The sequence below is a fragment of the Pseudoalteromonas sp. A3 genome (assembly GCF_025942345.1).
Classification (GTDB): Bacteria; Pseudomonadota; Gammaproteobacteria; order Enterobacterales; family Alteromonadaceae; genus Pseudoalteromonas; species Pseudoalteromonas atlantica.
Genome location: NZ_JAPCKL010000002.1, coordinates 461373 through 666298, shown reverse-complemented (window position 1 = coordinate 666298; position 204926 = coordinate 461373). Strand labels below are relative to the sequence as shown.

188 protein-coding genes and 3 pseudogenes (1 of these 191 only partly in view) are annotated in these 204926 nt (G+C 40.4%); 82 read left to right on the top strand and 109 right to left on the bottom strand.

What is annotated here, in order from left to right:
* Window positions 1–547 precede the first annotated feature (547 nt).
* Together deoD and OIZ54_RS06060 are read right to left on the bottom strand one after the other, a co-directional pair.
* A complete protein-coding gene (gene deoD / locus OIZ54_RS06065; protein WP_004587192.1) occupies window positions 548–1249 on the bottom strand; it encodes a purine-nucleoside phosphorylase in 702 nt (233 codons plus the stop codon).
* 15 nt (window positions 1250–1264) lie between these two features.
* A complete protein-coding gene (locus OIZ54_RS06060; RefSeq protein WP_096042662.1) occupies window positions 1265–2482 on the bottom strand; it encodes a phosphopentomutase in 1218 nt (405 codons plus the stop codon).
* A gap of 194 nt (window positions 2483–2676) precedes the next feature.
* Here OIZ54_RS06060 and udk point away from each other — a divergent pair, with 194 nt between their 5' ends.
* From udk to OIZ54_RS06045, 3 genes are all read left to right on the top strand, one after another.
* Window positions 2677–3306, top strand: coding sequence for a uridine kinase (gene udk / locus OIZ54_RS06055; RefSeq protein ID WP_004587190.1), 630 nt, complete (start codon window positions 2677–2679; stop codon window positions 3304–3306).
* Window positions 3307–3323: 17 nt separating this feature from the next.
* Window positions 3324–4547, top strand: coding sequence for a NupC/NupG family nucleoside CNT transporter (locus tag OIZ54_RS06050; RefSeq protein WP_004587189.1), 1224 nt, complete (start codon window positions 3324–3326; stop codon window positions 4545–4547).
* 354 nt (window positions 4548–4901) lie between these two features.
* Window positions 4902–5603: a substrate-binding periplasmic protein gene (locus OIZ54_RS06045; protein ID WP_055254351.1), complete on the top strand. Its 702-nt coding sequence runs from the start codon at window positions 4902–4904 to the stop codon at window positions 5601–5603.
* Between the two features lie 93 nt (window positions 5604–5696).
* Here the strand turns inward: OIZ54_RS06045 and OIZ54_RS06040 are convergent, their stop codons facing one another.
* Both OIZ54_RS06040 and OIZ54_RS06035 read right to left on the bottom strand, forming a co-directional pair.
* Window positions 5697–6377, bottom strand: a complete 681-nt coding sequence (locus OIZ54_RS06040; RefSeq protein ID WP_084554486.1) for a substrate-binding periplasmic protein — start codon at window positions 6375–6377, stop codon at window positions 5697–5699.
* A 195-nt stretch (window positions 6378–6572) separates the two neighbouring features.
* Entirely contained in the window at window positions 6573–6782 is a 210-nt protein-coding gene (locus tag OIZ54_RS06035) for a cold-shock protein (RefSeq protein WP_004587186.1), read from the bottom strand.
* Between the two features lie 558 nt (window positions 6783–7340).
* On the opposite strand from OIZ54_RS06035, the gene OIZ54_RS06030 reads away from it, so the two are divergent.
* The 3 genes from OIZ54_RS06030 (at window position 7341) to OIZ54_RS06020 (ending at window position 12282) form a co-directional block, all read left to right on the top strand.
* Window positions 7341–9134, top strand: coding sequence for a glycoside hydrolase family 3 protein (locus OIZ54_RS06030; protein ID WP_264389977.1), 1794 nt, complete (start codon window positions 7341–7343; stop codon window positions 9132–9134).
* Between the two features lie 19 nt (window positions 9135–9153).
* Entirely contained in the window at window positions 9154–9888 is a 735-nt protein-coding gene (locus OIZ54_RS06025) for a 5-oxoprolinase subunit PxpA (RefSeq protein WP_264389976.1), read from the top strand.
* A gap of 357 nt (window positions 9889–10245) precedes the next feature.
* The gene (locus tag OIZ54_RS06020) at window positions 10246–12282 is read left to right on the top strand and encodes a S9 family peptidase (protein ID WP_264389975.1); all 2037 of its coding nucleotides are present in this window, start codon (window positions 10246–10248) and stop codon (window positions 12280–12282) included.
* A gap of 489 nt (window positions 12283–12771) precedes the next feature.
* Here OIZ54_RS06020 and OIZ54_RS06015 read toward each other — a convergent pair whose 3' ends face one another.
* A complete protein-coding gene (locus tag OIZ54_RS06015) occupies window positions 12772–14373 on the bottom strand; it encodes an isocitrate lyase (RefSeq protein ID WP_264389974.1) in 1602 nt (533 codons plus the stop codon).
* Between the two features lie 236 nt (window positions 14374–14609).
* Here OIZ54_RS06015 and OIZ54_RS06010 point away from each other — a divergent pair, with 236 nt between their 5' ends.
* Window positions 14610–16802 (top strand): malate synthase G, encoded by a 2193-nt coding sequence (locus OIZ54_RS06010; RefSeq protein WP_264389973.1) that lies wholly within the window; start codon window positions 14610–14612, stop codon window positions 16800–16802.
* Window positions 16803–17223: 421 nt separating this feature from the next.
* Here OIZ54_RS06010 and OIZ54_RS06005 read toward each other — a convergent pair whose 3' ends face one another.
* The 4 genes from OIZ54_RS06005 to OIZ54_RS05990 form a co-directional block, all read right to left on the bottom strand.
* Complete coding sequence (locus OIZ54_RS06005) at window positions 17224–17949, bottom strand: YebC/PmpR family DNA-binding transcriptional regulator (RefSeq protein ID WP_024032996.1); 726 nt, start codon at window positions 17947–17949, stop codon at window positions 17224–17226.
* A gap of 178 nt (window positions 17950–18127) precedes the next feature.
* Window positions 18128–18745 (bottom strand): HAD family hydrolase, encoded by a 618-nt coding sequence (locus OIZ54_RS06000; protein WP_004588262.1) that lies wholly within the window; start codon window positions 18743–18745, stop codon window positions 18128–18130.
* A 257-nt stretch (window positions 18746–19002) separates the two neighbouring features.
* A complete protein-coding gene (locus tag OIZ54_RS05995; RefSeq protein WP_004588263.1) occupies window positions 19003–19494 on the bottom strand; it encodes a DUF6702 family protein in 492 nt (163 codons plus the stop codon).
* Entirely contained in the window at window positions 19494–21929 is a 2436-nt protein-coding gene (locus OIZ54_RS05990) for a M1 family metallopeptidase (RefSeq protein ID WP_024032997.1), read from the bottom strand. The genes OIZ54_RS05995 and OIZ54_RS05990 overlap by 1 nt, the downstream gene beginning before the upstream one ends.
* A 382-nt stretch (window positions 21930–22311) precedes the next feature.
* Here OIZ54_RS05990 and OIZ54_RS05985 point away from each other — a divergent pair, with 382 nt between their 5' ends.
* From OIZ54_RS05985 to OIZ54_RS05965, 5 genes are all read left to right on the top strand, one after another.
* On the top strand, window positions 22312–22548 hold the full coding sequence (locus OIZ54_RS05985; protein ID WP_004588265.1) for a hypothetical protein: 237 nt from the start codon (window positions 22312–22314) through the stop codon (window positions 22546–22548).
* Window positions 22549–22683: 135 nt separating this feature from the next.
* Window positions 22684–22920, top strand: coding sequence for a hypothetical protein (locus OIZ54_RS05980; protein ID WP_004588266.1), 237 nt, complete (start codon window positions 22684–22686; stop codon window positions 22918–22920).
* A 77-nt stretch (window positions 22921–22997) separates the two neighbouring features.
* A complete protein-coding gene (locus OIZ54_RS05975; protein WP_264389972.1) occupies window positions 22998–24245 on the top strand; it encodes an exonuclease SbcCD subunit D in 1248 nt (415 codons plus the stop codon).
* Entirely contained in the window at window positions 24242–27892 is a 3651-nt protein-coding gene (locus OIZ54_RS05970; RefSeq protein WP_264389971.1) for an SbcC/MukB-like Walker B domain-containing protein, read from the top strand. Before OIZ54_RS05975 ends, OIZ54_RS05970 begins: the two co-directional genes overlap by 4 nt.
* A gap of 12 nt (window positions 27893–27904) precedes the next feature.
* Entirely contained in the window at window positions 27905–28561 is a 657-nt protein-coding gene (locus OIZ54_RS05965; protein WP_248444229.1) for a class I SAM-dependent methyltransferase, read from the top strand.
* A 1-nt stretch (window position 28562) separates the two neighbouring features.
* Here the strand turns inward: OIZ54_RS05965 and OIZ54_RS05960 are convergent, their stop codons facing one another.
* Window positions 28563–28733 (bottom strand): hypothetical protein, encoded by a 171-nt coding sequence (locus OIZ54_RS05960; protein ID WP_157683944.1) that lies wholly within the window; start codon window positions 28731–28733, stop codon window positions 28563–28565.
* A 103-nt stretch (window positions 28734–28836) separates the two neighbouring features.
* Entirely contained in the window at window positions 28837–29442 is a 606-nt protein-coding gene (locus OIZ54_RS05955; RefSeq protein ID WP_121638618.1) for a short chain dehydrogenase, read from the bottom strand.
* A gap of 144 nt (window positions 29443–29586) precedes the next feature.
* Between OIZ54_RS05955 and OIZ54_RS05950 the strand changes: the two genes are divergently transcribed.
* Window positions 29587–30468, top strand: coding sequence for a LysR family transcriptional regulator (locus OIZ54_RS05950; protein WP_264389970.1), 882 nt, complete (start codon window positions 29587–29589; stop codon window positions 30466–30468).
* 125 nt (window positions 30469–30593) lie between these two features.
* On the opposite strand, the gene OIZ54_RS05945 is transcribed toward OIZ54_RS05950, so the two are convergent.
* Genes OIZ54_RS05945 through OIZ54_RS05935 form a run of 3 tightly spaced genes read right to left on the bottom strand, consistent with a single transcriptional unit; the run spans window position 30594 to window position 32003 of the window.
* Entirely contained in the window at window positions 30594–30986 is a 393-nt protein-coding gene (locus OIZ54_RS05945) for an ACT domain-containing protein (protein WP_264389969.1), read from the bottom strand.
* A 17-nt stretch (window positions 30987–31003) separates the two neighbouring features.
* Window positions 31004–31546, bottom strand: coding sequence for a DUF6942 family protein (locus tag OIZ54_RS05940; protein WP_248462105.1), 543 nt, complete (start codon window positions 31544–31546; stop codon window positions 31004–31006).
* Between the two features lies 1 nt (window position 31547).
* On the bottom strand, window positions 31548–32003 hold the full coding sequence (locus OIZ54_RS05935) for a YaiI/YqxD family protein (protein ID WP_004588273.1): 456 nt from the start codon (window positions 32001–32003) through the stop codon (window positions 31548–31550).
* A gap of 120 nt (window positions 32004–32123) precedes the next feature.
* Between OIZ54_RS05935 and OIZ54_RS05930 the strand changes: the two genes are divergently transcribed.
* Entirely contained in the window at window positions 32124–32645 is a 522-nt protein-coding gene (locus OIZ54_RS05930; protein WP_154945627.1) for a lipocalin family protein, read from the top strand.
* A 237-nt stretch (window positions 32646–32882) separates the two neighbouring features.
* On the opposite strand, the gene OIZ54_RS05925 is transcribed toward OIZ54_RS05930, so the two are convergent.
* The 3 genes from OIZ54_RS05925 to OIZ54_RS05915 are packed head-to-tail and all read right to left on the bottom strand — an operon-like array spanning window position 32883 to window position 35151.
* On the bottom strand, window positions 32883–33224 hold the full coding sequence (locus OIZ54_RS05925; RefSeq protein WP_055254328.1) for a DUF3325 domain-containing protein: 342 nt from the start codon (window positions 33222–33224) through the stop codon (window positions 32883–32885).
* Complete coding sequence (locus tag OIZ54_RS05920) at window positions 33221–34816, bottom strand: PepSY-associated TM helix domain-containing protein (RefSeq protein WP_154945628.1); 1596 nt, start codon at window positions 34814–34816, stop codon at window positions 33221–33223. Before OIZ54_RS05920 ends, OIZ54_RS05925 begins: the two co-directional genes overlap by 4 nt.
* Entirely contained in the window at window positions 34813–35151 is a 339-nt protein-coding gene (locus OIZ54_RS05915; RefSeq protein ID WP_154945629.1) for a hypothetical protein, read from the bottom strand. Before OIZ54_RS05915 ends, OIZ54_RS05920 begins: the two co-directional genes overlap by 4 nt.
* Before the next feature lie 222 nt (window positions 35152–35373).
* Here OIZ54_RS05915 and OIZ54_RS05910 point away from each other — a divergent pair, with 222 nt between their 5' ends.
* The 4 genes from OIZ54_RS05910 (at window position 35374) to OIZ54_RS05895 (ending at window position 39752) form a co-directional block, all read left to right on the top strand.
* The gene (locus OIZ54_RS05910) at window positions 35374–35742 is read left to right on the top strand and encodes a VOC family protein (protein ID WP_154945630.1); all 369 of its coding nucleotides are present in this window, start codon (window positions 35374–35376) and stop codon (window positions 35740–35742) included.
* 137 nt (window positions 35743–35879) lie between these two features.
* A complete protein-coding gene (locus OIZ54_RS05905; protein WP_054982047.1) occupies window positions 35880–36470 on the top strand; it encodes a uracil-DNA glycosylase family protein in 591 nt (196 codons plus the stop codon).
* Window positions 36467–37204, top strand: a complete 738-nt coding sequence (locus OIZ54_RS05900) for a phytanoyl-CoA dioxygenase family protein (RefSeq protein WP_154945631.1) — start codon at window positions 36467–36469, stop codon at window positions 37202–37204. The genes OIZ54_RS05905 and OIZ54_RS05900 overlap by 4 nt, the downstream gene beginning before the upstream one ends.
* Before the next feature lie 163 nt (window positions 37205–37367).
* Window positions 37368–39752 (top strand): TonB-dependent receptor, encoded by a 2385-nt coding sequence (locus tag OIZ54_RS05895; protein WP_154945632.1) that lies wholly within the window; start codon window positions 37368–37370, stop codon window positions 39750–39752.
* Here OIZ54_RS05895 and OIZ54_RS05890 read toward each other — a convergent pair.
* A complete protein-coding gene (locus OIZ54_RS05890) occupies window positions 39736–40665 on the bottom strand; it encodes a LysR family transcriptional regulator (protein WP_024033009.1) in 930 nt (309 codons plus the stop codon). The two genes, OIZ54_RS05895 and OIZ54_RS05890, sit on opposite strands and share 17 nt — an antisense overlap.
* Window positions 40666–40755: 90 nt before the next feature.
* On the opposite strand from OIZ54_RS05890, the gene OIZ54_RS05885 reads away from it, so the two are divergent.
* The 3 genes from OIZ54_RS05885 to OIZ54_RS05875 all read left to right on the top strand — a co-directional run bounded on the left by OIZ54_RS05885 (window position 40756) and on the right by OIZ54_RS05875 (window position 44551).
* On the top strand, window positions 40756–41562 hold the full coding sequence (locus OIZ54_RS05885) for a class II aldolase/adducin family protein (protein WP_154945633.1): 807 nt from the start codon (window positions 40756–40758) through the stop codon (window positions 41560–41562).
* Window positions 41563–41691: 129 nt separating this feature from the next.
* On the top strand, window positions 41692–43677 hold the full coding sequence (locus OIZ54_RS05880; protein ID WP_154945634.1) for an AMP-binding protein: 1986 nt from the start codon (window positions 41692–41694) through the stop codon (window positions 43675–43677).
* A 1-nt stretch (window position 43678) separates the two neighbouring features.
* Window positions 43679–44551, top strand: a complete 873-nt coding sequence (locus tag OIZ54_RS05875) for a bile acid:sodium symporter family protein (protein ID WP_054982042.1) — start codon at window positions 43679–43681, stop codon at window positions 44549–44551.
* Between the two features lie 58 nt (window positions 44552–44609).
* Here the strand turns inward: OIZ54_RS05875 and OIZ54_RS05870 are convergent, their stop codons facing one another.
* Window positions 44610–45518: a LysR family transcriptional regulator gene (locus OIZ54_RS05870; protein WP_138579633.1), complete on the bottom strand. Its 909-nt coding sequence runs from the start codon at window positions 45516–45518 to the stop codon at window positions 44610–44612.
* 115 nt (window positions 45519–45633) lie between these two features.
* On the opposite strand from OIZ54_RS05870, the gene OIZ54_RS05865 reads away from it, so the two are divergent.
* From OIZ54_RS05865 to OIZ54_RS05845, 5 genes are read left to right on the top strand one after another with little or no spacing between them, the layout of a single operon-like run.
* Complete coding sequence (locus OIZ54_RS05865) at window positions 45634–46854, top strand: acyl-CoA dehydrogenase family protein (RefSeq protein WP_264389968.1); 1221 nt, start codon at window positions 45634–45636, stop codon at window positions 46852–46854.
* Between the two features lie 9 nt (window positions 46855–46863).
* The gene (locus OIZ54_RS05860) at window positions 46864–47685 is read left to right on the top strand and encodes an SDR family oxidoreductase (RefSeq protein ID WP_264389967.1); all 822 of its coding nucleotides are present in this window, start codon (window positions 46864–46866) and stop codon (window positions 47683–47685) included.
* Window positions 47686–47697: 12 nt separating this feature from the next.
* Window positions 47698–48771: a phosphotransferase family protein gene (locus OIZ54_RS05855; RefSeq protein ID WP_264389966.1), complete on the top strand. Its 1074-nt coding sequence runs from the start codon at window positions 47698–47700 to the stop codon at window positions 48769–48771.
* Entirely contained in the window at window positions 48771–49475 is a 705-nt protein-coding gene (locus OIZ54_RS05850) for a histidine phosphatase family protein (RefSeq protein WP_264389965.1), read from the top strand. The genes OIZ54_RS05855 and OIZ54_RS05850 overlap by 1 nt, the downstream gene beginning before the upstream one ends.
* A gap of 10 nt (window positions 49476–49485) precedes the next feature.
* Window positions 49486–50232 (top strand): SDR family oxidoreductase, encoded by a 747-nt coding sequence (locus OIZ54_RS05845; RefSeq protein ID WP_170865589.1) that lies wholly within the window; start codon window positions 49486–49488, stop codon window positions 50230–50232.
* An 89-nt stretch (window positions 50233–50321) separates the two neighbouring features.
* Here OIZ54_RS05845 and OIZ54_RS05840 read toward each other — a convergent pair whose 3' ends face one another.
* Window positions 50322–50894: a short-chain dehydrogenase gene (locus OIZ54_RS05840; protein ID WP_264389964.1), complete on the bottom strand. Its 573-nt coding sequence runs from the start codon at window positions 50892–50894 to the stop codon at window positions 50322–50324.
* Between the two features lie 193 nt (window positions 50895–51087).
* On the opposite strand from OIZ54_RS05840, the gene arfB reads away from it, so the two are divergent.
* Entirely contained in the window at window positions 51088–51501 is a 414-nt protein-coding gene (gene arfB, locus OIZ54_RS05835) for an alternative ribosome rescue aminoacyl-tRNA hydrolase ArfB (RefSeq protein ID WP_024033019.1), read from the top strand.
* An 81-nt stretch (window positions 51502–51582) separates the two neighbouring features.
* Here the strand turns inward: arfB and OIZ54_RS05830 are convergent, their stop codons facing one another.
* From OIZ54_RS05830 to OIZ54_RS05810, 5 genes are all read right to left on the bottom strand, one after another.
* On the bottom strand, window positions 51583–52632 hold the full coding sequence (locus OIZ54_RS05830) for a DUF2955 domain-containing protein (protein WP_004586263.1): 1050 nt from the start codon (window positions 52630–52632) through the stop codon (window positions 51583–51585).
* Between the two features lie 10 nt (window positions 52633–52642).
* Window positions 52643–53707, bottom strand: a complete 1065-nt coding sequence (locus OIZ54_RS05825; RefSeq protein ID WP_138579641.1) for an HlyD family secretion protein — start codon at window positions 53705–53707, stop codon at window positions 52643–52645.
* A gap of 8 nt (window positions 53708–53715) precedes the next feature.
* A complete protein-coding gene (locus OIZ54_RS05820) occupies window positions 53716–54189 on the bottom strand; it encodes a MarR family transcriptional regulator (protein WP_024033022.1) in 474 nt (157 codons plus the stop codon).
* Between the two features lie 120 nt (window positions 54190–54309).
* Window positions 54310–55194, bottom strand: a complete 885-nt coding sequence (locus tag OIZ54_RS05815; RefSeq protein WP_264389963.1) for a spermidine synthase — start codon at window positions 55192–55194, stop codon at window positions 54310–54312.
* Window positions 55187–55810, bottom strand: coding sequence for a fused MFS/spermidine synthase (locus OIZ54_RS05810; RefSeq protein WP_264389962.1), 624 nt, complete (start codon window positions 55808–55810; stop codon window positions 55187–55189). The genes OIZ54_RS05815 and OIZ54_RS05810 overlap by 8 nt, the downstream gene beginning before the upstream one ends.
* Window positions 55811–55978: 168 nt before the next feature.
* On the opposite strand from OIZ54_RS05810, the gene OIZ54_RS05805 reads away from it, so the two are divergent.
* A complete protein-coding gene (locus OIZ54_RS05805; protein WP_264389961.1) occupies window positions 55979–58060 on the top strand; it encodes a TonB-dependent siderophore receptor in 2082 nt (693 codons plus the stop codon).
* Between the two features lie 75 nt (window positions 58061–58135).
* Here OIZ54_RS05805 and OIZ54_RS05800 read toward each other — a convergent pair whose 3' ends face one another.
* Window positions 58136–59011: a LysR family transcriptional regulator gene (locus OIZ54_RS05800; RefSeq protein ID WP_264389960.1), complete on the bottom strand. Its 876-nt coding sequence runs from the start codon at window positions 59009–59011 to the stop codon at window positions 58136–58138.
* Window positions 59012–59118: 107 nt separating this feature from the next.
* On the opposite strand from OIZ54_RS05800, the gene OIZ54_RS05795 reads away from it, so the two are divergent.
* Window positions 59119–59799: a hypothetical protein gene (locus tag OIZ54_RS05795; RefSeq protein WP_264389959.1), complete on the top strand. Its 681-nt coding sequence runs from the start codon at window positions 59119–59121 to the stop codon at window positions 59797–59799.
* Window positions 59800–59843: 44 nt separating this feature from the next.
* On the opposite strand, the gene OIZ54_RS05790 is transcribed toward OIZ54_RS05795, so the two are convergent.
* On the bottom strand, window positions 59844–60176 hold the full coding sequence (locus OIZ54_RS05790; protein WP_248532907.1) for a gamma-glutamylcyclotransferase: 333 nt from the start codon (window positions 60174–60176) through the stop codon (window positions 59844–59846).
* A gap of 171 nt (window positions 60177–60347) precedes the next feature.
* Here OIZ54_RS05790 and OIZ54_RS05785 point away from each other — a divergent pair, with 171 nt between their 5' ends.
* Window positions 60348–61322 carry a transposase gene (locus tag OIZ54_RS05785; protein WP_264389958.1) on the top strand — a complete coding sequence of 325 codons (975 nt, stop codon included), beginning with the start codon at window positions 60348–60350 and terminating at the stop codon, window positions 61320–61322.
* Window positions 61323–61935: 613 nt separating this feature from the next.
* A complete protein-coding gene (locus OIZ54_RS05780; RefSeq protein WP_264389957.1) occupies window positions 61936–62085 on the top strand; it encodes a hypothetical protein in 150 nt (49 codons plus the stop codon).
* Here OIZ54_RS05780 and OIZ54_RS05775 read toward each other — a convergent pair.
* Both OIZ54_RS05775 and gcvA read right to left on the bottom strand, forming a co-directional pair.
* Window positions 62063–62917 (bottom strand): MFS transporter, encoded by an 855-nt coding sequence (locus OIZ54_RS05775; protein WP_264389956.1) that lies wholly within the window; start codon window positions 62915–62917, stop codon window positions 62063–62065. The two genes, OIZ54_RS05780 and OIZ54_RS05775, sit on opposite strands and share 23 nt — an antisense overlap.
* A 150-nt stretch (window positions 62918–63067) precedes the next feature.
* Complete coding sequence (gcvA, locus tag OIZ54_RS05770) at window positions 63068–63997, bottom strand: transcriptional regulator GcvA (RefSeq protein ID WP_248462087.1); 930 nt, start codon at window positions 63995–63997, stop codon at window positions 63068–63070.
* A 169-nt stretch (window positions 63998–64166) separates the two neighbouring features.
* On the opposite strand from gcvA, the gene OIZ54_RS05765 reads away from it, so the two are divergent.
* The 3 genes from OIZ54_RS05765 (at window position 64167) to OIZ54_RS05755 (ending at window position 66806) form a co-directional block, all read left to right on the top strand.
* Window positions 64167–64940 carry an SDR family NAD(P)-dependent oxidoreductase gene (locus OIZ54_RS05765; protein WP_248532912.1) on the top strand — a complete coding sequence of 258 codons (774 nt, stop codon included), beginning with the start codon at window positions 64167–64169 and terminating at the stop codon, window positions 64938–64940.
* Between the two features lie 84 nt (window positions 64941–65024).
* Window positions 65025–65699 carry a cupin domain-containing protein gene (locus OIZ54_RS05760; RefSeq protein ID WP_264389955.1) on the top strand — a complete coding sequence of 225 codons (675 nt, stop codon included), beginning with the start codon at window positions 65025–65027 and terminating at the stop codon, window positions 65697–65699.
* A 3-nt stretch (window positions 65700–65702) separates the two neighbouring features.
* Window positions 65703–66806: a flavin monoamine oxidase family protein gene (locus OIZ54_RS05755; protein WP_055254279.1), complete on the top strand. Its 1104-nt coding sequence runs from the start codon at window positions 65703–65705 to the stop codon at window positions 66804–66806.
* A gap of 117 nt (window positions 66807–66923) precedes the next feature.
* On the opposite strand, the gene OIZ54_RS05750 is transcribed toward OIZ54_RS05755, so the two are convergent.
* Both OIZ54_RS05750 and OIZ54_RS05745 read right to left on the bottom strand, forming a co-directional pair.
* A complete protein-coding gene (locus tag OIZ54_RS05750; RefSeq protein ID WP_054982021.1) occupies window positions 66924–67442 on the bottom strand; it encodes a hypothetical protein in 519 nt (172 codons plus the stop codon).
* A 27-nt stretch (window positions 67443–67469) separates the two neighbouring features.
* Window positions 67470–67712: a hypothetical protein gene (locus OIZ54_RS05745; RefSeq protein ID WP_054982020.1), complete on the bottom strand. Its 243-nt coding sequence runs from the start codon at window positions 67710–67712 to the stop codon at window positions 67470–67472.
* Window positions 67713–67820: 108 nt separating this feature from the next.
* Between OIZ54_RS05745 and OIZ54_RS05740 the strand changes: the two genes are divergently transcribed.
* Window positions 67821–68729 carry a LysR family transcriptional regulator gene (locus OIZ54_RS05740; protein WP_054982019.1) on the top strand — a complete coding sequence of 303 codons (909 nt, stop codon included), beginning with the start codon at window positions 67821–67823 and terminating at the stop codon, window positions 68727–68729.
* Between the two features lie 119 nt (window positions 68730–68848).
* Here the strand turns inward: OIZ54_RS05740 and OIZ54_RS05735 are convergent, their stop codons facing one another.
* From OIZ54_RS05735 to OIZ54_RS05725, 3 genes are all read right to left on the bottom strand, one after another.
* Window positions 68849–69091 (bottom strand): hypothetical protein, encoded by a 243-nt coding sequence (locus OIZ54_RS05735; protein WP_054982018.1) that lies wholly within the window; start codon window positions 69089–69091, stop codon window positions 68849–68851.
* A gap of 191 nt (window positions 69092–69282) precedes the next feature.
* Window positions 69283–70014, bottom strand: a complete 732-nt coding sequence (locus OIZ54_RS05730; protein WP_054982017.1) for an SDR family oxidoreductase — start codon at window positions 70012–70014, stop codon at window positions 69283–69285.
* A gap of 109 nt (window positions 70015–70123) precedes the next feature.
* Window positions 70124–70675, bottom strand: a complete 552-nt coding sequence (locus tag OIZ54_RS05725; protein WP_054982016.1) for a carboxymuconolactone decarboxylase family protein — start codon at window positions 70673–70675, stop codon at window positions 70124–70126.
* A 300-nt stretch (window positions 70676–70975) separates the two neighbouring features.
* Between OIZ54_RS05725 and OIZ54_RS05720 the strand changes: the two genes are divergently transcribed.
* Window positions 70976–71560 (top strand): TetR/AcrR family transcriptional regulator, encoded by a 585-nt coding sequence (locus OIZ54_RS05720; RefSeq protein WP_054982015.1) that lies wholly within the window; start codon window positions 70976–70978, stop codon window positions 71558–71560.
* 251 nt (window positions 71561–71811) lie between these two features.
* Here OIZ54_RS05720 and OIZ54_RS05715 read toward each other — a convergent pair whose 3' ends face one another.
* Window positions 71812–72696 carry a LysR family transcriptional regulator gene (locus tag OIZ54_RS05715; protein WP_264389954.1) on the bottom strand — a complete coding sequence of 295 codons (885 nt, stop codon included), beginning with the start codon at window positions 72694–72696 and terminating at the stop codon, window positions 71812–71814.
* 166 nt (window positions 72697–72862) lie between these two features.
* Here OIZ54_RS05715 and OIZ54_RS05710 point away from each other — a divergent pair, with 166 nt between their 5' ends.
* Window positions 72863–73345: a DUF2938 domain-containing protein gene (locus OIZ54_RS05710; protein WP_054982013.1), complete on the top strand. Its 483-nt coding sequence runs from the start codon at window positions 72863–72865 to the stop codon at window positions 73343–73345.
* A 21-nt stretch (window positions 73346–73366) separates the two neighbouring features.
* Window positions 73367–73777, top strand: coding sequence for a disulfide bond formation protein B (locus OIZ54_RS05705; RefSeq protein ID WP_248443637.1), 411 nt, complete (start codon window positions 73367–73369; stop codon window positions 73775–73777).
* Between the two features lie 128 nt (window positions 73778–73905).
* Here OIZ54_RS05705 and OIZ54_RS05700 read toward each other — a convergent pair whose 3' ends face one another.
* From OIZ54_RS05700 to OIZ54_RS05670, 7 genes and pseudogenes are all read right to left on the bottom strand, one after another.
* Complete coding sequence (locus tag OIZ54_RS05700) at window positions 73906–74496, bottom strand: TetR/AcrR family transcriptional regulator (RefSeq protein ID WP_054982011.1); 591 nt, start codon at window positions 74494–74496, stop codon at window positions 73906–73908.
* A gap of 126 nt (window positions 74497–74622) precedes the next feature.
* Window positions 74623–75573: a thioredoxin-disulfide reductase gene (gene trxB / locus OIZ54_RS05695; protein WP_264389953.1), complete on the bottom strand. Its 951-nt coding sequence runs from the start codon at window positions 75571–75573 to the stop codon at window positions 74623–74625.
* Between the two features lie 19 nt (window positions 75574–75592).
* Window positions 75593–75916: a thioredoxin family protein gene (locus OIZ54_RS05690; protein WP_064385909.1), complete on the bottom strand. Its 324-nt coding sequence runs from the start codon at window positions 75914–75916 to the stop codon at window positions 75593–75595.
* A 544-nt stretch (window positions 75917–76460) separates the two neighbouring features.
* Window positions 76461–76949: a GNAT family N-acetyltransferase gene (locus OIZ54_RS05685; RefSeq protein ID WP_264389952.1), complete on the bottom strand. Its 489-nt coding sequence runs from the start codon at window positions 76947–76949 to the stop codon at window positions 76461–76463.
* A 57-nt stretch (window positions 76950–77006) separates the two neighbouring features.
* Window positions 77007–77210 (bottom strand): annotated as a pseudogene (locus OIZ54_RS05680) (GNAT family N-acetyltransferase); the annotation flags it as partial.
* A 154-nt stretch (window positions 77211–77364) separates the two neighbouring features.
* A pseudogene (locus tag OIZ54_RS05675) lies at window positions 77365–77613 on the bottom strand (GNAT family N-acetyltransferase); the annotation flags it as partial.
* Between the two features lie 199 nt (window positions 77614–77812).
* Window positions 77813–78313, bottom strand: coding sequence for a lactoylglutathione lyase family protein (locus tag OIZ54_RS05670; protein ID WP_054982007.1), 501 nt, complete (start codon window positions 78311–78313; stop codon window positions 77813–77815).
* A gap of 101 nt (window positions 78314–78414) precedes the next feature.
* Here OIZ54_RS05670 and OIZ54_RS05665 point away from each other — a divergent pair, with 101 nt between their 5' ends.
* On the top strand, window positions 78415–79284 hold the full coding sequence (locus tag OIZ54_RS05665) for a LysR family transcriptional regulator (RefSeq protein ID WP_054982006.1): 870 nt from the start codon (window positions 78415–78417) through the stop codon (window positions 79282–79284).
* A gap of 63 nt (window positions 79285–79347) precedes the next feature.
* Here OIZ54_RS05665 and OIZ54_RS05660 read toward each other — a convergent pair whose 3' ends face one another.
* The 8 genes and pseudogenes from OIZ54_RS05660 to OIZ54_RS05625 all read right to left on the bottom strand — a co-directional run bounded on the left by OIZ54_RS05660 (window position 79348) and on the right by OIZ54_RS05625 (window position 90191).
* Window positions 79348–80547, bottom strand: a complete 1200-nt coding sequence (locus OIZ54_RS05660; RefSeq protein ID WP_264389951.1) for a multidrug effflux MFS transporter — start codon at window positions 80545–80547, stop codon at window positions 79348–79350.
* Between the two features lie 497 nt (window positions 80548–81044).
* Window positions 81045–82070 (bottom strand): annotated as a pseudogene (locus tag OIZ54_RS05655) (heparan-alpha-glucosaminide N-acetyltransferase domain-containing protein).
* Window positions 82071–82107: 37 nt separating this feature from the next.
* A complete protein-coding gene (locus OIZ54_RS05650; protein ID WP_264389950.1) occupies window positions 82108–82746 on the bottom strand; it encodes a hypothetical protein in 639 nt (212 codons plus the stop codon).
* Window positions 82739–85087, bottom strand: coding sequence for a GNAT family N-acetyltransferase (locus OIZ54_RS05645; RefSeq protein ID WP_264389949.1), 2349 nt, complete (start codon window positions 85085–85087; stop codon window positions 82739–82741). Before OIZ54_RS05645 ends, OIZ54_RS05650 begins: the two co-directional genes overlap by 8 nt.
* A gap of 25 nt (window positions 85088–85112) precedes the next feature.
* Window positions 85113–86291, bottom strand: coding sequence for an MFS transporter (locus OIZ54_RS05640; protein WP_264389948.1), 1179 nt, complete (start codon window positions 86289–86291; stop codon window positions 85113–85115).
* Window positions 86288–87607 (bottom strand): lysine N(6)-hydroxylase/L-ornithine N(5)-oxygenase family protein, encoded by a 1320-nt coding sequence (locus OIZ54_RS05635; RefSeq protein WP_264389947.1) that lies wholly within the window; start codon window positions 87605–87607, stop codon window positions 86288–86290. The genes OIZ54_RS05640 and OIZ54_RS05635 overlap by 4 nt, the downstream gene beginning before the upstream one ends.
* Entirely contained in the window at window positions 87607–89145 is a 1539-nt protein-coding gene (locus OIZ54_RS05630) for a pyridoxal phosphate-dependent decarboxylase family protein (protein ID WP_264389946.1), read from the bottom strand. The genes OIZ54_RS05635 and OIZ54_RS05630 overlap by 1 nt, the downstream gene beginning before the upstream one ends.
* A gap of 368 nt (window positions 89146–89513) precedes the next feature.
* Window positions 89514–90191, bottom strand: a complete 678-nt coding sequence (locus OIZ54_RS05625) for a haloacid dehalogenase type II (protein WP_121638582.1) — start codon at window positions 90189–90191, stop codon at window positions 89514–89516.
* A 479-nt stretch (window positions 90192–90670) separates the two neighbouring features.
* On the opposite strand from OIZ54_RS05625, the gene OIZ54_RS05620 reads away from it, so the two are divergent.
* The 3 genes from OIZ54_RS05620 to OIZ54_RS05610 all read left to right on the top strand — a co-directional run bounded on the left by OIZ54_RS05620 (window position 90671) and on the right by OIZ54_RS05610 (window position 92535).
* Window positions 90671–91096, top strand: a complete 426-nt coding sequence (locus OIZ54_RS05620; RefSeq protein ID WP_248532930.1) for a hypothetical protein — start codon at window positions 90671–90673, stop codon at window positions 91094–91096.
* A gap of 195 nt (window positions 91097–91291) precedes the next feature.
* On the top strand, window positions 91292–91768 hold the full coding sequence (locus OIZ54_RS05615) for a hypothetical protein (RefSeq protein WP_138685417.1): 477 nt from the start codon (window positions 91292–91294) through the stop codon (window positions 91766–91768).
* A 140-nt stretch (window positions 91769–91908) separates the two neighbouring features.
* Window positions 91909–92535: a DJ-1/PfpI family protein gene (locus OIZ54_RS05610; RefSeq protein WP_248532931.1), complete on the top strand. Its 627-nt coding sequence runs from the start codon at window positions 91909–91911 to the stop codon at window positions 92533–92535.
* Between the two features lie 115 nt (window positions 92536–92650).
* Here OIZ54_RS05610 and OIZ54_RS05605 read toward each other — a convergent pair whose 3' ends face one another.
* Both OIZ54_RS05605 and OIZ54_RS05600 read right to left on the bottom strand, forming a co-directional pair.
* Window positions 92651–93442 (bottom strand): DODA-type extradiol aromatic ring-opening family dioxygenase, encoded by a 792-nt coding sequence (locus OIZ54_RS05605; protein WP_264389944.1) that lies wholly within the window; start codon window positions 93440–93442, stop codon window positions 92651–92653.
* 187 nt (window positions 93443–93629) lie between these two features.
* On the bottom strand, window positions 93630–94385 hold the full coding sequence (locus tag OIZ54_RS05600; protein WP_004586289.1) for an SDR family NAD(P)-dependent oxidoreductase: 756 nt from the start codon (window positions 94383–94385) through the stop codon (window positions 93630–93632).
* A gap of 299 nt (window positions 94386–94684) precedes the next feature.
* On the opposite strand from OIZ54_RS05600, the gene OIZ54_RS05595 reads away from it, so the two are divergent.
* Together OIZ54_RS05595 and OIZ54_RS05590 are read left to right on the top strand one after the other, a co-directional pair.
* Window positions 94685–95590 (top strand): LysR family transcriptional regulator, encoded by a 906-nt coding sequence (locus OIZ54_RS05595; RefSeq protein WP_055254245.1) that lies wholly within the window; start codon window positions 94685–94687, stop codon window positions 95588–95590.
* Between the two features lies 1 nt (window position 95591).
* A complete protein-coding gene (locus OIZ54_RS05590) occupies window positions 95592–96539 on the top strand; it encodes a LysR family transcriptional regulator (protein ID WP_054981994.1) in 948 nt (315 codons plus the stop codon).
* A gap of 64 nt (window positions 96540–96603) precedes the next feature.
* On the opposite strand, the gene OIZ54_RS05585 is transcribed toward OIZ54_RS05590, so the two are convergent.
* A complete protein-coding gene (locus OIZ54_RS05585; RefSeq protein WP_264389942.1) occupies window positions 96604–97611 on the bottom strand; it encodes a zinc-binding alcohol dehydrogenase family protein in 1008 nt (335 codons plus the stop codon).
* 205 nt (window positions 97612–97816) lie between these two features.
* Entirely contained in the window at window positions 97817–98701 is an 885-nt protein-coding gene (locus tag OIZ54_RS05580) for a LysR family transcriptional regulator (RefSeq protein WP_264389941.1), read from the bottom strand.
* A gap of 111 nt (window positions 98702–98812) precedes the next feature.
* Here OIZ54_RS05580 and OIZ54_RS05575 point away from each other — a divergent pair, with 111 nt between their 5' ends.
* Window positions 98813–99538, top strand: a complete 726-nt coding sequence (locus OIZ54_RS05575; protein ID WP_264389940.1) for an aspartate/glutamate racemase family protein — start codon at window positions 98813–98815, stop codon at window positions 99536–99538.
* Window positions 99539–99564: 26 nt separating this feature from the next.
* Here the strand turns inward: OIZ54_RS05575 and OIZ54_RS05570 are convergent, their stop codons facing one another.
* Window positions 99565–100815, bottom strand: a complete 1251-nt coding sequence (locus tag OIZ54_RS05570; RefSeq protein ID WP_264389939.1) for an NADH:flavin oxidoreductase/NADH oxidase family protein — start codon at window positions 100813–100815, stop codon at window positions 99565–99567.
* Between the two features lie 86 nt (window positions 100816–100901).
* Here OIZ54_RS05570 and OIZ54_RS05565 point away from each other — a divergent pair, with 86 nt between their 5' ends.
* On the top strand, window positions 100902–101306 hold the full coding sequence (locus OIZ54_RS05565; RefSeq protein ID WP_264389938.1) for a MerR family transcriptional regulator: 405 nt from the start codon (window positions 100902–100904) through the stop codon (window positions 101304–101306).
* Window positions 101307–101340: 34 nt separating this feature from the next.
* Here the strand turns inward: OIZ54_RS05565 and OIZ54_RS05560 are convergent, their stop codons facing one another.
* The 5 genes from OIZ54_RS05560 to OIZ54_RS05540 form a co-directional block, all read right to left on the bottom strand.
* Window positions 101341–101517 carry a hypothetical protein gene (locus OIZ54_RS05560; RefSeq protein ID WP_264389937.1) on the bottom strand — a complete coding sequence of 59 codons (177 nt, stop codon included), beginning with the start codon at window positions 101515–101517 and terminating at the stop codon, window positions 101341–101343.
* 160 nt (window positions 101518–101677) lie between these two features.
* Window positions 101678–103144 (bottom strand): DNA recombination protein RmuC, encoded by a 1467-nt coding sequence (gene rmuC, locus OIZ54_RS05555; RefSeq protein ID WP_264389936.1) that lies wholly within the window; start codon window positions 103142–103144, stop codon window positions 101678–101680.
* Window positions 103145–104279: 1135 nt separating this feature from the next.
* On the bottom strand, window positions 104280–107423 hold the full coding sequence (locus OIZ54_RS05550; protein ID WP_264389935.1) for a DEAD/DEAH box helicase: 3144 nt from the start codon (window positions 107421–107423) through the stop codon (window positions 104280–104282).
* A gap of 436 nt (window positions 107424–107859) precedes the next feature.
* The gene (locus tag OIZ54_RS05545) at window positions 107860–108822 is read right to left on the bottom strand and encodes a hypothetical protein (protein ID WP_029771890.1); all 963 of its coding nucleotides are present in this window, start codon (window positions 108820–108822) and stop codon (window positions 107860–107862) included.
* Window positions 108823–108837: 15 nt separating this feature from the next.
* A complete protein-coding gene (locus OIZ54_RS05540) occupies window positions 108838–110076 on the bottom strand; it encodes an AAA family ATPase (protein WP_004586301.1) in 1239 nt (412 codons plus the stop codon).
* Window positions 110077–110850: 774 nt separating this feature from the next.
* On the opposite strand from OIZ54_RS05540, the gene OIZ54_RS05535 reads away from it, so the two are divergent.
* Window positions 110851–112065 (top strand): hypothetical protein, encoded by a 1215-nt coding sequence (locus OIZ54_RS05535; RefSeq protein WP_004586302.1) that lies wholly within the window; start codon window positions 110851–110853, stop codon window positions 112063–112065.
* 62 nt (window positions 112066–112127) lie between these two features.
* Here the strand turns inward: OIZ54_RS05535 and OIZ54_RS05530 are convergent, their stop codons facing one another.
* Window positions 112128–113003 (bottom strand): DNA replication terminus site-binding protein, encoded by an 876-nt coding sequence (locus OIZ54_RS05530; protein ID WP_054981984.1) that lies wholly within the window; start codon window positions 113001–113003, stop codon window positions 112128–112130.
* A gap of 978 nt (window positions 113004–113981) precedes the next feature.
* On the opposite strand from OIZ54_RS05530, the gene OIZ54_RS05525 reads away from it, so the two are divergent.
* The gene (locus tag OIZ54_RS05525) at window positions 113982–115331 is read left to right on the top strand and encodes a class II 3-deoxy-7-phosphoheptulonate synthase (protein ID WP_024032363.1); all 1350 of its coding nucleotides are present in this window, start codon (window positions 113982–113984) and stop codon (window positions 115329–115331) included.
* Window positions 115332–115384: 53 nt separating this feature from the next.
* On the opposite strand, the gene OIZ54_RS05520 is transcribed toward OIZ54_RS05525, so the two are convergent.
* On the bottom strand, window positions 115385–116194 hold the full coding sequence (locus OIZ54_RS05520; RefSeq protein WP_004586305.1) for a pyruvate, water dikinase regulatory protein: 810 nt from the start codon (window positions 116192–116194) through the stop codon (window positions 115385–115387).
* Window positions 116195–116348: 154 nt separating this feature from the next.
* Here OIZ54_RS05520 and ppsA point away from each other — a divergent pair, with 154 nt between their 5' ends.
* Window positions 116349–118724 carry a phosphoenolpyruvate synthase gene (gene ppsA / locus OIZ54_RS05515; protein WP_264389933.1) on the top strand — a complete coding sequence of 792 codons (2376 nt, stop codon included), beginning with the start codon at window positions 116349–116351 and terminating at the stop codon, window positions 118722–118724.
* Window positions 118725–118789: 65 nt separating this feature from the next.
* On the opposite strand, the gene OIZ54_RS05510 is transcribed toward ppsA, so the two are convergent.
* On the bottom strand, window positions 118790–118999 hold the full coding sequence (locus OIZ54_RS05510) for a hypothetical protein (protein WP_264389932.1): 210 nt from the start codon (window positions 118997–118999) through the stop codon (window positions 118790–118792).
* A gap of 145 nt (window positions 119000–119144) precedes the next feature.
* Between OIZ54_RS05510 and OIZ54_RS05505 the strand changes: the two genes are divergently transcribed.
* Window positions 119145–122192 (top strand): FAD-binding and (Fe-S)-binding domain-containing protein, encoded by a 3048-nt coding sequence (locus OIZ54_RS05505; RefSeq protein WP_264389931.1) that lies wholly within the window; start codon window positions 119145–119147, stop codon window positions 122190–122192.
* Between the two features lie 143 nt (window positions 122193–122335).
* On the opposite strand, the gene OIZ54_RS05500 is transcribed toward OIZ54_RS05505, so the two are convergent.
* Window positions 122336–123535, bottom strand: coding sequence for a cation:proton antiporter (locus tag OIZ54_RS05500; RefSeq protein WP_264389930.1), 1200 nt, complete (start codon window positions 123533–123535; stop codon window positions 122336–122338).
* Window positions 123535–124746 (bottom strand): tyrosine-type recombinase/integrase, encoded by a 1212-nt coding sequence (locus OIZ54_RS05495; RefSeq protein WP_054981980.1) that lies wholly within the window; start codon window positions 124744–124746, stop codon window positions 123535–123537. Before OIZ54_RS05495 ends, OIZ54_RS05500 begins: the two co-directional genes overlap by 1 nt.
* Before the next feature lie 137 nt (window positions 124747–124883).
* On the opposite strand from OIZ54_RS05495, the gene OIZ54_RS05490 reads away from it, so the two are divergent.
* Window positions 124884–125447, top strand: a complete 564-nt coding sequence (locus OIZ54_RS05490) for a YSC84-related protein (protein WP_256846496.1) — start codon at window positions 124884–124886, stop codon at window positions 125445–125447.
* A 167-nt stretch (window positions 125448–125614) separates the two neighbouring features.
* Window positions 125615–126013 carry a hypothetical protein gene (locus tag OIZ54_RS05485; protein ID WP_138684845.1) on the top strand — a complete coding sequence of 133 codons (399 nt, stop codon included), beginning with the start codon at window positions 125615–125617 and terminating at the stop codon, window positions 126011–126013.
* Window positions 126014–126341: 328 nt separating this feature from the next.
* Here the strand turns inward: OIZ54_RS05485 and OIZ54_RS05480 are convergent, their stop codons facing one another.
* From OIZ54_RS05480 to OIZ54_RS05465, 4 genes are all read right to left on the bottom strand, one after another.
* A complete protein-coding gene (locus OIZ54_RS05480) occupies window positions 126342–127364 on the bottom strand; it encodes a patatin-like phospholipase family protein (protein ID WP_264389929.1) in 1023 nt (340 codons plus the stop codon).
* Between the two features lie 139 nt (window positions 127365–127503).
* Window positions 127504–128910, bottom strand: a complete 1407-nt coding sequence (locus OIZ54_RS05475; protein ID WP_004586317.1) for an alanine/glycine:cation symporter family protein — start codon at window positions 128908–128910, stop codon at window positions 127504–127506.
* Between the two features lie 126 nt (window positions 128911–129036).
* Entirely contained in the window at window positions 129037–129948 is a 912-nt protein-coding gene (gene ctlX, locus OIZ54_RS05470) for a citrulline utilization hydrolase CtlX (protein ID WP_004586318.1), read from the bottom strand.
* The gene (locus OIZ54_RS05465; protein ID WP_264389928.1) at window positions 129945–131027 is read right to left on the bottom strand and encodes an ornithine cyclodeaminase; all 1083 of its coding nucleotides are present in this window, start codon (window positions 131025–131027) and stop codon (window positions 129945–129947) included. Before OIZ54_RS05465 ends, ctlX begins: the two co-directional genes overlap by 4 nt.
* Window positions 131028–131194: 167 nt before the next feature.
* Here OIZ54_RS05465 and OIZ54_RS05460 point away from each other — a divergent pair, with 167 nt between their 5' ends.
* The 3 genes from OIZ54_RS05460 to OIZ54_RS05450 all read left to right on the top strand — a co-directional run bounded on the left by OIZ54_RS05460 (window position 131195) and on the right by OIZ54_RS05450 (window position 133426).
* A complete protein-coding gene (locus tag OIZ54_RS05460; RefSeq protein WP_055254207.1) occupies window positions 131195–131626 on the top strand; it encodes an Lrp/AsnC family transcriptional regulator in 432 nt (143 codons plus the stop codon).
* 75 nt (window positions 131627–131701) lie between these two features.
* On the top strand, window positions 131702–132412 hold the full coding sequence (locus OIZ54_RS05455; protein WP_264389927.1) for an AraC family transcriptional regulator: 711 nt from the start codon (window positions 131702–131704) through the stop codon (window positions 132410–132412).
* 150 nt (window positions 132413–132562) lie between these two features.
* On the top strand, window positions 132563–133426 hold the full coding sequence (locus OIZ54_RS05450; RefSeq protein ID WP_264389926.1) for a DMT family transporter: 864 nt from the start codon (window positions 132563–132565) through the stop codon (window positions 133424–133426).
* Between the two features lie 67 nt (window positions 133427–133493).
* Here the strand turns inward: OIZ54_RS05450 and OIZ54_RS05445 are convergent, their stop codons facing one another.
* From OIZ54_RS05445 to OIZ54_RS05435, 3 genes are all read right to left on the bottom strand, one after another.
* Window positions 133494–134489, bottom strand: coding sequence for a patatin family protein (locus OIZ54_RS05445; RefSeq protein WP_264389925.1), 996 nt, complete (start codon window positions 134487–134489; stop codon window positions 133494–133496).
* 282 nt (window positions 134490–134771) lie between these two features.
* Window positions 134772–135761: an LLM class flavin-dependent oxidoreductase gene (locus OIZ54_RS05440; protein WP_264389924.1), complete on the bottom strand. Its 990-nt coding sequence runs from the start codon at window positions 135759–135761 to the stop codon at window positions 134772–134774.
* Window positions 135762–135901: 140 nt separating this feature from the next.
* Window positions 135902–136645 carry a siderophore-interacting protein gene (locus tag OIZ54_RS05435; RefSeq protein WP_264389923.1) on the bottom strand — a complete coding sequence of 248 codons (744 nt, stop codon included), beginning with the start codon at window positions 136643–136645 and terminating at the stop codon, window positions 135902–135904.
* A 123-nt stretch (window positions 136646–136768) separates the two neighbouring features.
* Here OIZ54_RS05435 and OIZ54_RS05430 point away from each other — a divergent pair, with 123 nt between their 5' ends.
* From OIZ54_RS05430 to OIZ54_RS05420, 3 genes are all read left to right on the top strand, one after another.
* The gene (locus OIZ54_RS05430; protein WP_004586326.1) at window positions 136769–137188 is read left to right on the top strand and encodes a MarR family winged helix-turn-helix transcriptional regulator; all 420 of its coding nucleotides are present in this window, start codon (window positions 136769–136771) and stop codon (window positions 137186–137188) included.
* Between the two features lie 81 nt (window positions 137189–137269).
* A complete protein-coding gene (locus OIZ54_RS05425) occupies window positions 137270–137683 on the top strand; it encodes a S24 family peptidase (protein ID WP_004586327.1) in 414 nt (137 codons plus the stop codon).
* The gene (locus OIZ54_RS05420) at window positions 137671–138930 is read left to right on the top strand and encodes a Y-family DNA polymerase (protein ID WP_264389922.1); all 1260 of its coding nucleotides are present in this window, start codon (window positions 137671–137673) and stop codon (window positions 138928–138930) included. The genes OIZ54_RS05425 and OIZ54_RS05420 overlap by 13 nt, the downstream gene beginning before the upstream one ends.
* Window position 138931: 1 nt before the next feature.
* Here the strand turns inward: OIZ54_RS05420 and OIZ54_RS05415 are convergent, their stop codons facing one another.
* The 5 genes from OIZ54_RS05415 to OIZ54_RS05395 all read right to left on the bottom strand — a co-directional run bounded on the left by OIZ54_RS05415 (window position 138932) and on the right by OIZ54_RS05395 (window position 140831).
* A complete protein-coding gene (locus OIZ54_RS05415; protein WP_264389921.1) occupies window positions 138932–139387 on the bottom strand; it encodes a hypothetical protein in 456 nt (151 codons plus the stop codon).
* A gap of 180 nt (window positions 139388–139567) precedes the next feature.
* A complete protein-coding gene (locus tag OIZ54_RS05410; protein ID WP_004586331.1) occupies window positions 139568–140083 on the bottom strand; it encodes a DUF4240 domain-containing protein in 516 nt (171 codons plus the stop codon).
* On the bottom strand, window positions 140083–140274 hold the full coding sequence (locus OIZ54_RS05405; protein ID WP_004586332.1) for a YwbE family protein: 192 nt from the start codon (window positions 140272–140274) through the stop codon (window positions 140083–140085). Before OIZ54_RS05405 ends, OIZ54_RS05410 begins: the two co-directional genes overlap by 1 nt.
* A 59-nt stretch (window positions 140275–140333) precedes the next feature.
* Window positions 140334–140615, bottom strand: a complete 282-nt coding sequence (locus OIZ54_RS05400; protein WP_264389920.1) for a hypothetical protein — start codon at window positions 140613–140615, stop codon at window positions 140334–140336.
* 3 nt (window positions 140616–140618) lie between these two features.
* Window positions 140619–140831 (bottom strand): hypothetical protein, encoded by a 213-nt coding sequence (locus tag OIZ54_RS05395; RefSeq protein ID WP_264389919.1) that lies wholly within the window; start codon window positions 140829–140831, stop codon window positions 140619–140621.
* An 89-nt stretch (window positions 140832–140920) separates the two neighbouring features.
* On the opposite strand from OIZ54_RS05395, the gene OIZ54_RS05390 reads away from it, so the two are divergent.
* Window positions 140921–141748, top strand: a complete 828-nt coding sequence (locus OIZ54_RS05390) for an ion transporter (RefSeq protein ID WP_004586335.1) — start codon at window positions 140921–140923, stop codon at window positions 141746–141748.
* Window positions 141749–141814: 66 nt separating this feature from the next.
* Here OIZ54_RS05390 and OIZ54_RS05385 read toward each other — a convergent pair whose 3' ends face one another.
* The gene (locus tag OIZ54_RS05385) at window positions 141815–142930 is read right to left on the bottom strand and encodes a DUF748 domain-containing protein (RefSeq protein ID WP_004586336.1); all 1116 of its coding nucleotides are present in this window, start codon (window positions 142928–142930) and stop codon (window positions 141815–141817) included.
* 275 nt (window positions 142931–143205) lie between these two features.
* On the opposite strand from OIZ54_RS05385, the gene OIZ54_RS05380 reads away from it, so the two are divergent.
* On the top strand, window positions 143206–144360 hold the full coding sequence (locus OIZ54_RS05380) for a GGDEF domain-containing protein (RefSeq protein ID WP_264389918.1): 1155 nt from the start codon (window positions 143206–143208) through the stop codon (window positions 144358–144360).
* 69 nt (window positions 144361–144429) lie between these two features.
* Here OIZ54_RS05380 and asd read toward each other — a convergent pair whose 3' ends face one another.
* The 17 genes from asd to OIZ54_RS05295 form a co-directional block, all read right to left on the bottom strand.
* On the bottom strand, window positions 144430–145569 hold the full coding sequence (asd, locus tag OIZ54_RS05375; protein ID WP_039972138.1) for an aspartate-semialdehyde dehydrogenase: 1140 nt from the start codon (window positions 145567–145569) through the stop codon (window positions 144430–144432).
* A gap of 367 nt (window positions 145570–145936) precedes the next feature.
* Window positions 145937–148654, bottom strand: a complete 2718-nt coding sequence (locus OIZ54_RS05370) for a TonB-dependent receptor plug domain-containing protein (RefSeq protein WP_004586338.1) — start codon at window positions 148652–148654, stop codon at window positions 145937–145939.
* A 95-nt stretch (window positions 148655–148749) separates the two neighbouring features.
* A complete protein-coding gene (locus tag OIZ54_RS05365; protein WP_004586339.1) occupies window positions 148750–150351 on the bottom strand; it encodes a hypothetical protein in 1602 nt (533 codons plus the stop codon).
* Between the two features lie 300 nt (window positions 150352–150651).
* Window positions 150652–151980: a CDC27 family protein gene (locus OIZ54_RS05360; RefSeq protein WP_264389917.1), complete on the bottom strand. Its 1329-nt coding sequence runs from the start codon at window positions 151978–151980 to the stop codon at window positions 150652–150654.
* A gap of 33 nt (window positions 151981–152013) precedes the next feature.
* On the bottom strand, window positions 152014–152619 hold the full coding sequence (locus OIZ54_RS05355; protein WP_029772986.1) for an energy transducer TonB: 606 nt from the start codon (window positions 152617–152619) through the stop codon (window positions 152014–152016).
* A gap of 12 nt (window positions 152620–152631) precedes the next feature.
* A complete protein-coding gene (locus OIZ54_RS05350) occupies window positions 152632–153045 on the bottom strand; it encodes an ExbD/TolR family protein (RefSeq protein WP_004586342.1) in 414 nt (137 codons plus the stop codon).
* 51 nt (window positions 153046–153096) lie between these two features.
* Window positions 153097–153624 carry a MotA/TolQ/ExbB proton channel family protein gene (locus OIZ54_RS05345; RefSeq protein ID WP_029772985.1) on the bottom strand — a complete coding sequence of 176 codons (528 nt, stop codon included), beginning with the start codon at window positions 153622–153624 and terminating at the stop codon, window positions 153097–153099.
* A 3-nt stretch (window positions 153625–153627) separates the two neighbouring features.
* Window positions 153628–154995 carry a MotA/TolQ/ExbB proton channel family protein gene (locus OIZ54_RS05340; RefSeq protein WP_024031703.1) on the bottom strand — a complete coding sequence of 456 codons (1368 nt, stop codon included), beginning with the start codon at window positions 154993–154995 and terminating at the stop codon, window positions 153628–153630.
* A 10-nt stretch (window positions 154996–155005) separates the two neighbouring features.
* A complete protein-coding gene (locus OIZ54_RS05335; protein ID WP_248450171.1) occupies window positions 155006–155758 on the bottom strand; it encodes a DUF3450 domain-containing protein in 753 nt (250 codons plus the stop codon).
* Between the two features lie 232 nt (window positions 155759–155990).
* A complete protein-coding gene (locus OIZ54_RS05330; protein ID WP_248450173.1) occupies window positions 155991–156605 on the bottom strand; it encodes a DsbA family protein in 615 nt (204 codons plus the stop codon).
* A complete protein-coding gene (locus OIZ54_RS05325) occupies window positions 156602–157699 on the bottom strand; it encodes a GGDEF domain-containing protein (protein WP_248450175.1) in 1098 nt (365 codons plus the stop codon). Before OIZ54_RS05325 ends, OIZ54_RS05330 begins: the two co-directional genes overlap by 4 nt.
* 3 nt (window positions 157700–157702) lie before the next feature.
* Window positions 157703–159592, bottom strand: coding sequence for a methyl-accepting chemotaxis protein (locus OIZ54_RS05320; RefSeq protein ID WP_121638533.1), 1890 nt, complete (start codon window positions 159590–159592; stop codon window positions 157703–157705).
* Between the two features lie 243 nt (window positions 159593–159835).
* Window positions 159836–161089, bottom strand: coding sequence for a sugar MFS transporter (locus OIZ54_RS05315; RefSeq protein ID WP_264389916.1), 1254 nt, complete (start codon window positions 161087–161089; stop codon window positions 159836–159838).
* Window positions 161090–161173: 84 nt separating this feature from the next.
* Window positions 161174–162061: a substrate-binding periplasmic protein gene (locus tag OIZ54_RS05310; protein ID WP_096042996.1), complete on the bottom strand. Its 888-nt coding sequence runs from the start codon at window positions 162059–162061 to the stop codon at window positions 161174–161176.
* A 90-nt stretch (window positions 162062–162151) separates the two neighbouring features.
* The gene (locus OIZ54_RS05305; RefSeq protein WP_004586351.1) at window positions 162152–162664 is read right to left on the bottom strand and encodes an RNA methyltransferase; all 513 of its coding nucleotides are present in this window, start codon (window positions 162662–162664) and stop codon (window positions 162152–162154) included.
* On the bottom strand, window positions 162664–163176 hold the full coding sequence (locus OIZ54_RS05300; protein WP_264389915.1) for a YcgN family cysteine cluster protein: 513 nt from the start codon (window positions 163174–163176) through the stop codon (window positions 162664–162666). The genes OIZ54_RS05305 and OIZ54_RS05300 overlap by 1 nt, the downstream gene beginning before the upstream one ends.
* Before the next feature lie 95 nt (window positions 163177–163271).
* Window positions 163272–165113: a DUF885 domain-containing protein gene (locus OIZ54_RS05295; protein ID WP_264389914.1), complete on the bottom strand. Its 1842-nt coding sequence runs from the start codon at window positions 165111–165113 to the stop codon at window positions 163272–163274.
* A gap of 152 nt (window positions 165114–165265) precedes the next feature.
* On the opposite strand from OIZ54_RS05295, the gene OIZ54_RS05290 reads away from it, so the two are divergent.
* The 3 genes from OIZ54_RS05290 (at window position 165266) to OIZ54_RS05280 (ending at window position 169871) form a co-directional block, all read left to right on the top strand.
* Window positions 165266–166537 (top strand): metal-dependent hydrolase family protein, encoded by a 1272-nt coding sequence (locus tag OIZ54_RS05290; RefSeq protein ID WP_264389913.1) that lies wholly within the window; start codon window positions 165266–165268, stop codon window positions 166535–166537.
* A 210-nt stretch (window positions 166538–166747) separates the two neighbouring features.
* Window positions 166748–169165: a TonB-dependent receptor gene (locus OIZ54_RS05285; protein WP_054981950.1), complete on the top strand. Its 2418-nt coding sequence runs from the start codon at window positions 166748–166750 to the stop codon at window positions 169163–169165.
* A 154-nt stretch (window positions 169166–169319) separates the two neighbouring features.
* Window positions 169320–169871, top strand: coding sequence for a GbsR/MarR family transcriptional regulator (locus OIZ54_RS05280; protein WP_004586357.1), 552 nt, complete (start codon window positions 169320–169322; stop codon window positions 169869–169871).
* A 54-nt stretch (window positions 169872–169925) separates the two neighbouring features.
* Here the strand turns inward: OIZ54_RS05280 and OIZ54_RS05275 are convergent, their stop codons facing one another.
* Together OIZ54_RS05275 and OIZ54_RS05270 are read right to left on the bottom strand one after the other, a co-directional pair.
* Window positions 169926–170942 carry a lytic transglycosylase domain-containing protein gene (locus OIZ54_RS05275; protein ID WP_024031714.1) on the bottom strand — a complete coding sequence of 339 codons (1017 nt, stop codon included), beginning with the start codon at window positions 170940–170942 and terminating at the stop codon, window positions 169926–169928.
* On the bottom strand, window positions 170935–171222 hold the full coding sequence (locus OIZ54_RS05270) for a YcgL domain-containing protein (protein ID WP_004586359.1): 288 nt from the start codon (window positions 171220–171222) through the stop codon (window positions 170935–170937). The genes OIZ54_RS05275 and OIZ54_RS05270 overlap by 8 nt, the downstream gene beginning before the upstream one ends.
* Before the next feature lie 155 nt (window positions 171223–171377).
* Between OIZ54_RS05270 and minC the strand changes: the two genes are divergently transcribed.
* Genes minC through minE form a run of 3 tightly spaced genes read left to right on the top strand, consistent with a single transcriptional unit; the run spans window position 171378 to window position 173165 of the window.
* On the top strand, window positions 171378–172085 hold the full coding sequence (minC, locus tag OIZ54_RS05265; protein ID WP_004586360.1) for a septum site-determining protein MinC: 708 nt from the start codon (window positions 171378–171380) through the stop codon (window positions 172083–172085).
* A 5-nt stretch (window positions 172086–172090) separates the two neighbouring features.
* Window positions 172091–172900, top strand: coding sequence for a septum site-determining protein MinD (gene minD / locus OIZ54_RS05260; protein ID WP_024031716.1), 810 nt, complete (start codon window positions 172091–172093; stop codon window positions 172898–172900).
* Between the two features lies 1 nt (window position 172901).
* Window positions 172902–173165, top strand: coding sequence for a cell division topological specificity factor MinE (minE, locus tag OIZ54_RS05255; protein WP_004586362.1), 264 nt, complete (start codon window positions 172902–172904; stop codon window positions 173163–173165).
* 85 nt (window positions 173166–173250) lie between these two features.
* Here minE and OIZ54_RS05250 read toward each other — a convergent pair whose 3' ends face one another.
* Window positions 173251–173973: an outer membrane protein gene (locus OIZ54_RS05250; protein WP_264389911.1), complete on the bottom strand. Its 723-nt coding sequence runs from the start codon at window positions 173971–173973 to the stop codon at window positions 173251–173253.
* A gap of 134 nt (window positions 173974–174107) precedes the next feature.
* Here OIZ54_RS05250 and OIZ54_RS05245 point away from each other — a divergent pair, with 134 nt between their 5' ends.
* A complete protein-coding gene (locus tag OIZ54_RS05245; RefSeq protein ID WP_264389910.1) occupies window positions 174108–175004 on the top strand; it encodes a LysR family transcriptional regulator in 897 nt (298 codons plus the stop codon).
* A 70-nt stretch (window positions 175005–175074) separates the two neighbouring features.
* Window positions 175075–176760 carry an RluA family pseudouridine synthase gene (locus tag OIZ54_RS05240; RefSeq protein ID WP_264389909.1) on the top strand — a complete coding sequence of 562 codons (1686 nt, stop codon included), beginning with the start codon at window positions 175075–175077 and terminating at the stop codon, window positions 176758–176760.
* A gap of 190 nt (window positions 176761–176950) precedes the next feature.
* On the opposite strand, the gene rnd is transcribed toward OIZ54_RS05240, so the two are convergent.
* The 3 genes from rnd to OIZ54_RS05225 all read right to left on the bottom strand — a co-directional run bounded on the left by rnd (window position 176951) and on the right by OIZ54_RS05225 (window position 180752).
* Complete coding sequence (rnd, locus tag OIZ54_RS05235) at window positions 176951–178081, bottom strand: ribonuclease D (protein WP_096042992.1); 1131 nt, start codon at window positions 178079–178081, stop codon at window positions 176951–176953.
* 51 nt (window positions 178082–178132) lie between these two features.
* Window positions 178133–179785 carry a long-chain-fatty-acid--CoA ligase FadD gene (gene fadD / locus OIZ54_RS05230; RefSeq protein ID WP_024031721.1) on the bottom strand — a complete coding sequence of 551 codons (1653 nt, stop codon included), beginning with the start codon at window positions 179783–179785 and terminating at the stop codon, window positions 178133–178135.
* 115 nt (window positions 179786–179900) lie between these two features.
* Entirely contained in the window at window positions 179901–180752 is an 852-nt protein-coding gene (locus OIZ54_RS05225; RefSeq protein ID WP_004586368.1) for an alpha/beta hydrolase, read from the bottom strand.
* Window positions 180753–181331: 579 nt separating this feature from the next.
* Between OIZ54_RS05225 and OIZ54_RS05220 the strand changes: the two genes are divergently transcribed.
* Complete coding sequence (locus OIZ54_RS05220) at window positions 181332–182621, top strand: alkaline phosphatase (RefSeq protein ID WP_264389908.1); 1290 nt, start codon at window positions 181332–181334, stop codon at window positions 182619–182621.
* A gap of 64 nt (window positions 182622–182685) precedes the next feature.
* Here the strand turns inward: OIZ54_RS05220 and OIZ54_RS05215 are convergent, their stop codons facing one another.
* The 5 genes from OIZ54_RS05215 to OIZ54_RS05195 form a co-directional block, all read right to left on the bottom strand.
* The gene (locus OIZ54_RS05215) at window positions 182686–183015 is read right to left on the bottom strand and encodes a hypothetical protein (protein ID WP_055254155.1); all 330 of its coding nucleotides are present in this window, start codon (window positions 183013–183015) and stop codon (window positions 182686–182688) included.
* A gap of 68 nt (window positions 183016–183083) precedes the next feature.
* Window positions 183084–183788, bottom strand: a complete 705-nt coding sequence (gene tsaB / locus OIZ54_RS05210) for a tRNA (adenosine(37)-N6)-threonylcarbamoyltransferase complex dimerization subunit type 1 TsaB (protein ID WP_264389907.1) — start codon at window positions 183786–183788, stop codon at window positions 183084–183086.
* Between the two features lie 9 nt (window positions 183789–183797).
* Entirely contained in the window at window positions 183798–185714 is a 1917-nt protein-coding gene (locus OIZ54_RS05205) for an ATP-dependent DNA helicase (RefSeq protein ID WP_248531917.1), read from the bottom strand.
* 98 nt (window positions 185715–185812) lie between these two features.
* The gene (locus OIZ54_RS05200; RefSeq protein ID WP_264389906.1) at window positions 185813–187666 is read right to left on the bottom strand and encodes a M20/M25/M40 family metallo-hydrolase; all 1854 of its coding nucleotides are present in this window, start codon (window positions 187664–187666) and stop codon (window positions 185813–185815) included.
* Between the two features lie 73 nt (window positions 187667–187739).
* Window positions 187740–189920, bottom strand: coding sequence for a M4 family metallopeptidase (locus tag OIZ54_RS05195; protein ID WP_055019032.1), 2181 nt, complete (start codon window positions 189918–189920; stop codon window positions 187740–187742).
* Between the two features lie 503 nt (window positions 189921–190423).
* Between OIZ54_RS05195 and OIZ54_RS05190 the strand changes: the two genes are divergently transcribed.
* Both OIZ54_RS05190 and OIZ54_RS05185 read left to right on the top strand, forming a co-directional pair.
* Complete coding sequence (locus OIZ54_RS05190; protein ID WP_004586375.1) at window positions 190424–191707, top strand: cation:proton antiporter; 1284 nt, start codon at window positions 190424–190426, stop codon at window positions 191705–191707.
* 133 nt (window positions 191708–191840) lie between these two features.
* Complete coding sequence (locus OIZ54_RS05185) at window positions 191841–193778, top strand: cytochrome c/FTR1 family iron permease (protein ID WP_264389904.1); 1938 nt, start codon at window positions 191841–191843, stop codon at window positions 193776–193778.
* A 79-nt stretch (window positions 193779–193857) separates the two neighbouring features.
* Here OIZ54_RS05185 and OIZ54_RS05180 read toward each other — a convergent pair whose 3' ends face one another.
* Window positions 193858–194106, bottom strand: coding sequence for a hypothetical protein (locus OIZ54_RS05180; protein ID WP_024031729.1), 249 nt, complete (start codon window positions 194104–194106; stop codon window positions 193858–193860).
* A gap of 435 nt (window positions 194107–194541) precedes the next feature.
* Here OIZ54_RS05180 and hisG point away from each other — a divergent pair, with 435 nt between their 5' ends.
* The 11 genes from hisG (at window position 194542) to OIZ54_RS05125 (ending at window position 203300) form a co-directional block, all read left to right on the top strand.
* A complete protein-coding gene (gene hisG / locus OIZ54_RS05175; protein WP_004586378.1) occupies window positions 194542–195441 on the top strand; it encodes an ATP phosphoribosyltransferase in 900 nt (299 codons plus the stop codon).
* A 5-nt stretch (window positions 195442–195446) separates the two neighbouring features.
* Entirely contained in the window at window positions 195447–196748 is a 1302-nt protein-coding gene (gene hisD, locus OIZ54_RS05170; RefSeq protein WP_055019036.1) for a histidinol dehydrogenase, read from the top strand.
* Window positions 196738–197847 carry a histidinol-phosphate transaminase gene (gene hisC, locus OIZ54_RS05165; RefSeq protein ID WP_264389903.1) on the top strand — a complete coding sequence of 370 codons (1110 nt, stop codon included), beginning with the start codon at window positions 196738–196740 and terminating at the stop codon, window positions 197845–197847. Before hisD ends, hisC begins: the two co-directional genes overlap by 11 nt.
* Complete coding sequence (gene hisB / locus OIZ54_RS05160; protein WP_024031732.1) at window positions 197844–198905, top strand: bifunctional histidinol-phosphatase/imidazoleglycerol-phosphate dehydratase HisB; 1062 nt, start codon at window positions 197844–197846, stop codon at window positions 198903–198905. The genes hisC and hisB overlap by 4 nt, the downstream gene beginning before the upstream one ends.
* On the top strand, window positions 198902–199492 hold the full coding sequence (gene hisH / locus OIZ54_RS05155; protein ID WP_004586382.1) for an imidazole glycerol phosphate synthase subunit HisH: 591 nt from the start codon (window positions 198902–198904) through the stop codon (window positions 199490–199492). Before hisB ends, hisH begins: the two co-directional genes overlap by 4 nt.
* 33 nt (window positions 199493–199525) lie before the next feature.
* A complete protein-coding gene (locus OIZ54_RS05150) occupies window positions 199526–200260 on the top strand; it encodes a 1-(5-phosphoribosyl)-5-[(5-phosphoribosylamino)methylideneamino] imidazole-4-carboxamide isomerase (protein ID WP_055254146.1) in 735 nt (244 codons plus the stop codon).
* Entirely contained in the window at window positions 200242–201021 is a 780-nt protein-coding gene (gene hisF / locus OIZ54_RS05145) for an imidazole glycerol phosphate synthase subunit HisF (protein WP_006793443.1), read from the top strand. The genes OIZ54_RS05150 and hisF overlap by 19 nt, the downstream gene beginning before the upstream one ends.
* The gene (gene hisIE, locus OIZ54_RS05140) at window positions 201012–201626 is read left to right on the top strand and encodes a bifunctional phosphoribosyl-AMP cyclohydrolase/phosphoribosyl-ATP diphosphatase HisIE (RefSeq protein ID WP_054981937.1); all 615 of its coding nucleotides are present in this window, start codon (window positions 201012–201014) and stop codon (window positions 201624–201626) included. The genes hisF and hisIE overlap by 10 nt, the downstream gene beginning before the upstream one ends.
* Window positions 201627–201749: 123 nt before the next feature.
* Window positions 201750–202244 carry a lipoprotein gene (locus tag OIZ54_RS05135; protein WP_264389902.1) on the top strand — a complete coding sequence of 165 codons (495 nt, stop codon included), beginning with the start codon at window positions 201750–201752 and terminating at the stop codon, window positions 202242–202244.
* A complete protein-coding gene (locus tag OIZ54_RS05130; protein ID WP_024031736.1) occupies window positions 202245–202430 on the top strand; it encodes a DUF1289 domain-containing protein in 186 nt (61 codons plus the stop codon).
* Between the two features lie 63 nt (window positions 202431–202493).
* A complete protein-coding gene (locus OIZ54_RS05125; protein ID WP_264389901.1) occupies window positions 202494–203300 on the top strand; it encodes a glycosyltransferase family 25 protein in 807 nt (268 codons plus the stop codon).
* Between the two features lie 8 nt (window positions 203301–203308).
* Here OIZ54_RS05125 and OIZ54_RS05120 read toward each other — a convergent pair whose 3' ends face one another.
* Together OIZ54_RS05120 and OIZ54_RS05115 are read right to left on the bottom strand one after the other, a co-directional pair.
* Window positions 203309–204580, bottom strand: a complete 1272-nt coding sequence (locus OIZ54_RS05120; RefSeq protein ID WP_024031738.1) for an O-acetylhomoserine aminocarboxypropyltransferase/cysteine synthase family protein — start codon at window positions 204578–204580, stop codon at window positions 203309–203311.
* 315 nt (window positions 204581–204895) lie between these two features.
* A protein-coding gene (locus OIZ54_RS05115; RefSeq protein WP_264389900.1) for a bifunctional diguanylate cyclase/phosphodiesterase crosses the window boundary here: on the bottom strand, window positions 204896–204926 show its final stretch. The gene runs 2042 nt beyond the window's last position; only the last 31 of its 2073 coding nucleotides appear in the window; its start codon lies beyond the right edge, outside the window — the gene reads right to left on this strand; its stop codon occupies window positions 204896–204898.

Here is a 204926-nt window from a genome sequence, read left to right as displayed (position 1 = left end):
AAAGTCAGGGCTTTATCTACGGAGCAGTATTAAATACTAGGCGCAAAGGCAAGCTCACTGACTTCGATGTGATAAATGATAGCTAATCATTTATCACATCGAGTTCAGTGAGCTTGCCTCGACGTCTACAAGTCAAGTTAACGTCGGAGCTACCTCCTGTAGACGTGCATTGCTTTTGTTTAAAAGTGATTATGTCACCACTGAGAACACCGAGAAGATAATGAGAAGTGATGAACCAAACCCGTGTTTTCTATATGTAGCGCAAAGCGCCTCTGTGTACTTTATGGTGGAGTTAATGAGTAGCAGCGGCTTTATACCACGAAGAAATTAATACCAAACGCGAGGTGAACTCCAGCTACGCGGTTAGCTCGTGCTGTGCAGACGTGCAGCTTGCTGGCGCTTTAAAAGTAGCGCTTTTATAGGCATAAAAAAAGCCGCATAAAATGCGGCTTTGGGGGTTTAGTCTCACTTCACTTTGGGCGTGTCTCCAAAACTTAGTGAATACGTTACCAAGGAACTGTTTGCTAATTTAATAAAATTGCGTTTATTAAATAGACTCTAAAGCAATTTTAACCATTTCGTTAAATGTGCTTTGGCGCTCATCCGCAGGTGTTGCTTCACCGGTGATCACGTGGTCACTTACGGTAAATAGTGCCATTGCGTTAGCACCATACTCTGCCGCTACACCATATAAACCTGCTGTTTCCATATCTACAGCTAGTACACCTAGTTTATCTAGGTCTTTGTAGAATGTGTCGTCAGCTTGGTAGAAGGTATCGGTAGTAAATACGTTACCTACTTTTGCTTTAATGCCTAGGTCTTTAGCGGCGTTAACACCGTTTAAAAGTAGATCAAAGTTAGCAATTGCTGAAAAATCGTAACCACGAACGCGTGCACGGTTTACGTTTGAGTCGGTGCTTGCGCCTTGTGCAAAAATTACGTCGCGAATTTTAATATCTGTACCAATACCACCACAGGTACCGATACGAATAATATTTTTTACGCCAAAGCTTACAATTAACTCACGCGCATAAATAGACATAGATGGTATGCCCATGCCCGAACCCATAATACTTACAGGTTTACCTTTATATGTGCCTGTAAAGCCGTACATGTTACGTACGCCTGTTACTTGTACTGCATCATCTAAAAAGTTTTCAGCAATGTATTGTGCACGAAGCGGATCGCCCGGCATTAATACTGTTTCAGCGAAGTCACCAACGTTTGCACTAATATGCGGAGTACTCATTAATTGTTTTCCTTTTTATTTAGGCGCGTTTAGCTTATTTAAAAAGCCGTCACCGTATTCAAGTGCAGGTAAGTTAAACCACTGTGCAAGGGTTTGGCCTATATCTGCAAAGCTATTGCGCTCGCCAAGCGGGGTATTTTGCATGCCCGGTTGATAAGCTATAACTGGTACATATTCGCGGGTGTGCTCTGAACCTGGAAAGGTTGGGTCACAGCCGTGATCTGCAGTGATCATTAACACGTCATCTGCATTTAATTGGTTTAGTATAGTTGGTAAGTAATCGTCAAATTCTTTTAACGCTTTTGCATAACCAACTGGGTTGCGACGGTGGCCAAACTTTTCGTCAAAATCAACTAAATTGGTAAAAATTAAGCTGTTATCTGGCGCACTTGCTAATACTTCGCTGCTTTTTTCAAGCAAATTCATCAGCCCTGGGGCTTTGTGTTTTTGGGTAATGCCTTGGTGTGCATATATATCTGCAATTTTACCAATGCTTATTACTTCACCGCCGTGTTTAGATAGTACATCTAATAGGGTCGGTGCTGGCGGCAATACTGAATAGTCGCGACGATTACCAGTACGGGCAAAATCTGCGTTGCTTGTGCCTAAAAATGGCCTAGCAATAACACGGCCTATATTTAGTTTATCAAGTAATTCGCGGGCAATTTCACACACTTCGTAAAGGCGCTCAAGGCCAAAAGACTCTTCGTGTGCGGCAATTTGAAACACGCTATCTGCAGAGGTGTAACAAATTGGTTTGCCTGATTTTACATGCTCTTCGCCTAGCTGCTCTAATATGGTAGTGCCTGATGCATGGCAGTTGCCTAAAATGCCAGGTATACCGGTAGCGGCTATAAATTCGTCTACAAATTCTTGTGGAAAACTTGGCTGTGTTTTAGGGAAGTAGCCCCAATCAAATAACACAGGTACGCCGGCCATTTCCCAGTGCCCTGATGGCGTATCTTTACCGCTTGAAAGCTCTTTTGCATAACCCCATGCACCTTGCGATGCTTGACGCTCAGAAACTAAACACGTTTCACCGCCCGCTGCCTCACAGGCATCGATTAAACCTAATTTAGATAAATTAGGTAACGATAACGCTTTACCCGTTTCGTCGTGGTATGCTTTTAATAAGTGGGCGAGTGTATTTGCTCCAACATCACCAAATTTGTCTGCATCGGGTGCTGCGCCTATACCTAGGCTGTCTGCCATTAAGATGATTGCTCTTGCCATGTTGACCTCACTTTGCTTCTAGGTGGTTACTTTATCCGCTGATCGAATTTTCCGTACAGGACATAAGTCCTGTTTCATAAAAGCTAAACATTATAAATTTGCGTTCTTAAGCAAAGCAAAAGAGATTATTCGTGTCTTTTTTGCTATTGTGATCAACCAAACAACTTTTCCTTTCTGTGTGGGTGAGAACTTTAGTGACACGAACTATTATAGCTATTGCTGGCGCATCAGCGTCGGGCAAATCTCTTTTTAGCCAAACTATTTACAATGAGTTGGTTAATGAGCTTGAACCAGGCGCTATCGCCATTATTGAAGAAGATGCTTATTACAAGGATCAGTCGCATTTGCCTATGGAACACCGTACGCAAACTAACTACGACCATCCTGATGCATTTGAACATGAGTTAATGCTTGAACATTTAACTCAACTTCGTAGTGGTAACTCTGTCGAAGTACCTACTTATGATTATGCACAACACACACGAAGCGATGAAACTCGTCGCGTTGCTGCAGCTAAAATTTTAATAGTAGAAGGTATTTTATTATTAAGTGATAAAGCACTTAATAAAGAATTTGATATTAAGGTATTTATAGATACACCCCTTGATATTTGCTTAATGCGTCGTATGCAACGAGACATGGAAAAAAGAGGCAGAACATTACAATCTGTTGTTGAGCAATATCAAGCAACTGTTAGACCGATGTTTTATCAATTTATTGAGCCTTCAAAGCATAACGCTGATTTGGTTGTGACTCGAGGCGGAATGAACCGCGTTGCGATTGATATTATTAAAAGTAAAATTAAGTATTTACTACAAGAATAATAACGGGAAACATCTGTATGACAACATTTATGAGCTTAGTAGGCATGTTTGTACTACTAAGTATTGCTTTTGCGGCTTCGACTAATCGTAAAGCAATAAACTTACGCACCGTAGCGATAGCCTTTGCTATGCAAGTAGTTATTGGTGGGTTTGTACTGTTTTTTGAAGCAGGTAAAAATGTGTTAGCAAGTATGTCTAGTGCCGTCTCTTCGGTAATTAGCTTTGCAAACGACGGGATTGGGTTTTTATTTGGCCCACTTGCTTCGCAAGATACACTCGGTTTTATTTTTGCTATTCAAGTTTTACCGGTCATTGTGTTTTTCTCAGCACTTGTTGCTGTGCTTTACCACATTGGCATTATGGATTGGATAATTAAAATTTTGGGCGGCGGTTTACAAAAACTATTGAAAACCTCGCGCACAGAATCGCTCTCAGCAACGGCTAATATATTTGTAGGCCAAACTGAAGCACCCTTAATAGTTAAGCCGTTTATAGCAACCATGACTAAGTCTGAGTTGTTTGCAGTAATGGTAGGTGGTTTAGCCACGGTAGCAGGCTCTGTAATGGCAGGTTACGTAATTATTGGTGTAGAGCTTAAGTATTTAATTGCCGCTAGCTTTATGGCTGCACCAGGTGGGTTTTTAATGGCCAAAATGATTGTGCCAGAGACCGAAACACCTAAAGATACGCTTGCTGATTTAGACACCGATGAAGACAAGCCAGTTAATGTTATTGATGCAGCAGCATCAGGCGCAGCTAACGGCATGCATTTAGCGCTAAATGTGGGCGCAATGCTATTAGCTTTCGTAGCATTAATAGCGTTATTAAACGGTTTACTAGGCGGTATTGGTGGGTGGTTTGATTACCCTACTTTAACGCTACAAGAAATTTTAGGTTATGTATTTGCTCCTGTTGCATGGTTACTTGGCGTACCATGGGATGAGGCAATCATAGCAGGTAGTTTTATTGGTCAAAAGTTAGTAGTAAATGAATTTGTTGCTTACTTAGACTTTATAAATTATCGCGATACGTTAAGTGCGCACACTCAAGCAATTGTAACATTTGCGTTATGTGGGTTTGCTAATCTATCGTCGATAGCTATTTTACTAGGTGGATTAGGCGGTATGGCGCCTAGTCGGCGAAAGGATATCGCACGCTTAGGGCTCAGAGCAGTGTTAGCAGGATCTATGGCTAACCTTATGAGCGCAGCAATTGCTGGGTTTTTCCTCTCGCTAGCTTAGAAACTTAATGAGATGAACACCGGTGTTGCAAAACAAGAAGATAGTACTTTAAGGGGTTAAAGCACTATCTGACTTGAACGATACTTCACCAAGGGCCGCAAGGCCCTTTTATCGTTTTAGGGCCCTTATAAATATATTCTTCCTGTTAAAAACAACTTTCTCTTTCTTACCTTTAAGTACATATACGCGCATGGCTTTTTATATTTTTGCGATAAATTTGTATTATTGAAAAGTGGTAAATTATAAATTTTAGGCCACACTTAGGTTTATCCTAATGTAACCTACTGTTTTATTGATGTTCTACCTTTAAGCACACTCATAAAATAGCCGCTGTTGATAAGTCGATTTATATAAATGCGTAAACTTTTATTAGTATTGTTGTTTGTTTTTTTTAATAGCTACGCAAGCTCTGACCCTCTTTTAGTTGTCACGGAACTCTCGCCGCCCGATCAAATACTCGTTGATGGAAAAGTGACAGGCAAAGGCACTGAGTTTATAAGGGCTATTTTTGCAAAGGCGAACCTAACGCCCGACATACAAATGTATCCATGGGCGCGAGCATTTAGACTTGCCAGTACTATTCAAAACACCTTCATTTACACCATAGCGCGCACCAAAGGGCGAGAAAACAACTTTCATTGGATAGGCCCAGTCTCGCATTTTGAACTTGCTTTTGTTGCGCTTAAAGAGCGTGACGACATAATTATTAACAATACTGAGGAAGCAAAAAAATACAAAATAGCGATGCAACGCAACGACTTTTCTACAGATATATTAACCAACTTGGGGTTTGAGGTTGTGCTAACCACCGATATACAAAAATCGTATGCGTTATTGGTTGCCAAAAAAGTAGACTTAATTGTTGATGACCCCGAACTAATACATCAAATAAGTCAGTATTTGCCCACCCCTGACGCTGAATTTAAAGCCATATATAATGTAGAAGAACTCAAGGTAGATGCCTATTTGGCAGCAAATAAAAACACCGATATGCGCTATATAAACGCGCTACAAAAAGCCTTTTACACACTTAAAAATACCCAAGGGCTACCCTAGCACCTAAGCTAAACCTTGCTTGTTTAAGCGCAGTTTTAACGCTTAGTTACGTTAATTAGTGAAGTAATGAAGTCTAAAATAGGGGCTTAGTGATTAATTATTGCTATATGGCGCTATGAACGAATCGAGACTGCGCTCTTGTTTTAGCACTTTAAAGGCGCGTTGAAAGCGCTCTACTATGTCCTTCGGCACCGCTTTATTAAACGCTAAATAATTATCTTTAAGGTCGTTACTTACAGGTAGCTCAGTGAGTTGCTCTACATCAAGTAAGCTCACGTTATAAGGCTTTAATTGGTTATAAATAACGTGCTCCGAGCCTAAAATAAGATCTATTTTATTGTTTATAAAAAGCTGAATATATTGTTGCTCCTCACCAAACGTCATTAAGTTTTGCCCATTTACAAACCCTATTTTTTTGACCAATGATTGATATATATCTCCCCTTACCATGCCTAACGAATAAAGAGTGGTGTCGTTAAGGGTATTTACAGTGACATCAGGACGGCTTTTTAACTTATAAAAATAAGTTCGTGCAGTAGTTAACGGACCAAGCCAATTAAATAAAGGAATTCGGTTAGTATGTTGCGCCATTGAAAAAATGGCTGAATAAGGCTTTTTATGCACAAGCATTGCGGCACGCTTCCAAGGCATGACTTTAAAGTCGCACTCTACTTCTGCTTTAATACACAGTGCGTTGACTATATCGTAGTTAGCGCCAACAAGTTGGCCGTGCTCGTTTATAAAATTATAAGGTGCAAACTGATCTGTATAAATAACTAACTTAAAATGGTTTGCATAAGTAAATGTGCTAAAGAAGAAACAAGCAATAAAAGGAAAGAGTTTTAGAATAACCGCACCACTACATTAATTTATATTATTAAATGATAGATGGCGCTATTTTACAGTCAAATTTTAGACACAAAAAAAGCGCCTTAAGCGCTTTTTTTATTTTTACTTTAAAAGTAAAAATTATAACGGAGTGATGTTATCCGCTTGAGGACCTTTTTGACCTTGTGAAAGAGTGAACTCTACACGTTGGCCTTCAGCTAAAGTTTTGAAACCTTCGCTTTTGATTGCTGAGAAATGTGCGAAAACGTCTGGACCGTTTTCTTGCTCGATGAAACCAAAACCTTTAGACTCGTTGAACCACTTAACTGTACCTGATACGATGTTAGACATTGTAATATCCTGATATAAAAATAAAAAATATGCTCATAAGAGCGGGTGTAGCAAAAAATGAGATGGTACTTAAAAACTTCAGGACGGTACTACAAGTATTACTTATACAACAACGAAATGGAGATTTATAAATTACATGCTTTCTTTCTAGCTGCGGCCTACTATATAGAGTTAACTATTTATGTCAAGCCTTTATAGTAATGCAGGCAATAAATAGTGTTTGTGCTTAGCCTTTAATAACTCCCGTGGCTAGCCTATAGCTTAACCCCTGCGCGGCTTTAATAGTTAACTGGCCAATTAAAACAATGAACTATTTAATCTTTAGTTTTTAAAAGCGGTGGCAGTGAGTACAGCTAATTTAACACCTACTCACCATTTAGATAAAACGTATTCAGCCATGATACACGCCTTACAATTTACCCTGTGTATACAAACAGCTGCACTTTGCAGTTGTACACAAAAATAGATAAGCTACTGCCACTTATCTATTTAGCGTTGGAGTGTGTTTTGCTAAATAAATGCTTTATTTCGTCTGTTGTTTTTTTATCTGGGTGTTTAATGCCATTACAATCTTCTTTTGCAAAGCCTACACTGTCTCTTGAACAACAATTGGGGCAAAAACTAATTCTCGATTTACGCTATTTTTGTCAGCAAGGGTCAAGCAAACAATGCAGAACACCGGTTACTACCCTACCTGATGAACTAGCAGCGGCCATTGCAAAGCATAATATTGGTGGTGTAATTTTATTTTCTGAAAACACCCAATCTATTGAGCAAACCATTACCCTTAATAGCCAATTACAAGCTGCGGCGAGTAAATCAAGTTCAAAGCTGCCGTTATTTATTTCGATAGACCAGGAAGGCGGCCGAGTAGCGCGTTTACCTCGCGATGTTGCCACTTCATTTACTGGTAATATGTCTATTGGTGCAACCTATAAAAAGTATGGCACTCAATACGCAACCCAAACTGCCACTGTTATAGCTAAAGAGCTAAATTCGTTAGGTATTAATGTTAACTATGCCCCTACGATAGATGTAAACATGAACCCAGATAACCCGGTAATTAATGTGCGCTCGTTTGGTGAAAACCCAGCGCTTGTCAGTAAGCTAGGCGCAGCACAAGTGGCAGGATTTGAGAGCAACGGCGTTATTACATCGTTAAAGCACTTCCCAGGGCACGGCGATACCAACGTAGACAGCCACACAGGGTTACCACAAGTAAATCACTCCAAAGAAGACATATACCAACAAGACTTAGCTCCCTTTAAACACATAATTGCCACGCAAAACCCAGGTATGATTATGACGGCGCATATTCAATACCCACAACTCGATAACAGTACGTTTGTAAGTGTTGATGGCAAAAGCATGATAAAACCCGCCACTATGTCGCGTACTATAATTACTGACATTTTAAGAGGGGAGTTAAATTATCAAGGTGTGGTGGTAACCGACGCTTTAGATATGGCCGGCATTAGTCATTTTTTCACCCCAACCCAAGCGGTAATCAATACCTTTGCAGCAGGCGTTGACCTAGCGCTTATGCCAATAGAGATCAGAACACCGACTGATTTAAACGCACTCGACAAACTTATGGATGAATTAGTCGCATCTGTTAATAATAAACAACTCAGTAAAGACGAAGTGGCTCAATCGGCTGCACGTATAACCGCTTTAAAAAATAAATTTAAATTAACCACACAGCTAGACCCATTAAGCACTTTGGCTAAAGCAAAAGATATTATTGGCTCTCAAGCACATCGCAAAATAGAAGCTGAGCTTGCCGTAAATGCTATTACCGAGGTTAAAAATAATAATGCATTGCCTCTTAATTTAAGAAAAGGGCAACACATCCATATTATTATGCCCGATACCCGAAAATGCATGGCCATGCAGCAAGCGCTTAGCGCTATAAGTACTGCGGCGCTTAAATATAGTTGCAGTAGTTTACAAGGGTTTGACCCTGTAAAGGCGCATAGCTTAATTAAAAATGCAGATGTTGTTATTGCAGGCAACGCTACGCCTAATCAAAGCGCTGTAGAGATTGGCGGAATGGATGATTTAAAAGACGACCCTCGCTTTGCACTCAATACCGCTGAGCAACCTAAAGCGCTGTCATCATTACTGGATATAGCTGCATCAGTGAATAAAAAAACAATATTTATAAGTTTACGTGCCCCCTACGACATAGCGCAGTTTGGCAGCAGAGCTAATGCAGTTCTTGCTTCTTATGCGTATAATATAGATACAGATAAAAACAATGCTGTTGCAGGGCCTGCGTTTACAGCGCTTGCTAAGGTATTGTTAGGCAATGCACACGCTCATGGCGTACTGCCAGTTACCATAAAATAATAATAACAAGGGATAAAAAATGAAACTGAATTGCGATTTAGGCGAAAGCTTTGGCGCATGGAAAATGGGATTAGATGATGAGGTAATGCCTCATATTGATATGGCAAATATTGCGTGTGGTTTTCATGGTGGAGACCCAGATGTAATAGCCGACACGTTGTATTTAGCAAAACAGCACAATGTACAAATAGGTGCGCACCCAAGTTACCCCGACCAACAAGGCTTTGGCAGGCGCTCTATGGCGCTTAGCGCGCAAGAACTGACCAATTGCTTACATTACCAAATTGCCGCCCTTGATGGCATGGCTAAAGTACAAGGCTTAACACTTAGCTATGTGAAGCCACATGGTGCTTTATATAACGACATGATGAAAAACGATCATATTTTACAAACAGTTATTACTGCCATAGCGCACTACCCTGCACCACTAAAGCTTATGCTACTAGCCACAAAAGATTCTGCAAAACACACCTTTGCCGCCAATAGTTTAGGTGTAGATCTTATTTTAGAAGCCTTTGCTGATAGGCAATATACAGACGAAGGGCATTTAGTATCTCGCCACCTTGATGGCAGCGTTCACGACAAGCCAGCACTTTTAGCACAAGTAAAACAGCTATTAACCGAAGGCTGTGTAACCACTCGCTCAGGGAACACCCTAAACTTATATGCCAACAGTTTGTGCGTGCATGGCGATAACGCAGCCGGTATAGCTCTTATTAAAGAAATTAAATCACTGTGTGCATCAGCAACCTAACCTTGCTTTTAACTCGTTATTAAGCCTCAAGCTATAAAACGCATGTTTGCTTTAAAAACTACTTAGCTGTAAAGGGGCTTTACAGCTTTAACCTCCATTTAGTCCAATCATGTACAACCTAATATCGCTTTAAAAGAGCGCAACAACACAGCACAGTAACAAAGCATAAGTAACAAAGCGCTGAAATACTTGGCGCTGCATATAAAAATTTAACGCAGTAAGCCCGCTATTTATTACTATAAAGTAACCATGCTTTACTTAAACGGGTATTAAATTATAGTTTCACCGCATCGCGCTTTTCATCCCTTTCCTACTGACATATAACTACATATACAAAAACCACAGCAGGGAATACAAATGAAGACGCTTTTAACACTTAGTTTAAGTAGTAGTTTATTACTTGGTAGTTGCCAGTTAGCTTTTGCAAAGGACAACATATTACAGCTACAAGATGTGTTTAATCTTGAATACGCCAATCAAATTGATATAACAGACGATGGTAAAACGGTGTACTTTGTACGTAACCGTATGGATATAAAAACGGACCGTAAAGTCAGTAATATTTGGTCAGTTGATTATAAAACTAAACAACTGCAACCGCTTACCTCGGGCGTGCATATGGATCACTCCCCGGTACTATCGCCAGATGGGCAACGCCTTGCGTTTATATCTAACCGCGATGGCAGCAGCCAAATTTATATGAAGTGGCTTAAAACAGGTGCTGTAGCAAAAATTAGTAACCTAACCAGCAGCCCACGCGCAATTACCTGGCATCCAGACTCTCAGCAGCTTATTTTTAGTATGTTTGTACCAAGTAGCAGTGCACCACCTGTTAACTTACCTGGCAAGCCTAAAGGTGCTACATGGGCAGAACCTGCTAAATTTATAGACGATGTATACTACCGCGCCGACGGAGGCGGTTATAGCCAAAAAGGATTTAGTCAATTATTTGCAATAGATGCAAATGGCGGCAATGCAAAGCAGCTCACACACGATGAGTTTAATAACGCCGGCGAAGTAAGCTTTAGTAAAAACGGCAATAGCCTTTATTTTTCAGCCAATCGGCATGAGCAAAATCACCTAAAGCCCACTAATAGTGAAATTTACCAGCTTAATTTAAGCACCTTAAAAATTGCTGCCATTACCAATAGAAACGGCCCTGACCAACAACCTAAAGTATCTCCCGATGGGCGCTACCTAGCCTTTACAGGGTATGATGACAAACGCACCAATTACGAAAACACGCAGCTTTATATTCGTGATTTAAAAACGGGCGATACAAAAAGCCTAACCCCTAATTTTGATAGAAGTGTGGGGCAAATTAAATGGAGTGCCAATTCAAAAGGGGTTTACTTTAGCTACGCAGACGAAGGCCAAACCGCCCTTGCCTACCAACCACGCAGTGGTAAGCGTAAAGTGCTCACCGAGCAAATAGGTAGCGTTGCGTTTGGTCGTCCTTATTCGGGCGGCGATTTTGATGTAAGCGAAGATGGCGATATTGCTTTTACACTTGCCGATACTCAGCGCCCTGCAGATATAGCCACTATAAAACGAGGCAAAGCTCGTCGCCTCACTACACTCAATGCCGATGCGTTAGGCGATAAAGAACTTGCCAACGTAGAAGAAATTTGGCTTAAATCGAGCCACGACCAGCTGCCAATTCAAGGTTGGATTGCATACCCTCCTGGGTTTGATAAATCAAAAAAATACCCACTTGTTTTAGAAATTCATGGCGGCCCTGTGGCCAATTATGGCCCTCACTTTAGTACCGAGGTGCAATTGTTTGCAGCCAAAGGGAACGTGGTTTTATACATGAATCCACGAGGCAGTGACTCATACGGTAAAACGTTTGCCCAAACAATTCATCATAATTACCCAAGTAACGATTTTGATGATTTAATGACCGGCGTTGATGCACTAATAGCGAAAGGCTTTATTGATGAGTCTAAACTATTTGTAACAGGTGGTTCTGGCGGTGGTGTATTAACCGCATGGATTGTAGGGCACACCGACAGGTTTGCTGCTGCAGTGGTGGCTAAACCCGTTATTAATTGGATCAGCTTTGTACTAACTGCCGACTTTTATCCATTTTTTGCCGATTACTGGTTCCCAGGTAAACCTTGGGATCATATTGAGCACTATATGAAACGCTCACCTATTAGCTATGTAGGTAACGTAACAACGCCCACTATGCTTTTAACAGGGGAGGCAGACTACCGTACCCCTATTTCTGAAACCGAGCAGTTTTATCAAGCCCTTAAGTTGCAAGGTGTTGATACCGCCATGGTGCGTATTCCTAATGCATCACACGGTATTACGGCGCGCCCTTCTAATTTAATGACTAAGGTGGCTTACATTCAATGGTGGTTTGATAAACACTCAAACAAAAAATAAGCTCCGTGTTTAGGTTTAAAAATAGCCACACCTAAGTGGCTATTTTTTTGTAATTACCCACGCTTAGGTTAATTAATGCCAAACTGTAAACCCCCTTTACAGTTTTGAGCTTATCCATATCGGACTTATGGCATTTTTCAGTTAGTAAAATTTCGGTTTATTGCAATTTTAATTGCTTGAGTTGGTAAAAAATCGGTTTGAGCCACTGTTTATAAGCACTCAGTTAGTAAAAAATTGTTTTATAAAGGCACCAGGTTAGTAAAATTTCGGTTTATTATTTTACTTATACTTAGTAAAACAGCTAAAAACAGCCTTTTAATAGGGGGATTTTGCACTTTAAAGCGGCTTTACAGTAAAAAAGCAGCCATATAGCTGTACTTAATATCTACCTAGTTAAATTGTGATCCAGACTAAATTCAGCCGAGTCTGATTTATATTAATACAATAAAAAAGGGCCTTACGGCCCTTGAGTAACACTATCTAGAAAAGTTAAAACTGATTCATGGTGTTATCTTCACCACCGGCTTTAAGTGCGTTTTCACCAGAGAAGTACTCTTTGTGCGTATCGCCAATATTAGACCCAGCTAAATCTTGGTGCTTAACTGAGGCTTGTTCGCGGCGAATTTCTTGACGTTGTACATCACGTACATAAGCAAGCATGCCCATATCACCAAAGTAACCTTCTGATAAAATATCGGTGCTTAGTGCAGCCGTATGGTATGTAGGCAGTGTAATTAAGTGATGGAAAATACCCGCTTCACGTGCACCATCGCGCTGGAAGTTTTGCACTAATACATCCGCTTCAGCAGCAAGCTCTGTATCGTCCATTTCTGGCGCCATTAGGCCTTTATTATCGCCAAGGCTTGGGTAAGCGCTCAAGTCGCGACCCGCTTCTTGCCACTCTTGGTACACTTGCTCACGGAATTTGAGCGTCCAGTTGAATGACGGTGAATTGTTATAAACAAGCTTAGCATCAGGTACTTGCTCTTTAACGCGGTTAACTAGCTCTGCAATTTGCTTAACATGTGGTTTTTCGGTTTCAATCCACAATAAATCAGCGCCCGATTGTAAGCTTGTTACACAATCTAGTACCACGCGGTCTTTTTCAGTGCCTTCGCGGAACTGGTATAAACCGTTTTCTAAACGCGTTGGCTTACATAATTGGCCATTAATTTTCATTGCCGTATCGCCTTCTTTTAAATCATCTACACCGTTAATAGGTGTGGTTTCTAAAAACGCGTTGTACTGGCTAGCTAAGTCACCTGGCGTTTGTGACACAGGCACTTTTTGCGTAAGGCTTGCACCTAATGAGTCGGTACGCGCAACAATAATACCGTTATCAATACCGAGTTCTAGAAATGCGTAACGTACAGCGTTAATTTTTGCTAAAAAATCTTCGTGCGGTACAGTTACTTTGCCTGCTTGGTGACCACATTGTTTAGCGTCAGACACTTGGTTTTCTATTTGAATGGCACACGCACCTGCTTCAATCATCTTTTTAGCAAGTAAGTAGGTTGCTTCTTCGTTACCAAAACCAGCATCAATATCGGCAATAATAGGCACTACATGTGTCTCAAAATTATCAATTTTATCAAGCACCGCTTGCACATCGCCGCCATTGGCTTTCGCTTCGTCTAGATCATTAAATAAGTGGTCTAGTTCACGGGCATCGGCTTGTTTTAAAAACGTATAAATTTCTTCAATAAGCGCAGGCACTGAGGTTTTTTCGTGCATGCTTTGATCCGGTAACGGGCCAAATGCAGAGCGAAGTGCAGCAACCATCCAACCACTTAAGTAAACATAACTGCGCTTAGTTGTTTTTTGATGACGCTTTATTGCCATCATCATTTGTTGCGCAGTAAAACCATGCCAACAACCTAAAGACTGTGTGTATTGGCTGGTGTCTTTATCGTAAGCGGCCATATCTTCACGCATTACATCTGCGGTGTATTGTGCAATTTCAATCCCTGTACGAAAGCGGTTTTGTAAACGCATGCGGCTTGCATATTCAGGGTTAATGGCTTTCCATGCGCTACCTTGAGATTGGCAAAGTGTTGCTAGAGTATCGGTTTCACGTGTGTATGTTGTCATAATAAAATCCTTCGAACGGGTCTATAAATTATTTAAATTATTGTGAGAGTGGCTAGGAGTGTGTGCTCCGTATCGCTTAATTCAACATTAGGCTTATTTTTTAGATTTAGTAAATTTATAGTTGTTATTACCGCTATATTTTTTGTGAATGGCTAAAAAGCACGCACTGAGCCTTTTTTGCGTTATTGTTGCTTTAACGCACACAACAACACCGCGACCGTTTAAGGAAGGTAAATATGGCACACACTCTCACACACTCAGGGCTAAGCGTAGATACACAGCTGGCCAACTTTGTAAAAACACAGCTACTCCCAGGCACTCATTTATCTGAGCAGCAATTTTGGCAAAGCTTTGCAAACATAGTACAAACGCTTACCCCGAAAAATAACGCTCTTTTAGCTAAGCGCGAGCAGCTACAACAACAAATAGATGACTACCATAAAACAAATAAAACGTGGGATAGCGCGCAGTACCAAGCGTTTTTAACAGACATTGGCTACCTAGTACCAGAGCCTGCAGACTTTGCCATTGAAACGCAAAATGTAGAGCCCGAAATAGCACTCAGCGCAGGCCCTCAGCTTGTTGTGCCTGTTAGCAACGCACGTTTTGCGCTTAATGCGGCTAACGCGCGCTGGGGTTCGTTATACGATGCGCTGTACGGCACCGACGTATTAAGTGAAGACGACGGCGCTGAAAAAGGCACTACGTATAATCCAGTTCGTGGTTTTAAAGTAATGGCGTATGCGCGCCAATTTTTAGATAAAGCCCTGCCCCTTAAAAATGGCTCACACATAGAAAGCACTAACTACTCAATTGTTGAAGGCGCCTTGTCTATCACCCTAAGAGACAGCTCGCATACTCAATTAAAAAACCCTGAGCAACTTATTGGCTACCAAGGCGAGGCGCAAAACCCAAGTGCTATTTTATTAAAAAACAATGGCCTGCATGTAGAGCTGCAAATAGACCATCACCACCCTATTGGCCAAGCCGACAAAGCAGGATTAAAAGATGTTTTGCTTGAAGCTGCACTAACAACCATTATGGATTGCGAAGACTCTGTTGCCGCAGTAGATGCCGAAGATAAGGTACAAGTTTACAAAAACTGGCTGGGTTTAATGCAAGGTAACTTGGTTGAATCGTTTAAAAAAGGCGATAAAACCATAGAGCGTACTTTACAAAGCGATAGGCAATATACAGCCCTTGATGGCAGTAGCCTTACGCTTAAAGGCCGCAGCATGATGTTTGTCCGTAATGTAGGCCACTTAATGACAAACCCTGCTATTACCGACATTTACGGCCAACCCGTATTTGAAGGCATTATGGATGCGATGTTTAGCGCAACCGCAGCCCTGCACGATTTAAATAAAAAAACAGGTATTAAAAACACCAGTGCGCAAAGCATCAATATTGTAAAACCCAAAATGCATGGCCCTGAAGAAGTTGCTTTTACAAATACGCTTTTTACCATGGTAGAAGAAGCGCTTAGCTTGCCAAAAAACACCCTAAAAATGGGGATTATGGATGAAGAGCGCCGTACTTCAGTAAATTTAAAAGCCTGTATACACGCAGCCAAAGCGCGCGCGGTGTTTATAAATACTGGCTTTTTAGACCGCACGGGCGATGAAATTCATACCTCTATGCACGCAGGGGTCGCTTTGCCAAAAGCCGCTATTAAAGCTCAGCCGTGGATCAAAGCATACGAAGACCGTAACGTTGATACAGGCCTTGCCTGCGGCCTAAGCGGTAAAGCACAAATAGGTAAAGGTATGTGGCCTATGCCAGATAAAATGGCACTTATGATGGAGCAAAAGCTTGCTCATGTGCAATCTGGCGCTAATACCGCGTGGGTGCCCTCGCCTACCGCAGCCACTTTGCACGCTATGCATTATCACGATGTAGATGTATTTACCGAGCAAAAGGAAATTGCCAAACGAGATATAGCAAGCCTTACTGATTTACTTACACCTCCTTTAATGGCTCAGCCGCAAACGCTCAGTAAAGAAGATATTCAAAGTGAGCTTGAGAACAATGCACAAGGCATTTTAGGCTACGTAGTACGCTGGATAGACCAAGGTATTGGCTGCTCAAAAGTGCCTGATATTAACCACATAGGCTTAATGGAAGACAGAGCAACCTTGCGTATTTCAAGTCAACATATGGCAAATTGGCTACAGCATGGGGTGTGTACTCAACAACAAATAGAGTCGATTATGGCTAAAATGGCTAAAGTGGTTGATGGCCAAAATGAGCACGACAGCGCGTACAAGCCAATGGCACAAAGCGACGAGTCACTTAAAAATAGTATTGCTTATCAAGCCGCTTTAGCACTTGTATTAGAAGGTGCTAAGCAGCCAAGTGGCTACACCGAGCCCCTATTACACAGTTACCGCTTAAAATATAAAGCAAAACACCATAACCTAGCTGAATAGTTAACATTAGTTTAACAACAAAAAAGCGCGTTTTGCCTACACAAAACGCGCTTTTTGTTTATTAGGGCGTGTTGATCTTTGCAGATTGAAATTTGTTCAACCTAGGGGCGATCAAGTCGCGGCGCGAGGTTTGTAACCTAGTGGGCTAAGTAAAAACCGAGCAAGGCTTCCGCGTCCTGCTCACGCCCCTTACCTACATCCATGTAGGCAACAAAGAGTTTATCGCCCCCCTAGGCAGAACCCAAAAGGGCAGCGTATTTTTGGTATTTATGCTACGTTATCGCCTATTTATGGGGAATAACCACACTTCATAGGCTCTGCCTTGCCTAAAAACCAAACATACTGCTGCAAATTCAAGCGCCAAAGGTCAACACGCCCTAGTCCCGTTATTTATTTAGTGCTCACTGTACCTAGCGCTAAATTAATTTTTAATTATTGCATTGTGATACACGTTTTGAACGTCATCACAGTCTTCAAGCATGTTGATGAACTTGTCAAAATTAGCAATAACTTCTTCATCTTCAATTTCTACATGCACTTGCGGAACAAACGTAATTTCATCTACTTCAAAGTTAATCCCTTCAAAGTTTTCCTCAAGCGCTGTTTTCGCTTTATAGTACTCAGTATGGGGTGCAAATACCGACACTTTACCATTTTCAACTTCAACGTCGGTTACATCAACGTCAGCCATCATTAGTGCTTCAAGTACCACTTCGTCATCGTCACCGGCAAAACCAAGTACAGCAAGATGATCAAACATATGTGCAACACAGCCCGGTGTACCAATTTTTGAATCTGTTTTGGTAAACGGTAAACGTACGTCTTTAATTGTACGGTTTGGGTTGTCGGTTAAGCAATCAACAATAACCATGCAGTTACCTGGGCCATAGCCTTCGTAACGTGCGGGAGAATAATCTTCCCCTGCCCCACCGGCTGCTTTTTCAATTGCTTTTTCTATTACGTGAGCAGGAACCTGGTCTTTTTTTGCTTTTTCTATTAGACGACGCAGTGATTGATTGACATCGGGGTCTGGTTCGCCATTTTTAGCGGCAACATAAATTTCTTTACCGTACTTTGAGTTAACTTTAGTTTTTGCGTTGGCTGTCTTAGCCATCGAGCTCTTACGGACTTCAAATGCTCTGCCCATCTTGTGCCTCTAATCAATACGTTAATTTTGCCATATTTTACCAATTCAAACCCTATTGGGCTAGGGTCTGTTGAACTTTACAAACTGAATTTGAAACAACCTAATTGCTAAATAAATAAGGCCGAGCCTATGCAAATAATACAGGAGTAATTACGCAACAATAAAAGTTATGCGCTATTTAACATAACTCCACTTTTTGTGAGTAACTTTCGACTAAAGTAACTAACTCGGTAAATTCACGTAAAACGTAATCAGCTTGGTCGGCATAAATAGGCACCGCGTTTGGCGCGTACAAACAAGCGCGCATATTTGCATTATGTGCTGCTTGAATGTCGTATAAAAAATCCCCTACGTATAACAAGTTGCTGGCGTTTATATTCCAAAGCGTGGCAATTGCATTTAAGGCACTGGGATCGGGTTTGGCTGGGGCATCGCTACGGGTTAATACCGTTTCGATAGGTAGCGGGTTATTTTGTAGCTTTATTGCTGCCGCTTTATCAAAATTGCGGGTAACAATAGCCATAGGAATATTTTTAACTTTAAGGGCGTTAACGGCTTCGGTTACGCCTGGCAATATAGTGGCAAACTGAGCGTCTTGCAGCTCGTGCTGATGCACTATATTCATCGCTTCTTCACGCATGTAGGGCGATGGAAGCTGGGCAATATAATCAAGTAGGTCTTGCTCGCATGGGCAACCTATTTGTGCTTTTATAAGAGAGAAATCTAACTCAGACGATACTAACGTGCCATCTAAATCAAATATAACTCCTTGAATAGCCTCTACTTGAGCTTTCATATCATTCCTTGAATGGGGTAAAAATCAATACAACATGTGTACACATAATGACTCTACTTCATGAGAATAATTTAGCAAATGTTTATCAAACAAATTATTAGAAAAGTATTCACTTATCTATTACTTAGCCTTATAAACACCAATTAATTACTAAAATTCTACGAACAGCTAGTAATAACAGATCAAAAATGAACACAGCATAAACAAAAGGAGAATACGCGCACATAAACTGCAGTGCGCGTAGGTTGGGGAAGTACTTATTGCTCGAACTTAGCCTCGAGCCAGGTATCGTTTTGGGTAAAGTGAAGGGTTTTAATCTTGCCTTTACCTTCTACGTTTACCATATTTACTTGAGAAGGCCATAAGTCACGCAGTGCGCCGTTACTCATTTTTATGCCTTCAATCCCTTTTGGGATAGGAGCTTCTTGATACACCCAAAAAAACTTTCCATCAATTTGCGCACCTACTTGGCTAAGCGTTAATGGCTTACCCTTTAAGGTTTGCAGCGCAACATGCGACTCAACATACTCTACAAAACGTTGTTGGTCGGCCTTGTTGCTAATGATATCGGCTTTTCCATTAAATAAATGCGCTACAGCATGCTCAGTATCATGTAAATAAAAGCGATGCATAAGCTCAATATTGTTAGTGCGTTTATTAAAAAGCACCGTAGTAACCGATGACTTTAGTTGATGCGCCATACTTGGCGCAGCAACTAAAAGGCAAACAATAATAAGCAAAAAGCGCATTATTGTTGCTCCTCACCATCTTTTTTCTCGTCTTTTTTAAGCTCAGTTTTAATGTCTTGCATAATATCTCGACTTACTTTCGCTTTACTCTTTTTCTTTTTATACACTTCAATACGTGAAGGAATAATACGACGAGGGTAGTTGTTGTTCTCAACATCTACATCAGCTGTTTCCCAGCGAGGGTCAACGCTTACCGATACCAATGGCTTATTTTTATCTGTAACAATAAGCTTTTGTACATTTTTGTGATTACGGCGCCAAATTTCAGCCGGAATGTAACGCTCTTCGGTTGTGCCATCTTCATAAGTTAGCTCTAATAAAATAGGCATTACCAAGCCACCTAGATTTGAAAACTCCATAACATAGTAGTTTTTATCTTCTTCAAGCGCGCGATCTAGCGTTTTACGCTCCCACGGCTCTAAGCCTTTTAAAAACTTGTTGTACGCGTTACGTTCTTTATTGGTAACAGTAAAGCGGTCGTTTTCGTCGTAAAAGTCGGTAATATCTGGATTTTTTTCAACCCAAGTTTGCTTACCTTCTTCACGGTTGCGCTTAACAAATAGTGATGTTGGTTTGTCTGCTTCTATATCGCGTAAGCGTTTAAAGTCAATATCAGGGTTTTTAGTATCTAAACGTAATTGATACACTTTATCTAACGAGATATCTACATGGTCGGTGCTGTAAAACCAGCCGCGCCAAAACCAATCTAAATCAACACCAGAGGCTTCTTCCATCGTACGGAAAAAATCTGCTGGAGTAGGGCGCTTGTATTTCCAGCGCTGTGCGTACTCTTTAAAAGCAAAGTCGAATAAGTCACGGCCTAAAATAACTTCACGTAAAATATTCAGTGCCGCGGCTGGTTTAGTATAAGCATTAGGCCCTAAACGTAGTACGCTGTCTGACTGAGTCATAATAGGTACTTGGTTTTGCGATTTCATGTAGCTCACAATATCGCGCGGCTCAACACCCCACGGTATAGTTGGGTCCCATTCACGCCCTGCAACGCCATCTAAAAAGCTATTTAAACCTTCGTCCATCCAGGTCCATTGGCGCTCATCAGAGTTTACAATCATAGGGAAGTAAATATGGCCAACTTCATGAATAACCACACCAATTAAAAAGCGTTTTTCAGCTTGAGAATAAGTACGCGAGCCATCATCTTGCAGCTCTGTACGGGGGCCATTAAAAGTGATCATTGGGTATTCCATACCACCTACAGGGCCATTTACCGATTGCGCTACAGGATATGGGTAATCAAATGAATAGCGAGAGTACACTTCCATCGTATGTACTACAGATTCAGTTGAATACTTTTTCCATAAATCGCCACCCTCTTTAGGGTAAAACGACATAGCCATCACTAAAGGTTGTTCATCGCCACCTTGCTGGTAGCCCTTTGCATCCCACATAAATTTACGCGACGACGCCCACGCAAAGTCACGCACATTTTCTGCTTTAAAGTGCCATGTTTTTGTTTTATCGGTACCTTGTTTTTCGTTTTCTAACGCTTCTTCTTCAGTAACAATAAATACAGGGCGTTTTGCTGTTTCAGCTTTTTCTAAGCGGTTACGCTGCGTGCGAGTAAGCACTTTGCTTGCGTTATCTAACTTACCTGTTGCCGATACAATATGATCAGCAGGTACAGTAATTTCTACATCGTAATCACCAAACTCAAGCGTAAACTCACCACGGCCTAAAAACGGCTTGTTTGTCCATGCTTCGTAATCGGTGTAAGCAGCTAAACGCGGAAACCACTGCGCAAGTAAAAATATATCGTTGCCATCTTCTTCAAAGTGCTCGTAACCAGAACGTGCACCTACGGCATCTTCTTCAACAATGTTAAAAGCAAAGTTCATACTAAACTCAGCTTCTTTGCCTGGTTTTAGCGGCTCGTTTAAATCTATACGCATTAGCGTATCAACAACAGTAACGCGCAGTTCATCGCCATTGTCATCTTTTACATTGCTAATTGTATAGCCTAGCTCGTTGTCGCTCATAAATTGCTGACGACGTAGCTCACCTAAACTTAATTTAGCCGGCTTTTGCGCAGGTAAACTATTTAGCGTGCTTTTAAACGTTTTTGTGGTTTCGGCAATTGAGTCGCTTTTAAAAATATTTTGATCTAACTGTAACCACAAATATTTAAGTGTATGCGGCGAGTTATTTTTATACTCAATGCTTTGGCTTGCTGTTAAGCGTCGCTTTTTCTCATCAAGCTTTACATCTATGTCGTAATTAACACGTTGCTGCCAGTATTTTTCGCCTGGCTCACCTGCGGCACTACGATAAACATTTGGGGTAGGAAGCGCTTCGTCTAACTGGCGAAACTTATCAACGAATGAGCCTTTAGTTTGCTCAACGGATGACGCTAACACAGCGCTCGACATTGCCAGAGGCAACACAAACGCGCTTAGCGTAAGAACTGTTTTTTTCATTATGAGTCCTAGTGGAATTTTGTGAGCGTACTTTGACAAAGTTACTATTTTTGTTCAATTAATTAGCGACCAACCGCCCATTAAACACGGTAATATTCACGTTGTTTTAACATGCTTTTTGAATCAGTAAATTAAGCCGCTTTTAAAACTGTAAAGGGGGTTTACACTTCACAGCTAGTTGATCTGTATTAATTAAGGTACAAACGCAGTATTTATAAGGGTTCAGGCCTAATTCATGCCATTAGCTTAGGATTAAATTAAGGTGCAAAAATATGTTGTTTTAATTGAGCTTAAATTTATAGCGTTAGCAGTGTTTACATGGTTTTAATGCGCTCAGGTTCAATGCAAATTAAGCAGCATATTTAAACTAAAGGAGCCCGATATGAAATTTTACATTGTAAAAAAAGATCATCAGCTCGAAGCTATCCCTGCTGATAAAGACTTACTAGAGCGCTACGAATCAAACCAATATTCGTATGTTAATGTGGTGTCGGCATGCAATAAGCAAGATGCACTAAAACGCCTATCTACTGAACAAAAACACAGTAAAAAGTGGTTAATAATTGGCGCAAATATTGCCGTGATCTCACTAATATTAACTATTTATACGATAAATTAAAAATAGTGAAATTTTAGGTTGATATTTAGTGCATTTTATATTTAAAATCGCCCACTTTTTTTATTTGAGCATAATAAAATCGTTACAATTATTCTCAAATATGTACTTATTACCAGTAAGCAATGTGGTGGGTGTATGGATTTTTATATCCTAAAAAAACAACAAGAGCTAATAGCCATTCCAGCAAATCAGCAAAGTTGTAAGCAGTATCTAGACTCAGGTTATTTTTATATTGATAAAGTAGCCGCCTGTAACGAAACGAATGCCATAAAAGCATTGCAAGCAAAGCAAACTAAAAGTTTAAAAATGCCGCTAGGCATGGCTTTGTTAGCGCTTCCTGTCATTATTATTGCTATTTATAGTTTTACCTAAACTAAAGCCCTCCCGAGGCTTGCATCTTTACTTGCCTTGGGTATATTGGCGCTCTTATGGTTTTTTAAGAGCGCGATATGAAAGTTCTCCACACCTCAGATTGGCACCTAGGCCAACAATTTTATGAACATGACCGCCGTGATGAGCACGCTGCATTTTTTACTTGGCTACTTAGCACCCTTGTAGAGCAACACATAGATATACTTTTAGTTGCAGGCGACATTTATCATACAGCCACACCCAGTGCCAGCGCCGAAAACCAACTTTACCAATTTATAAAAGATGCTAAAAAGCGTTGCCCGCAATTGTACGTTGTTATTATTGCCGGTAACCACGACTCAGCAAATCGTATATTAGCGGCGCAGCCCTTACTTGCTCAGTTTGACACCCATGTAGTGGGGCGCTTTGAAGTAACCGACCCAGCCAATACCGTGATTGAAATAAATACGCAAAATAAACGCGCTGTAATCGTCGCTATGCCTTTTTTACGTACCAGCGATATAAGTTCACTTAGTCATACTAAAAACGGCCCTAGTTACGCACAAGGCGTTGAAAAAGCCTATAAGCTTGCACTTGATCACGCCTATAGCATTAACGCGCAAAATTCACCGTTAATTGTAATGGGGCATTTACATGCCAAAGGCGGTGATATTTCAAGTGACTCAGAACGTAATTTAGTGATTGGTGGGGAGGAGTCTATTTCGGCCAATGTATTTGGTAACAAGGCAGACTACGTAGCACTGGGGCATTTACACAAAGCGCAGCAAGTCGCTAAAAAAGACGTTATTCGTTACAGCGGTACGCCTATTCCTATGTCGTTTTCAGAGCGTAACTACACGCACCAAGTTAATGTAATAGAATTTAAAAGTGATGAAAAACAAACTATTAGCACATCTGTAAACCCCCTTTACATTCCACGCTCTGCTGAAGTAATTATTTTACCAAAAGGGGAGTGCGTGCCATTAAGCGACTTATGCGAGCAAATTAAAGCGATCGATACATCACAACATACTATTGCCCCTTATTTACGCGTAAAACTTAAATCAAGTGATACCGACACCACCTTTAGGGAACAAATAGAGCAAGCACTTGAGGGTAAACACGTAAAATTTTGCGGCATTGAGCGGGTACGAGAACAAACCATAACAAGCGATAACAGCGCCGTATTTGAAGATTTAAGCGAAATTGAAATGCTCAACCCATTAAACTTATTAGAACAAGCCTTTGCAAACGACAAAGATATGGCCGGCCAAGCTGTACCAGATGAGCTAAAAACACTGTTAAACGATGTAATAAGTGAGCTGACGGAGCAAGAGCAACTATGAAAATAACCGCAGTTCGTATTCATAACTTAGCCTCAATAGTCGATGCCGAAATCGACTTTACTCAAGCTCCACTAAAAGACGCTGGTTTATTTGCAATAACCGGCGACACAGGCGCAGGTAAAAGCACCTTTTTAGATGCTATTTGTTTAGCGCTTTATACTAAAACAGCGCGCTTAAAAGGCGATAAAGGCAACTTAATTGATTTTAACGGCGACAGCATAAAGCTAAACGATGCGCGTAACTTACTGCGCAGAGGCAAATGGGAAGGCTTTGCTGAAGTTGATTTTGTTGGCCAAGATAAACAATTATACCGCGCACGCTACGTTATTACCCGTACCCACAAAAAGGCAACAGGCAAGTTAAAAGTGGCTGAGCATACATTACTAACCTTGCCCGATGAAACCCTAATAGCCGATAAAAGCCAAACCATAAAAGAAGTAGAAAACAAAATAGGGCTAAGCTTTGATCAGTTTTCGCGTGCGGTATTATTAGCACAGCACGAGTTTGCCGCCTTTTTAAAAGCCACAGGCGATGAACGCGCACAACTTTTAGAATGTTTAACTGGCACCGATAAATTTAGCTTAATAGGTAAACGTATTTTTGAGCGTAATAAAGCGCTAAAAGATCAATATGAATTACTTAATGCAAGCCTTGCAAGCTACACCTTGTTAAGCGATGACGAATTAAGTGCTAAACAAACCCTGCGCGATGAGTTACTTAAAAAAATTGAGCAAACTAAAAAAACGCATGCAGCAACAGAGCAAAACTTAAATTGGTATAAGCAAGCAGCTAGCTTATCGCAGGCACTAGAACACGCAATAAAGCAGCAACAACACGCGCAACAACAGCTTGATGCAATAGCAAAGCAAAGTGAGCAAGCTAAACAAGCACAAAGCGCCCTTGAAATAAAAGACAACCGCAAACGTCATGATTACTTAACGGCGCAAAACAAAGCACTTAGTACGCAAATAAGCGATTTAAAAGCGATTGACCATGCTGCGCTTATAAAAGAGCAGGCCGCAACACTTACAACAAAGCAAAGCGAGTTAAAAACAGCGCAAGAGCAAAAGCAAACGGCAGAGCCAATTATTGCAAAAGCCCGCGAGCTCGACAGCCAACTTGCTATACACGCACAAACTATTACAAGCCTAACTCAGCAAAGCGAAAAAGAGCAGCAGCAACTTAGCGAATTACAAACGCAGTACACGCAAAGCCAACATGCACTTGATGCGGCAAACAAACTCAGCACTGGGCATCAAACGTGGCTAAACGAGCACACGCAGCTTAAACCATTGGCTAATGATTGGAATTATTACCAACATAGCTTTAATACGTATTTAAGTGCCAATGAGCAAATAAAGGCAACCGCTTCGCAAAACCAACAGCTGTTAGAAGAGCAAACTAAACAAGCGGCGCTGTTAGCTGAGCAAACTAAAAAAGTAGAGCTGCAAGAGCAACAACTTGCGCATCAACAAAAAGATCTTAACCAACTAAGTGAGCAACAACGCCAATTTAATATTGAGCAATGCGATAGCAAACTTAAAAATATTGAATATTTAAAAGATCAGCGTTTGCGCTACCAACAGTTTAATCACGAAATAAAACACAGCACACAACAACAAGCTGCGGTTGCGGCCAAGCTTGTACACAGTGAGCAAACGCAAACAACATTGCAACAAAGCTTAGCCTCGTGCGAGCAAGCACTTAAACACAGTGAATACGCATTAAACCAAGCTCGCCTGCGTGCCAGCGAAAACGTAGAGCATTTACGCACGCAGCTTACCCCTAACGAGCCATGTGTAGTGTGCGGGGCAAAAGAGCACCCGTATGCAAGCAGCCAAAACCCGCAATTAAATAACCTAATAGCCGATTTTGAAACAAGTTATAACCAAGCTAAGCAGCAACACGATAGCGCCCAAGCTAAGCTGCACCAGCACCAAACTCAACATGCTGTACTTGTCACTGAGCACGCCCAATACAGCCAAGCCATACAGAGCGCACAGGCAAAGCAGCTAGAAATTAAAACAACAATGCAAGGGGCACGTACAGAGCTTAACGACTTAACAGCACAGCAGCTTGATGAAACATACGCCCAGCTCAGCAGTCAAAAGTCGCACTATTTTGAATCGCAAAAACAGCAAACAGCCCTGCAAGAAAAAGTAAATCAGCTAATAAGTAACTTAAAAACCGAGCAACATACACAGCAGCAATTGCATAATCAGCATGTTGAATTAACCAATAAGCTTGGCCAAATAAGCACTAAACATGCAGAGCTAAATACGCAAGTTAACGAGCTTACCAGCACCCTTAATGCACAGTTTGAGCACAGTGACTTTTGGCAGCAATTGCAAAACAACACGCTTAATATGAGCGATTTAAGCCAGCAGGTTGAGCAGTACCAGCAAACACAGGTTCAGCTTGAACAAAGTCAAAAACAAATAGACAGCGCTAATCAGCAATTACAGCAACTCACACCGCTAATTGCTAAAAGTGAGCAAGCGCTTAAGGTTTTAAAAGACGATTTAACCAAAGCGCAACAACTGCAAAACACCACACGCACAGAGCGCCTTGCTTTATTTAACAACGAGCCACTAAGTGCCGATGATTACCAAGCAAAACTTAATGCGCAGCTTGAGCAGTGCCAAAAGGCGTTACATACAAGCCAACAAGCCTACGACAGCGCAATTAAAAAACGCGATGAGCACGCTATAACCCTCAAAAATATTGAGCAGCGCTTGGCAGAGCAAATTCAAGAGCAAAGTACACTTGAAGAACGCTACAATGCCTGGTTTAGCGACTTTAAAGCGCAATATAGCGAGGTAAATCACGAACAGATCGCTATTTTACTAACTCTCACTAGTGAGCAAATAAAAGAGCAATTAATGCAGTTTGAGCAGCGTTTAGCAGCACTTACAGACGCAAATGCAGCGCTTAAGCAACAGCAAAAGGCGCAAACAGATCACCAAAATACTAACAAGCCCGAAAAAAGCGAAAGCCAATTAGCAGAGCAAGAAACGACCTTAGCCAATGAGCAAACTGAGCTACAAAATAGTTTGCTTGGCACTAATACCGCGCTTGAGCAAAACAATCAAAACGCCACAGCACTTAAAGGCAAACACGCTGAACTTGCTACCCTTAAAAAGCAGGTAGAGCAGTGGCACGTGCTTAATAAAGTATTAGGGGATGCAACCGGTAAAACCATGCGTAATTTAGCGCAAACACAAACCCTTAAAATATTGCTGCATTATGCTAACAGCCATTTAAAAACCCTCAATAAACGCTACGAGCTCACTGCCATTGCGCAATCGCTCGATATAGCCATTATTGACCGCGATATGGCCGACGAACAACGCTCTGTTAATACGCTCTCTGGTGGTGAATCTTTTTTAGTATCACTAGCACTGGCATTAGGGCTTGCATCGCTTTCTTCAAACAAAGTGCAAATCAACTCTTTGTTTATTGACGAAGGGTTTGGTACGTTAGATAGCGAAACACTCAGCGTTGCTATGGACGCACTCGACTCATTACAAGCACAAGGCCGTAAAGTAGGGGTTATATCGCATGTGAGTGAAATGAGTGAACGCGTAGCCACGCAAGTACATGTAAGTAAAAAAAGTGGTGGATACTCCACTGTTGAAGTCTTATAAAGGAGTTAAAAAATGCCAACATTCACAGGCGAGCAAGCAACGCATTACAACGACCGCATTACCCGTTTAGTCCCTGGTTATGAGCTATTGCACCAACTTACTAATGCTCAACTTAAAGCAACCCTTAAAGATAACGCACATATTTTAGTCGTGGGCGCAGGCACAGGCAAAGAAATACTCGCCCTTGCCGCGCTTAACCCTACTTGGCAATTTACCGCACAAGATACCTCTAGTGATATGCTCGCAATTGCTAAACACGCGTTTGAAGAGCACGGCATAGCAAAGCGCGTTAATGTTATTGAAGGCGAGCTTGATAAGCTATCTACTAAGGCCGATGCGGCGCTATGCCTACTCGTAATGCACTTTTTAAAAGACGACGGCAGCAAAAAGCAGCTATTAAAAAATATTAAAGCTAATTTAAATAAAGGCGCAAACTTATTTATTAGCGATTTAATGAAACCCGAAACCGACTTTGAGCGCGAAGCACAAATTACTGTGTGTGCCGATTTGGGCTTAAGTGATGCAGGGCAAGCCTACACAGCTCAAAACTTAGACAGTGAATTTTACCCACTTGATAGAATGCGCTTTAGCGAGTTACTTAATGAATGCAAATACGGTATTCCTAAGCTTTATTTTAAAGCGCTTGGTTTTAGCGGATACGTTGTTTAACTTATCTTGAAGGATGCGGCCTGCACCATTTAACCGTATGTTTATGGCGCGGTATGGTTTTACATTCTTTATTAGAATCGGCACCTGGCTCGCTAACATATTGCGAGCTTGGTGCTACACTGGCACAGCCTGCGGCCAATAATATCGCAAATACGGGTATTAATTTTTTCATTTCATCACCTATTAAAATCTGTATTTAAGCGCTTTGCAGTTACTGTTAATGCAGAGCGCTTATTTGTTTAATTTGCCACGTCACTCACCAATATGGCGGGTAGTTATGCATCTACAAAAATAACTTCGCCAGTAATAAAGCCATCAACCGAGCGCTCAAACGCTTTACCTACAAGCTTGCTTGGTACGGGTTGAAAACCTGGCATCATTTCGCCATATACGTCCCACGCTTCTTCAAGCACAGTAGGGTTAACCACATTAATACGCGTGCCACGTGGCATTTCTAGTGATACGCATTTTGCAAACGTATCTATTGCGCCGCTTGTTGTTGCATCGGCAATCGCAAAAGGAATCGGTTTAACGTTTAAAATACCGCTAATGAGCGTAAATGAGCCGCCATCAGCAATGTACTTTTGACCAATACGTACAAGGTTAATTTGCCCCATCATTTTGCTCATAATGGTCGTCATCCACTGCTCTTCGCTCATATCAGCAAAGGTTTCGTATTCGCATAAACCCACTGTATTAACTACCGCATCAAAGTGGCCTACTTTTTCGTACAAAGCGGTAATTGACGCTTCACTCGTAATATCAACAATATGATCTACATCGCCCGAGCGACCCGCCGTAATTACTTTATGCTTAGATAAACCGGTCAATGCCGCTTGACCCATTTTGCCCAGTGCACCGATTAAAATTACTGTTTTCATTGTTTGCTCCAATTATCCAATTTAGTGTGTAGGGGCATAGTAAGGGGGTAGCTCGACAATTAGAAACAACCACTTCATGTAAGTGATACAAAAATAAATGGTAATGTGATACGTTAATAATGCTAAAACAACAAAGGCATTGGCATGAGTAAGTTAGACAGGCTAGATATAAAGCAGCTGCGTATTTTCCAGGCGCTCATTCGCGAAAAAAACGCATCAAAAGCGGCGAGTAAATTAGGCTTAACCCAACAAGCTGTGAGTGAGCAACTCAAAAAGCTGCGTGATGTATTTAACGACCACCTGTTTTTAAGAAAAACCACCGGCTTTGTGCCAACGCCTTATGCAGAAGAGTTATCGGTAGATATAGACAAGCTGCTAAACGATTTTCAGGCATTATTAGCGCCTAAAATATTTGATCCAAAAATAGTTGATGGTGCGTTTGTAATAGCCGCTACCGACTACGCACAGCAAGTTGTTTTACCAGCGCTTGTAAAAGAGTTAAGAGAGCAAGCGCCTAATTTAAAATTAATAATAAGAGACTTTGAACTCGACAGCCTGCACGATTTAATGGAAAACGGTAAAGTTGATTTAGCCATTGCCTTCCCCGACTACATACCAAGTACTTACCCCATTATTAAGTTATTTGAAGAGCAACATATTTGCGTTACTTCAGCTAACTCATCAATAGCAGGTACAAAACCAACCCTTGCACAAATAGCCAGTTACCCAAGCATTATAGCCTCGCCTTCGCGCCCAAATTTTAAAGGCTCTATTGACGATTGGTTTAAAAGCTTTGATTTAACGCGCAATGTAGTTGTATCGGCACCGTGTTTTTCAATTGTGCCTATGTACCTAGAAACCACCGACTCCATCGCGTTTTTACCCTCACGCGCGGTAAGCTCAGAACTGGTAAAAATAGAGCTACAGCAGCTGCCAGCTCCGTTTGATGTAATAGCGGCGTGGCATCCACGCTACAATAAAAACCCACTGCATAAATGGGTAGTGTCAAAGTTAGTGGTTGAGTAATTTGGATATATTAATTCTGATCAAACGCTTAAGACAAGCTCATCCTAAAACGTAGGTCGGTTAAGCGAAGCGCCACCCGATGCGCTAATATCCACATCACCTAACATGTTGCTGTGCCCGCAAACTCAAGAAATCTCACCAAGTGCTTTCATCGCGGCCTGCGCTTTATCGGTTTGTACAAAAATATGATCGTGATAAAACGCAGCTACTACGTTAGCGCTTATATTATGCTCGGTTAATTTGGCCGATACCGCAGCGGTTAACCCAACAGCCTCAAGGCTTGAATGCACATTAAGGGTAATTAAATTATATTTAGCTTCATACGTAATACCGGCTTTATTGGCTGTATCTGCATTTAAAATAAGGGTTAGGCCTTCTTCTTCAACGTAACTGGCAAGCGGGTTTAAATAAACGTAGTCAGCAAGGTTGCCTGCTAAACAGCAAAATATATATTCACCTTGTTTAAGCTCAGGGTTCATTGATTTTAATAACGTATTTAGCTCTAAAATTCCCGCCATGTTGAGTCCTTACATTTTTAATTAGATGTTTTAAGCTTGGCAACTAGCTCGCTTAATCGGGCTATTTTAATATTACTTAACTGCCGGTAATCAAAGTACGGGCACACGATAATGTTATTCGTTGTATCAATTGCAAACTCATCGTCTAACCAATTAAATTGCGCATTAAGCTTACCTTGCTGTAATAAGTTTTTAGCATGGGTTCGCCCAGCAATAATATGCAGTTGATTTTTATTTGCGCCGTTAATAATGGGCGCACTAAATAACAGCGCTGTTTTACTGTTTTTTTGCAGTAAAAATGTATCGCGATACGCTTGCCAGCTAGCGGCTTGTTTAGCAAAGCTGTAATGCTCACTCGGTAGCGCAAACAACACTTTAGCGTATACGTTAAACACTTTACGCCAGCCATTCCCGCAGTGCTGGTTTATGGTATTTATTTGCTCGTTTATTACAGGCTCAACACTGTGTAGGGTTGCAAAGTAGGGCATAGGCGGCGCTTTTGCCACATAAACGCCTACGCTAAAGGCTTGCTCACCTAAGCCAATTAGTTGCTCACTCACACTAGCTCGCCTTTTTCTGCGCTAAAATACGGTCGAGGTTATTAGCAAAGTTTTGGCGGTCGGTTTGGCTAAGCGGTGGTGGCCCGCCACTCATTTCTACGCCGCTTGAGCGCATGGTATCCATAAAGTCGCGCACGTTTAATAACGAGCGAATATTCTCTGGCGTGTAAAGCTCACCGCGTGGGTTAAGTGCTTGGCCACCGTTATCTATAACTTCACTGGCTAGCGGTATGTCGCCAGTAATAACTAAATCGCCTTTTTCTACACGCTTTACTATTTCGTCATCGGCCACATCAAACCCGCTCGAAACCTGTACGCGGCTTATAAATTTTGAAGGCGGAATGCGCATTGCATGGTTAGCTACTAAAATGGTTGGTGTTTGCGTGCGCTCTGCGGCTCTAAAAAGTATTTCTTTTATTACCACAGGGCATGCGTCGGCATCTACCCATATTTTCATGCTTAAATCTTTTAATTGCTCTAGTATTTAGCTGATCCTATAGCAATTTATTTTAATCGGCTAGCAAACTTTATTGGCTTAGAGCCGTACAAACAACATCACTTTTAAAAAGGAGCTTTCATGAAGGCCATTACGACTATTTTACTCATTACAGGGTTATTTTTACTCACCGCCTGCACAAGCGCACCTGAGGGCATTACTCCGGTTAAAAACTTTGACCTTGAGCAATACAAAGGTAAGTGGTACGAAATTGCCCGCCTTGATCACTCATTCGAAGATGGTATGGAGCAAGTAACCGCGACTTACACCGTAAATGACGATGGCACAGTAAAAGTGCTCAACAAAGGTTTTATAACTAAAGAGCAAAAGTGGGATGAAGCACAGGGCTTAGCTAAATTTGTAGAAGGGACTGACACAGGCCATTTTAAAGTCTCGTTTTTTGGCCCATTTTATGGTGCTTACGTTATTTTTGAATTAGACCAAGACGACTACCAATATGCGTTTATTACAAGTTATAACCGCGACTTTTTATGGTTTTTATCGCGTACACCTACCGTTAGTCACGAGCTTAAACAACATTTTATAGCTAAAGCAAACAAACTAGGCTTTGCTACAGAGCAAGTTATTTGGGTTAAACAGTAGGTTATTTAGCTATGTAAAGGGGCTTTACAGTTGTTGAGCAAATGATTGTTACAGCTGTAATAAAACGATCATCTCACTGTAAGGTAAGTTAAATATGTTAGGGCTATATTAGCTGCACTTGCAACGAGACATGCAAGTGTTGGACATACTGAATATCCCCCTATTGTTGGCAAGCTTTATAGCTTGCCATTTTTTTGTCTAAAATTAATGGCTTTCTTTGGATCAGGTTTTTACTAACTAAAGTGAATTTACTGCCAGTAATAGCCCTGATAAGCCAATCAGTAACATATTTAAAAAGCTAAATGGCTTAATTAACTTTTCTATAAAATTATAAAAAATCGTTATAATTAATACACTTAGACCCATAAAGCCACAAAACAGTAAAGCACCGTATCCCTGCTGCGTAACCACGCAGAACAATAAACTTAGTAAAATACTGATCCAGGCAACTATTAGTAGCAAATTACTTTGCAGCTTAGAGGGACGCGTTGTAAACACCGTTTTAAAATGCGCTGGTTTTGCCAAAGCAAAACCATTAAAAGCAAACAAACAGAGGCTAAAGCTAAGTAAATCAATCATGCTTTTTGCCTCTTTTTATTATCGGCTAGGTTATTAGCTGTTTTTTTAGATGCGCTAGAAGCAGTACGTAATTTTTCGGTTTGTACTAAAAACAGTATGCTAAACAGTAAAAATACCGCATCGAAAATAAACAAGGCCCATTGTTTATTAAGTAAGTAGCTCACTATATTGCCCTGTGTGGTGAGCGCATTTATTGCCGGTACACTCAAACACGCGAGGGCATTTATGGCTGCCATTACACGCCATTGCAGCCTATCGCGCTTTAAAAGTGCCATAACGGCAACCACTAACCATGCTAAAAAGAACGCTGTAACTTCTTTTTCACCACGCCCTGCTACGGTCGGGCTAAGTAATCTATTGGCAATAAAAAAGGCGCAGGTAGCCAGTGGTAAACCCATAATGGTGGCAAGGTTTAAACCTTCGACTAACTGTAAGCCAAATGAGGCTTTACCCTTATTACGCTCGCGTATGCGTTTAGCCCACATTATGCAGCCAGAGCCAATCATTACGCAGCCTGCAATTCCGCCAAGTACGTATAACCAGCGCAGTAAAGGCGTAGCAAAGCGCCCTGTATGCATAGAGTTAAGTGATTCATAAAGTGCTTTACTACTGCTAAGTTCGTCATCAGTTTGTGCAACTAACTCGCCGGTAGCACCACTAAACAAAAGCCGCGGAGATTGATCGCGAAGCGCCTTTGCAGGGCTTACCAATACCGTTACTGTTGAAGCGGCCATATTCGGTTTACTAACCTGAACACGCGTAATATCTGCACTAGGCCACTTGGTATAAACTTGATCCAAAATAGTGTTTATAGGGAGCAATTCTGCACTGCCTTGGGCGTTATTAGTCACGTTATTGCTAGGTGTTACATCGTTAAAAAAGCCACGCATACCCTTGTCGTACGTCGTTAACGCAGGGTAGGGGAACAACATAAATATAAGCGTAATAATGCCTGTGTAGGTAATCATTAAATGAAACGGTAGGGCAAGTACCGAGCTTAAATTATGTGCATCTAACCAGCTACGAGTCCCTTTATTGCGCCTAAAGGTAAACATATCTTTAAATATGCGCTTATGAATAACCACGCCCGAAATTATTGCCAGCAGCATAAAAAAGCTGGCAAAACACACTACCCAGCGACCTGTTATGGCATCTAAATAATAAAGCTGATAATGCAACCGGTAAAAAAAGTTACCACCTTTACTTTCAACAAAAGGAGGCAGCGCTTTCATGGTGTTTGGGTTTAATTGGGTATTTACAAACTGGCTGCGGCGCTGCCCTGGCTCTTTAGGTTTTGCATAGCCATATACCAAATACGGTATTCGCTCTTCGGGCAAGGTAATACGCCAACTAGGGGAATTTTCAGCGTGCTGATTTAAATAATCAAAGCCCTTAATAATTTGCTGCCTTTGCGCGGCCACTCTGTCGGTTTGGGCTTGCACATTGTGTATAGCCGGCTGATTCCACAGATTTATTTCGTCTCTAAAAAAGCTCGCTGTGCCTGCAAAAAATATTACGTAAATAATCCAACAGGTAAGTAAGCCCACCCAGGTATGTAGCCAGGTCATCGACCTAAAAAAACTGTCTTTCATAGCCAACCCTTCAGTAATGCCAATATAGCAACAAAAAAACCTGTACTTAGTAAAATACTGATCCAAACAGTTTTTAACGACTTAACCGAAAACGCATAAATAAACACTGCGGCGTAAATTAAAATACTGATAGACACACACAGTAATACGGCATCTTGCTTAGGAATGGGCAGCAGTACACTTAATAATGAAATACACGCTGAGGTAAACGCATAACCACCCACTATGGCAATAATAAAACGCAAAAATACTAACACTCTATAGCTTTGGGCCACCTTTAGAAGCGCAGCTAGGTTAGTTTTTGTAAAAGGTGCTATGTGCAGAGGTGCCTGCATAGTTAACAAATCCCTTATTCAAATACGAGAATAAAAATAAGGCGTTATTATAAAGCTTACAAATACAAAAGATAGCGATTCTCATTTGTATATTCTAGTTAATTTAACATTAGTGCCTAGCATGTTAGTAAAATACTGATCTCTGCTGTTTTAGGGTTATTGCTTAGCTAATTACGAAGGTTTACAGTGGTCAATACTGGCAAGCCAAAGAGTAAATTTAAAATGAGCAACCACGAAAAACTAAATTATGTAGAGTTTCCCGCGTGCGATTTAACAGCCACAAAAAGCTTTTTTACTAACGTGTTTAACTGGCAATTTACCGACTACGGCCCAGAGTATACGGCGTTTAGCGGCCAAGGGCTTGATGGTGGCTTTTTTAATGCACCGCTTAAATCACTTACTCAACATGGGGCCGCACTGCTGGTGTTTTACAGTAACGACATTAACGCAACCTATAAAAAAGTAGCGCAATATGGCGGCAAAATAGTAAAACCTATTTTTGAGTTCCCCGGTGGCTGCCGCTTTCATTTTACCGAGCCCAGTGGTAACGAATTTGCCGTATGGTCAGAAAACAATAAACATATCAAATAATTAGCTGTTATTTTTAGGTGAGATCACGATTTTACCAACTAATAACTAATTTGAGTAAAATAAACCGATTTTTTACCAACTCATTAGGTCTAAATGGCCATTTAGAACAAAATTTAAGCATTTAAGGCCAGATTTATATGGATCCGATCAATTTAATTGAGCAAGTTAGTAAATGCGTGATCTGTGAACCTCATTTACCGTTAGGTGCTCGCCCCGTTATACAATTTAATGCCAATGCGCGTATTTTAATTGCCGGCCAAGCACCGGGCATAAAAGTACACGAAACTGGCAAGCCTTTTAACGACGCAAGCGGAAACCGCCTACGCGAGTGGCTTGGGCTAAGTGTTGATGAGTTTTATGATCCGCAAAAAATAGCTATTTTACCTATGGGATTTTGTTACCCTGGTAAAGGTAAGTCGGGCGACTTACCCCCGCGTAAAGAATGTGCACCCGCTTGGAGAGCGCAATTACTGGCCGCTCTGCCAAATTTAGAGCTTACAATCGTGCTCGGTAAATACGCGCAGGCTTATCATTTACCGCATACTAAAAACAGGCCCTTAACCGAGTTAGTAAAATCGTGGCGTGAATATTGGCCGGAGCATTTGGTGCTACCACACCCAAGCCCACGCAATAATATTTGGCTTAAAAAGAACCCATGGTTTGCACAAGATGTACTGCCAGAACTTGCTGAGCGCGTTGCTGCAATATTAAATGAAGAACCACAATGAACAGCTATAAATCAAACGGTTATATGCTTGTAAAGGGGCTTTACAGCACCAAAGAGCTAAATAAAATTAAGCCAATAATTAATGCATTTCATACACAGTGGAAGGCTAATAACCGTGAGCTTTATAAATCCCGTGCCATTAATAGTTCAGGCATAACAAATAGTGAGTATTTAACGGCGCAGCAAAACGAAGCCTTATTTAGTTTAATAGCTGATAACAAATTAATTAAGCGTGTAAAACAGGCGATTAGTGAGCCACTGTTTTTAAATACCCAGTTATTTTTTAATCCCGTTAATGTTACACAAAAAAATTATTGGCATCGCGATATGCAATACCATTTAAATGTGCAAGAGCAACAAGCTGCGTTAAACGGGCCCGACGTAGTGCACTGCCGGTTAGCCCTTGAAGACGAACCAGGCATAGAGCTTGTGCCCCACTCGCATAAAAATTGGGATACACCAGAGGAGCTAAATGTACGTTTTGCAAAAAATAATAAGCTGCCAAGCGATAACCTAACTACAGGCAAAGTTATTAAACTTAATGCGGGAGACTTACTGTTGTTTTCAGCCAATATGATTCACCGTGGCTTATACGGCAAAAACCGTTTAGCACTGGATATTATTTTTTGCGAAAATGCACCACAGCTTACTGCCTTTATCAATGCAGCAAACACCCCAAGCTCGGCAATCGCAAATAAAACTGCTAATCCGCAAGTATTTTTTAACCCACTTTAAACCCGCTATAACCCCATTTAGCACAACACTTTTTCGCTTAACTATAAATATTACTAATAGTGTTGAATAAATAAACATCACTGTTATTTATTTTAAGACTCGTCAGTATGAAATAGACGCAAAATTATCCAATAAAAATAACCTCTATAATGGAGTTGCAGCTATGACAACTGAACACACACAGTCACACACACGTTTAAAACCTGCTTTTTTAAAGCAAAAAGCACTTACTTTATTTACGCTCAGCGCATTAAGCGTGGGTATGGCACAAGCTGGCGAGCAAAAAGTAAATAACAGCGAGCTTGAAACCATTACCGTCACCTCGCAAAAGCGGGTGCAATCGCTACAAGATATTCCTACCTCTATTCAAGCGCTTTCTGGCGACTACCTCGAGCAAAACAGTGTTGACGATTTACTCGCCCTAAGCGAAAACCTACCTAACGTGCATATAACCGAAACCTCAAGCAGCAAACGTATTTTTGTACGCGGCATAGGCTCGGGTACTAACTCAGGCTTTGAGCAATCGGTTGCTATGTATAAAGATGGCGTGTATTTAGGGCGCGGGCATCAGGCTAAATTTCCATTTTTAGATATGCAGCGCCTTGAACTTATAAAAGGTCCGCAGTCGGTTATGTTTGGTAAAAACGCCACAGCAGGAGCCTTTAGTATGATCTCAAATTCGCCAACCGATGTACTTGAAGGCAACGTATCGGTAGAGTTTGGCTCTGACAACGAAAAGCGCTTTACCGGCGTTATAAATATTCCTGTTAGCGATGATTTAGCCATACGTATTGCCGCGTTTGATCATTCTGTTGATGGCTTTTTATATAACCAAGCGCGCCAAAGTGATGAGCAATCTAACGACTCATCAGGTGCACGTTTATCTATAGATTGGCAAATAAACGATGATATAAACGCATTGTTTAAATGGGAACACGGTGAGTTTGAATCGCATGGCTCGCGCTACCAATACATTATTGATACTCCCAACCGAGATTTACAAATAGCAAATGACCCTACTAACCCAGGCAATGTAGGGTATCGTTCACTTTTATTAAGCGACAACTCGGGCCTTGATTACACAAGTTCGGTATCGGGCGATGGTCACCCAGGTGGGCTTAATGAGCAAAGTAAAACCACGCTTGATAACGCATCACTTAAATTAACCTATAACTATGGCGAATACGAATTTACCTCTGTAACCACGTATAGCGAGTACGATTGGGACTCAACCTTTGACGCCGACTTTTCAGAAATCCCGCTTATAAAACAAGACTACTTAGAAACCTATAACCAGTTTACGCAAGAGTTTAGAGTAAGCTCGCCAACAGGGCGCACGCTTGAATACGTAGCGGGCATTTTTTACATGAGCAGCGAGCTTGAACACCCAAACGATATTTTATTTGGTGCATCGTTACTTATTCCTGATTTAGTGGGTACATCATTGGGCGTAAATGCGCTGTTTGATCAAGACCAACAAAGCTACTCAGCATTTACCGCCCTTACTTGGAATGTAAACGCGCAATGGCGCGCTAATTTTGGCCTGCGTTATCAAAAAGAAGAAAAAGAAGTAAGCAGCGTACAAAGTGTGTATAGCGTATTTGAGCCAAACACACCGCAAGCCGTACAACAATTTGCTAATGCCGCTGCGCCCACTATTGCAGGGCAGCTTTCGGGCGCGGGGGTACATAACCTTAACGCTAAGCGTGATGAATCGCACTTATCACCCAATATTAGTGTGCAATATTTAGGGTTTAACAACACCATGTTATTTGCAAGCGCTGGCATAGGCTACAAAGCCGGTGGTTTTGATGGCTCTGGCTTAAATGGCTCACAAGGTAACACGGTTGATGAAAACTCAGGCTTTGAGTTTGACGACGAAAAAGCCACAAACTTTGAATTTGGCATAAAAGCCGAGCCAATTAAAAATACTCTACAAGTAAACGCTACACTGTTTTACACCCTGTACGATGACCTACAAGTATCTGAATTTAATGGTAATGCATTTGTAGTTAAAAATGCCGCCGAAACCAAAGTAAAAGGGATTGAGCTCGATTCGCGCTGGGCAATAAATCAAAGTTGGCAGCTATCGGCAAACCTTGCGGTGCTTGATTTTGAATACGAACAATACGCCAGTGCATCGCCAACGGTTATGCAAAGCGAGCTACTTGGCCAAGCGTTTCAAGATTTAACCGGGCAAACTGGCGCGTTTGCTCCCAATTACTCAGGCAATATAGCGATTGATTACAACACCGAGGTATTTTCTAATTTAACTTTAAGTAGCAATTTAGCGCTTAACTTTAGTGACGATTACTTTTTAGAGCAAGATCTTGACCCAATAGCCAAGCAAAGTGCTTTTGAAAAGCTAAATTTACGCATAGAGCTAGCTAGCAGTGAAGGAGATTGGTCGGTGGCGTTATTGGCTAAAAATTTAACCGATAAACACACTTTTTCGCAGGCCAACGATGTGCCAGTAATTAGCTACGCACACCGTTTTTTATCAGAGCGTGGGCGCAGTTATCACGCACAATTTAATTACCGCTTTTAAGTTTGTCAGCAGGGATAAGTTGCTGGGCTAAACCTAGCAGCTTTTCTCGCATCCAACTATTTACTAAATCGTCATCGGCTTGTTCGTGCCAATACATGTGCACGGGCATTAACGGCACATCAAACGGCAAGCTAGTTACATGCACAGGCATTTGCTCTTTTAATACCTGCGCGTACGCGTTTGGCATGGTCATTATCATGTCGCTTTGGCTAATCACTTTAGTCGCCGCAAAATAATGTTCACATTTAAGCACTACATTACGGGCAAGTGCATGCTTTGCCAGCGCCATATCAATGATATCTACCTGCGCGCCTTTTAACGACACCAACGCGTGCGATGCCTTTGCGTAATTTTGTACGGTTAAGTCATTTAATATTGGGTGATCGTGCCTACAAATTAGCGAAAAATGCTCATTACAAATAAAGGTGTTTTTTATGTGGTTACTCGTTGGGGTAAGTACATCAATAACTATATCGAGCTCTTGGTTTTCGAGTGATTTTTCCATATCAACATGCGACACCTGTCGGCTGTTAATCGTGATATTGGGGGTGTTTGTGAGTAGGTCGCTCATTAGTGGCGGAAAAAATATCGATTCTAAAATATCTCTAAAGCCAAATTTAATTTCGCGCTTAAAGGCGGCTATATCAAAAAGCCGTTCGTTATTTAAGGTTGACTCTAATACCTGCACCGACTCAATAACTTGCGCTATTATTTTTTGGCAAAAAGGTGAGGGCACCATACGCCGACCGTGGCGAATAAATAATGGGTCGTCAAACTTTTCTCTAAGGCGAGAAAGCGCATGGCTAACAGCAGGTTGCGTTAAATGCAGTTTATCCGCTGCAGTGGTAATACTGCCCTCTTGATATACCGTTTTAAGTATTACAAACAGGTTTAAATCTATCTTTCCATGCATAGTATTTATGTTTAACCATTAATTAACATCACTTCTATTTATCTTAAGCGAGACTAAACTAAAGTCAACAGAGTTTAATTTAGGATTATTATGAGCAATACACTAGAGCAGCAAGCCGCAAAAATGACCATAGGCAGCGACAAATTTAAACTTATTATGCCGCCTAAATTTAGCACCCTAAACGAGCAACGCAGCTACGAAAAACAACGCCTAGCCGCAGGCTTTAGAGTATTTGCCATGTACGGTTTTGATGAAGGACTTGCTGGGCACATAACACTTCGCGACTGCATAGAGCCCGATACATTTTGGGTAAACCCTGTAGGTATGCATTTTGCGCATATTAAAGCGTCAGATCTTATTCGGGTTGATCATAAAGGTAATATTATTGAAGGCAGCACACCGATTAATAATGCCGCGTTTGCTATTCATTCACGCATACATATGGCGCGACCCGACGTAAACGCAGTAGCCCATGCCCATACACGTTATGGCCGTGCGTTTTCGGCATTAGGAGAGTTACTTAAACCAATTTCGCAAGATGCCTGCGTATTTTATGAAAACCACAGTGTATTTGATGTATTTAGCGGCGTAGTGGCCGACAGTGAAGAGGGCGATATGATAGCTAAGTCACTGGCTGATCACTGCGCTGTTATTTTGCAAAACCATGGTTTACTTACCGTTGGTTCGTCGGTTGATGCCGCAGTTGCCAATTTTGTATTGCTAGATAGCTGCTGCCAAAGCCAATTATTAGCGCAAGCCGCAGGCGAGCCTAAGCTTATTTCTCACGATGTTGCGCTACACACTAAACAAGCCAATGGCTCAGAGCTAGTTACATGGGGGAACTTTCAGCCCATGTATCAGGTTGTTGCCGCAAAAGATAACAGCTTTTTAGATTAAAACACTGGCAATAGCTTAATTTTGATAGACTAAAATTTGCGCGGTAATGGCCCACACACCCAAAGCCGCGTTTAAATACTATGCACTCACACGCAAACACACACATTATAAAGATACGTTGAGGGTTTTATGAATATAACAACAATTAAAAACCACGCCGATGTTGGCAATTTAAACCTTGCTGAAATATCACCAGAGCAACTTCCTCGCTCTACTTATCATGCCATTTTACAATCGGCAAAAAACTTTGGTGATGCAACCGCTATTGAATACATTTTAGATGGCGACTGCATTAGCGAAGCGCAAATTCCGTTTGCAAAAAGGCTTATTCATCGCATTTTAATGACCTTTAAAGGTAAAAGCTTTGCTAATCCGCACCGTAAAATGAGTTACAACGCGCTCGCAAAAAACGTAACAGGGCTTGGCAATGCATTGCACTCGTTGGGTATTACAAAAACCGAGGTTACCTCGCTGGTATTACCTAACTTCCCTGAAACCTATGTATCGCTTTGGGCAGCAGAGGCCGCAGGCATTGCAAACCCCATAAACCCCTTGCTTGATGAGTCCATAATGAAAGAAATTATGATCTCAGCCAATACCAAAGTAATCATTGCCCTAGGCCCAGTCCCTGGTAGCGATATTTGGCAAAAAGTAATGGCAATTAAAGAGCATATACCCGGCCTAAAAGCGGTTATTAGCTTATTTGGTGACGACATAGCGTGCTCGCAAAATAATAAAGTACCCGTGTATGGGTTTAAAAAGTTACTCGCGGCGCAAAGTACGCAAGCAGCTAATTTTACTTTGCCTGAGCAAAGCGATGTGTGCGCGTATTTTCATACGGGTGGTACCACCGGCCTACCAAAACTTGCCAAGCACTTGCACTTAAACCAGCTCACCAATGCAGGGCAGGTTAATTTACTTTCGCCAGTAAACGCAGGCGATACCATGCTAGTAGGTTTGCCCATATTTCATGTAAATGCGGCGGTAGCCACAGGCATAGCCTCGGTTATGAAAGGCTGTAAAATTTTACTCGCAAGCCCTTCTGGCTTTAGAGGTAAAAACATCATTCAAAACTTACTCACCCTAATTAATAATTACGATGTAGCCGTTATGACCGCCGTACCTACTGTTTACGCGGCTATGGTTGAGCAAATTACCTCGCAAAAAATATCGGTGCCACCGCTTAAAATGAAGTTTGCTATTTGTGGGGCCGCGCCGCTTTCATCAGATTTACAAGCCCTGTTTACTAAACTCACAAACACCCCACTGGTAGAGGGTTATGGCTCAACTGAGGGCAGCTCGGTAAGTACGTTAATGCCTGTAAACCCAATTAATAAAGAGGCTTCTGTAGGGCTGCCAATACCTGGTATTACGCTTAAAATTGCCGATATAAACGAGCAAGGCACGCTTGTTAAAATGTGCGATACACTCGATGTTGGCGAAATAATAATAACCGGTAATAACGTATTTCCCGGTTACGTAGAAGATGCGCATAACCAAGGCGCATGGGTAGTTGATGAAAACGGCCAACAGTATTTTAGAACCGGCGATTTAGGAAAAATAGATGAGAGCGGGTATGTATCTTTATGTGGTAGACAAAAAGAGCTAATAATACGTGGCGGGCACAATATAGACCCCAAAATGATAGAAGATGCCGCAACCAGCCACCCCGATGTAACACTTGCAGCCGCCGTGCCACGCCCCGACTGCTACGCAGGCGAAGTGCCGGTACTTTACGTAACGCTTAGCCCACATAGCACGCTTAAACTTGATGATCTCACCGCGTATGTTAGCGCCAACATACCTGAGCGAGCAGCAATACCAAAATCTATTTATATAATTGATGAAATACCGCTTACTGCCGTAGGTAAAATTTATAAGCCCGAATTGGTTTGCCTAGAAATAAAACAAACCATTACAGAGGCTCTAAGCGAGCAATTAATCAACAAAACCGTGCAAATAAATGTGTTTGCTGATAAAAAGTTAGGCATAAAAGCCACAATTTTAGTTAATGAAGATGAGATAAACGCGCTGAAACAACAGATAAAGACGCTGCTAACCCCGTACTCATTTAACTACGAAGTGCTGGCATTAAAAACAACAGAGGCCGCCTAATTTGAACGCATCATTTTTAACAGAAATCATACTCCCACTCGCCCTTGCCCTTATTATGTTTGGCATGGGGCTTGGGCTTACAGTTGGCGACTTTACGCGGCTTTTTAAAAAGCCCTTAGCAATTGCTATGGGCTTACTAGGCCAAATTATTGCCATGCCGCTACTGGCTTTAGGTTTGTGTTATTTACTTAATTTACCCACACCTATAGCAATAGGGTTAATGATTTTAGCCGCGTGCCCAGGTGGTACTATGTCAAACGTAGTGAGCCAGCTGGCAAAGGCTAATTTGGCGCTTTCGGTAAGCTTAACCGCTGCCTCAACCGCTATTAGCATTATTACCACACCGTTTATTATTGGCTTTGCCATGCACCAATTTGCGCCGCAAGACGATGCTAATTTTTCTATATTAACTACATCACTTGGGCTATTTGTAATCACCTTAGTGCCTGTAGCCATAGGGATAAGCCTGCGCCATTTTAAAAGCGAATTTGCGATTAAAAGCGAGCCGTTTTTTAGGCGTTTTTCGTTATTTTTTATGCTCGCCATGATAGCCGCGCTAGTAATAAAAGAACGCGCCTTACTGGCAAGCTCGTTTGATGCTGTATTTTGGGCCTGCCTTGCATTAAATATTGGCTCAATGGTCATTGGCTTGCTCATAGCTAAGCTTTCAAACCTTAATTTGACCGATTCGCTAACACTTGGGATTGAGGTAGGGATTCAAAACGCATCGTTGGCTATTTTAATTGCTATAAGCTTTTTAAATAAGCCCGAATACGCAGTAACGGGCGGTGTATATGGCCTTGCCATGTTTATTGGGCCGCTGTTATTAATTGCTGGGCTTAAGTTTAAAAACAAACGCCTTGTAAACGCTTAAAAAAACAACGCGAAGCGCCAAATTTAGCTCACTAAGTTTGGCGCTTTTATTATAGCTATTAACGTTTAAAAATATGCTGTACTTGCCCGCGTAACCATACTAAAGCGTCGTCTTTATCAGTACTTTGATGCCAATATAAATGCTGATAAATAGCAGGCATAGTGGTGGGTACGGGCCGTGCTATTAGCGTGTCGTCTAGCAGTTGGCTTGCCACCATAGAGGGCAGGGTGAGTAAAAATGGCGCGTCTTTTATTACCTCTTTCGCGGCAAAATAATTTTGACAACGTATAGCCACCTGCCTATTAAAACTCAATTGCAATAACGCAATATCTTCAATAACAGTACCGGTTGCCCGGTTAGATACCGCAACATGCTTAGCCGCTAAATAATTGTCTATATTGAGTTGGTTTTTAAGCGGGTGGTTTTTTTTCATGAGTACACAAAAGTGATCACTTGAGAGAACAGCGTGGCTAATGGGCGCTTTTATTGGCCGTGCTATATCAATTGCCATATCTATTTGATGATTAGCTAATTGCTTATGCATATCTTCACGGCTTAATTTTACGCTCGCTAAGCTTGCATTGGGAGCATGTTTTGCCAGTGCAAGTTGCAATTTAGGCAAAACAATAGGCTCTATTGCATCGTGCAGGGCTATTTTAAAGGTTTGTGCAGTGGTCGCTAAATTAAAATCACCGCAGGCTTGTAGCACCTGGCGTAATTTTTCGAGTAAATCTATTAGCTCGGGTGCCATACGTTGGCACGCAGGGGTGGGCAGCATTAATTGCCCTTGGCGCTCAAATAACGGATCGTTTAATACACTGCGCAAACGTTTTATAGCATGGCTGACTGCTGAGGGCGTTATGTATAGCACCTTTGCGGTTTCGCTCATGTTTTTTTCACGGTATAGACATTCAAATATTTTAAGTAAATTTAAATCTAACTGCTGAATATTTTTAGCTTCAATCATTATTACCCGCTCACATTATGAATGTAATTCACACTTAACTGGTAATATATTTCATTTAATTCATTGGGGCGAATGTTTTATGCTGGGTTAACTAAAAAATAAACAGGCAACCCTAATGAACTTTGAGCCAAGCCAAAAAAGCCAAGACTACCTAAAGCTTGTAACCGCCTTTATGGATGAGCACGTATTGCCTATTGAGCAAGCAGTAGTTGCGCATAACCATGCTAAAAATAATTCAAACGATTGGACCACTTGGCAACTAAGTGAGCACATTGAGCCATTAAAAACTAAAGCAAAAGCCGCTGGCCTGTGGAACTTATTTTTACCCGATGCAGAACTAGCACAAGGCTTAACCTGCTTAGAGTACGCCCCTATTGCAGAGCAAATGGGTAAATGCTTATTTGCATCAGAAATATTTAATTGTAATGCCCCCGACACCGGCAATATGGAAGTGCTTTATCATTTTGCAAACGATGAGCAAAAACAGCAGTGGTTAACCCCATTATTAAATGGCGATATTCGCTCAGTATTTGCCATGACTGAGCCCGATGTCGCTTCATCAGATGCGACAAACATGCAAGCAACCATAGATGTTGATGGCGACGAGCTTATTTTAAATGGCACAAAGTGGTGGACCACCGGCCTTGGTCATCCTAATGCACAGGTGGCTATTTTTATGGGGCTTTCTAACCCCGAAAACGATAAACACAGCCAGCATTCAATGGTACTTGTGCCGCTAAACACACCCGGTGTAAACATTAAGCGTATGCTAAGTGCCTGTGGCGATTTTGATGCCCCCTACGGCCACGGCGAAATGGAATTTAATAACGTACGCGTACCAAAACAAAATCTTATTTTAGGGTTAGGCAAAGGCTTTGCCATTGCACAAGGGCGCTTGGGGCCTGGGCGAATTCATCATTGTATGCGCGCAATTGGCGCAGCAGAGCGCTGTTTAGAGCTCATGATTAAACGCGGGCTGTCGCGCAGTGCTTTTGGTAAACCGTTACTTAAATTAGGCGGTAATTTAGAACGCGTTGCGCAAGCGCGTATGGCAATAGATCAAGCCCGTTTATTAACCCTGCACGCGGCATGGAAAATAGACACTCAAGGCGTTAAACACGCCATAACCGAAATATCGAGCATAAAAGTAGTCGTGCCTAATATGCTGCAAATGGTCTCAGATATGGCAATACAAGTGTTTGGGGGCGCTGGGGTGTCGAGCGACTTTCCTATTGCCTCGTTTAATGCAATGGGGCGTATTTTACGCCTTGCAGATGGCCCAGACGAAGTACATATGGGCATGGTTTCGCGCCTCGAACTTAACAAATACCGCTAAGGCAACACCATGAAAACACGACTAATAATAACAGGTGGAGCCACAGGGCTGGGTAAAGCGTTAGCCCTGAGTTACGCAAGTAATTTGGGCGCTAACTTACAAATTTGTATTGCCGATATAAACGCCGAGCGTGCAGCCATAACCATTAGTGAGCTGCAAGCACTAAAAAGCAATGCCTTTTTTTACGCCTGCGATGTAACCAAGCAAGCAGATGTAAAGGGGCTTTACGATATTATCCAGACCAAGTGGCAGGGCGTAGATATTGTTATAAATAACGCAGGCGTTGCCACGGGCGGCTCGCTTGAGGGCGAATCGCTTGAGCAATGGCAGTGGGTTATGGATATTAATTTGCTCTCTATGGTGCGGGTGTGCCAAACGTTTTACCCCGCCTTTGTGCAACAAGGCGGTGGCTACTTTATTAATATAGCCTCACAAGCAGGGCTTACCCCTATTCCGTTTATGAGCAGTTATAACGCCGTAAAAGCGGCGGTTATAGGCTTTAGCGAAACCCTAAAGCTCGAACTCGCCCACGATAATATAGATGTAAGTGTTGTGTGCCCGAGCTTTTTTAAAACCAATCTTGATGAATCCATGCGCACCAGCGAGCCGGCCATGAAAACCATGCTTAACCGTGCCTTTGAGCGCTCCCCCATAAACGCAGAGCAAGTTGCCGATATTATTTATCAGCAGTCGCTTAACCGCCCATTTTTAATTTTGACCCATAAATTAGGTAAACAGGCCTTTTTAATGAAAAAACTACTCCCCATTGAGTGGTACATTAAAAACATGCTGAAAAAAACACGCTCTATGCAACGTTTAAAATCAAAATAATAAAGGCTAGCAATGAACACACAATTATTAGATCAAGCCAAAAACGTACGCCAAGGCGAAGAGCTCGACACACAAAAAGTAGATGCCTGGCTTAAACAGCACCTTACACAGTTAACTGGCGAGCCAAGTGTTACTCAATACGCAGGGGGGGCATCAAACTGGACCTACTGCCTAGAGTACCCAGAGCAATCGCTTATTTTACGCCGTGCGCCCAAAGGCACCAAAGCCAAAGGCGCACACGATATGGCCCGTGAATATAAGCTGCAGCAAGCGCTAAAACCAGTTTACAGCTATGTGCCAAATATGGAGGCGTTTTGCGACGATGAAAACATACTCGGCACCGACTTTTACATTATGGAAAAGCTTACGGGGATAATTCCGCGTAAAAATTTACCACGCGGATTAACCCCCACGCCCGAGCGCACCAAAAAGCTGTGCGAAAACGTACTCGACTGCCTAGTAGAGTTACACAAAGTAGATTACAAGCAGGCCAATTTAAGCCATTTAGGCAAAGGCGAAGGCTACACCCAGCGCCAAATTAGCGGCTGGAGCGAGCGCTTTACTAAAGCCAAAACTTGGAATGTACCCAGCGGCAAAAAAGTCATTAAGTGGCTTGAAAACAACATGCCAAGTAACGAGCGTATTTGCATAACACATAACGATTTTAGGTTTGATAACGTTGTGCTTGATGCAAACGACTACACCAACGTACTGGGTATTTTAGATTGGGAACTTGCCACCCTTGGCGACCCACTTATGGATTTGGGCAATACATTGGCTTACTGGGTAGAGCCAGGAGATGACTTTTTAGCCCAAGCCACGCGCCGTCAACCCACTCACTTAGAGGGCATGCTAACGCGCAAAGAAGTGGTGGCCTACTACTGTAAAAAAATGAATATAACCGTAGATGACTTTACCTTTTACGAAGTGTACGGGCTATTTAGACTTGCCGGCATTGTGCAGCAAATTTATTACCGCTATCACCATGGGCAAACTAAAAACCCAGCCTTTAAACACTTTTGGGTGTTTGTACATTACCTTTTATGGCGCTGTAAAAAAGCCATTAACAACCAAGGTAAAGTCTAATGTGTATTTTATATTTAGTACGCCACGGGCAGGCCAGTTTTTCGGCTGATAATTACGATACGCTCTCAACAAAAGGGCAACAGCAAGCCACACTACTGGGTGAATATTTAGCACAAAAGCAGCTTAAGCCCGATGCTGTATTTGCAGGCAGTATGCTGCGCCATAATCAAACCGCAGAGCTGAGTTTAGCAAGTGCTAATAATACGCCAGTGGTAATAAACGATGCGCGATTAAACGAGTACGATCACGAACATATTTTAGCGGTTTATAACCCACAGCTTGCCACCCCAAGCCAAGTTCGCGCGGCACTTAGCAAGCAAGCCGAGCCTATGGAATACTTTAAAACGGTATTTATTAGCGCCATACAGCAATGGGTACTCAATCCCGACAGCACTCAATATAACGAAAGCTTTAATGCATTTACTGCGCGTGTACTTGGCGCGCTTGAACAAATAGCCAATGAAAACCACGGTAAAAAGGTACTTATTTATACCTCTGGCGGGCCTATTAGCATTATAACCAGCCATTTAATGGGGCTAAAGCTCGAGCGCTTTATTGATATTAATTGGAGCTTAGTAAACGCAGGCGTAACCAAAGTAGTGGCGCGCGGCAAAGGAAAAAATCAAAAATTAACGATAAGTAGTTTAAACGAGCATCACTTTTTAGAGTGCCACCCACAACAAAAATTAATTACATACACCTAAGGATCTAATTATGCGCAAAAACATACTAATAACAGGTGCAAGTTCAGGCTTAGGCAAAGGCATGGCAAAAGAGTTTGCAAAACAAGGTTGTAATCTTGCTTTATGTGCTCGGCGCTTTGAGCTATTAGAGCAGCTAAAAAGTGAGCTTGAACAAATAAACCCAAATATAACCATTAGCATAAAAGTGCTTGATGTTAACGACCACGAGCAAGTATTTAGCGTATTTAACGCCTTTAAAGAAGAGCTTAACGGCCTTGATAGAGTGATTATAAACGCTGGTATGGGCAAAGGAGCCTCTATTGGTACGGGTTATTTTAATGCCAACAAACAAACCGCACAAACTAACTTTGTGGCCGCACTTGCGCAAGCTGAGGCCGCAATGGAAATTTTTAGAGCGCAAAACCATGGTCATTTAGTGACTATTTCATCTATTAGTGCTGTACGTGGTTTTAGGCGCGCCATGACCGTTTACGCCGCCACTAAAGCGGCTATTACCTCATTAAGTGAAGGCATACGCATAGATGTAATGCACACGCCTATAAAAGTAAGCTGTGTACATCCAGGTTTTATAAGAAGCGAAATAAACGAAAAAGTAAAAACAGTGCCGTTTATTGTTGATACCGAAACTGGCTGCAAAGCACTGGTAAAAGCAATAAATAAAGAAAAAGCCAACAGCTTTGTGCCAAGCTGGCCGTGGGCATTCCTGCATTGGATTTTACGAATAGCACCGCTGAGTACAATTCGTAAAATGTCGTAAGGTTTTTAAATTTTAGGCATTAAAAAAGGTGGCAAATGCCACCCTTTATGTACGTGTTTACTTAACCTACGTTTAGGTTATTTGTAAAATTATAGTAGTGCAAAAATCTTTTGCAGCTGTGGCATGTACTCGCTCACAAGCTCAAGGTTGTTTTCGCTTACTAATGGGTCTGTAGATTCTTCAGCCGCGCTTGAAGCCTTACCAAACGAGCCCATTAACGAGCTAGCGTCACTGCTTTTAGCACTTTTAAGGCTTTGCAGGCCACTCATTACTTTATTTGCTGTTTCTTGGTTTTCAGCTGAAAGACCCGACTTAAGGTTTTCGATGTAAGCCATAGATACTTCTGAGCCAACAGATACTAACTCTTCCGGCGAAAAACCGTAACGGTTAGTAATATCGGCAAAGCTTTTATATAAGCCTTGCTCTTTAATCATGCTTAATGCGCTATTAGCAAGAGAGCTTTGCTCTTCAACATTTTGATCAGCAGAGCCACCTAGCATGCTTGCTAAATCTAGGTTTTTTAACGAATCTTGGCTGCTAGCCCAGCTAGAAACAGCCGGCAGTGCTTTCATGTAGCTTTGTAATTGGCCTTCGCTAATATCTTCAGCAAGGCTTGAAAAACTCATTGCTAATAAGCTAAGTGATAAAATTATTTTTTTCATTGGGCGTTTCCTATTATTTAATTAAAGCCATTAAAAACTAAATGTAAGCGCTTGCCAATACATAACTAAAGTATTAGGTGTATTTAGGCTATAAAGTAGTATAAATACTTTAAAGTTCTATAACTTAAGCTGATTCAGCACAAATATAGTTACAAATGTTATACTGCATTTTTGTCGATAAGAGCTGAACGTAATGTTAACTATTTCAAATACTGTCACTATAGATGAATGGGAACTAGAGCTAACTGCTATACGTTCGCAAGGTGCCGGTGGCCAAAACGTTAACAAAGTAGCCAGCGCCATTCATTTACGCTTTGATATTAACCGCTCAAAGTTACCCGATTTTTACAAAGAACGTCTATTAAAGCTAAACGACTCTCGGATCACCAAAGAGGGCGTGGTGGTAATTAAAGCCCAAAGCTTTCGCACCCAAGAGCTTAACCGAGAAGATGCACTAAAACGTTTAAAAGATTTAATTTTAAGTGCAACCAAGGTAAATAAAGCCCGCCGCGCAACCAAGCCAAGCCGTAACTCGCAGCGCAAGCGCATGGATAAAAAAACCAAACATGGGCAAACCAAAGCTCTGCGCGGTAACATTAAGTTATAACTCATTAAGTTTATAAGGCTTTACAGTGAAGTATGCTTAATTTACGCCTACAGCTAATAGTTAACCGTAGGCGTAAGTGGGTTATTCGTAGGTATGATGGCGGGTGGCACTAAAGCGATTTAATATATGATGCATTACATACACCGCAGATAAACTGGCCACAATAGCCACCGCAACAGAGCTAAAGCGATACATGGCGCTATAAACAAGGTCTTGCCCGGGGCCTAGTGAGTTGCCAAACAAAATACCAAACGTGGTTAACACACCAAATCCTATGCCCGGTGCGCCGCCGCCAATAATATGAAAACGGCTAAATACAAACGATAACGTCCACAGTATAAGCACCGGAAACAATAAAAAGTCAGAGTGATTATACAATAACACTTGCGCCAACAGCGCAGCATTACAGCCAATTAATGTACCAATAGCGCGCTGCCAACCGGCCATACCTGCGGCTTTCCAGCACAGCGAAAACAAAATTAATACCGATGAGGCTTGCGCCGATATTGAATCTTGTAAATCGAGGACTTGAAACGCCACAAACGAAAGCGTAGCAACCGTTGCGCATAATAATACCTCATGGCGAATGCTTTCTTTGGCTTTAGCGGGTACCGCCCTCACGGCACGCGCGGTTACATCGGGAAAAACACCATGCATAACAAACGCTATAACAATAGAGAGAACAGTAGCCAAACCATTACTTAAAATAAGCGGGTATACACTACTTGTACCGGTTACATAGCTTGAAAAGTGCAGCTGAATCGACAACCCAACCACGCCTAGTGCGCCAAATAAAAAAGCCGCACCTGAGCTCATTTGATAAAACAAAAAGCAAAACGCTAAAAATACGATAATGGTCATCAGTACCGGAAGGTGCGAAAACAAGCCCTGCATAATTAAAACCATTGGAATACTAATAGCGGCACTGGCTAAAAACTGGCGCACAATGCTTTTATTTAACACCGGCACTAAACCAAGTAGCAACATAGGGTAAACAGTAAAAAATATACCGTATGGCCAGTTCATTAATTTACTAATAGTAAACCCTATGGTGCAACCACCGGCAATGCGCAGCGCTTGGCGTAAACCGTTTGAGTCTAATTGCGGTGCTTGGCTAACAGCTTGAGTCATACGGCCTCCATTAATAAATGTAGTGTAGCCAGCTAATAAACCTAATTTGAGCCGATGCTAACCATTGCCCAATTGTTGACTCTGGCAATAGTTGCACAGTGGCACGGGCACCACTTGGCATATTAGCAATTAATTTAGCGTTATCTGGCATCACTAAATGAATACGCTGGCGCTGAGCGTCGCGCACCCAACGATTACTGGTTTCGGTACTACTAAGCGAGCCATTTGCACTGAGTTGCCCATCGCTTACGCCTGCCTCAAACGTGCTTATATGCGCGTTGTAAACCTCACCTGGGCGGCTATCAAATACCACTTGCGCCAAACTACCTGGTTTCATATTGAGTAATGATTTTTCTCTAAAATCGGCAACAAGGTCGGCCTTATTAGCCACAATTGCTAAAAGCGGGCTACCCGTTACCGCATATGCACCATCAAGTAGTTGTAAGTTAGAAACCACACCAGCGCTTAGCGCACGTACTTGGGTGTACGATAAGTTAAGCTCGGCTTGTGCTAATTGGTTTGCAGCATGGCGAAGCGCTAAGTTTTGCGCGCCGCTTTCGCCACGGGCAAGTACTGCTTCTGCCAATTGCGCTTCTAATGAGGCGACATTTGATTTACTTGCTTCAAAGTTAGCTTTAATACTTTCAAGCTCTTGCTCTGAAATAGAGCGCTGCTTAAATAATGCTTCGCCACGGTTATTTAGTAATTGCTGTTCGTGCAGCTTTGCCTTGGCCGCCGAAATTTGCGCCTCCAGTGCTTTTACATTGGTATCTAAACGTTTGTTTTGTAATTTAGCGTCGTCAAGGGCGAGCTGTGCCTGCTCTAGCGCTAATTTATACGGGCCTGAGTCTATTTCAAACAATACATCGCCAGCTTTTACGGTTTGATTATTATTAACCAATACCTTAGTAACACGGCCACTTATTTGCGGGGCAATTTGCACCACAGGATGATAAACCCGCGCTTGCGGCGTTACCGGCATAAACATGTCGGCGATTAAATAGTAAATAAATATAACAACAAAACCCGCTAACGAAAGCCTTACATAACGAGTAAATTTTTGATCTGGTGTCATTGTGTCTCTTACTCTTTACTTTGATTTTTAATACAGTTTAGTGCGTTTTTTTCCATATTGACGATGCCATAAGCAAGCGCATCGAGTTGCTGTGTGCTTAGCCCGCTGTATAGCTGGCTTTTAATATCAATGAGTTTTTCGTTTAGCGACTGTAAAATTGCCCCACCTTGCTCGGTAAAGTAAATTTTTTTACTGCGTTTATCGTGCTCATCAACTTTACGGGTAATTAAAAGCTGATCTTCTAATTGCTTTAATGTGCGGGTAAGCGAGGGCATTTCTATTCCTAAACTCTGCGCAAGCTCAAGCTGTGTTATGCCCTCGCCCAACATATTTATATGGGTTAGTGCCGTCCAGCGCGATTGCGTAAGCCCTAAAGGTTCTACAGCTAAAGTGATGGCCTCGCGGCACAGCCTATGAACCCGCCCCATGTTACCAATAATGGTTAAATCGAGCGTTTCGTGAAAAGGTTTTTGAGTAGTCATAACCACCTCAAATTAGTTAGCATGCTAAGTATTTTAACATTAGTTAGCGTGCTAAGTAAATATTGAGGGGTGTTGCAAATAAAAAAAGCCCCAAAACTGGGGCTACATAAATTTGTGGATTTAAAAATTAAGGAGGTTAGCAGGGGAGTACTGATCGGTAAGCACTTTTGTATTGGCAGGCCAATCTTGCTTGTTTTTGGTACTTTGCATATAGGTACTAATTGCTTTTAAATCTACATCGTATTTTTTTAAACGCGGGTTAAGTGCTTTAATTCGCTGATTAATTTGCGCCTCAGTAGGCATAGAGTTTACACCCGCCAAAATAATACGGTTAGAGCGATTAGCACGGCTTACGTTAATAAAATCGCCAAACACGGCGTGGTAAGTTGCCGACTCATGCTCGTATAATTTACTGCTCGAAAACGTATTAGCGGCAATTACACCGCCATCGGCCAATACGCTTTTTACCTCTTCAAAAAACTCTTTGGTGAGTAAGTGCTCAGGAATATAATCGCCGTTAAACGCATCAAGAATAACCCAATCGTACTTTTGCTTTTTAATGGCTGCGCGCTTTATAAATATACGCCCGTCTTGCACGCTTGAGGTGACTGCATCATTTTCTATAAAGTTAAAATAGTTACGGGCTACTTTTAAAACGGCGGGATCTATTTCAACATTATGAATTTTAGCTGCAGGGTAAAGCGCATGAATGACATTAGAAAGCGTACCGCCACCTAGGCCAATAATAAGCACATTTTTAGGGTTATCGGTTACTAAAAGGCTGGCAAACGTAAGTTTTGTGTAGTTAAAAACCAGTTTGTCGGGGTTGTTTTTGTACATACAGCTTTGGCTGGTTTGGCTACTTTTTGTATTAAATTTTAAGCAGCGAAGGTCATGTGTTTCATCAACAATAATATTGCGATATAAAGAACGCTCCTCGTGCACTACATTACTGTGCGCCGCAACCGAAAACAGTACCGCTAAAAATAATAAACAGTTACGCATGGGCAAGCTCCTTATTACCAGCAAGGCTATTAACAGTAATTGCCAGCACACCTAACAGGCCCAAGGTTAACGAAAAGGCACTTATAATGGTATTTACATCAAACGCCAATACAAAGTAAAACGAGGTAATAATAGTCCCTAAGGCGCTGCCCAACGTGCTTACAAAATATAAAATACCCGCAACTTGGCCACTTTTATGGCTGTCGGTGACTAATAAACGCACCGAGTAAGGCGAGATCATACCTAAAATAACGGTAGGAATAAAAAACAAAGCCGTAGAGGCAAGTAACGAGCCGTAGCGTGTATCTTCAATGTGGGTAAAAATAAATTCCATTATTGGCTGCGAAAAAAGCGCAATAGGCACCACCATAATACTGGCAGTTAAAAATATTAAGCCATATTTTGTAAGCGATGCATTTTTAGTACTTAGCTTACCGCCGAGTAAATACCCAAAAGAAAGGCTAAGCATAAATACGGTAATTATGCTGCCCCAAATGTGCACACTACTGCCAAAAAAAGGCGCTAAAATACGCCCGCCTAATAGCTCAATTCCCATAATGCAAAAGCCACTGCAAAAGGCTAAAAAATAGACTAACGCGTTTGTTTTTATACTCATGTAATTATCGTTATGTAACCTAAAGAGATCTCCATACTAACGTGATGACAGGGCAGTCGCTAGTGCATTAATTAATCGCTCTGTGATTTTTTAAAAAGTTGTTTTGTTATAAAGTAACACATGTTAAACTTGTTGTTATAATATAACACCTTCGATTTCCCTATTATCATGAAGTATTCTTTAATTTATTTAGCCTGCTTAGGCTTAAGTGCGCAAACAGTGGCGCAAGAGCAAAACGACGAAATTGAAAAAATATCGGTTACTTATAAACAAGCATACCGTGGCGATATTCCTCAAAAGCAAATGCCGCAATCTATTGTAAGTGTTAGTAGTGCTGCGCTTGATCAAAAAGGCATTACTAAATTACAAGACGCGCTCGATTTTTCGGCCAGTATTTCGCGCAAAAATAACAGTGGCGCATTATGGGATAGCTTTTCTATTCGGGGCCTTTCGGGTAACGAAAACATGCCATCGGGCTATTTAATTAATGGCTTTAGCGGTGGCCGTGGTTTTAGCGGCCCGCGTGATGTATCTAACATTGATTACATTGAAGTACTAAAAGGCCCGGGCTCAGCACTTTATGGGCGCTCAGAGCCCGGCGGTACTGTAAATATTGTGACTAAAAAACCTCAGTTTGAGCCGCAAGGTGAGCTAAAACTAAGCTTAGGCAGCGACAGTTTTAATCGCGTTGAAGGCGATTACACAAACGGCATTAACGACACCACCGCGTTTAGAATAAATGGCGCGTGGCAAGATAGCGACAGCTACCGCGATGAGGTGTACACCAATAAAAAGGTAATTACGCCGTCTATTTATCATCAAATAAACGCATCAACCAGTGTGACTTATGAGTTTGAATACGTAGATTTAGCGCAGTTATTTGACCGTGGTGTTGTCGTACTCGATAACGATTTTGACACCGTACCAAGCTCGCGTTATTTAGGTAACCCTAACGATGGCGACACGCAGGTGTATTCGCGCGGGCACCAAATTACTTTAAATCACGATATTAACGATGAATGGTCGTTAGTGGCCGGTGCAAACTACCGTAGCTCTACGTTAACGGGGTTTTCGTCAGATGCTGAGCTTTCGCCATCGCGCCAATCGCTATTTGATGATGGCCGCACACTTACTCGCCAGCAGCGTTATCGCGACTACGAAGTAGAAGATTTAAGTGTAAAGTTTGAGCTAAGCGGCAGTGTAGACACAGCCGGTATTACGCATCATTTATTAATAGGTGCCGATGCATACAAGTACGATTTACGTACAGCGCTTTCTCGCTATCGAGGCGGTAACGGCACTTATACCGTTGATATTTTTGAGCCAAATTACGATGTAGAACGCCCAGCAGTAAGCCTGCTTTACGAAAACGACGAAGAGCAAAAGGCGTACGGTATTTATGTTCAAGACCAAATGGATATTACCGACAAATTTAAGCTATTAGTGGGCCTAAGGTTTGACAGCGTTGACCAAGATATTTTAGAAACCAACAGCGGCGTGTTTTCGACCAGCTCTGAAAGCCAAGTAAGCCCTCGTGTTGGCGTAGTGTACGAGCTAAATAACGCAATCACTTTTTACAGCAGTTACTCAGAAGGCTTTTTACCACTGAGCGGCACAGATGCAAGCGGCGACCCCTTTGGCTTTGAATACAGTGACTCGTTTGAGGTTGGCGCTAAGTTTGAATACTTAGGCATAAACGGTACTGTGGCATTTTTTGATGCGTCTAAAAGTAACATGTTAGTGGCAGACCCTGTAAACGTTGGTTTTTCAGCGCCTATTGGTAAAGCCGATAGTAAAGGGTTTGAGCTTGATTTAAACACCTATATTACTGATGCAACGGCGTTTAACTTATCGTACGCCTACATAGACGCCACCACTGCAAACGACATTATAAATGCAGATTGGGGCGTGCCAATTGAAAAAGGCAGCCCGCTGGTTAATGTACCAAAAAATAACTTAAACCTTACGCTTAGCCACCAAACAGCGTTAATGGGTAAAGAGCTTGAGTTTGGTGCAAGCTACCAATACACCAGCAGCCGTTTAGGTGATGCCGCCGATTTAAGCTTTAGGTTACCGAGCTACCAATTAGTAGGCGTGTTTGGCAACGTTAACTTAACCGAGCAAACCGAGCTTAATATAAGTGTTAATAACATTTTTGATGAAGATTACGCCGAAAGCAGCTACAACGCTTTATGGGTTTACCCAGGCGCGCCAACTCAATTTAAAATGTCGCTAGCGTATAACTTTTAATAGCTAGCAAATTAAAGTTTTCATCCTAAAGCGTCTTAATGTAGTGGTTAAGGCGCTTTATATTTTTAAGCCCATTTATAAAGTGTGCATAAGTTTATTAAGCCAACCATCGGCCTTTGAAGGTTTGTATACCATTACAATGCTTTCACTGTAGTGACTGTTAACCCCCTTTACAGTTAATTTTGTAAGCCCTAAATCGTCAATCACAAAGTTAGGTAAATACGCCAACGCCAAGCCACTTTGAACCACCTCTATTAATGTACTGTAATCGCTACATCTAAATACAATATTGCGCGGTGCAGTATCGTCTTGCCAGCCGTCGGAACCTATACCTTGCTCGAGGCCGCACAGTGGTGAAAACAAAGGGCATGCAAAAGCAAGCTCTAGTAATTGGTTTTTATTAAGCGTTAAAGAGCCAGTTTGTACTAGCTGATGCGCAGCGGCCCCAGCCACACTAAACCCAGTATTAAATACATCAACCGCCACTAAATTAGTATGTGAACTGTTATTTAGTGCCTCGCGAGTTACTAGCGCAATATGCGCAGCGCCTGATGCAACTTGGCTTATGGCTTCACCTTCAAATACATTATTAATACGTACCGAACAGGGCAGGTTTCTAAGAGGGGTAAGTAACTTTTTAAGGCCACTTTTAAGTAAAATTGCAGGGCCTGCAATAACTGCATTAAATTTATGATTATCGCTTTTAAAACGGCTAATAAGCTGCTGGTAATTATGTACTAAATCACTACTGTGCTTAACAAACTCTTTGCCTTTATCATTAAGTACTAAGGTTTTGCCCACACGATTAAACAGCTCCGTGGCTAAGTTTGCCTCAACCTTTTTTAGCGTTTTAGACAGCGCCCCTGGGGTAATATTAAAATGCTTAGCGGTTGTGTGCAGGTTTTGCGAACTCGCCATATGAATTACTTTTTCAATGTCATCTAAATGCATAGCGCCAAACCATATTGATTAAAAGGAAACAGCTAATAACTTATTATCGATTATTTATACATATAAATCAGCTTATAGTGACGCTATATTTATTTTTGAGCATTAACATGAAACACATACTGCTAATTTTTATTTTATTCTCAAGCGCAGCACTAGCAAGCGACCCTCAGCACAAGGCACACAACACACATAAAGCCCACAGCTATGTGGGGTTTCATGGCATGGCGCTTATCTTAGCCGGCGATAAAGTACTTGCCAGCCACATGCCTTTATACGCCCCCCCACACAACTACCAAATAGTGTACGAAGTAACTACAGATGACACCCATCTTAAAATAATCAAAAAAGCACTGAACGAGGCACCAAACAAACAAACTCAGCTCACCATTTTACCAACCAAATTTGATTTAAATTTATTAATAAATAAGCAGACACCCACTTTAAATACTACTGTGTTTACTGGCCATTTTGAGCGCGGAGGTACGGCTTTGTTTTCGACAAAGCTGACCTTTAAAAATCCGTTATATGTAAAAAAGATCGCTATAACACAACCTGAAAAAGAAGAGTTTGATTTAATAAAGGTTTCAGCAGAGCAGGGGGTGGTGATTCATAAAATACACAGTAAACCAAGCTATGACTCACTCAGTTTAGTAGCACTAACTAACGGAAAATATAATGGCCAGTTAAAATGTGATGCGCCAGTAACCACAGCGCTTTCAAGTAAGCTAAAGGCCTGTTTTAAAAGCGCTCCAAGCTATTTAGAAACTCGCGATTTTGCAGTTAATTAAAAAATTTTAGCAGCGCTTTAGCTTAAAAAGCGCTGCTATATAGATTACTTAACGTTAAGAGCATATACATTTGCCAGAACGTATTCGCCGTTTAACAATTTTATTTGCGTTAAAATGCGTGAGTACGCATCGCCTTCAAATTCATCGAGCACATGCCAATGATCTTTTAAATTAGTTGAGCTAAACACATAGCCATTTATCTCTTGGCCTGTTTCGTCTAATACCAGTGCAGGAAAGCCCATTTTGGCGCCCCAGCCCTCGTTAATTAAATTGCCAACCACACTGCCTTGCTCAAATGTACCGCCAATATTGGCAAGAATATGCTCGTTCGGATGCCCTGGGCACAAGGTACCATAAACAAATAACGCTTCTAACACGTAAACTCCTAAATTAGGCTAATGATTATGTTTAGCTAAGCTAAAGCTTAACTAAATATGAAAAAAATCCCGAGTGAAATTTTACTCTTACAATGACACCCACCTTTATTTTTGCACTTTACGCAATAAGCATCTACTTTTTTAATTGGTTCATCAAAAGCTAGGTGCTACATGGCTATTGCAAGAAAACGCCAAATCAGTTTGGCAGATACAAAATATTATCACTGTATTTCGCGCTGTGTACGCCATGCCTATCTATGCGGCGAGGATTCATTAACGGGTAAATCCTACGAACATCGAAGGAGCTGGGTAGAGCAAAAGCTATTTAGCCTCGCTAAAATATTTTGTATTGATATATGTGCTTACGCAGTTATGAGCAATCACACCCATATTGTGCTTTATGTTGATGATAAAAAAGCGAATAGATTAAATGACAAAGCCATAGTGCTGCGCTGGCATAAGCTTTGTAAAGGCACACCCCTTACACAAAAATTTTTACAAGGTGAGGCGCTTAGCAGTACAGAGCGATACTTTTTAAGCCAAACTATTATTCAATACAGAGAAAGGTTATCTAGCATTAGCTGGTTTATGCGCGTTTTAAACGAACACATTGCTCGTAAAGCAAATAAAGAAGACAAATGCACAGGCCGATTTTGGGAAGGGCGATTTAAATCACAAGCTCTTCTTGATGAGGCAGCCCTTGCAGCTTGTATGGCTTACGTTGATTTAAACCCAATAAGAGCAAAAGTAGCTAAAACCCCCGAGTGCTCAAACTTCACCAGCGTGCAAAAGCGCATTCAGGGCGCTAAAAACGCAAAGCAACCCAAACAACTTTTAATATTTGCAGGTAAACCCTGTAAATTTATGCCTAAAGGTTTACCGTTCGAGCTTAAATATTACCTAGAATTAGTTGAGCTTACGGGGAGTATTATTCGCGATGACAAACCTGGGTTTATTGAAAACACTCAGCTCCCTTTATTAGAAAGAGTAAACATAGCACCAGAGAACTGGTTAAAACTCACAAAAGACTTTACACGCGTATTTCATGGCGCTGTAGGTAAGCCGCAATCACATGTAAGTTACTGCGAGCATTTAAATAAAAAGCGACGAGTTAATTTTAGTAATTGCGAAAAGCTACTAGCCTAAAAAACCCTTCTTTCATTTAAAAAACAGCCTAAATGCTGGTTTCAGCGTGCCCTAAATTTAGTTAACTACATAAATAGCAGCACATTTTTAAAATAACCGCAGTATATACCTTTTAATATGCCTTAAGCTTACGTGTTTTTAAATTAGGCATTTAATTAAGTCGATTTTTTGAAATAATTAAAGTGGGTGTCATCTTAAATAAATTATATTCTTGTGAAGAATTTAAGATGGGTGTCATTTTAATTTAAAAAACAGCCTAAATGCTGGTTTCAGCGTGCCCTCAATTTAGTTAACTACATAAATAGCAGCACATTTTTAAAATAACCGCAGTATATGCCTTGAGCTTACATATTTTTAAATTAGCCATTTAATTAAGTCGATTTTTTGAAATAATTAAAGTGGGTGTCATCTTAAATAAATTATATTCTTGTGAAGAATTTAAGATGGGTGTCATTTTAATTGAGTTTATATTTCATATAAAACAGCCTCGCTACAAGAATTAAAAGTAAGGCAATTTTGCCAGCAGCTTAATAACCTTTAGCTTGCTAATAAAAGCGGCTTGTAGGGCAGTTAGTGTGTTTAAGCTTGCTCGCTAAAATTGGCTTGGCATTTTTTGGTTAATATCAAAACAATAACGACCAGTAATAAAGGCAAAAACGACGCCCATAAAACGGTGTGCCAACCGTACGCACTTAATAACCCACCTGATGAAAAAGAGCCTACCGCCATTAAGCCAAACACTATAAAGTCACTAAACGATTGAGCACGGTTTTTTCTTCTGGCTTGTGCGTTTCTAGCACTAATGCGGATGCCCCTAAAAAGCCAAAGTTCCAACCTATGCCTAACAAAATTAATAGCGCGTAAAAGTGATATACACCTTCACCTAAAAAGCCTATAGCTGCTGAAATTGCAGTTAAAATAATACCAAAAACAGAAATACGAGCAGCCTCAAAACGTGCAATGAGCTTACCGGTAAAAAAGCTAGGTCCATACATAGCAATAACATGCCACTGCATTCCTAAGTTTGCTGACTCTTGGCTATGCCCGTGCATATGCATTGCCAAAGGTGCCGATGTCATTAAAAAGTTCATCACCATATACGATGCTGCACCACAAATAACCGCGCTTATAAATCGTGGTTGCAAAGCAATTGTTCTCAATGGTCTTCCTGAATATGCTTGATTTGCTAAAGGCTTAGCCAATTTAACGCCAAACAAAATAACACCAGCGAGAGCCGCGCCAATGGCTTGCGCAATAAATGTGGCAGCAAACATTTTGTCTGACCACAGGTGCATGGTATGCGTTACTAACTGCGAGCCAATAATACCTGCAGCTACGCCACCTGCCATAACCATAGAAAGCGCTTGCGGGCGTTTATTTTCGGGCACACCATCGGTTGCAGCAAACCGAAATGACAAGGCCACTGCCGCATAAGCGCCGCCCAATAGCGCAGACAAACAGTACAACCAAAAGCTGTCTATATACAACGCAATAGTCGCTAATAGTCCGGTTAAAACACCCGCGCCAGTGCCTGCCATAAAGGCTGCACGCCGGCCATATTTTCGTGCTAATTCACCGGCGGGTAAAACACACAACGCCATTCCTAAAACAAAAATAGAAACAGGTAAAGTGGCTAACTTGGAGCGAAAGCTTACGGGGGATGAACGTACTTAACCACAGAGATTATCTTTTACCATGGTAAATATTTTCTTTATTGCTGTATTTTATCAAAGTACTCCTGAGCTTTAATCTCTTTTAGCCCACGGGTTTTCTACCTCTTTAAACAGCCATTCTTTAAATGCGTGTATTCTTGGCAGTTCAGCAGATTCGGGGCGGTAAATAACGTAATACGCCAATGGTGATTCAAAATAAATATTAGGGAACAACCTGACTAATCGCCCTGCGGCTAGGTCATCTTTAGCCATTACACTGCGCGCTAAAGCCACACCGTGGCCGTCAATAGCTGATTGCAATACAGCCGCTGAGTTATTTATTTGAATGCTTTTAGTGGTTAAAGGGCCTGTTACTCCGGCTTTTTTTAACCACGCCGACCAAGACGGAAAACCCGTATGGTCATCCATTGATTGATCGTGTATTAGGGTTTCGTTCAATAATTTATCTATGGTGTTTAAGCGGTTTGAGTCTTCTAAAAACTTAGGTGAGCATACAGGGTATACCTCTTCATCCATTAGTTTTTCTGCGTTCAAGCCTTGCCAAGTGCCTACACCAAAGCGTATTCCTATATCTATACGCTGCTCAGTAAAATCAACAGGTTTTAAATTAGTATTTAAATTTACACTGGTTTGCGAGCATATCTCTTGAAAGAAATGCAACCTAGGTAATAACCACTTGGCGGCAAATGCGGGGCTTACTGCCACTGTTAACGCGCCACTTATGGCGTTGTCTTTTAAAATGTCTAGCCCTTGGGCAAGTTTATCAAAGCCTTCGCGTATTAGTGGCAGGGCACTTTGCGCGGTTTCGGTGGTTACTAGCCGTGTTTTACCTGAGCTCATTCTATGAAACAGCGGCGTGTCGAGCCACTCTTCTAATGTTTTTACCAGCTGTCCAACGGCTGCAGGCGTTACATTTAGCTCTTCAGCTGCCGCTGAAAAACTTTGGTGCCTTGCGCTGGCTTCAAACGCTTTTAATGCATTGAGGTGTATAGGAGATTTCATGCGATAAACTTTTTCTTTACTGATGATTCAGATTATCTCGTTTGTTAAAGCAAGTAAATAAGTAAAAAATACCTCCCAAGCCAAACAGCAAGTTACTTGTTATTAGGCAACTCAATACTTTTTATTTATATAACAAATACAGCGCATAGTGGCGCTTGGAGAAATAATCATGACTAAGCAATTTTCAGGTAAAAAATTACTCGTTATTGGTGGTACTAGCGGAATGGGTTTTGAAACGGCTCGATTAATTTTAGAGCAAGGCGGCCAAGCTGTCATTGTTGGGCACCGTAAAGAAAAAGCCCAAGCAGCAAAAGAGCAGTTATCAGCTTTAGGAACAGTTGAGGTGTTAACCGCTGATTTAACCAGCGATGAAGGCGTGAAAAACTTAATTAACACACTTTCACAAGACCACGCAGACGTGGATTTACTGGTAAATGCGGCCGGTGTGTTTTTCCCTAAACCATTTTTAGAGCACGAAGCGGCTGATTACGATCAGTACATGCAAATTAACCGCGCACTATTTTTTATTACACAAAAAGTAGCCGCTAATTTAGTGGCAGCAAAACGCGCAGGCGCCATTGTAAATGTGGGTTCTATGTGGGGTAAGCAAGCTATTGCTGCTACACCATCGTCGGCATATTCAATGGCTAAAGCGGGCTTACATGCGCTAACTCAACATTTAGCAATGGAATTAGCCGCGCACAACATTCGCGTTAATGCAGTATCGCCAGCGGTTGTACAAACGCCAATTTACGAAGGTTTTATTCCTAAAGCACAAGTAAACGATGCCCTGCAAGGCTTTAACAGCTTTCACCCAATTGGCCGTGTAGGTACAAGCGAAGATGTCGCCAATACCATTGCGTTTTTACTCAGCGACAAAGCCGCTTGGGTCACAGGTGCAGTATGGGATGTTGACGGCGGTGTAATGGCTGGTCGTAATTAATACGTAATTTTAAAGCCCTCGATGGGCGCAAATTTATAGAGCAATAACTTATGTTATTGCTCTTATTTTATTTAGGTTGGACAAATGCGAGTCGATTCAGATTTTTCACAACAAGCTTCTATGCTAGCAAGTCAATATAGTTGGCAAACATCACCTCAGGCGGGTGTTGAGCGGGTAATGCTCGACAGAATAGGCGCTGAAAAAGCCAGAGCAACTAGCGTAGTACGCTACGCGCCTGAGTCTACTTTTCCAAGCCATGCTCACCCCGGTGGTGAAGAAATATTGGTACTTTCGGGCACTTTTTCAGATGAGTCGGGCGACTACCCACAAGGCTTTTATTTACGAAACCCGCCAGGGTCTTCACATGCACCTAAAAGTAAAAGTGGCGCAACCATTTTTGTAAAGCTGTGGCAAATGTGCGTAACAGAAACCACCTCAGTGCGCATAAATACACACGATCCGGCTACGTGGATAACCCAAAATAGCCGCCTAATATGCCCGCTTTATCAAGATGATAACGAAGTAACTAAACTGGTAAAGTTAACCCCGCAACAGCCCCTATTTGATAACCTAAAAGCACATAATGCCTTAGAGCTATTTGTACTGGGCGGCAGCGTAATACACAACGAGGTTGAATATACAAAAGGAAGCTGGCTAAGGCTGCCAAGCACGAGTAAAGCGTTAATATCTGCGGGAAATAACAGCGCTACAATTTACCTAAAAGTAGGTAATTTTATAAACATAGGCTGTGGAGGCTAAATAATGCGTACAAAAATTGCGATTATAGGCGGTGGGCTAAGCGGCGTGTATGCAGCTTACCAGTTAGAGCAATGCGGCATTACCGATTACATATTGCTTGAAGCCAGAGACCAATTAGGTGGCCGTATTATGGACTTTACAAGCCTGTCGCAAGCGACAACAAATAGCTTTGATCTTGGCCCAACATGGTTTTGGCCAGAGTTTCAGCCGCAATTAAATGCCATTATTAAAACCCTAAACCTAGAAACATTTGCCCAGTACGAGCAAGGCAATACGTTAGTAGAGCGCTCACATACACAACCGCCCACAGCAATACCCGGTTATACGCATGCGCCTACGTCTATGCGGTTAAAAGGTGGCATGGGCACCCTTATTAATGCCTTACATGCAAAGCTTAGCAACAAACACATAGTGACCGGCGCTTTGGTTAAAACAATTACCCACCAACACGGTAATATTGAAGTTAACTTTAGCACCTCAAAGACAACCGATCATAAAGTAAACGTTGAGCACGTAATGCTTGCGCTACCACCACGCTTAGCCGCAAGCCAAATAACATTTACCCCCGCATTGCCAAGCGATTTAGTAACGCAGTGGCAAAATACCGCAACCTGGATGGCACCCCACGCTAAGTATATTGCAGTGTACGATACGCCATTTTGGCGTAAGCGAACGCTCTCGGGCAGCGCCCGCAGCAGTGTTGGGCCAATGGCAGAAATACACGATGCATCAAATCCACAAGGCCAAGCGGCATTATTTGGTTTTATTGGTATACCCGCCGATGATCGAAAACGCATTAGTAATGAAGATTTAATCACCCATTGCAGAGCGCAATTAGTCAGGCTTTTTGGCACACAAGCCGCTACACCCAAAGCCGATATTATTAAAGACTGGGCACAAGACCCACTCACCGCAACACATTTAGATACACATGCGGCTAATACGCATACCCCAGCACCTTACATAACCGCGCAAAATGGCCCATGGCATCAAAATTTAGTCGGTATTGGCAGTGAATGGTCAGTGCAATTTCCGGGCTACGTTGCCGGTGCGGTTGATGCGGCAAATATAGGTGTTGAGCATTATTTAAAAAAGGTTAAAGCATGATGTGTAGAGGCTGAGGTTTGAGCTTAGTGCTTTAATGGATAGCTCATAACGGCAGCTGATGGGCGGTTATGAGCGTTCAAGAAACAGCCATCATTATAGTGATTTAAACAGATTAACTTATTCGTTTTTAAACTTCCTAAATATCCACACATTCAGCCCAATTAGCAACATAACAATTAATGTTAGAATTGGAGGCTTTGATTGTAATGGTAAAAACTCAGCAGTTACCTCTGGAATCATGTGAACATACACTGCGACAAACATAATAGATAGCGCTAATAGTGATGAGCAATAAAATACTTTTCTTATTATATTTTTTGTTAGAACCTTGGATAAAGTAAGCACAATCAAAAACCCTAAACCTGCTGAAATTTCACCTAATTGACCAGCCCACCTAGCTATCTCGGGTAATGGCAGTCCACTCAAAGCTATTTGTTTAGTAAACATAGTATTGAACGGCTCAAAGAACTTTACTGTGCCAGCCATAATTAAAAAAATAGCTAACAAGCCGGTTAATAGCTTTTGCATGATGGCCGAAGGGTTCATCGCTGAATGGCGTAACGCCAGCCACATTAACCCGACAATAACGAATACACTCGATATTAGTGATACTTCTAGTAATAATTGTTTCCCCATTTCATTTTTCCTATATTTTATGGTGAATTATTTCTCTTCAGATTCTAATAATACTTTGCTAACAAAAAGCCGAACTGTTGGTGCAACTACAGCTAAAAGCAATAGTGCAGAAGGAATAACTTCTCCTATAGAGTATGACCATGCACTCATAAATGAGACATCGTCAGACACCATTTTCCTGGCCATAATAGCCGTCATGCCCAAAAGCATTGAAGGTAAAACCATTGAGGCTATTAGCGGATATTTAAATTTTTGAGGGAATTTTTTCATATTGGTCACACCTTGAATAATTTAGAGGGCATATTTTAAAGCCTTGCCCTTATTTCAAAAATAGCTATTATTGAAATTTATAAATTCATATTTGAATGATTAGATATTATGGATGCAAAAGAGCTCGGCAATTTATATTGGTTTTGCCTGTCAGTAGAGTGTGGTGGTTACGCCCCGGCTAGTCTTTTAGCTACAGCCTCTGCCCCGACGCTTTCTAGGGCTGTGAGTCAGTTAGAAGAAAAAGTAGGTGAGAAACTCATTCATCGACATGCCAAAAAATTCCAACTCACTAATGCAGGTGAAGAATATTACCGACGCTTTGCTCCTATTTTCAAACAAGTTGATGAACAATGGCTCAACCTTTCTAATACACAGGCAACATTAACGGGTGAGATTTATGTATCGTGTCCAGAGCCTTTCGCTGATTATTTTCTTCAGAATCTAGCAATCGAATTTATGACAGAACATCCCGGTGTTAAAATCCACATTAGTTTCTCTTCTGACACTGAAAACTATATTGATGAACGTATTGATCTCGCGATTGTTACTACACCGAGCAATATACCTACATTAATTCAAAAACCCTTATTTCAAACTGAGCTAGTCTTAGCTGCATCACCCAAATACCTTAAAGCTCAAGGTATTCCCAATAATATAGAGTCATTACTTGAACATAATTTACTTGCAGGAAATACTATACCTTTTTGGGAATTTAAGTACCAAGGTGTAACTACAAAGCTACCTGTAATGGCTAAGTATTCAATAAATAGCCTCCGTTTAATGATTAATGCAGTTAAAGCGGGCATAGGGATAGGCTTGATACCGAAAGAAGTGTTAGAATTTGAAAAAGACGCAGTGCTACAGAGGGTATTGCCCGATGTAGAGTGCCCGAAAGGCAAAGCTTATATTGTATGGAGTGATCGTCAGTTGATTGCTAGTAGGGTGGTCGCATTTAGAGAAAAAATAATTCAAAAAATGGATAAACCATCAGACTTATTTAAATCCATAGTGAGTTAGTTTTGCTAGAACAGATTAAGTGCTAAATACATTAAAAAGATAAGTCTAATAGACCGCTATTGGCTATTATAGTATTGATGACGTTGATAAAAATAAGCGCTTAAAGTCAGTACAACTTCTCATTTTGCTTCTGGCTCTAACAATATTTTCGTCACAAGGAGTTTAATCGTTGGTGCGACAACTAATAATAGCATTATTGCAAAAGGGATAATTTGCTCAATAGAGTTAATCCATGCACTGATAAACGAAGCCTCATCAGGCAGGGTTTTATAGGCCATCACCCCAGACGTTCCTAGCAACATTGAAGATGACACCATAGAAACAGTAAGTGGATATTGATACTTACGCGGAATTTTTTTCATGCTTGCTCCAAGGTGTCATTAAAATTCAGCTTACTGAATAGAAAGTAAATAGCTAAGTCCTAATACAGAAATAATACCAAAGCTTGCCATGGTCCATTTTCTTCTATCTTTCTCTGCTATAACGACAAAAAAAAATAACAGTGCTTGAGAGTAGATAGCCGTATAACCCTTAGCTATTAGCTCAAGATTTACTATGAAAAATCTTTCAAGATAATATTGTCTGCGTAGCTTTGGTAAGCACCTTCAATCATCTTAGCCATATCGTCTGGGAAGAGTAAAAAGTCGCCTTTTTCAAGAGAGTCTATAATGCCTTCAGAGACAGACTCAGCACTTGCTAAGTTATCAAAGCCAGCTCTTTTTCCCATATCTGTTTCAATTGGGCCTGGGTGAACACTAAGTACCTGAACGCCTTTTTCGGCAAATGCGTCTTTCAATCCTTGTGTGATTGAGTAGGATGCAGCTTTAGATGCCGAGTAAGTGGTTTCCTGAAGAAAGTTTTTCATCGATACCACAGAATTCAGTTGGACTAACGCACCTTTATTACGTTCAAGCGCTTTTGCAAAGGCGTTAGCGATACGCACTAAACCATAAACATTAACGTCTATTTCCCTAGCTAAAGACTCAAAAATATTCTCTGCTAAAGGTGTAGTCGACAGCATTATACCTGCGTTGTTAACTACAAGATCGACATCAGTAGCCTCAGCTGCCGCTTTGTTAACTGAGTCGGTGCTTGAAATATCCGTCTGGATAGTTGCTACTTTTTCACCGTATTGCTTTTCTAATGCTTTAGTTGACTCAGGATTGCGCACACCAAGATATACTTTTTTGGCACCGTGTTGCAGAAGTGACTCAACAATGGCTTTACCTATGCCACGATTTGCGCCGGTAACGAAAGCTACTTTGTCTTTAATGATAAAACTCATTTGATATTCCTTTGGTTTAGTATCCGTTGCGATTGCTAAAGTTTTATCGCAACGGAAAATTGATTAGGCTGTAATACAGTATTTACTATAACTGTGCAGTTATAACTCGTTACTTTTTAGTCCATTCAAATTTATTAAACATTGAATCTACTGGTGTTTCAGCAATGTGGTTTACATAGTTGCTGATCACTTTTTGTGATAACCCAAGAATGATTTCTAATACTTGTTGCTGCGCGTAACCTGCGGCAAAGAAAGCATCGACTTGTTCAGGTGTTACGTTGCCGCGTTGGCGTACGATAGCTAGCGTGAAATCTTGAAGCGCTTGTAGTTTCTCTGTTGGCATCGCTTCTTGGTTACGTAACGCCTCAGTTAAAGCGGCATCAACTTTCATTGAGTGTGCAATACCAGTATGAGCTGGCACACAATAATGACACTCATGCTCAACGTTAATTGTTTGCCACACTACAGTTAATTCTTCTGCGTTGAATGATGTTGCTGTAAATAACTGATGTAGCTGTGTATAAGCTTTTAATATTTCTGGTGATTCAGCCATTGCTGCATATAAGCCAGGAACAACACCCATTTGCTTTTTAGCGCCCTCTAAAATTGCTTTGCTTTTTTCTGGTGCTGTTTCTACTGTGTGTAATGTAAATTTGCTCATTTTTAATCTCCAATGACATAGGTTGTTTAGGGGTTGTCCCTATATAAAAAGGGAATAAATCTTGAAGCCCCTTAGTTGATGGAGTGAACTATATACACACCTGAACGATCGTTCAAGCTATATTTGAGCGATCGTTCAATTATTTTAAATATGTAAATATAATCTATTGTATTTAAATGGATATTTGTCTTGAAATATTTTTGCTTTATTAGAAGTCACCTCTGCTGAGTTTAACTTTACCTAAAGATAAAATATAACTATAATTGAACGACTGTTCATTTAATGTTTTTAGGTGAAGTTATGGCAAAGACCACAACATTTGATCGCCAAGAAGTGATAGATAAGGCAACCAATCTTTATTGGAAGAAAGGCTTTCATGCAACATCAATGCGAAACTTGCAAGACGCGGTAGACCTTCGCCCCGGTAGCATATACTCAGCATTTGGTAATAAAGATGGTTTATTTAAGGAAGCCTTAGCTAACTATGCTGATATGAGCCTGTCACTATTACAGCAATGTAAAGACGAACATGATTCGCCACTTCATGCACTAAAAGCCTTTATGAAGTTAATAATAGTAGAGTCACAAAATAGTGCTCCAAATGGCATTTGTATGCTGTCAAAAACTATTTCAGAATTAACAGATGAGAATCAAGATTTAATTGATGTAACGAAAGCACATCTAGTTAATATATCCTCAGCATTGGTCAAATTAATTGAAGAAGCACAGACATTAGGTGAGGTGGATAAAAATAAAAATGCTGAAGATCTTGCTACCCATGTACAAATTCAAATAACAGGTTTACGTACTTTTGCTAAAATTAATAAAGACAAAAATAAGGTTAGTGCCATGATAGACGATATTTTTACGCATTATCCTTTTTAATAGGAGTTAAGGGTTAATCATATAGGTCTAAAGGATCAAACCTTGGCGGCCTACAACATGCTCCTGATCCTCTGAAAATGGCACTCTCTAGCTACTCAACAACATTAAATACTGTAATAATTGGCAAAGTATTTTACTGTGTCGGATGGCGCTTCGCTTATCCGACCTACACTGGCATATACCTAACAGCTCAAGTTAATCCCCCAAATTATTAATTCTCTTCACCGCCTTACATTTAACAGCAAAGCCATTTACACATTTGAGCGGGTTGACTCTATAAACCCTTTTACATAATCAAGCTGTAAGTCGTCATCGCGCACGCCTACATTCACGCTTTTTTGCAGCCCTTTATTACCTATGCGAATGCCTTTTATGCCTAAACGGCTTTCGTGCGAAGATACCAGCCACTCGGGTAATGCTGCTACCCCCCGATTGGCAGACACTAATTGCAGCATCATTTCGGTGCTTTCTATGGGTACTCTGCGTCTGGGTTGCACGTTAGCGGGGTCTAAAAATCGGGTATATACATCTAAGCGGTTGTAGCCTACAGGCACGGTATAAAGTATTTGGTCTTCGAGGTCTTGCGCTGTAACAAACGCTTTGTTGTATAACGGGTTTTGCTCGCTCACGACAATACATAAATTGTAGTTAAACACAGACCTAAAGTTTAAGCCCTCTGTATTGACGGGGTCGGGGGTTATTAGCACATCTATTTCGTTGGCTTTTAGCGCTGCTATACCATCAAATCTAAAGGCACTTTTTATTTCTACGTCTACCTCTGGCCATGCTTTTAAAAATTGCTGAATTTTGCCCATTAACCATTGCTCACACGGGTGACACTCCATGCCTATGCGCATGATTCCTCGCCGGCCTTGGGCAAACTCTTGCAGTACGCGCTCGGCGTGCTCAAACTCGGTGACCATTTTGTCTGCAAGTGAAAGTAAATAAAGCCCCGCCTGAGAATACACCAGCGTATTGCCTTTACGGTGCCACAGTTTTACGCCAAATCGGCGCTCTAATTTAGCAATAGTATGGCTCACAGCCGACTGGCTTAAGTTTAAACTCTCGGCCGCGGCGGTCACGCTTTTAAGGCGATTAACCTCTTTAATAATGTGTAGATGATTACGTTCAAGCATTATGATTTATATTCATTCCAAAACTAGTTTTTACCATTAGTGTTCATAACGGTGTTTTGGTAATATTATCACATTACATACTCAAGTCTATGCACTTTGCTGTTGTGCTATGTATACACACCAGCAAAACACCTAGCATTTAACGTATTACCAGGAGATACAGCCTATGTTTAGCGACTCTATCTATACTTTTATATTAATAGGTATAGGGGGCACACTAGTGTTAGATATTTACGCGGGGTTACTCGCTAAGTTTTTTGATTTACCCGCCACAAATTGGCGATTAGTCGGACGCTGGGTAGGTCATATGAAGTCGGGGCAATTTTATCAGCCTGCACTACCTAAGGCCGAAAAAATACCGGGTGAGCTTGCCATTGGTTGGGTTGTACATTACCTAATTGGCATAGCGTACGGGTTAATATTAATGGTGTGTGTAAACACGCAGTGGCTTGATTTGCCAACCATACTACCTACATTACTTGTTTCATGGTTTGGCATAGTTGCCCCCTTTTTTATTATGATGCCAGGCATGGGGGCGGGTATGGCCGGTGCAAAAACACCTAACCCCACCGTTACGCGCATAAAAAGCTTTGTAGGGCACACCATATTTGGCTTAGGCATGTTTTTAACCGCACTGGTTTTAGCATAATTTTAAGTAGGAAAGCAGTACATGAACATTTTAAATTTAAGCACCTATTCTACGCATATAAAAATAGTGGGCTTATTAGCTATTGTTATTTCAATAGCTGCGTGGAGCACAGACTTATTAGGCATAGTGTATGCCTGCCCCTATTGTAGAGTGCAGCGCTCAGTAATAGGCCTGTTAGGCTTATTATTAATAACGCCTGCGGTTACACACTGGATAGGCAAATATTTCGCTTTAGTAATTGGTTTTTTTGGCGCTACAGTGGCTGCTAATCAGCACTTTATGGGCTGGAAAAAAATATCAGCAGGCACCTTTGAATTTAAAGATAACCTGTTAGTTGACCCATTTATTTTATCGGCCTGTGCACTAACAGGTATTATTGGACTTACTTATTTAGCAGTAACAGCCACTAAGTTACCCGCTAAAACGGTTTAATATTAAATACCGTAGCTAAAACCAACAAGGCGCACTTTTTATTAAAAGTGCGCCTTGTTTTTTTATATATAAATTTAATTTAGTTACGTTAAATCTGTTTTTTCTATGCGCTTAAAGCAATCTACTTATTACCACCTATCTAAAAATAACTCACAGGCTTCTAAAAGCTTTTCCCGTGCAATGCCGTCTCTTGATTGAATAGAAAGGCCATTAATAAAGGTATCTAAAATTAGCATAAATTGCTCTACGGGCATTTCTTGTTGCCACTCTTGCTGGGCTGTTCCGCGCTCTATGCATTTTACAAGCGCTTTACGAATGTCGTTACGTACCGACAGTGCCATTTGCTCAACTTCTTTATTTTCGTCGCCGCAGTTTAAGCCAGATAAAACAATCATGCAGCCAGAAGGTTGCTTAGTTGAGGTTTGCATATGAATGGTTTTAAACACCATGTTTTTAATCGCTGCTTTTGCAGGAACCGACTCGTTTTCTAGCTCCGAAAAGGTCTCTCCACAGGTGCTGGTATAAAGTGCTAAACATTCACTGTATAGAGCTTGCTTTGAGCCAAATGCTGCGTAAAAACTCGCAGATGAAATATTGCCTAACACTTTGCGTAGCTCAGCTAAAGAAGTGGATTCGTAGCCTTTTTGCCAAAATAAATCCATTGCACTTTTTATTGCATCTTCACGGTTAAACTGGCGTGGGCGTCCGGTTCGGGCCATATAAATTACCTCAAGTAAGTAAATTTTAAATAAGTGTATTGTTAGTTAAAACACTCAAGCCCGAAATACTAAGTATTGTCGGGCATTGTGCTGATCATATCATAAGTTTTAAATACAGTTGCTGTGCTAAGCACCTAAGCGAGTAAAGTATTGCTCTACATCTAATGCTGCTTTACACCCAGAACCTGCAGATGTAATTGCCTGCCTATAATGGTTATCGCTTACATCACCTGCGGCAAATACGCCGGGAATATTAGTTAATGTTTCACCATTTTCAAACCCAGAATACACATTAATGTAGCCATCGCGCATATCAAGCTGATCTTTAAAAATATGTGTATTAGGCTGATGCCCAATGGCAATAAACACGCCATTAACGCTCAGTGTTTCTCTATTGTGCTCCGGTAACGTTGATTTAATAGTAATTCCTGTAACGCCGTTAGCGTCACCCACTATTTCATCAACCTGGTTATTCCACTTAATGGTTACTTTACCTTCCGCTACTTTATCAAATAGGCGCTGTTGTAAAACCTTTTCGGCACTGAGTGAATCACGACGGTGAATAAGCGTAACGTGCGAGGCAATATTAGCTAAATATAAAGCCTCTTCAACTGCGGTATTACCACCGCCAACCACAGCTACGCTTTGGTTTTTATAAAAAAAGCCATCGCAGGTTGCACACGCCGATACACCCTTACCTTTAAACTCGGTTTCGCTTGGTAGGCCAAGGTACTTTACCGATGCGCCCGTAGAAATAATTAACGCATCAGCTGTGTAAGTTTGCTGCCCTTTAAGTACAAATGGCCTTTGCTGCAGGTCAACATGTGTGATGTAGTCATGCACTATTTCGGTATCAAAGTTTTCGGCATGTTCTTTAAACTGTCTCATCAGTTGTGGCCCCTGAATACCCGTTGGGTATCCTGGCCAATTTTCAACATCAGTTGTTGTTGTGAGTTGCCCACCCACTTCAAGGCCAGTAATTAGTAATGGTTCAAGGTTTGCTCTAGCTGCATAAATAGCGGCAGTGTAACCAGCAGGCCCTGAACCCAAAATTATCAACTTTCGATGTGTGCTCATTTATCACCTCTTTGGCGTACTAATCTTTTAAAATTAGCGCTTGTAGCTCTGGCGCAGGCATCATACCTACAGAGCGATTTATTTCTTTACCGTTTTTAAATACAACAACAGTAGGAATACTTCTTACCGCTAATTTGCCTGCAACTGATGGAAAATCATCAATATTAAGCTCACCCATAATAATATTTTCATCAGCGAGGTTATCGGCTACTTGCTCGTAAATAGGCGACATCATTTGGCATGGAGCACACCACTCAGCCCATAGTCTTACAACTAATTTGGCGTCTTTTTTGTTTAGCGATTCGAAGTTTTCATCATTTAATTTAATTACTTGGTTAGTCATTTTTGGCTCCTAGTTAAAAGTAAAAATCGACCCACAGTGACACACCTATATTTCGCCTAACAGGTTATTTATATATGCAAACTACGCATAATAAATATCAGAGCTATAAACGTGTTTTAAAAAGATGCTATTTAAAATAAGAGGAACAAACTCTTAAAAATATCAACTTAAAACACATTACCCATAACACTTGTGGATCGATTGATCCGAAATTTACACTCAAGAATCGCGAGTGTCAACAACTTATAGAACACTCATTCCACAAATAAGTAAGATTAACACTCAAAAAGCCGCACTCATAAATTAATTTGAAGCGACTTTGTTTTTATTTTTTAAATTAAAGCAATAGGTTATAAAGTAAAAAAACAACGCAGCTAGGAGCTGAAATTTAAAATAATTAATTTATGGTTTTTGAGAAAAGAGTAGGGAAGGTGAGCAATATACATTCTGAGGTTGTGAGTTATTCTTAAATAATTTGAATAATAAATGCGATTTAAAAGCATAATAATGAACGCACATTGTATTTATTATGCTATTTGAAGGTTTAGAGGCCTACAACGGCGCTGCGCCTTTCCATTAAAGTTACATTGCGCCATACGCCATGCAGTTGGCCTAATTTTTCTCGGTTTCCAACTTGCCTAAAACCATTACGAGTATGTAGTGTAATGCTGCTTATGTTTTCAGGGAATATACTGGCTTGTAGCATCCATATACCGTTTTTTTCTGATTCTTTAATGAGTGCACAAAGTAATGCGTGCCCCAAGCCTTTACCTTGGGCTTGGTTTGCAACATATACACTTACCTCGGCAACGCCCGAGTAAACCTCACGGCTAGAAACCGCAGATAACCCGGCCCAGCCAAGCACCTTTTCATCCTCAACTGCAACAAGACGGCAACAGTTGAGCATAGAACTATTCCATTGTTCCCAATTTTTAGCTTTAGTTTGAAAGGTCGCGTTGCCGGTATCAATGCCTTGCTGATAAATATTTTGAACGGCTAAAAAGTCGTTCTCTACAAATGGCCTTATGATCACAGTATTTCCTTACAACTATTATTACTCTCTAAAATTAGCGGCTTACTTATAAATGAGTTAACGGCTAATTTTAATTACCGCTAACATATCGTCTTCGTCCTCATCGAGGCCAACTTCCTCAAACCCAAAACTTGAATAAAAATCTTTAGCTATTGGGTTTTGCGGGTTATAACAAATCTCGATTTGTTCAAGCTTAGAAATCGTTTTAATCTCTTCAATTGCCATAGCCAGTGCTTTGCGCCCAATGCCTTTATTTTGATAATACCAACTCCATTAAGTATGTGTTCTAAATTTTACGCCGAAAAAACAATTCAGTTCTAGGCGTAAATTGATGTAAATGGTTGTTCCCTTTACGAAATTTAAAACAAAGAAATGGGTTGTTTTAGCAAGTAAAATAGATCAGCTATTTATTGGAGTTGGTATAAGTTTGATCTACCATAAAGCGCCAAATAGAAACCTTTTTAGGGGTTTCTTGTACCCACATAAAAAAGCCAACTGGCAGAGCATTTAGGTAAATCGCTTTACAGGTATACCCGCTATTGTAGTGCGCCTCAACTAACGACCACATATTACACGCTACGTATTCTTCTTGCGTTTTAGCAACCTCTAAATCGCATATGGCTTCATAGTTATCGGCGGTGATGTCTTCCAGTGACAGATTCATGTTTTTCCTTTAGAACAACTTTGTGCAATTAGTAAGCTATCAGTGTATGTACCTATAATCAATCAAATGAAGATATTGATTTTTATACACCCAATATTAGCCAAATTAATAATCTACAAGTCTATTTAAAACAAAAAGGCCGCAGTAAATAAATACTGCGGCCTTTGTTTTTAGCTAAGCTTTTTTAAATTAGCTACGTTTAGTAAGCGCCTGCGCTGTAAATAAGCTCGTAGCTGTGGCTGTAAATCTCAAGGATGTTACCAAACGGGTCTTCCATGTAGATCATGCGGTACGGCTTTTCGCCAGGGTAGTAGTAACGTGGCTCTGGCATACGTTTTTTACCACCTGCAGCAACAATACGCTCCGCTAAGCCTTCCACATCTGGGTCTTGTACACAGAAATGGAAGATACCGGTTTTCCAGTATTCAAAGTTGTCTTTAGGGTTTTCTTGGTCTTTAAATTCAAAAATTTCTACACCAATACGGTCGCCTGTTGAAAGGTGCGCTATTTTAAATTTTTCCCAATTTGGACCAAATACATCGGTACACATTTCGCCAATGGGGCTGTTATCTTCAGTGATCACGGTAGGCTCCATTATGGTGTACCAGCCCATCACCTTAGTGTAAAACTCTACGGCTTTTTCAACATCAGGTACTGAAATACCAATGTGCGAAAAACTACGTGGATATGTATGACTCATAATGCTTCCTCTTTAACTGTGATTAGTTGATGGAGTTAGTTTACGAACCCGTGCTTATTAAGTAAAATTATCATTAATCATCATTTTGAGTACGTTTTGTAATGATAAACCCGACATGGTTAAACACGTTTTGTACCTTGGTTGAGGTAAATCATTTTACCCAAACCGCCGAGCGCTTATTTATGACCCAATCGGGCGTAAGTCAGCATATTAAAAAGCTAGAGCAGCAAGTAAACTGCGCGCTATTAGAGCGCCACGGCAAACAATTTACCCTTACCGTGCATGGGCAAAATTTGTATCAGCAAGGCAGTTTGTTATTAAAAGAATGGCAATTTTTAGAACAACAATTAAAAGATGACTCGCCCTACAGCGGCCTAGTAAAAATACAATCGCCAGGCAGTTGTGGGCTACAATTTTATAGCCAATTATTAGCATTACAGGCTGAGCATACCGAGCTTAATATTGATTATCGCTTTGCACCTAATACCAGTGTAGAGCAAGCTGTAGCAAACCACAGTGCCGACATAGGCTTTTTAACCCAAGCCCCCACGCTTAGCGAAGTTACCAGCCACAAAATTGGTCAAGAAGCTTTATTATTAGTAACTCCCGCACATATTAAAAACCCAACATGGGAGGTTTTATGTGAGCTTGGCTTTATTGGCCACCCCGATGCAAAACACCATGCGCAGCTATTACTTAGCGAAAACTACAGTGAGTTTGAACATGTTGATCAAATTAAGCGCACGGGGTTTTCTAACCAAATAAGTTTAATACTCGAGCCGGTAAGTTTAGGGCTAGGTTTTACTGTTTTACCTGCCTATGCGGTGGGCGCATTTAATAAACCAGCGCTTATAAAAACGCACCATTTAGCTAATCCAATCAGCGAAAATATTTATGTGTGTCATCATCGTAACAGGCCAATGGCAAAGCGCATGCACACGGTAATTGAGGCAATAAAAGCGGGGAAATAGTTTTTAAAAAGGCAGTACAGCCAGCTTTAATTTACTGCACTGCCTTTTTGGGTTTTAGCGTGTTTAAACCTTAGACATATAGGCGCTTACATACGCCTTATTTTTAAATACCAACCATAAATTAAGCGCTATAAGGCCAATACTTAGCTGAATAACACCTAAGTTTTTAATTAATGTTTGTGCATTAAGCGATACAAGCGCCATGCCTATTGCGCCTGCAATCATAGAGCAAAACTGAATAACGGCCACAGCAGAGCCCGTGTCCGTTGTTTGTTGTTCTAACATTAAATTAGTACCGGGCACGCGGGTAATAATAACGGTTAGGGTGGCTATTGCTGCTAATGCACCAAATACCCAAGGCGATAAACCGCCTATAAAAATGGTACTTATACCGCATGCTGTTAGGGTTAAAAAACTCGCAGTAATTATTTTTTTTACCGATACACGTTTAGAAAGCCGCATATAAATTGTTGGCCCAAACGAGGCGCACACAGCATTCGCTGCAAAGGCGTAACTAAAAGTTTGTTCAGACAAACCAAAACCGTTGATATATACATAAGAGCCCGCCGCTAAAAACGACATTAACGCCATAGGCACAATAGTAAAAACAGCCAATAGCGATAAAAATGGCGGGTTTTTAACTACTACAGCTAATCGCCCCCACGACTGAAAAACAGAACCGGCGTAGCGTGTATGCAAGGTTTCGCGGTAAAAAAAGGTAAATAACATAGCCACCGAGCCAAACACAGCTAAAGCAGCAAACATCATATGCCAATTAGCAATTTTTAGTAGCAATGCGCCCAGCACAGGCGCCACCATAGGGGCAATAATAACCAGCGACATAATAGTGGCGATAATTTTTTCTCGCTCGCGGCCATCGTACAAATCTTTTACTATTGCCGTGGCTACAACCGTTACTGCACTTCCGCCAAAGGCTTGTAATAAACGCGCGCCTATAAGCATTTCTACAAAATTAGATAACGCACAAAGCACACTGCCTATTACGTATATTCCAAGACCCATAAGCAAAATAGATTTACGGCCAAATTTTTCACTTAATGGGCCCCAAAACAATAGTCCTATGGCGTAGGCTGCAAAGTATACGCTAAGTGTTAAGTTAACCATGGCTTGGTTAGTATTTAGTTTCTCTACCATAGTAGGTAAAGCAGGAAGATATAAATCGGTAGTTAAAGGGGGAAATGCACTAGGGCGTGTTGAACTTTGATGGTTGAATTTGCAGCAGTATGTTTGGTTTTTAGGCAAGGCGGAGCCTATGAAGTGTGGTTATTCCCCATAAATAGGCGATAACGCAGCATAAATGCCAAACATGCGCTGCCCTTCGGGTTCTGCCTAGGGGCGATAAACTCTTTGTTACTCGGTTTTTACTTAGCCCACTAGGTTACAAACCTCGCGCCGCGATTTAATCGCCCCTAGATTGAACAAATCTCAATCCGCAAAGATCAACACGCCCTAAAATAACAAAAAAATTAACGTGCCAGTTTTGCCTAATACAGGCTGCTCTACTTTCAAACTAAACTCCAAAAAAACAAAATAACTGACTAATACACAATCTTGCTTATAAATAACGTGGTAAATGCAAAGCACGACTGCACTCATTACCTACTTAATAGACTCCTTTTGTATGCTCCACGTTATAAGTAGATTTTATATACTCTTAGCCCATGTGTATATTGCTCATTTTTTATGTTCGTTTTTTATGGCTGGCTATTACTTTACCAGTAATAGCCAGCGAGTTTAATTTATGCTGTACGCTTAGGCTTTTGCTTAATAGTGAGTATGGTTTGCTTAGCTTGCAAATACACTTTGTGCACTGCAAAGGTTAATAAGCTCATAAGTACCATTAAGCACAACGTTGGCCAAAGCGACTGTGTATGATAACCAAACACGCCCATAAGCCAGCAAATTAGCACCCATTGAATAATGTAAAGGGCCGTTACATGTTTGCTCGCATATAAAAGAGCGCGTGTAATAGGGCCATTAAATTTATTGGCAATGGCATATTCTATTAAGGCTAATGCACATAAATTTAAACCAACTAAATAAAGAATACCGCCGCCATTTAAGTGAAAAAAGTTACCAAACTGGCCTTTAAAATCAATAAATAACCACACTGAACCAATCACTAATAATGCGGCCCCTAACTTTGCACACACATTAAATAAATACGCTGCATTACGCTGGCTATTTATATATACACGCCCAAGCACGTAGCCGGTTAATATAGCGCTTACCCATGGAAATACCGGAAAATAAACTTGGTAGTTATTAGCAAAAAACAAATCGCTAATATAAGGCGAAAGCGCAAACTGCTGCCCCCTAACAAACTGGCTTACAAGTGCAATAGCCACGGCTAAACATGCAATCCATGTGGTTTTCCAGCGGGCAATATTAAGCGCGCCAAACAGCACTAAGCTCACCCCAGCAAGTTGTAAAATATCACCAGTTAACACCATAAATTGTAACTGCCCAGCACTGAGCGGGCTTTGCCAGCCATAGGCATTTATAAATGCCTATGGCATGGTATTAAATACCTCAATGGGTAGCCAAAATTTTGCCGCATTCATTAAATACGCAAGGAGTAAAAGCTGTATACCACGCTTAATTAATAACATGGGGGTTTGCCTGCGCGAAAGCGCCATAGACAGCCCCATTGCCACCAAAAACGAGGCGGTGCCTTTGCCAAGTATATGAATAACAGCACCAAATAGGCTCTCACTTTGAAGCGTTGTGCTCGAGTACATCCATAGGGTGTGTACCAAAATCATAATAAAAACGCTCGCACCTCGGGCAAGGTCTATCGTTTTAAGACGTGTGTTCATTGGTTTTAATATCCTTTTTAGGGCAGGTTTGGCATTTGCTGTAACCAGCTAAATAATAACGACAGCACGTTAAGCGACCGGCCGTTAATTTAAATGGGGTGTTTAAATTAAAGTGATTGCTGATTAAATTGTGTAGCTGCTGATGGCAATGTGTAGTGTGATCAGCGCTTGCTAAATGTAAGCTATGGGCGCGCTCAAATGCGCTGTTAAGGGTGTCGATTAATAAGCGTCCTTGCTCTTTTTTACCCAGCGCATAATCGGTATTTATCCACTTTCCTACACAGCTAATAAACTCAATAAGTGCATTGTTTTGCTCAGTTTTACTTAATATAGGCGCACCGCTGAGGTTAAACCCTCGGCTATAAGCGCCATTAATTTTAAGCTGTAATTGCGTGGGGTTATGTGCATTTTGTTTAGAAGTATGCCAATAACAATAGGCATACATAGTTTGCCAACAAAGCTGCAAATATAAATGCCGACTAATAAATTGCCCAGGCGCATGTGGGTAGTGCGCCTTGCAATGAATCGCTAATGTGCGCACTAAATGTAAGCTTGGTTGAGCCGCAGTAGCTGGCTCACTTGGGCAAAATAAAAAGTGCGCAAGGGTTACAGGCTTAGCCATACAGCTTTGCCGATACTGGGTTATTTAAACTTCCGGCAAACTGTAAACTGCCTGCTGGGTTGGTTAAATCAACCATTTGTTTATTATTGCCAAGCTGCAAGCGGTTTAAGCAAGAGTGTGCAAATTCATCACCAAAAAAATCATACTCTTTAAAACGCGCATTTAAGGCAGGGTTAGCCTGTTGATACGCTTTAACACTTTGCGCAACGCCGTGCCAAAAGTCGTGCTCGGTAATGCGCTCTTCTCTTACTAAAATAGCCACTAGGTATCTAAAAAAGCAGTCAAATACATCGGTAAATATGCTCAGTAATTCAAGCTCTTTTGGCATAGTAATATGAATGCGCGAAACCTCATCAGGTAAAGGTTCAGTGCTATTAAGCAGCGCTACTTCTTCGCCTATGTCTTTCATGTAAGCGCCAACAGGCACTGAGTTTTTAAGCTTTAAAATGAGATTTTCGCCGTGCGGCATAAACACTAATTTATGGGCATAAAAACAATGCACTAACGGGATAAGATAGGCGTTAAAATAGTGTTGCAGCCAAGCATGTGTGCTTAAACCACTTTGATCTATTAATGCACCTGCCATACTTTTACCGTTGTTATCTAGGTGCAGTAGTGCGGCCATGGTGGTGAGCTGCTCATTATTTTGTAAGTTATGGTTTGGGTTCTCGCGCCATAAACAGGCAAACATTTTACGATACGGTGTATCGCCCAATGCGCTTTGCTCAAAGGTATGATGCGCATACCCTAAGGTGGCGTACTCTCTTAGTGCCGTAAAATTGCACGCACTAAGCGTGGGGTCGTAGTTTACTTTATTAAATACCCAATCATTTATAGCCGGGGTTACCGCCATATAAGCGCGCGAAAGCCCGCGCATAAAACCCATATTTAAAATAGACAGCGCCACTTTTAAATACGGCTTATGCGGGTGTGAGCAGTTATATAACGTACGAATAGATTGCTGCGCTTGATATAAATCGTCGCCTTCACCTAAATACACTAAGCGGTTATTGGCAAACTCGTTGGCAAACACCACACTTAATTTATGTTGGTATTGCCACGGGTGGGCAGGCATAAATAGGTAGTCGTCGGGGTTTAGGTTTTGCGTTTTTAGCGCTTTGTTAAACGCATCACGGGTAGTTAAATCAAGCTCACCACTAATATGGCTTGGGTAATCACTAAAGTATTGACTATAAGCAAAATCACATACTGTTTTATGCGCCGCTAACCACAATACTTTAAACGGTTTACCCACCTCTGGCGCATAGTGTAAAAAGTCGGTTTTGCTAAAACCAATACGGCCATTATTAGCCACAAACGCAGGGTGGCCTTCGCTCATTGCGGCCTCTATTTGTTGTAGCCCTAATTGCGCTAGTTCGGCTGCGCTAAGAGTGTTGTTTTCGCGTTTATAACAGGCACTCGCAAGTGTGGCGTTAAGCTCTTCAAGGTAAGTGGCTAAACGCTCGCCAGTTAAACCCAGCGCAGGGCCTTGCACGCTAAAAAAGTGCAGTACATCAAGCGCTGCTTGCTCATTATTAAGGTTATAAAAGCATAAGCTTGGCTCGTCTATATCTATATGATTAAGCGCCATAGCACGGCCATTAAATATAAAATAACCTCCTTCAATATTTACTTTAAAACCTTGTGGGGTTTGCTCTGCAACCAATAAGCGCTCGTGTACCAGTTCGCTAATGGCTTTACTTTGTAAGTGCCTGTTTGCCCCTTGCCAGTGGTCAAACTTTATATAGTCGGTGTTTATTGGCGTTTGCGCTTTGTGATGTAAATTAACGTGCGTTTCAAACGCAGCTTTATTACAAAATCCAAGGTAGGCGTTTTTATCACCAAGGGTTATTTGCTTAGTATGCACAAAGCCTAAACGCTTATTTAAGGCATGAATTTTACTATTGGCAATATCGGGCTCTACTACTACGCGTGCATCGGCATTATGAGTAAAAATACTGTGCAATACGCACTGCATTATTTCAAAACTAAAATGGCGTTTAGGCTGTGTATTTGGGGCAAGTAAAATATGCATGCCGGTATCGTTTGGCAGTACCTCATAGGCGGCTGCGAGTAGCTTGTCGTGCTTTGGGCTGTAAAGCTCAACTAAGGCAAGTAGCTCATTATTTTGCTCAATAACATACGCATTATGGTGCGGGTTGTTAAGTATATCTTGGTAGGCGCTGCACATTTGCTCGGGGGTTTGTTTACTCATACCCCAAAAATGGGCGTAAGGTAGTGTAAGCCACTGGCAAATTATGGGCATATCGCTTTGCTGTAGTAACCGCATAGTCACATTACCTGTGTGTTGTAACGTGGTTACAAAAGATGAAAAATACATAAAAACTCCTAAATCTTTTTAATTATTAAGTGGCTGTGTGTGCAGCTTGACCAACAAATTTAACGCGCCATAGCAAAATAGCGCCAAGGCTTGCAAAGCCAATGGCAGCAAAGTAAAAAGGCACGGTGGTATTAAAATATTCCACACTCATACCCACTAATAACGACGCTAAAATAACGCCAATATTTTGCGCAACATGCACTTTGGCAAAATCACTGCCGTAGTGAGCAGGCTCGCTTTTAGCAAATAGCATCACTTCTAATAAAACCATGACTTGAAACAGCGCTATACCGTATAAAACGCGAGAGCTGACAACTAACCACACCGACTCTTGCGCCTGTAAATAAAGCCCAATAGCGCCAAAAATAAGCGCGCACGAAAACGTACTGGTGCGGCTAAGCGTAGGAAAAGGTAAGTGCTGCCGAAAGTGGTTAAACAACAGCATAAGTAGGGCTGCAAAAGCAGGAATGGCGTACACAAGCGCACTTTGGAATGCACTGCTTTGTGCGCTCATTCCTTGCCAATGGGTAGTAAAAAACGGCCTAATTAAAAACGCACTAGAGTAAACAACCACGCTTATAAAGCAAAATTGCCAAATAAAATACGGTGTACGAGTACGTGGTTTTTCGCTTTCAATCGCTTGCTGATAAATACCTAACTTTAAGCTCACCATTAAATAGGCGCACAGCAGCACTTGTATAACATCGCCCGCAGCACTTAATAACAATGCATAACGCGGTGCATTTATACTAAAAAAGTACCCTCCCACTAACGCGCCGCCAATAGCACCAAAGTGCATAAGTACCGAAAACAAGCCAATAATAGAAAGATGCTTACTTTGCTGCTCTAAACGCAGTGCAAACGGGTAAATAAGCAGGTAACTGGCTTTAAGCACCAACATAAGCTGATAATAAAACCAAAATTCCCACACGTTAGTTGCAAAATAACAAAGTAAACCAAAGCAGGCGGCAATAACTTGCGTTACAAGCCAAAGAGCCAGCTCGTGGTATTTTTTGGCAACCTTTGCCCACAGGGGCAACGCGAGCATAACGGTAATACAACAGTTAGCTACAAACACGCCAATAAGTGTGGGGTTACTTACAGAAAATTCGCTGGCAAAAAATTGCGGATAAAACGGCAGTAATAAGGTGTCGCACACGACCGAAATAACCGTAAGCAAAATAAGCGTTAAACGTAAACTCATGCGGCGTTACTCTTTTGCTGTGAATGGGTTTCTACATCGCTTAAATCAAAACACTGAAAAGCAATTTTTTGTTCAACCTGATACGGCGCATAACCGAGTATTTCGCGCAAAATTATACTGTTGCGATAACACGCCATGCCTAAATCGGGGGTTACAAAACCATGGGTGTGCTGCTCTGCATTTTGTACAAATATACGTTTTTGGTCGGTATCTATTGCATACTCGCGGCTAACTAAATAGCGGCCTTGTTCATCTTCTGGTAGTTGCTGTGCAATGGGGTTTAAAAAAGCAGGGCGCTTGTATTTAAAGCCTGTGGCACAAATTAAGTAATCGGTTTTTATTTCAAAGGCTTCATTTAGCTCTTGATGATAAAACTCAGTGACTAAGCGACCAGCACTTTTACGTGTATTAGTAAGCTTGCTGTTAGTTTTAAATGTGGTAGAAATGGGCCCATCTAGGCTTTGCGAGTAAAGGGTGTCAAAAATGTCATTAATTAAATCGCCATTAATGCCTTTAAATAAGTTTTTTTGATTTTGATTAAGCCAATCTCGTTGCTCGGTTTTTAAATTATAAAAGTAATCAACATACTCAGGTGAGGTCATCTCAAGGGTGAGTTTAGTGTATTCCAGCGGAAAATAACGCGGCGATCGCGCAATCCAATCTAGTTGTAAACCTTGTGGCACAGCTTGTTGTAATAAGGTGCGATAAATTTCAGCCGCACTTTGCCCAGCTCCTACAACCGTAACGCGTTTAGCCGCTTTTAGCTCATCAAGGCGGTGGCAAAAATCACTACTGTGCAGTACGTTATTTGAATTACTTTGCACTGCGCAATCAGGAATATATGGGGCAGGGCCGGTGCCAAGCACTAAGTGGCGCGTAACATAGTGTTGCTCCCCATTTGGGGTTTTACAGGTAACGGTATAGCACTCACTTTGCTGGCAAAACTCAACCTTTGTTACACTTTGCTCGAAGCTTACGTTGCTAAGCTGCGAGCACACCCACTGGCAATAGAGGTTGTATTCTTTACGCAGTAAAAAAAAGCTCTCGCGAATATAAAAAGGGTATAAGCGATTATTAAGCTTGGCATAATTTAAAAAACTGTACTTGCTGGTAGGGTCTGCAAGGGTCACCAAGTCAGACATAAACGGCGTTTGTAAAGTAACACCTTCTAGCATCATGCCAGGGTGCCAATCAAATTGGCTACGCTGCTCTAAAAATAAGCTTTTCACGTCCTCCAGTGGCTCACTTAAACACGCTAACGACAAATTAAACGGGCCAAGGCCAATGGCTATAAAGTCATAAGGTTGGTTACTCATTATTTTTGCTCCTTGTACGTTTGCCACGCTATAGCACTAATTTGTTCAAGCACGGCGCGCACATCGCTCAATTGGCACTGGGCATTAAGTAACGTAAATTTAAGGTAATGACGGCCGTTAATTTTGGTGCGCGCAATCATGGCTTCACCAGTATTTAAGAATGTTTGGCGTACGTGCAGGTTTAGGGTGTCGAGTAAATCGGGGTTATGTTTCAGCTCCTCTGGCGCAAAGCGAAATACCAGCGCGCTGAGCTCTGGGTAATTTATAACTTCAAAATCAGGGTGGTCGTTAAGCACAATATGGGTTTGACGCGCAAGGCCAATTACTTTATCAAACGCTCGCCCAAGTGGCGCTTCACCCATGGTGCGCAGTGTTAACCACAGTTTTAAGGCATCAAAACGGCGTGTGGTCTGTAAGCTTTTATCAACTAAATTTGGCGTACCATTGCCGGCCTCAGCAAGCGGGTTTAGATAGTCGGCGTAAAGGGTAATATGGCTAAAGTGGCGTTTGTCACTTAATAAAAAAGCACTGCAGCTAACCGGTTGCATAAACGATTTATGGTAATCAATGGTAATTGAATCTACTTGTTCTATGCCGTTTAGGGCACTTCGGTGATGCTCGCTTACCAATAAACCACCGCCGTATGCGCCGTCAACATGGCACCAAAGCTGCTCTTTTTTAGCAAGTGTTGCTATGTCTTCAACAGGGTCAATTGAGCCAAAATCGGTTGTACCTGCGGTAATTACCACAGCGATAGGTAAATCGCCCTTGGCTTTAGAATCCGCAATTGCGTGGTTAAGTGCGTCCATATCCATTTGCATTTTATTGTTTGTAGCCACGGGCACTACCGCGTTATAGCCAAGGCCCAGTAATGCCGCTGCCTTTTGAATACTAAAATGCGCAACCTCAGAGCAATAAATACGAAAACGTGAGGCTACTTCAGGCAAGCCTTGCAGTTTTACTTCATGATTAGGTGCATAGCGGCTCACTGCGACTTCGCGTGCAACAAGCATGGCCATTAAGTTCGATTGCGTACCACCACTGGTAAAAACACCATCGGCAGTGCTAGGTAATTTTGCTTTTTCACAGCTCCAATCAATTAATTTTTGTTCAATAAGGGTCGCGCCAGCGCTTTGATCCCAGGTGTCTACCGAGGTATTGATTGCGCCAATAATATGCTCTGCTACAACCGCAGGGTACGTAACGGGGCAATTTAAATGCGCCATATAACGCGGATGATGAAAATAAACAGCGTGATCTAAATACACACTTTTAAGCTCGTTTAATACTGCAGGAAAATCAGCAAGAGGTTTGGCTAAATCTACATCATTTACAGTGGCGGCTAGCGTATTAACAGACACGCCAGAAAACGGCTTTTGCGCTTTAGCCATAGCTTGTTGTACAGCCGAAAGCCCCTGCAACGACGCTATTTGGTAGTTAATAAACTGATCGATATTGAATTGAGGAGGTAACCCGTTTTGCTCAAATATTGCTTTATTTTCGACAGGGCTGAGCTGCGCCGATTGTAATTGTGACATATTCGCTCCTTGGTTGTACTTGTATTGGGGTTGAGGATCTTAATAGTAACAATTTGCATTTACAATAATGATTAAGGGTTAGATATAGGTTTATTTTCGCAATTAGGAGTGACTGATTAGTTATAAGGAATTACTTTTAAAACTAACAAAGTATATAAAATGAGCTATGTGAAGGTGCCAAAATGCGCGCTAAATAATAACAGTTTGTTAAATAGTACGATGGTTAAAATATAAGAGTTGAGAAATGAGAGAGGATAGCAAAAAGCGAACGTATTATAAGTGGGCAGTACCACTATAAGAAGTAAACCCCCTTTACAACTCGGCTAAACCTTAAGTGCTAAAGAGGGATATAAAAGTTAAAATGCAGCTTAATTGATATCTTCAAGCTTATTTTTTAAATCCACTAGATCGGTGGCTACGGTGGTTGGCTGAATTTCCCACGGATCAAAAATAGAATCCCCAGAGCGTTTTATCCATGCTCCGCGCATACCATGCGAAATAGCGCCGGTAATATCAAACGGGTTACTCGAAATAAGCCACGTGTTTGCGCCCGTTGAATTTGTTTCGCGTAAGAAATGGCTGTAAACACCTGGGTTTGGCTTAAATGTTTTCATATCGTCAGCACTTACTACACCTTCAAAAAGCTCACTAATACCTGCAGTTTCGAGCAATTTATTAACCGCATCAGCAGCGCCATTTGAAAATGCAAACAATCGGTAATTTTGCGCTTTAAGTTGCTCAAGGCCTTTTTTAACATCGTCAAAGGCCGGTAAAATTTTATACTGCTCAAGCAATTGCTGCTTTTGATCATCACTAAGCTGCGTTTTATGCGCTAAACACGCGTAATCGAGAGCATGTTTTGTACATAATGAAAACGGAATATAGTTTTGCATTAACCCACGCCTAAACGAATACTCTAATTGTTTTTCACGCCATGTATTTGAAAAGCTTTGCGCGTTATCGCCTATCATATCTTCAAGTAAAGACAGCACGCCGTGAGTGTTTATAAGCGTACCGTATACGTCAAATGCGAGTGTGGTTGCCATGTTTGCTCCCAATAATTTTAAGATGCTTGTAAGTTAATCGTTTTGAGCTTAACTTACTTTGAACGGTTGCTCAAATTAACAAAGCTTATCTGTTTTAAAAGTTAGAGCATTAAAATCATAATAATTGAAAGGATTTTATCTATATGGATGATCATTTTAGTAGCCGCCCATAATTAATTTTGGGTAAGAGGACACAAATTAAGGCAGGTCTAACTCAATCTAAGAGCTAAAAACTAATACCTTTTAAATTAAAGTTCGCAATTGTTGTAAATTTAGCGGTGGAATAAAGTCATAATAAAACTATTAGAGTTATTGTAAAAATCAACAAGCATTAATTAGGGATTTAAAGTTTAACAAACGCTTGGAACTCCAAAATTATAACTATAAGATAGTTACGAAAATGCTGACCTTCAATAAGTTCGAGCAACTAGCTTTTGTATAAATACAAATGCCAATATTTAAAACACATGGAGTCTCAAATGGATGCTGTTGAGTATGGTTTAATATGCGACCGTAGTGATGAAAAAGATATAGTTAAAAACGTTAATACTTATTTAGCTGAAAAGGGCTACAGAAAATTATACAAATGGAAGGATAAAGGTGGGATCAAAAATATTGATGATCCATCGAGCGATCCGCAACTTGAGTACACATATGGGCAATTTATAAAAGAGTCTCCTAGATGGTATTTTGATATACTACCTAATACAGATCTCAGAGGTGTATACAGGTTTGCTGAGCAGAAAGATTGCGCATGGACTCTATTTTTTTCAAAGACAAACCCAGTATCAAATACAGAAGCTGACAATATATATCTTGATAACTTTCTAAAAGACCTTCTCACAGGCTCTGGTTATAAAAGTAGATTACTTCATAAGTACTCAGATGACGACTATCGAAGGTAATTACGACTCATCTAGCTCCCCTATTTTATAGCCAAATAAACCAGAGGCTAGATACAAAGATCCTAAAACAGTGGTAAAAATTAATTGATCACTTGTACCTACAACGACATGACTTTTTAAAGCTATGTGGAATCACAAATTAAGTGAAAGTAGATTGTTTATAACCAAATCTAACAACTAATTAGAGTACCCGTAATGAACAAACAAGAGTTAACCGAAACCTTTCGAAAGTTTGGAGCTTCTAACCCTGAGCAGTGGGCAGAGAGTGAAATAGAAGAAGGTATCCCTCAGCTGGCTAGGTTTTTATTTTTAAAGGGTGCGTGGAGTAATGTCGTTCCAGACAACGATGAATGGATTCAGCACATCTTAAAAAATTATGATCCAACTGATAATGGCCCATACAGCGGAATGATGCACTCCATCAAAGAAATGATAGACGCAGGTGTTAGCAAAAATGCGATTACAGAGTTCGCTCGATGTATTGGTGCAGAAATGATATTTAGTATGACTTACCTAATGGATGACCCAGAAGTTGTTGAAGATAACGAATATGTAAATTGGGGGTTATTTATAACCGATGATGAAGGCCGGCCGATTAAAGAATTAAGTGGCCTTTATGAGAGTGTTTTAGGCACAGACCCAACAGGAAGAGAAATGTGCCCAAAAAAATAAAATTGACCCAAGTAATGATTTAATAAACGCATAAAATTCTGGCTCTATAGCTTAAATAAAAAGGCTCCCTCAGTTATGTGAAAGCCCTGTTAGGGAAATTATTTAAAAATGATACAAATTAAAGGACTAAATAACATAGTATGAAAATATATTTTTTAATTTATGACAAAGTTGAAGAGCTGGATTTAGTTGGTTCATGGGAACTAATAGGTCTGCTGGCAGAAAAGGGGCTATGTGAAAAACCCAAATTAATATCGCTAAATTCTATGACTCCCTCAGGTGAGCACGGCATGCGTTTTAGTGCCGATTATCATTTTACTGACCCAGTGCAGCCCGATGTATTATTTGTACCTGGCGGTAGTGGTGCACGTATAGCAATGGAAGATATTGACGTTATTAATTACCTTAAAAAAACAGCTGAAAACTGCCACAGTGTTTTATCTATTTGCACTGGTATGTATTTAATGCAAAAAGCGGGGCTATTTAAGCATAAAAAAGTAACCACCCACTGGGCTTTTTTAGAGCACCTTAAAAAAGATAACACTGTAACCGTAGTTGAAGATCGCTTTGTAAAAGATGGCAATATTTGGTCTTGTGCGGGTGTTTCAGCAGGTATGGATATGTGCCTTGCTTTTATTGCCAATTATTTTGATGATGATGTTGCCTCCACCATACAGTTAGACGCAGAATACTATCCGTCACCAATTATTTATGGTGACGCGCATAAAGATAGCGCCAGACCTAATTACATTAAAAAGCTGCGTTAAAGCCCACTTTATAACTTTATGTTGGGCTTTGCTGCTCTTAACCCAACACCTCTTTGTAAACCCCCATTACACTTTGATTAAAAAACCAAAGGCGCTTGCACTGGACTGATTAAAATTAATAAAACTCATAGGTATCAAGCGCTAAAATATCCATTTCAATATCACTAAAAAGTTTTTCAACTTGCTTGCCGCCTGCGCCCATAGCAGCAAAGAGTGGTAAAAAATGCTCTTGGGTAGGGTGGTTAAATAACACATGGGGTGCATCGGTTAAGTAATTTAAAAGTGCGGGTGTGTCTTGCGCTAAAAGCGCGTGTTCAACCCATTGGGTAAACGCTTTTACCATTTGTACACGGTTAGGTGTAGCAGGGGTTTTAAACACTTCTCGTAGGTTGTGGCTAATGCCGCCAGAGCCAATAATTAATATATTATCGTCACGAAGTGGGGCAAGTAACTGCCCATATTCATACATGGCTTTTGCGCCTAGTTGAGTATTTATAGATACTTGTACAATAGGAATATTTGCCTGCGGGTACATTAAGCGCAGTGGTATCCATACTCCATGATCCCAGCCTTGGCGTTCATCGAGTATTGCTGTAATGCCTTTATTTTTAAATAGCGTTGCAATATTACCCGCAAGTTCAGGATGTCCTGGAGCTGGGTATTTAATGTTATACATATGCGCAGGAAAATTATAAAAGTCATGAATGGTTTCAGGCGCTTGCCCTGCGGTTATTACAATATTATGAGCCGCTTCATCGTTAGCCATATCAAAGTGCGCCGAAAATATAACAATAGCGCGTGGCGTGTTGAGTGACTTGCCAAGCGCTTTTAAAAAGTCGGACGTTGGCGATTGCTGTACGGCCATAATAGGTGAACCGTGAGAGATAAATAGTGCAGGTTGAGCCATGGTAATACCTAAGGGTTTTATTAATATACCCTTATTTTATTGGCTTTTATTTTGTTAATAAATAAAGCGCCCATTGAGATATTATAAATACAGTATTGTTAAACTGATTTTTATTTGCTCCCTCGTTAAAAAGCCGATGCGTAAACATCGGCTTTTAAATTAACACTAAATAAGCAATAAAGGCGTGTTAGTAGTTAATTGCGCCACCATCAACGTTAATACATTGTCCGGTCATAAAATCGCTGTCTTCGCTGGCTAAAAAGTAAATAGGGCCAAGTAAGTCTTCAGGCTCCATTGCACGTTTAATTACTCGTGAGCCTAGTGTGCTATTTTTAGCTTTATCAAACTGTGCGTTATTTTTAACGCCTTCGCTTTCGGTTAAGCCAACTAATAGGCAGTTAACTAAAATATTATCGTTAGCAAGCTCAGTGGCCAACGCACGTGTTTGCCCAACAACCGCGCCTTTAGATGCCACATAATGGCAAAACATAGGTGCACCGCGTAAAAATGTACCCGATGCAATGTTAATGATTTTACCACGACCTAATTTACGCATGCTAGGCAACACTGCTTTGGTACACTGAAAAGGCCCACGTGCATTTACGCGCATAACTAAATCCCATTCGTCTTCAGATATTTCCCAAAATGGTTTAAGCTCAAGCGCAGCAAATATAGCAGCATTGTTAACTAATATTTCAACCGGGCCAAATTCAGCTTCGGTTTGTTTTACCATGGCATCTAACGATTCACTATTCGTTACATCTACTTTGCAGCCTATTGCTTGGCCGCCAGCGGCAATAATTTCAGCTACAGCTGCGCTTGGGTCGGCTAAATCAGCAAGCACAACTTTAGCGCCTTGTTGAGCTAAACCTTTTGCATAAGCAGCGCCAATACCTTGTGCTGCACCAGTAACGATGGCTACTTTGTTGTTTAATCTTTTCATGGCTTTATCTCTTAGTCATTAATAAAAATATAAGCGTGCTTATTCACGTACAGCGATACTGCATTATTAATAAACCCGACTTGGCGTTAGAATGGATAAAAAGAAACGTGATTGCTGCAGTAGCACGTATTAACTCCATTTTGTTGTAAATAAATAGTTATTTACGCAAAAAAAATGTGTTTATAACGCTATAAAAACTCACTAACTGTGCAAAAATGCGATGTGTGGACTTTAACTGTTTTTATAAACATAATTAATACGATCTTTATTTAAAAATTATAAACAAGGCATTGCTAATAATGGATAAGCTAACCACCATGAAGACTTTTGTAAGTGTTGTACAAGAGGGGTCTTTTTCTAAAGCTGCCGATAAGCTCGATATATCGCCGCAACTTGTGAGCAAGTATGTGTCTGCGCTAGAAGAGGGGCTTGCTACCCGATTACTGCACCGCACCACGCGCAAAGTAAGCACTACCGAGGCGGGAGATCACTATTTTACCCGCTGCTTACAGGTGCTAGACGATATAGACGACATGGAAAATTCGCTCGATAACCTAAACGAAAATGTCTCTGGTGTGCTCAGTATTAGTGCCCCTATGTCGTTTGGGGTAAAGCACTTAGCACCGCTATTGGTTGAGTTTCAAAAGCGTTATCCAAATTTAAAATTAGATCTAAACCTTACTGACCAGTTTGTTGATATTGTTGAGCAAGGTATTGATATAGCGCTGCGCATTGGGGTTTTAAAAAGCTCATCACTTATTGCTAAAAAAATAGCGCCTATTAGGTTAGCGGTGTTTGCCTCTCCTTCTTATTTAGCGCAGCACGGCACACCTACTACCTTAGAAGAGCTGCAATCACATAACTATTTACGCTACGCACACACTGAGCCCACCAAAAAGCTACGTGGAGCGAACGAGCTTAAAAATGAGTTAAAGCTTGAAAGTAACCTAGTTGCTAACAATGGCGACCTGCTACTCAATGCCGCTATAGCCGGTGGCGGTGTTGCCATGCAGCCAACATTTATAGCCGGAGAGGCGCTGGCACAGGGTAAAGTAGTACGTATATTAAAAGACTACGAACCTGAGCCAATAGGGCTTTATATGGTGTACGCAAACAGGCAGTTTTTACCCAGTAAAGTGCGCGCGTTTGTTGATTTTGCGAGCAATTATTACACCGATACACCTTATTGGGATTTAGGAGAGTGAGATGTCAATCACCAACCAATTAGCGTTATTTGTTGATGTAGTACAGCAAGGCTCATTTGCAAAAGCCGCGGCGCTGCACGATATGGACAACTCATCGCTTTCAAAGCAAATTAAAAAGCTAGAAAGCAGTTTAGGTATACAGTTACTTAATCGCTCTACGCGCTCGTTTTCGCTTACCTCCGCAGGAGAGGAAATACTCCAGCAAGCGCATATTTTAATTGATACGCTCAGTGATATTCATAGCATTGCAGACTCCTACCAAGCAAAACCTAAAGGTATTTTGCGCATTACCTCGGGCATGTTTTTTGGGCAGCAGTATGTGCAGCCTGCCATTAATTTATTTATGCAAAAATACCCTGAGGTAAAAATAACCCTCATGCTTGATGATAAGCGCAACGATATTATTGCCGATCATTACGATTTAGCATTTAGAATTGGCAAATTGAATGACTCCAACCTAATGGCAAAAAAAATATCTGATATGCACTTTGCTTTGGTTGCTTCTAATGACTTTATTGCACGCCATGGTATGCCAAGCACACCTGAAGAACTTATCGCCTTACCTGCGGTGGTTTATGGCAATGGCGATGTAAGCCTAGATCAAATAAAATTAAGCACTCAGCCTCATGGTGATGAATACAAAACCCACAAAATGAAAGGCAACTATAAGGTAAGCGATGTACGCGCCATGCTTGATGCCACAAAAGCGGGTTTAGGGTATGTGATGCTAGATTTATTTAACCTAGAAAAACCCATAGACGAAATGGGGCTAGTGCCGCTATTAACTAATTATAAGCTTAGCGCATCGGGCACCGGTATTTATGCGCTGTATCCTCACCGTAAACAAACACCACTGGTGAGCGAATTTATAAAAACTGTACAAGAGTATATTGGCAGCCCTGCATTTTGGGTAAAGCATATTCCTAATTACAATCAGTTATATAAATAATAGCCACAAAAAAGCCCCGTTAGGGGCTTGGGTATACTCAAAAAAACTATATTAGCTAAAGGGCTTAAAAGCCTTCTAACACCACTTTACCTTTAGCGGTTTGCGATTCAAGGTGCTGATGCGCTTTGCGTAAATTGGCTGCGTTAATTTTACCTAAGTGCTCACCTACCGTAGTTTTAATTAGCCCTTGGTCAATCATAGTGGCTACGTTGTTTAAAATAACGTGTTGCTCTTGCATGTCGTCGGTTTTAAATAACGAACGAGTAAACATAAGCTCCCAATGTACCGACACGCTTTTGTTTTTAAATGGCACAATATTAAGTGTTTCAGGGTCATCAATAAGGGCAAATTGACCTTGTGGCTTCACTACTTTTTCAATTTCAGGTAAGTGCTGCTCTGTATTGTTTAAGCTAACAACGTAATCCACTTCGCTTAAGTTTTTAGCTGCAAATTCTTCACTTAACGGGTTACGGTGATTAACAATAGTGTCGGCACCTAAATCTTCTAACCACGATATTGTTTCAGCACGAGAAGCACTGGCAATAATATTTAATTTAGTGCGCTGCTTTAATAGCTGCACCATTATTGAGCCCACACCACCGGCGGCACCAATAACTAAAATGCTTTTAGAATCATCGTTTTTAGCTACGTTTAAACGGTCAAACAATAATTCCCACGCAGTAATGCTAGTAAGCGGCAATGCGGCGGCTTCCCCATACGAAAGCGAGCTTGGCATATGGCCAACAATACGCTCGTCAACTAATTGAAACTGCGCGTTACTGCCTGAGCGCGTAATGTCGCCTGCGTACCATACTTTGTCGCCTGGCTTAAAAAGCGATACGTTTTCGCCAACCGATTTAACAACCCCAGTTGCATCCCAACCAATTACTTTATACTCGCCCTCAGCTGCTGGCATTGCTTGGCGAATTTTAAAATCAACCGGGTTAACCGATACCGCTTTAACTTCTACTAAAATATCGTGGCCGTGTGCTGTTGGCGTTTCAAGTTCAATGTCTTGTAATGATGGTTCGTTTTCGATAGGTAAACTTTTTTGATATCCGATTGCTTTCATGGGAGTTGCCTCGTTAGCTAGTTAATACTCTGTGTTGATGACGCTATTTTGGCTTTATCAAGAGTATTAAAAAAGAGACAAAACACCCAATTATTATGGAAATAAAATTCCATAATAAAATAGGCAAATAATTAAAATTTCATTGCACATAACTGTTATCGTTTTAAATTAATAATACCTCATTAACTGTAACGGGGGTTTACAGTTAGGTTATATTGAGCTCAGTTAATTTATTCCACACACTTTCGCCACCGGGGTGCAAAGCCGCATGATACCTATACGCATAGTAAGTTATTGGCACGCAGTGGTGCTCACTCCCTACAACTTCCAAGGTATTATTTTTAAGCTCGTTTGATATAACGTAGTCGGGCAGCCAGGCAATACCATTGCCCGCTACAGCGTGCACTTTTAAAAGCTCAGTCATGGATGAAACAAACACTTTTTTAAGCTTAGCGCCCGATATAATAGGCTCTAACTGCCGGCCCATGTAGGAGTCGAGGCTGTAGGCTAAATGCGGTATAGGCGCTGCGCTTTCTAGGTTATATAAGGCTTTGCCGTGCTCGTCACAGGCGCTAACAGGTAACAACTTAGCATTACCTATTTTTTGATGACTAAACGGCGGCAGTTTAAGGCGTTCGTTATCAAAGGCAATAAGTAAGTCGCATTCACCTTGCTCTAGCGCTTCGGTGGCTTTATCTACGTCTATAGCCTCTAAATTAAGTACAATGTCGCGCTCATCTTGCGTTTGAAAGTTAGCGAGTTGTAAGGTTAAAAAACTCGCTAAAGAATGTGCGGCCGCAACCTTTACAGAATAATTTTGCTGCACCGATAACTCCTCAAGCATGCTAACCGAGGTATTCATTTGGTTAACTAAATTACGCGCCGTTATATGAAATATTTTACCGCTTGGGGTCAGGGTAATAGGCAAGTTTTCTCGGTCGATTAGGGCTGCGCCAAGGGCATCTTCAAGGGCTTTTATACGCCGACTAAATGCAGGTTGCGTAATATGCCTAAGCTTTGCCGCTTGCGAAAAGCTTTTTGTGTGCGAGAGCGTTAAAAAATCTTCTAACCATTTACTTTCAATATTCATAGCGACCACTTAGTTATGCAGTTTGTGCATGGGTGGTAAAATAATAGCATTATTCAAACTAAATAAAACACTATAAATTAAGCCTATAAACTCAATAACCGGAATGCAATCATGCTTAGAACTCTTGGCGTATTAGGTGGAATGGGGCCTTTGGCTACCGCCTCATTTATGAATCAGGTAATTGCGCTATCGCCCGCTAAAAATGATCAAGAGCATATACCTATGTTTATAAGGAATATCCCGCAAATTCCTGACAGAACAAAATTTTTAATGGGTCTTGAAGATGAAAACCCATTTTTTGAGCTTAAAAAAGGCTTTAAAGAGCTAACAAGCTTAGGTGTAAGTTGTATTGTTATTCCGTGTAATACCGCGCATTACTGGTACGACGCGCTCACTAAAAATGCCGATGTACACACCATTAGCATTGTAAAAAGCGTTATAAAACAAGTAAAAGCCACGGGCAAACAAAAGGTTGGTATTTTAGCCACTACCGCTACGCTTAATATGGGCATTTACCAAAATGCGTTTAAGCAGCACAATATTGATTTTGTTGAACCAAACACTCAACAACAAGCAGCCATAATAGATGGCATAACCGCCGTAAAAGCGGGCGATTTAAATAAAGGTCGCCACTTGTTAAGCAAGGCATACGACTTAATGCTTGCTCAAGGTGCTGACTGCGTGTTGTTTGGCTGTACCGAAATACCGCTTGTGTTAAATGAACAAGCCAAACACTCGCCAGACACCTGCCTAGATACCATCGCTATTTTAGCGCAAGAGTGCGTTAACTGGGCATATGCAAACGCCCATCAATCAACGCTTTCAAGTGTGGCATAGAAAATATCAGTTTAAACTAGAGCTAATTAATTTAGCTCTTTTGCAAAGCGTTTTCGATAGCGCTTTGTAAGCTTTGCAGCGCGTATTTGGTCACTTATTAAAGTAAAAATAGCCGAGGCATTTGCTTTAACGCATTTGCCTTGGCCCACTCGGCGAATTTGCCTTTTTACCAGCGCCATAGTGGCAAGCCCAGCAAGGGTTTTGTCTTTAAAGGTAACACGCGGCATAAGCAGGTTTTGCGTTGGCTGTGTTTGCCAGCTATTAACTAAACCTGGCTGATATGCCAGTGCTGTGGCCATACCAACGAGCGCTACGCCTGAGCTAATTACTTTATTTGCCACATCTAACCGGCTAATACCGCCTGTGGTCATAATGGGTATGGTTGATTGCTCGCTAATTGCTTTGGCAAACTCTAAAAAGTACGCCTCACGTGCAAGTGTACGTTCATCGCCTGTTTGTCCTTGCATAGCTGGTGCTTCGTAACTTCCGCCCGAAAGCTCTACAAAATCAAGCTTTAATGCACTAAGCATATTAACAACTGCTTGCGCATCATGCGGTTCAAAGCCGCCGCGCTGAAAATCGGCTGAGTTTAACTTAACCGATACCGAAAAACCGGCGCTGCATTGCGCTTTAATACTGCGTGTTATTTCAAGTAATAATCGCGCGCGATTCTCAAGGCTACCGCCCCATTCGTCATCACGCTTATTAGTTAGTGGAGATAAAAACTGCGCTAATAAATAGCCATGTGCAGCGTGTATTTGCACGCCATTAAAACCTGCTTTTTCGGCCTGTTGCGCTGTATGGGTAAAACGAGCGATAACATCATTAATCTCGCTTTTATCCATAGCTGTTGGCTGGGCAAATAAGTGAGAGTGCTTACCCATATTAAGCGCAATATCAGAGGCACTTAGCGCTTTACCACCCATTTTTTTAAATACTTGGCGGCCAGGATGATTTATTTGCATCACAATTTTACAGTCGTTTTGCTGCCCTAAACGAGCAAGCTCTACAAAAGGCGCTATATCGGTTTGCTGCTCAAGGGCAAGGCCGCCAGGCCCTGTCATTGCAAGGTGGTCAACCATAACATTGCCGGTAATAATTAACCCGCACCCGCCTTTTGCCCATTCGTTGTATACATTTTTAAGCACTTGCGATGGCGTTAGGTCGGCCTCTGCGAGGTTCTCTTCCATAGCGGCTTTTACTACTCGGTTTTTAAGCGTTAAACCGCATGGTAGGGTAAAGGGCGTAAATACAGCAGATTGTTCAAACTCAGACATAAATATAAACCATAAATTGACATTACAGGCACTATAACCTTAAAGTCAGCTTTAAGGTCAACCCGCTTTTTATAGTAGAGGCAATAATGAAAATAGGTGAACTATCTAAGCACTCGGGTATTGCAGCAAGCACCATACGGTATTACGAAAGTATAGGGCTGCTGCCACCCGGTACGCGAAATAACAACGGGTATAGGCAATACGACAAAGCCAGTGTAGAGCAGCTTAAAATGATTAAGTTTGCACAAAGTTTAGGGTTTTCGCTTGAAGAAATCCCCTCCCTGCGTAAACCTAATGAGGAGCTAGATCACAACGCCATTATTGAGCGCCTCACTCAAAAACAACATGAAGCTAATGCACTAATAGAGCAGCTACAGCGTAAGTCAGAGCGTATTGGTAATTTAATTACACTGCTTAATGCAAACTGGTCTAATGGAGAGTGTATTGGCGATGAAAAAATAAATGAGTTATTGAATGAGGTGGAGTATTAAAGGCGTAAGCGAGTACATGTGAGCTTAAGTTGTATTAGTTTTGCGGCGCTTTACCATGAAAATTGATATAAAGCTTTTGTAAGTTGTCAGGCATTAGAGGCCAACCAACCGCAATAGTATGAGAACTTGCGCCCCAAAATAATGTTTCTACGTAATATACGTCTATGTATTCAATTACTTTTGCCTCGGCGTTTACTAGCTTTTCAGCCATAAAACTTAAATAACGCTATTTTTGCTCCACAGTACCAAGAGCAAAAATAGCATCTCTATCCTCATAATTTATAGGGGTTAACGCTAACCTTTGCGAATTGAGTAAGGGAAAAACCATTAACCTTCCTTTTAATGTATAAAACAGTAGAGATAAATCGAATTTAATCTAGCTCTAATTGGGCTTTTTCTACGCTGTCGTTTGGTAACTCTTTTTGAACCGATACACCTAGCTCTTTAAATTCTGAAGCTTGTTTAATTAAGTTACCTTTACCACGGTAAAGCTGTGAAAAGGCTTTATCGTAGCTTTCTTTGGCGCGGTCTAGTTGCTTGCCAACACCTTCCATACTCGTTAAAAAGCCATTGAGCTTGTTATAAAAGCGCTCTGCACGATTCGCCAGCTCTTTAGAGTATTTAGTTTGCTCTTCAAAGCGCCACAGCTGTTTAACAATATTAAGGCTTGTAAGCAGAGTAGTTGGTGTAGCAACTAAAATGTTTTTTTCGATAGCTTGTTGGTAAATATCGCTTTGATATTTAAGCGCCTCTACAAATGCAGATTCTATAGGCACAAACATAATAACTACTTCAGGCGAATTTATACCAGGGAGACGATCGTACGATTTACTGGCAAGCTCGTTAATACGCGATGTAACGGCATTTACATGCTCTTTAATTGCTTGGCTAGCCTCTAGCTCGTTTTCGGCATTAACGTAGCGGGTATAAGCATTTAGCGATGTTTTAGCGTCAATCACTAAGTGGCGGCCCTGAGGTAAATACACCACTACGTCGGGGCGCAGTCGACCGTCTTCGGTATTAAACGATACTTCGCGTTTGTAGTCGGTACCCGCGCGCAGGCCTGCGCTGTCGAGTACGTTTTCGAGCATTAGTTCTCCCCAATTACCTTGGGTCTTTTTTTGCCCTTGTAAGGCATTACTAAGTTTATCGGCTTGCTCGGTAATAGCTTGGCTTTTAGCTTGCAAGTGCAGTAGCTCAGTTTTAAGGGCAGCACGTTGTTTTAAGTCTTCAACGTGAATCGATTCCATTTTATCTCTAAAGCCTTTTAGCTCCCCTTGAACTGGCTTTAATAGTTGCTCAATGCTTTCTTGGTTTAGGGTTTTAAAGCTTTGCGATTTTTCTTCTAAAATTTTATTAGCTAGGTTTTCAAACTCTTTTTTAAGCACATTTTTGCTTTGCTCTATTTGTGCAAGCTGCTCGGTAAAGTTTTGCTGCTTTTGCTCAAGCGTAGTTCGCATATTATTAAGCTCAATATCGCGCTGGTTATATTGCTCTCGCAAGGCACTCAGTTCGCCTTCGGCTTTACGCCAAAAATGGTTATATTGAACACTTTGTTTTTCTTGCTCGCTAAAGCGAGTTTTAAAATGCTGCGCTTCATCGCGTTGCTCTTGATGTGATTGCTCGAGCAGCTCGTGCTCATCAAATAAGGCGGTGTATTGCAGCTGTTTATTGTCGTACTGGTTTTGTAATAACGATAACTGTTGCTGTTGCTCGCTAATGTGTTGTTTTAATTTATTACGAGAAGGGATCGACACTAGGCCATACAGTACTAGCCCTGTTGCAAGCCCTGCGCTGGCACTTAACCAATCTATATGCGTTAATAGCTGAGTAAACATAAAATAAACTTATAAAATTTAGAGACATGCCATCATAACGAATAAAGGTAGTGGGGGGTAGAGGGCGTAACATTTACTAAAGGCATAAAAAAAGCCAGCTAAAAGGGCTGGCTCAATCATTACTAAATTTAGTAACCAATCAGGGAAATCAACATGAAGCTTGTGATAACTGCAATTAATCAACAAGCGTAATAGTAGACGCCACTCATTAAATTAAGTTCACATAAAAATATAAATAATTATAAAAACTAAAATGTGGGCATAAAAAAAGCCAGCTTAAAAGGAGCTGGCTCAATCATTACTAAAGTTAGTAATTAAACGGGGTAAATCAACATGAAGCTTGTGTTAACTGCAATTAATCAACAAGCGTAATAGTAGACGCCACTCATTAAATTAAGTTCACATAAAAATATAAATAATTATAAAAACTAAAATGTGGGCATAAAAAAAGCCAGCTTAAAAGGAGCTGGCTCAATCATTACTAAAGTTAGTAATTAAACGGGGTAAATCAACATGAAGCTTGTGTTAACTGCAATTAATCAACAAGCATAATAGTAGACGCCGCACACTAAATTAAGTTCACATAAAAATATAAATAATTTAAAAATTAAAATGTGGGCATAAAAAAAGCCAGCTTAAAAGGAGCTGGCTCAATCATTACTAAATTTAGTAACCAATCAGGGAAATCAACATGAAGCTTGTGATAACTGCAATTATTCAACAAGCATAATAGTAGACGCGTCCTTTTAAATTTAGTTCAAACAATTTATAAAAATGTATTTTAAGGTGTTAAATACAGGCATAAAAAAAGCCAGCTAAAAAGGCTGGCTCAATCATTACTAAATTTAGTAACCAATCAGGGAAATCAACATGAAGCTTGGATAACTGCAATTATTCAACAAGCATAATAGTAGACGCGTGTTTTTAAATTTAGTTCAAACTATTTATAAAAAATGCAATTTAAGGTGTTAATTACAGGCATAAAAAAAGCCAGCTAAAAGGGCTGACTCAATCATTACTAAATTTAGTAACCAAACAGGGAAATCAACATGAAGCTTGTGATAACTGCAATTATTCAACAAGCAATATAATAGACGCCGTTTGGTTAAATTAGTTCACATGCTAAGTAAAAAAATTAGCTTTTTATAAGTGATAACATTTGCTGCTCATCAAACGAAGTAAAGCTCATTGATTTATCGGTAAATAATGCATCAACAAGCGCTTGCTTATCTTGCTGCATTTTAAATACCTTTTGCTCAATTGAGTTACTCATAATTAATTTATAAACAAACACTGGATTTGTTTGGCCAATACGATAAGCACGATCGGTGGCTTGTTTTTCAACAGCCGGGTTCCACCATGGATCAAAGTGAATAACGGTATCGGCTTGAGTTAAGTTAAGCCCAGTACCGCCTGCTTTTAAACTGATTAAAAACACCGAGGTTTTGCCACTGGTAAACTCGTCAATAACTTTGTCGCGATGACGCGTTTGCCCAGTTAGCATACTAAAGTTGATATTTATATCGTTTAAACGCTCTGCAATTAAATCGAGCGCAGAGGTAAATTGACTAAAAATAATCACTTTACGACCAAGGCTTAGCATTAACGGCAAATGCGTAGTTAGCCATTCTAATTTTGCTGAACCTGCTTGTGTTTCTGGCTCAATTAATTTTGGATGACAACAAATTTGCCTTAGCTTTAGTAGCGCTTCTAAAAATGCGAGCTTACTTTTTTGTGCGCCTTGCTCAGCAAATAAGTCGATGAGCTTTTCTTCTAGGGCGCGCGTAATACCTTGGTACATATCTTTTTGCTTAGGTTCAAACTCAAACTCTTTTAACAGCTCTGTTTTTTGTGGCAGCTCTTGAGCTACCTGCGCTTTTGTGCGGCGTAATATAAACGGCATAATAAGCGCTTTTAGTTGCTCAGCTCGCTCTGAGTCGGCTTCGCGCTCAATAGGTGTTTGAAAGTGCTGTTTAAAGTGCGCTTGCGAGCCAAGTAATGAAGGCATTGCAAAGTCGAGTAACGATTTAAGCTCAAACAAATTATTTTCGATAGGCGTGCCGCTTAAACATAACTTAAAGTCGGCATTTAAACGCTTAACTAAGCGCGAGACTTGTGCAGTATCGTTTTTAATATATTGCGCTTCATCTAAAATAATATTTTCAAAATAAAGTGGCGAGTAATAAGCAATATCACGCTTTAATAATGGGTATGTAGTTAAAATACATTGCGCTTGCGCTAAATGTTGTAAAGGCTCATTACGTTGTGAGCCAAAAATAGTGGTTACTTTAAGACTTTTAGCAAATTTGGTGATTTCGTTTTGCCAATTACTTACCAAACTTGTAGGGCACACTATAAGGGTAGGGCCCGCTTGCGGGCGATTAAAACTGCTGGCCAAAAAGGCAATAACTTGTAGCGTTTTGCCAAGCCCCATGTCATCAGCAAGTATGCCGCCTAATTGGTGGCGCTTTAAAAAGCCAAGCCAATCAACGCCTTGTTGCTGGTATTCACGTAGTGTTACCGAGTCATTTAAACCGTGTAAGGGCACCACTGGCATTGCCTGCTCGGTGTTGTTTAACTCATCAAGATAACGCTCAAGAGAGTCATCATGAAGGTCTATAGTAACTGCGGTATGCTTTACCAGCTCAGGTAAATAAGAAAGCGGGATATTAAATTCATCGCGTGTTTTTACAAATTCAAAGCGTTGTTTAAATTCGGTCAGTAAATTAATGGCGGCTTTACTAATAACACCAAATTGACGCCCAACAGGGTAGTAATAAAACAGCTCACTTTGACGATTTAACGATTGATACGTGGCATCATCGGTATTAAAAAGTACAGCGGCTTTGGCATCGCTTAATTGCACTTTACAATGCATTTGGTGACCTGCAGCACGGTTTACATCGAGTGTAACGTGCCCTTGGGGGTCGGCTACATTTACTTTAGTTTGAGTTACCTGCCAGCCACGCTTTTTAAAGCCAGGGAATACTTCGTAAACAAGCCAATGTAAATGTATAGGTGATTGTTTATTAAATATAAACTCACTTTGTAAACCCCCTTTACAAAACTCAAAACCTAAATTTACTAACTCATTTGTTACTGTGTTTTCAAATGCACTATTTATTAAACTCGCGGGTGCTGTTCCCGCTAAATAATTTTTATTTTTATATTTAAATAATAGCGAAACTTTAAGCCCTTGCTCATCCATAGTGGCTTTTAAAACAGCATTACCAAGTTGCTTAACATTGACTTGTTCGTTATTCGGATGCGGAATAACACCGGCGCCAAAATTGTCGGCAAGTTGTTTATAAATGCGATCAAAATTAGCATCGTGCAGTGCGGGAATTGATTGTAAATGTGCTATTTCGTCGGCGCTAAGCTGTGTTCTGATCCGGCCGACTTTAAAGTGATCGAGGTCTAAATAAGCGGGCGGCGTGGTTTTTATCAATGCCCAATTTTTACTGTGTTCAAGCTCAATAATTAATTGCGATAACTCGTTTTGTTGCTGCCAATTAAAGTTAAGCGATTGCCCGGTTTGCGCTTTAATAGCAACACGAGAGCGTTGTAAAAATAAACGGTCGGTGGCAATTAATTGTTGTAAAGCGCTAAAGCCCCATTGACCTTTTAGCTCTAAATTACCCACTGCATTTTGTGAGCGAATCCAACTAAAGAGTCTAAAGTCACTTTCGAGCAAATCGTTTGGCGTTACAAAGCTATTTAATTGTTGCTCAGTTAAATTTCGCCCTAGCGTGTAATTATTATTTTTGTCGTAATTGGCAATTTTTGGCGTTAAAAATACTTTATTGTTTTCAATGTCTAATACAAATAAAAGAACTTGCGAAGGAGCTTTAGCATCAACACTTTTAAGTGCTGTCAGTTCACTAAACCAATCGTTAATAAAGTAGTCTTCTCCGTATTCACCTGAGTGCTCTATTTTAAGTTTAAATAATACAGCGGCTAAGTGCCTACATTTGGTTTTAGCATTACAGGTACAATGCGTATCAACAGAGTAACCAGTAGGTACTTTACTGATCTCAATGCGTTGGTTAAATGCTGATCCGGTGTCGCCTTGTACCGTTGAATCAATAACAGCAAAATCACTACTGTGCTCTAACCAACTAATTTGGCCGTTTTTATAATACTCTTTGCCTTTAACGAGCACGTTGGGCCTAAACAGCTTTTTTATAAAGCGCTCAGAAAGAGGGAACAAGGTTGCCTGCTCATTTTTTATTTCTTCAAAAATAGCCAGTAAATCATTTTTTGATAAGTTAGCAGACATGTCACTCTAAGTATTAAATTTTTAAAATAATTCTGCCAGTATATTCTTTAACTGCGCACAGCAAAAGCAATATTAACGTTATATAAACTGGTTGGAGCTGCTAGGTTAGTAAAAAATCGGTTTATACGTACTTTATGGCACTTTATCTGCCAAAGTTAGAATAGGTAAACAGCAAACACACATGTTACAAACAATTTATTAACAATGCAGGGGCTTTACAGATCAGTTTTTTACTAACAAATTAAGATCCAGCATCAAATAGTCGTAAAAACTAAATTCAGTTGGTAAAAATGTGATCTTTAAAGCAAAAATGAGGGATTTATGGGTTATAAATAGCAAAAAAGATCAGGATTTTACTAAGTAAAAAGCCCATCAGATCAGAGTTTAACTAACCTAACAGGCTTTTAAGATCACTATTTTACTAAGTAATACAGGGCTAATTAAACGCGCTTAACAGCTTAGTAAGTTGTTCTAAGCGTTTGTCAGTCAACACTTTATTATCTATTTTAATAGATACGTCACCACTTTTTAAATTACGTTGTACGTTTATAAAGTTGTTTTCAAATACAGCTTCACGTTTAGCAACCGCGCTAGGCTCGGTAGTTAAACGTTTAGTAATTGCCATTGCGCGCTTGTCGTCGCTTGTAATGGCGTTAATCTCATCGTCTGTATGTAATTCGCTAACTAGGGCGTTAAACGCCTGCTCGTCGCGCTCCTTTGCACTAACAAGCTTTTTAGCGACTTCTCTGCCTACGTGATTAGCCGTTGGGTAAAGTGAAATTACATCAGCGGGGATTTGCTCGTACGCTTTAATGGCATCTGCAATTGCGGTGTGCGATACACCTTCAATAGCGGCAATTTCGCGATAAGAGCCTTTTTTACCTTGCTCAATAAGATCGTTTTTAGTTTGTTGATAAGCTTGCCCTAGTTCCCAAAGGCTTGGGGCTATGTACTGATCTGAAGATACAGCTAAAATTTTAGCGTCTTGATCGGTAAAATCAGGAGAGCTTAAAACTAAATAATCGGCATTACCTAAAATACATGCCTTTCGACGACGTGAACCGGCAAGTACTAAGTTAGTATTTCCCTGATCCCAAAGTAAAGCAGGGTGTTGATTACGTCCATCTTCACTGATTGCAGGTAAAATATCAGAAACCGACTTTTCGTTTAATAGCGCTTGTACACGGCGATTTTTACCGTAAACCGTGGTGCTAGATTCAATATCTGCATGAGCAATAACTTTACACACTAAGGTTATTTCGCGTGTAGGGTCGCTTGGCGCTGGCATTCTTATTACATCACCAGCGCTTGCTTGCTCAAGTAATGCATCGAGGCTGCTATTGCCTACGGCAGTTGCAAATGGATCTAAGCGGGTGTCGTTTTTACGTTTTGTAGCCATTTTTATGTAACATCCTTACTTAGTGTTGTTAAGTGATGATTGGGTTGACTCCCAATTAGAACGAATAAGCATTTCTAATTCGTCCACAACATCTTTAATATTTTCTTGCGCGCGTAATAAAGACTCGCGACTTGCTAAACTATCCGATGCTTTTTGATCAAATATGGTATTAAAAGACGATGAACTAGCCGTAATTGCCGAGCTGTGATTAATTGGGTAGCTCATTACTTGGCGGCCAAACGCACTACGTACATCTTTAACAATATCGCGCTGTGAATGATTACCCTTAACGTAATTGGTCACTAAAAACTGCATAAAGTCCCAACCTTCATGACCAAGTGCCGCTACTGTGTGGTAAATCTCACCTAAACGCTTTAGATATTTATTGTTAGCATCAAAATCTACAGCTTCTGGATGAACCGGAATAAGCATCGCCGTAGAGGCCATTAAAGCATTATAAAACATAAAGTTAAGAGTAGGAGCTGTGTCGATTAAAATAATATCGAATTCGTCTTTAACCGGCTCAATAACCTTTTCTAAAAGCTTATGATAATGACGTGTTTGTTCGTAATTAGAGGTGTCTTTTAAAAGTGTTGCGGTCTCGTGTTCAAAGTAAAAGTCATCCATACCTGAGGGTAAAACACGAATATTTGGAATATGCGTAGTCACAAAAGCACTAGAAACAAACTCTGGCCAGGTTTCGCCTTCGTCTAAATCAATACAATCACGCATTAAGTCGCCTACCGTAACAGGGTCGTGATCGTTAGAAGGGAAAAAGCTAGAAGACGAACCTTGAGGATCTAAATCAATAATACCAATACGATAACGTTTGATATTAGTCGTGGCCAACGCAGCAGCAATATTAACCATACTGGTTGTTTTACCACAGCCACCTTTAAGTGAATTAATAACAATAACTTGGAGTTTATCGTTAGCAGTACGGTGATCTGGCTGAATATCCATGATATCGGCCATCGCAAAAATATTAACTAACGTGTACGCATAGTGCCCATTTGCACCACGCTTAATATTTAAATCATCAAAGTCACCATTGTCATGACGACGTTTTAAGGTACGATTATTACACCCTAATAAATCTGCTGCTGCTTTTTGGGTGTAAGTTCTTAATTCTTTTTCTTCTGATTTAAGATGAGCGCGATAGTGTTGTATGCGTCCTTTTAAAGATTTTTCAGCAACTTCGGCTGTTGCTTTTAAAAGCCGGTAAGTACTTAGCGCGTTATTATTGATAGACATACTTTCTTCCTCAAAGTTAGGCAGTTAGTATAATGTCCATTCAAATAGCTGTAAACAACTATTTAAGGCGACATGCATTTTAATAACAAGACATTTAAAAATATTTTTACACCTTTAAGATTGCTTAGTATAAATAAAGAAGTTTAAAGGTGGTTAAATATATAAGGTAATAAAGGGTAAGGGTGTATAATAGCTATATAACTATATGATATTTATAAATAATGTTAAAAAAAGAAGATCACCTTTATACTTGGTTAAGATCAGATCTTTATCTACATGCAGATCAGCTTTTTACTAAGCCTTATTTAAATATTAGAGTTATGCACAACTTACTCAATAAGTTATGTACAAAATGACTGTGTGAGATCAGTTTTTTACTAAGTAAATTATAAAGTTATACACTTAAGCTTACGAAGAACAGGGCGTTTAATTGGTATAGATCTGATCTGTAGTAAGTACAGATCAGATCTATGCTAACTCGAAGTGCTGTTATCCACAGCAGGTATTTATTTTACTAACGTTTGTCGTGTAAAAAGTTTAAAAATAGCGCTTTTAATGGACAAAAAATAAATTGAGTTAGTAAAAATTTAGCTTGAGAAGCTTATCTTAGTAAAATAGTGATCTTAAATTAAGCTTATCACTCCCTACTTAGTATAATAATGATCCGTTACGTTTATTTATAGTCGGATCAGTTTTATACTAACTTAAACATTTAACTTTTGTTGTTTAATGTGTTGTTATTAGCTGTCGCAATAAAAAATGGAAATCAGAACAATGAGCCGAAAGGTCAACATCTCGGTAGATAACTTGCCCGATACACTTAGGGGCCAAATACACGGGGTGGAAAGTGCAATAGATAACGAAAGTTTAGCACTATTTACAGATAACAAAGATGTGCGAATTTCTATCGAAAATGCCGCTCATGGGTTACGTGCTTATTCAAACACGTTTAACCACTATGATTTATGGGGGCGTTTTGTACGTTCTGGGCATAAAAAATTGCCATTGGAAGAAGCACCTAAAAAAACAATTATTACGCGTAAAATATCCGAAAAAGTAGATGGTATTTTATATGACGGCGAAATAAAAATTACACCGGCCGTTGTAAGCACGCGTAAAGATGGCGAAGACGTAGAATATTTAGTGTGGCCATCGGATAGAGAAGAAAAAGTTGAGCGCGCGTTAATTCGACTTGCATCGAAAGGTAAAATCGTAAAAATCAATTTTAAGTCCGGTATTCAATATGCCGTGGTTTTTTCGATGAACGAATTAGCCCAAGAACTTAAAGCGGTTGGCCAATCAATGCCATACCCACAAATTAAAGAATCACTTGAAGCACTTCAAGGTTCTAAACTTTCATTTAAATACTCGGCTACTGATACTAAAAATACAGATATTGATGACTCTTTTTATGAGTCAAACATGAACTTTTTATCATCTCTTCATTTTAGTGGTAAAAAAGGCCAAGGCGGCAACGTTAAATGTGTTGCATGTTTAAATGCATTTGTTCATAACATGATTGATAACCTTGAATACAAAGGATATTACTTTAACAGTGCGCAAGAGCTAAAACGTGGTTTATCGCGTTGGATGATGCTGCGTTTATACCACCTTTGGCGTTATGCCGCGCCTGGTAAAACGTATCATTTTAGATTGCTATCTATTATGGAAAAATACGGCTCTATTTATTCAACCGACGATATCACAGAAAACAAATTAAAAGCATTACGCCGTGATATGACCACAACAATGAAAGATTTGATTGAAAAAGGGGCTATTTCAGAATACAGCATTACTAATGTAAAAGATGATAAAACCGGTAATATTATTGATTACACCTATGAAATGCATCCTTCTGATCAGTTTTGTGATGAGATACTCACGCTCAATAAGCACAATAAGCGTATTGAGATTCAAGGTGGTAAACGAATTGTCGAAAACGCAGTTTTAATTGACGAAGATAAAATAGAAGAAATAGTCGAAAAATAACAACGGTTAAAATAATAGACTACTTACCAAAAAGGCCACACAGTGTGGCCTTTTTAACATAATTAATTATCTACTTGTTCTAAGTAAAGCCTATCCACTAAAAAGTCATACTCTTTTTTTCTCGGGTGAGACTCTGGTTTTTGATAATCTGGCAAAGTACCTAACTTAACATCGGGCTGTGGGTTAATTAAAATAAACGGCAATGCAGCACTTACGTGATACCTATTTTCTGCGGTATACCTAACATTAACTTGGGGGCTTACTCGGGTAGGGCGGCGAATTCTTAACTTTTCTTTTTCACCTAAACTAGCTACTCGCATTTGCTCTTGTGCAACAAGGGACTGCCATTTTTGTTGGTCGATCATTCTTGGATTTCTATAACCAGCAGATTTATCGAGCATTTCAAGTGCCATTTTTTTAGTTAGAGTTTTAGTTGCATGCTTATGCATCCAAGTAAATCTCACTGAAAAAGGGGACTCACTTTGAAAATGAATTTTTCGATAGGCTGCAAGAGTGATTAAATTTGGAACCGCGTTATGAACAGCTTCAAATCGAGCATCGTTATTATCGATAGCCAAAACACACTCCTTAAAAGCAGCCTTAGCTTTATTAACTTGTTGTATTCGGCTAGTTAATGCTGCGACATCTGCATTTTTTAGAACCAAAAGCCCAGGATGACGCTTGAGTACTCTACTACTTAAACTTTCTTTTTTATAAATATCAGTAAACGAATTTAAAATTGCCCTATGAGCAATTTCGCCGGTTAATTTTTTTACAGGAATTGACTCGGGAATAATATTTTCATCAACGCTATTTATATCTGGTAGCTGATAATACTCAGCTTTTGAATATTCACAGACACGTAATTCATCAATCAATAACGATGTTAATTCATTCATTAAATCAAACTGACTTCTTATTTGTACTTTAGAAACCATAACCACCCTGAGAACACATCTTACTTATCTAATTATTAAGTTTAACCTTTTGCTTTGTCCTTTTAAAGTTGATTTATTCCACTAATGCCAAGATTATTTATAAACAACGTTAAGTATGATGTGTTCTTAATGCTGTTTGCTTATGCTTGTGAGATTCGGTGCTTGCATATTTGCATATAACATAAAGAATTAGTGAAACCGGGCGTGATCAATACACTTATGTGTATTTAAGCTGTATGGGGAAATTTGTTGTAACGCAGGTAATTGCTAGGGCTTTTATATATTATAGCTGTGTAAAATTGTTATTTAGCTTTTAGTTTAAGGCCAGCAATCAATTTTTTGGTTCGACACTTTAGATAGTGTTGGGCACTCATTGTATAATTGCTTATAAGTGATACTTGTAATACAGCGCTAGGCTCCTGTGATGGGGAAGGCTGCTCTGTCAAGATGAACTCTACTACAACTTAGTATTTAAAGTAGTCGTTCACACAGACTGTTTTTAGTAGCCCTAATTAGAGTACTGGCATCGTCTAACAACCAGATCACAGTTGTACAGAATAAAGTGGACTTATTGCTATAGCCTTGCACAACCTCCGAGTCACATACCACGCTCTCAAAATAAATTCTAGTCACTTGGTTTATTTAATTAAATCACCACTGTAAAGCTAAGATTACATTTAACCCACTTTAAGTATGATGTGTTCCTATAGAAACTGTTAACTTTAAGGCTTTGAATTCAATTTGGTTTGGGATGGTTAAAAAAACGCCTTCATATATTTAACTTATTGTATTTAAATAAAAATAGTAAAATTAAAACACGCTTAAAACTAAGCCTGAGCAGCCTTAAAATCACAAATAACCTTATATATATTTAACTCATAACAAATTAGTTGGTAAATAGTGAATATAGTCCTTGAACTTAGGGCCATGCATACGTTAATTTCTTTATATCAGGTAAAGTAGGAATGAGGAAAGAACATGCAATCGTGGAACCCAAATAGCTGGAGAGAACTGCCAATACTGCAGCAGCCACAGTACCCAGATCAAGAAGAACTGAAAACAGTAGAAAGCCAGTTAAAGAGTGCTCCGCCACTTGTTTTTGCAGAAGAAACAAGAAGCCTCTTTAAACAATTAGAAGATGTATGTGAAGGTCGTGCATTTTTACTTCAAGGTGGCGACTGTGCCGAATCATTTAGCGACTTTAATGCCGCTAATATTCGCGATACATTTAAAACCATTTTACAAATGGCAGTTGTTTTAACATACGGCGGTAAATGCCCAGTTGTTAAAATTGCACGTATGGCTGGCCAATACGCTAAACCACGCTCTGCAGATTTAGAAACTATTGACGGTGTATCTTTACCATCTTACCGTGGTGATATTGTAAATAGCTTTGAGTTTACAGAAGAAGCACGTATTCCAGATCCACAACGTTTAATGAAGGCATACCACAATAGTGCAGCTACATTAAACTTACTTCGTGCATTCGCACAAGGTGGCTTAGCAGATTTACACCAAGTGAATCGCTGGAACATGGGCTTTGTAGCCGCTAATCCGCAAAAAGAACGATTCCAACAGCTTGCTGACAAAATTCAAGACGCACTTGAATTTATGGAAGTATGTGGCATTAATTCTACTATTGCGCCAAGCCTTAAAGAAACCGACTTATACACGTCTCACGAAGCGTTATTACTAGGCTATGAAGAAGCACTAACTCGTCGCGATCACCTTTCAGGTGACTGGTACGACTGTTCTGCGCACTTTGTGTGGATTGGTGAGCGTACTCGTCAATTAGACCATGCACATATTGAGTTTTTCAAAGGTATTAAAAACCCTATTGGTGTTAAAGTTGGCCCAGGAATGGACCCAGATGACCTAATTCGTTTAATTGATGCAGTAAACCCAGATAACATTCCGGGTCGTTTAACGCTAATTACACGTATGGGTGCCGACGTACTGCCAGAAAAACTTCCAGCACTTGTAAGACGCGTTCAGCAAGAAGGCCGTAAAGTTATTTGGAGCTCGGATCCAATGCACGGTAACACTGAAAAAGCGACATCAGGCTATAAAACGCGTAGCTTCGATAATATCATGCGCGAAATTAGCCAGTTTTTTGCTGTACACAAAGCTGAAGGTTCATACGCAGGTGGTATCCACTTAGAAATGACTGGCCAGCACGTTACAGAGTGTACCGGTGGTGCATACGGTTTATCTGATGATGACCTAGCGCAACGTTACAAAACACAATGTGACCCGCGTCTAAATGCAGACCAAGTATTAGAAGTAGGCTTTTTAGTAGCTGACTTATTAAAAGACGCTCGTAAATAAAAAATTAAAGCCGCATATAGCGGCTTTTTTTAGCAAAACAGTAAATTAGTTGGTTAGTACTTACGTCGCTCAAGGTTACTGTCTATTAAGATTTTTGCAGATATTTCTTCTACAGAATGATGGGTAGAATTAAAGTATGCAATTTTATGTCGCTTATAAAGCATTTCAACTTCACGCACTTCAATTCGGCATTGTCTTATTGATGCGTATTTAGAATTTGCCATACGACGATGCCTAATTGCAGCCAAACGCTCAGGGTCAATAGTTAACCCAAATAACTTATGTTTGTAAGGGAGTAAACATTTAGGTAGTCCCTCACTCTCTAAGTCGTCTTCAGTTATTGGGTAATTTGCAGCCTTTATGCCGTACTGTAGGGCTAAGTACAAGCTTGTTGGTGTTTTACCGCTTCTGCTCACACCTACTAAAATAATATCGGCTTCAGAAAAGTTTTTAATATTTCCGCCATCATCATTCATAAGGGCATAGTTAACCGCATCTATTCTAAAGTCATAACTTTTTTCATGAATAGAGTGGGTACGATGCATTTTTGGCACTGGCGCAACATTAAGCTCTTTTTCTATTTTTTCACTGTAAGTAGACAAAAAATCATACGCGATTGCATCGGCCGATTTAATAATTTCACTTAAGTTGTGATTTACGAAGGTAAAGAATACAAATGGCTTCTCACCTTCTTTTGCAGCAGTTGCGTTTATTAACGCTTTAATTTCATTTGCTTTTTCTTCTGTTTCTACAAAAGGAATAGTTTTATGATTAAATTCAACCGGAAACAACGACAAAGTCGCGTGACCAAACACTTCGGAGGTAATCGCAGTGCCGTCTGATATATAAAAAGCAGTTCTCATAGTTAACCTTTTTATTACGTTTAATCCCTAAAATGGCTTACTCACGGTTTACGTGAGGTCTAATGCCAGTGTAGAATGAAGGTGACCTTTATAAAAGGTTTTCTTTCTTAACTCTCACAGTTACAACTACAATTTGTTTTTTGGAGAAAGACCCGTGCAAGAATACGTTCTCTGGTATCAAGAGCTTGGTATGCAAGATGTTCCTCGTGTTGGCGGCAAAAATGCCTCACTGGGTGAAATGATTTCAAACCTCGCTAACGCAGGTGTACAGGTTCCGGGTGGTTTTGCCACTACAGCCGACGCTTTCAATGAGTTTTTAGAGCAATCTGGACTCAATGCAAAAATTCACGACATTTTAGATACGCTTGATGTTGATGATGTAAATACACTCGCTAAAGTCGGTGCCGATATCCGCCAATGGATTATCGATACCCCATTCCAACCTAACCTAGACCAAGCCATTCGCGACGCATACAGCCAACTTCATGGCGATACATCAGCCGATGTATCATTTGCAGTACGCTCATCAGCCACCGCTGAAGATATGCCAGATGCATCATTCGCAGGCCAACAAGAAACCTTCCTTAACGTACGTGGTATCGACTCAGTAATGGTCGCTATTAAACACGTATTTGCTTCTTTATTTAACGACCGCGCCATATCGTACCGTGTTCACCAAGGTTACGATCACCGTGGTGTTGCGCTATCTGCTGGTATTCAGCGTATGGTACGTTCAGATAAATCAGCATCAGGCGTTATGTTTAGTATTGATACAGAGTCTGGTTTTGAAGACGTTGTATTTGTTACTTCAAGCTACGGTTTAGGTGAAATGGTTGTACAGGGCGCAGTAAACCCTGATGAATTTTATGTTCATAAACCAACATTACAAAAAGGGTTGCCATCAGTAGTGCGTCGTAATATTGGCTCAAAAGCCATTCAAATGATTTACTCATCAGATGAGGCACACGGCAAACAAGTAGAAATTGTTGACGTAGAGCCAAGCCTTTCAAACAAATTTTCAATTACAGATGAAGAAGTGCAAGAACTTGCAAAACAAGCTGTAATAATCGAAAAGCACTACGGTCGTCCTATGGACATCGAATGGGCAAAAGACGGAAACGATGGCAAATTGTACATAGTACAAGCGCGCCCAGAAACCGTTCGCTCAAACGAAGATGCCAATATTATGGAGCGTTTTCAATTAAATGGCACAAGCAATGTCATTGCTGAAGGCCGCGCAATTGGTCATAAAATTGGTAGTGGTGTTGTTCGTGTACTTGATTCAATTAAAGAAATGGACCAAGTACAAGAAGGCGACATTTTAGTTACCGACATGACCGACCCAGATTGGGAACCTATCATGAAGCGCGCCGCTGCCATTGTTACAAACCGTGGTGGGCGTACGTGTCACGCAGCAATTATTGCCCGTGAACTTGGTATTCCTGCGGTAGTTGGCTGTGGTAACGCAACCGATTTAATTAAAGCAGGCCAAGAAGTAACGGTATCATGTGCTGAAGGCGATACAGGTTACATCTACGAAGGTATTTTAGATTTTGAAATATTAACGTCGCGCGTTGATAAAATGCCAGAACTACCAATGAAAGTGATGATGAACGTAGGTAATCCAGACCGCGCGTTTGACTTTGCACGTTTACCACATGCAGGTGTTGGCCTTGCCCGTGTTGAATTTGTAATAAACCGCATGATTGGTGTTCACCCTAAAGCGCTATTAAATTTTGATGCCCAATCACCTGCGTTACAAGCTGAAATTACCGACATTATTGCCGGATACGAATCACCGGTAGAGTTTTATATCTCTAAATTAGTAGAAGGTATTTCAACGCTAGGCTGTGCCTTTGCACCAGAGCGTGTAATTGTGCGTATGTCTGATTTTAAATCAAACGAATATGCAAACTTAGTAGGTGGTGAGCAGTACGAACCTGAAGAAGAAAACCCAATGATTGGTTTTCGTGGTGCTGCACGTTATATCTCTGAAGACTTCCGTGATTGTTTTGCCCTTGAGTGTGAAGCAATTAAACGCGTAAGAAATACCATGGGTATGACCAACATTGAAATCATGATCCCATTCGTACGTACCCTTGAAGAAGGTAAACGTGTTATCGAATTACTAGAAGAGCATGGCCTTAAACGTGGTGAAAATGGTCTAAAAGTTATCATGATGTGCGAGCTTCCTTCAAATGCATTACTTGCCGATGAATTTTTAGAGATGTTCGATGGTTTTTCTATCGGCTCTAACGATTTAACTCAGCTAACACTTGGTCTTGACCGTGACTCAGGCCTAATCGCACATTTATTTGATGAGCGTAATCCTGCGATTAAAAAGCTACTTTCTATGGCAATTAAAACCGCTAAAGAAAAGGGCAAGTATGTAGGTATTTGTGGTCAAGGTCCTTCAGATCATGAAGACTTTGCAGCATGGTTAGTAGAGCAGGGCATTGATTCTGTTTCACTAAACCCAGATACAGTACTAGAAACTTGGTTATACCTAGCAGACAAACTTGCTAAATAATCGCGTTTATTAGTAACTGATAAAAATGCCAGCTATTAAGCTGGCATTTTTGTATGTGGGCTAAATTACCGTGCTAATTTTTTATCTAAATAATTACACGATTTAGTTAAGGCTTTTTGGCAAAGCTTTAAATAATGCCTCGCTTTTGGGTAATAAAACGAAAAGCACAGTAACCCCGCCATAAAAAATATTAGTGACGGGCCTGGCACCAGAGAAAAAAATAGCTCAAGCAAAATAAACAACACACCTATGATCTGTAATAGTATTTTTTTCATATAAAGCTCTACACTGTGGTTTAACTTGATTATAAATACAGCAGCTCAAATTACGATAAAAAGAGTGTTACAAACTGTAAAATCTTCAATTTCTATTAGCCATCACCATGATATAATTACACAAATGCCTTAAAATATCGCCGTCATGATAGCAACAATTACACAGCAAGATGCAGCGACCGAGCTTGTCGCAAATTACTTAAGTACACTTAAAAATCAGGGGTTTAGTGGAGACACCGATGCAAGCTATGCAACGCGTTTAACCGCCTCTACCGATAACAGTATTTATCAGCAAATCCCGCAAGGTGTTATTTTTCCTAAAACCGAAAAAGACATTCAACTGGCATTGCAAACGGCATCTCGCGACCCATTTTTGTCACTTACTTTTGGCCCACGTGGTGGTGGTACAGGTACTAATGGGCAATCACTCACACCAGGAATAGTGGTTGATTTGTCTCGCTACATGCGCGAAATACTCGAAATTAACGTTGAAGAAGGTTGGGTTAGAGTACAAACAGGTGTAATTAAAGATCAATTAAACGACTTTTTAAAACCGTACGGCTTTTTCTTCTCACCCGACTTATCAACCAGTAACCGAGCAACCATTGGCGGAATGATCAGTACAGATGCATCAGGTCAAGGTTCATTAGTGTACGGTAAAACCAGCGACCATGTTTTAGGACTTACTACCTATTTAGTCGATGGCAGCCCAATGGTGACATCACCAATAGACATAGAAAAAGCCAAAGTAATAGCCGAGCAAGAATCATTAATCGGTAGCCTTTACAAAACAGTATTGGAAATTTCTTTAAATGAACGCCAAGCAATTTTAGAAAAATTTCCACGCTTAAATCGCTTTTTAACCGGCTACGACCTAGAGCATGTGCTAAGTGATGACTTACAAACTTTTGATATGAGTAGGCTAATTACCGGATCAGAAGGCTCGCTTGGTATAGTTACTGAAGCTAAATTAAACTTAACTCCCATAGCCGAATTTAAAACACTGATAAATATTAAATACGACAGTTTTGATTCGGCACTTCGCCACTCTCCCTTTTTAGTTGATGCGCGTGCAACATCGGTAGAAACAGTCGATAGCAAAGTATTAAACCTGGCTCGCGAAGATATTATTTGGCATTCAGTATCGGACTTAATAACCGATGTACCAAATAAAGATATGCAAGGACTCAACATGGTTGAGTTTAATGCAGTATCACCTGAAGATATAAAAGACAAAGTAAACACACTTTGCACATTATTAGATGAGTGCGTAGCAAATCAAACCAATGGTGTTATTGGCTATCAATTAACCAGCAGTAAAAGTGACATTTTAAAAATTTATGCAATGCGTAAAAAATCTGTCGGATTACTCGGTAATGTTAAAGGCAGCCAAAAGCCATTGGCCTTTGCTGAAGATACCGCCGTACCTCCAGAAAACTTAGCCGACTACATTGTAGAATTTAGAGCATTACTCGATAGCCATAATTTACAATACGGTATGTTCGGCCATGTTGATGCGGGTGTTTTACATGTACGCCCGGCGCTAGATATGTGCGACCCAGAACAAGAAAAACTGCTTCGAAAAATTTCAGACGAAGTTGTAAAACTCACCGCTAAATACGGCGGCTTAATGTGGGGCGAACATGGTAAAGGTTACCGAAGTGAATACGGCCCTGAGTTTTTTGGCGAGCATTTATTTAAACAACTACGTAAAATAAAAACAGCGTTCGACCCTAATAACAGAATAAACCCTGGGAAAATATGTACTCCCATAGAAAGTGAGGACTCACTAGTTAGTGTAGATGGGCAAAAACGTTCGTACTTCGATAAGCAAATTTCTATCAATGTAAAAACAAGTTTTAACAATGCAATGACCTGTAATGGTAACGGCATTTGTTTTAACTACGACGAAAATTCTCCCATGTGTCCTTCATATAAAGTAACCGGCGATCGCAGGCATTCGCCAAAAGGCCGCGCAACATTAATGCGAGAATGGTTACGACTTCAAGAGTCTAAAAATGTAGATTTGCTCGAAGTAGAAAAAGAGCTTAACAAAGGCGAAGTTATTACCTGGTGGGAGCGTTTTGTTCATAGCCGTGAAAAAAACAAAGGTATTTACGATTTTTCTCACGAAGTAAAAGAGTCAATGGATGAATGTTTAGCGTGTAAAGCGTGTACAACATCTTGCCCTATAAAAGTGGATGTACCTACTTTTAGAGCACGCTTTTTAAATTATTATCACAGTTATTACGCGCGCCCACTTAAAGATTATTTAGTCGCTAACATTGAAAGTTCGGCGCCTGTAATGTCTAAATTTGCACGCGTGATAAACCCAATTGTTAAAACAAACTTAGTAAGTAGTTTAATTAAAAAAACAGTAGGGTATATAGATACACCCCAATTAAGTGTGCCTTCACTTGAAAAGCGCGTAGCAAAAGCACATAAATTTGATTTTGAATTATTAAATTCACTTTCAAGCGATGAACAAAATGACTATGTGCTAATAGTGCAAGACCCGTTTACCAGCTTTTACGAAGCCGAGTTAGTGCAAAGTTTTATAACACTTATCACCGCGCTGGGTAAAAAGCCGATGCTATTACCGTTTAAACCTAATGGTAAAGCCCAACACGTAAAAGGGTTTTTGCATAAGTTTAAAGTAACCGCAAAAAATGGCGCAGAGTTTTTAAATAAACTCGCTGATATTAATTCGCCTTTGGTTGGTTTAGATACATCGTTAGTTATGTGTTATCGCGATGAATACAAAACCATTTTAGAAAATAATCGCGGCGAGTTTCATGTTCAACTTGCCCATGAATGGTTACAAACTCAATCGTTTAAATCATTATCGGCTAAACAAAAAACTGATACTGAATTTACATTACTAAGCCACTGTACAGAAACAACCGCTTTACCAAAAGCAGCAAGCGTATGGAAAACAATTTTTACTGATATTGGTTTAACCCTAAACACAACCAATACCGGGTGTTGTGGCATGGCCGGTACTTATGGCCATGAAGCACAAAACCAAGAAAATTCCCGTGCACTGTACGAAATGAGTTGGAAACCAATAGTAGATAAAAATAAACCAGAGCAACTTTTATCTACCGGTTTTTCGTGTCGCAGCCAAGTAAAACGTTTTGAGCAATTTAAACCAAAGCACCCAATTGAGTTGCTCGCTCAGGTACTTAGCTAGTAAAAGTTAAAAATAAAAAAGGCGTAACTTAAAAATAAGTTACGCCTTTTTTATTAATACCAATTCGCTTAGTTAAGTGATTTATTTTAAAGCTAAAAAACGTGTTTATAGCAAAACAATATATTCGTTAATTTTTCTAAACGCTATTTAGATTTTTTAACGAAGCTATCTGCAATAGGCTTTGTACTTATACCATGTATAAACACGCTAAATAAAATAGTGGTCATTGCAATAGTGGCAATATCGTATTTATTTTCTATTTGCGTGTCTATTACCATTAAAGTAAAAACAATAGATGCCAAACCGCGTGGCCCAAACCATGCAAAAGTAAAACGTTCCTTCCAATTAAGTGCTGTAAATTGTAACGATAACATAACCGGAATTATTCTAATTAATGTAGTGCTTAGTAAGGCGTACACAATTATATTTGTATTTAATTTGGGTATTACTAAATACGCACAAACAAATCCAAATAAACACCAAATCATTAACGAAGTAAAATCAGCAATGTGCTCTGAATCTTCTATTAGCTCAGCGCGAATGTCAGTTTTAGAAAATTTATCAAATAACAAACCTGCTATAAACACCGCTATAAACCCGCTGCCATGTAAATATTGTGTGATAGAAAACACCGCCATCGCAAAACCTAAAAGTAAAAATGGGCTGGTGCTTTTTGCAAAGTAATGGCGCTGCATTGCAAAATTTAATGCCGGAATAAATATCGCTATAGAAAAACCAGCAATCAATAATGCTAAGCCAAGCTCTCTTGAAAACACACCTAATGTATGTGAAGCAGTAATAGCAGAGTCAGGGTTTTTAGCTAATAAAATAAAAATTAAAAATACTGGTACACATAAGCCATCGTTTAATCCGCTTTCGGTATTTATACCTTCCCTGATTTTTTCGGGCACTTGTGTACTTTGCAATAACCCTTTACTCAAAGCTGCATCGGTTGGTGTAAGTATAATTGCCAGCAGTGCCGATTGAATTAACGACAACTCTGCAAATAAAAATAAGCTAACACTAATACCGCACAATAAAGTTAAGGGTAGGGCAACGAATAGTAATAGGCTAGGGTATTGAAAACTATGCCTCAATACACCTAACTTAGATTTAGCCGCATCAGAAAATAAAAATATACTTAGTGTTAGCTCTATCAGTGGTAATAAATAATCTATTCCTGTTTTTAGTTTTTCGCCTTCATTAGGAAGTAAAAACGCCAAAAACATGCCGCCAATAACAAAAAACATAGGGCCTGTTATTTCTGTGCGCTCTAACTGCCTTATTGAAATTGAATAAACTAAAAATAAAAAACCAATAAATGCTATTACTAAGTATTCCATTAAATTTTCCTTTTAACGCCTGATTTTGCTCGCTCTTTAATATTTGTTTGAATGTAAATTTGATCGGTTGTCGCAATTTTAGAATGGCCTAAATCTTCCGATAAATGTTTTAGCGGTCGAGTTTGCGCATCATGTGTTGCACCCGTGTGACGAAGCCAATGGGCAGTGGCCGCTTCAAGTTGTTCTGCATCATCTTTAAACCCGTCATCAAGTAACGATTGCTGAGCTAAATCAAAACTTTGCTGCACTAAACGCCTAATTTGCCTAACGGTCATCCCACCTTGGCCACGAATTTTATGCACCAATGGCTCAGATTCATCAACGCGAGGTAGGGCGGGTAACCCTCTGTATAATCGGTAACGTTTTAAATACTCAACAAAATCATCACTTAACGTAACATCTCGTAGCTTATTACCTTTACCCATAATTCGTAAAAACCAAAAACCGTCATTATCTTGCCAAAAGTGTGACATAACTGGCGACCACTGCGGGCGCTCTGATAATTCTGATATACGTAAATATAGCCCTTTTAAACACGCGAGCGTAAATAGGTTACGTTCAAGCTCTGGTTTTTTTTCACATAAATCGCGTGTTACGCCAAATACATATTCCCATTGTATGTCACTTAAAGTGTCTGGGATCTGAATTTGAGATTGAACTACCAAATAGGGGCTATTTTTTTTCACTACAGGCACAAAGTTAGCAAACGTTTTTTCTTCTAAAATAGAAAACTTATAAAATACATTTAGCGCAGTAAACATAGCCGCTAATGTTTGCTGGCTCGCAATTGACTCTTTTAATATAAAAGGGCGCCAATTTTGATTTAATCGACGAATGCCTTGTTCATCTTTGTAACGCCATTGCACCGAAGTTGATGCCCATTTTTTATCTGGCTCAGCCATAAAATCAACATACGCTTCAATGTCTTCGCGCTTTAAACTAAATACAGATTTTTCGGCAATTAGCCAAGACCACAAATAAAATCGTTCAAGCTCATTACGAAAACGATTAAATGTTGCCTCAGATTTTCGGCCGTACACATATAAAAATTGGTATAAAAATTTAAGATCGTCCTTTGATTCAGTTACAGTCAAGCCAACTTGCTGTATAAAGGATGCAAGTTCTGGGTATTCTGAGTTTAGAGTACCGTCATCAAGATGAGCAATTTGGTATCTTAATTGTTTTAACGTATCAACTAAAGCGACAAGCATAATGTATAAATATTCAATAAAATAATAGACTTACAGCTTAACGTTAAAGTCCGATACTGTCTAGTATTGGACATAGTGAAAGTGTATTTATTTAAACATTGTTGTGTATTGGTATGAATCTTATTAAGGAAAGTTTTATGAAAAAATTTATAGTGTTAGGCCTACTTACAATAACTGTATTACTAACAGGTTGTGCTACTACAGGCAGTGCTTCACCTAGCGAAAAACGCGCTTTAGTACAAAGCATGAAAAACAATACCCTCGACAAATTATACGCACAAAAACCCGATGTTAAAAAACAAATTGCCAATTCTGCCGGTTACGCCGTATTTGATAACGCAAACGTAAATGTCGTTTTAGCTAGTTTTGGTGGCGGGTACGGTGTAGTAAAAAATAACTTAACGGGTAAATCAACCTACATGAATATGGGTGAAGCCGGTTTAGGGCTTGGTTTAGGCGTTAAAGATTTTAACGTTGTTATGGTTTTTCATAACCAAGCGGCAGTAAATAGATTTATTGAACACGGTTGGGCCTTCGGCGGAAACGCAGATGCAGCAGCAAAATACGAAGATAAAGGTGGAGCACTGGTTGCAGAAGCCATTGCCGACCAAGTTACCGTATATTCTTTAACCGAAAATGGCCTTGCACTTCAAGCAGTACTAAAAGGCACTAAATTTTGGGTAGATTCTGAGCTAAATTAACACCTAATTACTCTCCTAAAAGCGGGCTGGTTTGTATAATCACGCTCGCTTTCTTATCAATTACTCAATTTAACATAACGTAATTTATGAGCAATTATTGATAAGTTGTAAATTCTTTTACAACCTTGTATATTTTTAATACTGTTAATTATTTAAAGGAATAAAAAGTGACTACTTTCAAAATATTGATGTTTTTCATATTTTTCACCCTATCCATAAGTAATGCGTTTGCAAATAGCTCAACATCTTCATATTTAAAAAATGAAATCAATGAAGCCCATAAAGCTTATTTGTTTAATGATACTGCCACCGGTTTATATGCATTAAACTCACTAGCTCGTTTATTAAAGTATATTGGCCCAGATGAACTTTCAATAGAAGGAACAAATTTAAACCTTGCTTTAACTTACTTCCGAATTGGGCTATTACATGAAAAAAATGGTGATGAACTACTTAAAGATAAATATTTTTCACAAGCAATAGTTTTAGTTCCAAATTCAGAGGAAATTCTAACTAATGACTTTCGCTCTCTAGTTAATAAACTTGATAAAAATTTTAGTGAATAAAATTTTTTATGGGTAAGAATTAGTCGATACTAAAAATTTTTTCATAGAAATGAAACCGTGAAATTTTATTTCACCAAATCGTTATATAAATAATAAAGCTAGTTATTTAGGTATTAATAATTAGCTTTTTTAATTAAAAATTACACCATATCTTATGACGCTTATCTATATTAGTGGAGCAATACATTAGCAATAAAATTAAGCTCAAACTACTTTTTGACAAAGATTATTTTATAAATTTTTATTTATGAGATTGGATTTATTTCCCTATCGAATCTGCCTTTACTTTCAAACACTCCTAACTTATTGTTATTTCTAAGGCATACATTTATTTAATCATTAACCTCTTATCAAATGCCTCAGCCAACTTTTCTGTTTCACTAAAAACAGTATTCCAATATTTAATACGTGTATCTGCATCAAGATCTGTAAAGTCGTTTCTGTCTGGAATTTTTCCGTAAGGTAAACCGGCTATAAATTCTTTTGATGGGGTGATCATCACCACGTTATCGTAATTTTGTGGTGCCACTTTACGTTTTAAATCTTTATCAAACCACCCTGCTTTTGGCTCGCTATTAAAATGCGGATATAAAATTAAGCCTGGGTTATTAATTTTTAAATCAAAGTGGTAGTCAATTATTCCGCCATCGCGATAAATGCCGGGTGGCGAACCTGCAATATTTTTTATTCCTTGCATAACAAGTGGTATAGAGCCTGATGCAAGTAAGGCATCTTTTAAATTTGTTTGGCTAAGTGGTATGTTTTGCGTTTTAAAATTATAACTGTCGGTTATAGATAAATTGCTGTTTGGCGCGCCAAAAATAAATCTCTCGTACTGCGAGCCTAATAATTTTCGGTTAACCCGATTAAGCATGTAACTTTTTGATAAACCTAAAAGCTGAATTAATTTATTTTCACTGGCTATAAACCCATTCGATTTAGCCACTATAAAATGCGCTTTAAAAATAGGATTATTTAAAATTTCGGTTACGCCGTGCTCCCCAAATACATCATCTAATAATGCGCGGGCTTTTAGTGTAATTTCAGCAGGTGTTGGTTTATTACTAGAATAGCGCGTTTGCGAATACGATTTTGCTAAACGCTCGATGGCAGCAACTGGGTCGTTTTGTGCAAAACAGGCTGACCGAAATGCGCCAGCAGATGAACCAATTAAGTTGAGTGGTTGAGTTCGGTTTTTAAAAAATTCACCAAAAATATATTTGTCTAAGCCAAATAATGTAAACCATTTAGGCCCACCACTTGCCCCTAAAAAAGAGGTAAATAACTCGGGTTTAAAGCCCTGCTCGTTAATAATTTTTGCTGCGGTTTTGCCTGCGTGAATGTCGATCATTAAATCAATTTACCTTGTTATTCTTATATTTTAGTGCTGTTCACATAACCCAAAATTGAATAATTATGCAAAATTAAAAAGCGGTATTATGTTGCCATAAAACCGCTTTTTATCGTTAAAATTGCTTAAAATACGGGAATCAATCCCAAATGCCGCTTTCGCATTTACCCTGTACTTTTACGTCTTTTACTTTAAATTCGGGCTCTATGCCTTTTTCTCGTTGTGTGTTGTAGTCGCGATTAACAGACAAAATAGTTGGCGTGAGCAATATAATAGCGATTACGTTAACCACTGTCATTAACCCTAATGCTATATCGGCTAAATCCCAGACTTCTTTTAGAGATGCCGATGCGCCCCACAGCATCATTGATAAATAAAGTAATGTATAAATTGTGCGCCCTACTTTGTTATCGAGCTTAAATAAATGCAGGTTACTTTCGGCGTAAGCATAGTTGGCCACTACCGAGGTAAAAGCAAATAAGGTTATGGCTGCAGCAACAAAGTACACACCGCCTTGTGCTAAATGTGCAGTCATGGCGCTTTGGGTTAAACGTATGCCTTCCATTTCGCCGCTTATATCTACATCTGCTAATAAAATAACTACCGCGGTACAGCTACAAAGCACAATTGTATCGAAAAACACGCCAAGCATTTGTATATACCCTTGTGTAACTGGGTGATTAGGCATTGGGCTTGCGCTTGCTGCAGCATGCGGCACGCTACCTGCGCCGGCTTCGTTAGAATATAATCCGCGTTGAATACCGTTTTTAATGGCAGCGCCCATTGCTCCTGCGCCTGCTTCTTGTAAACCAAACGCTGATAAAAACACATCTTTAAGCATGGCAGGCACTTGCGGTAAATTCATAATCGTAATAATAACCGCCGCGGCTACAAATAATATGCCCATTAGTGGCACTACTCGCTCAGCAAAGCGGGCAATGGCTTTAAAGCCACCTAATATAATTGAGCCTGCTAATACGGTAATAACTAATCCAGAATAAAAGGTAGGTACTTGAAAAGCATAGTTAAGGGCGTCGGTTATGGTATTGGTTTGCATTGCACTAAAGGTAAAGCCATAACCTAAAAATAAACACGCGGCAAATACAATAGCAAAGGCACGGCTGCCCAAACCTTGTTGAATATAATAGGCGGGGCCGCCTCTAAATTCGCCACTACTATCGCGTACTTTATACACTTGCCCTAATACACTTTCGGCAAAGCCGGTTGCCATGCCGAGTATGGCTATGACCCACATCCAAAATATGGCGCCGCTTCCGCCTAGTGAAATTGCAACAGCGACCCCAGCTAAGTTACCTGTACCTACACGGGCACACAAGCCAGTACACAATGCTTGAAATGATGAAATGTCGTCTTTTTTACACTTGCTACTGCCTTTTAACAGGCTAAACATGTGTTTAAATTTTACTATTTGAATTGCTTTTAAACGTACCGAAAACCAAATACCTGCAAACAGTAGTATGTAGATTAGTATTTGGCCTTCTCCCCATAATAGGCCATTTACACTTTTTACTACGGTATCGAACATGGGCTAATCCTTTTGTATTTATTATATTTTTACTCAGCGCGCAGTTGAGTAATTGGCATTTAATAATGCATGTTAGCCATAGATTAAGGCAGCTAAGCTGCCTTAGGATGTTGACTTAGTGGTAGGTTATTTACTTTGCAGGTGTATGCCAGCAATCATGCATCTAACCGAACCTCCCGCCGACTCTATGGTTGGTATAGGTAACGGAACAAGTTTAGCTGTTTTTTGTATTGCTGCTTTTTGCTCGGTTGTAAGTGCATTAAACGCCGTTTGTGATAGTGCTAAAATACGACCATTTGTACCTTGTAACTCTATTGCGTTGCCGCAAAAGCTACTTATTTGCTCATTAGATAAGTTTATTACTTCTAAATGGCTTTGTATAAAATGGCTAGTTAATTGTTTGTGCTGACTATTTGGCACCATATTTAAGCTGATCATGGCAAACTCTGTGGCTACACACATTAATACATTAGTATGATAAACCGCAGTGCCTTGCTCATCGTAGGCGTTAAATACAACAGGTTTTAGCTTTAATTGCTCGCACACTGTATTAACCACGGTTTTAGTAGTGCGCTTAGATTCTACTGCATAAGCAAGCTTATGGGGGTGGTCAATAACAAGCGATCCTGTGCCTTCTAAAAATGCATTTTCTTTCGCTAAAAATGAATAATCAGTCACAGACAACACTTTATAGTGATTAGTCAAAAAATCAATAATATCTTTTCGATATTCTAACCTTCTGTTTTCTGCGTACATTGGGTACATAACTAGCTCGCCACTTTGATGAGTAGAAAACCAATTATTTGGAAACACAGAGTCGGGCGTGTGTGTATGTTCGTCTTCAAAAAGGTGAACCGTTACGCCCTCGTTTTGTAATAATTTAACCGCATTAGTGACTTCGTCAAAGGCAAGCTGACTCTGATTTTGTGAGTTACAGGTACTTTGAAACGTGTTGTCTAACATGGTTTGTGGATTAGATGTAAAGTGATGCGGGCGCACCATCACCACCGCTGTCGGTGCTTGCTTTATGTGGCTCATGCGACTTGCTCTTGCTTAGGTGTTTTTGATATTTGTGTACTATTAAGTACCGAAAATAAATTACGTGGATCGGCTTGTTGTGTAATTAAATCAAGTAGTTCAAACTCACCCGCAGCCACCAGCGCGTCTTTAATATACACCAGTGCGGTAAAGTCTTCGCTTGCAAAGCCTACCCCATCAAAAATAGTAAGCTCGTCGTTACTTGTACGCCCAGGTGTTTGTTTATTAATTACTTTATGAAACTCTGTTACGGCAAAGGTTTCGCTCATTTGCTGTATTTCGCCCTCTATTCTGGTTTGCGGTTCGTACTCTACAAACACATTTGCGCGCGTTAATAATTGTGAATCAAGCTCTGTTTTACCAGGGCAATCCCCACCAATGGCATTTAAATGCACGCCCTGGGGGATCATATCGCTGGTTAAAATAGTGGCATTTTTTTTATCGGCTGTGCACGTGGTAATAATGTGCGCGCCTTGTACGGCTTCTTCTGCGCTATTGCATAGAGTTACATTTAAGCCGTAACCACTTAAGTTGTTGTAGGCTTTTTGTGAGGCATTTTTATCAATATCGTATAAACGAATGTGAGTAATGCCTAATACGGCTTTAAAAGCTAATGCTTGAAACTCAGACTGTGCGCCATTACCAATTAATGTAAGCGTTGTTGAGTGCTTAGGCGCTAAATACTTTGCCACGAGCGCCGATGTAGCCGCTGTACGTAAGGCTGTTAGTAAGCACATTTCGCTGATCATAACCGGATAGCCGCTATCAACATCCGACAAAATACCAAATGCGGCCACGGTTTGAAGTTCCTTAAAGGTGTTTTTTGGATGACCATTTACATATTTACAGCTAAACATTTTACCGTCGCTTACGGGCATAAGCTCTATTACGCCATCAGGAGAGTGCGCCGCATAACGTGGCGATTTATCAAACTCATCCCAGCGAGCAAAGTCGTGTTCTAATCTTTGGGTAAGCTCAAGCAATACGTTTTCTATTCCGACTTTATTTATAAGTTTGGCCATAGCCTGTACGCTAACAAATGGAACACCTTGTTTAGGTTGTGCGATAAAATGACTCATAAATACCTCTTTAATGACTAAATAAATTAATTGAAATAAGTTTATAGGCCAGAGGTGCTACTTAAAATGCCAAAAGTTTATACAAATAATAGTATTTTTTAGCAAATTGCTATGCAATAAAGTACAAATTTAGTAATTTGTAATAAACACATAACCCAAGGCGTTTTATGACCCCTTACATTTACGACTCATTAGATAACGCATTAATAGCCGAATTACGAAAAGATGGCCGCGCTTCTATTTCAGCCCTAGCCGATGTTTTAAAGGTGTCGCGCGGGACAGTGCAAAATCGCTTAGACCGTTTAGTCTCATCGGGTGCTATATTAGGCTTTACGGTGCGTGTACACGAACACATAGAAACCGAAGCTGTAAGAGCAATAATGATGGTGGAAGTGGTGGGTAAATCTACATCGCAGGTAATTAAAACCATGCGCGGCATACCAGAGCTAACAAAGTTACATACAACCAACGGCGCTTGGGATTTAGTGGCTGAAATACAGGCGGCAAATTTAAGTGAGTTTGATGGCGTACTCAGGCAAGTACGCGAAATAGAAGGCATTTTAAATAGCGAAACCAGTATATTATTGTCATCTACTTAGGTTTAATTAACGCCATGTTTTACTTAAAGTGTTTTGGGCAATACTCGGTTTATGTATTAGGTATTGGAGTAGGCAATGAATAAGCTTTCTATTCGGTATTATTCGCAAGATATAAAGCGCCACCAGCACAATTACCATCAACTCGTTTTACCCCTACACGGGGAAATTTTTATAACGTTAAATAATGACTTTAAAACAACGGTGAGTACGGGCAGTTGTATCGTTATAGAGAAAAACGTAGTGCATGCCTTTACGGCCGATGAAGCCGCGCGTTTTATTGTGGCAGATTTAGACGCGCTCCCTGAAAACCTTATTAACCTTTTATGCCCTAAAATCTCAATAGATAGCCGTTTATTAAGTTACTTACAGTTTATAGAGCAGCAACTGCTCGTTGTTAGCGGTGAAAAGCTTACTAATTCAACTTTTGATTTATTTTACTTATTACTTTGTGAGCAAAGCAGCCACAGTAATATTGATAAGCGAATAGATAATGTAATAACCACTGTTAAGCAAAATTTAGCCTACCCCTACACGTTAAAAGAGCTGGCCGATATAGCCTGTTTAAGCGTTACACAATTTAAAACTGTGTTTAAAAAAAGTACTACTATGACTGCGCTGCAATATTTAACTATGTTACGAATGCAGCACGCTCGCGCCCTTTTAACCCATTCAGACTTACCGATTGCTTTAGTAGGCGAGCGCATTGGTTATAACGATGCCTCTGCGTTTAGCCGCCGGTTTAATGTATATTTTGGACAGTCACCGAAGGCGTTTGCAAAGCAGTAATATAGATAACCTAAACACAAGATAATAAAGCAAGCTCAAGCAGAGTGTAGGTTAAATAGCGTCAGAGCAAACAATAACACCGTCTTTTTAGCATATTTTTAAAAACCTATATTGATACACTCAGTACATAGTATTTACGGAGGGTAATTAATGGCAACACACATAGGGTTTTTAGCAATATTTTCGTGGGGGCTTTTAGCATTACTAGGTAATTTAACCAAAGCGCTCCCGGCTTTTCAGTTACTTTTTATGTGCTTTGCACTTTCTTTTATTATTTTATTAGTAAAACGTTTTGCTACAAAACAGCCATTATTAACCCCTCCAAAGCTTTCTAAAAAACAAATGATAATAGGTGTGACTGGCTTATTTGGTTTTCACTTTTGTTATTTTATGGCTTTAAAATACGGTCCTTTAATAGAGGTAAGCTTAATTGTGTACCTTTGGCCATTATTACTGGGTGTATTTGTGGCTACCCCTGGGTCTAAATTTAAAGCAGTATTGAGCGGATTACTGGGGTTTTTAGGCACGCTTAGTTTAATTACCGATGGCAGTGGGCTATCTATCAATAGTGAGTATTACTTAGGGTATTTTTTTGCAGGATGCTGCGCAGTACTGTGGTCTAGTTATTCTTATTTAATGTCGCAATTTAATAGCCAAGTAGATGACATAGGCTGGCTTTCGCTTATTGTGGCTGTGCTTGCCCTTTGTGCACATTTTTATTTTGAAACAACCGTTATTAGTTTGTCTATTTCACAATGGCTAGGCGCTATTTTATTAGGATTAGGCCCAGTGGGAGGTGCATTTTATTTATGGGATTATGGTTTAAAATTTGGTAACCGCTCGCTATTAGCCTCGTTAAGTTTTTTAACGCCAGTGCTTTCTACTTTTATTTTAATACTCGCTTCGCAGGCTCCTTTTAGTTGGTCAGTATTTATTGCTTTAGCGCTTATTTTATTAGGCGCGGTAATTAGCAATAAAAAGCCATCGATAAGTTTAAAAAAAGCAGAGCTTTAATTTTGCCACGGCACTTTACCAACGCTTAAACTTAAGGGGTAATTTAAGTTTAAGCGTTAATATACAGCTACATAGCGTAGCTGTGTGCGTAATCTACTATACGTGCGTTTTGGCTTTTTAAATAAGCGCGGCCTGCTTTTACACCTAGCTTATGATCAAAGCGTAAATCATCATTCGAGCTACCTAATAATTTACTGTGTAGCTTTTCGTCTGCAAAAATTTGTATAATTTCTACATCACTAGGCGGGTTGGCAATAAACGTTAGCTCGTCTAGGTATGCTTGCTCGTGTTGAATCAAGTAATCAAGTGTTTTTGGGCAGTAGCCTGATGCACATGCAAATGTTCTAAGCTTTTGAACCCATGCAGTTTGCGCCTGAAAATGCTCATCAACGGTTCTAATTACCACGATTTTTCGTGCGCCACGGTTATAAGCTTCGCGTACAGGCAGTGGCGCAGCTAAGCCGCCATCTAAATAAAAATCTTCACTCGATTGCTCTGCAGCTAAATGTGCTTCGTTTGCCGCTTTTGTACCTAACCAAGGAGTAAGTTTAACGCCTTGTTTATACAAAAAAGGTAACGCGCTCGATGCTTTTAACAAATCTCGCCATTGCTTACCCTCGCCTGTAGGTGAAAGGTAATAGGCTTTTCTGTCGCGTGCATTGGTTGCCGTTATAAGCAGCTCTCGCTCGCCTAAGCTGGTTTTTGCTGTTTTAAAATCAAGGGCTCTGTTTACTTCGGTGGTTTTTTCAAAGTACCAGTCTAAATCGACAATGTGCTTGCCCATTAAACCACGCCCTAATTGAAAAAAGCGTTTGTTACGCGAAAGCCCTCTAATTAAGCGTTTAGCGTAACCTTTTTGGCGTGCTAAATAGCTTGTTAAATTTTGCGAGCCGGCAGAGGTGCCGATAAATAAATCAAATGGGTCGTAGTTTTGCTCTAACCATGCATCTAATACACCGGCTGTGAATATCCCTCGTTGTCCGCCACCTTCAGCTATCAGAGCAACTTTTGGCTGCGCTGTATGAGTAACTGAATTAGCCGATGCGATTGTTAGAGCGTTCACGGTGTACCTTCCTTTAATTTAATGATGTTTGGTTAATAACTACATTATAAAAAATAAAAGTGATGTCTTAAAATTGATTGTTTAAATCAGTTTGATTGAAAAAACAGAACGATAAATAATGCAAAATGGGCCTTATCCTTGGCAACCTAAGTATGTTTAATTATCGAAAGTGTTTGTTCAGACATCACTTAAAGTTAATAATTTTGTATTCACTTTTAATGATGTCTACATAGTAGCAAGGCTTGTGTGTACGCTTGCTTAACTAAACACTTCCTTTTTTAATTAATGCTTTATTTCCATTAAAATTTCTAGAGCTCGGTGGCGTTTTTCGCTGTCGTAAACATCGTTGGTAAATATAAACTCATTCACTTCTAGCTCTTTCGCTATCATTTGTAATTTATGTTTTATACTCACATGCCCGCCAACAACGCTTAAGCTTAAAAAGTTTTCTACGTGGGCGCGCTCTTGCTCACTCCATAAACCTTCCATACTCTCTACCGGTGGCTTTAGCCATAGCTCTTTGCCGCGTATTAATTCAAGCACGCGTTGCTTTGAGGTGGTAGATAGGTACTGCGCTTCTTCATCGGTTTCTGCTGCTACCAGCGGTAAAGCAAGCATTACATAGGGTTTATCGAGTACATTTGAGGCTTTAAATTCTCGCTTATATAGCGCAATGGCATCGTGTACAAAACGTGGTGCAAAGTGCCCTGCAAATACATAAGGCAACCCTTTTTGCGCAGCCAATTGGGCGCTAAACAAACTTGAGCCTAATAACCAAAGCGGTACGTTTGTGTCCTCCCCCGGAATAGCACGTATAGGGTGTGTGCCATTGTATGGGCCTAATAATGTTTGCAGCTCTGTTACCTCCCCTGGGAAGTTTTCTGCGCGGCTCATATCATTATTTAGCGCACGGCTGGTTACTGGATCACTACCAGGGGCGCGGCCAAGGCCTAAATCTATTCGTCCAGGGTATAAACTCTCTAACGTACCAAATTGCTCAGCCACAACTAAGGGCGAATGATTCGGCAGCATTATTCCGCCAGAGCCAACCCGTATACGCTGAGTTTTACCTGCAATGTGACCTACTAATATAGAGGTGGCAGCACAAATTATACCAGGCATATTGTGGTGCTCGGCCAGCCAAAAGCGGTTAAACCCTAATTGGTCGGCGCGCTGGGCGTATTTGGTGGTTTTATTGAGCGTATGAGAAACGCTGTCCCCTTTGATCATGGGGGCAAGCTCTAATAACGAAAAGGGAATGGAAGATAACAAAATAGCAGCTCCTTAAAATGCATGCTAATAATGGGCTTCATCATCAGCATAAAACACTTAAATGGGTCTGCTATTTATTCAATTCAAGTTAGGTAACGGATAAAAGCAAAATAGCGTTAGGCTGTTTTGCTCTAAGGTATTCATGCAAGCTCAGGGCTTTGCTGGCGCTCTTTTTTATAACCCTCTGAGTCTACGCCTTTTTTCCAATAACCAGAGGAAACTATATTACTGCGCGGTATATTACAATCCTGGGTAAGTAAGGTTTTTGCTTTGCGCACTAGCCCTGCCTCTAATGCCATAAATACAATAGGTGGCTCGTTCGTGTGTGGCAAATTGTTAAGCGCGCTGAGCATATCGGTATCCGGTGTATCTGTAATTAACCAATTAACATCGCGCTGCGTTTGTAAATCAATAATGTCTTGCTCAGTAGGGGCATGCACAAACGCGTCAATTTTTGCGCTGGCGGGTAACTGCTGCATGTACCCTTTTATTGCATTAACTGAGGTTAAATCGCCTAGTAATACATAATGCGGATGCTGGTAATTATCAAGCTTTTTAGGACCTGGGCCCGCTATGCCAACCTCGTCACCTATTTTTGCAGTTATAGCCCATTGCGTAGCCGGACCTTGGTGCATGTTTATTACAAAGTCGAGCGTTAACGCGCCCGTTGCATCATCAACGTCTCTTATTGTGTAAGAGCGCATGCACGCGGTTTTTAAATTAAAATCAACTTTGCCATTTTGGGGAATAAGCACTTTTACATAGCTGCCAATATGCGCTTGCGTTAAATCCGAAAACTCATCTGAGCCTACAACAATGCGCTGTAAATGCGGTGTTATTTGTTCAGTACTTAGTACCGTAGCTTTGCGAACTTGTTTACCCATTTAAAATCACCTCGTTTAACAAAATAGTTAACTGCTTTTTAAAGCAAGCATTGCACAACGCCCCGTTGGTTGATAAAATCAACTATAACAAACTAATTGATATTGTCAACCATTAGAGAGCTTATGAATACGCTTTTATCAAATACCCTATTTGAGCTGATGCAAAATTACCGCGTAACAATACGTGAGGCTATTAACGCAGGCGACCTTGGTATTAATGCTATGCACGTGCGTTGTATACACATTATTGCCAGTACATCTAACTGTACCGCTAACGACATTGTGACTAAAACACAGCGCGACAAAGCCCAAATTGCCCGCTTAATTAAAGATCTTATTGCCTTAAATCTTATTAATAAGCAAGCAAGTGAGCACGACAAACGTTGCTTTATTTTGTCGCTCACCGAACAAGGCAATACATTGTTTGATAAGTTATTAGCCTCTGAGCAGCAAATAAATGATCAAATGTGTAAAAACTTAAACCCGCAGCAAATCAAAGACTTTTTAGATACCGCGCAACAAATGATCAAAAACATGGCGTGATCTGTCTTTCATTTCTTGGCATAACTTACACAAAACGCATATACTGTACACTTATACAGTGTATGCGTTTTAGGTTGTGTTATGTTTGTTATTCCCGTTTATATAGAAGCCGGTGTGTGTGGGTTTGAATCGCCCGCGGCGCAATACGCCGAGCTCGGTGTTTCTCTTGATGAGCTATTAATAAAGCACCCCGACGCCACCTTTATTGGTATTGCCTCGGGTAATTCCATGCAAGAGGTGGGGATTTTTGAGGGCGACTTACTGCTTGTAGACCGTGCTGAGCAAGCCGATAACGGCGATGTTATTGTTGCTAACTTAAATGGCTTATTTGTGTGTAAGCTATTAGATAAAACCAATGCGCGGTTACTCTCTGCATCGCCTTTACATAAGCCGGTACAACTAACCTCAGCTGATGAGTTTCAGTTAGAGGGAGTGGTTACACTATCGATTAGAATGCACCGCCCAAGCCCTGAGCTATTAAAATGTACGCCTTAGTCGATGCCGTTGCATTTTATGCCAGTGCCGAAAAAGTGTTCGACCCCGCTATTCGCTCTAAACCTGTGGTGGTTTTAACTAATAACGATGGCTGCGTATGTGCAGTATGCCCGATAGCTCGGCGCTTAAACATTCCTAAGTTTGGCCCTTACTTTAAAGTTAAGCACCTGCTTGAGCAACACAAGGTGGTTGTACGTTCGAGTAACTATGAGTTGTACGCCGATTTAAGCGCCAAAATGATGAACGTAATTGGCCGCTTTTGCGACACACAATACATATACAGTATTGATGAGTCGTTTTTGCACTTTAATGGCTACACACCCCTTATACAAAACTGGCACGAGTACGGGCATACAATAAGGCGCACCGTTTGGCGCGAAACTAAACTCCCTGTGGGTGTTGGTTTTGGCCCAACCCCTACTTTGGCAAAAGCCGCTAACCATGCAGCTAAAAAGCTAAGCGGGTTTGATGGGGTGGCCGTTATAAATAACGAGCAAAGCCGCCAAGCAATTTTACAAAGAATGAGCTGCGCCGATGTATGGGGCATAGGTAAGCGCCTAGCTAAAAAGCTTAATATAATGAACATACATACCGCGTGGGATCTGGCACAGCAAAACCCTAAAACCATGCGCCGCGCATTTAGTGTGGTGGTAGAGCGTACCGTAAGTGAGCTAAATGGTGTAGCGTGCTTAACATGGGACGATGTACGCCAAGATAAGCGAGAAATATATTCTACTCGCAGCTTTGGTGAGCGGATCAGTGAGCCTACTGCACTTAAAACCGCCCTTATTAACCACGTAACCACGGTTGCCAGTAAACTACGAGGGCAGCGCTCATTAGCAAAACAGCTTTATATATTTGCCGCCACTGGTAAACACGAAGACCGCTATTGTAAAAAGTCGTTTATATATAAATTTGCCACTCCCACTAACGATACCTGCGTAATGGCCAATGCTGTATCAGAAGTATTTACTCATATTTACCAACCAAGTGTACGGTTTTATAAATGTGGTGTAGGCGCTTTAGAGCTTACCTCGGTGCAGTATCAGCAAACTGATTTATTTAGCCAAAGTGCTGATAACCCTAAATTAATGCAGTGTCTTGATACAATAAACAACCGCTACGGAAAAGGCATACTCACCCTAGCCAGCAGCAAACTAAATCAAGGCTGGCATATGAACAGAGATTACTTATCGCCCCAATACACAACGCGCTGGCACGATATACCGCAAATTCATTGCAAGTAAGTTAATCAACTTGCCTTGCAAATGTGCACTCTACTGCGGGGGTATTCTGCGTATATTTGAGCGTTGTAACACTGGTAAACTTAATGCTTTGTCTGATGGTTTTTTCGTTATTAGGGTCAATACAGCGGCTCATTTTTAAGCTGTTATCGACACCATCACTTTTGTATTTATACGAGCTAGTTACAAAACAAAAATTTGGCTTTTTAGTTGTACGGGTGCCGTTGTGTAAACTTTCAAACGCAATATACTCGCCTAATTTAAAACCCGCGTCTGGGTAAACTGGGTTAATTAAACTCAACTGACTATCCACACACAGTGGGGAGTTAGCAGTTACCACCTGGTAATCACCAAGCATTGTTTTTAATAACGGTATAAAACGGCTTTTATTACTCGGCGCAGCCAATGCAGATGAACTAATAAAGGTTGTCGAAATTAAAAAACAAAGTAAGGTTTTCATTAAGTGGGCGTATCCTCGTAATAAGTAACGTGCGCGCTAATTTTTATAACTATAACAGAGATTTAATCTAAAAAAAGGACGCAGCACTTAGCATTATGTAATGCAGTGTTGTAGTTATGTTTTACGAGTAATAAAACAAAGTGGTTTATTTACTTAATAAATAAACCACTAAGAGTGACTTTACTGCCAGTATTTTGCAAATAATTGCGGATAGCTTTGTTTTAAAAACTTGGGTTTGTCTTTAAAGCGTTTACCTGCAGGTTGCTCGCCTGAAGGTACAAAAGGTAATTCGTCGTCGTTGCGCTCTTCAAATAATAAACCGGCTATTAAGTCGTATTCATCAATATAAGGGTAAGGTTGCTCATTTAAATAATACACAGGGGAGCACTGTGCAAGTGAGTCGGCATTGCTTAATGCGTTATTAAATACCGTCTCCCCGCGGGAGATGAGCCAGCACCTAAATTCGCTAAAACCGTATTCGTCGTTACAGCCAGCCATAACAAATGCAGCACCAAATAAATCCCAGGTAAAACATTTGCGCATGTGAATACCAAAAAATTTATCAAAAGCAATGAGCTGCTCGTCGGTTAACTCGCTCAATTTAGCTTTTAAGTTGTCGCTTACGCTTTGTGGGTCGAGCCCTAACTCAGGCGTGGTCACTAAATCCCAAAATTCCTGCTCTGTTAACGCTGTCATTATAAAATCTCTTTTACTCGGCCGACTTGACCATCTTCTAGGCGTACTTTAATACCATGCGGGTGATTAGGTGATTTAGTTAATAAGCGCTCAACTACACCTTGAGTTAATGTGCCGCTGCGTTGATCTTCTTTTAATACAATATTTACGGTTGTACCTGGTGTGATTTGCGAGCGCGATGGAACAGCCATGCTTTACATCCTAAAAATAATTTTGGTAATTATAACGTCCATAGCTAGGCAAACCAATGTTAATCAACTAAAAACGCTATTTGCTTAGCCGCTACCGGTAAGCTTATTTTGCTAAGCTCAGCGTTAATAATATCGACTAGCTGAGAAAAATGCGCTTCGGTGTCGTTATAGGCTATATCATCTTCAAAATAGCAGCTTATGTTTAGTGACTTTGCTTCATTTTTTAAATCAATGGTGTGAGTTAAATAAGCAAAACCATAATGAGTCGCTTTTATTTGCTCACAGGCGTTGGTGAGGGCTTGGCGTATTTGTTTATCGCGCAATTTTTGTGTTTTAGTCATAAATTATTGTGTTTGTTCAATTTGCTGTTTTTTATACTCTTCAAAATTTTTATCTTGATTTTCAAGGCACTCGTAATATTCTTTATCAGCTTTATAATTACATTCATCTAAACGTGCTGATTGAATTTCGTGAAAGCGAGCGTCGGAGCTACACCCCGCAAGTACCGAAAATCCCACAAACAGCAATGCGCTTTTAGTTATTTGACTGATTAACATTAGAATTCCTTACACTTTCGTTATCGAAAGCAACAATATTATTGTATATTAGCGTCATAAAAACCTGACTTTGCATAGGACCCATAATTATGATGTCGCAGTTACAAAAGCTGTTTCAGCGTATAGACAAAAGCAAGATATTTCAATCATTTGTTATAGCTGTCATTGTTGTTTCTGCCCTCACCGTAGGTGCTCATACATATTCTCTTCACCCCACTGTAGAATTTATTCTAAATTGGATGGATGTAGGGATCACAGCTTTCTTTTTAATCGAACTCATTATTCGCTTTATTGCAAGTAAAGGAATAAAAGACTTCTTTTCAAAGGGCTGGAATATATTCGATACCATTATTGTACTTGGCAGCTTATACCCAGCTGCAGGATCAACTATGTTACTTGCCCGATTGCTGCGTATATTTAGGGTACTGCGTTTAGTATCTATGATCCCAGAGCTGCGCTTGCTTGTAAATTCGTTGCTTAAAGCCATTCCGCAAATGGGCTATATAGCACTGCTTATGTTTGTTATTTTTTATATTTACGCAGCCATGGGCAGTATGATGTTTGCCGATATTAACCCGGTACTTTGGCAAGATGTATCCATTTCAATGTTAACGCTATTTAGGATAGCTACCTTTGAAGATTGGACCGACATTATGTACGAAACCATGGCGGTGTACGAGCTGAGCTGGATTTACTACCTCACGTTTATCTTTTTAACTGCGTTTGTGTTTTTAAACATGATGGTAGGTGCCATTTTAGAAGTAATGAGCGAGGAGCATCGAAATGCCCGTGAGCTAAAAGCGGATAATAACTCACTTCCTGCAACGCAAGGACAAGTGGTTGAACTACAAGCGCAAATAGCTGAGCTAAAAACGTTATTAAGTAAAACCTCAGATATTACCAACTCCAATAAATAGCTGATCTATTTTACTTGCTAAAACTTAAAAAGCCCTTTGTATTGAGTTAATACAAAGGGCTTTTAGTTACTCACCTTGTTGTTCTTGCGTGCTTTCAAACGAAATTACATTATCAACCTTCATTTTAAATGCTTCAAAAAACGCATTTTTTAATACCGAAACCACGGCTTCAAAAGTAGATACATCAGCGTTATCTAACTGCCCGTCTATGGGCACCCGAGCAGCCACCAGCTTTGACTCGTCGTTTTCTAATAACGAGCTGAGTAAATCAATACTGCCTTCAAAAATAGCGGTAAATAGACCGTCATCATCTTTTTCTATATCTTCGCGCCACGAAAAAACACTTAAATCGTGCACACCCGCTTTTACATATCCATTTAAGTTATTATTGTTAGCGGCCAATTCCATTGCGCCATCTATTCCGCCGGCTTCAATGTCAAATGGGGTATACACTTTAAAAACAGTTTCGAGATTTTTAACCGAAAAACGCTGGACTTCAACATTAAAATCAAAATTAGCTTCATCGCTAAAGGGGTCTAATTTACCATTTAAAGACAGCTTAGCTTCGCCCATTAGCTGCCCTTCTACTTTTAAACTCGTAACTAAGGTTTTAGAGAGGTTTTGTGCATTGGTAATATTGTTAATGTTAGCGTTTATATTTGATACGTAAGTAGGCTGCTCTCCTTCGCTGGTGGCGTTAACTAAGGTTACTTTACCATTGTCTATACGTAGCGTATCAATTGAAAAAGGCACGAGATCATTAGCAAGGCCTACCCACGTGGTTTCATCTTTCACCTGTTGGTTTTGTTCTGCGGTAGTTGGGTCTTTATCGTAAATAACAATTTCTGGGCGGGTAAAAGCCATGTTGGTGACAAAATTACCGTTTAATAAAGCAGACCACGCAAGCGAAAAATCAAGTGTATCAATAGACAGTAACGGCTTAGGCACCTGCGTGGCATCTACCGCGTAAATTTCTACCTCATCAACAGCGTAAGCGCCTCGGTATAAGTACAAATCAACATCACCCACATGCCCTGTTATGCCTTGGGTTTGTTCAAGCTGCTGATTTACATAATATTGAACCGCATAAGGGGCTAAAGCTCTGAGTAAAATTAACCCCAAGGCTATAACCACTAAAGCATAAAACCATTTTTTGCGTGTATTTTTAAAAGTAGAAGCCATTATCTATCCTTATGTGAAGGCTTAGCATCTCGGCATAAGTAAAAAATACCTGCATAAGTGAATTAAGTACCCACAAAGCAGCGAAAACCGAGCGAATAAAGGTGTAATAGATCAGTACGAGCAAAAGCTATACCAAAAAATGCAATTCATAGGGGTTGTGGGTACACACAATACATAAATATTTACAAATAGAATTTTTAAATACATAGCTTTACTCGAATTCACAAGCAACCTCAACTACAGTAAAAAGTAACTAACACAAGAACATATAACCTATGAGCCCAGTCTTTTTTATTTTAATTACTCTTTTACTAACCAGTATTGTTTGGTCAGTTATATTTTTAATGGCGTGGTATACGTTAGGGAAAAAATCATATTCGTTATTTTGGGCCAGTGCATTTATGTGCTCTGCGTGTCAATGGGGTACAATATTATTGCGGCCCTACTTCGAATCAGAAACCTTCTATTGGCTACTGGCTGTTAGCTTTTCTATGGGGTCTGTTATTTTGGGAACATGGGGACACAGTATACGTGCCCGAAGCCCTATTAAAATCGATTATTTGTTAGCATTAGCCGTGATTACGTTAGCTGCAGTTTATTATTATAAAGCCGTGAACGTTCATGTTGGTTTGTTTATGTCTTTATATATTTATTACGATATTTTACTGCTGCTAATAAACGCCGTCATTATAATAAAACATAAACCTAAGTCGCTACCCGCTGAAATTGGGGCTGCCATTACTTACACTTTGTGCGGCGTATGTTTATTTATTGCGGCCACTATCGCACTAATGCAAGGCAGCCAGGTTAACCAAGCTTACTTAGATTTATATACACTCATTAATTTTATAACAGTCCCAACTGCACATGTTGGTATGGCTGTATTTATTATTTTTATAATGGCCTCAGATTTAGCGCAAGAAATGCAAAAACTCGCCATGACCGACGTACTCACACAATGTATAAACAGACGTGGTTTTTACGACGTTGGCCAAAAAAAGCTTGAAAATAAATTAAGCTGCGAACAACACGTATCGCTTATATATTGGGATATAGACTCGTTTAAAAATATAAATGATGAATACGGCCATGCAGGTGGAGATGAAGTACTAATCCAAGCAACAAAACGGGTAAGAGCATGTTTAAATAAAGAGGATATATTTGCCCGTATAGGCGGAGAAGAATTTGTAATACTGATAGCCAGAGATTCAGAGCTAAAAGCAAAGCAATTTGCCGATACTCTACGTACTACTCTTGCAAGTAAGCCCATTGAATACAAACGACAATTTATAAATGTTACAGCAAGCTTTGGCGTTATAGGCATTAAATGCGCAACTATTCAAATAGACAAAGCGATAGATTTAGCAGATAAAGCGTTATACATAGCAAAACACGAAGGAAAAAATAAAGTAGTATGCAATGTCACTTAACTAAAATAATTAAAAAAGGGGTTAGCAATACGCTAACCCCTTTTTAATATACACTTTTAAATGCAGAAATTATTCACCGTCTACAATGATGCGAAGCATACGACGAAGTGGCTCTGCTGCGCCCCATAACAGCTGATCGCCCACGGTAAATGCGCTAATGTATTTAGGGCCCATGGCTAATTTACGAATACGACCAACAGGAATACTTAAAGTACCTGTTACTTTAACTGGGGTTAAGTCAGTTGCACTAATTTCGCGCTCATTTGGGATAACTTTAACCCACTCGTTATGCGAAGCTAAAATTTCTTCAATTTTTTCTACGCTAATGTCTTCACGTAATTTAATGGTCATCGCTTGGCTATGACAACGCATTGCACCAATACGTACACATAAACCATCAATTGGCACTGGCTGTTTAGAAGAGCCTAAAATTTTGTTCGCTTCAACCTGAGCTTTCCACTCTTCTTTAGACTGGCCACTTGGCATTGGCACGTCAATCCAAGGAATTAAGCTACCGGCTAGCGGCACGCCAAATTGGTCTTGTGGTAAATCGCTTGAAGCCATTTTTTCGCTCACTATTTTATCAATTTCTAAAATAGCTGAACTTGGATTATCTAGTTGCTCGGCAACACTTGAATGAATAGCGCCCATTTGTGCAATAAGCTCTTTCATATTACGAGCGCCGGCACCAGAGGCCGCTTGGTAAGTCATTGGGCTTACCCACTCAATTAGGTCTTGCTCAAACAAACCACCTAAAGCAAGTAGCATTAACGATACGGTACAGTTACCGCCTACAAAAGTTTTTACGCCTTGCTCTAAACCTTGTTCAATGACATCTTTATTTACAGGGTCAAGTACAATAATGCTGTCATCAACCATACGAAGTGCAGAAGCTGCATCAATCCAGTAACCATCCCAACCCGATTCGCGTAATTTAGGGTAAACCGCTTTGGTATAATCACCACCTTGACAGGTAACAATAATATCCATTTTAGCAAGTTCATTTACATCACTTGCATCTAATAACGGTTTTGCGTCGCCAGCAATATCAGGGCCGAGTTGCCCAGCTTGTGAGGTGGTGAAAAAGGTGGTGTCGATATGTGCAAAATCACTTTGCTGCTGCATACGTTCTAATAACACAGAGCCAACCATGCCACGCCAACCGACTAATCCTACTTTTTTCATTGTTTTTTCCACTGTTTGATTCATAAAAGATGCCTTAATACATTAAAAATTAAAATTCATTGCGTGAGAATTAATTTTTATTAAAACCAATCATATTAAGTTATTAATCATTTATAGCGGCAAATTAATAGCGAGATAACAAGCCATAAATTTTTATATGTAGCTGTTCTGCATCAAAAATTTATAACGCCTTTAGCGCTTTATTTAGCACACTAGAATGACTAGATATTTAAGTCGATTAGTATAAAGCTAACCTAACACCCCAAGCGCCCTAAAACTAGTGAATAAAGCGAAACTTAAATATTTTTCATAGTCATAAAAAAGCCCTGTATTAAATACAGGGCTAATGGGTAGTTAGGTTTTATTATATCCCCCTTCCTTGGGAAGAAAATTAAAACTCGTAGCTGTAACTTAAATCAAACGTTACACCTTGCTCTTTTGAGCGCACTATAATGTCTGATTGTGTTACCTCTTGATCTTCATCGAGTAAGTTTTTAACTTTAAACTTAATCTTAGAATTAAAATCAGGGTAATAAGTATAAACTAAATCAAGTGAGTGAAATGGCTGCTCATACGCGTCATCTCTATTAGCAACACCCGCTGCTAAAATTCGCTCACCAAATACGTTATAAACTAATGAACTGCTGTGCATGCCATCTAACGAATCGTAGTTTAATTGTAAATTAACTACATATTCAGAGTGGCCTGTCATACGTTTTTTAGGATTAGTTAATGTACCCGCAAGTGCTGGGTCAATAGACGCTTCAGAATCACTTAATGTGATATTACCGCTAGTAAATAGGCCTTCACTTACAAATGTTAAGTCTTGTAGCCATTCAGCTTCAATACCATAAACTTCTGCTGTTTCACCATTTATAAACGATGCTGAGTAATCTTCATCACCAATGTTTAAAACTGTTTCAATTGGCGCTGTAATATCTTTATAAAACGCCGCTACGCTAAATGAATTACCGGCTTGTCCGTAATATTCATAACGTAAGTCGTAGTTTTTAATTGGGCTACTTTTTATACCTGTACGACCAAACGTTCTAATGTCGGTCAAAGGGTCGTAATACGTAACAGGCACTACTTCACGAAAATCAGGACGAACTACTGTTTCACCATAACCTAAGCGCACTTGGTAATCATCTCCACCTACATAGGTAACAGACAGTGCCGGGTACCAATCATCGGTAATAACAGAGCCTGCTTGAATTTTATCTGGATCGTAAAAGGTATTTAAATCGTCTTCATCAAAAATAAGGCTCGATGTACCGATAGAAGATTGTTTAAATTCCTCATAACGAATACCACCGCTTATTCTTATCCATTGATCATAAAACACATCGAAAGACGCATAACCTGCATCCACCTTTTGCGCAGCAATGTAATCATCGGCATCAGGGGCTGTTGGCTCATTAAAGTCAACTAACACAGCGTTATTATCAATAAAGTCGTCAGTTAAAAAACCACTATTATTAAGCGCATCAGTGCTACCGTCGTTTATTGAAATACCTGAGCCGCCACTGTTGTTTATAGCAAAGCTTGAGGTATTAAATATTCGAGCTCTGTCAGAAAAATCGTAACCAACTTTAAACTCAACTTCCATAGACTCAAAGCTAAGCGGCAGCGTTAAGTTACCACCGTACGATTTAACACGCTCTTCCATATTGGTGTATGACATAATTACACGGTTATCATCCCCTGTAATAGTTGAGCCGGCATAGCTGCCATCACTATTATAAGTGTCACGAAACTCAAAATCGGCACTGGTAGGTATATCAGTCGTTGCTTTAGCTTCGGTGTACTGCCAATCGGCACCAATACCAAAATAATCTAAAAAGGTATGTTGCCCCATAACTTGAGTAATGTTTAATTGGCGTTCTTCGTAATTAAACTCATGATTACGGTTTGCAATCCCATCACCCGCAATACTAAACGTAGAACTCCCCGCAGGGCTTTGCGAAATAGCAATTTCAGACTCATCTTCATTATCAATAATATAAAGCTGTTGAGCTGAAATACTGTGCGTACCTAAACGGTATGACAAGCTTAATGAACCGTTATAACTTTCGGTTTCAGTTGTCACTTGCGAATTTTTGACTGTGTTGTAACACGAGTTACTCACATCTTCACTGGTCGCTAACGACGTTGTACAATCAACATTGCCTTCTTCGTTTTCTAAATCTTGGGTGATAACTGAGCTAAAACGTTCTTCAAAATCCCATTCGTTTTTGTAAGCACCTGCCAGTAAAAACCCAACCTTGCCGCCAAAATAGCTCTCTTCAAAGCTATCACCATAATGGGCTTTAATATTATAACGCGGGTCTAACGACTCTTCTTTTAACTCATAATCGCGAGGAAGCGACTTTAAAAGTGCGTTATTAACAGCGGTTGCTTGTTCTGCACGCGTTAAATCGCCATCTTCAAAGCCTTCACTACTAACAATATTGCCAATACTAAAATCACCACGGTATGTTGAAATAGCCTGTGATAACTCACTTGGAATGCCATTTTCGTTACGATTGTAGGTAAAGCCATCACTTGATGCCGTATCGTAACCTGCACCCACTTCTATGCCTGCTGTAAATTCACTCGGTGCGGTTTTAGTTCTAATATCTATATTACCGCCCCCAAACGCTGCTGGCATGTCTGGAGAGTAAGCTTTTTGAACGGCCATACTTTCAATTATACTTGCAGGGAAAATATCCAGCGGAATAACGTTACGGGTTAAATCTGGGCTTGGGATGTAAGCGCCATTTAAACGCGCACTAGAGTAACGCTCACCAAGGCCCCTAACGTAAATAAACTTACCATCAACAAGCGTTAGGCCTGTTACTCGACGAAGCGCAGATGCTGCATCGCTGTCGCCCGTGCGTGATAATTGTTCAGAGCCTAAAATATCGGCAACAAAGGCTTGGTTTTTACGTTCTTCTACAACTGCCGCAGCGCTCCCTTGTAAACGCGTACCTACAGCAACAACTTCTTCTATTTCTTGTTCGTTTGTTAACTGTTCATCGGCTTGTGCAGCAATTAAGCTAGTCGAATGAGCGACTAAACCTAAACCAATTGCCCAGGTAATTTGATTGAGTCTATGCTTTTTAGACATGAGATAATCCTAATCAGGTTATACAAAAGAGGCGCCTGACGCTTAAATAACAAGCCACAAGGCGCCTTTAATCAGAGGTTATAATGGTGTGCTATTTAGTCAGCATTTGCTGCTGTAACAGCCGCTTCAACCCATTTATACCAGCTAGAGTCTGTATCCTGATCCGATACCGCACCAATGTAGTTTACGCTTTCAAAAAATGAATCGCTTGTGCTTAAATCTGTTGCAGTAACAGTTACTTCTGCAGCTGCTGTGTTCGTTGCAAAACCGTTATCTGCAAGTACTGCAACATCATCAGTTAAAATTTGGTTAGCACCGTCATTTTCAAACCACGCTGTTTTTGTTTGACCTTCTAATGGGCCGCTTGCAAACGTATCTGTATCAGTAAAGTTTGCAGAACACGCCATTACAGAGCTTGTGAATGAGATTTTATCTGCTTGTGCTTCACCGTCGCCTGAGAACTCAATGCATTGCGTGTTAGTTGCGTTTTGCTTAACGATAACAGTGTTGTAAATGCTTGAATTAAATTGGTCATCAAACTTGTAAGCTTGTGAAGGGTCGTCATCACGTACCGAGTTACCATCTGTAGTTACAACCGTTACATTGGCAACCGTTGGGTTAGATGGAGACACTTGCTCGGTAGAAGAACCTTTAACACCATCAGACTCAAAGCCATTGTTACCCATGTTAACTACAGTGCCGTCGTTTAGTGTCACAGTACCGTGTTGAATAAATAAGTACTGAGCTTTACCTTGCCAACCTGCGTCAAAGTCAAACGAATCATCTTGTGTATCTGTTACCGCTACGTGTTTAAGCGTTGTAGCACCACCAAAAATTTCAATACCGTCATCAAAACCTTGGTGAATGTGTAGGTAATCAAACTCAGAACCAGAGCCAACTGCATTTAGTGTTAGTGAATTCAAATCATCGCCTTCACCACCAACGCGAGGGCCTGAACCTGCGTACCAAATTTTAGCCCATTTAATATTACCGCTAGAGTCTGCATTATCGTTACCACCAAAGTAGCTTGTAATACCTTCAGAGGCTACGTTACACGTACCACCGTCACGCTCTGCATCAGTACATTGGTCAGTAATACCGTTACCATTAATGATGATACCGCCCCAATCTGCGTAGCGTGCGCCTTCGCCTGCTGTATCAAAACGGTCAAACGCGTTTGCCGAAGTAAATACAACCGGCTTTTCTTCAGTACCTACCGCTTGAATTTTTGCACCACGTGCAATACGTACAATTGCTTCACCTGAGCCAAATGCTAAAACGGCACCTGGTTCAACGGTCATTGTTGGACCATTTGCTGGTACTTCAAAGCCATCTACTGTGCTGCCGTCTTCGCCAATTTGTAATGCATCTTCAAAAACGTGAACACCGCCATCAGGTAGCTCAGCGAAAGTAATGTTGCTTGTGATAGAAATTGTTTTGCTTGCAAACGAGTCGTTGTATAAACAATCAATGCCACTTACTACGCCTGTTACCGTACCTGCATCTGATTCGTAGCTTGCACAAACAGCTTCTTCTTCAGTTGTTGAACCAGTTGTATTGTTTGAATTATTAACACTGTTATCTGTTGACGAGCTGTTATCGTTTACAGTAGGTGTAATCTCGATATCGCCGCCACAGCCAGCTAGTGTCATTGCAGTTGCTACTAGGCTGACCTTAAATAAATCAGATAATTTCATTGTTCACTCCGTTAAAGTATTTAATTATTTTGTTAGTGCATTAAGTAAAAACTTAAGTCACTTTAAGGCACGATACTCATGCATTAAGGTGACCTGAGTTATCGGATGCAAATAAGATACTGTAGAGATATGACAAAGCAGTTACAGTTTGGTAACCATAAGATGACAATAGTAATTAATTAAAATTCAACAACTTAAATTTTTTAGCAACGAAAAAAACCGCCCTAAGGCGGTTTTGGTGTTGCGATTATGAAATAGGTAAACGCTTTATTATTTGTAAAATAGCGTTAGGGTATAAAGTTAAAGTAACGCGGCTTTAAGTGTTTGCGCATGCACTTTTTCACGCTTAACATATTTAATCCACTGCTTTGCTAAACGTTGTGATTTATCATGCTTTTGGGCTTGTTCAAACGCTAAAATAGACGCATCAAAATTTTGCATATTGTACTGTGCCATACCTAGCGCAACGTAAGCGTTTGATTCAAAATCAAGACCGCCTTTATCAAGCGCCTTACGCGCAGCATCAGCCGCTTCTTCGTATTGCTCAGTGTTAACAAACACTTCTGCTAGGCGTTGATCGTACTTACCATGCTCTGATAGGTCAGCCGCTTTTGCAAAGTAGCTAATCGATTTTTCATCTTCTTTAGCTTGAATCATGGCCTCTGCAATAAAGGCATAGTTTTTCGCTGATTTTTCTACAATGCCTTTTTCTATCGCATCACTCATTGTTTTAGCTGCTTTGTATGCCAGGCCGTTATAAAGGTAAGTTTGCGATAACTGTCGTAAATCAGACTTGGTTTTTAAAAAGCCTTGTTGATACGCCGCTTCGATTACTGCTAGTTGCTCTTTTTCTTTACCGGTTTCTCCGTACATACCAGCTAGCTGAACCCAATACTCTGGTTTATTGTAAAGTTTAACCATGCGCTCAAGCACTGCAACTACTTTATCTGTTTGATTAAGTGAGTAATACATAGCGCGCTGTAGTACCAGCCAGTTTTCTTTAGGGGTTTTACCTTCGCTGTCGCTAAGAGCAATAACTTGATTAATGTACTCAAGCCCCTTTGGGTATTCTTTTAACTGGTAGTAAGTTTGCGCTCTAAGTAAGTAATACCCTTCTGTAATAGGTTTGGTATTTATTTCATCCCACTTATCTAAAAACGCGATAACTTTTTTATACTCGCCGTTGGCCATTGCAAGCTGCGCTAAGCTAAACGTGGTACTTAAACGTAATGACTCAGGAATAGCCTCTTCGGCTACCACTTTTTCAAACGAGGCAATGGCTTTTGGTAAATCATTTTCGTTGTAATAAATAAAGCCATAAAAGTTATGCATCATCGCAATTTCGTACGAGTTCATACTTGAAGCTCGCTCTTGAATGCTATCAAGTGCTTCAAGGCCGCCTTTTACATCGCCATCGTCAGCGAGCTTTTGCGCACGAGCAAGCTGGCTATAAACCTTTTCGCGCAGTGCAGGTACACGCTTTGTTTTTTGCTCTTGCTCTGCATGAGCAGTTGCTACGTTTAGCCCCGGCACAAGGCTTAGCGTACTTGGCACAACAATACTTGCACCGATCGCGGCAGTGCAAAATAATGCCAGTTTTAAATTTTTAGCTGTAGGTAGTAATTTCATAATCGCCTCGCTATTTCATCCAATTAAGATAAGTTAACCATTAATTTGGAAAGATATTTTGTTTTGAACACCCGCCACTTCAACGGCTTCACCATTTACTACGCGCGGTTTATATTTAAATTTAAGTGCGGCATCCATCGCTGCTCTATCAAACAGTGACTCAGGAACCGCTTTTACTACTTGCGGGTCACGTACAGTACCTTGCTTAGTTACTGTAAATTCAACAATTACATAGCCTTCAATACCACGCGACAAAGCACGACGCGGATACACTGGAGCTACTTTTACAATGGGTAAGTATTCACCATCACTTGTTTCAAGCGCTAAGCCACCCGCTAGATCAACGTCGCTGCCTACATCCGCACCAAAATCAAAATTATTACTGGCCGCGTTTGCATCATTATTTTGCATTTGCGGCGACTCCATAGGCGGTGGTGGCTCTTTTGGTGTAGGTGGCTTTTGCGGTTTACGCTCTTTCTTTTGTACCGTTTCTTCTTTTTTCAAACGTACAAAGTCTAAAACGTTTCCTTTTACTGGCTCCGACATGGCACCTTCACCACCGGTGATCAGTGCCTGCATGCCTAAAAACAGCATAAAGGTCACTACACCCGCTACTATTAATGCTACTAAATATCGCAACATGGCTAACCCTTAAGACGCATCTTGTGCAGCAATTGAAACATCAAACGCACCTGCAGCACGCGACGCATCCATTACTTTGATTAACATATCAGTGGTGGCTTTTTTATCAGCTTGAATAACCACGCTCCCTTGTGGGTTTTCTGCTTTTAAGCGTTCGATATTGGCTTGCACTGCACGTACATCGATTTGACGTTTATTAATCCAAATCTCGCCTGTATCAGAAATAGCCACTAAAATATTAGCGCGTTCTTTTTTAACCGCTGTTGCGGCTTCTGGGCGGTTTACATCAATACCGGCTTCTTTAACAAACGAGGCGGTAACGATGAAGAAAATAAGCATGATAAATACAACGTCTAACATTGGGGTCATGTTAATTTCTTCAGCTTCGTCTTCTTGTAATAGGTTTCCTAACGGGGCTCTCATTTTTATTCTCCTAGGATGAGCGACTCTATAAGCCGCTTATCAAAATGTTACTTAATGGTCTAAAACCATGCTGTCTTCAAGTAGTTCAACTTCGCGCTTGGCTCTGCGCTGTAAAAACGTAGAGGCAAATACACCCGAAAGTGCGCCAACCATACCTGCCATGGTTGGAATAGTTGCTTTAGAAACACCTGATGCCATAGAGCGCGCACTACCCGTACCGGTAATTGCCATTACATCAAATACTTCAATCATTCCCGTTACTGTGCCTAACAGGCCAAGTAGCGGACACAATGCAACCATTACATTTATCAGTGCTAAGTTGGTGTCTAAACGCATTGAAGCACGTGAAATCATCGCCTGGCGTATTTGCTCAGCATTCCAGCTATTGCGCTCTGCACGGTTTTTCCACTGCGCTTTTACGTTTTGCTTGTAACTACGAAAACCTTTGAAAAAATAAATAAATCGCTCGAGTATCAATAACCACATCGCGAAGATTAACACCCCGATGACCAAGAGGACTTGGCCACCAGTGTCGAGAAAATCACGGATAGCATTGATTGAGTCAATCAATAGCACCATGGTTTATGCTCCCTTCTCGCTTCGCTGTGCGATAATACCTGCGCTTTGCTCTTGAATAGTAAGCAAAATGTTTTTAGCGCGTGTATTAAGTAGGGTGTATAAAAATACCGTAGGAATCGCCACAACTAAGCCTAGCACCGTTGTTACCAATGCTTGCGAAATACCACCAGCCATTAGTTTAGGGTCGCCTGTACCAAATAATGTGATTGCTTGGAAGGTGTTGATCATACCGGTTACTGTACCTAGTAAACCTAGCAGCGGCGCCACCACCGAGATGATTTTAATAAGCGTTAAATTACGCGTTACTTTTGGCATTTCACGTAAAATAGCTTCGCTTAATTTAAGCTCTAACGTGTCGTGGGCAACATCAGGGAACTGATCTTTAACTTTCATCACGCGGCCAAGTGGGTTGTCATCGCGTGCTACATCATCTTTAAGTTGACGACGAATTTTACCGCCCATAATCAGTAGTGAGAAAAAACGTTCAAGTGAGATAAGTAAAGCAATAACACCTACACCTAAAATAACGTAACCGACTGTGCCACCTTGGTGTACGCGCTCTTCGGTATCTGGTGCTTGCACTAATAAACCTAAAATTGAGCCACCCGTTGGGTCAAGTGCAAACTGCACAATACCATTTTTTGCATTTTGTAACTCTTCTGCAGTTGCAGTAAAACGTGCTACAGGCTGGCGATTTAACTCGCTTAAGGTATTTGTTACTGGGTTAAATTCTAGGTATTTACCGTTAGAGATTAAGTTAAAAGCACCTACACGTACCACTTCTTGTTGTGCTTTTTCACCACCTTGTACAATTACATCGGTAGTAAAGCGGCTTACTTTACCTTGCTCTGTCATTTCGCGTTGTAGCTCAAACCATACTTTTTCAATATCTTCGATAGAGGCAAGCTTTGAAGTAGAGCCCATTTTTTGTGCTAGCTCATCCATAAATGTGCTACGACCCGCAATTTCAGCTGATACCACAGAGGTAGCGAACTTATTGCTAGAATCACCAGCAACTTGCTGAAGCACACCAAATAGCTCTTTTAAAGAACCCATTCGTTTAGACAGTGTATCTGTTAAGTTAGCAAGTTTAATTTCGTTTTCTTCAAACTGTGTTTCTAAGCGCTCAGACTCAGCAAGCATTTGATTGCGTTTTGCTTGTGTGTTGTTAAGCATTTGCACTTGTTCGTTTTGGCGCGCCATAAATTCTTGTTCGCGTTGCTTGTTTTGCGCGCTTTGAGCCGATTTGCCTTCTTCAAGTGTTTTTAATAGTGAGTCTAAGTCCATAGGCTCAGCTGCCACACTAGCGCCTGCAAAGCTTAGGCTTGCAGCAAAAAGGGCCATTTTTGTCATTTGAGTAAACAGTTTCATCTTCAACCTCTTATTCTGCTGCGTGTACTGGCAGAGTTAACATATCTGGGGCAAGTTGCTTACGTGCGATACGTAAACCTTTGTTGATTTGGCTAATTGTTGAGTCTGGTAAAGTAAAAAACGATTTTGTTTCTTCATCCCAGCTGCCAGCTTGCTTACCATCACGTGTTAAATAAATAAGCTCTAAGCGGCCAATGCGTAAAAAGTCTACTTCACGCTCTTTACCGTCTACCGTTAGCAGTGAGGTGTAGGCTTCAATAGTGCGTCCGTAATCAACTTCTACTTGATATGCTTCTAATACGCGGCGGAATTTTTCGCTTGAGTTAATATCTGCACGGTCCATCATGGCGTTTAAAGAGCTAATACGCTTAGTGCGCTCTTCTTGCAAAAATGGCACATCAAGTGCTACAAATTGCTCAAGCCCTTCAATCATGCGCAGCATTAGTGGTGTGATCTGACGCTCAATAATAGAGACCTGATCCATTGAAAGGTTAAGTGACTCCATTTCTTCAATTTGGTTATTTAACTGTTTAGTTAATTGCGCGTTATAAACAGTTAAACCATCAATTTCTTTATTAAGGGTTTTAAACTGTTGAAGACGTCCTTGCATTGAATCAGCAATCTTGTCTATTTTTGTTTGTGATTGCGCAGCTGATTTATTTATTTCACTGCTTTTATCGATAACCTTTTCTAAATCATTGGCATGTACTGCAGCACTTGCTGCTACAATACCAGCTAAGATCAATGGTTTAACGCCTTTCATCGCATACACCTTTACTCGTTAATTAGCGGATTTGCTAGTTTGTTGTTTTAGCCTAAACTGACTTGTTTTAGGCTAAAGATTTTCAATGAGTGAAATTGTATAGATGAATAATGACAGGCATGTTGCGCAAAAAAGTCTATTTTGTTACAGCTGTAACATTTGCGTCTTATATCGGAGTGTTTATATGCAAAGCGTGTATTAAAGCAGCAAATACACGCATTTTGGCTAGTTGTTAAGCTAATAAAGCGTTAATTGTGTTTAGTGTTTGCTGGTGATCGGTGTAATTTATTTTAATTGCAATGGCTTTATTATCAGTTATTAATACTAACGAAGGAAAGCCTTGTATTGGCAAACTTGCACTAAATGCTAACTCATCATGTAATTTTTGATTCAAATCCTCTGAGCAAAGTTCCTCGCAAAACTGTTGTTTATCTAGCCCGATTTTTTCAGCTAAGGTAATTAGAGTACTTTCATCAGATGGGTTTTGGGCATGTAGATAATAAGCATGTTGAATTGCCTCTATCATTTGTGGCTCTTTATTATGCGCTCTGGCAATAATCGCCGCTCTGCAGGCTGGGTAAGTAGAGCGCCTTGGCTGACAAACCTGCCAAAAATCAAAATTAAACTGTGTGCCCAACATCGCACTAATTTTATGCCACGTGCTTTGGAGCATGGCGCGCATATTTTCTGGCATGGGCTCTAGGCTATCTGGAGCAAGCCCCCCTACTTTGTATTCTATAGTCAGCTGCGAAGCTAATGCGGCTTTTAGTTTTAACCACGTCGGTTTATATCCCCAGCACCAACTGCACATAGGGTCGTGTACATATATAAGTTTAGTTTGAGTCATAGTGTTCCTGTGTGATTTGATACAACTTTGTTACGCCCTTGCTCTTTAGCTAGGTACAGGTATTCGTCTGCTTGTTTAAGTGCACGGCTGTAATGATCCACATTATCAACCTGTGCCACACCAATACTACAGGTAATAAATACCCGTTTATTATCGCTGGTTAAAATAGCTTGTTTTGCGACACATTGTCTAAAATCATCGGCTAATTTTGTAGCCACTGGGGCTGTTTCTTTAGGTAAAATCACCACAAACTCTTCGCCTCCATAACGGGCTTTAACTGCGGAATTTGGAAATTGTGAATCAAGTAATTTGGTAAATTCTATCAACACTGTATCGCCAAAATCATGACCATAGGTGTCGTTTAGTCGTTTAAAATAATCTAAATCAAGTAATAAAATAGAAAACGGCAGGTAGTTTTCGGGCGTTTTAGCGGCTAATTTTAAAAAGTGAGCGGTGATGAAACGCCTGTTCGCGCCACCCGTTAACTGATCTGTATAAGCATCTTGCGTTTGCGCAAGGGTTATATCAGCAATTGCCAGGTGACTTTTATGCCTGAAATATTCACCTATAAACGAAAAAATAAACACCAGTGTAAAAGAGGCTAAAAAACGAGACTTTTCAATACCGCCATAGTTAACTTGGCCAAAATCAGGCCCGTATAAAATAACACTGCAACACAGTAATAAGCCTAAGCCAAGCCTGCAGCCATGCTTTACACCTAAAGAGGCAAAACACACTACAGGGTAAAACATTAGCCAATAAAGCGCGGTATTTTCTTTTCCGCCTGTATACGTAAGGGCCACACACATAATAAACACTATACACATACTTATAAGTGCAACCATTTCCAGCTTGGCTGTTTTTATAAAATAAAAAGTGCCGCTAATAAGGGTAATATTAACCGCGATTAACGACGCGGTAAGAATAGGCGAATACACCGTGTAGTTAAACACCACCAACATAGAGATAACAATAATAGCAATGGCTATCATGGTGAATAGTGAAAATGCTTGGCGCTGTTTATCTGAGCTATACACCTTATCTATGTTAATAAGGCTTAACCAACTTTGCCCTGTAACCGGTTTTTTTGGCATATTTTAAACTCTAAACTTTTGAACCATTTGCTCTAAATCACTAAATTGTTGTTTAAGTTTAGTACATTCATTGAGGGTGTTTTTTAAATTTTCTTGGCTTTGTACCGATAACTCACTCATGCTTGTAATGTCTGCGTCGAGCACTTTAACAAGGTCGTTTTGCTCAACAGTGGCATTGGCAACACTATGATTAGCACTGCTAATTTGTTTTATTGACTCTATTATTTGGCCCATTAACACGCTCACACCTTCAGCGTGCTCTACGCTTTTTTCACTGTCTTGAATGCTTGTTTTCATCAGTTCTACCGCTTGGTTTGAGCCTCTTTGTAATTGCCCTACGGTATCTTCAATCTCTTGCGTTGATTGCTGAGTACGATGAGCTAACTGGCGTACCTCATCAGCCACAACAGCAAAACCGCGCCCAGCTTCGCCTGCTCTTGCAGCTTCAATTGCCGCATTTAATGCAAGTAAGTTGGTTTGCTCGCTCACACCTTTTATCACCTCAAGCACTTGCCCAATACTAATTGTATGCGCGTTAAGGCTATTAATAGTGTGTTGCGCTTGTTCCATATTGGCTGATAACTGATGAATACTATTAACGCTGTGCAATAAGGTTTGCTGGTTTTGTGTTGAATGCTCATCTGCATTTTTAGCTATTACAGAAGCGTCACTGGCGTTATTAGCAATAGCCATAGCCGATTGCGAAAAATTATTAACCGCCATGGCCACACTATCAGTACGTTTTGTTTGGTCATGGTGCATGGCTAGTGAAGAATGTGTTTGCGACACCACGCTGGCTATTACGCTATCGAGTTGTTCAGTCGTTAATTTAACGTGTTCTATAGAGTGCTGAATTTTTTCAATAAAAATGTTAAACGAGTGACTAATCTGGCCAAACTCATCATTGTTTTCAACCTTTAAACGTTTGGTTAAATCGCCTTCGCCTTTTGCAATATCTTCTAGTGCATCATTTAGGCGCGCCATAGGTTGCATTAAGTAACGCAGTAAAAATTGCATAAACACAATAATGGCCACAATTCCCACTAACATGTAAATAAGCGCGTTAACACCAAAGCGAGACACCTCTGCATAGGCTTGGTTTTTATTAATAACGACACCTAAATACCAGTCAACATTATCTATGCCACGTATTTTAGTAAACGATATCAACTGCGGCTCACCCGCTATATCATATTGTGTAAATTCGCTATTAAGCGCGGTAGGTTGGCCAAATAATTCGGAGGTGTTTTTTAAATTAAGTTCGCTATTAGGATGGCTTAGCACTTGGCCATTTTTATCTACTAAAAAAGCATACCCTAACCCTAAAAAATCAATATCGTTAATTATTTCAGTTACTGTGTGCATGTCTATATCTGCACCCGCTACACCACTAAAGCGGCCATTGCTTTGAATGGGCACAACTGCAGATATAGTCAGCTCGTTAGTGGTTACATCAATATACGGGGTGGTAAATGCGGTATAGCTTTTATTTTCAACTAACTTATACCAAGGGCGCGAGGTGGCATCAAAATCAGAAGGTAACACAATGCTTTGATCGTTAAGTATAAATAACCCACTTGGTTTACCTATATACGTGTTTTTAAAGCCACCAGCGTATTTAGCAGTATTAAGCTGGGCAAGGGTTAACTGTTTTGGATCACTGTTTTTGTGAGTTTGCGCAATCGATTTTACTATGGTGAGTTTGGCGTTAAGCCAGCTTGCAATGTTTTGTGAGGTAGATTCTGAATTTTGCTTAAGGACTAAATCGAGCTGCTGTTGCGTTTGGTTTCGCATGGCGATGTAATTATTTATAGCAAATAAACCCAGTACAATAACCAGTACCATAGATGCTGCAATAGTCACTTTTGAGGTGAATTTAAGTGAGTTAAGCATGACTGCCCTTTTTATTTTTTGTTATTAATTATATTTTTAGCAAAAATTTAAAGGTATGTCGTCGTTAATGAGGTAGATAAGCAGGTTATGTACTTAAAATAAGAATAAAGAACCAGCTCTATTCACTATATAGTTGTAACAACTCTATTTTTTAAAAACAAACTAGCGCTTGGAACGTTCCTATAAAGTAGTAATAAAAAAGCGACTGAATACGTATTCAGTCGCTCTTTCATCGGGGAGTATTTACCACTTTTTAGCTAAACGAACCACGTTTAAGCCATACCAAGCAATAAATACATAACATACTAGCGGAACAAAAAAGCTTTGCTGAATATTAACAACATCAGCAATGTAACCTTGTAATAAAGGCACCAAGGCACCCCCTACTATTGCCAAACACAACCAGCCAGAGCCTTTACTGGTTAATGAGCCTAAGCGCTCTATCGCTACAGAAAATATAGTCGGGAACATAATTGAGTTAAATAAGCCAATGGCCAATACCGCGTACAGGGCTACATTGCCTTGCGTAAATATAGTCACAAGTAATAAGGCAATTACCATACAGGCATTAAATGCCAATGCTTTAGATGGCGCTATTTTTTGTAGCGCAGCAGAGCCAATAAAGCGGCCAACCATTGCTCCGCCCCAATAGTAGCTGATCAGTGCAGCAGCAGCTTGCTCTTCAAGCCCAGCTATATGTGCTTCACCAAAAAAGTTAACTAAAAAACTACCTATAGCCACTTCACCACCGACATAACAAAATATAGCAAATACGCCCATTGTTAAGTGAGGTGCCTGTGTTAGTGAGCGAGTTTCATTAACCGGGTTACTTTCTTCTTTATGGCCTTCTATTTCAGGAAGCTTAATAAAGGCAAATACGATAGCAATAATGAGTAAGGCCGCTGCTAACAATAAATAAGGTACTTTTACAGACTCAGCAGAAGCAGCACTTGCCGCTAATGTACCTGCGGTACCAAAAAACAGGATACCTCCAACATACGGGCCTACTGTTGTCCCTAAGGCATTAAGTGCTTGCGCTAAATTTAGCCTAGATGAGGCGGTTTTTTCCGGCCCTAAAGCAGCTACATAAGGGTTAGCAGAAACCTGCAAAACAGTTACACCAGCAGCCAGTACAAATAAAGCACCTAAAAACAACCAGTATTCATGCACCACTACCGCAGGGTAGAACAACATACAGCCAATTGAGGCAACTACTAGGCCGGTTAGTATGCCTTTTTTATAACCTAATTGTTTAACCAAAATTCCAGCGGGAATAGAGACAATAAAATAGGCGCCAAAAAAGCAAAACTGTACGAGCATTGCTTCAAAGTAAGTTAGGTCAAAAACGCCTTTCAGACGAGGGATTAGTACGTCGTTTAAAACGGTAATAAAACCCCATAAAAAAAACAGTGTGGTCATTGCAGTCAGCGGTAACAGGTAATTTTTATTTTGTTGCTCTTTGACCGCAAATGATTGATTGGTATTTATTTCACTCACGTCATTTTCACTCCATTAACAAGTTGAAAATGATTTTACACGTTTGCGACATAATATAAGTACAAAATAATTGGAACGTTACAATTAATCGCATTCATTTAATAAGGCCTGTTTCATCCTTTGGGTTTCGCCGCTATTTTTAAATTTGTATAAAGCTGTATTAATATCTTCTAATACAGTGAGCCAGTTTGGTGTTTTTTTACTTATCGCAAAATATAAAGGGTTATATTGAATTACCTTGCTTTCTGGCTCTACGGCACTGAGCAAAGCGCGCTTTTCATTTTCAGCTAAAGAGGCATACTTTACAGAGTAAGTTAGCACTTCAGGGTCACCTATTATTAAATCTACACGTCCTGCAGCGAGTAATTTTACAAGTTGTAAATCGTCTACGGCATGAATAATAATAAACTCATTATTATCCATCATAGCATCAAACTCAGGGGTGTTTTGGTACCCTCTTACAACACCAATACGCGAGCCTTTAAGCGACTTTAAATTGCCATTGAACCTGTCGGGCTCGCCTTTGCGTTTTAAAAAGCCGATATTGCCGCCCGAAAACGAATTTGAAAGGCCAAGTAATTTTCGACGAGTATGGTTTGGTACGTAATCAGAAGGGGCTGTATCTTCAATAAAGTACTCTGGCAATAAAATATCCGCTGTGCCTAATTCAACGGCTCTGACAGCTCTAGCCCAGGGTACAAATTCAATATAAATATTATAGCCAGCACTGTTAAATGTAGATACCGCAAATTGGTATACCCACCCTTTGTTACAAAGTTTGTTCCCAATGTAAGGCGGCCAATCTTCGGTTACCACATGGATAGTGCCTTTACTGTTAGGCGCGCTAAATAGGTAACCCGATTTATAGCGCTCACCTATTACAGTGTGACGAGTATCATCTTGCATGTAGGTCACAGGAACCTCAGCAAAACAATAAGATGAAAAGAGTATGAGGATTAAAAATAAACGCATAATTAAATTTCATTTATAATATGTTCCTAAAGTGTAGAACTTAGTACATAAAGTAAAAGAAATTTTAATTAAAATTACAGCAGTGGGGGCTTAAGCTTTTACCCACTTCATTTTATTATTGGTATCGCGAGAATTAATAATAGTTGAGTCGCTGCTCTCCACCCCGCCAAGTTTGGCTAAACGGTCGTAAAGTACCACATTGCAGGTGGCCGCAAGGTTCATACAACCAATTGTAGGTACGTAAACCACTTCATCGCACCATTTTAAAACCTCTTTTGGTACTGAGCCGTCTTCTGGCCCAAATACATAAAATGCGTTTTCAGGGTGTTTAAAATCTGGTAACGCCGTGGCGCCTTCAATCAGCTCAATAACCACAACCTTTGCGCCTTCAGGTTTTACACTAAGCAGGTTATCAGTGCCCGTAAGCGCAATACGCTCAACAACATTTTTAGTGTCGGTATGAAACTTTTTAGCATTTAAGTAGCGACTACCGGTAAAAAATACTTGTTTAGCGTCATAGCAACCCGCGGCACGTAAAACGCCGCCAACATTTGTAGGGCTTTTTGGGTTAATTAAACCTATTACAGCCTTAAGCTCGCTCATTAGTCGCAATCCTTTGTTGGCCACTCAGCAATGTATAAATCAAAGTCATCGAGCTTTACGTCACAGTCTTTTACGGTTTTATCTTTAACAGAAATACCAAGCGCATGCATTTGGGTTTTGTCACCCTGATTTAATAGCGGATGCCAAGAGGCTAAACCTCGCCCCTCGTGGAGACGGCGATAACTACAGCTTTGCGGCATAAAAAAGATATCTTTAAGGTTGGCTTTGGTCAGTTTAACGCAAGAAGGGACAAGCGTTTGGCGGTTTTCGTATTCGCTACAACCACAGGTATTGTTATCAAGGTATTGGCAAACAATGTTGGTGAAAATAAGCTCTTCGCCTTCACGTAGTTGGTCGGTGGCGGTAAATTCGTCTTCATCTTCACTGTCAATAAAGGTATTTAAACAGCATTTTCCGCAACCATCACAAATCGCTTCCCATTCGTTTTGGTTCATATCGGCTAAGCTTTTTTTAAGCCAAAACTGTGTATTTACTAACTCTTGATCAAACATAATTTACTCGCGCCCCTAAAGAGCGCGCATTCTAACGTATTGCTACAGCGTGCGCAAAGCCCGTGCCTTTATTTGTACGGGCTTTGTGCGTTTTGCTATTTACTGGCAGCAACCCAACGTTTAATTTTTTCCTCTAAAATAGGCATCGGCAAGGCGCCATCAATCAATATTTGCGTATGAAACGCTTTAATATCAAACTTATCACCTAACTCTTTTTTAGAGTAGTCACGTAATTGTTGAATTTTAAATTGCCCCAATTTGTACGACAGTGCTTGGCCAGGCCATGCAATATAACGCTCAACTTCTGCTATCACATCGCTTTTAGCCATTGACGAATTTGCCAGCATGTAATCGATACCTTGCTGTCGAGTCCAGCCTTTTGCATGAAAGCCTGTATCAAGCACTAAGCGCATTGCTCTAAGTTGCTCATCGGCCAAACGCCCGTACCACATATAAGGGTCGGTAAATAAGCCCAGCTCTTTTCCTAGACTTTCTGCGTACAACGCCCAGCCCTCGGCAAATACCGTGTAGCCGCCAAATTTTCTAAAATCTGGAAGGCCATCTATTTCTTGCTGTAAAGCAATTTGAAAGTGATGGCCTGGCGCGGCTTCGTGTATAGAGAGTGTTTCTAATAAAAATTTTGGCTGCGCTTTAAGGTTATAAGTATTGATGTAAAAAATACCTGGTCGAGAGCCATCAGGTGCCGGCGCTGCATAAGATGCACCCGCTGCAGATTGAGCTCGATAAGGTTCAACCCCTTTTACAACATAAGGGGCTTTAGGCGCAACATCGAACAGTAAAGGGACGCGCGCATCTATTTTTTGTTTTATATCTTCATACGCTGCAATTAATGCCTCTGGCGTATCGTAATAAAATTGGTCCGAATCACGTAAGTGCTGAAAAAATTCATCTAAGGTGCCGTTAAAACCTACCTCGTGTTTTACTTTTTTCATCTGACTTAAAATACGCGAAACTTCACTTAAACCAATCTCATGTATTTCATCTGCAGAAAGGCTCAACGTGGTATTTTTTTTAATTTGATATTCATACCAAGCTTTACCATTAGGCAAGTCGCTATAGCCTACCGTTTCTCGGCTTTGAGGAATGTATTGATTGGCTAAAAAGTCGCTCATACTTTTATATGCAGGCACTAATTGCTGCATAATAAGTGCTTTATATTGCGCCGTTATTTGCTGCTTTTGCTGTGCGGTAAATGAGGCTGATAAGTTTTTAATTGGCCCCCAAAATAACGAATCCTCTGCATTTTTAACCACATGCGCAGCAAATTGTGGCTGAAGCTTTTTAGCTAATGGTTTTGGTAAGGTAATGCCCGCTTTAATCCCTTTCGCCATCGCGCGCTCTACACTGCTGAGCCACGTAATAAAGCCTTCGCTTCGTTTTATAAAATTATTGTAATCTTCTACGGTGTTAAATGGCTGCGCACTTTGTCCCGAGCCAAAACCTGCAAAGGTATTATGCGCTCCCGCCATTTGGTTAATAGGCAGCATATAGCTTGGAAATTGCATTCCCTCTAAATTAAGTGCTAGGTCTCTTTGTAATATTTCATAGCTGAGTAACGCTTGCCCTGTTAACTGCGAATTATCAATAAGTGTTAAACGTTGTTGATACTTTTTGTAAAACGCGGCTTTTTTTGCCCTATTCTTTTGGGTAATAGCGGGGGTAAACTTATCATTAAATTCACTGCGACCACTATAAGTTGCATTTATAGGTTTAAAGGTGAGTAACTCGTTGTAGTACTGTGCTACAAGTACATCTAATTGCTGCTCATAAGAGAGCTCTGAAACAATAGCTGCAGGTGCGTTTGACGTGTTTAGCTGTGCACTATTGCCAGTGTTATTACTGGTTTGTGTGTTCATACAGCCACTTAAAGCAAACATAACGCCACTGGCAACTAAGGCTAATTTAATTGATTTCATGGTAATCCTTTTTAGTATCGTCAGCCGATTATGCGCATTTAACCTGCGTTAATAAAGAAATTACGATAAGTGGCGATTAACCTATTATATTTACACTTTTATATTAGGTTGTTACATTTCAATTAATTAAACCGCCACCAGAAGAAAAAACAATGAAAAAAAAGCTACTCAGCGCCTCCGTTGCACTTATGTGTTTAGGAAGCTTTAACGTGCAAGCCCTTACTTATATATCTGCTAAAGCCATGGTAGATGTACAAACTGGCGAGGTTATTCAATCGCCGCTGATCACCATTGATAATGGGGTGATCACTGATGTTGCACAAAACAAAAAGCCGAGCATGAGCAAAAACGATCAGCATATTGATTTACCCGAGCTCACTTTAATGCCGGGCCTTATGGATATGCATGTACATTTGACCAGCGACCCTACGGTATCTCGAAGTGAGCGTTTAAGTCAGTCGGTACCGCGCATGGCCATTAAAGCCGCGCACTTTGCTAAAAAAACATTGCTTGCAGGTTTTACTACCCTCAGAAATGTAGGAGCCGAGGGCTATAGCGTTATTGCAGTGCGTGATGGTATTAACGCCGGAGATATTGTAGGCCCGCGTATTTGGGCAGCTGGCCCTTCGCTTGGGATCACAGGCGGACATTGCGATAATAACCGTTTACCACCGGAGCTAAAATACACTTCAACAGGGGTAGCCGATGGCCCATGGGCTGCACGTGTAAAAGTACGAGAAAACATAAAGTATGGCGCTAATGCCATTAAGTTTTGCGCCACGGGGGGCGTTTTTTCTAAAGGTACAAAAGTGGGTGTACAGCAGTATTCATTTGAAGAAATGAAAGCCATTGTAGATGAAGCCCACATGCGTGATTTACCTGTAGCCGCTCACGCACATGGCACAAGTGGTATTAAAACAGCTATAAAAGCCGGCGTAGATAGTATTGAACATGCCAGCTTTTTAGATGATGAAGCCATCGCACTTGCTAAAAAACATGGCACGTGGTTATCAATGGACATTTATAATACAGAATACACACTGAGCTTTGGTGAGCAAAATGGGGTAGATGAAGAAAACCTCAATAAAGAACGTCAAGTGTCTAAAAAGCAGCGCAACAGCTTTAACCGCGCAGTAAAAGCCGGTGTAAATATGGTATTTGGTACCGATGCTGCTATTTACCCTCATGGCGATAACGCCAAACAATTTAGCCGTATGGTTAAATTTGGCATGAGCGAACTACAAGCAATACAAGCTGCCACCATTAACAGTGCAAAGCTATTAAAAATGGATAATAAACTGGGTCAGCTAAAAACAGGGTTTGCAGCCGACATTATTGCCGTAAAAGGTAATCCACTTAAAAATATCTCTGTGCTTGAGCGCATTCCTTTTGTTATGAAAGCAGGCGTTGTTTATAAAAAATAGTCATTAATTAATGTATTATTTTACAAAAGCATGAAAGCTTACACTTTCATGCTTTTTTATTTACCGCATTAATTTAACCTTAAATTTACTTTTCAGAACAATAACTCACCTACTACGCAATTAATTTCACTTTTTTAGAATTTTTTATTCACTTAACGAATAATAACTATTACTATTCGCACACTTTATGGAATGCGAATAATTATCAATATGAAAAAATTCAAATACTCTCTTGTTACACTTGCGTGTTTAAACGCATCATTAGCGGTTGCTGCAACAACGGCTGAAAAAGACATTGAGCGCATCAGCGTTTACGAAAAGCAAAACCAAGTTGTAATGAGCTCAGGCCTTGCAACTAAATCAGACATGTCGTTAATGGAAACACCGGCACCGGTTGTTATTATTGACCGTGAACTTATAGAGTCACAAGGTGTAGATAGCCTACAAGAACTTGTACGTAATGTAAGTGGTTTAACTCAAGCCGGTAATAACTACGGTATAGGCGACAATTTAGTCATTCGTGGTCTTGATGCTAATTACACTTACGATGGTATGTATGGCGGTGCAGGCTTAGGTAATACATTTAACCCAACTCGTTCACTCACTAATGTTGAGTCGGTAGAAGTACTTAAAGGCCCTGCTACCGGTTTATATGGTATAGGCAGTGCTGGTGGTGTTATAAATCTGATAGAAAAAAAGCCTGAGTTTGAAGAAAAACATAAAATATCTGCCGAGCTTGGCCAGTGGGATAGTTATTCACTTGCCTTTGATAGCACCAATGCGATTACCGATGACCTAGCGTATCGCGTAATGGCTAAAACAGCCTCAAGCGATGGCTTTCGTGATTTAAAAGAAGACCGCGACGAAATTTATACCTCGCTTAAATACATACTAAGCGACAAGCAAGATATCATGCTCTCTGCTGCCTATATTAAAGACTCAATTGCAGTAGATTCTATTGGCCACCCTATTCGAATTTATAACGCAGAAACCGCCAATGGTTTAACTGCAGGTGAAGTAACGGGCGCAGATTTAGTAAATGACCCATCTGGTAATGGTGTACAATTAACTGCGGCTCAACAAACACAATTGGCAGATTCGCTTTCATCAACCGATGGCCTTACCCCGTACGATTTTGGTACTAACGGTATTATCTCTCCTATGGCGGATGATAATGAAGGTGAAGAGCTTCGCTTTAAGCTAACCCATAATTACTTTATTACAGATGATTTATTTTTAAATCAGCAGTTACAGTACCGTAACTACACATCAAGCTTTGCTCGTCAAACTGGCGCGTTTAATTACGTGTATTCAACACGCGATGGCATTATAAATAACGACCCGCGTGCCCCGTTAGTTGAAGACGGTGTACTTTACCCGTTTGCAGCGCGACGCCAAGAATACCGCCAAGTAGAAGCTGATGAAAAGTCATGGCAGTATTTCTTAGATTTACGCTATGACTTTATGTTAGGCGACGTGGATAACGAATTACTGGTTAATGCAAACTACGAAGACAGAGACATTCGCTTTAAACAGTATTCTATTTACGATGCAGACAAAGTTATTTACGACAGCGAAGGAAATGTACTTTATCAAGGCACGCTGCCATATATTTATGATATGCGCTCGCCAAATTGGCCAACAGGTAGTTTTGATGACTACGACCCGCTAAAAACCAGTGACTACAATAAAAAAGTACAAGCGTGGGGCTTAGGTATTCAGCACGTAGGCTATATTACTGAGCAGCTTACAACTCGAGTTGGTGTTGCTTATAATCGCATTAAGCAAACATATGAGCACTATGGTGTAGATGAGCGTTATAGCTCAAGCCGCGCTGAGCCAACGCCTGAAGCAAACACATCAGACAGTGGCTTAACTTATAACTTAGGCGCAACGTATCAGCCTACAGAAAACTTTTCCGTGTTTATTAACCACGCTAAAGGCCGTACTGCCTACAGTGTATTAGGCTCAGTAGCAGGTACGGAGGCTGACCGTGAAGACTCTGAGTCTATCAGTAACGATTTAGGCTTTAGATTTAAAGCATTTGATGATCAGCTTTTAGCATCACTGGTGGTATTTGAAAGCGCGCGTACAAACCTTGAATACACAAACCCACTGTATGAAGCCGGTGTGTCTGGACCTGATGTAGTAGAGAGCTACTACGATGGTGAAGAGCAAACCAAAGGCGTTGAACTCGATTTAAATGCGCACTTAAACGAGCAATGGAAAGTAAATGTAAACGGCGTATACCAAGATGCCCGCGATAAATCTAATCCAAATAGCAGCAGTTACGATACACGCCAAAAAGGCGTACCGTATGTGACGGCAAGTACGTGGGTTACCTACTACGCCGATATGTTTAACCTACCTGAGGCTGTTAATATAAGTGGCGGTATTACTTTTGTAGATAACAGAAGCACTAACTCTAGCTCGTTTAGTATTCCTGATGGCTATGTACCAAGCTACACGGTGTACGACGCAGCAGTTTCGTACACCACTGATAAGTGGCACATGCAGCTTAATTTAAACAATTTGTTTAATAAAAAGTACTACTCTAAAGCCATGTTTTTAGGTGGTATGCCAGGCGAAGAGCGTAACGCTAAGCTCAGCTTTAGCTACACACTTTAACCCTGCCTAAGCAATTAATTTACTCCTACAAAAAGTAGGAGTAAATTAAACCTAATCTTGATTTAATACTCTACAAAAGATACCAGGCTAAACGTTGCTATAATTTATAAGCGTGCTAGCATTACTTTCTGAATTTACTGAAACTTAAAAAGCTATGAGTCTATCTGAAAAAAACTTAGCCTTTGTTATGCACTGTGGTGAAATGGGCAGCCGTTGGGGTTTCAATCGCACGATTGGCCAAATGTGCGGTTTACTGATCATCACCAAAGAGCCCATGACCGCAAATGAGATTGCCGATGCGCTAAGTATCTCGCGTGGCAATGTAAGCATGGGAATTAAAGAGCTCCAGTCATGGCAATTAATTAAAGTGCATCATATCCCTGGTGATCGTAAAGAATATTATGCCCCAGCGGGTGAGATTTGGGATATGGCTAATCGCGTATTTGAAGAGCGTAAAAAGCGTGAAATAGACCCTACCCTAAGTTTGCTGCGTGATAACCTTTTAGACGAAGCAAACAACGAAGAAGAGCGCTATGCACAAAAGCAAATGGGCGAAATCCACAACCTACTCGAAACGGTTACAAAGTGGTCTTCAGAGTTACAACGCTTAAGCCCAGAGCAGCTTAATAAGCTAATGAAGCTTGGTTCAGGAATTGGCAAGGTTATCGATTTAAAAGATAAAATATTTAAAAAAGAACATGATTAAACAAATAAAAAAAGCCGCATAGCGGCTTTTTTTTATTACACAACAGCGTATAAATTATATTTTTGGATAACCAATTCTATCTGATAGATAGCCCACGCTGGTGGCAAAGTAATATGAGCGGTTCCAGTGCATAAACACTTTGTAGTTATCGTACGCTAAGTACATACGCCCATTGATGTCATCGGGCATTACCAGTGCAGCGCGTACATCAACATTAGGTAAGTCAGAGCCGTCAGCTTTGCGTACACCCAGTGCTTGCCAGTCTGCAAGCGAGCGCTCTGAGTCGTTCCAATATTCTAACCATTGCTTACGTGTTTTAGTGCCACGTTTTAGCACGTATTTACTGTCAAAATTTTCAGGTAATTTTACCTGGCGACCCCAAGTTAGTGAGTCATCCCAACCTTCTTGTTTTAAATAATTGGCAATCGATGCAAATGCATCCTCTTTTGTGGTCCAAATATCTTTACGGCCGTCGTTATTGTAATCAACAGCGTAGGCGTTAAAAGAGGTAGGCATAAACTGAGTTTGCCCCATTGCTCCAGCCCAAGAGCCTTTAAATTTATCAAGCGTAATATGGCCTGACTTTAAAATATCTAATGCTGCCCAAAGCTGGCGCTTATAAAGTGCTTCACGACGACCATCAAAGGCAAGCGTCACTAGCGATGAAATAACATTATGGCCACCTTGTATTGTGCCAAAGTTACTTTCAAGGCCCCATAATGCCACTATAAAGCGTGCTTGTACGCCAAACTCTTTTGCAACTTGTTCAAGTACATCTTTATTTTCTGCGTAGAGTTTACGTGCACGATCAATTTTCCATTGCGGTACACGTTTTGGTAAGTAGGTTTCGAGAGTTTCTTTAACCTCTGGCTGGTTTTTATCAGCCGATACAACTTTTTCTTTGTATGAGGCAGTCGCAAATGCATCATCTATTAACTTGCTATCGTACCCTTTAGCAATGGCCTCTTGTTTTAAGTCACTTAAATAAGTTTGAAATTCGGCCTGCGTTTTAGCAACTACAGAGCCACTTAAACACACTGAGCATAAAATTACGGCTAACTTTTTAATCACTATCAACTCCGTTTTCTTTTCGTAATTGGCTAAGTAAATTTTCTTCCGGCGGCGGAATTTGCAAATAGTAACCCTTGTCTGGGTCAGCTAACGCTGCTTTTACTGTTTCAAGGTCGGCACCGCCTAAATGATCACGCTTTGCTAAATTGATAATCATTACATAAATAGGTTGACCAAACATAGCCAGTAAAGGTTCAGGCACTTTACTAAAATCATCTCTTTTTTCAACAAATAAGAAGGTATCCGCTTTTTTCTTACTTTTATATACCGCAGTGAGCATAATGGCCCTATTTAATCTTGCTTAACATTGCCGCACACTATAACATGAGAGTAATAATAAGTTAGAAAAATTAGATTAGAAATTTCATTAAAGGCCTTATTCAGCCTACGTTTATCTAAAATTAATTTCTAATCAGACAAATCAATTGAGCGTGTATGTCGGAACAAATTTTTGAGCTAAAAGGGAACCTTTTCACGTTGTCAGTATTGCATCTTTATAGCACTGATATCGCCCTTCTAGCAGAACAGTTGTATGTAAAAATAGCCCAAGCTCCTCGTTTTTTTGAAGGAGCGCCTATTGTTGTTAATTTAGAAGAAATTAAAAACAGCTCACTTGATTTTGTACATTTAAAATCTCTCATTGAGCGTATGAGCTTTAATGCTGTAGGTGTTTGTAATGGCTCAGATGAGCAACACACGCAAGCTAAAGCCGCTGGCCTTTCTGTACTAAATTACTCGCAAGATGCTAAAAGTGCACCCGTTAAACAAGAGGCGCCAAATACCTCTATTGTTGAAAAAAACGTGTACCTACCTGCGCAAGTAATTAATGGCACGGTACGCTCAGGGCAGCAAGTTTATGCAAAAGACAGAGACTTAATTGTACTTGGTGCAGTTAGCCATGGTGCAGAAGTAATAGCCGATGGTAATGTGCATATTTATGGCACCTTACGCGGGCGTGCTATTGCAGGTGCAAAAGGGATTAAAGACGCCTGCATTTATTGCCAAAAGCTCGAAGCCGAATTGGTTTCAATTGATGGCAATTACTGGATCAGCGACTCATTACAAGGTGAGCACTGGGGCAATGCAGTACAAATACAACAAAAAAACGAATCATTAGAAATTTCAGCTTTGGTTAAAGGATAAATCTCATGGCAAAAGTAATTGTCGTTACCTCTGGTAAAGGCGGTGTTGGTAAAACAACATCAAGTGCTGCAATAGGCACCGGTTTAGCTTTAAAAGGCTATAAAACAGTTATTATCGATTTTGATATTGGCTTACGTAATCTAGATTTAATTATGGGGTGTGAGCGCCGCGTAGTATACGATTTTGTAAACGTAATAAACGGCGAAGCCAACCTAAATCAAGCGCTTATTAAAGATAAACGCGTTGAAAAATTATTTTTACTACCCGCATCACAAACACGTGATAAAGATGCCCTTACCCGCGAAGGCGTAGAGCGCGTTTTAAACGAACTAAAAGAAGACTTTGACTACATTGTGTGTGATTCACCTGCAGGTATTGAAGCCGGCGCAATGATGGCCATGTACTTTGCTGATGAAGCAATTGTGACAACAAACCCTGAAGTATCTTCGGTTCGAGATTCAGACAGAATTTTAGGTATTTTACACAGCAAATCTAAACGTGCTGAAGAAGGCCTAGAAAATATTAAAGAACACCTATTATTAACACGCTACAACCCTGAGCGAGTTGAAAAAGGTGAAATGTTATCGGTAGAAGATGTTAAAGATATTCTGTCGATTCCTTTACTTGGTGTTATTCCTGAGTCGCAAGCGGTATTAAGTGCGTCTAATTCAGGACAGCCAGTAATACTTGATGGTGATTCAGATGCAGGGCAAGCATACGCTGATGCAATCAATCGCTTACTCGGTGAAACAGTCGATTTTCGATTCTTAGATGTTGAGAAAAAAGGCTTATTTAAACGGATTTTTGGAGGTTAATGTGTCTTTACTTGACTACTTCCGCTCAGAAAAGAAAAATAGCGCGTCATTAGCAAAAGAGCGATTGCAGATCATTGTCGCGCACGAGCGTTCGCAACGCGGAACACCGGATTACTTACCACAATTAAAACAAGATATTTTAGATGTGATCCGTAAGTACGTAAATGTAAACACTGATGCAGTGCAGGTACAGTTTGATCAAAACGAAGATGATTTAGCGGTACTTGAGCTCAACGTGACATTACCTGACGAAGAAAAAAAGTAGCACAACTAAAAGCGGCATTTTAAATGCCGCTTTTTGCTTTGCACACTCACTACACGTATGTGGTGCATTGTGTTGTGTTTTAAGTTTAAAAGTTTACACGTAAACCAAGTAAAAACTCATGGCTTGCTGCACTGTCAATTTTAAAGCCATCAGTAAATGCATCTTGCCCCGTTTGCACATCACCAAATTCAATGTATTGATACTCAGTGTATAACGACATAGTTTTAGTTATTTGATAGTTAACCCCTGCACCAATATTCCATGTAAATTCGGTTGAATCGTCATCAGCATACGCATCGTAATAGCCATCAACATTTCCATCGAATGCATCAAAGGCGCTAATGCCTGCACCACCTAATTTTGCAGAATAGCTGTTATCGGCAACCCCTAACCCCGCTTTAATATAAGGCGTAAACGCGGTGCTGTTATCAAAATCGTAAAAGCCTTCAATTGTATAAGTGGTAGTTTTTAAATCCCCCTTTAATACATACTGCTCACCTTCACGTGCACCCACACCTACTTTTGTATCGCTATAATCGGTATCATGATAGCTAATACGCGCCTCTACTCTAAATTGAGGATTGAACTGATAACCTAAACCAATACTGCCTGCACTGCCCACACCGGCATCAAATTCAGGTGGAAAATCACTATCTACGGCAATATTGTTACCAATGGCTTGAGAGTCATTTGCTTGCGAAATATAGCCTACATGTGCAGTTCCATAAAACCCCTCTGCACTAGCTAAAGTAGGCGTGGTACACGCTAAAGCAATTGCAGCAACTATAGTTTTTTGTAATGTGTTCATTGTTATTCCTGATTTTTTTAACAGCCAAATTATTGGGCTGTAAGGCTAATGTTGAATTCGCAGTTAATATAACTTTTAGATACACAAGCGAATAGATACAATAACGGCACAATACAATTCCGACTTTCAGAACAATGATTAACTATTTACGACACATGGCTATTTTTGCCAAAGTGGTTGCTGGCGGTTCATTTCGTATTGCAGCTAAGGAGCTTGGCATAGCACCTTCACGTGTTAGCCATAGTGTTTCTGACTTAGAACAGTTTTTAGGCGTCACTTTATTACATAGAACAACCCGTAAATTGTCGCTTACCCCTGAAGGTGAAAAATTTTACGCCCACGTAGAAAACATAACAAAACACGCAGAGGCAGGTTTGAACGAAATTAACTCTGTGGGTGATGAGCCTATAGGGTCTTTAAAAATATCGCTGCCCGCCTTTTTAGCAAGCTCCGAAATTTCGGCCGCGATAGCAGAATTTGTGCAAACATACCCAAAAGTGAACTTGTCTCTTAATTACACAGACCAAGTAATAAATATAATGGATGAAGGGCTTGATTTAAGTATTCGAGTTGGCTGGCTTGAAGACAGCTCACTCATGGCGCGTAAAATTGGAGAGAGTAAACGCTTTTTAGTTGCTTCAAGTAAGTACGCGAGTAAGCATCAACCCCCTACGCACCCAAACGATTTAAAAGAGTGGGATTGGGTTCATTTTAGTATGCGCGGCAGCACTGTAGATTTTACCTCTCCAAATGGCGAAGTGGTGTGTATTTGTGAAAAGTCGCGCGTAAATGTAAATAGTGCGCTTGCAATAAGTCACTTTGTATCTGAAAACTTGGGTCTAGGCATATTGCCCGAAAACCTAGTAAAAAAACAATTAGCACGAGAAGAGCTCATTCACATTTTACCTAACTGGCAACTCAAGCCGCTTGGTTACTATGCTGTATGGCCAAATAATGCACGCAGAGAAAACCTAACACTATTATTAGTACGCTTTTTAGCTAAGCGCGGTTTAGTAACCGCAGAGGATTAAGCAAGTACCCCTTAAGTGAATATGTTATTATGGGCCTATTATTTTGCTTTATGCTTGCTATTACTTTGCTATGTTAAATCACGCTTCTTGTTTTACTTTATTTGATTGCTCTGTAGATTCTATACCGCCTCCAGATAAATTTACGTTTCCGTTTTACTACCAGCCTCATCCGTTATCTGTTTTAGCCGCAACACAATTGCAGCAGCAACTTGAAACGCATTTACCGTATAACGAAAATGACAACAGCAATACAGCAACGAATGATGGCAAAATGTTTGGTGTACTGGTTGTACAAAACCAGCAACAACAACTTGGCTTTTTAGCGGCGTATTCAGGCCAGCTTGAAAATTTAAATACCGATATAAAATGCGTGCCTAATGTATCTACAATGGCACTTAAAGATGTGGGTTATTTAAAAGAAAGTAAAATAATTAACGACATAAATGCGCGAATACATGCCCTAGAAAATGCAAGTACATTGAATAAATTAACAGCGTCATTAAATGCCGATAAAGCCGCGTTTGATCAGCAGTTACACGCTCAACAAAGCGTAATGCAAGCCAATAGAAAAACACGTAAAAAGGCGCGCAGTGCACTTGCAGTTGAGCAAAGCCAAGCAATAACGCCTGAGCAACAAGCAAGCTTGAATGAACTGGCCAAACAAAGCATAGAAGATAAAAAACACTATCAAAGCATAAAAGATCATTGGCACGATAAAATAACTCAGCAACAGCAGGCGCTTAATGCCCTACACGACGAAATAAAACAGTTAAAAAAACGCCGTAAAGTTTTATCTAAAAACTTACAAAAGCAAGTGTTTGCGCAGTACCAGTTTTTAAATGCAGAGCATGAAGTTAAAGATCTCAATGCCATATTTGCAGCATTGCCAGAGCATACTCCGCCATCAGGAGCGGGAGATTGCGCTGCGCCCAAGCTATTACAATACGCTTATCTTAATAATTTAAAGCCAGTGGCTATGGCTGAATTTTGGTGGGGGGCCGCACCTAAATCGGCAATACGCCAACATAAAAACTATTACCCTTCTTGCTACAGTAAGTGCCAACCTATTTTATCGCACATGTTAAAAGGCCTCAGCATAGAAGATAACCCGCTACTCGTTAACCCTGCTGAAGGTAAAACGCTGCCGATAGTCTATCAAGACGATGATATTGTTATTGTAAACAAACCCAGCGAGTTTTTATCTGTACCAGGTGTCAATATTGAAGATTCTGTGTATTTACGTATTCAAACGCAATTTCCGCGCGCTACAGGCCCGTTAATTGTGCACAGACTAGATATGTCTACATCAGGTTTATTAGTGGTGGCGCTCAATAAACGAGCCCACAAAGCACTACAAAAGCAATTTATTGCCCGCACTATTGATAAACGTTACATTGCGCTGGTTGATGGTATTGTGCCTAAGGACAGTGGCAAGATAGAGCTGCCATTGCGACTTGATTTTGACGATAAGCCACGCCAGCTTGTTTGTTATAAAAACGGCAAACCCGCACTTACTACATGGCAGGTGCTTGAACGTAAAAACAGTATTACACGCCTACAGCTCTACCCTAAAACGGGACGCACTCACCAGTTAAGGGTACACTGCGCTCACCACTTAGGGCTGAATATGCCTATTATTGGTGACACACATTACGGTAAAAAAGCCAACAGGTTACACTTACATGCCGAGTATTTGGCGCTAGATCACCCCATTACCCATAAGCGGTTAACGTTCAGCGTAGCGCCCGATTTTTAATACCAATTCGCATAATTAAGTGATCTATTTTGAGGATGGAAAAACGTGTTGATAGCAAGGCAAAAAAATCGCTATTTAGTTGTTCTAAATGAGAATTTTTTAACGCAGATAGCGACACGTTTAGCCCCTAAAAATGATTAAATATTATTGCGAATTGGTATAACATAGCCTGTTAGCTTAAAAAGTGGGTTTAATTATCCCACTCTTTAAGTGCGTCTTTAACAAAACTGTAGCGCCAAGAATTAAGTAAATCAGGTTTAATATGATTTACTTTTTGCTCATCGGTGAGTTTCCAATTCCAGCTAATAAGCTGATTAATTTGCTTTTTAGAGGCCATTACATCCTCTGGTATACCCTGCTCTTTTGCCACTTTAGTGATTTTTTGTTTAATATCTTTAGCTACTTTTTTATAAGCCGGAAAATCAATTAAACGTTTAAGCACAGGCGGATGCTCATCAACCGGGAGTGCTTTGGCCTTTTCAATACACTTTAGTATTTCAACTCCAGAGCGGTTTACTTCCATCGACTCAACACCCGGAATTTGTCTTAGCGTATTTAAGCTCGAAGGCCCACGTTTAGCAATTTCCGTCATGTTGTGCTCTTTAAGCACAAAATTAAGCGCTAAATTTTTACGAATAGCTTTATTACGACGCCATACAGCTAATTCTTTTAATACCGCGAGCTCGTGCGGTTTTAGTTGCCATGCGTTTTTTATATCTTTGTAAAGCAGCTCATCTGGGGTTTGAAAGGCGCGTTTATTTGCAATTAACTCGCTCTCATTTATTACAATATCAAATAACTCAGCTTTATTTATACGCTCAATTATTAGTTCAAAACAAGGCAGTAAATGAAACGTATCAGCGGCTGCATAATCGAGCTGCTTTTTAGTTAATGGGCGCTGTAGCCAATTAGTTCGCGATTCACTTTTGTCTATTTCTATGCCTAATAGCTCTTTTACCATTAGCGCAAAGCCCATACAGTTGCCTTCGCCTAAAAGCTGAAGAGCAAATTGTGTATCAAACAATGGAGCGGGTACAAAGCCTGCATATTTTTGAAATACTTCAATATCTTCTGAGGGTGAATGCAACACTTTAAGTACTGATGGATCTTGTAATATTTGCCAAAATTCAAATAACGAGAGTTCAGCAAGTGGATCTATAAGGGCGAGATGCTCACCATCATATACTTGAATAAGTGCAACTTCAGGGTACAAAGTACGGCGGCGCATAAACTCTGTGTCTATGGCTAAAATAGGCTTGTTTTTTATTTGCTCAACAAAGGTGTTGAGTTGATTTTGTGTTTCGATCAATTGGTATTGCACTTAATCTCCTACAATAAAAAAGCCGGCTAATGCCGGCTTTTTTATAGTTTACTAATCTTTTAGGGCTCTTCTGAGAATTTTACCTACATTTGTTTTAGGTAACTCATCCTTAAACTCAACGAGTTTAGGCACCTTATAATTAGTTAAATTATCACGACAGTGATTTATTATATCTTTTTCAGTTAAAGAAGGGTCTTTTTTAACAACAAAAACTTTAACTTGTTCACCACTTACATCGTGCGGAATACCAATAGCCGCAACTTCTAGTACGCCGTCGTGCATGGCAACCACTTCTTCTATCTCATTTGGGAACACATTAAAGCCCGATACAATGATCATGTCTTTTTTGCGGTCAACAATATAGAAAAAGCCTTCATCGTCGTATGTGGCAATATCGCCGGTAGCAAACCAACCATCTTGCAAACATTCTGCGGTTGCATCTGGGCGGTTATAGTAACCTAGCATAACTTGTGGGCCTTTAACCCATAGCTCACCGGGTTCACCTTTTGCCGCTTCTTCACCGTTTTCAAGCATTAGCTTAATTTCGGTATTAGGAGCAGGTAAACCAATAGAGCCATTATAAGCTTCTAAATCGTACGGGCTTACAGTTACAAGCGGTGCACACTCAGTTAAACCGTAACCTTCCATTAATTTAGAATTAGTCACTTTTTGCCATTTTTCAGCTACAGGACGTTGTACCGCCATACCGCCACCTAATGACATTTTTAAATGACTAAAATCAAGCTCTGCAAACCCTGGTGTATTAAGTAACCCGTTAAACAGGGTATTTACACCGGTAATAGCAGTAAATTTATGCTGATTAAGCTCTTTAACAAATGCTGGCATATCACGTGGGTTTGTAATTAATACATTCAAACCACCGTATTTCATAAACGTTAAGCAGTTAGCCGTTAACGCAAATATATGGTAAAGCGGTAATGCAGTAACAACAACTTCAGTACCACGGTCTAATACTTTATCTAAACAGCCCGATACTTGCTCAAGGTTACCAACCATGTTTCCATGACTTAACATCGCCCCTTTAGATACGCCGGTTGTACCACCCGTGTATTGTAAAAAGGCCAGATCAGATAAGCTCATTTCTGGACGCGTATACTTTGCAGGGTCACCTGCTAACACATCTGAAAACTTAATTGTATTTGGCAGGTTGTAGCTGGGTACCATTTTTTTTATATATTTAACCACAAAATTAACGATATGCTTTTTAATACCACCCACCATGTCGCCCACTTGGGTAACAACAATGTGTTTTACATCCGTTTTTGCAAGTGCTTTTTCAAGCGTGTCTGCAAAGTTAGCCAATATAAAAATAGCTGACGCGTCAGAGTCTTTTAATTGATGCTCAAGCTCTCGTACTGTGTAAAGTGGGTTTACGTTAACCACCACACACCCTGCACGTAAAATACCTAAAATAGCGATAGGCGTTTGTAATAAGTTAGGCATCATTACGGCAACTTTGTCGCCTTTTTTAAGACCTAAATCATTTTGAATATACGAGGCAACACGTTGTGTCGCTGTATCTATTTCATCATACGATAATGTTTTACCCATATTCGTAAATGCAGGTAAATCTTTGTAATCGGTAAAACTTTTTTCGAACACTTCGAGTAACGAGTTGTAATGCTCAGGATCGATTGTTTCAGGCATACCTTCTGGGTAGCGCTTAAGCCAGATTTTTTCCACTCTTAGCCCCTGTTTATAATTATATTTTTATTAACCTTAATCTAAGTAAGGCACTTTAACAATTGAGCAAATACTCTAATGCAGGAATAATCCCACATTTGGCGCTAATTTACAATTAACATGCACCATTTTGCAGCATAAAGGCTTGAATATGCTCAAAACATAACCCACTGCTTTGCATATGGCAATGATGCCCGCCATCTACATTAATTACCTTCAAGTTGTTGTAATAGCTAATATACTTGGCCAAATTTTGTTTTACAAACGAATAACCTTGGTTACCTAAAATTAATTGGCTTGGTGCAATTAATTGTTTTATTGCACCAATACATTGCGCTTCATCAAACCTAAAACCTGAGTGATTTTTAAGCTTAGGGTCTGTTGTTAACTCATACCCTAGTTCACTTTGCTTAATATTACGACTCATCAATAAGGTGATCAGTTCGTTATTTAAATCTGTTGTATTTGCACGCGCATCGATAATCGCTGATTGCGATTTATAAACGCGCTTTTTTTTATTGTAGGCGCGCTCTCTGTTCAGTATCGCCCCTTTTAATTGCTCACATACTTCATCACTGGGGGTTGTAACACAGCCAATCCCTTCAATAAAGGTAACTGAATGCACATACTCACTAAAACAACTAGCAAATAAACCAGCCACCATTGCGCCCATTGAATGGCCGACTAAATGTACCTTTTTTGCCCCTAAGCTCTTTATAAGTTGGTACACATCGTCAATATAATCAACAAAATAATAATGAGCGTCCTGTGCGCGCCAATCAGATAGCCCATGCCCAGCAAACTCAACACAATACCAAGTATGCTGCGGGTTAACTTTATCTAGCATAGGTGTAAAACTATTACTGTTATCTAGCCACCCATGCAAGGCTATAACCAGCTCATCGCCAGTGCCTTTTTGTAAGCCACGCAATGTTATATTTCTTGTTTTTATTTCAAATGGCTGCAACAGACACCTCTTTTTAACGTGCGACATTATTTATAACATACTAGTTGTCAGACCTCTAATACCAAAAGTTTTTATATTTTTTATATTTATAAAGACCACTTTATTTGTAAGGTTAACTTTTGAATTTTAATTATGTATTTAATTTCAACAACTTAAAATATTTTAAGTTTCATTAATTCAATAAATAATTACAAACAGAGCTTAAATACTCTTCAGGTAAGTAATGTATACCACTATATTCATTACACTATAATTAACATAACCTAAAAAAATGGCTGTATTGTTTTAGTGACAATTAGCCAAACCTGTTTATATACTTTGCTTTTTATTCTTACTTCATTTCATTATTATACGAGGGCGTATTGAACTTTGTGGATTGAAATTTGTTCAATCTACGGGCGGTTAAATCCTGGTACGAGGTTTGTAACCTTGTGGACGGAGTAAAAACCTAGCAAAAACTTAATCGCCTTAGAAAGAATTTTTGGGCAGCGCATGTTTGGTATTTATGCTGCTAATTCAACACGCCGTAACCATATACAATTGTGGTGCTATTTAAACAGCACATTCATAGGGATAAAAATGAAAAACCAACTTAGCTTATTAGCGCTTTTATGTGCATCTACCAGTGTTTATGCAAGCGATGCACCTAAAAATGTAATTTATATGATTGGTGACGGGATGGGTCCTGCCTATACAACCGCTTATCGTTATTTTAAAGATGATCCAACCACCAAGCAGATTGAAACAACCGTATTTGATACTATTTTAACAGGCATGGCGCGTACTTACCCTGACGATCACACTTATGTTACCGACAGTGCTGCAGGTGCAACCGCACTGAGTAGCGGCCATAAAAGTTATAATGGTGCTATTGCAGTCGATACAGACAAAAAGCCCGTTAAAACCATGCTAGAAATAGCAAAAGAACGCGGTATGACAACAGCATTAGTGGCTACCTCGCAAATTAACCATGCCACCCCAGCTAGTTTTGCTACACATAACGAATCACGTCGAAATTACGATGCGATTGCTAATGAATACATAGATAACAAAATTGCAGGTAAGCTCCCTGTTGATTTAATGCTAGGCGGCGGTACGCAGTATTTTATTAGAGAAGACCGTAACCTCGTTGATGAATTTAAAGCAGCTGGTTATCAATATAGCGATGATATAAAAAACCTTGGTCAGATCACACAACTACCGGCACTTGGCTTATACGCCCCAATAGGCCTGCCATTTGCACTGGATGCTAATTCAAACCACTTAACGCAACTAACAGCTAAAGCATTTGATTTACTCGACGGCCAAAATGAAGACGGCTTTTTTGTAATGATTGAAGGCAGCCAAATTGATTGGTGTGGACATGCTAACGATGTAGCCTGTGCCTTGGCCGAAATGGATGACTTTGCACAGTCGATTGAAAAAGCAAAAGCCTATATTGATAAAAACCCTGATACTTTATTAGTGGTTACTGCAGATCATTCAACTGGTGGGTTAACCCTCGGTGCGCACGGACAATATAAGTGGGATACAGAAGTTATTAAAGGCGTTAAAGCAACAGCCGTTGAGCTGACAAAGCAATTACTCGCTGCTGATGACCTAGAGCCTATTTGGCGCGCCAACACAGGTATTGAATATACACCGGCTAATAAAGTAAAACTTGAACAAGCGAAAAAAATGGGCGAAACAGCGCTTAATTTAGCCATTAAAAGTATTATTAGTGATGCCAGCTTTACTGGTTGGACAACAGGCGGACACACCGCTGTAGATGTACAAGTATTTGCCTACGGTAAAGGCAGTGAACACTTTAACGGTGCTCAAAATAATACAGATATTGCCGATAAACTAATTGGCTTTATTAAACAGTAGCCATAAGCTTACGCAAAAAGCCCGAACCAGTGTTCGGGCTTTTTATTTTTTACTATTACGGGGGCTAAGCGTATATATCGACGCCTATTAAATCTTGTACTTCGGCGCGACGCTCTAAATTTGCAAATTCAGTATATGTTGAAATTGCTTTACTCACCGTTGGGCTTGGTTGGTCATAAATAGTTTGGCTGTACTTTGCGTTACTAGTGTTTTGACTAAAGTATTGATTAGCAAGCTCTACACCCGCTTTACTAGTTTTTACATAATCTGTGTTTGTTTTTTGACTGGCGCTATCATCCGCTAAACCTTGTGGTTTAGAGGGTAAAATTTTTGTAGAGGTAACCTTTGCAGGAATATCTCCAGTAAAAAAACCAGCGCCAATTGGCAAAGTCATAGATAACTTCCAACAATAAACATATTAAAAATTATGATTTAAAAACACCCAATTTGCAACTCTTGTGCTTATTCGCGACCCGGTAGTTTTTTCCATGTTACTGTATCGCGCACATATTTAGGTTGCGCATCACTTGCTTTAACAACCTCGCCCTTTAAAAAGGCCGTGTCTACATGGCTAAGCATATAGCGAGCATCTGGCAAAGTAATGGCTGTATTTATGGTTATATTGCTAACGTTTTTAAGTGCATCAGGGTAACTTTTAAATCCCGTGCCAACGGCAATCGCGTGTAAATCTTCACTGCTTATGTGCTCTTTGCTTAATAAATCAGGTTTTATAACACACTCTTCATTTACCAACTCCATGCGTGCGTTATTTACCTGGTATTGGGCAAAATAAATTTCTCCCATACGCGCATCTATAGCTGAATACACGACTGGCGCCTGCGTTTGTTCGTACGCTTGCTGGGCCATAATTGCCAAGGTTGATACACCCACTAATGGTAAATTGGCTGAATAAGCTAACCCTTGTGCAATAGCAACACTAATGCGCACACCGGTAAAGCTACCTGGCCCTTGGCCAAAGCCAATAACGTCTAAGTCTTTTAATTTACACTGTGCTTTATTAAGAAGCTCATCAACTAAAGGGAGTATTTTTTGACTATGTTGCTGTGGGCATTCTTCAAAATGATGAAATGTTTGGCCCTCAAAGTGTAAAACTAAAGATAACGCTTCGGTTGAGGCGTCTAGGGCAAGAATATTACTTTTAATCATTTTAGTACTCTAGTTAATGTGTTTTAAAAATGTGTTTGCATCTTCTAAGCTTCGCGTGCGGCGCATCGGCGGTAAGCTTTTTAAAAATACTTGGCCATATTGGCGCGTTACTAATCGGTTGTCGCAAATAACCAGCACGCCTTTATCTTTGTTATCTCGTATTAAACGCCCCACGCCCTGCTTGAGCGCAATAACAGCTTGCGGTAACTGTATATGAGCAAACGGGTCTTTGCCTTGCATTTGGCAATCTTGCATTTTGGCTTGCAGTAATGGGTCATCCGGTGCTGCAAAAGGTAACTTGTCAATAATAACACAGCTTAGCGTGCTACCACGTACATCAACCCCTTCCCAGAACGAGGCAGTACCTAACAATACCGCATTACCATGGCGCGTAAATTTTTCCAGTATTATACGCTTAGACATTTGCCCTTGCATATAAACTGGGTAGTCCATTTGTGTGGTTAACCCCTCTGCCACCAAATGCATCATTCGGTAACTTGTAAACAGCACAAAGCAACGCCCTTTAGCCGATTTAATCAGCTCTAGGGTTAATTTTATAATTGCATGAGGCATGTTCTCTGCATGCGATTCTGGCAAATATCGTGGTAAGCATAAAAGTGCCTGATTAGGGTAATCAAAGGGGCTATCAACCATCATACTTTGCGCAGGAGTAATACCTAAGCTTGCATTAAAGTGATCGAGCTTATTATCAACTGATAACGTGGCTGAGGTAAATACAAACCCTGCGCCGGTGTCTTTCATCATTTGAGCAAATTTAGTAGAGACATTAAGGGGCGTAATATTAACCGTTAAATAGCGCCGCGTGGTTTCGTACCAATAGCTAAAGCCCGTTTGTGCGGTATCAAAAACACGCTCTAACTGACCTTTAAACGCTAAAGTGCGCTCAAACGGGTGCTCTATTTTATCACTTCGCTCTAGGCACAGTTTTAATACCTGATAAACAAAGTCTAAATCGCTAATTACCCGATGCAGCGCTGCGCAAATTAATTTATCACTGAGCTTTTCGCGCCAATCTCCTCGGCTTCCATCTACACCAAACTGTAAACGTAAATCAGCCACACTGGTTTCAAGCTTATTAAGGCTTTTTCCAAGTTGCAGCATATCGGGAATTTCTGCACGGTAAATAGCGCGTAAATCGTTAATTAAATCCACCAGCTTTTTAGTACTAATACTTTCACCAAAGTAATCACTAGCAATTTCGCTAAGCTGGTGTGCTTCGTCAAAAATATAAGCGTCGGCGGTGGGCATAAGTTCGGCAAAACCGGAGTCTTTTACTGCCATATCAGCAAAAAATAAATGATGGTTTATAACCACTACATCCGCTTCGGCTGCATTTAAACGCGCTTTGCGTATATAACATGATTGAAAGTCTGGACACTCTTTGCCTAAACAATTATCGGCTGTCGAATTAACATAGGGCAGTACCTTGGCGTCTTCTTCAATACCAATACAATCGGCTAAATCACCCGAGTGTGTTTCACTGGCAAATTTTGCAACCATAGCAAGTTGATGCATTACATCAGGATCGTCTGTTGGTACATGGGCTACATGTTGGTTTAGCCTATAAGTGCACAGATAATTAGCGCGCCCTTTTAACAATGCGGTTTTTTTAGAGGCATTAAGTGCTTTTACTAGCTGAGGTAAATCGCGGTGGTATAACTGCTCTTGTAAGGCCTTAGAGCCTGTAGAGATAATTGTTTTACCTTTAGATTTAAGGGCAGGCGCTAAATAGGCAAACGTTTTACCTGTACCAGTGCCCGCTTCAACCACTAACTGCGTGCTATTTTTTAATGCATCGTTAACGGCAACGGCCATATCAATTTGAGGTTGGCGAGGCGTGTATCCATCTAAAGATAACGCTAACGGCCCGGTTGCACTAAACAGCTGTTTGATAATACCAGTCACTTTACAAAAAATAATAGCGAGATTTTACGTAAGCCTGGCTATAAGGGCAAGCCAATTGAAATTAGAATTTTGTAAAGGGGCTCACACCCCTTTACACGTTATTGTGCATTTATAGATAACGTGACATTGCTGGCATTGCTATACCCTTTTAAATCGATATACCAATTACCTGTTTGTGGCGCAGAAAACGAACAGGTTTCGCTATTGCCATTTTTATATGGCCTGCACAAGTACTGAGAAACACTAGAAGGAGTGCCAAAGTTTACATATAAATCAGCATCGCCACTGCCACCAGACATTGTTATATCTAATGATGCGTACTGCGTATTTAAACTTTGGCTAAAGCGTTGCCAGCTCCCAGCAGAAACACTAATGTTTGTTATGCTCCGATTGATAGGCTCAATACTCCCCCCTTCATTGTAACTTCCGGTTAGGGATACATTTTCTATCGCATTCCATGCGTGTACCATCACATAGTAAACTCCTTCACTAGAGGGATTAATATCGCAACGTTCATTACTACTTGAGGTAGTGCTTTTACAATCATAATCGTTCAGCGTAGGTGCTTGATTGTAGCGTACATATAAGTCTGCATCGCCTGTGCCCCCAGTCGTAATAAAATTTAAATTGCTCGCACTTTGTGGCACAGCTAATGTGTAAATAAACTGCTCTTTTGCAACCCCTGTGATCCCACTAAGTGTTTGCCCATTGGTTAATTGGTTATTAGTAGGAGGCAAAGTATCGCCGGCATTTTTTGCCATTTCGGCAACATAACTTACTGCCAACTTGGCGAATTTACTGGCATGTTGAGCATCAAACTGGTTATCGTTTTGGGTGTGAATAAGCGGGTTTATATCGCCCATTTTTGATTCAAAAGGCATAGAGGCTGCAAACCCTTGCTGATACCATGACGCATGATCAGAACACCCATAACCACACTGATCAAATCCATAATTTAATTGCGGTAAGTAGGTATCTAAAAGCGCTGCTAAAAACTGATTTTGTGCATTGTTAGTATAATCAGTCATCATAACTATATCTTCAAGGCTGCCATTATTGCCTGTCATATCAAACTGCACCATGCCCACTGCATTTTTACCCTGCGATTGGTAGCTGCTTGCAATATCACTTGAACCTCTAAGGCCGACCTCTTCCGCTGCAAACGCCATAATTTGAATCGTACGCTGTGGTTTGTAATTAGTTTGTACAATAGCGCGCAGCGCCTCTGATAGCACAGCAATGCCTGAGGCGTTATCATCAGCACCAGGTGAACGTCCATTGCTTGGGTTTGACTGATTTATCGAATCAAGGTGGCCGCCAATAATAACAATTTCTTCTGCTTTTTCATTGCCTTCAATTGTCACTATAACCGACGATTGCGCCCAATTATGCGGGTAAGTTGCAATGCTAATATCACTGCGACTTTGCGCTATTTGTTGCCAATATGTGTTTAACCAATTTGCAGCATCTACTCCTGTTTGTGAGGTGTAATAACGATTATTAAAACTGGTTAAAGAGTTAACAGTGCTATCGAGGTTAACGGTGCTAATTGATGACATTAAATTTTGTACTGTTTGTTCGTTATCAATAGAATAACTAAATGCTAATGTATTTTGTATAGTATGCGCCGCGGCTAATTGTGTTGCGTAACTGCTCGCCTCTTGCCATGAATCATGTGCCACAAACCCACCGCACCGATTATAATTGTGGTGCATAAATTCGCTTAGATTATTTACCTGATCAGCAGGTATATTTACCAAGTCTATATTTTTAAGCGCACTTGTTGAGCGCTGTGCAAAGGGCAATCTTTGTACTAATCCATGCTGGGTATACTCATAATGTGCCGCTGCAGTTGAATCTATGCTTACCCACACTTTGTTTGTTTCACTTTGTGCTACAACGCCCATTGTAGTAAATAAGCTCAGCGCACTTAGTAGTTTAAAAGGTTTCATTGGTATTCCTTATAATTGGCAATACTGGTATCCATAAAATTAAAAAGGGGCACTAGGCCCCTGGTATCAATGTTTAATTAGCAGACACACTCAGTGTTACTCCGCTTGCATTACTGTACCCTCTTAAATCTAGGTACCAAGTACCTGATTGTGGGTTATCAAACGAACACGTTTCACTGTTGCCATTTTTATAAGGTCTACACAAATAAGTTGACGTACTCGACGCCGAACCATAATTTACATAAAGATCGGCATCGCCACTTCCACCAGAAATAGTAACGGTTAAATTACTATAGCCCGCTCCTAAGTCTTGAGTAAATCGAGCCCAGCTATTAGTTGAAACACTAATATTAGACTCGGTTCTGTTAATCGGTGTGACGCCTCCTGTTGAATTGTTAAAACTCCCAGTAAGCGATACATCAGCTATAGCATTCCATGCTTCTACCATTACATAGTAGGTGCCTGCTTGAACGTTCGAAATACTGCAGTTTTCGGTGCTTGAAGAGGTGGTACTTTTACAGTCATACGTATTCAGTGTGGGTTTACTTCCAAACATTACATATAAATCTGCATCGCCCGAGCCACCAGCGGTATTAAACTCAAGATCTGTTGCCCCCGCTGGTACATCGAGTGTAAAAAACATCTGCGCTTTTGCAGAGCCGCTGATCCCCGTACGTGCCACTTTATTTGTTAACGCCTCATCCGTAGGCACAGGCGTGCTCGAGCAATCGCTCCCTGCACTTAGGTTTGAACTAACTCCCACTGCCGCCAATGCAGCTTGTACATCGCTTGGGTTGTAATTTAAGTCACACGCAGCGTCCATAACGCCGTTACCAGCTAAATCCCAATTTGTACTCGCACTCCAATAAAGCTGATTCGCACGTGCCATGACTACAAATGCTTTTTTAGTATCCCAGCCGGATGTAGTAGCAAGGTTATAAAATGCTTTGTTAAATACACCCGAGCTATAGTGCACATCCATGCCAGAGGTATAACTACCTTGATTATCTATAGAGCGTCCATCCTGTGATGGGTTATTCATATAGCGAAGCGCGCCATTGCCTTTAAAAATATCTTGCCCGACTAACCAATCGTTAGTGCCTTTCATGTAATACTCAGCCGCTTCACCAGCCATATCAGAAAAAGCTTCATTTAAGCCACCCGACTTACCGCTGTAAATTAAGCCAGAATTCTGTTCGGTAAAGCCATGGCTTACCTCATGCGCCGATACATCAAGGCTTACGAGTGGGTAAAAAGTGCTTTGCCCATCGCCAAAGGTCATTGCGCTGCCATCCCAAAATGCATTTTCATAATTACTTGAATAATGTACGCGCATTTTTAACTGAAAACTTAGCGGTGGCGACCCCACCCAGTCGTTATACATATTAAAAATAACGTTACCAAAATAATGAGCATCGTTAAGCGGCGAATAAGCCCCATTTATCTCTTTTACTGTATTCTCAGGGCAAGTAAATGAATGGGCAGCAGAGCCACTTGTGCCGCCATTGAGATTTATAGTTCTTACATTGGCATTATCCATAACACAGGTGTTACCAGATTGAGACACATCTAGGTTGCTAAAGTCAGTACCGTAAATGTATTTACCTGTTTTGAGATTCCCCCCTGGTCCCGTAGCATCAGCATGTTGTAAGTTATCGTAGCTGAGCAAAACCTCACCGGTATTAGCATCGATTATTTGATAAGGGCGTGATGGCGATTTGCCGTAGGTTACATACGATACTTCATACACCAAGTGCGCCTTACTTTGTTGATCAACCCAAATCGCTAACCTTGATTTCTCATTGTGTTTTTTTAAACCTTTAGTTTTTGCAGCTATGCCTACATTTTGGCTTTGAAGCATGGCTTGTTTTACAGATAATTTAGCGCTTACATCGTTTATATCGCCTTCAATATCGTACACCGCAGCGCCATGGGCTTTTTTAAGCATGCCATTTTTAAATGTAAGGCTTAAAGTGTCACCAATTACTGGTAAACCTTGATATGTTTGCTGATAACGGCGAGTTACTTCACCGTTATTACTTATAAACTCTTTTAATACAACTAACTCGTTCCTTACACTTAACCCAATCAAGTCTTTAGGGCTAGTAGATAAAATGGATGCTGAATTTGATTGCATCATGTTATTTAAAGCCGTTTGTTGATTTAGGTATTTCTTGTTCGCAGCTACTGCATCTGTTGCTTGAACCAAGGTTAAAGCAGCAAAAGTTGCTAATGTGATTTTTGATAAATTCACGTTTACGCTCCGTCAAAATATTTAGTTTGTAGTGGATTTGTATTAACCGGAACTACTTGTACCCGATTAAGGATCAAGCTTATGTTACAAATTTGAGTTATGAAAATTAAACATTTAATTTACAAGTAAAGTATTAGGAAACGTAAGAACAACAGAAATTACAGCAGGTTAAAAAACACACAAAATCAGTAAAACCTAAAACAGATACAAATTGTATACATATATTTACACTAAATTACACTATTAGCCGCGCCCAATAGCTACGTTTACTTTATTTAATTAACGGCAGTAATCAGCCATTATGTTGCCTAGGCAACTTTGTATTAATCTCCTCATTACAAGCAATAACACCAGTAAATTTGCATTAACTATATGTCTCCTAAAGACATAAAAAAAGTGCTAAAAGCCCCATAAATACTGTGACACAGCCTAGTCACAGGAGTAATATACGGCTCGTTTAATTCGCTCTTTTTTGTTCTCTAAAATAAATTTAAGGTTAGCCAATGAATGCTTGGTATCTCATTTGTTTTCTCTCTGCTATCGCAATTTTTATTGCTTATGCAAACCAGTATGTTCTTAAAATGCAAACAACGATTGCTATAACAACAGGCTCGGTTGTTATATCGTTGTTATTAATTATTTCAGTTAAGTTATTAGGCGATACAACTGCATTAGAAATGACGCAAATTGTAGCCAGTATTAATTTTAATGAATTGCTTTTAAAAGGCATGCTTGGATTTTTGTTATTTGCAGGTGCTTTAGAAATTAACCTGTTGGCACTGCGTAAACAACGATGGGAAATAACCGCTTTAGTTTTGTTCTCTACCGTAGTCTCTACTTTTTTAATTGGCTATTTAAGTTTTTATATTTTTGCCGCTCTTGGCTGGCCCGTCCCTTTTATTTATTGTTTACTTTTTGGCGCCTTAATAAGCCCAACCGATCCAATTGCTGTACTGGCAATTATTAAACAATTACGCGCCCCTGAAGGTATTTCGGTACAGGTAGAAGGCGAGTCTTTATTTAACGATGGTATTGGTTTGGTAATTTTTACTACGCTGTTTTCTGTTGCATTTTTTGGCACCGATGCCAACCCAGCCGACATTGCAGAGCTGTTTTTTGTTGATGCCATAGGTGGAATCGTGTTTGGCTTAGCAATGGCCCTTGTGGGTCACTTTTTAATTATTAACTGTAAAGATGTAAATATACGCCTATTAATAACCTTAACCATTCCAACTGCGGGTTTTGCCGCTGCCAATGTATGGGAAATATCTGGTGCGCTTGCCATGGTAACCAGTGGTATTATTTTAGGTAATATTACTCGCGCAAAAGCAACCGAGCGCACAGGGCCTGAAAACACGCGCTATATTAAAGACTTTTGGCACGCCACCGACAGCTTTTTAAACGCTTTATTGTTTTTGATTATTGGTATGCTGATTGTCACTATGCCAGTAACAATGGGTGAAATTGGCTTAGGCCTTGTTATGATCCCTGCTATTTTATTAGCACGTTTTATTAGTGTTGGTGCACCATTTGTAATATTTAAGCGCTTTAAAAACTACGACAAACACAGCGTTAAAATTTTAACTTGGGGTGGTTTACGTGGCGGTTTAGCATTAGCTATGGCTGCAGCTATTCCTCGTGATCAAGTATTTATATCAGGTAGTGATCTGCATGATTTAATCGTTATTGTGACCTATGTTGTGGTTATATTTTCTATTATTGTGCAAGGTTTAACTATCTCTCCTCTCATTCAAAGTAGTATTAAATCTGCCGAGCAAAGTCACTAAGTTTTCTTTATTAAACCCGCAGTCTATTCACTGCGGGTTAGTTATTTATGGGGGATTATTTTTAGCACGGTTTTATTTATTTTAAGCGTAATAAAAATAGTTTTAATTTTAAATGTTTTTTATGGGGCTAATTATGTCCAGTAAGTATACCAGTGTTTTTTCGTTATTTTATGGCATTACACGTCGCCACGTTTTTCTCTTTCCTTTGTTCTTACTCACTTTTTTATGTTTTTCTGCTTTTGCCTCAACGCCTGCTGAGCAAGCTAAGACTAAACAAATATCACAACTTGCAGAGTACGTAGGGGTTGATTACGTTGGCGCGGTGCAAAAAGGCGAGGTAGTCAGTAAAGACGAATTTCAAGAAATGTCTGAGTTTGCAAATTTAATAAGCACGCTAGCCACACAGTTAAGCAGTGCTAATAATCAATACAGTCATATAAAAATACAAGCTGGCGCCTTACATAACGCCATTATAAATAAACAAAGCGTACAAAGTGTTCGTGCTGCGAGCTCAAAGCTTAGGGAGTCTTTGCTTGAATTTATGCCGCAGCTTTCTTTACCTTCATCTTTATTACCCCTGAAACAAACAAAGGCACTTTTTGCAGAAAACTGCTCTATGTGCCATGGCATAAATGGACAAGGTGATGGACCACTTGCTAAAGGTTTAACACCACAGCCCACCAACTTTATGGATAAAGAGCGAGCCACAAATCGCACAATTATGGGATTATATGAAGCTGTATCCAACGGCATAGACGATACGCCAATGGTTGCTTTTAGCCAATTTAATGAGCAACAACGTTGGTCACTCGCCTTTTATGTAGGCAGTTTAGCTTTTCAAGATATAACTAAGCCGCAACACAATAACCAGATAATCAGCACTTCAGACATCATTAATCTTAATCCTGCGCAGCTTTCACAAAATCAATCCCCTGCCCAAGTTCAATTTATTAAGTGGCTGCGCGGTAATCCAGAACACTTATTTAAAAACAAAGCTCAGCCACTTAGCGTTGCACGCTCGCAACTTATTGCAGCGCAAAATGCACATGCTAATGGTGAGTATGCCAAAGCCAGCGAACTGGCTATCAGTGCCTATTTAGATGGCTTTGAGCTGATAGAAAATAACTTAAATGCATACGATGAAAGCTTGCGTAAAAGCATTGAAGTACAATTGATGAACTTACGTAACACATTCAAAAATGAAAAAAACACCGAGCTTGTCAGCGCACAAGTTAATGCTGTACTTGCACAATTAACAAAAGCAAACAACCTACTTAATGACACCACACTCAGTGATGGCGCCTTGCTATCAGCCAGTTTAGTTATTTTGCTACGCGAAGGCCTAGAGGCACTATTAGTAGTTATTGCGCTAATGACTTTACTTATAAAAACCAAACGCCAAGATGCGCTTAAATACGTTCATATTGGCTGGGTATTGGCCCTCATAGCAGGAGGCTTAACATGGGCAGTAGCGCAAACATTAATACAAATAAGTGGTGCAAGCCGCGAAGTTATGGAAGGTATAGGCGCCCTATTTGCAGCTATTATTTTGCTATATGTTGGGGTATGGATGCACAGTAAAACCAGTGCTCAGCAGTGGCAGGCATATATTCAGCAAAATATTAATACGCGATTAGAGTCTGGCACACTATGGGGGCTCGCGGGCCTCTCGTTTATAGCGGTATATCGTGAAGTGTTCGAAACGGTATTATTTTATCAGTCGTTATTAACGCAAAGCTCGCAAGCACAGTATTCATCGGTTGCGATGGGCTTTGCACTGGGTGTGGGTTTATTAGCGCTTATAGCATGGGTGTTAGTTAAATATTCGATTAAGTTACCTATTGCTAAGTTTTTTGCCTATACAACTTATTTATTATTTGCACTTGCCTTTGTATTAATGGGTAAAGCTGTCATTGCATTACAAGAGGCTGATTTAGTCGCGATTAGTGTAATGCCGATAAACTTTGATATTACACTACTGGGTTTAAAATCTACGTGGCAAGGCTTTATAGCGCAACTTACCGTTGTAGTTATATTTAGCTTTTACATTATTAAAGCTAAAAAGCACTAACAAATATATAAAGCGTAAAGAACAACACGCCCTTAATAGTAAAAAGTTGTGCGTGGCTTTTTACTATTAAGGATTAAGGTCATGCCCACGTATCTAAATGTTTATTCCCTTGATCATCTACAGTAATTGCTTTTTCATTAGCTGCACTTGCACTTTTTTTGCCCTGCGCCTGCGCTAATCTTTTTTTGTTGAGCGTCTGCTTTTTTTCATTTTCAAGCTTAATTTTTTGCGCTTGTGGCATATTTTGCACACCTGCAATATGAAATGTACTTTTTGGCTCAAGCTCTAACCGTGAAATTTTCCCTAAAAAAGGGATCATTATATCCATACTCCCCTCCTTAACTTGTTTATTAAAAATTAGATAAATTGACCAATAAAGCCCAATTTGCCTACAATTTAAACATTAAAAAAACTAAAAATACTGTTTAGCTCTCAATATTATCGGCAGTTATAAGATATGCTTTAATTTGGTAAAAAAAAACTTGCCTAAGCTAGGCGGTTTATGTTTTTATGAATGCGAAATTTATTGAAACAGATTAAAGCTTAACGCTCACTAAATAGCGGTAAGCAAAATAGGATACAAAAATGCGCTTAAACCTGACAACAGTACATCATCACCACCATTCACCGGAATAACCTGTCAGGTCTTTCGCTGAGAGGTTATTCCTAAAAGGAACCTCTGGCGATTCAAAACACATTGATTCATTTTCGCCCTGAGGTTCCCCTCGGGGTTTTTAGTTTTTAAATTAAAGGAAAATGAATAATGAGTAACACAAATCGTCTACGTATCGCCATCCAAAAAGGCGGTCGCCTGTCTAAAGATTGTCAAGATTTACTAAAGCAACTAGGTGTTAAATTAAACCTACGTGAGCAACGCTTAATTGCACACTCAACCAATATGCCAATTGACGTACTTCGTGTGCGCGATGACGATATTCCGGGCTTAGTAATGGACGGTGTTTGTGATTTAGGTATTGTTGGCGAAAACGTACTAGTAGAAGTACAAGCCGAACGCGAACGCCAAGGTGTACCAAGCGAAGTTAGCAAACTAGCAAAACTAGACTTTGGTTACTGCCGCCTTGCACTTGCATGGCCACAAGAGCTTGGCCCACGTGATAAAAGCTGGTTTGAAGGCAAACGTATTGCAACAACCTACCCAGAAATTTTAACGCAGTGGTTAAAGCGCGAAGGCATTAATGCAAGCACTGTAATGCTTACAGGCTCAGTAGAAGTAGCCCCACGTGCCGGTCTTTCAGATGCAATTTGTGATTTAGTTTCAACCGGTGCAACGCTTGAAGCGAACGGCTTGATTCAAGGTGATACAATTTTAGAATCAAACGCGTGTTTAATTCAAAATAAAGACCTGCAAGATGAAGACAAACTAGCGCTAATCAATAAGCTTATGCCGCGCCTTCGTGGTGTTAAACAAGCTAAAGAAAGCAAATACATTATGCTACACGCGCCAAAAACTAAACTTGATGAAATTTGCGAAATTTTACCAGGCTCTGGCCAACCTACTCTACTTGCACTTGCTGGTAACGAAGAGTACGTAGCACTTCACATGGTAAGCAGCGAAACATTATTTTGGGAAACAATGGAGCAGCTTAAAGCCCTAGGCGCTAACTCTATTTTAGTAATGCCAATTGAAAAAATGATGGAGTAAGTACCATGCTTCGTTGGAATGAGGAATCTTCACAAGTACAAGCAGCGGCGCTAATGCGCCCTGCGGTTTCTGCCAGCGCAAAGGTTGAAGCTATATGCCAAACAATTATGAGCGATGTGAAAGAGCAAGGCGATAAAGCCTTACTTGATATGGCTAAAAAGTTTGATAATAGAGCTAACCCTCGTTTACGTGTACCGCTTGATGAAATAAACGCATCAGAGCAAGCACTAAGCGCAGAGCTTAAATACGCAATTGACACCGCTTATGCAAACGTTAAACGTTTTCACGAAGCGCAATTGCCTAAAGATATTAAGTTATCAACCCAACCTGGCGTTGAATGTGAACTGAAATATCAGGCCATCGAAGCTGTGGGTATTTATGTACCAGGTGGCAGTGCTCCACTGCCATCATCGGTTATTATGCAAGGTGTACTTGCACAATTAAGTGGTGCTAAAACCGTCGTACTTGCAACCCCTGTACAAGGTGATGAAAGCATTAACCCTGCGATATTATATGCAGCTAAGTTATGTGGCATTACAACTTTAATTGAAAGTGGTGGCGCAGGTGCTATAGCCGCAATGGCCTACGGCACCGAATCAGTGCCTAAAGTGAACAAAATTTTTGGCCCAGGTAATAGCTTTGTAACGATGGCCAAACAGCTTGTTGCGCAAACAATTCCTGGTATGGCAATCGATATGCCTGCAGGCCCCTCTGAAGTATTAGTGATTGCAGATGAGCGTGCAAATCCAGAATTTATAGCCGCAGATTTACTCTCGCAAGCTGAGCACGGCGCAGACTCGCAAGTAATTTTATTGTGTAACAGCGAAAGTATCATTGAGCAAACGCAGCAGGCACTTACACGCCAGCTTGCTAAATTAAGCCGCAAAGATACAGCCGAGCAAGCTTTGGCTAATTCATCACTTATTTTAGTCGACTCTGTTGAGCAAGCATTTGACGTATCAGCGCAATATGGCCCTGAGCACTTAATTTTGCAATTAGCAGATTCAACACCTTACTTAGATAAAGTAAAAAATGCAGGCTCGGTATTTGTTGGCGACTACACGCCAGAATCAGCGGGCGATTACGCATCGGGTACTAACCACGTGTTACCTACCTACGGTTACAGTGCAACCTATTCAAGCTTAAACTTGCTTGATTTTTTCCGCACTTACACAGTACAAACTATAAGTAAAAGTGGCCTAACACAGCTGTCAAAAGCTATTTTGCCACTAGCAGATGCAGAAGGCCTTGATGCACACGCAAATGCGGTTTCAATTCGTTTAGAGGCAATTAAAAATGAGCAATAAGAGCGCACAAGCGACTAGCTTATTACCACAAAATATTGCAGCACTTGCTGCCTATAGCTCTGCTAAAAGTGAAAAGCTAACAGGGTCAACGTGGTTAAATGCCAATGAAAGCCCGTACGCTAAAAATATTGAACTGAGTATTGAAGATTTAAATCGCTACCCAGATCCACAGCCGCAATTGGTTATTGACCGCTATGCTGCGTATACAGAGCTTGAAAGCGAAAACGTATTAATGACGCGCGGCGCCGATGAAGGCATTGAGCTTTTAGTACGTACCTACTGCGAACCTGCAAAAGACAGTATCGCGTTATTTTTGCCAACCTACGGTATGTACAAAGTAACCGCTGATACGCACAACGTTGCAATCAATGGCTTAACCCAAGCGTTATTACTTGATGGCAGTGTTGATGAAATAGTTGAGGCAGTGGGCAGCTCAAAATTGGTGTTTATTTGTAATCCAAATAACCCAACCGGTAGCATAACCCCCCTTGAAAAAGTAAAAGCAATTGCAACAGCGCTTGCCGATAAAGCTTTAGTTATTGTTGATGAAGCCTACATTGAGTTTTGCCCTGAGCAAAGTGCTACAGCGCTGATTAACGAATATAGTAATGTAGTGGTACTGCGCACTTTATCTAAAGCGTTTGCGCTTGCAGGGCTAAGAACCGGTTTTACACTTGCACAAGAAAGTGTACTTGCCCCTATTCGTAAAGTGATTGCGCCGTATCCGGTATCGGGTGTGGTAGCAAGTATTGCAGCACAAGCCATAGCGCCTGATGCAATAACATCAATGCGCCGACAAGTGACTATTTTAAATAGTTTAAAAGCTAAACTTGTACAGTGGTTAAACGCATCCCCAGCTGCATTAAAAATTCTCACTGGTGAAGGTAACTTTGTTACCTTAAAATTAGCCGACAAAAACTACTTTAAAGTAGCACTTGAACAAGGTTTAGTGATGCGCGCGTTTACCCTATACGGTGAAGACGATTGGCTACGTATCTCCATTGGTAATGAGCAAGAACTTAAGCAAGTAAAAATTTGGTTAGATGGCCTTGATAAGCCAGCAACCTCACCTCTTTTATCAGGACAAGAAGTATCATGAGTAACCCCTATTTATTTATTGACCGTGACGGCACCATAATTGAAGAGCCAATCACCGACAAACAGGTAGACAGCCTAGAGAAATTAGCGTTTTTACCTGGTGTTATCCCGGCTTTATTACAATTACAAGCCGCAGGATACCGCTTAGTAATGGTATCTAACCAAGATGGCTTAGGCACAGACAGCTTCCCGACTGCTGACTTTGATATAGCTCAAGATAAAATGATGGACATACTGCAAAGCCAAGGCATTAGCTTTGACGAGGTATTGATTTGTCCACACTTTGACGAGCAAAACTGTGATTGCCGTAAACCTAAAACAGGTTTATTAACTGAACTTATGCGCTCTGGCAAAGTTGATTTAGCACGTTCATATGTAATTGGCGATCGCCAAACCGATATTGGTCTTGCTCAAAACTTATGTTGTGAAGGCATTTTGTATGATGGCAGCTGGCCTGCCATTGTTACAAAGCTTACAACTGCCAACCGTGAAGGCCGTGTTACGCGTAACACCAAAGAAACCCAAATTGATGTAGCCATAAACCTAGATCAAACTAAAAACGGTAGCATTGAAACCGGCCTTGGCTTTTTTGATCATATGCTTGATCAAATTCGCACCCACGCCAACATTGGTCTAAATATTAAAGCGAAAGGCGATTTACACATAGATGAGCACCACCTTGTTGAAGACATTGGTATTGCTCTTGGTGTTGCGCTTAAACAAGCGCTGGGTACTAAATCGCAAATAGCGCGCTATGGTTTTGCGCTGCCAATGGATGAGTGTAAAGCTGAAGCACAAATCGATTTATCGGGCCGCGCTTCGTTTGTATTAAACGCTAACTTTAGCCGCGAAAAAGCCGGCGATTTAGACGTACAAATGGTTGAGCACTTTTTCAAAAGCTTAAGCGATAATGCCGCTATTAGCCTTATTTTATCGGTGAGCGACGGTAACTGTCATCACCAAGTAGAAGGCTTATTTAAAGCGTTTTCACGTGCCCTTCGTATGGCTGTAGCACAAGACACGACCCAACAAACAGCCAGCTCTAAGGGATGTTTATGATTGCCATAATTAATACCGGGTGTGCCAATATAAATTCAGTTCGTTTTGCCTTTGAACGCTTAGGTCAAACGCCAACGGTCATTACCTCGCCAGAGCAATTAGCCGGCTTTGAGCGCGCTATATTACCAGGCGTTGGCCATGCATCAGTTGCCATGAAACGCCTTGTAGATAACGGCTGGCAACAAGCTATAAACGAATACCAGCGCCCACTTATGGGAATTTGCTTAGGTATGCAGTTACTGTGCGAAAGCACCGAAGAAGGTAACGTACAATGCTTAGGTAAAATACCAGGCCAAGTAAAAGCCCTTGATGTTGGCAATTTAACATCGCCGCATATGGGTTGGAATAACTTAAGCGTAAATAAAGAGCATGCACTTACTAAAGGGTTAACACAAGACGAGCAAGTGTACTTTGTACATAGCTTTGCGCACACCGTAAACGATGCAACACTTGTAAGCGGCGAATACGGCCAAACCTTTTCAGCCATAGTTGCAAAAGACAACTACGCTGGCATGCAATTTCACCCAGAGCGCAGTGCAAAAGTAGGCACACGTTTATTACAAAACTTTGTTGATTGGCAGTTATAAACGGCCCATTAACCAACAATAAAGAGATTATTTGTGATTATTCCAGCATTAGACGTATTACAAAATCAAATTGTTCGTTTATACCAAGGTAAGTACGACACCGCTCAGTTTTACCCTTTTGAGCTTGGCGCACGTTTAAAAGAATACGCCGACAGCGGCGCAGGTAAATTGCACCTTGTAGATTTAGAAGGCGCACGCGATCCAAGTAAAAAACAGTGGCAACATATCCAAGCTGCAACGAAAGCGCTTAACGTACCGTATCAAGTGGGCGGCGGTATTCGCTCAGAGCAAGATGTAAGCGATTGGCTAAAAGCCGGTGCTAACCAAGTTGTTATTGGTTCTATGGCGGTAGAAAAGCGCGAGCAAGTAAAAGCCTGGATTGAACAATTTGGCGCCGAGCACTTTGTTATTGCCCTTGATGTAAATAAAACAGCCACGGGCTGGGCTCCTGCAACCCATGGTTGGTTAAGTGAATCTGAGTTTGGTTTACTTGAGCTTGTAGATTTTTATGTAAGCTTGGGTGTTATTGATTTTTTATGCACGGACATCAGTAAAGATGGCACCATGACGGGCCCATCGTTTGAGCTTTACGAAGATTTAAGTCGCCATAACAGCAGCATTAAAGTGCAAGCTTCGGGTGGCGTAAGCTCACTTGATGACATTAAAAAGCTTAAAGAGCTGGGCGTAGGTGGCGTTATTTTAGGTAAGTCACTACTTGATGGCGCATTTAGTGTTGAGGAGGCGTTGGCATGTTATCAAAACGCATAATCCCGTGTTTAGATGTAAAAGACGGCCAAGTAGTAAAAGGCGTTAAATTTAAAGGTCACGAAATAGTGGGCGATATTTTAACAATGGCAAAAGCCTACAGCGATGCCGGCGCCGATGAACTGGTTTTTTACGAAATCAGCGCAAGTGTTGAAAAACGCCTACTTGATGTAAATTGGGTAGAGAGCATTGCCCGCCATATTGATATTCCATTTTGTGTGGCTGGCGGTATTAAATCGGTAGCCGATGCAGCACGTGTACTAGAGCGTGGCGCTGACAAAATAAGTATTAACAGCCCTGCTATTGCCCGCCCTGAGCTTATAAAAGAGCTACACGATGAATTTGGTAAGCAATGTGTTGTTGTAGGTATTGATAGCTTTTACGATGAAGTTACCGGCGAATACTTAGTGTATCAATTAACCGGCGATCCTAATGCATCAAGCCGTACACGTTATAAAACCGAAGAATGGGTTAAACGCGTACAAGACTTAGGCGCAGGCGAAATTGTTTTAAACTGTATGAACCAAGATGGCGTACGTAACGGTTACGACAATGAGCAGCTAAGTAAAATGCGCGCATTGTGTAATATTCCTTTAATCGCATCAGGCGGTGCAGGCAGTATGCAAGACTTTGTTGATGTATTTAAACAAAGCGAAGTCGATGGCGCATTAGCAGCAAGCGTTTTTCACAAAAATGTGATTAACATTGGCGAATTAAAACAATTTTTAACTGATAACCAAGTGGCAGCAAGACTATGCAAGTAACACAACAAAACCAAACTCAAGTAGATTTTGCTAAAAGCGAAATGATCCCTGCGATTGTTCAAGATGCTCGCTCTGGTGTTATTTTAATGCAAGGCTTCATGAACAGCGAAGCACTAAAGGTAACGCTTGAAAGTAACAAAGTAACCTTTTACTCGCGTTCAAAGTCACGTTTATGGACCAAAGGTGAGTCATCAGAAAACTACTTAAACGTAGTATCGGTGCATACCGATTGTGACTACGACTCAATTTTAGTACTGGCTAACCCAGAAGGCCCAACATGTCACTTAGGCACACAAAGCTGCTTTGGTGATGACGCAAAACCTAGCCTAAGCTTTTTAGCGCAATTAGAAGATGTGATTGTTGAGCGTAAAAACGACGACCCATCAAAAAGCTACACAGCTTCATTGTTTGCTAAAGACTTAAGCCGTAGCTGTCAAAAAGTAGGTGAAGAAGGCGTAGAAGTAGCGCTTGCTGCAATGAAACACGATAACGATGAGCTTACTAACGAATCTGCTGATTTAATTTACCACCTTACTGTATTACTACAACGCCAAGGCTTAGCCCTTGAAGACGTTGTAAAATGCCTGCAAGGTCGCCATAAATAATACAGCTGCTTTGTTTTAGCGCATTTACAGGCCCGTATTTTATGGGCCTTTTTACGTTATGGTATTTATTTTTTTACATAGGTTGCGTATGGTGCAGCTTATCAAATTCTTTTAGCGTTGCTTATGAATAAATCAATTATCACAGCCTTATCCTTATTGGTACTAACAGGCTGTGTAAGCCAAAAAGCCCCTGCGCCTAAAATAGTAAAAACGCAAAACACATGTAGCCCACTAAACACATTGCTTAATGCGCACACTAATAGCTTTAATGCAGTAAAAGCAAATAAAGTGGGTAATGATTTTATAAACCAGTGGCATGCTAATACTCATTTTATAGCCAATACCTGCACCATTACTCAACATAATAAACAGTTTAGTTATCAATGCACGAGTGAAAACAAACAAGCCGATGCCACAAATCTACATATACAAACAGTGGATAAAATACGTCAATGCTTAGCGTCACAAGGCTGGTACGAAAATACGAAAGAGTCAGCAACTTCAATCAGTAGTAACTTTGTTTTGGATGAATCTCATCCAGTTATCACCTTATTTACCTCTCAAAGCAGAACGCGCTATATTACCCGTTTTGAAATTGCTCCACCGCTAGGAAATTAAATGCAAAAACCCACACACTCGAACACTAAGTTAAAAACAGACTGTTTAGGCATATGTGAGCGCCGCAGCGGTTATTGCACTGGCTGCGGGCGAACTAATGAAGAAATATTTGATTGGATCATCCTCAGCCAAGAAGAAAAAAACGCCATTTTAGCGCAGCCGCGAGCTGACTTAAAAAAGCCATAAATTTGCCACTTGCGTGTAACAGCCCCCCTTTAATATTGCTAAAAACGGTAGGGGGTGAACATCATGGCAGCATTATTTGTAATAAACTTAGCGCGCTCCGCGCAGCGACTCGCAAATACTCAAACGCAACTGGCACGTGTTAACTTGTCATTTGAACGAATTGATGCCGTAGATGGCGCACAATTAAGTACACAACAAAAGTTCCTACATTACAGCCCGCAATTGAATAAACAGCAGTATCACTATCCGCTAAGCAATGGCCAAATCGGCTGCTATTTAAGCCACCGTAAAGCATGGCAAAAAATAGTTGATGAAAAACTAGATTACGCGATTGTGCTCGAGGATGACTTTTATATTGATGAGAGCATTCATAATGCGATAAAAAATATTGAGCAGCTACAGCAGCCCTGGCAGCTTATTAAACTCGCCGCTTATGAAAACCGCACTCGCCCTATTGCCTATCAGCAAAACCTAAATAACCACCAGCAATTAGTCATACATAAAAAGCTAATGACCGGCTGTTGTGCTACGGCAATAAGCTATGAAGGGGCTAAGCAATTACTTAAAGCCACAGCTCAATTTGGCCGCCCTGTAGATTGCGACTTACAGCATATTTGGGAAACCCACGTAAATGGTTTTTCGCTTATGCCATACCCTGTTTCGCAAAATACAGACATACAGAGCGATATTGCAAGCTGCGCTACTAAAACCAAGGTTAAAAAAGCTTTTTTTAAACGTAAGTTTCAACAATTACACAGCGGCGTTTTAAATAAACTTTATACAAATGCATTTATAAAACAAACCAAGCAAATTAAACCTAATAAAAAAGGCGCTACAAAAGCACCTTCTTTACTCACGCAAGGTTCTTAATTTTATAACTATGCTTTGTCGAGCGCTTGGCTTACATCGGCAATAATATCGGCAATGTTTTCAATACCGACTGATAGGCGAATTAAATCACGGCTCACACCTGCGTTTGCAAGCTCTTCATCATTTAATTGGCGGTGTGTAGTTGACGCTGGGTGACAAGCCAGCGATTTAGCATCGCCAATATTAACTAAACGCAAGATCATATTAAGCGCATCAATAAAGCGCGTGCCTGCTTCAAGGCCGCCCGCGATACCAAAGCTTAAAATGCCTGAGGCTTTACCACTGGTGATTTTTTGGCTCATTGCATTATATGGGCTTGATGTTAAACCAGCGTAGTTAACCCAAAGTACTTTAGGGTGATTTTCTAAGTATTCAGCCAGTTGCTGCGCGTTTTCGCAGTGACGATCCATTCGTAAACCTAAGGTTTCTAGGCCAATTAAAATGTCAGATGCGTTTTTGGGCGCAAGTGCTGCACCGGTATTTCTAAGTGGCACTACTCTACAACGACCAATAAAGGCTGCTTCTGCAAAGGCATCGGTATAGACCACATTGTGATAAGACGGATCGGGCTCATTCATCATTGCAAAGCGTGTGGCATTGGCTTTCCAATCAAATTTACCTGAATCAACAATCATACCGCCAATAGCTGTACCGTGTCCGTTTATATACTTTGTCAGTGAATGAACCACTATATCGGCACCTAGCTCAAATGGGCGGCATAAATACGGGGTAGCCACAGTATTATCAACAATAAGTGGCACCCCTTTACTATGAGCAATATTGGCTAAACGCTCAATATCGACAATATTACCTGCGGGGTTACCAATGGACTCACAAAATACTGCGCGGGTATTATCATCAATCGCGTCTTCAAAGGCGCTAAAATCATCAGCTTTAATCATGCGAGCTTCAATACCTTGGCGCGGTAACGTATGGGCAAATAAGTTATATGTACCGCCATATACTTGGCTGGTGCTCACAATATTAGTGCCTACTTCACACAAGCATTGAATAGCATAGGTAATAGCTGCCATGCCCGAGGCTACCGCTAGCGCACCAATGCCCCCTTCCATTGCAGCAATACGCTGTTCAAGCACCGCATTGGTTGGGTTCATAATACGAGTATAAATATTGCCTGGTACTTTTAAGTCGAATAAATCAGCGCCATGCTGCGTATTATCAAACGTGTAAGATGAGGTATTATAAATAGGCACTGCTGCTGATTTAGTGGTTTCTTCAGACTCGTAACCATGGTGCAGTGCTAATGACTCTAGTTTCATAATTATTTCCTTCAATATTGTGATGATTAAACCTAGCATCATTAGCTTATAAAATGCACATGAATTAAATTAATGAATTATGAGTGTCAGGGGTATTAAAGTTTGCGGGATGAGTTTTACTCAATCTAGTGGGTGTTTTATTTAACTACGTAGGTTTTGTTTTATCTAAATTACCAAAGCAGTAGCAGTAAAGCCTATCATATTAATGCGTAGCGTTATTTGGCTAAAGGGTTTAAATACTAAATGCGGTGGGCGCCTCAATTTACGCTATTTAAAGCTCAATGGGTTTTAGGTTAACACTTATAATAAATGTACTTATAACGCTTTAAAATCAAGTAACTGTACC

Excerpts from the sequence above, each read along its gene's own strand:
- deoD (WP_004587192.1), bottom strand. The coding sequence starts at position 1,249 with ATGAGTACTCCGCATATTAGTGCAAACGTTGGTGACTTCGCTGAAACA.
- OIZ54_RS06060 (WP_096042662.1), bottom strand. The coding sequence starts at position 2,482 with ATGGCAAGAGCAATCATCTTAATGGCAGACAGCCTAGGTATAGGCGCA.
- OIZ54_RS06050 (WP_004587189.1), top strand. The coding sequence starts at position 3,324 with ATGACAACATTTATGAGCTTAGTAGGCATGTTTGTACTACTAAGTATT.
- OIZ54_RS06045 (WP_055254351.1), top strand. The coding sequence starts at position 4,902 with ATGCGTAAACTTTTATTAGTATTGTTGTTTGTTTTTTTTAATAGCTAC.
- OIZ54_RS06035 (WP_004587186.1), bottom strand. The coding sequence starts at position 6,782 with ATGTCTAACATCGTATCAGGTACAGTTAAGTGGTTCAACGAGTCTAAA.
- OIZ54_RS06030 (WP_264389977.1), top strand. The coding sequence starts at position 7,341 with ATGCCATTACAATCTTCTTTTGCAAAGCCTACACTGTCTCTTGAACAA.
- OIZ54_RS06025 (WP_264389976.1), top strand. The coding sequence starts at position 9,154 with ATGAAACTGAATTGCGATTTAGGCGAAAGCTTTGGCGCATGGAAAATG.
- OIZ54_RS06020 (WP_264389975.1), top strand. The coding sequence starts at position 10,246 with ATGAAGACGCTTTTAACACTTAGTTTAAGTAGTAGTTTATTACTTGGT.
- OIZ54_RS06015 (WP_264389974.1), bottom strand. The coding sequence starts at position 14,373 with ATGACAACATACACACGTGAAACCGATACTCTAGCAACACTTTGCCAA.
- OIZ54_RS06010 (WP_264389973.1), top strand. The coding sequence starts at position 14,610 with ATGGCACACACTCTCACACACTCAGGGCTAAGCGTAGATACACAGCTG.
- OIZ54_RS06005 (WP_024032996.1), bottom strand. The coding sequence starts at position 17,949 with ATGGGCAGAGCATTTGAAGTCCGTAAGAGCTCGATGGCTAAGACAGCC.
- OIZ54_RS06000 (WP_004588262.1), bottom strand. The coding sequence starts at position 18,745 with ATGAAAGCTCAAGTAGAGGCTATTCAAGGAGTTATATTTGATTTAGAT.
- OIZ54_RS05995 (WP_004588263.1), bottom strand. The coding sequence starts at position 19,494 with ATGCGCTTTTTGCTTATTATTGTTTGCCTTTTAGTTGCTGCGCCAAGT.
- OIZ54_RS05990 (WP_024032997.1), bottom strand. The coding sequence starts at position 21,929 with ATGAAAAAAACAGTTCTTACGCTAAGCGCGTTTGTGTTGCCTCTGGCA.
- OIZ54_RS05985 (WP_004588265.1), top strand. The coding sequence starts at position 22,312 with ATGAAATTTTACATTGTAAAAAAAGATCATCAGCTCGAAGCTATCCCT.
- OIZ54_RS05980 (WP_004588266.1), top strand. The coding sequence starts at position 22,684 with ATGGATTTTTATATCCTAAAAAAACAACAAGAGCTAATAGCCATTCCA.
- OIZ54_RS05975 (WP_264389972.1), top strand. The coding sequence starts at position 22,998 with ATGAAAGTTCTCCACACCTCAGATTGGCACCTAGGCCAACAATTTTAT.
- OIZ54_RS05970 (WP_264389971.1), top strand. The coding sequence starts at position 24,242 with ATGAAAATAACCGCAGTTCGTATTCATAACTTAGCCTCAATAGTCGAT.
- OIZ54_RS05965 (WP_248444229.1), top strand. The coding sequence starts at position 27,905 with ATGCCAACATTCACAGGCGAGCAAGCAACGCATTACAACGACCGCATT.
- OIZ54_RS05960 (WP_157683944.1), bottom strand. The coding sequence starts at position 28,733 with ATGAAAAAATTAATACCCGTATTTGCGATATTATTGGCCGCAGGCTGT.
- OIZ54_RS05955 (WP_121638618.1), bottom strand. The coding sequence starts at position 29,442 with ATGAAAACAGTAATTTTAATCGGTGCACTGGGCAAAATGGGTCAAGCG.
- OIZ54_RS05950 (WP_264389970.1), top strand. The coding sequence starts at position 29,587 with ATGAGTAAGTTAGACAGGCTAGATATAAAGCAGCTGCGTATTTTCCAG.
- OIZ54_RS05945 (WP_264389969.1), bottom strand. The coding sequence starts at position 30,986 with ATGGCGGGAATTTTAGAGCTAAATACGTTATTAAAATCAATGAACCCT.
- OIZ54_RS05935 (WP_004588273.1), bottom strand. The coding sequence starts at position 32,003 with ATGAAAATATGGGTAGATGCCGACGCATGCCCTGTGGTAATAAAAGAA.
- OIZ54_RS05930 (WP_154945627.1), top strand. The coding sequence starts at position 32,124 with ATGAAGGCCATTACGACTATTTTACTCATTACAGGGTTATTTTTACTC.
- OIZ54_RS05925 (WP_055254328.1), bottom strand. The coding sequence starts at position 33,224 with ATGATTGATTTACTTAGCTTTAGCCTCTGTTTGTTTGCTTTTAATGGT.
- OIZ54_RS05920 (WP_154945628.1), bottom strand. The coding sequence starts at position 34,816 with ATGAAAGACAGTTTTTTTAGGTCGATGACCTGGCTACATACCTGGGTG.
- OIZ54_RS05915 (WP_154945629.1), bottom strand. The coding sequence starts at position 35,151 with ATGCAGGCACCTCTGCACATAGCACCTTTTACAAAAACTAACCTAGCT.
- OIZ54_RS05910 (WP_154945630.1), top strand. The coding sequence starts at position 35,374 with ATGAGCAACCACGAAAAACTAAATTATGTAGAGTTTCCCGCGTGCGAT.
- OIZ54_RS05905 (WP_054982047.1), top strand. The coding sequence starts at position 35,880 with ATGGATCCGATCAATTTAATTGAGCAAGTTAGTAAATGCGTGATCTGT.
- OIZ54_RS05900 (WP_154945631.1), top strand. The coding sequence starts at position 36,467 with ATGAACAGCTATAAATCAAACGGTTATATGCTTGTAAAGGGGCTTTAC.
- OIZ54_RS05895 (WP_154945632.1), top strand. The coding sequence starts at position 37,368 with ATGACAACTGAACACACACAGTCACACACACGTTTAAAACCTGCTTTT.
- OIZ54_RS05890 (WP_024033009.1), bottom strand. The coding sequence starts at position 40,665 with ATGCATGGAAAGATAGATTTAAACCTGTTTGTAATACTTAAAACGGTA.
- OIZ54_RS05885 (WP_154945633.1), top strand. The coding sequence starts at position 40,756 with ATGAGCAATACACTAGAGCAGCAAGCCGCAAAAATGACCATAGGCAGC.
- OIZ54_RS05880 (WP_154945634.1), top strand. The coding sequence starts at position 41,692 with ATGAATATAACAACAATTAAAAACCACGCCGATGTTGGCAATTTAAAC.
- OIZ54_RS05870 (WP_138579633.1), bottom strand. The coding sequence starts at position 45,518 with ATGATTGAAGCTAAAAATATTCAGCAGTTAGATTTAAATTTACTTAAA.
- OIZ54_RS05865 (WP_264389968.1), top strand. The coding sequence starts at position 45,634 with ATGAACTTTGAGCCAAGCCAAAAAAGCCAAGACTACCTAAAGCTTGTA.
- OIZ54_RS05860 (WP_264389967.1), top strand. The coding sequence starts at position 46,864 with ATGAAAACACGACTAATAATAACAGGTGGAGCCACAGGGCTGGGTAAA.
- OIZ54_RS05855 (WP_264389966.1), top strand. The coding sequence starts at position 47,698 with ATGAACACACAATTATTAGATCAAGCCAAAAACGTACGCCAAGGCGAA.
- OIZ54_RS05850 (WP_264389965.1), top strand. The coding sequence starts at position 48,771 with ATGTGTATTTTATATTTAGTACGCCACGGGCAGGCCAGTTTTTCGGCT.
- OIZ54_RS05845 (WP_170865589.1), top strand. The coding sequence starts at position 49,486 with ATGCGCAAAAACATACTAATAACAGGTGCAAGTTCAGGCTTAGGCAAA.
- OIZ54_RS05840 (WP_264389964.1), bottom strand. The coding sequence starts at position 50,894 with ATGAAAAAAATAATTTTATCACTTAGCTTATTAGCAATGAGTTTTTCA.
- arfB (WP_024033019.1), top strand. The coding sequence starts at position 51,088 with ATGTTAACTATTTCAAATACTGTCACTATAGATGAATGGGAACTAGAG.
- OIZ54_RS05830 (WP_004586263.1), bottom strand. The coding sequence starts at position 52,632 with ATGACTCAAGCTGTTAGCCAAGCACCGCAATTAGACTCAAACGGTTTA.
- OIZ54_RS05825 (WP_138579641.1), bottom strand. The coding sequence starts at position 53,707 with ATGACACCAGATCAAAAATTTACTCGTTATGTAAGGCTTTCGTTAGCG.
- OIZ54_RS05820 (WP_024033022.1), bottom strand. The coding sequence starts at position 54,189 with ATGACTACTCAAAAACCTTTTCACGAAACGCTCGATTTAACCATTATT.
- OIZ54_RS05815 (WP_264389963.1), bottom strand. The coding sequence starts at position 55,194 with ATGCGTAACTGTTTATTATTTTTAGCGGTACTGTTTTCGGTTGCGGCG.
- OIZ54_RS05810 (WP_264389962.1), bottom strand. The coding sequence starts at position 55,810 with ATGAGTATAAAAACAAACGCGTTAGTCTATTTTTTAGCCTTTTGCAGT.
- OIZ54_RS05805 (WP_264389961.1), top strand. The coding sequence starts at position 55,979 with ATGAAGTATTCTTTAATTTATTTAGCCTGCTTAGGCTTAAGTGCGCAA.
- OIZ54_RS05800 (WP_264389960.1), bottom strand. The coding sequence starts at position 59,011 with ATGCATTTAGATGACATTGAAAAAGTAATTCATATGGCGAGTTCGCAA.
- OIZ54_RS05795 (WP_264389959.1), top strand. The coding sequence starts at position 59,119 with ATGAAACACATACTGCTAATTTTTATTTTATTCTCAAGCGCAGCACTA.
- OIZ54_RS05785 (WP_264389958.1), top strand. The coding sequence starts at position 60,348 with ATGGCTATTGCAAGAAAACGCCAAATCAGTTTGGCAGATACAAAATAT.
- gcvA (WP_248462087.1), bottom strand. The coding sequence starts at position 63,997 with ATGAAATCTCCTATACACCTCAATGCATTAAAAGCGTTTGAAGCCAGC.
- OIZ54_RS05765 (WP_248532912.1), top strand. The coding sequence starts at position 64,167 with ATGACTAAGCAATTTTCAGGTAAAAAATTACTCGTTATTGGTGGTACT.
- OIZ54_RS05760 (WP_264389955.1), top strand. The coding sequence starts at position 65,025 with ATGCGAGTCGATTCAGATTTTTCACAACAAGCTTCTATGCTAGCAAGT.
- OIZ54_RS05755 (WP_055254279.1), top strand. The coding sequence starts at position 65,703 with ATGCGTACAAAAATTGCGATTATAGGCGGTGGGCTAAGCGGCGTGTAT.
- OIZ54_RS05750 (WP_054982021.1), bottom strand. The coding sequence starts at position 67,442 with ATGGGGAAACAATTATTACTAGAAGTATCACTAATATCGAGTGTATTC.
- OIZ54_RS05745 (WP_054982020.1), bottom strand. The coding sequence starts at position 67,712 with ATGAAAAAATTCCCTCAAAAATTTAAATATCCGCTAATAGCCTCAATG.
- OIZ54_RS05740 (WP_054982019.1), top strand. The coding sequence starts at position 67,821 with ATGGATGCAAAAGAGCTCGGCAATTTATATTGGTTTTGCCTGTCAGTA.
- OIZ54_RS05735 (WP_054982018.1), bottom strand. The coding sequence starts at position 69,091 with ATGAAAAAAATTCCGCGTAAGTATCAATATCCACTTACTGTTTCTATG.
- OIZ54_RS05730 (WP_054982017.1), bottom strand. The coding sequence starts at position 70,014 with ATGAGTTTTATCATTAAAGACAAAGTAGCTTTCGTTACCGGCGCAAAT.
- OIZ54_RS05725 (WP_054982016.1), bottom strand. The coding sequence starts at position 70,675 with ATGAGCAAATTTACATTACACACAGTAGAAACAGCACCAGAAAAAAGC.
- OIZ54_RS05720 (WP_054982015.1), top strand. The coding sequence starts at position 70,976 with ATGGCAAAGACCACAACATTTGATCGCCAAGAAGTGATAGATAAGGCA.
- OIZ54_RS05715 (WP_264389954.1), bottom strand. The coding sequence starts at position 72,696 with ATGCTTGAACGTAATCATCTACACATTATTAAAGAGGTTAATCGCCTT.
- OIZ54_RS05710 (WP_054982013.1), top strand. The coding sequence starts at position 72,863 with ATGTTTAGCGACTCTATCTATACTTTTATATTAATAGGTATAGGGGGC.
- OIZ54_RS05705 (WP_248443637.1), top strand. The coding sequence starts at position 73,367 with ATGAACATTTTAAATTTAAGCACCTATTCTACGCATATAAAAATAGTG.
- OIZ54_RS05700 (WP_054982011.1), bottom strand. The coding sequence starts at position 74,496 with ATGGCCCGAACCGGACGCCCACGCCAGTTTAACCGTGAAGATGCAATA.
- trxB (WP_264389953.1), bottom strand. The coding sequence starts at position 75,573 with ATGAGCACACATCGAAAGTTGATAATTTTGGGTTCAGGGCCTGCTGGT.
- OIZ54_RS05690 (WP_064385909.1), bottom strand. The coding sequence starts at position 75,916 with ATGACTAACCAAGTAATTAAATTAAATGATGAAAACTTCGAATCGCTA.
- OIZ54_RS05670 (WP_054982007.1), bottom strand. The coding sequence starts at position 78,313 with ATGAGTCATACATATCCACGTAGTTTTTCGCACATTGGTATTTCAGTA.
- OIZ54_RS05665 (WP_054982006.1), top strand. The coding sequence starts at position 78,415 with ATGATAAACCCGACATGGTTAAACACGTTTTGTACCTTGGTTGAGGTA.
- OIZ54_RS05650 (WP_264389950.1), bottom strand. The coding sequence starts at position 82,746 with ATGGCTAAGCCTGTAACCCTTGCGCACTTTTTATTTTGCCCAAGTGAG.
- OIZ54_RS05645 (WP_264389949.1), bottom strand. The coding sequence starts at position 85,087 with ATGTATTTTTCATCTTTTGTAACCACGTTACAACACACAGGTAATGTG.
- OIZ54_RS05640 (WP_264389948.1), bottom strand. The coding sequence starts at position 86,291 with ATGAGTTTACGTTTAACGCTTATTTTGCTTACGGTTATTTCGGTCGTG.
- OIZ54_RS05635 (WP_264389947.1), bottom strand. The coding sequence starts at position 87,607 with ATGAGTAACCAACCTTATGACTTTATAGCCATTGGCCTTGGCCCGTTT.
- OIZ54_RS05630 (WP_264389946.1), bottom strand. The coding sequence starts at position 89,145 with ATGTCACAATTACAATCGGCGCAGCTCAGCCCTGTCGAAAATAAAGCA.
- OIZ54_RS05625 (WP_121638582.1), bottom strand. The coding sequence starts at position 90,191 with ATGGCAACCACACTCGCATTTGACGTATACGGTACGCTTATAAACACT.
- OIZ54_RS05620 (WP_248532930.1), top strand. The coding sequence starts at position 90,671 with ATGGATGCTGTTGAGTATGGTTTAATATGCGACCGTAGTGATGAAAAA.
- OIZ54_RS05615 (WP_138685417.1), top strand. The coding sequence starts at position 91,292 with ATGAACAAACAAGAGTTAACCGAAACCTTTCGAAAGTTTGGAGCTTCT.
- OIZ54_RS05610 (WP_248532931.1), top strand. The coding sequence starts at position 91,909 with ATGAAAATATATTTTTTAATTTATGACAAAGTTGAAGAGCTGGATTTA.
- OIZ54_RS05605 (WP_264389944.1), bottom strand. The coding sequence starts at position 93,442 with ATGGCTCAACCTGCACTATTTATCTCTCACGGTTCACCTATTATGGCC.
- OIZ54_RS05600 (WP_004586289.1), bottom strand. The coding sequence starts at position 94,385 with ATGAAAAGATTAAACAACAAAGTAGCCATCGTTACTGGTGCAGCACAA.
- OIZ54_RS05595 (WP_055254245.1), top strand. The coding sequence starts at position 94,685 with ATGGATAAGCTAACCACCATGAAGACTTTTGTAAGTGTTGTACAAGAG.
- OIZ54_RS05590 (WP_054981994.1), top strand. The coding sequence starts at position 95,592 with ATGTCAATCACCAACCAATTAGCGTTATTTGTTGATGTAGTACAGCAA.
- OIZ54_RS05585 (WP_264389942.1), bottom strand. The coding sequence starts at position 97,611 with ATGAAAGCAATCGGATATCAAAAAAGTTTACCTATCGAAAACGAACCA.
- OIZ54_RS05580 (WP_264389941.1), bottom strand. The coding sequence starts at position 98,701 with ATGAATATTGAAAGTAAATGGTTAGAAGATTTTTTAACGCTCTCGCAC.
- OIZ54_RS05575 (WP_264389940.1), top strand. The coding sequence starts at position 98,813 with ATGCTTAGAACTCTTGGCGTATTAGGTGGAATGGGGCCTTTGGCTACC.
- OIZ54_RS05570 (WP_264389939.1), bottom strand. The coding sequence starts at position 100,815 with ATGTCTGAGTTTGAACAATCTGCTGTATTTACGCCCTTTACCCTACCA.
- OIZ54_RS05565 (WP_264389938.1), top strand. The coding sequence starts at position 100,902 with ATGAAAATAGGTGAACTATCTAAGCACTCGGGTATTGCAGCAAGCACC.
- OIZ54_RS05560 (WP_264389937.1), bottom strand. The coding sequence starts at position 101,517 with ATGGCTGAAAAGCTAGTAAACGCCGAGGCAAAAGTAATTGAATACATA.
- rmuC (WP_264389936.1), bottom strand. The coding sequence starts at position 103,144 with ATGTTTACTCAGCTATTAACGCATATAGATTGGTTAAGTGCCAGCGCA.
- OIZ54_RS05550 (WP_264389935.1), bottom strand. The coding sequence starts at position 107,423 with ATGTCTGCTAACTTATCAAAAAATGATTTACTGGCTATTTTTGAAGAA.
- OIZ54_RS05545 (WP_029771890.1), bottom strand. The coding sequence starts at position 108,822 with ATGGCTACAAAACGTAAAAACGACACCCGCTTAGATCCATTTGCAACT.
- OIZ54_RS05540 (WP_004586301.1), bottom strand. The coding sequence starts at position 110,076 with ATGTCTATCAATAATAACGCGCTAAGTACTTACCGGCTTTTAAAAGCA.
- OIZ54_RS05535 (WP_004586302.1), top strand. The coding sequence starts at position 110,851 with ATGAGCCGAAAGGTCAACATCTCGGTAGATAACTTGCCCGATACACTT.
- OIZ54_RS05530 (WP_054981984.1), bottom strand. The coding sequence starts at position 113,003 with ATGGTTTCTAAAGTACAAATAAGAAGTCAGTTTGATTTAATGAATGAA.
- OIZ54_RS05525 (WP_024032363.1), top strand. The coding sequence starts at position 113,982 with ATGCAATCGTGGAACCCAAATAGCTGGAGAGAACTGCCAATACTGCAG.
- OIZ54_RS05520 (WP_004586305.1), bottom strand. The coding sequence starts at position 116,194 with ATGAGAACTGCTTTTTATATATCAGACGGCACTGCGATTACCTCCGAA.
- OIZ54_RS05510 (WP_264389932.1), bottom strand. The coding sequence starts at position 118,999 with ATGAAAAAAATACTATTACAGATCATAGGTGTGTTGTTTATTTTGCTT.
- OIZ54_RS05505 (WP_264389931.1), top strand. The coding sequence starts at position 119,145 with ATGATAGCAACAATTACACAGCAAGATGCAGCGACCGAGCTTGTCGCA.
- OIZ54_RS05500 (WP_264389930.1), bottom strand. The coding sequence starts at position 123,535 with ATGGAATACTTAGTAATAGCATTTATTGGTTTTTTATTTTTAGTTTAT.
- OIZ54_RS05495 (WP_054981980.1), bottom strand. The coding sequence starts at position 124,746 with ATGCTTGTCGCTTTAGTTGATACGTTAAAACAATTAAGATACCAAATT.
- OIZ54_RS05490 (WP_256846496.1), top strand. The coding sequence starts at position 124,884 with ATGAAAAAATTTATAGTGTTAGGCCTACTTACAATAACTGTATTACTA.
- OIZ54_RS05480 (WP_264389929.1), bottom strand. The coding sequence starts at position 127,364 with ATGATCGACATTCACGCAGGCAAAACCGCAGCAAAAATTATTAACGAG.
- OIZ54_RS05475 (WP_004586317.1), bottom strand. The coding sequence starts at position 128,910 with ATGTTCGATACCGTAGTAAAAAGTGTAAATGGCCTATTATGGGGAGAA.
- ctlX (WP_004586318.1), bottom strand. The coding sequence starts at position 129,948 with ATGAGCCACATAAAGCAAGCACCGACAGCGGTGGTGATGGTGCGCCCG.
- OIZ54_RS05465 (WP_264389928.1), bottom strand. The coding sequence starts at position 131,027 with ATGAGTCATTTTATCGCACAACCTAAACAAGGTGTTCCATTTGTTAGC.
- OIZ54_RS05460 (WP_055254207.1), top strand. The coding sequence starts at position 131,195 with ATGACCCCTTACATTTACGACTCATTAGATAACGCATTAATAGCCGAA.
- OIZ54_RS05455 (WP_264389927.1), top strand. The coding sequence starts at position 131,702 with ATGAATAAGCTTTCTATTCGGTATTATTCGCAAGATATAAAGCGCCAC.
- OIZ54_RS05450 (WP_264389926.1), top strand. The coding sequence starts at position 132,563 with ATGGCAACACACATAGGGTTTTTAGCAATATTTTCGTGGGGGCTTTTA.
- OIZ54_RS05435 (WP_264389923.1), bottom strand. The coding sequence starts at position 136,645 with ATGGGTAAACAAGTTCGCAAAGCTACGGTACTAAGTACTGAACAAATA.
- OIZ54_RS05430 (WP_004586326.1), top strand. The coding sequence starts at position 136,769 with ATGAATACGCTTTTATCAAATACCCTATTTGAGCTGATGCAAAATTAC.
- OIZ54_RS05425 (WP_004586327.1), top strand. The coding sequence starts at position 137,270 with ATGTTTGTTATTCCCGTTTATATAGAAGCCGGTGTGTGTGGGTTTGAA.
- OIZ54_RS05420 (WP_264389922.1), top strand. The coding sequence starts at position 137,671 with ATGTACGCCTTAGTCGATGCCGTTGCATTTTATGCCAGTGCCGAAAAA.
- OIZ54_RS05415 (WP_264389921.1), bottom strand. The coding sequence starts at position 139,387 with ATGAAAACCTTACTTTGTTTTTTAATTTCGACAACCTTTATTAGTTCA.
- OIZ54_RS05410 (WP_004586331.1), bottom strand. The coding sequence starts at position 140,083 with ATGACAGCGTTAACAGAGCAGGAATTTTGGGATTTAGTGACCACGCCT.
- OIZ54_RS05405 (WP_004586332.1), bottom strand. The coding sequence starts at position 140,274 with ATGGCTGTTCCATCGCGCTCGCAAATCACACCAGGTACAACCGTAAAT.
- OIZ54_RS05400 (WP_264389920.1), bottom strand. The coding sequence starts at position 140,615 with ATGACTAAAACACAAAAATTGCGCGATAAACAAATACGCCAAGCCCTC.
- OIZ54_RS05395 (WP_264389919.1), bottom strand. The coding sequence starts at position 140,831 with ATGTTAATCAGTCAAATAACTAAAAGCGCATTGCTGTTTGTGGGATTT.
- OIZ54_RS05390 (WP_004586335.1), top strand. The coding sequence starts at position 140,921 with ATGATGTCGCAGTTACAAAAGCTGTTTCAGCGTATAGACAAAAGCAAG.
- OIZ54_RS05385 (WP_004586336.1), bottom strand. The coding sequence starts at position 142,930 with ATGGCTTCTACTTTTAAAAATACACGCAAAAAATGGTTTTATGCTTTA.
- OIZ54_RS05380 (WP_264389918.1), top strand. The coding sequence starts at position 143,206 with ATGAGCCCAGTCTTTTTTATTTTAATTACTCTTTTACTAACCAGTATT.
- asd (WP_039972138.1), bottom strand. The coding sequence starts at position 145,569 with ATGAATCAAACAGTGGAAAAAACAATGAAAAAAGTAGGATTAGTCGGT.
- OIZ54_RS05370 (WP_004586338.1), bottom strand. The coding sequence starts at position 148,654 with ATGTCTAAAAAGCATAGACTCAATCAAATTACCTGGGCAATTGGTTTA.
- OIZ54_RS05365 (WP_004586339.1), bottom strand. The coding sequence starts at position 150,351 with ATGAAATTATCTGATTTATTTAAGGTCAGCCTAGTAGCAACTGCAATG.
- OIZ54_RS05360 (WP_264389917.1), bottom strand. The coding sequence starts at position 151,980 with ATGAAATTACTACCTACAGCTAAAAATTTAAAACTGGCATTATTTTGC.
- OIZ54_RS05350 (WP_004586342.1), bottom strand. The coding sequence starts at position 153,045 with ATGAGAGCCCCGTTAGGAAACCTATTACAAGAAGACGAAGCTGAAGAA.
- OIZ54_RS05345 (WP_029772985.1), bottom strand. The coding sequence starts at position 153,624 with ATGGTGCTATTGATTGACTCAATCAATGCTATCCGTGATTTTCTCGAC.
- OIZ54_RS05340 (WP_024031703.1), bottom strand. The coding sequence starts at position 154,995 with ATGAAACTGTTTACTCAAATGACAAAAATGGCCCTTTTTGCTGCAAGC.
- OIZ54_RS05335 (WP_248450171.1), bottom strand. The coding sequence starts at position 155,758 with ATGAAAGGCGTTAAACCATTGATCTTAGCTGGTATTGTAGCAGCAAGT.
- OIZ54_RS05330 (WP_248450173.1), bottom strand. The coding sequence starts at position 156,605 with ATGACTCAAACTAAACTTATATATGTACACGACCCTATGTGCAGTTGG.
- OIZ54_RS05325 (WP_248450175.1), bottom strand. The coding sequence starts at position 157,699 with ATGCCAAAAAAACCGGTTACAGGGCAAAGTTGGTTAAGCCTTATTAAC.
- OIZ54_RS05320 (WP_121638533.1), bottom strand. The coding sequence starts at position 159,592 with ATGCTTAACTCACTTAAATTCACCTCAAAAGTGACTATTGCAGCATCT.
- OIZ54_RS05310 (WP_096042996.1), bottom strand. The coding sequence starts at position 162,061 with ATGCGTTTATTTTTAATCCTCATACTCTTTTCATCTTATTGTTTTGCT.
- OIZ54_RS05305 (WP_004586351.1), bottom strand. The coding sequence starts at position 162,664 with ATGAGCGAGCTTAAGGCTGTAATAGGTTTAATTAACCCAAAAAGCCCT.
- OIZ54_RS05300 (WP_264389915.1), bottom strand. The coding sequence starts at position 163,176 with ATGTTTGATCAAGAGTTAGTAAATACACAGTTTTGGCTTAAAAAAAGC.
- OIZ54_RS05295 (WP_264389914.1), bottom strand. The coding sequence starts at position 165,113 with ATGAAATCAATTAAATTAGCCTTAGTTGCCAGTGGCGTTATGTTTGCT.
- OIZ54_RS05290 (WP_264389913.1), top strand. The coding sequence starts at position 165,266 with ATGAAAAAAAAGCTACTCAGCGCCTCCGTTGCACTTATGTGTTTAGGA.
- OIZ54_RS05285 (WP_054981950.1), top strand. The coding sequence starts at position 166,748 with ATGAAAAAATTCAAATACTCTCTTGTTACACTTGCGTGTTTAAACGCA.
- OIZ54_RS05280 (WP_004586357.1), top strand. The coding sequence starts at position 169,320 with ATGAGTCTATCTGAAAAAAACTTAGCCTTTGTTATGCACTGTGGTGAA.
- OIZ54_RS05270 (WP_004586359.1), bottom strand. The coding sequence starts at position 171,222 with ATGCTCACTGCGGTATATAAAAGTAAGAAAAAAGCGGATACCTTCTTA.
- minC (WP_004586360.1), top strand. The coding sequence starts at position 171,378 with ATGTCGGAACAAATTTTTGAGCTAAAAGGGAACCTTTTCACGTTGTCA.
- minD (WP_024031716.1), top strand. The coding sequence starts at position 172,091 with ATGGCAAAAGTAATTGTCGTTACCTCTGGTAAAGGCGGTGTTGGTAAA.
- OIZ54_RS05250 (WP_264389911.1), bottom strand. The coding sequence starts at position 173,973 with ATGAACACATTACAAAAAACTATAGTTGCTGCAATTGCTTTAGCGTGT.
- OIZ54_RS05245 (WP_264389910.1), top strand. The coding sequence starts at position 174,108 with ATGATTAACTATTTACGACACATGGCTATTTTTGCCAAAGTGGTTGCT.
- OIZ54_RS05240 (WP_264389909.1), top strand. The coding sequence starts at position 175,075 with ATGTTAAATCACGCTTCTTGTTTTACTTTATTTGATTGCTCTGTAGAT.
- OIZ54_RS05220 (WP_264389908.1), top strand. The coding sequence starts at position 181,332 with ATGAAAAACCAACTTAGCTTATTAGCGCTTTTATGTGCATCTACCAGT.
- OIZ54_RS05215 (WP_055254155.1), bottom strand. The coding sequence starts at position 183,015 with ATGACTTTGCCAATTGGCGCTGGTTTTTTTACTGGAGATATTCCTGCA.
- tsaB (WP_264389907.1), bottom strand. The coding sequence starts at position 183,788 with ATGATTAAAAGTAATATTCTTGCCCTAGACGCCTCAACCGAAGCGTTA.
- OIZ54_RS05200 (WP_264389906.1), bottom strand. The coding sequence starts at position 187,666 with ATGAAACCTTTTAAACTACTAAGTGCGCTGAGCTTATTTACTACAATG.
- OIZ54_RS05190 (WP_004586375.1), top strand. The coding sequence starts at position 190,424 with ATGAATGCTTGGTATCTCATTTGTTTTCTCTCTGCTATCGCAATTTTT.
- OIZ54_RS05185 (WP_264389904.1), top strand. The coding sequence starts at position 191,841 with ATGTCCAGTAAGTATACCAGTGTTTTTTCGTTATTTTATGGCATTACA.
- OIZ54_RS05180 (WP_024031729.1), bottom strand. The coding sequence starts at position 194,106 with ATGGATATAATGATCCCTTTTTTAGGGAAAATTTCACGGTTAGAGCTT.
- hisG (WP_004586378.1), top strand. The coding sequence starts at position 194,542 with ATGAGTAACACAAATCGTCTACGTATCGCCATCCAAAAAGGCGGTCGC.
- hisD (WP_055019036.1), top strand. The coding sequence starts at position 195,447 with ATGCTTCGTTGGAATGAGGAATCTTCACAAGTACAAGCAGCGGCGCTA.
- hisC (WP_264389903.1), top strand. The coding sequence starts at position 196,738 with ATGAGCAATAAGAGCGCACAAGCGACTAGCTTATTACCACAAAATATT.
- hisB (WP_024031732.1), top strand. The coding sequence starts at position 197,844 with ATGAGTAACCCCTATTTATTTATTGACCGTGACGGCACCATAATTGAA.
- hisH (WP_004586382.1), top strand. The coding sequence starts at position 198,902 with ATGATTGCCATAATTAATACCGGGTGTGCCAATATAAATTCAGTTCGT.
- hisF (WP_006793443.1), top strand. The coding sequence starts at position 200,242 with ATGTTATCAAAACGCATAATCCCGTGTTTAGATGTAAAAGACGGCCAA.
- hisIE (WP_054981937.1), top strand. The coding sequence starts at position 201,012 with ATGCAAGTAACACAACAAAACCAAACTCAAGTAGATTTTGCTAAAAGC.
- OIZ54_RS05135 (WP_264389902.1), top strand. The coding sequence starts at position 201,750 with ATGAATAAATCAATTATCACAGCCTTATCCTTATTGGTACTAACAGGC.
- OIZ54_RS05130 (WP_024031736.1), top strand. The coding sequence starts at position 202,245 with ATGCAAAAACCCACACACTCGAACACTAAGTTAAAAACAGACTGTTTA.
- OIZ54_RS05125 (WP_264389901.1), top strand. The coding sequence starts at position 202,494 with ATGGCAGCATTATTTGTAATAAACTTAGCGCGCTCCGCGCAGCGACTC.
- OIZ54_RS05120 (WP_024031738.1), bottom strand. The coding sequence starts at position 204,580 with ATGAAACTAGAGTCATTAGCACTGCACCATGGTTACGAGTCTGAAGAA.